The organism is Bradyrhizobium sp. Leo78, from assembly GCF_059512425.1.
On the sequence record NZ_JCAMOT010000011.1, the window covers coordinates 1 to 217,597 of the forward strand.

At 63.3% G+C, this 217,597-nt stretch carries 196 protein-coding genes, 2 tRNA genes, 1 other RNA gene and 3 pseudogenes; 105 read left to right on the forward strand and 97 right to left on the reverse strand.

Going from position 1 to position 217,597, the window contains the following annotated elements:
- Positions 1-262: 262 nt before the first annotated feature.
- From AC5ZG1_RS16275 to AC5ZG1_RS16285, 3 genes are all read right to left on the reverse strand, one after another.
- Entirely contained in the window at positions 263-766 is a 504-nt protein-coding gene (locus AC5ZG1_RS16275; protein ID WP_028169306.1) for an Lrp/AsnC family transcriptional regulator, read from the reverse strand.
- Between the two features lie 141 nt (positions 767-907).
- Entirely contained in the window at positions 908-1,858 is a 951-nt protein-coding gene (nudC, locus tag AC5ZG1_RS16280) for an NAD(+) diphosphatase (protein ID WP_496133466.1), read from the reverse strand.
- A 7-nt stretch (positions 1,859-1,865) separates the two neighbouring features.
- Positions 1,866-2,285, reverse strand: coding sequence for an HIT domain-containing protein (locus AC5ZG1_RS16285; RefSeq protein WP_496133467.1), 420 nt, complete (start codon positions 2,283-2,285; stop codon positions 1,866-1,868).
- A gap of 192 nt (positions 2,286-2,477) precedes the next feature.
- Between AC5ZG1_RS16285 and ffs the strand changes: the two genes are divergently transcribed.
- From ffs to AC5ZG1_RS16310, 5 genes are all read left to right on the forward strand, one after another.
- An RNA gene (gene ffs, locus AC5ZG1_RS16290) (signal recognition particle sRNA small type) lies at positions 2,478-2,574 on the forward strand.
- Positions 2,575-2,683: 109 nt separating this feature from the next.
- On the forward strand, positions 2,684-4,501 hold the full coding sequence (locus AC5ZG1_RS16295; RefSeq protein WP_496133468.1) for a DNA polymerase III subunit gamma/tau: 1,818 nt from the start codon (positions 2,684-2,686) through the stop codon (positions 4,499-4,501).
- A 92-nt stretch (positions 4,502-4,593) separates the two neighbouring features.
- Positions 4,594-4,914 (forward strand): YbaB/EbfC family nucleoid-associated protein, encoded by a 321-nt coding sequence (locus AC5ZG1_RS16300; RefSeq protein WP_028169302.1) that lies wholly within the window; start codon positions 4,594-4,596, stop codon positions 4,912-4,914.
- Positions 4,915-5,520, forward strand: a complete 606-nt coding sequence (gene recR, locus AC5ZG1_RS16305; protein ID WP_028169301.1) for a recombination mediator RecR — start codon at positions 4,915-4,917, stop codon at positions 5,518-5,520.
- Between the two features lie 24 nt (positions 5,521-5,544).
- Positions 5,545-5,979 (forward strand): hypothetical protein, encoded by a 435-nt coding sequence (locus AC5ZG1_RS16310; protein ID WP_208828078.1) that lies wholly within the window; start codon positions 5,545-5,547, stop codon positions 5,977-5,979.
- A 105-nt stretch (positions 5,980-6,084) separates the two neighbouring features.
- Here the strand turns inward: AC5ZG1_RS16310 and AC5ZG1_RS16315 are convergent, their stop codons facing one another.
- The 3 genes from AC5ZG1_RS16315 to AC5ZG1_RS16325 form a co-directional block, all read right to left on the reverse strand.
- A complete protein-coding gene (locus tag AC5ZG1_RS16315) occupies positions 6,085-7,455 on the reverse strand; it encodes an AmpG family muropeptide MFS transporter (RefSeq protein WP_496133469.1) in 1,371 nt (456 codons plus the stop codon).
- 91 nt (positions 7,456-7,546) lie between these two features.
- Positions 7,547-7,846, reverse strand: a complete 300-nt coding sequence (locus AC5ZG1_RS16320; protein ID WP_456646633.1) for a GIY-YIG nuclease family protein — start codon at positions 7,844-7,846, stop codon at positions 7,547-7,549.
- Between the two features lie 56 nt (positions 7,847-7,902).
- Positions 7,903-9,111 (reverse strand): DNA recombination protein RmuC, encoded by a 1,209-nt coding sequence (locus tag AC5ZG1_RS16325; protein WP_496133470.1) that lies wholly within the window; start codon positions 9,109-9,111, stop codon positions 7,903-7,905.
- Positions 9,112-9,281: 170 nt separating this feature from the next.
- On the opposite strand from AC5ZG1_RS16325, the gene def reads away from it, so the two are divergent.
- The 4 genes from def to AC5ZG1_RS16345 all read left to right on the forward strand — a co-directional run bounded on the left by def (position 9,282) and on the right by AC5ZG1_RS16345 (position 11,979).
- Complete coding sequence (gene def, locus AC5ZG1_RS16330; RefSeq protein ID WP_456646631.1) at positions 9,282-9,809, forward strand: peptide deformylase; 528 nt, start codon at positions 9,282-9,284, stop codon at positions 9,807-9,809.
- Positions 9,810-9,942: 133 nt separating this feature from the next.
- Positions 9,943-10,878 carry a methionyl-tRNA formyltransferase gene (fmt, locus tag AC5ZG1_RS16335; RefSeq protein WP_496133471.1) on the forward strand — a complete coding sequence of 312 codons (936 nt, stop codon included), beginning with the start codon at positions 9,943-9,945 and terminating at the stop codon, positions 10,876-10,878.
- A gap of 6 nt (positions 10,879-10,884) precedes the next feature.
- Positions 10,885-11,622 (forward strand): tRNA pseudouridine(38-40) synthase TruA, encoded by a 738-nt coding sequence (gene truA, locus AC5ZG1_RS16340; RefSeq protein WP_496133472.1) that lies wholly within the window; start codon positions 10,885-10,887, stop codon positions 11,620-11,622.
- Between the two features lie 21 nt (positions 11,623-11,643).
- Complete coding sequence (locus tag AC5ZG1_RS16345; protein ID WP_456646628.1) at positions 11,644-11,979, forward strand: GIY-YIG nuclease family protein; 336 nt, start codon at positions 11,644-11,646, stop codon at positions 11,977-11,979.
- A gap of 229 nt (positions 11,980-12,208) precedes the next feature.
- Here the strand turns inward: AC5ZG1_RS16345 and dapE are convergent, their stop codons facing one another.
- The 11 genes from dapE to rpmH form a co-directional block, all read right to left on the reverse strand.
- Positions 12,209-13,363, reverse strand: a complete 1,155-nt coding sequence (dapE, locus tag AC5ZG1_RS16350) for a succinyl-diaminopimelate desuccinylase (RefSeq protein ID WP_496133473.1) — start codon at positions 13,361-13,363, stop codon at positions 12,209-12,211.
- An 89-nt stretch (positions 13,364-13,452) separates the two neighbouring features.
- Complete coding sequence (locus AC5ZG1_RS16355; RefSeq protein WP_496133474.1) at positions 13,453-14,661, reverse strand: MFS transporter; 1,209 nt, start codon at positions 14,659-14,661, stop codon at positions 13,453-13,455.
- A gap of 51 nt (positions 14,662-14,712) precedes the next feature.
- On the reverse strand, positions 14,713-15,558 hold the full coding sequence (gene dapD, locus AC5ZG1_RS16360; RefSeq protein ID WP_130229722.1) for a 2,3,4,5-tetrahydropyridine-2,6-dicarboxylate N-succinyltransferase: 846 nt from the start codon (positions 15,556-15,558) through the stop codon (positions 14,713-14,715).
- A 170-nt stretch (positions 15,559-15,728) separates the two neighbouring features.
- Positions 15,729-16,418, reverse strand: a complete 690-nt coding sequence (locus AC5ZG1_RS16365; protein WP_496133475.1) for a pyrimidine 5'-nucleotidase — start codon at positions 16,416-16,418, stop codon at positions 15,729-15,731.
- Between the two features lie 149 nt (positions 16,419-16,567).
- Complete coding sequence (locus AC5ZG1_RS16370; protein ID WP_496133575.1) at positions 16,568-17,560, reverse strand: DUF1036 domain-containing protein; 993 nt, start codon at positions 17,558-17,560, stop codon at positions 16,568-16,570.
- Positions 17,561-17,712: 152 nt separating this feature from the next.
- A complete protein-coding gene (gene argB / locus AC5ZG1_RS16375) occupies positions 17,713-18,606 on the reverse strand; it encodes an acetylglutamate kinase (RefSeq protein WP_028167331.1) in 894 nt (297 codons plus the stop codon).
- 105 nt (positions 18,607-18,711) lie between these two features.
- Positions 18,712-19,083 carry a DUF423 domain-containing protein gene (locus AC5ZG1_RS16380; protein ID WP_028167332.1) on the reverse strand — a complete coding sequence of 124 codons (372 nt, stop codon included), beginning with the start codon at positions 19,081-19,083 and terminating at the stop codon, positions 18,712-18,714.
- Positions 19,080-19,733, reverse strand: coding sequence for a ribosome biogenesis GTP-binding protein YihA/YsxC (gene yihA / locus AC5ZG1_RS16385; protein ID WP_496133476.1), 654 nt, complete (start codon positions 19,731-19,733; stop codon positions 19,080-19,082). Before yihA ends, AC5ZG1_RS16380 begins: the two co-directional genes overlap by 4 nt.
- Positions 19,734-19,873: 140 nt before the next feature.
- Positions 19,874-21,721 (reverse strand): membrane protein insertase YidC, encoded by a 1,848-nt coding sequence (gene yidC, locus AC5ZG1_RS16390; protein WP_456646623.1) that lies wholly within the window; start codon positions 21,719-21,721, stop codon positions 19,874-19,876.
- A gap of 19 nt (positions 21,722-21,740) precedes the next feature.
- Positions 21,741-22,121, reverse strand: a complete 381-nt coding sequence (rnpA, locus tag AC5ZG1_RS16395) for a ribonuclease P protein component (protein ID WP_051397093.1) — start codon at positions 22,119-22,121, stop codon at positions 21,741-21,743.
- Between the two features lie 26 nt (positions 22,122-22,147).
- Positions 22,148-22,282 (reverse strand): 50S ribosomal protein L34, encoded by a 135-nt coding sequence (gene rpmH, locus AC5ZG1_RS16400; RefSeq protein ID WP_008542748.1) that lies wholly within the window; start codon positions 22,280-22,282, stop codon positions 22,148-22,150.
- A 372-nt stretch (positions 22,283-22,654) separates the two neighbouring features.
- Between rpmH and AC5ZG1_RS16405 the strand changes: the two genes are divergently transcribed.
- Positions 22,655-24,133 carry a sensor histidine kinase gene (locus AC5ZG1_RS16405; RefSeq protein WP_130226089.1) on the forward strand — a complete coding sequence of 493 codons (1,479 nt, stop codon included), beginning with the start codon at positions 22,655-22,657 and terminating at the stop codon, positions 24,131-24,133.
- A 192-nt stretch (positions 24,134-24,325) separates the two neighbouring features.
- Positions 24,326-24,402 (forward strand) — tRNA-Arg (locus AC5ZG1_RS16410).
- Positions 24,403-24,408: 6 nt separating this feature from the next.
- On the opposite strand, the gene AC5ZG1_RS16415 is transcribed toward AC5ZG1_RS16410, so the two are convergent.
- The 4 genes from AC5ZG1_RS16415 to AC5ZG1_RS16430 form a co-directional block, all read right to left on the reverse strand.
- Positions 24,409-25,563, reverse strand: coding sequence for a site-specific integrase (locus AC5ZG1_RS16415; RefSeq protein ID WP_496133477.1), 1,155 nt, complete (start codon positions 25,561-25,563; stop codon positions 24,409-24,411).
- Positions 25,550-25,744 carry a hypothetical protein gene (locus AC5ZG1_RS16420; RefSeq protein WP_394565170.1) on the reverse strand — a complete coding sequence of 65 codons (195 nt, stop codon included), beginning with the start codon at positions 25,742-25,744 and terminating at the stop codon, positions 25,550-25,552. The genes AC5ZG1_RS16415 and AC5ZG1_RS16420 overlap by 14 nt, the downstream gene beginning before the upstream one ends.
- A gap of 3 nt (positions 25,745-25,747) precedes the next feature.
- Complete coding sequence (locus AC5ZG1_RS16425) at positions 25,748-25,945, reverse strand: hypothetical protein (RefSeq protein WP_394565171.1); 198 nt, start codon at positions 25,943-25,945, stop codon at positions 25,748-25,750.
- Positions 25,946-26,142: 197 nt separating this feature from the next.
- Positions 26,143-26,355 (reverse strand): hypothetical protein, encoded by a 213-nt coding sequence (locus AC5ZG1_RS16430; RefSeq protein ID WP_496133478.1) that lies wholly within the window; start codon positions 26,353-26,355, stop codon positions 26,143-26,145.
- Positions 26,356-26,578: 223 nt separating this feature from the next.
- On the opposite strand from AC5ZG1_RS16430, the gene AC5ZG1_RS16435 reads away from it, so the two are divergent.
- Positions 26,579-27,157, forward strand: coding sequence for a hypothetical protein (locus tag AC5ZG1_RS16435; RefSeq protein WP_496133479.1), 579 nt, complete (start codon positions 26,579-26,581; stop codon positions 27,155-27,157).
- A gap of 29 nt (positions 27,158-27,186) precedes the next feature.
- On the opposite strand, the gene AC5ZG1_RS16440 is transcribed toward AC5ZG1_RS16435, so the two are convergent.
- The 14 genes from AC5ZG1_RS16440 to AC5ZG1_RS16505 form a co-directional block, all read right to left on the reverse strand.
- Complete coding sequence (locus AC5ZG1_RS16440; RefSeq protein ID WP_496133480.1) at positions 27,187-28,539, reverse strand: M15 family metallopeptidase; 1,353 nt, start codon at positions 28,537-28,539, stop codon at positions 27,187-27,189.
- Entirely contained in the window at positions 28,536-28,700 is a 165-nt protein-coding gene (locus AC5ZG1_RS16445) for a hypothetical protein (RefSeq protein WP_394565175.1), read from the reverse strand. The genes AC5ZG1_RS16440 and AC5ZG1_RS16445 overlap by 4 nt, the downstream gene beginning before the upstream one ends.
- Positions 28,701-28,742: 42 nt before the next feature.
- Positions 28,743-30,557, reverse strand: coding sequence for a phage tail tape measure protein (locus AC5ZG1_RS16450; RefSeq protein ID WP_496133481.1), 1,815 nt, complete (start codon positions 30,555-30,557; stop codon positions 28,743-28,745).
- Between the two features lie 611 nt (positions 30,558-31,168).
- Positions 31,169-31,504 carry a hypothetical protein gene (locus AC5ZG1_RS16455; protein WP_496133482.1) on the reverse strand — a complete coding sequence of 112 codons (336 nt, stop codon included), beginning with the start codon at positions 31,502-31,504 and terminating at the stop codon, positions 31,169-31,171.
- Between the two features lie 5 nt (positions 31,505-31,509).
- Positions 31,510-31,815: a spike base protein, RCAP_Rcc01079 family gene (locus AC5ZG1_RS16460; RefSeq protein WP_496133483.1), complete on the reverse strand. Its 306-nt coding sequence runs from the start codon at positions 31,813-31,815 to the stop codon at positions 31,510-31,512.
- A gap of 3 nt (positions 31,816-31,818) precedes the next feature.
- Complete coding sequence (locus AC5ZG1_RS16465) at positions 31,819-32,013, reverse strand: hypothetical protein (RefSeq protein ID WP_496133484.1); 195 nt, start codon at positions 32,011-32,013, stop codon at positions 31,819-31,821.
- Positions 32,013-32,174: a hypothetical protein gene (locus tag AC5ZG1_RS16470; RefSeq protein ID WP_496133485.1), complete on the reverse strand. Its 162-nt coding sequence runs from the start codon at positions 32,172-32,174 to the stop codon at positions 32,013-32,015. Before AC5ZG1_RS16470 ends, AC5ZG1_RS16465 begins: the two co-directional genes overlap by 1 nt.
- Positions 32,174-33,679: a phage portal protein gene (locus AC5ZG1_RS16475; RefSeq protein WP_496133486.1), complete on the reverse strand. Its 1,506-nt coding sequence runs from the start codon at positions 33,677-33,679 to the stop codon at positions 32,174-32,176. The genes AC5ZG1_RS16470 and AC5ZG1_RS16475 overlap by 1 nt, the downstream gene beginning before the upstream one ends.
- Positions 33,680-33,683: 4 nt before the next feature.
- Positions 33,684-34,106, reverse strand: a complete 423-nt coding sequence (locus tag AC5ZG1_RS16480; RefSeq protein ID WP_496133487.1) for a hypothetical protein — start codon at positions 34,104-34,106, stop codon at positions 33,684-33,686.
- Positions 34,091-34,447 carry a hypothetical protein gene (locus AC5ZG1_RS16485; RefSeq protein ID WP_496133488.1) on the reverse strand — a complete coding sequence of 119 codons (357 nt, stop codon included), beginning with the start codon at positions 34,445-34,447 and terminating at the stop codon, positions 34,091-34,093. The genes AC5ZG1_RS16480 and AC5ZG1_RS16485 overlap by 16 nt, the downstream gene beginning before the upstream one ends.
- Positions 34,444-36,105: a terminase large subunit domain-containing protein gene (locus tag AC5ZG1_RS16490; RefSeq protein WP_496133489.1), complete on the reverse strand. Its 1,662-nt coding sequence runs from the start codon at positions 36,103-36,105 to the stop codon at positions 34,444-34,446. Before AC5ZG1_RS16490 ends, AC5ZG1_RS16485 begins: the two co-directional genes overlap by 4 nt.
- Positions 36,105-36,410, reverse strand: a complete 306-nt coding sequence (locus AC5ZG1_RS16495) for a hypothetical protein (protein WP_496133490.1) — start codon at positions 36,408-36,410, stop codon at positions 36,105-36,107. The genes AC5ZG1_RS16490 and AC5ZG1_RS16495 overlap by 1 nt, the downstream gene beginning before the upstream one ends.
- A gap of 421 nt (positions 36,411-36,831) precedes the next feature.
- Complete coding sequence (locus AC5ZG1_RS16500) at positions 36,832-37,506, reverse strand: recombinase family protein (RefSeq protein WP_496133491.1); 675 nt, start codon at positions 37,504-37,506, stop codon at positions 36,832-36,834.
- A gap of 291 nt (positions 37,507-37,797) precedes the next feature.
- Complete coding sequence (locus AC5ZG1_RS16505; protein ID WP_496133492.1) at positions 37,798-37,980, reverse strand: hypothetical protein; 183 nt, start codon at positions 37,978-37,980, stop codon at positions 37,798-37,800.
- A gap of 674 nt (positions 37,981-38,654) precedes the next feature.
- On the opposite strand from AC5ZG1_RS16505, the gene AC5ZG1_RS16510 reads away from it, so the two are divergent.
- Positions 38,655-39,080, forward strand: coding sequence for a hypothetical protein (locus tag AC5ZG1_RS16510; protein WP_496133493.1), 426 nt, complete (start codon positions 38,655-38,657; stop codon positions 39,078-39,080).
- A 632-nt stretch (positions 39,081-39,712) separates the two neighbouring features.
- Here AC5ZG1_RS16510 and AC5ZG1_RS16515 read toward each other — a convergent pair.
- Entirely contained in the window at positions 39,713-40,567 is an 855-nt protein-coding gene (locus AC5ZG1_RS16515) for a hypothetical protein (RefSeq protein ID WP_496133494.1), read from the reverse strand.
- 547 nt (positions 40,568-41,114) lie between these two features.
- On the opposite strand from AC5ZG1_RS16515, the gene AC5ZG1_RS16520 reads away from it, so the two are divergent.
- Positions 41,115-41,206, forward strand: a tRNA-Arg gene (locus AC5ZG1_RS16520).
- A 254-nt stretch (positions 41,207-41,460) separates the two neighbouring features.
- Here the strand turns inward: AC5ZG1_RS16520 and AC5ZG1_RS16525 are convergent.
- Positions 41,461-42,156 carry an alpha/beta fold hydrolase gene (locus tag AC5ZG1_RS16525; protein WP_496133495.1) on the reverse strand — a complete coding sequence of 232 codons (696 nt, stop codon included), beginning with the start codon at positions 42,154-42,156 and terminating at the stop codon, positions 41,461-41,463.
- Between the two features lie 1,114 nt (positions 42,157-43,270).
- On the opposite strand from AC5ZG1_RS16525, the gene AC5ZG1_RS16530 reads away from it, so the two are divergent.
- The 6 genes from AC5ZG1_RS16530 (at position 43,271) to AC5ZG1_RS16555 (ending at position 48,143) form a co-directional block, all read left to right on the forward strand.
- Entirely contained in the window at positions 43,271-43,729 is a 459-nt protein-coding gene (locus AC5ZG1_RS16530) for a MarR family winged helix-turn-helix transcriptional regulator (RefSeq protein WP_496133496.1), read from the forward strand.
- Positions 43,730-43,755: 26 nt separating this feature from the next.
- Positions 43,756-44,253, forward strand: coding sequence for a DUF302 domain-containing protein (locus tag AC5ZG1_RS16535; RefSeq protein WP_496133497.1), 498 nt, complete (start codon positions 43,756-43,758; stop codon positions 44,251-44,253).
- A gap of 92 nt (positions 44,254-44,345) precedes the next feature.
- Positions 44,346-45,557, forward strand: a complete 1,212-nt coding sequence (locus tag AC5ZG1_RS16540) for a YbfB/YjiJ family MFS transporter (RefSeq protein WP_496133498.1) — start codon at positions 44,346-44,348, stop codon at positions 45,555-45,557.
- Positions 45,558-45,634: 77 nt separating this feature from the next.
- Positions 45,635-47,044, forward strand: a complete 1,410-nt coding sequence (locus tag AC5ZG1_RS16545; RefSeq protein WP_208828107.1) for an amidase — start codon at positions 45,635-45,637, stop codon at positions 47,042-47,044.
- A gap of 82 nt (positions 47,045-47,126) precedes the next feature.
- Entirely contained in the window at positions 47,127-47,558 is a 432-nt protein-coding gene (locus AC5ZG1_RS16550) for a cupin domain-containing protein (RefSeq protein ID WP_208828109.1), read from the forward strand.
- 102 nt (positions 47,559-47,660) lie between these two features.
- Positions 47,661-48,143 (forward strand): cupin domain-containing protein, encoded by a 483-nt coding sequence (locus tag AC5ZG1_RS16555; protein WP_496133499.1) that lies wholly within the window; start codon positions 47,661-47,663, stop codon positions 48,141-48,143.
- A 636-nt stretch (positions 48,144-48,779) separates the two neighbouring features.
- Here the strand turns inward: AC5ZG1_RS16555 and AC5ZG1_RS16560 are convergent.
- The 5 genes from AC5ZG1_RS16560 to AC5ZG1_RS16580 all read right to left on the reverse strand — a co-directional run bounded on the left by AC5ZG1_RS16560 (position 48,780) and on the right by AC5ZG1_RS16580 (position 53,767).
- Positions 48,780-49,205, reverse strand: coding sequence for an OsmC family protein (locus AC5ZG1_RS16560; protein WP_456642826.1), 426 nt, complete (start codon positions 49,203-49,205; stop codon positions 48,780-48,782).
- 118 nt (positions 49,206-49,323) lie between these two features.
- A complete protein-coding gene (locus AC5ZG1_RS16565; RefSeq protein ID WP_496133576.1) occupies positions 49,324-50,100 on the reverse strand; it encodes an alpha/beta fold hydrolase in 777 nt (258 codons plus the stop codon).
- 309 nt (positions 50,101-50,409) lie between these two features.
- On the reverse strand, positions 50,410-51,612 hold the full coding sequence (locus tag AC5ZG1_RS16570) for an MFS transporter (RefSeq protein ID WP_130225935.1): 1,203 nt from the start codon (positions 51,610-51,612) through the stop codon (positions 50,410-50,412).
- Positions 51,613-52,173: 561 nt separating this feature from the next.
- A complete protein-coding gene (locus tag AC5ZG1_RS16575; protein WP_130225934.1) occupies positions 52,174-53,238 on the reverse strand; it encodes a ketopantoate reductase family protein in 1,065 nt (354 codons plus the stop codon).
- Positions 53,239-53,464: 226 nt separating this feature from the next.
- Positions 53,465-53,767, reverse strand: coding sequence for a BA14K family protein (locus tag AC5ZG1_RS16580; RefSeq protein WP_130225933.1), 303 nt, complete (start codon positions 53,765-53,767; stop codon positions 53,465-53,467).
- A gap of 295 nt (positions 53,768-54,062) precedes the next feature.
- On the opposite strand from AC5ZG1_RS16580, the gene AC5ZG1_RS16585 reads away from it, so the two are divergent.
- Positions 54,063-54,428: a hypothetical protein gene (locus AC5ZG1_RS16585; RefSeq protein WP_496133500.1), complete on the forward strand. Its 366-nt coding sequence runs from the start codon at positions 54,063-54,065 to the stop codon at positions 54,426-54,428.
- A gap of 123 nt (positions 54,429-54,551) precedes the next feature.
- Here AC5ZG1_RS16585 and AC5ZG1_RS16590 read toward each other — a convergent pair whose 3' ends face one another.
- The 9 genes from AC5ZG1_RS16590 to AC5ZG1_RS16630 all read right to left on the reverse strand — a co-directional run bounded on the left by AC5ZG1_RS16590 (position 54,552) and on the right by AC5ZG1_RS16630 (position 69,220).
- Positions 54,552-54,869, reverse strand: a complete 318-nt coding sequence (locus tag AC5ZG1_RS16590) for a BA14K family protein (RefSeq protein ID WP_496133501.1) — start codon at positions 54,867-54,869, stop codon at positions 54,552-54,554.
- An 8-nt stretch (positions 54,870-54,877) separates the two neighbouring features.
- Positions 54,878-55,174: a hypothetical protein gene (locus AC5ZG1_RS16595; protein WP_130225930.1), complete on the reverse strand. Its 297-nt coding sequence runs from the start codon at positions 55,172-55,174 to the stop codon at positions 54,878-54,880.
- 55 nt (positions 55,175-55,229) lie between these two features.
- Positions 55,230-56,777 (reverse strand): efflux transporter outer membrane subunit, encoded by a 1,548-nt coding sequence (locus AC5ZG1_RS16600; RefSeq protein WP_456642831.1) that lies wholly within the window; start codon positions 56,775-56,777, stop codon positions 55,230-55,232.
- 1 nt (position 56,778) lies between these two features.
- Positions 56,779-60,066: an efflux RND transporter permease subunit gene (locus tag AC5ZG1_RS16605; protein WP_496133502.1), complete on the reverse strand. Its 3,288-nt coding sequence runs from the start codon at positions 60,064-60,066 to the stop codon at positions 56,779-56,781.
- A 3-nt stretch (positions 60,067-60,069) separates the two neighbouring features.
- Positions 60,070-63,177: an MdtB/MuxB family multidrug efflux RND transporter permease subunit gene (locus AC5ZG1_RS16610; RefSeq protein WP_496133503.1), complete on the reverse strand. Its 3,108-nt coding sequence runs from the start codon at positions 63,175-63,177 to the stop codon at positions 60,070-60,072.
- A complete protein-coding gene (locus tag AC5ZG1_RS16615; RefSeq protein ID WP_496133504.1) occupies positions 63,174-64,397 on the reverse strand; it encodes an MdtA/MuxA family multidrug efflux RND transporter periplasmic adaptor subunit in 1,224 nt (407 codons plus the stop codon). Before AC5ZG1_RS16615 ends, AC5ZG1_RS16610 begins: the two co-directional genes overlap by 4 nt.
- A 243-nt stretch (positions 64,398-64,640) precedes the next feature.
- Positions 64,641-64,796, reverse strand: a complete 156-nt coding sequence (locus AC5ZG1_RS16620; RefSeq protein WP_496133505.1) for a hypothetical protein — start codon at positions 64,794-64,796, stop codon at positions 64,641-64,643.
- A 129-nt stretch (positions 64,797-64,925) separates the two neighbouring features.
- Positions 64,926-68,039: an efflux RND transporter permease subunit gene (locus tag AC5ZG1_RS16625; protein WP_496133506.1), complete on the reverse strand. Its 3,114-nt coding sequence runs from the start codon at positions 68,037-68,039 to the stop codon at positions 64,926-64,928.
- Positions 68,036-69,220, reverse strand: a complete 1,185-nt coding sequence (locus tag AC5ZG1_RS16630) for an efflux RND transporter periplasmic adaptor subunit (protein WP_496133507.1) — start codon at positions 69,218-69,220, stop codon at positions 68,036-68,038. The genes AC5ZG1_RS16625 and AC5ZG1_RS16630 overlap by 4 nt, the downstream gene beginning before the upstream one ends.
- Positions 69,221-69,345: 125 nt before the next feature.
- Here AC5ZG1_RS16630 and AC5ZG1_RS16635 point away from each other — a divergent pair, with 125 nt between their 5' ends.
- Entirely contained in the window at positions 69,346-70,092 is a 747-nt protein-coding gene (locus tag AC5ZG1_RS16635) for a hypothetical protein (RefSeq protein ID WP_496133508.1), read from the forward strand.
- 332 nt (positions 70,093-70,424) lie between these two features.
- Here AC5ZG1_RS16635 and AC5ZG1_RS16640 read toward each other — a convergent pair whose 3' ends face one another.
- Entirely contained in the window at positions 70,425-70,685 is a 261-nt protein-coding gene (locus AC5ZG1_RS16640) for a hypothetical protein (protein ID WP_130225922.1), read from the reverse strand.
- A gap of 319 nt (positions 70,686-71,004) precedes the next feature.
- Positions 71,005-72,087, reverse strand: coding sequence for an HD domain-containing phosphohydrolase (locus AC5ZG1_RS16645; RefSeq protein ID WP_496133509.1), 1,083 nt, complete (start codon positions 72,085-72,087; stop codon positions 71,005-71,007).
- 289 nt (positions 72,088-72,376) lie between these two features.
- On the opposite strand from AC5ZG1_RS16645, the gene AC5ZG1_RS16650 reads away from it, so the two are divergent.
- The 11 genes from AC5ZG1_RS16650 (at position 72,377) to AC5ZG1_RS16700 (ending at position 84,473) form a co-directional block, all read left to right on the forward strand.
- Entirely contained in the window at positions 72,377-72,694 is a 318-nt protein-coding gene (locus tag AC5ZG1_RS16650; protein WP_028167213.1) for an STAS domain-containing protein, read from the forward strand.
- Positions 72,694-73,059, forward strand: a complete 366-nt coding sequence (locus AC5ZG1_RS16655) for a response regulator (RefSeq protein ID WP_027580048.1) — start codon at positions 72,694-72,696, stop codon at positions 73,057-73,059. The genes AC5ZG1_RS16650 and AC5ZG1_RS16655 overlap by 1 nt, the downstream gene beginning before the upstream one ends.
- Positions 73,056-75,098 carry a chemotaxis protein CheA gene (locus AC5ZG1_RS16660; RefSeq protein WP_456642841.1) on the forward strand — a complete coding sequence of 681 codons (2,043 nt, stop codon included), beginning with the start codon at positions 73,056-73,058 and terminating at the stop codon, positions 75,096-75,098. Before AC5ZG1_RS16655 ends, AC5ZG1_RS16660 begins: the two co-directional genes overlap by 4 nt.
- A complete protein-coding gene (locus tag AC5ZG1_RS16665; RefSeq protein WP_496133510.1) occupies positions 75,099-75,569 on the forward strand; it encodes a chemotaxis protein CheW in 471 nt (156 codons plus the stop codon). It begins immediately after the preceding gene.
- Positions 75,570-75,607: 38 nt separating this feature from the next.
- Positions 75,608-77,305: a methyl-accepting chemotaxis protein gene (locus AC5ZG1_RS16670; protein ID WP_496133511.1), complete on the forward strand. Its 1,698-nt coding sequence runs from the start codon at positions 75,608-75,610 to the stop codon at positions 77,303-77,305.
- 79 nt (positions 77,306-77,384) lie between these two features.
- Positions 77,385-79,178, forward strand: coding sequence for a methyl-accepting chemotaxis protein (locus AC5ZG1_RS16675; RefSeq protein ID WP_496133512.1), 1,794 nt, complete (start codon positions 77,385-77,387; stop codon positions 79,176-79,178).
- A 117-nt stretch (positions 79,179-79,295) separates the two neighbouring features.
- Positions 79,296-79,781 carry a chemotaxis protein CheW gene (locus tag AC5ZG1_RS16680; RefSeq protein WP_456642845.1) on the forward strand — a complete coding sequence of 162 codons (486 nt, stop codon included), beginning with the start codon at positions 79,296-79,298 and terminating at the stop codon, positions 79,779-79,781.
- Positions 79,782-79,797: 16 nt separating this feature from the next.
- A complete protein-coding gene (locus AC5ZG1_RS16685) occupies positions 79,798-80,640 on the forward strand; it encodes a CheR family methyltransferase (protein WP_456642846.1) in 843 nt (280 codons plus the stop codon).
- Between the two features lie 19 nt (positions 80,641-80,659).
- Positions 80,660-81,751: a protein-glutamate methylesterase/protein-glutamine glutaminase gene (locus tag AC5ZG1_RS16690; RefSeq protein ID WP_456642847.1), complete on the forward strand. Its 1,092-nt coding sequence runs from the start codon at positions 80,660-80,662 to the stop codon at positions 81,749-81,751.
- A 4-nt stretch (positions 81,752-81,755) separates the two neighbouring features.
- Positions 81,756-83,492 carry a chemotaxis protein gene (locus AC5ZG1_RS16695; RefSeq protein ID WP_496133513.1) on the forward strand — a complete coding sequence of 579 codons (1,737 nt, stop codon included), beginning with the start codon at positions 81,756-81,758 and terminating at the stop codon, positions 83,490-83,492.
- Positions 83,493-83,795: 303 nt separating this feature from the next.
- The gene (locus AC5ZG1_RS16700) at positions 83,796-84,473 is read left to right on the forward strand and encodes an energy transducer TonB (protein ID WP_496133514.1); all 678 of its coding nucleotides are present in this window, start codon (positions 83,796-83,798) and stop codon (positions 84,471-84,473) included.
- Positions 84,474-84,486: 13 nt separating this feature from the next.
- Here the strand turns inward: AC5ZG1_RS16700 and AC5ZG1_RS16705 are convergent, their stop codons facing one another.
- Positions 84,487-84,924 (reverse strand): winged helix-turn-helix transcriptional regulator, encoded by a 438-nt coding sequence (locus AC5ZG1_RS16705; RefSeq protein WP_028167204.1) that lies wholly within the window; start codon positions 84,922-84,924, stop codon positions 84,487-84,489.
- A gap of 77 nt (positions 84,925-85,001) precedes the next feature.
- On the opposite strand from AC5ZG1_RS16705, the gene AC5ZG1_RS16710 reads away from it, so the two are divergent.
- The 4 genes from AC5ZG1_RS16710 (at position 85,002) to AC5ZG1_RS16725 (ending at position 89,222) form a co-directional block, all read left to right on the forward strand.
- Positions 85,002-85,874, forward strand: coding sequence for an SDR family oxidoreductase (locus AC5ZG1_RS16710; protein ID WP_496133515.1), 873 nt, complete (start codon positions 85,002-85,004; stop codon positions 85,872-85,874).
- A 360-nt stretch (positions 85,875-86,234) separates the two neighbouring features.
- Positions 86,235-87,356 carry an MlaE family ABC transporter permease gene (locus AC5ZG1_RS16715; RefSeq protein ID WP_496133516.1) on the forward strand — a complete coding sequence of 374 codons (1,122 nt, stop codon included), beginning with the start codon at positions 86,235-86,237 and terminating at the stop codon, positions 87,354-87,356.
- 2 nt (positions 87,357-87,358) lie between these two features.
- A complete protein-coding gene (locus AC5ZG1_RS16720) occupies positions 87,359-88,090 on the forward strand; it encodes an ABC transporter ATP-binding protein (protein WP_496133517.1) in 732 nt (243 codons plus the stop codon).
- Positions 88,091-88,103: 13 nt separating this feature from the next.
- Positions 88,104-89,222 carry an ABC-type transport auxiliary lipoprotein family protein gene (locus tag AC5ZG1_RS16725; RefSeq protein ID WP_496133518.1) on the forward strand — a complete coding sequence of 373 codons (1,119 nt, stop codon included), beginning with the start codon at positions 88,104-88,106 and terminating at the stop codon, positions 89,220-89,222.
- 48 nt (positions 89,223-89,270) lie between these two features.
- Here the strand turns inward: AC5ZG1_RS16725 and AC5ZG1_RS16730 are convergent, their stop codons facing one another.
- Positions 89,271-90,173, reverse strand: a complete 903-nt coding sequence (locus tag AC5ZG1_RS16730) for a universal stress protein (protein ID WP_496133519.1) — start codon at positions 90,171-90,173, stop codon at positions 89,271-89,273.
- Between the two features lie 219 nt (positions 90,174-90,392).
- Here AC5ZG1_RS16730 and AC5ZG1_RS16735 point away from each other — a divergent pair, with 219 nt between their 5' ends.
- From AC5ZG1_RS16735 to AC5ZG1_RS16750, 4 genes are all read left to right on the forward strand, one after another.
- The gene (locus tag AC5ZG1_RS16735; RefSeq protein ID WP_496133520.1) at positions 90,393-93,200 is read left to right on the forward strand and encodes a cation-translocating P-type ATPase; all 2,808 of its coding nucleotides are present in this window, start codon (positions 90,393-90,395) and stop codon (positions 93,198-93,200) included.
- A gap of 76 nt (positions 93,201-93,276) precedes the next feature.
- On the forward strand, positions 93,277-93,951 hold the full coding sequence (locus tag AC5ZG1_RS16740) for a response regulator transcription factor (protein WP_456642855.1): 675 nt from the start codon (positions 93,277-93,279) through the stop codon (positions 93,949-93,951).
- Positions 93,948-95,333: a sensor histidine kinase gene (locus tag AC5ZG1_RS16745; protein ID WP_496133521.1), complete on the forward strand. Its 1,386-nt coding sequence runs from the start codon at positions 93,948-93,950 to the stop codon at positions 95,331-95,333. The genes AC5ZG1_RS16740 and AC5ZG1_RS16745 overlap by 4 nt, the downstream gene beginning before the upstream one ends.
- Positions 95,334-95,767: 434 nt before the next feature.
- The gene (locus tag AC5ZG1_RS16750; protein WP_208828169.1) at positions 95,768-96,445 is read left to right on the forward strand and encodes a class I SAM-dependent methyltransferase; all 678 of its coding nucleotides are present in this window, start codon (positions 95,768-95,770) and stop codon (positions 96,443-96,445) included.
- 4 nt (positions 96,446-96,449) lie between these two features.
- Here the strand turns inward: AC5ZG1_RS16750 and AC5ZG1_RS16755 are convergent, their stop codons facing one another.
- Complete coding sequence (locus AC5ZG1_RS16755) at positions 96,450-98,129, reverse strand: methyl-accepting chemotaxis protein (protein WP_456642856.1); 1,680 nt, start codon at positions 98,127-98,129, stop codon at positions 96,450-96,452.
- A 155-nt stretch (positions 98,130-98,284) separates the two neighbouring features.
- Complete coding sequence (locus tag AC5ZG1_RS16760; RefSeq protein WP_496133522.1) at positions 98,285-99,460, reverse strand: NnrS family protein; 1,176 nt, start codon at positions 99,458-99,460, stop codon at positions 98,285-98,287.
- 136 nt (positions 99,461-99,596) lie between these two features.
- On the opposite strand from AC5ZG1_RS16760, the pseudogene AC5ZG1_RS16765 reads away from it, so the two are divergent.
- Positions 99,597-99,854 (forward strand): annotated as a pseudogene (locus AC5ZG1_RS16765) (helix-turn-helix domain-containing protein); the annotation flags it as partial.
- Between the two features lie 288 nt (positions 99,855-100,142).
- Here the strand turns inward: AC5ZG1_RS16765 and AC5ZG1_RS16770 are convergent.
- The gene (locus AC5ZG1_RS16770) at positions 100,143-100,343 is read right to left on the reverse strand and encodes a hypothetical protein (protein WP_210385126.1); all 201 of its coding nucleotides are present in this window, start codon (positions 100,341-100,343) and stop codon (positions 100,143-100,145) included.
- Between the two features lie 156 nt (positions 100,344-100,499).
- On the opposite strand from AC5ZG1_RS16770, the gene AC5ZG1_RS16775 reads away from it, so the two are divergent.
- Both AC5ZG1_RS16775 and AC5ZG1_RS16780 read left to right on the forward strand, forming a co-directional pair.
- Positions 100,500-100,640: a hypothetical protein gene (locus tag AC5ZG1_RS16775; protein WP_155255498.1), complete on the forward strand. Its 141-nt coding sequence runs from the start codon at positions 100,500-100,502 to the stop codon at positions 100,638-100,640.
- Positions 100,641-101,680: 1,040 nt separating this feature from the next.
- A complete protein-coding gene (locus AC5ZG1_RS16780) occupies positions 101,681-102,937 on the forward strand; it encodes an aminopeptidase (RefSeq protein WP_496133523.1) in 1,257 nt (418 codons plus the stop codon).
- Between the two features lie 13 nt (positions 102,938-102,950).
- Here the strand turns inward: AC5ZG1_RS16780 and AC5ZG1_RS16785 are convergent, their stop codons facing one another.
- The 3 genes from AC5ZG1_RS16785 to AC5ZG1_RS16795 all read right to left on the reverse strand — a co-directional run bounded on the left by AC5ZG1_RS16785 (position 102,951) and on the right by AC5ZG1_RS16795 (position 106,159).
- Entirely contained in the window at positions 102,951-103,763 is an 813-nt protein-coding gene (locus AC5ZG1_RS16785; protein ID WP_496133524.1) for an MBL fold metallo-hydrolase, read from the reverse strand.
- Positions 103,764-103,886: 123 nt separating this feature from the next.
- A complete protein-coding gene (locus AC5ZG1_RS16790) occupies positions 103,887-105,410 on the reverse strand; it encodes a permease (RefSeq protein WP_496133525.1) in 1,524 nt (507 codons plus the stop codon).
- Positions 105,407-106,159 carry an ABC transporter ATP-binding protein gene (locus AC5ZG1_RS16795; RefSeq protein WP_496133526.1) on the reverse strand — a complete coding sequence of 251 codons (753 nt, stop codon included), beginning with the start codon at positions 106,157-106,159 and terminating at the stop codon, positions 105,407-105,409. The genes AC5ZG1_RS16790 and AC5ZG1_RS16795 overlap by 4 nt, the downstream gene beginning before the upstream one ends.
- A 292-nt stretch (positions 106,160-106,451) precedes the next feature.
- Here AC5ZG1_RS16795 and AC5ZG1_RS16800 point away from each other — a divergent pair, with 292 nt between their 5' ends.
- The 6 genes from AC5ZG1_RS16800 (at position 106,452) to AC5ZG1_RS16825 (ending at position 113,392) form a co-directional block, all read left to right on the forward strand.
- Positions 106,452-107,327 (forward strand): branched-chain amino acid ABC transporter permease, encoded by an 876-nt coding sequence (locus AC5ZG1_RS16800; protein ID WP_130225835.1) that lies wholly within the window; start codon positions 106,452-106,454, stop codon positions 107,325-107,327.
- A 5-nt stretch (positions 107,328-107,332) separates the two neighbouring features.
- Positions 107,333-108,484, forward strand: a complete 1,152-nt coding sequence (locus tag AC5ZG1_RS16805) for a branched-chain amino acid ABC transporter permease (RefSeq protein WP_496133527.1) — start codon at positions 107,333-107,335, stop codon at positions 108,482-108,484.
- Complete coding sequence (locus AC5ZG1_RS16810) at positions 108,481-109,239, forward strand: ABC transporter ATP-binding protein (RefSeq protein WP_028167787.1); 759 nt, start codon at positions 108,481-108,483, stop codon at positions 109,237-109,239. The genes AC5ZG1_RS16805 and AC5ZG1_RS16810 overlap by 4 nt, the downstream gene beginning before the upstream one ends.
- 4 nt (positions 109,240-109,243) lie before the next feature.
- On the forward strand, positions 109,244-110,032 hold the full coding sequence (locus AC5ZG1_RS16815) for an ABC transporter ATP-binding protein (protein WP_456642864.1): 789 nt from the start codon (positions 109,244-109,246) through the stop codon (positions 110,030-110,032).
- A gap of 90 nt (positions 110,033-110,122) precedes the next feature.
- Positions 110,123-111,961 (forward strand): AMP-dependent synthetase/ligase, encoded by a 1,839-nt coding sequence (locus tag AC5ZG1_RS16820; RefSeq protein ID WP_456642865.1) that lies wholly within the window; start codon positions 110,123-110,125, stop codon positions 111,959-111,961.
- Positions 111,962-112,192: 231 nt separating this feature from the next.
- A complete protein-coding gene (locus AC5ZG1_RS16825; RefSeq protein ID WP_456642866.1) occupies positions 112,193-113,392 on the forward strand; it encodes an ABC transporter substrate-binding protein in 1,200 nt (399 codons plus the stop codon).
- Positions 113,393-113,488: 96 nt separating this feature from the next.
- Here the strand turns inward: AC5ZG1_RS16825 and AC5ZG1_RS16830 are convergent, their stop codons facing one another.
- On the reverse strand, positions 113,489-114,235 hold the full coding sequence (locus tag AC5ZG1_RS16830; protein ID WP_496133528.1) for a transglutaminase-like cysteine peptidase: 747 nt from the start codon (positions 114,233-114,235) through the stop codon (positions 113,489-113,491).
- Positions 114,236-114,912: 677 nt separating this feature from the next.
- Between AC5ZG1_RS16830 and AC5ZG1_RS16835 the strand changes: the two genes are divergently transcribed.
- Positions 114,913-120,843, forward strand: a complete 5,931-nt coding sequence (locus AC5ZG1_RS16835) for a cadherin-like domain-containing protein (RefSeq protein WP_496133529.1) — start codon at positions 114,913-114,915, stop codon at positions 120,841-120,843.
- A gap of 86 nt (positions 120,844-120,929) precedes the next feature.
- On the forward strand, positions 120,930-123,158 hold the full coding sequence (locus AC5ZG1_RS16840; RefSeq protein ID WP_496133530.1) for a CHASE2 domain-containing protein: 2,229 nt from the start codon (positions 120,930-120,932) through the stop codon (positions 123,156-123,158).
- Positions 123,159-123,387: 229 nt separating this feature from the next.
- Here the strand turns inward: AC5ZG1_RS16840 and AC5ZG1_RS16845 are convergent, their stop codons facing one another.
- On the reverse strand, positions 123,388-124,995 hold the full coding sequence (locus AC5ZG1_RS16845; RefSeq protein WP_496133531.1) for an ABC transporter substrate-binding protein: 1,608 nt from the start codon (positions 124,993-124,995) through the stop codon (positions 123,388-123,390).
- 235 nt (positions 124,996-125,230) lie between these two features.
- On the opposite strand from AC5ZG1_RS16845, the gene AC5ZG1_RS16850 reads away from it, so the two are divergent.
- From AC5ZG1_RS16850 to AC5ZG1_RS16890, 9 genes are all read left to right on the forward strand, one after another.
- Positions 125,231-126,862, forward strand: coding sequence for an ABC transporter substrate-binding protein (locus AC5ZG1_RS16850; protein ID WP_496133577.1), 1,632 nt, complete (start codon positions 125,231-125,233; stop codon positions 126,860-126,862).
- 188 nt (positions 126,863-127,050) lie between these two features.
- Positions 127,051-128,004 carry an ABC transporter permease gene (locus tag AC5ZG1_RS16855; protein WP_028167796.1) on the forward strand — a complete coding sequence of 318 codons (954 nt, stop codon included), beginning with the start codon at positions 127,051-127,053 and terminating at the stop codon, positions 128,002-128,004.
- Positions 128,005-128,008: 4 nt separating this feature from the next.
- Entirely contained in the window at positions 128,009-128,896 is an 888-nt protein-coding gene (locus AC5ZG1_RS16860; protein WP_496133532.1) for an ABC transporter permease, read from the forward strand.
- Positions 128,897-129,081: 185 nt separating this feature from the next.
- A complete protein-coding gene (locus tag AC5ZG1_RS16865) occupies positions 129,082-130,140 on the forward strand; it encodes an ABC transporter ATP-binding protein (protein ID WP_496133533.1) in 1,059 nt (352 codons plus the stop codon).
- Positions 130,137-130,334, forward strand: a complete 198-nt coding sequence (locus AC5ZG1_RS16870; RefSeq protein ID WP_130225846.1) for a hypothetical protein — start codon at positions 130,137-130,139, stop codon at positions 130,332-130,334. Before AC5ZG1_RS16865 ends, AC5ZG1_RS16870 begins: the two co-directional genes overlap by 4 nt.
- The gene (locus AC5ZG1_RS16875) at positions 130,331-131,743 is read left to right on the forward strand and encodes an amidase (protein WP_496133534.1); all 1,413 of its coding nucleotides are present in this window, start codon (positions 130,331-130,333) and stop codon (positions 131,741-131,743) included. The genes AC5ZG1_RS16870 and AC5ZG1_RS16875 overlap by 4 nt, the downstream gene beginning before the upstream one ends.
- Entirely contained in the window at positions 131,740-132,732 is a 993-nt protein-coding gene (locus tag AC5ZG1_RS16880; protein WP_463327344.1) for an ABC transporter ATP-binding protein, read from the forward strand. The genes AC5ZG1_RS16875 and AC5ZG1_RS16880 overlap by 4 nt, the downstream gene beginning before the upstream one ends.
- Before the next feature lie 230 nt (positions 132,733-132,962).
- A complete protein-coding gene (locus AC5ZG1_RS16885) occupies positions 132,963-134,708 on the forward strand; it encodes a type I secretion system permease/ATPase (RefSeq protein ID WP_496133535.1) in 1,746 nt (581 codons plus the stop codon).
- Complete coding sequence (locus AC5ZG1_RS16890) at positions 134,705-136,012, forward strand: HlyD family type I secretion periplasmic adaptor subunit (RefSeq protein WP_496133536.1); 1,308 nt, start codon at positions 134,705-134,707, stop codon at positions 136,010-136,012. The genes AC5ZG1_RS16885 and AC5ZG1_RS16890 overlap by 4 nt, the downstream gene beginning before the upstream one ends.
- Before the next feature lie 138 nt (positions 136,013-136,150).
- On the opposite strand, the gene AC5ZG1_RS16895 is transcribed toward AC5ZG1_RS16890, so the two are convergent.
- Positions 136,151-136,630 carry a CinA family protein gene (locus tag AC5ZG1_RS16895; RefSeq protein ID WP_456642876.1) on the reverse strand — a complete coding sequence of 160 codons (480 nt, stop codon included), beginning with the start codon at positions 136,628-136,630 and terminating at the stop codon, positions 136,151-136,153.
- 158 nt (positions 136,631-136,788) lie between these two features.
- Between AC5ZG1_RS16895 and AC5ZG1_RS16900 the strand changes: the two genes are divergently transcribed.
- Genes AC5ZG1_RS16900 through AC5ZG1_RS16910 form a run of 3 tightly spaced genes read left to right on the forward strand, consistent with a single transcriptional unit; the run spans position 136,789 to position 139,387 of the window.
- Positions 136,789-137,871, forward strand: a complete 1,083-nt coding sequence (locus AC5ZG1_RS16900; protein WP_456642877.1) for an amidohydrolase family protein — start codon at positions 136,789-136,791, stop codon at positions 137,869-137,871.
- Complete coding sequence (locus tag AC5ZG1_RS16905; protein ID WP_496133537.1) at positions 137,868-138,974, forward strand: amidohydrolase family protein; 1,107 nt, start codon at positions 137,868-137,870, stop codon at positions 138,972-138,974. Before AC5ZG1_RS16900 ends, AC5ZG1_RS16905 begins: the two co-directional genes overlap by 4 nt.
- Entirely contained in the window at positions 138,974-139,387 is a 414-nt protein-coding gene (locus tag AC5ZG1_RS16910) for a Rieske (2Fe-2S) protein (RefSeq protein ID WP_456642878.1), read from the forward strand. The genes AC5ZG1_RS16905 and AC5ZG1_RS16910 overlap by 1 nt, the downstream gene beginning before the upstream one ends.
- Positions 139,388-139,562: 175 nt before the next feature.
- On the opposite strand, the gene AC5ZG1_RS16915 is transcribed toward AC5ZG1_RS16910, so the two are convergent.
- Positions 139,563-140,873: an MFS transporter gene (locus tag AC5ZG1_RS16915; RefSeq protein WP_496133538.1), complete on the reverse strand. Its 1,311-nt coding sequence runs from the start codon at positions 140,871-140,873 to the stop codon at positions 139,563-139,565.
- 122 nt (positions 140,874-140,995) lie between these two features.
- On the reverse strand, positions 140,996-141,895 hold the full coding sequence (locus tag AC5ZG1_RS16920) for a transcriptional regulator GcvA (RefSeq protein ID WP_496133539.1): 900 nt from the start codon (positions 141,893-141,895) through the stop codon (positions 140,996-140,998).
- A 117-nt stretch (positions 141,896-142,012) separates the two neighbouring features.
- On the opposite strand from AC5ZG1_RS16920, the gene AC5ZG1_RS16925 reads away from it, so the two are divergent.
- Together AC5ZG1_RS16925 and AC5ZG1_RS16930 are read left to right on the forward strand one after the other, a co-directional pair.
- Entirely contained in the window at positions 142,013-142,228 is a 216-nt protein-coding gene (locus AC5ZG1_RS16925) for a DUF1127 domain-containing protein (RefSeq protein WP_028169031.1), read from the forward strand.
- 66 nt (positions 142,229-142,294) lie between these two features.
- Positions 142,295-142,915, forward strand: coding sequence for a GNAT family N-acetyltransferase (locus AC5ZG1_RS16930; RefSeq protein ID WP_496133540.1), 621 nt, complete (start codon positions 142,295-142,297; stop codon positions 142,913-142,915).
- A 152-nt stretch (positions 142,916-143,067) separates the two neighbouring features.
- Here AC5ZG1_RS16930 and AC5ZG1_RS16935 read toward each other — a convergent pair whose 3' ends face one another.
- Positions 143,068-143,769 carry an SDR family NAD(P)-dependent oxidoreductase gene (locus tag AC5ZG1_RS16935; protein ID WP_496133541.1) on the reverse strand — a complete coding sequence of 234 codons (702 nt, stop codon included), beginning with the start codon at positions 143,767-143,769 and terminating at the stop codon, positions 143,068-143,070.
- Between the two features lie 108 nt (positions 143,770-143,877).
- On the opposite strand from AC5ZG1_RS16935, the gene AC5ZG1_RS16940 reads away from it, so the two are divergent.
- Together AC5ZG1_RS16940 and AC5ZG1_RS16945 are read left to right on the forward strand one after the other, a co-directional pair.
- Positions 143,878-145,659 carry an acyl-CoA dehydrogenase family protein gene (locus tag AC5ZG1_RS16940; RefSeq protein ID WP_496133542.1) on the forward strand — a complete coding sequence of 594 codons (1,782 nt, stop codon included), beginning with the start codon at positions 143,878-143,880 and terminating at the stop codon, positions 145,657-145,659.
- Between the two features lie 184 nt (positions 145,660-145,843).
- Positions 145,844-146,932 carry a Zn-dependent alcohol dehydrogenase gene (locus AC5ZG1_RS16945; RefSeq protein ID WP_028169027.1) on the forward strand — a complete coding sequence of 363 codons (1,089 nt, stop codon included), beginning with the start codon at positions 145,844-145,846 and terminating at the stop codon, positions 146,930-146,932.
- Between the two features lie 260 nt (positions 146,933-147,192).
- Here AC5ZG1_RS16945 and AC5ZG1_RS16950 read toward each other — a convergent pair whose 3' ends face one another.
- The 5 genes from AC5ZG1_RS16950 to AC5ZG1_RS16970 all read right to left on the reverse strand — a co-directional run bounded on the left by AC5ZG1_RS16950 (position 147,193) and on the right by AC5ZG1_RS16970 (position 154,166).
- Positions 147,193-148,662, reverse strand: a complete 1,470-nt coding sequence (locus tag AC5ZG1_RS16950; protein WP_496133543.1) for an amidase — start codon at positions 148,660-148,662, stop codon at positions 147,193-147,195.
- A 239-nt stretch (positions 148,663-148,901) separates the two neighbouring features.
- A complete protein-coding gene (gene mbfA, locus AC5ZG1_RS16955) occupies positions 148,902-149,873 on the reverse strand; it encodes an iron exporter MbfA (RefSeq protein WP_496133544.1) in 972 nt (323 codons plus the stop codon).
- 63 nt (positions 149,874-149,936) lie between these two features.
- Positions 149,937-151,091: an alpha/beta fold hydrolase gene (locus tag AC5ZG1_RS16960; RefSeq protein WP_496133545.1), complete on the reverse strand. Its 1,155-nt coding sequence runs from the start codon at positions 151,089-151,091 to the stop codon at positions 149,937-149,939.
- 172 nt (positions 151,092-151,263) lie between these two features.
- Positions 151,264-152,805, reverse strand: a complete 1,542-nt coding sequence (locus AC5ZG1_RS16965; RefSeq protein WP_496133546.1) for an acyl-CoA synthetase — start codon at positions 152,803-152,805, stop codon at positions 151,264-151,266.
- 188 nt (positions 152,806-152,993) lie between these two features.
- Positions 152,994-154,166, reverse strand: coding sequence for an acetyl-CoA C-acetyltransferase (locus AC5ZG1_RS16970; RefSeq protein ID WP_496133547.1), 1,173 nt, complete (start codon positions 154,164-154,166; stop codon positions 152,994-152,996).
- A 147-nt stretch (positions 154,167-154,313) separates the two neighbouring features.
- Between AC5ZG1_RS16970 and AC5ZG1_RS16975 the strand changes: the two genes are divergently transcribed.
- The 8 genes from AC5ZG1_RS16975 to AC5ZG1_RS17010 all read left to right on the forward strand — a co-directional run bounded on the left by AC5ZG1_RS16975 (position 154,314) and on the right by AC5ZG1_RS17010 (position 163,449).
- Positions 154,314-154,985, forward strand: coding sequence for a TetR family transcriptional regulator (locus AC5ZG1_RS16975; RefSeq protein WP_130225867.1), 672 nt, complete (start codon positions 154,314-154,316; stop codon positions 154,983-154,985).
- 60 nt (positions 154,986-155,045) lie between these two features.
- Positions 155,046-155,804 (forward strand): SDR family NAD(P)-dependent oxidoreductase, encoded by a 759-nt coding sequence (locus tag AC5ZG1_RS16980; RefSeq protein ID WP_028166789.1) that lies wholly within the window; start codon positions 155,046-155,048, stop codon positions 155,802-155,804.
- Positions 155,805-155,985: 181 nt separating this feature from the next.
- Complete coding sequence (locus AC5ZG1_RS16985; protein WP_496133548.1) at positions 155,986-156,792, forward strand: enoyl-CoA hydratase/isomerase family protein; 807 nt, start codon at positions 155,986-155,988, stop codon at positions 156,790-156,792.
- Positions 156,793-156,835: 43 nt separating this feature from the next.
- Entirely contained in the window at positions 156,836-158,710 is a 1,875-nt protein-coding gene (locus tag AC5ZG1_RS16990) for an AMP-binding protein (RefSeq protein WP_496133549.1), read from the forward strand.
- A 164-nt stretch (positions 158,711-158,874) separates the two neighbouring features.
- A complete protein-coding gene (locus tag AC5ZG1_RS16995) occupies positions 158,875-160,002 on the forward strand; it encodes an acyl-CoA dehydrogenase family protein (protein ID WP_456642891.1) in 1,128 nt (375 codons plus the stop codon).
- A gap of 125 nt (positions 160,003-160,127) precedes the next feature.
- Positions 160,128-161,372 carry an acyl-CoA dehydrogenase gene (locus tag AC5ZG1_RS17000; protein ID WP_496133550.1) on the forward strand — a complete coding sequence of 415 codons (1,245 nt, stop codon included), beginning with the start codon at positions 160,128-160,130 and terminating at the stop codon, positions 161,370-161,372.
- Between the two features lie 116 nt (positions 161,373-161,488).
- The gene (locus AC5ZG1_RS17005; protein WP_496133551.1) at positions 161,489-162,733 is read left to right on the forward strand and encodes an acyl-CoA dehydrogenase; all 1,245 of its coding nucleotides are present in this window, start codon (positions 161,489-161,491) and stop codon (positions 162,731-162,733) included.
- A 2-nt stretch (positions 162,734-162,735) separates the two neighbouring features.
- Complete coding sequence (locus tag AC5ZG1_RS17010; protein ID WP_051397040.1) at positions 162,736-163,449, forward strand: nitroreductase; 714 nt, start codon at positions 162,736-162,738, stop codon at positions 163,447-163,449.
- A 38-nt stretch (positions 163,450-163,487) separates the two neighbouring features.
- Here AC5ZG1_RS17010 and AC5ZG1_RS17015 read toward each other — a convergent pair whose 3' ends face one another.
- Both AC5ZG1_RS17015 and AC5ZG1_RS17020 read right to left on the reverse strand, forming a co-directional pair.
- Complete coding sequence (locus AC5ZG1_RS17015; protein WP_496133552.1) at positions 163,488-163,892, reverse strand: hypothetical protein; 405 nt, start codon at positions 163,890-163,892, stop codon at positions 163,488-163,490.
- A 217-nt stretch (positions 163,893-164,109) separates the two neighbouring features.
- Positions 164,110-164,895 carry an enoyl-CoA hydratase/isomerase family protein gene (locus tag AC5ZG1_RS17020; protein WP_496133553.1) on the reverse strand — a complete coding sequence of 262 codons (786 nt, stop codon included), beginning with the start codon at positions 164,893-164,895 and terminating at the stop codon, positions 164,110-164,112.
- A 354-nt stretch (positions 164,896-165,249) separates the two neighbouring features.
- Between AC5ZG1_RS17020 and AC5ZG1_RS17025 the strand changes: the two genes are divergently transcribed.
- Entirely contained in the window at positions 165,250-165,912 is a 663-nt protein-coding gene (locus tag AC5ZG1_RS17025) for a Crp/Fnr family transcriptional regulator (RefSeq protein WP_496133554.1), read from the forward strand.
- Complete coding sequence (locus AC5ZG1_RS17030; RefSeq protein WP_496133555.1) at positions 165,909-166,805, forward strand: DUF6537 domain-containing protein; 897 nt, start codon at positions 165,909-165,911, stop codon at positions 166,803-166,805. The genes AC5ZG1_RS17025 and AC5ZG1_RS17030 overlap by 4 nt, the downstream gene beginning before the upstream one ends.
- A gap of 64 nt (positions 166,806-166,869) precedes the next feature.
- Here the strand turns inward: AC5ZG1_RS17030 and AC5ZG1_RS17035 are convergent, their stop codons facing one another.
- The 3 genes from AC5ZG1_RS17035 to AC5ZG1_RS17045 all read right to left on the reverse strand — a co-directional run bounded on the left by AC5ZG1_RS17035 (position 166,870) and on the right by AC5ZG1_RS17045 (position 167,615).
- The gene (locus AC5ZG1_RS17035) at positions 166,870-167,109 is read right to left on the reverse strand and encodes a hypothetical protein (RefSeq protein WP_130226635.1); all 240 of its coding nucleotides are present in this window, start codon (positions 167,107-167,109) and stop codon (positions 166,870-166,872) included.
- Between the two features lie 64 nt (positions 167,110-167,173).
- Complete coding sequence (locus tag AC5ZG1_RS17040; RefSeq protein ID WP_028166777.1) at positions 167,174-167,389, reverse strand: hypothetical protein; 216 nt, start codon at positions 167,387-167,389, stop codon at positions 167,174-167,176.
- Between the two features lie 16 nt (positions 167,390-167,405).
- Entirely contained in the window at positions 167,406-167,615 is a 210-nt protein-coding gene (locus tag AC5ZG1_RS17045; RefSeq protein WP_028166776.1) for a hypothetical protein, read from the reverse strand.
- Positions 167,616-167,844: 229 nt separating this feature from the next.
- Here AC5ZG1_RS17045 and AC5ZG1_RS17050 point away from each other — a divergent pair, with 229 nt between their 5' ends.
- Positions 167,845-168,051, forward strand: coding sequence for a hypothetical protein (locus AC5ZG1_RS17050; protein ID WP_028166775.1), 207 nt, complete (start codon positions 167,845-167,847; stop codon positions 168,049-168,051).
- Between the two features lie 63 nt (positions 168,052-168,114).
- On the opposite strand, the gene AC5ZG1_RS17055 is transcribed toward AC5ZG1_RS17050, so the two are convergent.
- Complete coding sequence (locus AC5ZG1_RS17055) at positions 168,115-168,306, reverse strand: hypothetical protein (RefSeq protein ID WP_456642897.1); 192 nt, start codon at positions 168,304-168,306, stop codon at positions 168,115-168,117.
- A gap of 216 nt (positions 168,307-168,522) precedes the next feature.
- Here AC5ZG1_RS17055 and AC5ZG1_RS17060 point away from each other — a divergent pair, with 216 nt between their 5' ends.
- From AC5ZG1_RS17060 to AC5ZG1_RS17075, 4 genes are all read left to right on the forward strand, one after another.
- A complete protein-coding gene (locus AC5ZG1_RS17060) occupies positions 168,523-169,260 on the forward strand; it encodes a Crp/Fnr family transcriptional regulator (protein ID WP_028166773.1) in 738 nt (245 codons plus the stop codon).
- A 21-nt stretch (positions 169,261-169,281) separates the two neighbouring features.
- On the forward strand, positions 169,282-169,602 hold the full coding sequence (locus AC5ZG1_RS17065; protein ID WP_496133556.1) for a hypothetical protein: 321 nt from the start codon (positions 169,282-169,284) through the stop codon (positions 169,600-169,602).
- A gap of 221 nt (positions 169,603-169,823) precedes the next feature.
- On the forward strand, positions 169,824-170,171 hold the full coding sequence (locus AC5ZG1_RS17070) for a DUF3307 domain-containing protein (protein ID WP_051397039.1): 348 nt from the start codon (positions 169,824-169,826) through the stop codon (positions 170,169-170,171).
- Between the two features lie 227 nt (positions 170,172-170,398).
- Positions 170,399-170,797 carry a hypothetical protein gene (locus AC5ZG1_RS17075; protein WP_456642899.1) on the forward strand — a complete coding sequence of 133 codons (399 nt, stop codon included), beginning with the start codon at positions 170,399-170,401 and terminating at the stop codon, positions 170,795-170,797.
- Positions 170,798-170,945: 148 nt separating this feature from the next.
- Here AC5ZG1_RS17075 and AC5ZG1_RS17080 read toward each other — a convergent pair whose 3' ends face one another.
- Positions 170,946-171,266, reverse strand: coding sequence for a YkgJ family cysteine cluster protein (locus tag AC5ZG1_RS17080; RefSeq protein ID WP_456642900.1), 321 nt, complete (start codon positions 171,264-171,266; stop codon positions 170,946-170,948).
- Entirely contained in the window at positions 171,266-171,964 is a 699-nt protein-coding gene (locus AC5ZG1_RS17085; RefSeq protein WP_456642901.1) for a helix-turn-helix transcriptional regulator, read from the reverse strand. The genes AC5ZG1_RS17080 and AC5ZG1_RS17085 overlap by 1 nt, the downstream gene beginning before the upstream one ends.
- Positions 171,965-172,119: 155 nt before the next feature.
- Here AC5ZG1_RS17085 and AC5ZG1_RS17090 point away from each other — a divergent pair, with 155 nt between their 5' ends.
- Positions 172,120-172,392 (forward strand): hypothetical protein, encoded by a 273-nt coding sequence (locus AC5ZG1_RS17090; RefSeq protein ID WP_456642902.1) that lies wholly within the window; start codon positions 172,120-172,122, stop codon positions 172,390-172,392.
- A 36-nt stretch (positions 172,393-172,428) separates the two neighbouring features.
- Positions 172,429-173,157 (forward strand): glutathione S-transferase family protein, encoded by a 729-nt coding sequence (locus AC5ZG1_RS17095; protein ID WP_456642903.1) that lies wholly within the window; start codon positions 172,429-172,431, stop codon positions 173,155-173,157.
- A gap of 11 nt (positions 173,158-173,168) precedes the next feature.
- Here the strand turns inward: AC5ZG1_RS17095 and AC5ZG1_RS17100 are convergent, their stop codons facing one another.
- Positions 173,169-173,801 carry a pyridoxamine 5'-phosphate oxidase family protein gene (locus tag AC5ZG1_RS17100; RefSeq protein WP_456642904.1) on the reverse strand — a complete coding sequence of 211 codons (633 nt, stop codon included), beginning with the start codon at positions 173,799-173,801 and terminating at the stop codon, positions 173,169-173,171.
- Positions 173,802-173,917: 116 nt separating this feature from the next.
- On the opposite strand from AC5ZG1_RS17100, the gene AC5ZG1_RS17105 reads away from it, so the two are divergent.
- Positions 173,918-174,811, forward strand: coding sequence for a LysR family transcriptional regulator (locus AC5ZG1_RS17105; protein WP_496133557.1), 894 nt, complete (start codon positions 173,918-173,920; stop codon positions 174,809-174,811).
- Positions 174,812-174,941: 130 nt separating this feature from the next.
- On the opposite strand, the gene AC5ZG1_RS17110 is transcribed toward AC5ZG1_RS17105, so the two are convergent.
- Both AC5ZG1_RS17110 and pobA read right to left on the reverse strand, forming a co-directional pair.
- Positions 174,942-175,385: a PaaI family thioesterase gene (locus AC5ZG1_RS17110; protein WP_496133558.1), complete on the reverse strand. Its 444-nt coding sequence runs from the start codon at positions 175,383-175,385 to the stop codon at positions 174,942-174,944.
- 288 nt (positions 175,386-175,673) lie between these two features.
- Complete coding sequence (pobA, locus tag AC5ZG1_RS17115) at positions 175,674-176,843, reverse strand: 4-hydroxybenzoate 3-monooxygenase (RefSeq protein WP_496133559.1); 1,170 nt, start codon at positions 176,841-176,843, stop codon at positions 175,674-175,676.
- A 138-nt stretch (positions 176,844-176,981) separates the two neighbouring features.
- Between pobA and AC5ZG1_RS17120 the strand changes: the two genes are divergently transcribed.
- The 3 genes and pseudogenes from AC5ZG1_RS17120 (at position 176,982) to AC5ZG1_RS17130 (ending at position 180,071) form a co-directional block, all read left to right on the forward strand.
- Entirely contained in the window at positions 176,982-177,998 is a 1,017-nt protein-coding gene (locus AC5ZG1_RS17120) for a TRAP transporter substrate-binding protein (protein ID WP_496133560.1), read from the forward strand.
- A gap of 238 nt (positions 177,999-178,236) precedes the next feature.
- Entirely contained in the window at positions 178,237-178,746 is a 510-nt protein-coding gene (locus AC5ZG1_RS17125) for a TRAP transporter small permease (RefSeq protein WP_130580581.1), read from the forward strand.
- Positions 178,747-178,752: 6 nt separating this feature from the next.
- A pseudogene (locus AC5ZG1_RS17130) lies at positions 178,753-180,071 on the forward strand (TRAP transporter large permease).
- Positions 180,072-180,262: 191 nt separating this feature from the next.
- On the opposite strand, the gene glpK reads toward AC5ZG1_RS17130, so the two are convergent.
- The 7 genes from glpK to AC5ZG1_RS17165 form a co-directional block, all read right to left on the reverse strand.
- A complete protein-coding gene (glpK, locus tag AC5ZG1_RS17135) occupies positions 180,263-181,765 on the reverse strand; it encodes a glycerol kinase GlpK (protein WP_496133561.1) in 1,503 nt (500 codons plus the stop codon).
- A 220-nt stretch (positions 181,766-181,985) separates the two neighbouring features.
- Positions 181,986-182,759 (reverse strand): SDR family NAD(P)-dependent oxidoreductase, encoded by a 774-nt coding sequence (locus AC5ZG1_RS17140; RefSeq protein ID WP_130226620.1) that lies wholly within the window; start codon positions 182,757-182,759, stop codon positions 181,986-181,988.
- A 164-nt stretch (positions 182,760-182,923) separates the two neighbouring features.
- Positions 182,924-184,066, reverse strand: a complete 1,143-nt coding sequence (gene pimD / locus AC5ZG1_RS17145) for a pimeloyl-CoA dehydrogenase small subunit (RefSeq protein ID WP_496133562.1) — start codon at positions 184,064-184,066, stop codon at positions 182,924-182,926.
- Between the two features lie 149 nt (positions 184,067-184,215).
- A complete protein-coding gene (gene pimC / locus AC5ZG1_RS17150) occupies positions 184,216-185,406 on the reverse strand; it encodes a pimeloyl-CoA dehydrogenase large subunit (RefSeq protein WP_130226618.1) in 1,191 nt (396 codons plus the stop codon).
- A 173-nt stretch (positions 185,407-185,579) separates the two neighbouring features.
- Positions 185,580-186,767 (reverse strand): acetyl-CoA C-acyltransferase, encoded by a 1,188-nt coding sequence (locus tag AC5ZG1_RS17155; protein ID WP_456642913.1) that lies wholly within the window; start codon positions 186,765-186,767, stop codon positions 185,580-185,582.
- Positions 186,764-188,458, reverse strand: a complete 1,695-nt coding sequence (gene pimA, locus AC5ZG1_RS17160) for a dicarboxylate--CoA ligase PimA (protein ID WP_496133563.1) — start codon at positions 188,456-188,458, stop codon at positions 186,764-186,766. Before pimA ends, AC5ZG1_RS17155 begins: the two co-directional genes overlap by 4 nt.
- Before the next feature lie 170 nt (positions 188,459-188,628).
- Positions 188,629-190,725: a 3-hydroxyacyl-CoA dehydrogenase NAD-binding domain-containing protein gene (locus tag AC5ZG1_RS17165; protein ID WP_496133564.1), complete on the reverse strand. Its 2,097-nt coding sequence runs from the start codon at positions 190,723-190,725 to the stop codon at positions 188,629-188,631.
- A 172-nt stretch (positions 190,726-190,897) separates the two neighbouring features.
- On the opposite strand from AC5ZG1_RS17165, the gene AC5ZG1_RS17170 reads away from it, so the two are divergent.
- From AC5ZG1_RS17170 to AC5ZG1_RS17220, 11 genes are all read left to right on the forward strand, one after another.
- Positions 190,898-191,761, forward strand: coding sequence for an IclR family transcriptional regulator (locus AC5ZG1_RS17170; RefSeq protein WP_208828308.1), 864 nt, complete (start codon positions 190,898-190,900; stop codon positions 191,759-191,761).
- Between the two features lie 72 nt (positions 191,762-191,833).
- Positions 191,834-192,631, forward strand: a complete 798-nt coding sequence (locus AC5ZG1_RS17175) for an ABC transporter ATP-binding protein (protein WP_130226614.1) — start codon at positions 191,834-191,836, stop codon at positions 192,629-192,631.
- The gene (locus AC5ZG1_RS17180; protein WP_130226613.1) at positions 192,628-193,341 is read left to right on the forward strand and encodes an ABC transporter ATP-binding protein; all 714 of its coding nucleotides are present in this window, start codon (positions 192,628-192,630) and stop codon (positions 193,339-193,341) included. Before AC5ZG1_RS17175 ends, AC5ZG1_RS17180 begins: the two co-directional genes overlap by 4 nt.
- Before the next feature lie 13 nt (positions 193,342-193,354).
- The gene (locus tag AC5ZG1_RS17185; protein ID WP_028166750.1) at positions 193,355-194,233 is read left to right on the forward strand and encodes a branched-chain amino acid ABC transporter permease; all 879 of its coding nucleotides are present in this window, start codon (positions 193,355-193,357) and stop codon (positions 194,231-194,233) included.
- 2 nt (positions 194,234-194,235) lie between these two features.
- A complete protein-coding gene (locus tag AC5ZG1_RS17190) occupies positions 194,236-195,252 on the forward strand; it encodes a branched-chain amino acid ABC transporter permease (RefSeq protein ID WP_496133565.1) in 1,017 nt (338 codons plus the stop codon).
- Between the two features lie 30 nt (positions 195,253-195,282).
- Positions 195,283-196,512 (forward strand): ABC transporter substrate-binding protein, encoded by a 1,230-nt coding sequence (locus AC5ZG1_RS17195; RefSeq protein ID WP_496133566.1) that lies wholly within the window; start codon positions 195,283-195,285, stop codon positions 196,510-196,512.
- A gap of 344 nt (positions 196,513-196,856) precedes the next feature.
- Entirely contained in the window at positions 196,857-198,083 is a 1,227-nt protein-coding gene (locus tag AC5ZG1_RS17200; protein ID WP_496133567.1) for an ABC transporter substrate-binding protein, read from the forward strand.
- A gap of 164 nt (positions 198,084-198,247) precedes the next feature.
- Positions 198,248-199,477 (forward strand): ABC transporter substrate-binding protein, encoded by a 1,230-nt coding sequence (locus AC5ZG1_RS17205; RefSeq protein ID WP_130226610.1) that lies wholly within the window; start codon positions 198,248-198,250, stop codon positions 199,475-199,477.
- Positions 199,478-199,864: 387 nt separating this feature from the next.
- Entirely contained in the window at positions 199,865-201,091 is a 1,227-nt protein-coding gene (locus AC5ZG1_RS17210; RefSeq protein ID WP_496133568.1) for an ABC transporter substrate-binding protein, read from the forward strand.
- A gap of 137 nt (positions 201,092-201,228) precedes the next feature.
- Complete coding sequence (locus tag AC5ZG1_RS17215) at positions 201,229-202,461, forward strand: ABC transporter substrate-binding protein (protein ID WP_130226608.1); 1,233 nt, start codon at positions 201,229-201,231, stop codon at positions 202,459-202,461.
- Complete coding sequence (locus AC5ZG1_RS17220; RefSeq protein WP_456642920.1) at positions 202,461-203,741, forward strand: glycerate kinase type-2 family protein; 1,281 nt, start codon at positions 202,461-202,463, stop codon at positions 203,739-203,741. Before AC5ZG1_RS17215 ends, AC5ZG1_RS17220 begins: the two co-directional genes overlap by 1 nt.
- 332 nt (positions 203,742-204,073) lie before the next feature.
- Here the strand turns inward: AC5ZG1_RS17220 and AC5ZG1_RS17225 are convergent, their stop codons facing one another.
- Positions 204,074-204,592 (reverse strand): MarR family winged helix-turn-helix transcriptional regulator, encoded by a 519-nt coding sequence (locus AC5ZG1_RS17225; protein WP_028166743.1) that lies wholly within the window; start codon positions 204,590-204,592, stop codon positions 204,074-204,076.
- A gap of 158 nt (positions 204,593-204,750) precedes the next feature.
- Between AC5ZG1_RS17225 and AC5ZG1_RS17230 the strand changes: the two genes are divergently transcribed.
- Genes AC5ZG1_RS17230 through AC5ZG1_RS17240 form a run of 3 tightly spaced genes read left to right on the forward strand, consistent with a single transcriptional unit; the run spans position 204,751 to position 208,294 of the window.
- Positions 204,751-205,791 (forward strand): branched-chain amino acid ABC transporter permease, encoded by a 1,041-nt coding sequence (locus AC5ZG1_RS17230; RefSeq protein WP_456642921.1) that lies wholly within the window; start codon positions 204,751-204,753, stop codon positions 205,789-205,791.
- Between the two features lie 5 nt (positions 205,792-205,796).
- Positions 205,797-207,566, forward strand: coding sequence for a branched-chain amino acid ABC transporter ATP-binding protein/permease (locus AC5ZG1_RS17235; protein WP_496133569.1), 1,770 nt, complete (start codon positions 205,797-205,799; stop codon positions 207,564-207,566).
- On the forward strand, positions 207,563-208,294 hold the full coding sequence (locus tag AC5ZG1_RS17240; RefSeq protein ID WP_496133570.1) for an ABC transporter ATP-binding protein: 732 nt from the start codon (positions 207,563-207,565) through the stop codon (positions 208,292-208,294). The genes AC5ZG1_RS17235 and AC5ZG1_RS17240 overlap by 4 nt, the downstream gene beginning before the upstream one ends.
- 22 nt (positions 208,295-208,316) lie before the next feature.
- Here AC5ZG1_RS17240 and AC5ZG1_RS17245 read toward each other — a convergent pair whose 3' ends face one another.
- The 5 genes and pseudogenes from AC5ZG1_RS17245 to AC5ZG1_RS17265 all read right to left on the reverse strand — a co-directional run bounded on the left by AC5ZG1_RS17245 (position 208,317) and on the right by AC5ZG1_RS17265 (position 213,462).
- Entirely contained in the window at positions 208,317-209,468 is a 1,152-nt protein-coding gene (locus tag AC5ZG1_RS17245; protein WP_456642923.1) for an ABC transporter substrate-binding protein, read from the reverse strand.
- A gap of 93 nt (positions 209,469-209,561) precedes the next feature.
- A complete protein-coding gene (locus tag AC5ZG1_RS17250; protein WP_130229918.1) occupies positions 209,562-209,981 on the reverse strand; it encodes an acyl-CoA thioesterase in 420 nt (139 codons plus the stop codon).
- A gap of 9 nt (positions 209,982-209,990) precedes the next feature.
- Positions 209,991-210,752: an SDR family NAD(P)-dependent oxidoreductase gene (locus AC5ZG1_RS17255; protein WP_208828322.1), complete on the reverse strand. Its 762-nt coding sequence runs from the start codon at positions 210,750-210,752 to the stop codon at positions 209,991-209,993.
- A 20-nt stretch (positions 210,753-210,772) separates the two neighbouring features.
- Positions 210,773-212,657: pseudogene (locus AC5ZG1_RS17260) on the reverse strand (feruloyl-CoA synthase).
- 1 nt (position 212,658) lies between these two features.
- Positions 212,659-213,462: a crotonase/enoyl-CoA hydratase family protein gene (locus AC5ZG1_RS17265; RefSeq protein ID WP_496133571.1), complete on the reverse strand. Its 804-nt coding sequence runs from the start codon at positions 213,460-213,462 to the stop codon at positions 212,659-212,661.
- A 356-nt stretch (positions 213,463-213,818) separates the two neighbouring features.
- Between AC5ZG1_RS17265 and AC5ZG1_RS17270 the strand changes: the two genes are divergently transcribed.
- The gene (locus AC5ZG1_RS17270) at positions 213,819-214,730 is read left to right on the forward strand and encodes a DUF3313 domain-containing protein (RefSeq protein WP_496133572.1); all 912 of its coding nucleotides are present in this window, start codon (positions 213,819-213,821) and stop codon (positions 214,728-214,730) included.
- Between the two features lie 153 nt (positions 214,731-214,883).
- Here the strand turns inward: AC5ZG1_RS17270 and AC5ZG1_RS17275 are convergent, their stop codons facing one another.
- On the reverse strand, positions 214,884-215,696 hold the full coding sequence (locus AC5ZG1_RS17275; RefSeq protein ID WP_496133573.1) for a lytic murein transglycosylase: 813 nt from the start codon (positions 215,694-215,696) through the stop codon (positions 214,884-214,886).
- Between the two features lie 98 nt (positions 215,697-215,794).
- Between AC5ZG1_RS17275 and AC5ZG1_RS17280 the strand changes: the two genes are divergently transcribed.
- Positions 215,795-217,057 (forward strand): serine hydrolase domain-containing protein, encoded by a 1,263-nt coding sequence (locus AC5ZG1_RS17280; protein WP_496133574.1) that lies wholly within the window; start codon positions 215,795-215,797, stop codon positions 217,055-217,057.
- Positions 217,058-217,597: the final 540 nt, after the last annotated feature.

The following is a 217,597-nucleotide window of genomic DNA, read 5'->3' on the forward strand; positions in this document are numbered from 1 at the left end:
ACAAGCCGGAGCTCGTGGTGGTGGTCGAAAGCCCGGTCAGCGAGCAGCGCATGCGCGACATGTTCGAGACCGTGGATAGCGTGCTGCGCACGCATCCCGAGGTCGGCGAGTACAATCAGAAGATTTGAGTCCTCAACGCGTCATTGCCGGGCTTGACCCGGCAATCCATCCCGAAGGGAACTCTTTGCGAAGATCGATGGATACGCGGGTCAAGCCCGCGTATGACGACTTGTCGCGGCGGCTCGAATGAGGCAATCCTCTTCTACGCCGCCGCCGGCACCGGCAGCGCGGTCACCGACTTGATCTTCTCCATCGCAAAGCGCGAGGTGACGTTCTTCAGCGGCACCGCGCTGATCAGCTTCTTGTAGAAGATGTCATAGCTCGACATGTCCGCGACCACGACGCGCAGCATGTAGTCGACGTCGCCGGCCATCCGGTAGAACTCCATCACTTCAGGCATGGCGCTCACCGCGTCGGCGAATTTGCGCAGCCAGGCCTCGGAATGGTCGGAGCTCTCGACCGACACGAACACGGTGATGCCGAGCCCGATCTTGTTCTGGTCGACCAGCGCAACCCGGCGCAGGATCACGCCATCGGCCTCGAGCCGCTGGATGCGCTTCCAGCAGGGAGTGGACGACAGGCCGACCCGATCGCCGATTTCGGCGACCGAGAGGGAGGCGTCCTCCTGCAGCACGGTCAGGATTTTGCGGTCGATGGCGTCAAGCCGGCGATTGGCGTCATGCAGCGGAACGGCGAGGTCGGTCATGAGAAAAAAGTTCCATATGAAGGGGCTAAGTCCCTCATATAGAGAAAAATCTTCTAAAGCAAGCCTATTGGCTGTTCTCGGCCGGGCGGCCGCTCTCGTCCTGTCCCAAAAACTCTTCAACTTCAGTACGTTGCGGAGCCACTATGCGCCCGCTGCGTCTTTCCCATGCAGCCAACGTCCGACCAAATGATGGGCAATGGCGAAGGGATGTGGACCGGCCAGGCCATCCGGATGCTGCCGCTTGAGCATCAAGGTCGCCTCCGCGCGATCGAACCAGCGCGCATCCTCGAGTTCGGTGCGGTCGACGATGATTTCTTCGTTGGTTGCACGCGCGGTGCATCCGATCATCAGGGATGACGGATAGGGCCACGGCTGCGTCATGTAGTAATTGACCTCGGTGCAGCGGATTCCCGACTCCTCGAAGATCTCGCGCCGGACCGCATCCTCGATGGTCTCGGCGGCTTCGACAAACCCCGCGAGGCAGGAATACATCCCCGGAGGGAATTGCTTCTGGCGGCCCAGCAGGCATCTGTCGCCATGGGTCACGAGCATGATGACGACAGGGTCGGTGCGCGGAAAATGCTCGGCCTTGCAGCTCGGGCATACGCGCTTCCAGCCGCCCTCCTTCATCGCGGTGCGCGCACCGCAATTGGCGCAAAAGCCGTGGCGCTGGTGCCAGGTCACCATGGATTTCGCCATCGCGACCGCCGAGAGCTGGTCGGGCGGGACCGTGCCCTGCATCGCCATCCCGCGCAGCTCGGTGACGGCGACGTCGCTGCGGCCGACCAGCTTTTCCGCCGCCTGCGGCGCGATGCCCATGCCGAATACCGGCGCGCTATGGCGCAGGCCCAGAAACACCGTGCCTGGATTGGCGCCGAATTTCAGCGCCTCCTCAACCGAAAGCAGTGCCCGCGGACCGGTTTCCTCCTGCTTCACCACCAGCGAGTCGCGGTAGATCACGTAGGCGCGCGCGTCGCGGCGGCTTTCCAGCGCGAACAGCTTCTCCTCATTGGTGCGCAGATGCGCGGCGCGGTCGAGAACATTGGTGACGAAGGCCGGCTGCCCCAGCGGAAAATTATCGAATGCTGACATCTATTCTTCAACCCAACCAGATCTTGCGGCGAAGCGCGCTGATGAAATTCTGCACTTCTTCGGCATCATGTGCCAGCGGCGGCACCACGCCCCATACCGGGCGCGGCCAGGCGGCGTCGCTGGTACGGCGCGCGATGATATGGACGTGAAGCTGCGGCACCGCGTTGCCGAGCGCGGCGATGTTCAGCTTGTCGCATTTGGTGATGTCCTTCAGGGCGCGCGCGACTCGGGTGATCTCGGTCATCAACTGCGCCTGCTCGACCTCCTCGAGGTCGATGATCTCCACCGCGCCCTCACGGCGCGGCACCAACAACAGCCAAGGGTAATTGGCATCCTTGATGACCAACACCCGGCAGAGCGGCAGATCGCCGATGTCGATCGTGTCTTCCTTGAGGCGTGCGTGCAGCGACCAGGTCGAGGCGGACATGCATATTTCCCCGTCATGGCCGGACTTGTTCCGGCCATCCACGTCTTGTCACAACGTAGAGGAAGACGTGGATGCCCGGGACAAGCCCGGGCATGACGGCACCTAAAGCCTTTCTGGCCTCCGGCACAAGCCCGGTGCGTTCCGCGCAGGCCACGCTTGCTTTCCGGCCCCATTGGCCCCAAATAGGGACCGGGAGATTGGCGGTGGACGAGCCACTCGCCAACCGGGTCAGGTCCGGAAGGAAGCAGCCCTAACGAGGTCCGGATCGGGTCGCTCGTCAGTCTCCTACCTGTTTTTCGAGCGAATCATGCAGAAGGCGGGCTGTTCCGCGGTTTTGCGCTTGATTCCGCTCCTTTCCGCAAAGCCGGCCCGAGAGACATTCAATTGCGGATCGACCAATGAACGACGCTGGCGCTCCTCCGAATCAGGCTGAAGGCGCCGGCCAGGCCGGCTTCGAAGCGGCAAAGCCCTACCGGGTGCTGGCGCGCAAATACCGCCCTTCAAGCTTTGACGATCTGATCGGCCAGGAGGCCATGGTGCGGACGGTCTCGAACGCGTTCGAGACCGGACGAATCCCTCAGGCCTGGATTTTGACCGGGGTGCGCGGGGTCGGCAAGACCACCACCGCCCGCATCCTCGCCCGCGCGCTGAACTATGAATTGCCCGACGGCTCGCTGAAGGGGCCGACCATCCAGATGCCCGTGCTCGGCCTGCACTGCCAGGCGATCATGGAAAGCCGGCACATGGACGTGCTGGAGATGGACGCCGCGTCCCATACCGGCGTCGACGATGTCCGCCAGATCAATGACAGCGTGCGCTATGCGCCGGCGAGTGCGCGCTACAAGGTCTACATCATCGACGAAGTCCACATGCTCTCGACCGCGGCCTTCAACGCGTTCCTGAAGACGCTGGAAGAGCCGCCAGAGCACGCCAAATTCGTCTTCGCCACCACTGAAATCCGCAAAGTCCCGGTCACGGTGCTTTCGCGCTGCCAGCGTTTCGACCTGCGCCGGGTCGAGGCCGACGTGCTGATGAAGCATCTCGGTAACATTGCGACCAAGGAAGGCGTCGAGGTCGAGCCCGAAGCGCTTGGCATTATCGCGCGGGCCGCGGAGGGCTCGGTGCGCGATTCGCTGTCGCTGTTCGACCAGGCGATTGCGCATGCGGCCGGAACCGTGCGCGCCGAGGAAGTGCGGCAGATGCTTGGCCTTGCCGACCGCACGCGGGTGATCGACCTCTTCGATTCGCTGGCGCGCGGCGATATCGCGGCGGCCTTCACCGAATTCCGTGCTCAATATGATGTCGGCGCCGATCCGGTCGTGGTGCTGTCTGACCTCGCCGAATTCGTCAACTTTGTCACCCGCGTGAAGATCGTGCCTGCTACCGCCGACAACGTGGCGTTCGGCGAGACCGAGCGCGTGCGCGCCCGCGAGTTTGCAGCCAAACTATCGATGCGGGTGCTGTCCCGGATGTGGCAGATGCTGCTCAAGGGCATCGCCGAGGTGCAGACCGCCACCCGCCCGGCCGCTGCCGCCGAGATGGTGTTGGTGCGGATCGCCTATGTCGCCGACCTGCCGACGCCGGACGAAGCGATCAGGATGATCGAACAGAACGGCGGCGCGTCGCCGGTGGTCGCGGGCGGCGCGACAGCGTCGCGGGCTGCCCCATCGGCGCCCATTTCCTCGATTGCCTCGTCGCCGGTGCGCGCTCCCGCGGCAATGCCCCGGGCCGGCGCGGAGGCATCGCTGCGACCGCAGGCAGCAGTGCCCGAGACGCAGTCGGCGCCGGCACTGCGCGTCACCAGCTTCATGCAGCTTGTCGCGCTTGCCGGCGAGAAGCGCGATTTGATGACCAAGGGCGCGCTTGAAGCGGATGTCCGGCTGGTACGGATCGAGGACGGGCGGCTCGAAATTGCGCTGGAGCCGCATGCCTCGCGCGGTCTCGTCACCGATCTCTCGCGCAAATTGGAACTATGGACCGGCCGTCGCTGGACCGTGATCGTCTCCAACGAAGCCGGGCAGCCGACCATTCGCTCGCAAAATCTCGCCGAAAAAAGCCAGCGCGAGCGCGCGGCCGAAGCCGATCCGCGGGTGAAGGAGGTTCTGGCGCGCTTTCCCGGCGCCAAGGTCGTCGAGGTGCGCAGGCTTGCCGCTGAGCCGGCGGAGACCGATATTGTCGGCGAAGACCCCATCGAGAGCGGCGACAGCGACGACTAACATGATCCGCGAAAGTGGGGCCGGTTTTGCTTCGCGACAAACGCGCAGCGTTGGCGCGAAGATCATGCGCGAACAGATTGAAGGGACCACCGATGGCTGATTTTCTCGGCATGATGAAGCAGGCAGCGCAGCTGCAGTCCAAGATGCAGGCGATGCAGGAAGAACTGGGCAATGTTGAGGTCGAGGGCATTTCCGGCGGCGGCCTCGTCGCCGTGCGCATGAGCGCGAAGATGGAAGTGAAGGGCGTCAGGATTGATCCATCCCTGATCAAGCCGGAGGAACGCGAGATCCTCGAGGACCTCCTGGTCACCGCGCATAACGACGCGCGCCGCAAGGCGGAACTCGCGGTGCAGGAGAAGATGCAGGCGCTCACCGGCGGGCTCGGCCTGCCGCCCGGACTTGGTCTCACCTGAATGGCCGCAAGCGTCGCCGGACCTGAAATCGAGCGCCTGATCCAGCTTCTGGCGCGGCTGCCGGGCCTCGGGCCGCGCTCGGCCCGGCGCGCGGCGCTGCACCTCATCAAGAAGCGCGAAGCCCTGATGACACCGCTCGCCGCGGCGCTGCAGGTGGCGATCGACAAGATCCAGGTCTGCAAGACCTGCGGCAACATCGACACGCAGAATCCCTGCACGGTCTGCACCGATCCACGTCGCGATCCTTCCATCATCGTTGTCGTTGCCGACGTCGCCGATCTCTGGGCGCTGGAACGGGCGAACGCGACCAATGGCCGCTATCACGTCCTCGGCGCGACGCTGTCGCCGCTCGACGGCGTCGGCCCGCAGGATCTCACCATCGATCAGCTCGTGGCGCGCGCGCATGATCCGCAGGTGAGCGAGATTATCCTGGCACTGAATGCAACCGTGGATGGCCAGACCACGGCGCATTACATCACCGATATGCTTCAAGAGGCCAATGTGCGGGTGACGCGGCTGGCGCATGGCGTGCCGGTCGGCGGCGAGCTTGATTACCTCGATGAAGGTACGCTATCCGCAGCCATGCGGCAGCGAACGCTCTTCTAGCTGAACACAACGGAACTGAACGAGATGACGAACCACCGATTCGGCATTCGCCTGTGCTTTGCGGTCATTCTGGGGGCGGTGCTGACCGCGCCCGCCGCGCTGGCCCAAGAGGCGGAGGCTTCGCCGAAGCCGGGCAAGCCAATCCACGCTGGCGATGTGCTGTCGGGCGAGCTCAACACGCTGCGCGTCCGCGACATCAAGAAAGCCGGCAAGCGCACCGCGACCTATCAGTTGACCAGCGAACCGCGCCGCCTGCCGCCGCCGAACGGGCTGTGCAATCTCGAGACCGGTCCTGAGACGTTCCAGCTTGTCCCCGCCAATGACGCGCAGGCCGCGCAACTGAGGCCTTTTGTCGGCAAGGAAATCTCGGTGAAAGTCGACGAAGTCGCCTGCGCGGAAGAAGCGGGGCAGATGAGCGAGGCTGTCGTCACCAAATGGAGCGTGGTGACGAAGCATTGAGGTTTGGCCTCGTAGCCCGGAGGAAGCGAAGGGCAATCCGGGGAATCTTCGCGCGGAACAACCCCGACTGTCCCGGATTACGCTGCGCTCCATCCGGGCTACGTTCTAAACCTTCACCGGCCCTAATTCATCGAAATGCCCGCGGCGCTGCAGCCAGGCGAGCAGGATCAGGCTCGGGATCGCGACCAGCACGCAGATCGCGAAGAACAAGGGCCATCCTGTCGCCTTGGCGACGAAACCCGCGCCTGACGAGAGATAGGTGCGCCCCACCGCGGCAAGCGCCGTCAGCAGCGCATATTGCGTCGCCGTGTGCAGGGGATTGCGGCACAGCGCCGAGAGATAGGCGACGAAGATCACGGTGCCGATTGCGCTGGTGAAGTTCTCGCAGGTGATTGCCAGCGCCAGCGCCCACTGGTTGACGCCGACCAGCGCGAGCCATGAGAAGGAGAGGTTGGCGAGCGCCTGCACGATCCCGCCGATCCACAGGCTGGTGGCCAGCGAATAGCGCCGCGCCACGAAACCGCCGGCAAAGCCGCCGATCAGGGTGGCGGCCAATCCCACGCCCTTGACGATCGCGGCGTAGTCGACCTTGCTGAAGCCGATGTCAATCACGAACGGCGCCGTCATCGTGCCCGAGAACGCATCGGTGAACTTGAACAGCACGACGAAGGCAAGCGCTGCAATGGCATCGCGCCGGCTCAGGAATTCGGAGAACGCGCCGACTGCCGCCTGGATCACGCGCGAGAACGCCGTTTGCGCGGCTGTGGCCGCTTCGGCGTCCTTTGACTGCGCCGGCTCGGTTGCAACCAAAGCGGTGATCATCCCGATCACGACCAGGGCGGCCATTGCCACATAGCCCCACATCCATGCCGCCGAGCGCACCACGCCCGCGCCCTCGAATCCGCTGACCATGAATAATGCGCCCGCGGTCGAGACCAGCATGCCGATGCGGTAGGCCGCGACATAGGACGCCATGCCGGCGGCCTGCTCGCTCTCGGGCAGGCTCTCGACGCGGAAGGCATCGACGACGATGTCCTGCGTCGAGGAGGTGGTGGCGACCAGCAGCGCGGCAAAGGCGGCGAACCAGGGTGAGCGCGCGGGATCGGCGACCGCGAGCAGCAGGATCGTGGTGATCAGCAACAATTGCGAGAACAAGAGCCAGCCGCGGCGCCGTCCGAAATGTCGCGTGAAGAACGGCACGTGCAGCGCATCGACCAGCGGCGCCCAGAGGAATTTCAGCGTGTAGGGCGTGCCGACCAGCGCGAGCAGGCCGATGGTGCCGAGATCGACGCCGACCTCGCGCATCCACACCTGCAGCGTCGAGCCCGACAGCGCCAGCGGCAGGCCGGAGGAGAAGCCCAGCACCAGCACGATCAGGACGCGCGGCTGCAGATAGACGGCAAGGCTGTCGCGCCAGGAGGTGGCGGCAGGCTCGGCTTTCTCGGTCGCGGCGGCTGTCGCTTCAGGCGCGGTCATGGAGCCGTGTTAGCAGATTCGGCCAAGAAAGACTGTCATCGCCCGGCTCGACCGGGCGATCCAGTATTCCAGAGACCTATTCGAATTACTCTTAAGTTCCCGCAATCTCGGGATAGAGATCGATCCAATCCGGATTACCTTTTTCGATCAATGAGATCTTCCAGGCCCGCGGCCACTTCTTCAGTCGCTTTTCCCGATGAATCGCATGCTCGATCTCCTCAAAGACCTCAAAATAGACTAGGCGGCTCACCTCATAGCGCTTGGTGAAGCCCTCAGCGATCTTCAGCTTATGTTCGGCGATGCGGCGCACGAGATCATTCGTTACGCCAATGTAGAGCGTGCCTCCGATGCGGCTTGCGAGAATATAGACGTAATAGCTGCGCGTGCCCAACTGCCGTCTCTGGAATACTGGATCGCCCGGTCAAGCCGGGCGATGACAATGGTTGCCTACTCCCCCGCCTGCAGCTTGGGCGGGACAGGAAACAATTCGGGTCTTCCGCTGGTCACGATCCGCGGCAGTTCCACCGGGGCGTCTGACTTGCTGAAATCGAGTTCCTCGATCCGGCCGGCGCGCTTTTCGATCTTGTCGGCGGAGATCAGGATCTGGCGTACGTCCTCGTTCACCTGCGAGAAATGGTTCTGCAGCTTGAGCACGCGGTCGCGCAGCCGCGACAGATCGTCGCCGAGCTTGATCACCTCGGTGCGGATCTGGTCGGCTGCATCGCGCATCCGTGCGTCCTTCATGATCTGCTGCATCACCTGGATCGCGAGCATCAATAGCGACGGCGACACCAGCACTACGCGGGCGCGGTAGGCCTTCTGGATCACATCGTCGAAGCCGTCATGGATCTCGGCATAGACCGACTCGGACGGCACGAACATCAGCGCGGTGTCCTGGGTCTCGCCGGCGATCAGGTATTTCTCCGCGATGTCGCTGACATGCTTCATCACGTCGCCCCGCAGGCGCTGGCTGGCAATCTTGCGTTCCTCATCGCTGCGTGCGTCGTGCAGCGCGGTCATCGCCTCCAGCGGGAATTTCGCGTCGATGCAGAGCGGGCGCTGGTCCGGCAGGAACACCACGCAGTCCGGCCGCTTGCCGCTCGAGAGCGTGAACTGGAATTCGAAGGAGCCCTTCGGCAGCCCGTCCTGGACGATCGCCTCCATCCGCGCCTGGCCGAAGGCACCGCGCGACTGCTTGTTGGCGAGCACGTCGCGCAGCGTCGTCACCTGCGTCGTCAGGTCGGTGAGGTTTTTGTGCGCGTTGTCGATGATGCCGAGCCGTTCATGCAGATGGCGCAGGCTGTCCATCGTGTGGCGCGTGGTCTGTTCCATGGATTGGCCGACGCGGTGGGTGACCGAATCCAGCCGCTCATTGACGGCGCGGGCCATCTCCGCCTGGCGGCCGGCGAGCGCCTGCGTCATCGCATCGACCCGGCCGCTCGCCTCGCTCTGGGCGCGCAGCACCTCGCTCAGCCGCTCTTCCAGCTCATCGGCGCGGATGGTCTGCGCGACAGCCAGTTCCGCGCCGCGCCGGGAAGACCGCGCGATCACGATGGCGATCGTCAGGAGCAGGATGAGCACGAGCACGCCGAACGCAACCAAGGCGTCCGCGACGCGGACCGGCCAGTCGCCGACCATGAAGAGAATCTCGTTCATGCAAGCGCTATAGCCGATTCGCAGGCGGCTGCGAACGAAAGTGGAACATTTATGGTTAACAAGCCGTGAAGTTTCGTGGTTAACAATGTCTGAAGAAACATGGTTAAGGCCGTCTTAACCGGTTCCGGATCGCATTGACCGCGGCATATCAAGCGCTTAAATCGCCCGCCATGGCCTTGAGAGAAATCATCATCCTGCCGGACAAGCAGTTGCGGCTGGTTTCCAAACGCGTCGAAAAGATCACGCCTGAGATCCGCAAGCTGGTCGACGACATGTTCGAAACCATGTACGAGGCGCCCGGCATCGGGCTGGCCGCGATCCAGGTCGCGCAGCCGCTACGGCTGGTCACCATGGATCTCGCGAAAAAGGACGAGAACGGCGAGACCACGCCGAAGCCGCGCGTCTTCATCAACCCGGAGATCATCTCGGCGTCCGAGGAGACGTCGGTTTACGAAGAGGGCTGCCTGTCGATCCCCGAATATTACGAGGAGGTCGAGCGGCCGGCGCGGGTGCGCGTGCGCTTCACCGACATCGACGGCAAGGTGCATGAAGAGGATGCCGAGGGCCTCTACGCCACCTGCATCCAGCATGAGATCGACCATTTGAACGGCATCCTGTTCGTGGACTATCTGTCGAAGCTGAAACGCGACCGCGTGCTGAAGAAGTTCGCCAAGGCCGCCAAGCGCGCGGTGGAGTAGGTTACAATCTCTCCGCCGTCATGGCCGGGCTTGTCCCGGCCATCCACGTCCTTGGTCGGCGACAGGCAAGACGTGGATGCCCGGGACAAGCCCGGGCATGACGGAGAAAACTGAACCATTTGAAGTGTGACCAATGCCGCTCCGCCTGATCTTCATGGGCACGCCCGATTTCGCCGTGCCGACGCTGCTCGAGCTGGCCGGCCACGGCCACGAGATCGCTGCCGTCTATACCCGTGCGCCGAAGCCGGGCGGGCGCCGCGGCCTGCAACTGCAACCGACGCCGGTTGAGCAGGAGGCGCGGCGGCTCGGCATTCCCGTACTGACGCCGAAGACGTTGAAGACACCGGAAGCGCTGGAGGAATTTCGCGCGCATCAGGCCGATGCGGCCGTCGTGGTTGCCTATGGCATGATCCTGCCGCAGGCGGTCCTCGATGCGCCAAGGCTTGGCTGCTACAACCTGCACGGTTCGCTGCTGCCGCGCTGGCGCGGCGCCGCGCCGATCAACCGCGCCATCATGGCCGGCGATGCCGAGACCGGCGTGATGGTGATGAAGATGGATGTCGGCCTCGACACCGGCGATGTCGCGATGGCCGAGCGGCTTGCGATCACCGACCGGATGACGGCGGCCGATCTGCACGATGCGCTGGCGCCGCTCGGTGCCGACCTGATGGTGCGGGCGATGGCCGCGCTGGAACGCGGCGCGCTGCAACTGACCAGGCAGAGCGAGGACGGCGTCACCTATGCCGCCAAGATCGAGAAGGCGGAAGCGCGGATCGACTGGAACAGGCCTGCGCACGCCGTGCTGCGGCACATCCACGGCCTCTCCCCATTCCCCGGCGCCTGGGCCGAGTTGTCAGCCGATAGCGAACCGGTCCGCATCAAGATTCTTCGCTGCGAACTGGCGAGCGGCTCGGGCACATCCGGCACGGTGCTCGACGATAATCTCGCGATCGCCTGTGGCGAGGGCGCCATCCGCATTCTCGAGCTGCAGCGCGAAGGCAAGGCACGGATGAAGTCGGTCGACTTCCTGCGCGGCACGCCGCTGAAGGCCGGCGCGCGGTTCACTTAAGCCGTCATGCCCCGCTACAAGCTCACCATCGAATATGACGGCACACCGTTCTCCGGCTGGCAAATCCAGGAGACGGCGCCGACAGTGCAGGGCGCGCTGGAGGCCGCGGTGAAGGCGATGTGCGGTGAGGACGTGCGCGTCCATGGCTCCGGCCGCACCGATGCCGGCGTGCATGCGCTCGGACAGGTCGCCCATTGCGACATCGCAAAGCCGCTTCCGCCGGACCGCCTGCGCGATGGTCTCAACGCGCATCTGCGCCCGCATCCGGTTGCGGTGCTCGCAGCCGAGATCGTGCCGGATGATTTCGAGGCGCGCTTCTCCGCGAAGAAGCGTCATTATCTTTATCGTATCCGGAGCACGCGCGCGAACCTCGCGCTCGACATCGGCCGCGTCTGGCGCGTGCCGCGCCGTCTCGATACGGACGCGATGCATGAAGCCGCGCAGCGCCTGATCGGCAAGCACGATTTCACGACCTTCCGCGACACCGAATGCCAGGCCAAATCGCCGCTGAAAACGCTCGACCAGCTTGACGTTACGCGCAGCGGCGATGCGGTCAGCATCGTCACCTCGGCGCGCTCGTTCCTGCACAGCCAGGTGCGCTCGATGGTCGGCTCGCTGGTCTGGGTCGGCGAAGGCCGCTGGACCGCCGACGATCTCGCCGCAGCGCTCGCCGCCCGCAACCGCGCCGCCTGCGGCCCGGTGGCACCGCCGGAGGGGCTCTATCTGGTGCGGGTGGAGTATTAGGGCCGACGCTACTTCGCCATCATGGCTGGGCTTGTCCCGGCCATCCACGTGCGTCAACATGCGACCATGCGTGGGGGCTACGTCTACATTCTGGCAAGTGCAGCGAACGGCATCCTGTATGTCGGCGTGACGAACGATCTCGTTCGCCGCATCTACGAGCACCGAAACGGCTTGGTCCCTGGATTCACCAAGAAATATTCGGTGAAGCGCTTGGTGTATTTCGAACGGTACGAAGACATCCAAACTGCCATCCAACGCGAGCACAATATGAAGCACTGGCCGCGCAAGTGGAAGGTTAGGCTGATCCTGGCCGGCAATCCCGAGTGGAATGATCTGTATGAGACGATCACCCAGTAGCGGGGCTTGTTGCTTCCCATTGTTGGTGAACTGCTTCCACCCGCGCCATGGCCGGGCTTGTCCCGGCCATCCACGTCTTTCTTTGTGGGAGGCTGGAGAAGGGCGTGGATGCCCGGCACAAGGCCGGGCATGACGATGGAGAGGTTACCAGGCGGAGAGGCGTGGATGGCCGGGACAAGCCCGGCCATGACGGCGGACTAGGGAGCTAAGGCCGAGGAAAGCCTCAGCGCTACCCAAAATACCTGTCCAGCACGCTGCGATAGACTTGCGTCAGTTTTTCCAGATCGGCGACCGGCGTGCGTTCGTTGATCTGGTGCATGGTCTGGCCGACCAGGCCGAATTCGATCACCGGGCAATAGCTCGAGATGAAGCGCGCATCCGACGTGCCGCCCGAGGTCGAGAGCTCCGGTTTGCGTCCCGTCACTGCTTCGATCGCCGCCACCGCAAGGTCGGTGAACGGGCCGGGCTTGGTGACGAACACGTTCGAGTTCGATGGCTCCCAGACGATGCGGGCGCGGATGCGGTTGCCGCAGGCTTTGGCGAGGCGTTCCTCCACCAGCTTGCGCAGGCTCTCCTGGGTGTGGTTGTCGTTGTAGCGAATGTTGAATTTCGCCCGCGCCTGGCCGGGGATGACGTTGCTCGCTGCATTGCCAACGTCGACGGAGGTGAATTCGAGGTTGGAGGCCTGGAATTGCGCGCTGCCATGGTCGAGCGGCTCGTCGCTCAGCGCCACGATCAACCGCGAGATGTCCGGCACCGGATTGGAGGCGCGGTGCGGATAGGCGACATGGCCCTGCACGCCCTCGACATGGAGCGTGCCGGATTGCGAGCCACGGCGGCCGACCTTGATGGTGTCTCCGATCACCTCGACATTGGATGGCTCGCCGAGCACGCAATGATCGAACTTTTCGCCGCGCTCGGCCGCCCACTTCAACAGCTTGATCGTGCCGTTGATGGAAACGTCCTCCTCGTCGCCCGTGATCAGGAATGAGATTGAACCCCTTGGCCTGCCGCCATTGTCCCTGAGATATTCGAGCACCGCGGCGACGCTGCAGGCGATGCCGCCCTTCATGTCGACGGCGCCGCGGCCATAGAGGAAGCCGTCCTTCACCTCGCCGGAGAACGGGCCATGCGTCCAGGCGGACTCGTCGCCCGGCGGCACCACATCGGTATGGCCGGCAAAGGTGATGTGCGGCGCCTGATCGCCGATACGTGCATAGAGATTGTCGATGTCGGTGGTGCCGGGCTCGCTGAAGGTGACGCGGTGCACCTCGAAGCCGGCGGCGTTCAGGATGTTCTCGAGCACGCCGAGCGCACCGGCGTCGGCGGGCGTGACGGAAGGGCAGCGGACAAGGTCGCGCGTGATGGAGATGGCATCGGTCATGCTTCCGGACTTAACACGTCACCGCGGCGGCGGGCCAGCCTTGCGCGGCATGCTCCCGACTTCGTGTTGCGGCTCTGCGACGCAGCCGATCAGCCTGCCGCGACCTTGGCGCGGCCCCGCACGGTGAGCAGACCTGCCAGTGCAAGCAGCGCAAAGCCGGCACCCGCGAAGAAGGTGCCTTGCGGTCCGGCACTGTCCCACAATGCGCCTGCGATCACGCTGGCCACGAGCATTGCGATCCCGCAGAGCAGGTTGAAGAAGCCGTAAGCCGTGCCGCGCAGCTCGGCGGGCGAGGTATCCGCGACAAGCGCCGCCAGCAGTCCTTGCGTGAAGCCCATGTGCAGTCCCCACAGCGCGATGCCGACCGCGGCACCGGTCATGCTGGGCAGCAGCGCGAGCGCAAGATCGGCGACGATCAAAAGCACGATGCCGAACGCCAGCACGGTTGTGCGGTCCATGCGATCGGACACCACGCCGGCCGGATATGCCGCGCCGGCATAGACGACATTCATCAGGACCAGCACGGCCGGTGCGAGCGTAACCGGCAGGCCAACATTCTGCGCGCGGAGGATCAGAAACGCCTCGCTGAAGCGGGCCAGCGTGAACACGCTCGCAATCGCCACCACCCACCAATAGGCCGCGCCCAGATTTCTGATTTCGCCGAGGCTGATTGGATTGCGCACCTCGCGCAACCCTTTCGCCCGCGCGGGTTCACGCACGGCAAACGCGATAAGTGCGAACGACAGCAAGCCAGGAATCACTGCAAACCAGAACACGGCCTTGAAATGGTCTGAAGTCAACCACATCAAGCCGATGGCGATCAATGGCCCGACGAAGGCGCCGACCGTATCCAGCGACTGCCGCAGGCCAATGCTGGCGCCACGCAGATGCGCCGGAGCAATGTCCGCCACCAGCGCGTCGCGCGGGGCGCCGCGAATGCCTTTTCCGATCCGGTCGATGAGGCGCGCGGCCATCAGCCAGCCGACTGTCGGCGCCAGTGGAAAGATTGGCTTGGTCAGCGCCGCAAGGCCATAGCCGAGCGCCGCCAGCCATTTTCGCTGGCCGAGCCAATCGGACAGCGCGCCGGAAAATATCCTGGTGATCGACGCCGTCGCTTCGGCGATGCCTTCGATGACGCCGACGGTGACCATCGAGGTGCCGAGCACTGTCACCAGATAGACCGGCAACAATGCATGGATCATCTCCGAAGAGATATCCATCAGCATCGAGACGAAACCGAGCGCCCAGATACCCGGCGGGATGTCGCGAAGGGCTGGTCGGGGGCTCGCCTCAGCCATAGGGATGACCTTTCGAGCGATCATACCCCATGAGCGACCTTGGCTGCGTCTTCAGTCCCGCAGCAATTCGTTGATGCTGGTCTTGGCGCGGGTGCGCTCGTCGACGCGCTTGACGATGACGGCGCAGGCGGTGGCCGGGCCCGGCTGTCCATTCTTCATCGGCTTGGGCGGCAAGGTGCCGGGCACGACCACGGCATATTCCGGCACTTCGCCGACAAAGGTCTCGCCGGTCTCGCGATCGACGATCTTGGTGGACGCGCCGAGGAACACGCCCATCGAGAGCACCGCGCCCTTGCGCACGATCACGCCTTCGGCGACCTCGCTGCGGGCACCGATGAAGCAATCGTCCTCGATGATCACGGGCTCGGCCTGCAGCGGCTCGAGCACGCCGCCGATGCCGACACCGCCGGAGATGTGCACGCGCTTGCCGATCTGCGCGCAGGAGCCGACGGTCGACCAGGTATCGACCATGGTCGCTTCATCGACATAGGCGCCGAGATTGACGAAGGAGGGCATCAGCACGACGTTGCGGGCGATGAAGGCGGAACGGCGCACGATCGCGCCCGGCACCGCGCGAAAGCCGGCGTCACGAAAGCGGTTCTCACCCCAGCCATCGAATTTCGAGGGCACCTTGTCCCACCACGACGCCTTGCCGGGACCGCCGGGAATCTGTCCCATGTCGTTGAGGCGGAACGACAGCAGCACCGCCTTCTTCAGCCATTGGTTGACCTTCCATTTGCCGCTCGTCTCGCGCTCGGCGACGCGCGTCTCGCCCTTGTCGAGCAGTTCGAGCGCGTAATCCACGGCCTCGCGCACCTCGCCCGTGGTCGAGGTCGAAATGCCGTCGCGGGCTTCGAACGCGGCGTTGACGATGGACTCGAGGGCGGACAGCGACATCGGGCGATTCCTTGAGGCGGGCGGGGAGGGTATTTGGAGCTTTTTCGGGATTTGGCGCGGCGGAGTCAAGGCTGGTTCTGCCGTAGCCGAGATGGAGCGAAGCGCAATCCGGGACTGGTTTCCGCTTGCGAGAACCCCGGATTGCGCTTCGCTCCATCCGGGCTACATTTTCAGCCTGTGGCGCGTAGCCTCTGCAAAAACCCCGTCAGATCGTCCGTGACATGGTCGACATGAGCGGCGTCGCGGCCCTCGAGCTCCCAGTCCTCGCGCACGACTTCCTGCGTCCCGTCGGGCACCACCAGCACCGTGGTCATGCCGAGCTGATGCGGCACGACCAGGTTGCGCGCGAGGTCCTCGAACATCGCGGCGTTGGCGGGATCGACGTCGTGCAGCGCCAGGAAGCGCTGATAGGTCTGCGGCGCCGGTTTCGGCTCAAGCTCGGCGGCGATGATGTCGAACACCGCCTCGAAATGTGCGCCGATGCCGAGACGCGCGAGCACCGCGCCGACATGGTCGGTCGAGCCGTTGGTCAGGATCAGCTTGCGGCCGGGCAGCCTTGCAATCGCGGCGCCCATCGCCGGGTTCGGCTCCAGCGGCGAGTGATCGATCTGGTGGACATAGGCGAGGTAGTCGTCGGCGCGGACGCCGTGCTCGGTCATCATGCCGCGCATCGTCGTGCCGTAGCGGAGGTAATAGTCCTTCTGGATGCGGCGGGCTTCTTCCGCGGTGACGCCCAGCCAGTTGCTCACGAACTCGCCGATCCGCGCATCGACCTGCTGCCACAGGTTGACGTGATGCGGATACAGCGTGTTGTCGAGGTCGAACACCCAGGTGTCGATATGGTCGAAGGCGCGGGACATATTTACGACTCTCTCACGTCGTCCCGGCGAAGGCCGGGACCCATAACCACAGGGACGCGTTGTGGCGCGAGCAAGCAGTTACAGCTTCGCATATCACTAAACCCTATGGTTATGGGCCCCGGCCTTCGCCGGGACGACGGCTGATGTTATCACGGCATCGCAAAGCGCAGTGTCTTGCCGCCGCTGGTCATGTCGACCGGCGCAAAGCCGACTGCGGCCAGCCCGCGGGTGGCGCAATCGCCCTGCTCGGCGATCTCGAACTTGCTCTCGCGGGTGCAGAGCTGCGTCGCGCCGCCCCAGTTTAGCGGCTTGTCCTTCAAGCGGATGGTGCGGTTCTCGGCATCGACGGCTTCGGCGAAGGAGAAGATCTGCTTCGGCTGGCCGGTGACGTCGGGATGCAGGCACTTGCCGGGATCGATCCGATACCAGCCGCGGCTGGTGACGGCCTTGCCGTCGTCGGTCGCCACCGCCGCCATGACCTTGTGCGGCGTGTCGTTGCACCAGGTCAGTCCGGTCGCGGATGGCTTCTGCACGGCATCGATCATGGTGGTGAAGAAATTCGGCGATTGCACGACGTCGCTGGAGAGGCCGCGGCTCTTGAGGAACGCCGACAGCGCTCCTTGCGTCTTCGGCCCGTCGACGCCGTCGATCGGCGCGGCATCATAGCCGGCGATCACGAGCAAACGCTGGATGCCGGCAAGCCGCGCCTGCTCCTCGTCATATTCGGAGCCTTCGGCGAGATAGGCGACGAGGTTGCCGTCCTCGGACTGCGTCGGCGTTATCTGCGTGAATTGCGCCGGCGTCTGGCCGCTGCGGCACTGGCGGGCGTCGGCGATGACAAAATTGTCCTGCGCGACGCAGAGCGTGTCGGTGCCGTTTTGCGGGATTGGCGAGGCGCCGTAGACGCCGAGCGCGCGCGCATTCAGAAGCACGCGGTCGGCGGTAAGCGCGCCCTGCACCACGACGCGGCAGGCGGCGGGGTCGATGCGGAACCAGCCGCGCGTCGCGGTCGCCGATTTCTCATCGATCCCGATCGCGGCCTCGACCACGTAGCTCATGCGGTTGCAGAGTTTCAGGTCGGCGCGCGCCGGCGCGCAGGAAAGCAAGAACGAAAGCGCCGCGGCCGGCACCGCCGTCAGCACTTGAGCTAGAAGGGACCGGCGCGATCTCCTCACCCTCGCCCCGTCATGCCCGGGCTTGACCTGGGCATCCACGCCTTTCGCACGCGGTTGCTGCTGAAAAGACGTGGATGGCCGGGACGAGCCCGGCCATGACGGTGAATAGTAGGACCTGGTCACTTATGGATCAGCGTGCCTGTCCCCTGATCGGTGAACAGCTCCAGCAAGACCGCATGCTGCGTCTTGCCGTCGATGATGACGACGCCCTGCACGCCCTGCTCCAGGGCGTAGATGCAGGTCTCGACCTTCGGGATCATGCCGCCGGAAATGGTGCCGTCCGCGATCAGTTTGCGCGCGTCCTTTACCGACAGTTCCGGGATCAGCTTCTTGGACTTGTCGAGCACGCCCGGCACGTCGGTGAGCAGCAGCAGGCGCTTAGCCTTCAAGGCGCCGGCCACAGCGCCGGCAAAGGTGTCGGCATTGATGTTCAGCGTCTGGCCGTCCTTTGATGTCGCCAGCGGCGCCAGCACCGGGATCAGCTCATAGCCGATGAGCTGGTTGAGCAGCGTCAGGTCGACCTTCTCGGGTTCGCCGACGAAGCCGAGATCGATCGCCTTCTCGATGTTGGAACCCGGATCGATCATGGTGCGCGTCGTCTTCGACGCCTTCACCATGTTGCCGTCCTTCCCGGAGAGGCCGACCGCCTTGCCGCCGGCCTCGTTGATATAGCCGACGAGCTGCTTGTTGACGGAGCCGGCCAGCACCATCTCGACGATCTCGATCGTCGCCGCATCGGTGATGCGCAGGCCCGCCGCGAACTCGGACTGGATGCCGAGGCGCTTGAGCATGGTCGCGATCTGCGGCCCGCCGCCATGCACGACCACCGGATTGATCGCGGTCTGCTCCAGGAGCACGATGTCGCGCGCAAACGCCTTGGCGGTGTCCTCCGCGCCCATGGCATGGCCGCCATATTTGATGACGATGGTTTCCTCGTCATATTCTTGCATATGCGGCAGCGCCTCGGACAGGATGCGGGCCTGGTCGAGCGGGCTGATCTTCGTGTCGGTCATGGAGCGGGTCTCGCTATTCCCAGAAAGCGGCGTCGGGCGCGGTTCTATCCGATTGGCGGGCGAGGCGCAAAGCGCTGTTCACCCTCTCCCACAAGGGGAGAAGGGTTAAGTCCGCCGCGGCCATGCTGCCGCGAGCGCCAGTACCAGCCAGCTCACGATCAACAGCGTCCCGCCGGTCGGCGCGGCCATTGGAAACAGGCCGTGACCGGCATATTGGCGCAGGCAGAGATCGCCGGCGAACAATGACGCGGCGATGACGAAGCCGATCGCTGAAACAGTCCCGATCGCGCGGTTCAGCAGGCCGCGACCGACGAGGGCGATTGCCCCGAGCACCGCACTGGCATGAAACAGCAGCATCGACGAGGCGGCTGCAAGCCGCGTCGCATCGGCGAGATGGGCGGATCCGGCCGCCAGCATCACGCCACAGGCGCCCATGATGCCGGCCAGGACCAGTAGGATTCGATGCAGGCTGTTCATCCGCGGCGCTCTTCGAGCAGACGCACCATCGCGGCACGCAATTCCGGCATGCCGGTGCCGGTGCGCGAGGAGGTCGCCAAGACATCCGGAAAGGCGGCCGGGTGTTTCGCCAGCGCGGCCGCGGTCTCTTCGATGCGGGCGGCGAGTTCGGAGGCCTTCACCTGGTCCGCCTTGGTCAGCACCACCTGGTAGCTGACGGCCGATTTGTCGAGCGTCTTCAGGACATCGAGATCGACATCCTTGATGCCATGGCGGGCATCGATCAGAACATAGACCCGCGCCAGGGTGGCGCGGCCCTGCAGGAATTTATGGATCAGCGCGGTCCAGGACGCGACTTTTGCCTTGGGTGCGGAGGCATAGCCATAGCCGGGCATGTCGACCAAACGGAAGCCCGCTTTCTCAGGGCCTTCGAAGAAGATCAGTTCCTGTGTGCGTCCCGGCGTGTGCGAGGTGCGCGCAAGTGTGCTGCGGCCGGTGAGCGCGTTGATCAGGCTCGACTTGCCGACATTGGAGCGTCCGGCAAAGGCAACCTCGAGCCCCGCCATCGGCGGCAGCGTCTCGATCGACGGCGCGGCCCAGAGGAAATGCCAGTCGCCGGCGAACAGTTTTCGCCCCGCTTCGATCAGCTCCGCATCGGTTTCGGCGGTCATGTGGGAAAGATCTCATTCCGTCATTGCGAGGAGCGAAGCGACGAAGCAATCCATAGCGCCACTTGCTGAGGCATGGATTGCTTCGCGGAGCCTGTCATCGGGCGCGCGTTCGCGCGACCCGGTGGCTCGCAATGACGGCGCTACGTCGCCTTCTTCGCGAAGGTGGCCTTGAGATTGTCGAACAATTCTACCTTCACCCCGTTCCGGTGCATGATGTAGCTCTGCTGCGCCACCGAAAGCAGGTTGTTCCAGGCCCAGTAGATCACCAGGCCTGCCGGGAAGCCGGCCAGCATGAACGTGAATATCAAGGGCATCCAGTCGAAGATCATCTTCTGCGTCGGATCCGGCGGCGTCGGATTGAGCTTCATCTGGAACCACATCGTGATGCCCATGATGATGGGCCAGATGCCGAGCCAGAGATAATGGCCGAACACCGGGATCGTGGTGGGGTCGAACGGGATCAGGCCGAACAGGGTGAACAGGTTGGTCGGATCCGGCGCCGACAGGTCCTTGATCCAGCCGAAGAACGGCGCGTGCCGCATCTCGATGGTGACGAACAGCACCTTGTAGAGCGAGAAGAACACCGGGATCTGCAGCGCGATGGGAAGACAGCCCGCGATCGGGTTGATCTTCTCCTTCTTGTAGATCTCCATCATCTCCTGCTGCTGCTTCACCCGGTCGTCCGGATAGCGCTCCTTCAGCGCCGCAAGCTGCGGCTGGATCGACTTCATCTTCGCCATCGAGGCGTAGGACTTGTTGGCGAGCGGGAAGAACAACAGCTTCACGATCACCGTCACCAGCAGGATCGAGACGCCGAAATTGCCGAACAGGCGATAGAACCAGTCGAGCGCCAGGAACATCGGCTTGGTGATGAAGTAGAACCAGCCCCAGTCGATCAGCAGATCGAAATGATTGAGACCGAGCTGCCGGTTGTAGCCGCCCGGCCCGAGCGGGAAGTTGATGCCGACGACGCCGGCTTCCTTGGCGCCGGCGAACAGCCGCGCATTGGCGGTGACAGTGGCGCCGGCCGCGACGGTCTGCGGCTCCAGCAGATAATCGGTCTGGTACCTTCTGTTGTTGTTGACCAGATCGGAGGAAAAGCTCGCCTGCAGCTTGGCGGAGGTGTCCGGCAGCAGTGCGGAAGCCCAGTATTTGTCGGTGATGCCGAGCCAGCCGTCGGTGGCGCTGAAGTTCACCCGCTTGGCGTCGTCGATCTTCTTGTAGCCGAATTCCTGCAGGCCATGATCGCCGAGATAGCCGATCAGGCCTTCATGAAGGATGTAATAGCCGGAAACCTGCGGCGTGCCGTGGCGCGAGATCAGCGCGTAGGGATAGAGCGTGACCGGGGCGCTGCCGGCATTGGTGACGTCATCCTTGATGGTGAAGAGATAGCGGTCATCGATCGCAATCGTGCGGCGGAAGGTCAGGCCTTCGCCATTGTCGTATTTCAGCGTGACCGGATTAGTCGGCGTCAGCGCGCCGGAACCCTCCTGCTGCCACACCGTGGTCGCGTCAGGCATCCGCACCGTGGCGCCGGTCGCCGGCACCCAGCCGAATTCCGCGTAATAGGGCGCGGCGGTCTGCGACGGCGAGAACAGCACGATCGGTGGTGATTTCGGGTCGACGGTGTCGCGGAATTTCTCCAGCGACAAATCGTCGATACGCGCGCCCTTCAGCGAGATGCTGCCTGACAATGTGGGCGTGTCGATCTTGACGCGCGGGCTGGCCTCGATCGCGGCTTCGCGGCTGACGACCGGCGCGCCGGAGGCCGGTTGCGCGCTCGAAGGCGAAGGCGCCGATCCCGGCTGCGGCGCGGTGCCCGGGGTTGTCTGCTGCGCCGGCGGCGTCTGCTGCTTCTGCAGTTCAGTCTGCGCCTGCTGCTGCGCGCGCTGCTTCTCCATCTGCGGCACGTTGTAGAAATATTGCCAGGCGATCAGCACCAGGCCGGACAGAATGACGGCGATGATGGTGTTGCGGTTGTCGGTCATCTCTTCAAGGTCTCGTCATTCAATTCCGGTTGCCGCCGCTCTTTATATTATTCTGGCTGCGGCCGCTTTTGGCCGGTTGCCGGTCGAGGCGGCGGAGCGCTGTGCGGAGGTCGTCGAGCATGGCCGCGAAGTCGCGGGTTAGTGCATCCCGGCGGCCGACTAACACATAATCATGATGTGGCCGCATCGGTATGACGTCGAGCCGCTGTATCAGCGCGCGAAGCCTGCGCCGGATGCGGTTGCGCTCGGTAGCGGTGCCGTTCTTTTTGGTGACGGTGAAGCCGACGCGGATCGGGCCGTCATCATCACGGGCGCGGCCTTGCAGCACAAAGGCCGGGCTGGTCGCCCGCGCGCCATTGGCAACGGCGACGAAGTCCGCCCGCTGCCTTAGCCGATCCATTTAGAATCTCCGGAAGACGCCCGGGCTCAGGCGCTCAGACGCTTGCGGCCACGCGCGCGGCGCGCAGCGAGGACCTTGCGGCCACCGGCCGTGGCGAGACGGGCGCGGAAGCCGTGGCGGCGCTTGCGCACCAGTTTGCTGGGTTGATAAGTCCGCTTCACGGGTCGTTCTCCGCTGAACAGGCAATCTGCCGATGAATTGAGATAGGTCCGATGATGCTGGCTGGCCCAGAATGGGCCATTCGCGGCCCCAAATGAGCCGCCCCCGGCAAAACCGGGCCATCGCGGACAATTTGCGCGGCTTATACGGGAGCGCCTCCTTTTCGTCAATGTCGGCCAGCGCGGCAAAAGCGGTTCTTCGAAAGGTCGTAATTCGCGGAAATAGTCCTGATTCTGTGGGGTTGTTGTCTATGTGGCCCGGCGTTAGCCGGCTGCATCCGGGGCACATGGAACCGGCTTACATTAGCGATCCGTAATTTGACCGGCGATGGTGCACGGCAGCATGCTGAACATGCGCCAAAGAAGGCCTATATCGTGTCAGTGACCGACGATCAGCCGACGACGGAGAAGTCTCGGGCGCAGCCGGTGTACCGGCTTGGCCTGTCCGGCAAGCTTCTGCTGCTCACGATCCCCCTGGTGATGATCGCCGGGATGCTGATCTATGTGCCCGCGATCGCCAACTTCCGGATGAACAGGCTGAACGACCGGCTGGCCGCGGCCAACACCGCGGCGCTGGTGCTCGATGCCGCGCCGTCCGGCTATGTCCCGGAATCGTTGGCGCGCCAGATCCTGACCAGCATCGGCGCCCGTGCGGTGGCGATCAAGATGGGCCAGCAGCGGCGGCTGCTCGCCAGCGCCGACCTGCCGGCTGCGATCGACCATGACGTCGACATGCGCGAGATGTCGGTGTGGTCGGCGATCGTCGATGCATTCCAGATCATGCTGGAGCACGGCGACCAGACCATCCGCGTGGTCGGGCCGGCGCCGGGCCAGGCGCAGTTCATCGAGGTCGTGATCGACGAGAAGCCGCTGCGGCAGGCGATGTACCGCTTCTCACGCAACGTCTTGATCGTCGCGCTCTTGATCGGGGGCCTCACCGCGGGCCTGGTCTATCTCGCCCTGCATTATTTGTTCGTGCGCCCGATGCGGCGGCTGACCGCGAGCCTGATCGGTTTCCACGAAAACCCCGAAAGTTCGGCGCGGATCATCGTGCCGAGCCAACGCGGCGACGAGATCGGCGTCGCCGAGCGCGAGCTTTCCGACATGCAGCGCGACCTGGTTTCGATGCTGCATCAGAAGAGCCGGCTGGCGGCGCTGGGGCTCGCCGTCTCCAAGATCAATCACGATCTGCGCAACCTGCTTGCCTCCTCGCAGCTTCTGTCCGATCAGCTCGCAAGCGTCCCTGATCCCAGGGTGCAGCGCTTCGCGCCGAAACTGTTGCGCTCACTCGAACGCGCCATCGCCTTCTGCCAGTCGACATTGTCCTACGGCCGCGCCCAGGAGGCCGCTCCCGACCGCCGCATGATCCTGGTCGAGCCCGTCGTCGTCGAGGTGCGCGAATCGGCAGGGCTTGCCTCGGATGCCTCGATCACCTGGATCAGCGCCATCGAGCGCGGGCTCGCGATCGATGCCGATCCGGACCAGCTGTTCCGTGTGCTGCTCAACCTCGTGCGCAACGCGGCGCAGGCGCTGGAGAGCCGTCCGGCGACCGACGGCGGCGCCCAGCAGATCCGCATCACCGGCCGCCGCGAGGGGACAGTCGCGATCATCGAGGTCTCCGACACCGGCCCCGGCGTTCCCCAGAAGACCCGCGATCACCTGTTCGAGGCGTTCCAGACGTCCGGCCGCCCCGGCGGCAGCGGGCTCGGCCTCGCGATCGCCGCCGAGCTGATCCGTGCCCATGACGGCGAGATCAACCTCGTCGAAGGCACCATCGGCGCCACCTTCCGCATCGCCATCCCCGACCGCCCGGTGGAACTCCAGATCGTCCGCACCGAGCGCGCACGGGCCTGAGGTGCCCCGAAACGACCGGAAACCCCGGACTTTTTCCGTTCGGGGGGGCCGCTTCCGGCTCAAATCGATTCCAGAACCCCTATTCCAGACCTTGCCAACCGGACCCGGAGCCTGTAGCTAAAGCGCTCTTTCGCTGGTGCGTCCGAGTCTCTCGGACAGACCCCGGGCTCTCAAAGCCCCTCACGCGAAAACGCGCCCGTAGCTCAGCTGGATAGAGCATCAGACTACGAATCTGAGGGTCGGACGTTCGAATCGTTCCGGGCGCGCCATCCACATCATTGATTGGCATTGCGTTTTCCGTTTCTGCTCGGCGCCTTGGCGGTGCCGGTTTGCAGACGGTTTGCAAACTTTGTTCTCGGGCTGTGCTCGAAATTGAAGATCGCCTGCTCAGCGAGCCCGTGCGTCCTCGCAAGATATCGTTCCAGAATTCGGTAGACCGTCTTAAGCGAATGCCCGGTAATCGTCGCGATCTGCTGCGGCGTGCAGCCAGCTTCGGACAAGAGCGTCACGGCTGTGCCACGCAGGTCGTGGAAGTGCAGTTCAACGGGCTCGTCCAGTCCAGGCAGGCTCACGGTCTGCAAGCCGGCCTTAGTCATGGTCCGGTCCCAGAGTGTGTTGAAGTAGCGCGGCTTCAATGACTGGCCGGTCTTCGTCGTCAAAATCAGGGTCGAGACTTGCTTCATGCCGTCGAGCATGCGGCGCAAGGCGCGGGTGCACGGGATGTGGATCAGCGGCGCCGACTTTCCCTTCCGGCGTGCCTTGCCTTGCCGCAGTTCAATATGTTCGCTCTTGTAGGCGGACCACGGCAGGCGCAGCAGATCGCCCTCACGCTGGCCGGTATGAAGTGCCAGGATCAGCGCGCGCTGCAGCTCGATCGGCGCCACCTTCATGAAGGCCGCGATGTGTTCGGGCAGCCAGATAATCTCTGAGCGGTCGACATGGTACAGCCGCTTGAAGCCACGCAGATGGTTGGCCGTCAGCGTGCCGCGGTCGACGGACCATGTCAGCATTGCGGAGATTGCGGAGAGCCGATTATCGGCCTCGCGCTGCCCGGATTTCCGCGCGACTTTTTCGCGCCAATCGAGCAGGTCTTTGCGGACACGGGGATCATCGAGAGCGGCAATCGGCATGGTGCCGAATTCGGTCTCTGCCTTCGTCAGCATGCGCTTGTACTCAGCCTGCGTCGAGGCGGCGAGCTTCTGCTCGAACTCAATGGAAGTTGTGTAAGAGCGGATCAGGCTGTTCAGCGTGCCCGCGTGGCGATCGCGGATTAGCTTTTCGGCCGCCGCGAAATCGGCAATGAACTCGTGCTCGCCAGGCTCGCCGTGCAGACGTTTGCCTGTTGCTCGATGATACCAATACGTTCGGCGGGTGCCGTCCTTGAGCGTTTTGTAGGTGGGAAAGACGCCTTCGATATTAGCCCTGACCACGTTCCCGCCTCCATTGATCGAGCGGCGTTAGGGTGGCTGCATCCTGCTCCGGCGTCTCGGCGAACACAACGATCTTTCCGCTCTCGATCTCGACCCGCGCGACCGACAGACCGGCCGCCACCACGGCCAGCACGGCCTTGGTGACGTCGGTCTTTTTGAAGGTCTGCCGGGCGCGGGACATGGATCAGCGCGCCGTCTTCTCTGCTATCCCGGCGAGCAGTCCGGTGCTGCTCTTGCCTGCGCTGCGGCCCTTCTTCTCCGCCGCAGCCCGATCCCTAACGCTGCGGACCAACTCCGCCGTCATCGACGTGCAGTTATACTTGGCCCACGCCTGCAACTGTTCGCGCACGTCGGCGGGTACATTCAAGTTCAGTGCAATCATCTCTCCAAAGCCTCGATGCGAAGCAGATTAGTTGTAGAAATAACCGTGATGCGTTCGATACTGATCGGCAACAGGGAACCCGTTTGCGCGCCTACGTGAGCCGCTACGGTGATCACAACTTAGAGAACAGCAAAAAAGCCCGCCGGGTTGCGGCGGGCCTTGGCGTCGAGACGTGGGCGCGATCAGCGCGCGGTAACTTAGAGCGCGCCGATCTCTCCCAGGAAGCTGGACAGGTTTTTATTCATCATCTCGACAGCGAGATTGACCGACCGAACGAGACCAGTCGCCGAGGTAACGTACCCGATCTCGCCGTCGTCGGTCGTGAGTGAGACGAACACTTGACCATCACCGAGATATTGAAAGCTTTTGGACTCCGCCCTCGGCGTGCGCGTGATGATATCTGCAGCCATTAATTTTTCTCCAAAGTTGGAACAACAAAACATCTATCGGTGACGAGTCCGTCACCGCTCAGTGAATTTAATGGTCTCCTTGGGGAATTCGGCTTTGCGAAAGCTGGCCGCTTTGCGCGAGCGGCACACCATGCTGCTCCTACGCGTGGCGCTCGTCAACTGCACCGTTTAGGTGCATACTCGCGAAGCTGATCGGAGTGAGAGGTAAAAGGCGCCGAACACGATGCGCGAAGAAATGGAAGAATGGCTAGCGTTGAAGACTTCGTCGGGGAAGTGTTCGACAGGATTGCTTCATCAGCTGGTTTATCACTACGAAAATAGAACCCTGCACGTTCACCAGATCTTGGATGAGATTGCGATTCTAGAAGGCGTCTCACCCAAGCGTTCACTGACGAAGCCTGAATCCGAGTTAGGCCGACCGCCACTGCGTGGGCTCTGGCACAAGCATTTCATGCAGCCAGCATACATTGCGAAGAATCTGGTGAACTATTGGAATCCCGAAAAGCTGGAACAGCTAGAACGTGAAGTGCCACGCGATCGCTGGATCCATCATTTCGTAATCGAGGGATATTCACAGCGCGCCGGTAACGCACCCCCGAGCGAAGGCCTCCAGCCAGCCCTTACCGGACAATGGATCGTTTTCGCAAAGCATCAGGGCATCAATTATTACCTGACCCTGGGTCGGCATGGCGAGGATGAAGAGATTTGGAGGCGGTGTCGGGCTTGCGCGCCTGAGTTTCCTGATTTGAGCATTCTTCAGGAAGACAGGCTGAAACCGAACAGCTCCCGGGCCGGACCGTAGCAGCACCCATCACCGGCTTCCCCGCGTGTTCACGGCGCCATCGTCCCCGGATCGAAGCTGACATCGGACTTGGCCACTTCGCCGCGCGCCGGCCTCTTGCCGGTCCATTCGAAATGCATCGGGTCTTTGCGGCCTCGCCAGTCGCCGCCCCATGACAGCCCATGCTTGGCAGCCATGTCCGAGACGTTGTCCGGCAGGTTTGTGTGAAGCAGCCCGTGGCGCATCGGGTTTGCACCTGGGTTGATATCGATGGCGTTGCCATAAGCATGCTGGGATAGGCGGTTCGATCCGGCGATGTTGCGATGGTTGTACCCGCCAAGCGAGTGGATTTTGTAGCCGCTCGCTTCGAGGTCCGCGAGAAAACCCCGGAAGGACTCGGCGGCATCCTTGTGGACCACGACCGGCTTGCCGCTCGGCGTATGGATCGTGACGAGATTCTGGCCCGGTGCACCATACTGGCCGTGCATGAGATTCGCGCTGCCCCGTCCGGATGTCGGTGCAGTAGCTTCAGGCGATGATGGTGGCGCTGCCGGATTCTCGAACTGCGCCTTGCGTCTGGCAACCTCGCGGCCCCAGCCTTCGCGAAAGCTCTCAGGCGTCTGCGCACCATGCATGCCGGGATAGGGGTTGCCCGCGATGTTCGTTAGGGCGCCGCGGGTGAAATGACCCATGCCTTGTTGATGGATCATGTAGCGCTCGGCCTCGGTTGGATCGCGGCCGAAGCGCTGTTTGAAGTCGGCGGCATCAGCCTCGAACTTGGCGGCTGCGGCCTCGGCGTTGTCGCGCGCGGAGTAGATGTTGCCGTCCGGCTTACTGAAGCGCCGCCATTCCTCGCCGCTCAGTTGAAACAAACCTTTGTGCGGGTTTGCCGCGCGGGCGTTTGAAGATGGATTCATGTCGCTCTCGATCGAGGCGACGCCCTTTAGGAAGTTTGGGTCGATACCGTGCCTTTTGGCGGCATCCTGGATCGCCGCATCGACCTCGGCCGAGCCGCGCCGTACCGGACTGCCGCCTGTTTCAGGTGCCCGCGGTGCACGCGGCACCGGCGGATCGGTGTCGCCTTCGCCGCCGAAGCGTTCGCGCGGCTTTTCGTCGTGCGGCTCGGCGCGGTGCTCGTGATGCTGCTGGCGCGGCCCATGACGATGCTCGGCGCGGTGATGCTTGACACCGTGGCGATGGCTGCCATGACCGTGACCGTGAGACGGCGGCGCGTCGGCATCGCGAGCGCCGAGATTGCGCCCAGCAGCACGGCCCTGCGGCTCGTAGCCGTCAAGGTCCGGTGCAATGTCGCCGAACAGGTTCACGGTGCCGGCCTCGCCGGTCTCGATCGTCATCGTGCCGACAACGACGCCGTCGATCGTGATTGTGCCGGTCTCCTTCAATTCAGCTCCGATCCAGACAGCGGTATGAAGCCATTCGCGACGAGGTCGTCCAGCAGCGCGCGCAGGCCTTCCGCGGAAAGCTCGCTCGCGCCGCAGTGCTTCGCAAGAATTGCGTCAGCCAACTCGACCGCAACATCCCGGTGAATGTCGTGCATCGCCATCGCGCCTTCTACGTCGAGATTCAAGATTGATCGCCTCATTGGTCATACATCGGCGAAGTTATGGTCCCCCGCGAAGTAGCGGCCGGAGCCATCGGGTGATGGAGCCCCGGTCGGGAAGCCGTAGAGCTGTTCGAGCTGATCGGAGATCGCCTGCGCCAGCGTGCGGCCGTCGATGTTCAGGTTAGTCGCGTTTTGGATGTGAATGTTGCGATTGGTGCCGGGGACGAACCGCATCGGCTGGTTGAGGCCCTTGCCGACCGAATCGCCGTCAGCCTTGCCGGGTCCGTTAGGATTGCCGAACCAGCCCCGCAGCCTGCCGGGGATGCTTTCCAGCCATTCGATGAAGCTCATGATCGCGTTCTTGATGCCGTCGAACGCGGCGACGATGGTCTGCCACTGGACCTTGGACAACTCGTGCAGCGCGGCGGCGACGGCGCCGAGCCCGGGGACCGCGCTGATGATGGTGGTCGCAACGTTCTTGATGGTCTCGAAGTGGTTCTTGATCGACTCCCAGTTGACAGCGACGAATGCTCCAAGGGCGATGACGGTGGCGCCGATCAGTGCCGGCACCGTGGCAAGACTTGCCAGCGAGATAGCGCCGAGGGCGACGAATCCCGCGCCGATGGCGGCGACAACTCCGAAGATCGCCTTCATCGTCTCGGGCGAGATTCCGGAAACGGCCCCCGTCATGCCGTTGATCGCGCTGGTCAGCTGCTTCAGGACAGCCACAACGTTCTCACTCTGCGGGCCCGCGACGGCGACGAGAAGATTGTTCCAGGCGTTCTTCACCGCCTCCATGTTGGCGGTGATGCTCTTGTCCTGAATCAAGTCGAACGATCCGCCGGCTCCCATGCCTTGCGCCATTCGCGCGCGCTCGGCGATCATCTGCTGCATCCCGATGGCTTCTTCCATCGTTAGCCGCTGCGTCGTCTGACGCCCGGTCATGCGCATAATGGCCTGCTGTTGCTCGATCGGATCAGTGATGCCCCGTTTGGCAAGCTCCTCGTTGATCTTCTGCGCGAAGGCGAGTGGATCTTGTCCGATCAGATTTGTGAGTCGGTTCGATGCTTCCTTCGAGATAGAGACGTGGCCGCCCTCGGAGGACCACTCATCGGGCTTGAGGAAGCCCATCTCCTCCAATCCATGAGCGGTGCGTTTCATCATGGTGCCACCGGCGAGCTGCTGCCACAGCGACAGATACGCGGTGCCGGCGCGGTGACCGCCCATCATTTGAGACTGTATGGCCAACGTGAGGAAGCCCTGATCGGTCAGGCCACGCATGGTCGGACCACCCTGTTGCGCCAGCGCGAGGAGGGCGTCCTCATTAACCATGCCATGCGTCGCCGCTTTGATGCGCGCAACCGTATCGAGAAACGCGGTCAGCTTCGCTGGGTCGATATTCTTTGTGATGGGGTCGGTGATGCGGCCCGACATTTCGCCGGCGCGGATCACCTTCTGCAAGTTACCCGTCACATCGCCTTGGAAGTGGGCGTCGGCCTGTTGCGTCCATGCGTATTTTGCGAGCGGCTCCCAGGTCTCCATCGCCTCGTGCTCGCCCATGATCGAGTACGTGGATCCCGGGATCTTCAACAGGTCCTGTACCTTCATCGGCACGCGACGGGAGATGTCGAATGCTCTGTTGGTGAGATCACCGCTTGCGGCGGCGTTGCCGATGTCGCCACCGAGGCGCTGCAGTTTGATCAGCTCGTCCTGAAATTCCCGGGTCTTGTCGACGAGCTTTCCCATAGCTCCCAAGATCGTCGCGCCGGCCAGGATGCCGCCGACACCTAACAAGGCTTTCGACCATCCGGCAAAGTTGTTCTCGATATCTTTTATTTTCGTGCCGAGGCCGAGCATGTCGCGACCGATGATCGCGAGGACCGGACTGACGCCGTTGGCGAGCGCGATAGTGACCCCAATTTTGTAGGCTTCCACGTCACTACTCCTCAAAATGATGCGCGCGTCGGCGACCTTGTCCGTTCAATGTCCAATTTGCGCGAAGCACGGAGGTCACCTTTCTGAAACCCGACCCGCGCGCCGGCCGAGCAAGGAATTCCCTCGCGCAAAACTTGCTCGCGGGCCGCTGTTCATCCGAGCTAACCCGCGAGAAGCTCGAGCGCACCAAGCGGTTGGATGGGCCGCGGCTCTGCTCGAAAATAGAAGATGGCGGAGAGCTGGAAGGAAACAGCTCTCCGCCGAGCGCGGCCAGCGGAGGCGCTGAGGGAGCCAAGGCGGCCGCGCTGTTCAAAATCATGTCTCGCTCTCCGCGAGTCGTGCAGATAACTTCAATGCGGGACCCCCGGCATCGACGCGCCGAATCGCTTGCGCCATTGCCAAACATCGACGCGAGGGATCGAGGCGAGCGAGTCCGATCGCGACAATCTGTAAGCCAGATTCGATCACTTCCTCCGCCGGCCGTCCGCTGCTCGCGTTGGCGGCGGCGTCGCACATTGCGGCGAATGTCGACATCAGACGCTCACTCCGCTGATGACATTTCTCCAGTTGGCGCCGTCCCAGAAGATGACGGCGCCAGCGCCAGCGTTGAGCGTCGTATCGATGTAGAGAGTGCCGGCCTTGATGCCGATGGGGCGCGCGGCTGTCGTGCCGCTCAACGCGATGGCGACGAACCCGGCGTTTGCAAGCACGCCAGCGTCGCCGCTGAAGTCGCCCTGGATATCTAGCGCCGCCCCGAGCGTCACCGCGTATGCGCGTTGTGTAGGCGCCGGAGGTGGTGGGATCAACACCATGCCATTGACGTTGTCGTATGACGCGGCCAGGGTGGTAGCGAACATTCTAATGGTCATTTTCTCTAACTCCAGAGAGCGACAACGCCGCCGCCAGTGCCCAGTGCGGTGTTGGTCGACATGATGCGTCTTACCTGTATCTGCAGCTGAATAGTGCCAGGCGCTATCGGGATCGTAACCGCCACACCATCAGGATCGTTCGCCATGATCACGGCGATGCCGGTAGCGCCTGATCCGGCGGTGACCAGAAGAGAACTGGTCACGTGTGGCAGGTCGTTGTTGTTGTCAGGCGTAACCGCGATCGCGTGGCGACCAGCGCTGATCGGCTCGACAGTGGTCGCGAAGAACGGGTCAACGGCGGTCTTGGGCATTGTTCACTTCCTTGCGTCGAGACGCTCCAACTGTCGGGCAAGTCCCTTGCGAAGCAAGTCGCTGTCGCTCGGCGCGCTTTTGCTTGCGGTCGACTTGGCTAGCATGCGCCGGGCGAGATCTGTTTCCATCTTGCGCAACCATGTGGCCTCGTCGTCACCGTGATGGTATAACTTTTCGATTGGATTCATCGTCGTCATTACTTGTCCTCCATTTTTTCCAGATCAGCCCGCAGCTCTGCGAGTTTAGATTTGTGAAACGCCGCTGCTCGCCGATCTCCGGCGTCGTCGTGTAGCCACCGCTCGATTTTCAGGATCTCGCGTAGAATGCGGTTACGTTCCCGATCGGCGGCGGTCAGCATCACATCTGCTCCTGCTTCGTGCCGCTGATCGGAATGCGGCCGGCGGCGGTCTTGACTGCCAACACCGATGCAGCCGGGTCCGCGCTCGGCTCAAAGCCGATGCGCTCGCGCACCTCGTTCAGCGTCAGCGCGCCGCAGTCGGCATACGTCGAGAGGATCTGGGCCTCCTTGGCCTGATCGACTTCGTTCTCCTCGACCCATGCGAACTCAACTTCATCCGCGCCGAGCTGATCGGAAATGATTTCGTTGAACAGATCGGCGCACCAGTTCTTGACCGGTTCTAGCCCCTCTTCCTCGCCGGTGCGCTCTAATTGCTCGGCGATAGCGCGGTTCGAAAGCGCGACCAGCGCGTTCGGTGGATACGAGAACGCGAAGCAGACGACGCGAGCGAGCCATTCATCAAATTCGTTCTTTAGCGGCGCTTCCCTGAATTGCTGAAGCTTGCCGTCTCCGGCCATGAATTTGATGCGCCGTCTTTGGCCTAGGTTGCCGACGAACAAATTATCCCAATAATCTTGAAATCTCTGGACTTGATCGGGAGTCCAACTCTCCGGTAGGCCGTAGATGCCTTCCGGCATGTTGCCTTCACGGTAATACTCCAGCTGATGCATCGCTCGGGCGATGGCGAGGCGCGCCGTGACCATCACCTGCTCGACCGGGCTGAGGCCATAATCGTGGCCCGGCCGCGGATTCATCGGCCGATAGATCAAATCGCGGGTGGTGTAGTTGATCGCCGGCATGCCCTTCAGCACCTGCTGATATGCCGGCGGATACAGCCAGCCGTCGATCAGCTCGTGCCGCTGAAAGCCGAGAGCGAACACATTAGATCGGTCGACCGTTTGGCCGAGCCATTCAAAAGGTTGACCTTCCCAAAGGAACGGACCCGGACGCGGAGTCTGGCCCCATTCGTCTAAAACGCGTTTGATAGTGCTTCCGTCGAGAACTGTGAGATCTGCAATGCCACCGATACGGTTGCGACGAACGTGCAGTGTCGGCGCATCGATGACGAATAGGTCCTCCAAAAGAGATCGAAGCCACGGCCGGAAGCCGAGTTGCCAACTTGGCCGCTTGAACAGTCGGGTTACCTCGCTGATGGTGTTGCGGAGTTGTGGCGATAGCTCCGACGCCTTTGGTCGACGTCGATCATGGCCGTCATGCTTAGCCCTGATCGTCCAGGGCAGTCGCGTGATCTGATCTTTTCGCCGTTCGATTATCAGCCGGAGAATGTCGCAGTTATCGGCAAGCGCGCGTAGCGCCGCGAACCCGACCGCCTCTTCCGGTCGAGGTTGAGTTGTAAGGTTGATTCCGGGCATGAAGTCGCGAACACGACCGGCGACTTCGGGCGGTGCAATCGGACGCATGGGCTGGCGCGGACCGAACCAGTCCGCCGAGCCCGAGCCGGGCGGCGCAGTCGGCGCCGCGATCTCGGACTGAGTCAGATGGCGGGCTAGGCCTCGCTCGGTCTGGACCAAGGCCTTCGTTATATCGTTGTCATCCCCCGCCATGTCTTTAAATCCTGTGTCGACCGGCTTGCGCTGCGACGAAGCGGCTTCTGGCGGCCACCGCGTCGAGCAGATCGCACCGAACGTTGTAGGCGTCCATGATCGCCGCCGTCTTGATGACCGTCTCGCGATGAAGCATCCCGACCGCGCCGGCACCGTACTGTTCGAGTAGGCGATTTGCCTCGCGCTGAACGCAGACCGCGAGATTCGCCGGCAGCGAGACGACGTCGTTGCGAATTGCGGTGACGATGAGATCATGCATCTGCCGAAGGTCGGCGATTGCCTCGTCCAGCTGCTGACCTGCGGCACGATACTCTCGCGCCAGCGTCTCTCGGTCGGCGTAGACTAGGATTGCTTCCGTGCCGGCGAGCATGCGCCGGATTCGGGTGATGCTTCTATCAGCTTTAAAAGATTTCATGCCTGCCCCCATCGTACGCGATGCGCGTGCTGTAGCTCTTCCATCAAGGTTTTGGGACGTGAGTCCTCGATCGCCTGCAGCATGTCGCTGATGCGAACGCCTTGCGTCGCGTTGCGCGGCGCGTACCCCTCGGACTTTGCCTTCTCTTCGAGCACGGCGAGCAGCTCGCGGTTATGATCTCGAAACGGGCTCGTCGGCACTGCTAGCATGTCGAGCGCAGCGGCTGGATGCAGCCAGACGAAGCACTGCGTGCCGTCGCCCTCGACCGGGTAAAGCGTGCCTTCCACCATTACGTGAGAGCACGCGGTCGGCACGTTCACCTTCACGAAGCCATCGCTTCGACGCGCGGTCATGCGGCCTCCTCGCTTCCGAGATCACGGGCCAGATCGGGATTGAGAAGACGCCACGCCGGGATCTTGAGCAGCTCGCGGGCCTGCGCTTGGGTCATGGTGGCCAGCGTCCGATCGCCAGCGTTCATTACCGATGCGATGCCGTATATCGTGGGCGCGGACCCGGGCGGCACCGTGAGCGAGACCAGCGGATCCGCCGTGAAGGTGTAGGCGCCGAGAGCGGGCCGTGGCTGCTGTGGAGCGCCGAGCATCCGCTCGACCTGCCGCTGGTAGAAGATGAGCATGCCAGGGTCAGCCGTCCGGCATGATGCGCTGACCAAGGCGATTGCCGCGGCGTTGATGACGTCATCATGTCCACCAGCCGGATGGTTCACAGCATCCTTGCCGGTTCGCCCGACGCGGCGCTCAAGGTTGCAAAGCTGGGATATCAGGCGAGGCTGATCGAGTAGCGCGATACGGCCCGGCGTATTGAGCGCCGGCACCATGGTCAGGTAGTACTCAGAACGAGACATCGGAGCGAGCTGGTACTCGATGCCATGAACGGCGAAGCGCTCGCGCGGCCACATGCCGCCATACGCATCCCCGGTGACTGTGTTGATGCCGTCGTAGTGCCGGCAGATCGCGGCAATCTCTGCCGTCACGACCTCCGGCGAAAACGGCGGCCGCCATTCGGCGACAAGATCGAGCACTCCGCGCTCGCCCTCGGCATGCGCGATTGCCATCGTCATGGAGTCGCTGCTGCCGCCGCTCGGGTCGACTCCGGCTACATACTTGACGCCCTGCATCGGGGGCAACTCGGTGACGCCGGATGTCACACAGGCGTCGACGGTCGCGGGATCGATGAGGCTGACAAGGTCGTCGCGGAACTGGGCGTCAAACTCGGCCCGGGCTGCGGCTGGGTCCTCGTCCATCTGCCGCTCATACTCGCCGCGATCGAGACTTGGATTCATCGCGAATGATGACGCCTGGATCACAAGAACGTCGTCCGAGTCCCGGCCAAAATGCGCGCGATGGCGCGTGTAGAGCAAGCCGGCCTTCCTGTATGGCGAGCTGATGCCGATCAGTCGTGACGTCGGTAGGCGCAGGCCGGGCAGGATCGCCCTGTACAATTCGAGATCGGGCGAGCTGGTGTCACCACTGTGGAAGAAGGCGCATTCGTCCAGGATCGCAGTCAAGATCGGCCTACCCCTGACACTGCGGAAGTTGCCGGCTAGAACCGTGACGTCGACCCCATTGTCGAGCTCGAGCCCGTCCTCTGTCTCACGCTGCACCATTCGCTTGAAGGCCGGAATGCGTTCAAAGAATGCGCCGACATAGTTTCTGATGATTCTGGCCTGATCCTTGTCGACCGCAACACACAAGACTAGGGCGCGCTCGCCAGGACGCAGCACGCTCGGATCGAAGGTTACGGAGTCGATCGTGGCGGCGCCGGAGGCGATACTGTCTTTGCCGCCGCCTCTGCCAACAACGGCCCAGAACTCACGAACACGGCGCCGAGGTGGTTCGCGACCTCCGGCAATCGACTTGAAGAACTCGGACTCGGATGCCAACAACGGCAGGCCGTCCATCGCCTTCGCGGCTGTGCGCCAAGCGTTCCAGGATCCGCCGCGATACCACGGCTCGAATGGACCACCGGGTGTCATGGCGTCGGCGAGGTGCATCAGGTCGCTCCGTCGCTACGCTGGAAGCCGTTCAACCACTCGGTGGCTGAGAGCCCAGGCGCCGGCTTCGCTGGCTCTGTCGGTGGCGGCCTGAAGCCGGATGCGCGCTGCAGCTGGACTATCAAACGCCGCTCTTCGATATCGCTGCGGCCGACCGAGCGAAGCCTGTCCGCGCGAACATGCGCCGCGGCCAGGGTTGCGGCCGTGACCCGGTCCATGGCGGTCGCCGGCCTGCCGAGACCATCGAGAAGCTCGGCAACTAGGCGTTGACGCTTCAGCTCATCCTCGCGCGCGATCTCTTTCATTCGAGCAAGGCCGCGGGCCCTGACGGCTGGAGATGGGGCAGGATTCGACATTGGCGCTCCGGATGCCGTTCGCACTATGTTCTGTGGCAACATAATGGCACGATTTATGCGTGTCAATAAGCCATTGATTTCGCACCTGTTTGGTGCGGCGGCTTATGGCCCAGATGAAGCAACGGCCATACCGGAACCGCGGCTAGATGCGGAATTGACTTTCTGGCGGTGGGTTCCGCAGCGGATGCCCCAGGAAGGCCAGCGGAAGGCGCTGGAGTGGCCTTCCATTTGGCGGGTGTACAAGCCCGTCCGAGGCCACGCCGCGCGCTGGGCGGCCGCGGCTTCAATGGCGCGGGGCAAGCGAAAGCCCCGCCGTCCGATCGGAAGCGGGCCGGTCATAGTCTCGACGGTGGAGTGCTACGTCCGAGCCTCAGTCCGCGCGATCGAGAATCCGCTTCACGCTCTTCGCGTCGATCTTCGGGATATTGAACTCGCTTGCCCACACAGCTGCGATCTCGCGAAGACTCTTGCCCTCGCTCTGCAATGCCCTGCCGCGGGCCAGCGCGGCCTGCTCGTGCGCGTTGGCGACGAGGCGCCTGTCCTTTCCATCGCCCTCGACGTCGAAGCCGAATGGCCGCTTGCCGCCGTTGAAAAGGCGCCGCGAGGCACGGTGACGCTTGACGTCGCGCACGCGCTCGCGGATGCGATCGCGCTCGTTCTCGGCGACCGCTGACAGGATGGTAAAGACAAGCTTCGAAATGCCGTTTCCGGTGACGTCGCCGCCCAGGTCGATCATGTGCAGCGCGACCTTGTCGTCCTTGAGCTGCTCCAGCGTGCCGAGTGCATCGGCCGCCGAGCGGAAGGCGCGATCGAGCTTTGCGGTGATAATCACATCGCCGGATTGGAGCGAGGAAAGTAGGCGCTGGCCTTCCGGCCGATCGGCGAGCGGGACCGAGCCGGAGATGCCGGCCTCGATGAAGAACTCGGCGACTTGCCAGCCCTTCATCATGGCATACCCTGTGATCTGCTGGCGCTGTGTATCGAGGGAGAGGCCTCCATTGGCCTGCTCGGCGGTAGAAACCCGGCAGTATCCAAATACTCTCATGGCGGGCCTCTGTGGCGTTGCTTTAGCAATGCCACATTATGGGCAATGCCACAGGCCAAAGCAAGCGGAAAACGCGCGAAACGGTCCAGGTGCCGGCGCGTTGTTGTTGCGTGGTGCAAGCTGCGTTCCCCGGCGCCGCCGATTCCCCGCACTAACCAACGAGCGGCGTCGGGGCCTCCACGAGGCGGCCTCGAAGGCCGGTGGAGCGGGGAGCGGCCGAAAAATTTGGGGGCCGGCGGGTGTGCGTACTACTGTCCAGAATCAAAAAGGCCCGCGAACGGGCCTTAGTGCTTACTTCGGAGGCTTGCCAATTTCGACGCTTGGGCCTGGATCCATTTCACCCAGCATCTGATGCTGCTCGGGCGTCAGCGTGAACAGAACCCCGCGGTGCTCCCACAGAGCCTCGCGCGCGCGGACCCGAAGGGCCTCCTCACGCTCCTGTTCCGTTTCCACGTAGAAGTAAGCCAGAGCCATCTCACACCTGCCTAGCGTAATAAATAGTCCCTTTGATAGTTTCCGCAACCGAAAATCCGAGGAGCTGGTATTTTGGTAGTGCGCCCTCCACGGGGTTCCTTAGTTTAACCCTTTGACGCGCAATAAGTTTCGCATACCGGTCGGCGGCATCGACGGCAATCTGGGCAACGTAGCCGGCAAATGGATTATGACCTGGGGCCCTTTCCAGGTAGTGAATGGTGACGTTATCCGGCCCTCGCGAAGCTCTCCCGACCGCTAACCCGTACAGCTGGCTGCCACGCCATAGCGCGAGCTCGAAGCGGCGAAAGTAGGGTCTGTTTTGGCCTACGATCCGACGCCAGGGTAACGTCCAATTGGTGGCTGCCACTAGGGCCATGGCGTCGATTCCAGCGAGGCTAGCAGTGGCCGCCTCTGGCGGCATAAGACTCTGCCTAGCTAAATACCTGACGGCGGCCTGGGTGAATTGCCGTGCGGTTTCCCTATGTATTTCATAGCGACGCGCATTCGAATCGGCAGCTTGTTCTTGGGCCCCCATATGATCGAGCTAACCTAAAGTTGCTCGACAATCAACGTGCGTGTGCCCACGCGCCCGTGGTGGCGCGCTCCTCAAAGATCGTTCTGAGATGGCGAGGGAGTGTGCGCGGCTTGCGCTGGGCACTTGCCGGCTTCGTCCCTTGATCTATACAGTTCTCGGCGACAACTGGGGCGGGAACATGGGCAGGCAGATTGGTGGTTGGATCGCGTGGACGGCGGCATTTGGCATTGCCTTCTTCCTAGTTAAATACGGCGTGGCCTACGTCAAAGGCGAGGAAGTTGGACTTACCGGCGCGATGCGCGATGGATTCGTCGGTGCGGCGATCAGGACGTGTGGCGAAAAGCAAGCGAACGAGCCCGCCAACGCTGGGATTTCGAAGGCGATCCTCTCGATGTATTGCAATTGCTACGCGAACGGGATCGCCGACCGGGTGTCCGAGAATCAATTGCGAGCGACCTCCGATTTGCCCGCCGGTCAGAGATTAGCGGCGCTGCAGCCGGTTATCGACGCGGTGTCACCCGTGTGCCTTGACGAAGCTAGAAGAGCTATCCCGACGGCGAAATGATCCTTCATCACTATCGCGGCCTCAGCCGAAGGGAGGTTCAAGCCCGCGCGCCCGCTTGGGCGGCGCGCTCTTCACCGCTCCTCCGTGTCGTAATGTTGACGGTTTGGATGATGGGGCCGCGACGTTTCTAAGGTACGGGCCGATGTGGTAGGGCCTTCGCGCCACGACACTGAGGAGGCTATGAGAATGCCGGGCGGAACGACCTTGTGCCCTGTGTGCAACGGGAAATGTGTATGTGTAGTCTGCGAGGGGCGGATGGAAATCTTTATAGAGCCTAACAAGAAAGAATGGGTTTCTTGTCCGGTTTGCTGCGGCGATCCGAACAAACACGAACGTATGCGCGGCGTTTGTCAGAACTGCGAGGGTGTTGGCGCCGTCGACAAGCCTCCTCAACTCTGAGTCTGTGAGCCCCGCGCGGTCGCCTGGGGCGCCGCGCTCCGACATGGGACATGAATTTGGGACAGGAGACATTGCCGGGACATGTCCCGTTTGTCCCAAGTGTCCCATGTCCCGGCCCCATGTTGCGATAGCATGCGTGGGACACCTGCGCGCGCCTGAGGGCGTGCTCGGCGTCCCACCCTCGACATCGGTGCCGCTGAGCGCCGAGCGCAGCCCGTGCGAGCACGGCGCGTTCAACGAGCTTGTGCTGCTGTGATCGCCGTTCTGCCGAGAGGCGCCGGAATCAAGAATGGCGCCGGGATGCTGATAGCCAGAAGGCCTGCCTTTTTGTGCAGGAAGTACGTGGAACGCTTCATTCCGAGCAGTTCCCAAGGCTTTGGACTCGGTTGCGTCACGCTAAATTGCGTCACTTCACTTAAAGACTCTATAGCCGGTGACGCATTTTTCCGTGACGCGCGGTAGTCCAACGCGCGTTTGGCGTCTTGTAGCCTGATATGCGCCTTCTTTTCATCAGGCGAGAGATCGAGTGCGGGCCGGCCACGCCTGCGGCCGGTGCTCTTCGCAGCTCGACTGCGCCGCTTGCACTCGGCGTTCTTCGCGCGCCGGATACCGAGCCTGATCTCATAGCTGAGATCGTCGCAGGCACCGATGAAACGCAGGCCGAGCCTAGTGCGGTCGCTGACAGTGATCTCGAGCACGGCGGCCGACTCGTCGTCGCTGTACCGCGTGTTGGTGGCCCCGCTCTCGAGGCCGACGATCAGCTGGTTGAGATCGGTCGGCTTCAGCCACGGTGCCCATTTGCGGCACCAGTTGCGGACGCTGTGCTTTGGATCGCTCGGCTTGGCCAGCCACGCCATGCAGGCGCCCCACTGCAGGATGCACTGCCCTCGGCGGCCTTGCGGCAGCACATCCCAGCCGTGATGAGTGAATATCCTGCGCGCCTCCTTGAGCCGACCTCTGGCGCGTATAGTGGGTGTGTCGTCGGTGGCGGTGTTGGAGTCGATCCGCTCGAAGCGCTCGGCCTCCGCGCGGGCGGCATCGGCGAAGGCGTCGTTGATTTCATCCAGGGTGACGTCGGTGGCGCGCATGTTCGCCACCTACTTGATGATCACGAGCGCGGCGCTTTTTCCCCGGCTCGGTCCCTGTTCGTCTTGACGCGCTTCGCTGGGCTTCTTATGTCTGTGAAAGTTCATTGCATCCTCGCAGGTCAGTGGACTTGAGCGGTGTGGTGCCGGCTCAGTTGGGTTAATGAGCCCCTCCGATTGGTCGTCGGAGGGGTTTCTCTTTTTGGTCATGGGCCCTGCGAAAACCCGGACCAGTCACTCATGTAGTGACGCGACCGTGATCGCGCCACTTTTCATGTCGCCCGCTTCGGCATCTGTAGACGTGAGAGATGACGCGGCAGTGGTGGTAGTTCTTCGTGGTCATAGATCGCGTTGCCGTATTTCTCGCGCAGCTCGGCGAGTCGTCGACATAATTCCTCCGGTGTGATTTCCCTCGCGCAGGCGGCGCGCCACAGCGCGACACGCTCAAGACTCGCATGGTGGATCTGGTCGAGCTGGTCGCGTAGGAACGCGCGGGAGATTTGGTTTGCAAACGGCCCCTTAACCCCTTGATCGCTTTGGGGCGCTATAGGCGCCGGTTTGCAGAGTACGGTAGTCGAATCAACGCCCCGCGTTAGACTACGAATCTGAGGGTCGGACGTTCGAATCGTTCCGGGCGCGCCATTCCGCGATGTTGCACGATTTCGTGGCCTCCTAGAGCGTTTTCGAGCGAAGTGGACACCGGTTCGCGTGAAGAAAACGCGTCAAAACAAAAACCTAGAGCTTCGGTTCTGATTCCATCAGAACCGAAAATGCTCTAGGGCAAATGCCGCATCAAACGCCGAGGGTCGCAGTGGGGCAGCGCACGAGTCTCGGACAGATATCGGGTGTAGTGGACAACGGCCGAGAGAGCGGACCCGACAAGCTCGACGCGGACGTTAATCCGGCTTCTCCAGGCCCCGCCAGAAGCCAAGTACCGTCGATACGATTGCTTCCGGCGCGTCTTCCTGCACGAGATGCTTCGCATTGGGTACGATGTGAAAGGGAGCGTTTCGAACCCGGCGCGCAAGCTCGCGACCGTCTTCAAGTGGAATCCACTCGTCCTTCTCTCCCCAAAGGATGGCGACGGGACAGCGAATCTCGCCGTATCGCCACTCGACCTCCTCCGAGTATCTGTCGTCCATCTGCGCGATCTGGCGCCAAAAAGCTTTTTGGCCTTCGGCTCCCAGCCACGGTGCAAGATACAGCTCAATCTCGTCGTCTCGTAACGCGTTCGCAACGGCGCCGCTGATGTAGGCACGCAGGATTGCTTCGTGAACGTAGGATGGCAGGCCGCTAAAGACCTCCTCGTGTTCCTTGGCGGCTTGGACGAGCAGCGAGCCTTGCGGGCTGATTGCGACCGGATCGATGAGCACCAACGATCGATAGTTCAGCCCGTTAAGCAAATGAGCGCGCAGCGCCGTGGAGCCACCGAAATCGTGCGCGATGACATCCGGGTCTTGTAGGCCCCAATGACCGTAAAGGGCTGCGAAAAGCTCATTCTGAACGCCACGGGACACGTCGCCGTTGGGCTTGTCGGACCTACCATAGCCAAGCATATCGAAGCAGAAGACACGTCGCTGTCGGGCCAGCAAGGGTCCAATTCTGCGCCACTCCGATGATGAAAAGGGCGTACCATGCAGCAAAATTGCGTGCGACCCCTCGCCCAAGCGATCGAATGCCCCCGAAACGTGAAGCGCTCCGGAAGAGGCCAATCCGCTGTCGTCATTGATCCGACCTTTGATCTGCTGCAGCTAATCTGTCGGCAACGATCGGCCCGATCGCAGGTTCCAATGGATCGACCCTGGGGCCATGCGTCGATAGCGGGAAGATCGAGAGAGCAGCCATCGAAAGGGCAGCCTTCTGGGGGATAACGGGACCACCCTCCGAAATCGCGCCCGCCGCCGCACGCAAAGGCGTAGAGAAAAGTCGTGAGGAGTCGCGAGCTTTGCCGGTTGGAGCGCGCAACGGCCGCCCCATCATAGCGCCACGGCGAAGCGATAGTGCCCATCTTCATCGGCAGCGGCCTCCCATGCGATCATGGCCGGACATCCCGCCGAGCACGCGCAACAAGACGCTATGCTGTGAACGATGGCGCTCGGAACGTTGATTTTGAATGCTTTCGCGCTTCGAGCGGCACCAGACCGCTTCATACGGTGCCGCTGCAGTGCCATCTGAAACAATGTGCAGACAAACACTTACGACCCCGGATGGCACAGAGCGACACCGTCGCTTTTATCTTGCCGTCCTAATCGGTCGAGATCCACACCCAGCTCTCGGTCGGTAAGGTCGGGTATTGTCGATAGCGGACCAGAAGGCGGACATGGCAATGCCGACGCGAATGACCCTGAACGGACATGCTGTCGGCATATCCTAGCGCTGTTTCAGTGCGGACCGATTATTGTCCAATTGATTTTGAAGGTAAATTTTCATGACCTTCACAGGCTCGACCTCGGCCTCGCTTCTCCGTCCGGAAATCTAAGCTGACCTCGCCGGCATGGGCCTGGCGTCATACCGGACCCTTGCTGCGGAGGATGGAAGCCACAGGGTTTGGTCACGCCGGGTTCAATCATTGTTGACTTGAAATAAGGGGATATCCCCTCTAAATGCCCTCAAGCGCGATATGGGGATATCCCCGTAAACGGTAACTGAGGGCAAATCGGCGACCCGGCTCAAGTAAACCGGGCGTGCATGATGGAGAACCGATACGTGAAACGCTCATTTCGCTCGGAAAGCCCGTGCATCGTGGCCGCGATGCGTGCAGCCACTCGCCGACTGACGCAGCTGTATGATGAAGCGATGGCGCCAACTGGCTTGCGCGTCACTCAATTTCACGTTCTCTCGGAGCTTGAACGACGATCAGCTGATCCACCAACCGTTGGTGACCTGGCTGAGATCCTGACCATGGAGCGGTCCGCGCTCGGTCAAACACTTCGACCGCTTGTACGAGACGGTTTCATCGACTTGGGCCAAGACGAGCGGGATGGGCGCCGTCGGCCCATCAAGTTGACGAAGGCCGGCAAAGATAAAGTGGTCCGCGGACGGCGCTATTGGGCCGGCGCGCATGAAAACTTCAAGCATTTCTTCGGGGACAATCAATTGGTTGGCTTGCGGGAGACTCTGCGCGACATCGCCGAGAGCGCGCAACTTCCTGAAGCTTTTCAGTAGGTCAATATGGCATCCGGGAGAAAGTCATGATCGAGCCGATCACCGTAGAGCATATCACCTTTGTCAGCTACCGGAGCTTCCAGGACGTTGTTCGTGCCTTCGAGGAACAAGTCGGAACGCTTGAAGAATTAGGTTGGCCAGCAATACCTGCAGCTTCACGTGATCAGGATGATTTCGAACGTCGAGTTCGTGAAGTGCTGGGCCCCAGCGGCTTCACACGTTTCCTGACAATCGATCACGGCGAGTGGGTCAGCAAGCAAGAGCGCCCGACCCGGTTTTTGATGTACACGATCGGAAACCCGCTGATCGCGATCACAATGATGCGGCATGACATCGAGGCGGGCGTCGATGTGCCGGTCAGACTGGCGATCTATGAGCATTCTGACGGGAAGACGAGGTTTGTGTTCAACAAGCCATCAAGCCTCATGAGCGGGCTTCGGAACGTGGCGGTCCAAGATGCAGCTTATACGCTTGATGCGAAATTGATGGCGCTCGGCGAAGCCGTGACAGGCGTAAGAGCATAATTTCCGAAAGAAGCCGAGACGTGGATACGCATCAGAAGCCGCACGGCGATGAACCTCTTGGGCCCGACAGTGGGGTACGAGAAGGCTTGATAATGGGTCACAGTGGCTCAGAAGCGTCGCTGCATAACGAAGCTAAGCAGTTTTTGACGCCAATCTGGGTCATCTTCGGACTTTCGATGGGCCCAGCGATTGCGCTTGGGCTCGCTCGGTTCGCTTACGCGCTGTTGCTTCCATCGATGAAAGCTGATCTCGGCTGGAGTTTTGCCGACGCAGGCGCCATGAATACCGCTAACGCGGCTGGATATCTTATCGGGGCCCTCGTAGCTGCCCCTTTTGGTCGTTGTACGGGCGACAAAGCCGCATTTTCCCTGGGCCTTTTCCTGACATCCGCGGCCATAGCCGGGGCCGGTCTCACCGCTGACTTTACGAGCCTGCTTCTCTTGAGAGCCGTCTCTGGGCTTGCAGGAGCTGTGTCTTTTGTCGCCGGCGCAGGACTCACATCTGCGGCAGCCTCAGGAGGGTCTCGATCGCGCGCGCCTACGATGTTGGGCATCTACTTTGCCGGGGCGGGTATCGGCATTACGGCCTCGGCCCTCGCAGTCCCTCCGCTTCTTTCCGGCATGGGCTGGCGCGGCGGCTGGTTGGCTCTTGGCGCATTAGGCTTGGCTGCGACCATTTGCGGGTCGCTGGTTCTAAGTCGCACACCCGAACCTTCCTATAAGGTTCATATCGCCGCTGGCGGCTGGTCGGCCCGCTTCATGGCACGCAAACTACTATCATACGGGCTATTCGGCGCCGGATACATCACCTATGCCACATTTATCATTGCGCACTTGCGCGCCAATGAAGGTTTCGACAGCGGATCGATTACCGCCTTCTGGGCGATCCTAGGTTTAGCAGCCGTTGTCGCCGCGTTCGCGTGGGGCCCCGTACTCGCTCGCCTGAAAGGTGGCTGGGGAGCAAGCGCAACAATCGCGATGGTCGCGGCCGGTGCGGCCTTGCCGCTGATCTGGCACGGACCAACGAGCGCCTATCTCTCCTCCATCCTTTTTGGAGGGTCAGTACTCGCGGTCATCGCCGCAGTCACCTCATTCGTGCGGAAGGCGGCGAAACCGCACGCCTGGACAGCAGCGATAGCAGCACTGACCATCGCGTTCGGGACCGGGCAATGCATCGGCCCACTCCTCAGCGGTGCTTTGTCTGACGGACCGAACGGCGTTCGTGCCGGTCTCTGGTTGTCCGTCGGCATCCTCGCTGTGGCGAGCGTCGTCGCGGCTTTCCAACCGGAGCCGGCGGGCGATTGATCATCGGCATCCAGCCGAGAAGCGGTACGCAGCCAGCAAGTGAATCAAGTGAACCGAGCTAAGGCAGGATGAGGATCATGACCGATAATATCATTCAGATGGACGCCAGCCGCATCGCGGAACTCGTTGCCGATCGGGAGCTATCGCCGGTCGAGGTCATGAAGGCCCATCTCGATCGTATTGCCGAAGTCAATCCTAAGGTAAACGCCATTGTTACGATGGCTGATGGCGCACTTGACGCTGCCAAGAAAGCCGAGGCGGCGGTCAAGTCGGACGCTCGATTGGGCCCTCTCCATGGCGTTCCGTTCACGGTCAAGGATGGAATCGACACGGCGGGCGTGCTGACGCAGCGCGGTTCGCCCATTTTCAAAGGGCGCGTGCCCGATACCGATGCCACCGTCGTAGCCAGGCTGAAGGCCGCCGGCGCCATCTTAATCGCAAAGACGAACCCGCCGGAATTTTCTTACTCGATCGAAACGGATAATTTCCTGACGGGCCGAACGAACAACCCCTGGAACCTCGACTACACCCCGGGTGGATCGAGCGGTGGTGAATCCGCCGCCATCGCGGCTGGCATGTCGCCACTCGGCGTGGGCAGTGATCTCTCGATCTCATTGCGCGGCCCGGCGGCGCATACCGGTATCGTTGGATTTAAAGCTACTCACGGTCGAATGCCGATGACAGGTCACTGGCCCCGTGTGCCACGTCGCTTCTGGCACATCGGCCCGATGGCCCGTTCGGTTCGCGATGTGGCGCTCGCTTATTCTTTGATGGCGGGACCCGACGGTGCCGACGGCTTCTCAATCAGCCCGCTCGGCTTCGATACAGGGGTGGGCACGACATCGCCCCATCAGGTTCGTGTGGGCTGGTTAGCCTCTCCGGGCTTCTTCGGACCAACCGATCCAGAGGTTATCGCGACCGTGAAGGCCGCCGCTCATGCGCTGAGCAATGCCGGCTGCCAGGTTGAGGAAGTCCGGTTGCCTGTGCTGGAGCAGACCGATGCCAACACCGTGCTCTGGCAGCTCCAACAGATGGAAACCCGGCCCGAGTTCGAGAAGGTCACCGCCGGCCACGAGGCCCAGATCTTCAGGCATGCCAAATTGATCCTTGAAACACCTGACACGCCGATAGGCGACTTCGTCGCCGCCGAGCAGGCGGTGGAGCGCCTGCGCGACAGCTTCGTCGAGTATTTCCAGCGATATGATGCGCTGCTCTGCCCGGTGACCCCGTTCCCCGCGACCAAGCATGGCCTCGCTGACCTCGTGATTGATGGCGAAACGGTTTCCCCGTTCCACGTGATGAGCGCGACATCACCGTTCAGCCTGACCGGCATGCCGGCCCTGTCGATGCGGTTCGGAACAAGCCACGACGGTCTTCCGATCGGCGTACAAATCGCCTCCGCCTGGCTCGCGGATTCGACCGCGCTTAAGGTTGCCTCGCTCCTCGAGGAAGTGAGCCCCGTCCGCAACCTTCACCCTGCCATCTAACGCTACAGGGTCGGGATCTTCCCGCCCCCGTCAATTCCTCATGCAATCTATTGAGCTCAGAAGCCAATTGAGGTCTTAATCAATGCGTGCCATCACGACGAATTTCGAAACGACCGAATTTGCTGGTCTCACGACCAAAATTGTCAATCCGGACGAAAGCTCGTTCACGGTGCTGGATATGACCATCAAGCCGGGCTTCGGCGCACCGGCCCACATCTCCGAGGGCGAAGACAAGCTGTTTATCGTCCTGGAGGGCCAATTGAAGTACCTCGTGGGAGATCAGACTGAGGTCGCGGCACCCGGTGCGCGTGTTGTCGTGCCCAAAGGGGTTGTTCACGGATTCACCAACGTGGGAGCGGCCGACGCGAGGCACATCCTGGTCTCCTCGCCGCGCCGCCACGAGGAGTTCTTCCGTGATCTCCACAATATCCCGGATCCGCGCGAGCAGCATATGGACATGCTGCCGACGATCGCAGCGCGCAATGGTCAACAGATTGTTGGAGCTCTTCCGTAACGCTGTAATTGCGCGCTTCCGCACCTGCATCCGCATCTTACCGAGATGGCAAATGTCCCAAATATTTACCGACCTATCACACCAAACTGAGAGCCGCTCACAATGATTGGATTCTCCGGAGTTATCTCCGCCAAGACGCGCCGACTGTGGCGCAGAATTGCCCTGTTCGGCAGCCTGAAATGTCTGGCCGTCGGATTGCTGGCATCGTTTACTTCAACGGCCTGTGCGCAGCAGCAAACGGACGCCACCATTAAGCAATTGCTCTCGACGACGACTACGTCTGGCGGGCAAAAGATCGTATTGCCCCAAAAGGATGCGGAACTGGTAGCGTCTATCTTCGAAATCCCCCGAGGGGCGAACCTTCCAGAGCACGAGCATCCGTATCCACGATACGGTTACATCTTGTCGGGAAGCTTGCGCGTGACGGACACCGAAACCGGTCAAAGCAAGACGTATCAGTCAGGAGACTTTGTGTTGGAGTCGGTGGGGCGTTGGCACACTGGCGCCAATGCAGGAGAGGAGCCGACAAGGCTGCTCGTTATCGACATCGTCCAGAAGGGACACACGAACACGGTGCTCAAGTAGCGGCAGAATAGGTAACGCCGAAAGGCGGCGCGGTGGGGCGCGCATCGGTTGCCATGTAGGCATGTCCGTTTGTGGCCCATCACGTCGATCCTGCGATTGATCGAAAGGGCCGCTATCGAGGGGCAACCGGACCACCAGCGGAATCGGGAAGACAGCCGCTCATGAGGCGTAGCGCAAGATCGTAGTCCGTCGCTGGTTATCCGGCCGGATCGCGTTGGCGGCCGCTGCATCATAGGGGTATAGCGAAGCAGTAGTGCCCATCTTCATCGGCCGTGGCGCGCCATTTCGGTGCCGGGACGCACGTTGTCGGCACCGGACCATGGATGACGTAGGCGTAGCACGCTCTGTTCGGTGCTTGGCAACGATAGGCGCAATCCGCGTCGCGCCGCCACGCACCGGCTACTGTGCATGGGGTTGTTTTCGACTTTTTTGTTTTGGGCATGAAAGCGGCAGGCTGAACCGGGTCTCATCCGGCTCCTGCCCGCTACTTCATCAACCGCACGCCCTTGGTCGTGAAGCGCTGCGTCTTGCCGCCCGGGCGCATGGGACGCTTCGCCGTTATTCGGTACAAAACCGCAAACACTCGATTCCCTGCATGACCACTGTCGGTGCGAGGTGTTGTGCGATCATGCAGCCTCACGAAACGAGTGTGGCACTAAAATAAATCTCGACCTTCATCAGCTTGGAGACGGGGCAGCCGGCTTTTGCGCTCGCGGCGATCGACTGGAATGTGTCGTGGTCGATGCCCGGTATCTTCGCCGTGGTGGTGAGATGCGCCGAGGTGATCGAAAAGCCGTCCCCGTCCTTCTCGATGGTGATTTCTGATTTGCTGTCGACCTGCTCCGGCACGAAATTCGCCTGACCGAGTTGCCTGACGAATGACATGGTGAAGCACGCGGCATGCGCGGCACCTAACAGCTCCTCCGGATTGGTGCCCGGCTTCTCGCCGTAGCGGCTGAAGAAGGTGTAGGGATGATTGTCCAGCGCGTGGCTCTCGGTGGAGACCGAGCCCTTGCCTTCGCGCAGGCTCCCATTCCAGGCGGCGGATCCGAAACGTTTCATCGGTCTTTACTCCTTCCTGTTGTGCATCCCCCGCAGCTTACGAGCGCGGCAGCGCCGCCGCTCGTCTCTTCCCGGTCTCGATCATGTCGAGAGCACGGCGGTCCCAACTATGTTCACCTCATGCGCGTTGGCCGGCAGCCTCCAGGATCAGTTGCGTGATCTCGGCAGGTTGAGAGATCAGCGACAGGTGACTCGCTTTCACCTCAATGGTCTTGGCTCCCATGCGCTTGGCCATGAATCGTTCGAGGTCCGGATTGATCGTGCGGTCCTCGGTCGAGACGGCGTAATAGCTCGGCTTTGATCGCCAGGCCGCGTTCGTGGTCTTGCCGGCGAGCAGTGCCTTGTGGAACGGCTGCTGGACCGCATAGAGCACCTTGGCCTTTGCCTCCGGCAGGTCGCCCGCGAAATCGCGCAGGAAAGCTTCCTCGGAGAGGCGTCCTTCATCGCCGTCGAACACGATGCCGGCGGTTGCTGGCGGGGTCGGATAGGTCTTGGCGAGCGCGGTGTAGTCCTCGCCGGCGTCCGGCGCGCGCGCCGCCACATAGACGAGCGCCGAGACGTTCGGATGCACGCCGGCCTCGGTGACGATCATGCCGGAGAAGGAATGGCCGACCAGAACCGTCGGCCCGTCCTGCCGAGCCAGCACGCGCTCGGCTGATGCGACCGCTTCGGGTAGCGTGGTCAGCGGATTCTGCACGGAGGTCGCGTTGAGGCCGGCCGTCTGCAATCGCGCGATCACCTCGGACCAGCACGAGCCGTCGGCGAACAGCCCATGCACCAGCACGACGTTGCGCGCCTTCGGCGGAGTTGCGTTTGCGGCCATGCCGCGGGTGGAGATCAGCGAGGCCGCTGCGCCGGCAAGCAGGGCGGTTGAAAAAGCTCGTCTGTTCATCATCGTGATGTCGCTTCCTTTGATCACGAGAGGGATCGTCTTGATGGCGCGAAATCGCCGCGCGGTCTCAAGCAGGTCCCTGCATCAATGCGTCGATGCCGGGCCAATGCGCGGCGAAGATGCCGCGCACGAACGCCTCGCGGTTGTTCTCGATGCTTTAGTGGTCGTGAGGATAGTTGACCATGATACCGAAGGATTTCGGGATCGCACGGAGCTCGGTGTTGCCGAGTCAGTGATCAGCTCGAGCCGCGCCGTTGCCGAGGTGAAAACGCGTTACCGGGTCGATGCGATGGCCGGTCAAGCGCACGAATCTTACGCATCCGCGGATCGCGGCGCGCTTCGATCGCTTTTGTCCTCGACTGCGATCGCCAGCAGCCATATGGCAAACCCCGCCAAAGCCAGCCCGCAGCCGACCCAGCCGGTCGATGTCCATCCGTAGCCGGCAGAGATGGCGAGGCCGCCGAGCCACGGGCCGAGCGCATTTGCGGTGTTGAAAGCCGAATGGTTGAGGGCGGCCGGAAGGGCCTGGGCTTCGCCCGACACATCCATCAGCCGGGTCTGCAGCACAGTTCCGAGCGCTCCGCCCAAACCGATGAGAAATGCGTCGATCGTCATGGTCCAGATGTTCAACGCTGCCCAGGGGAATACAGCTAACGCGGCGGAACTCCAGATCAGTAAGCCGCCCGCCGTCGGCATGATTGCGCGGTCGGCGACCCGTGGCACGACAATATTGCCGATGGTCAGGCCGAGCCCGAACGCTGACAGCACCAACGGCACGAGGGCGGGCGAAACGTGCGTCACTTCCATCAACGTCGTCGCGGTGTAGGTGTAAACCGCAAACAGGCCGCCAAAGCCGATGGCGCCGATTGCGAGCGTGAGCCAGACTTGGCCGCGCCTCAATGCGTCAAGCTCACGCAACGCGCTTGCCTTCGGGGCCGGGTGATCGACGGGCGCGAACCATGCAACCATTGAAAGGGCCGCGATGGCGAGCGCAGCGACGACGCCAAAGCTCCAGCGCCAGCCGGCCGCCTGACCCAGCCAGTTCGCGAGCGGGACACCGATCACGGTCGCAACCGTCAGGCCAAGGAACATCTTTCCGACGGCCTGAGTCCGCTTGTGTAATGGCACCAGCGAGGCTGCCACCATGGCCGCCGTGCCAAAGTAGGCCCCATGCGGGACGCCGCTCAGGAAACGGAACGCCAGCATCCAGTGATAGCTGGGCGCGAACGCGCTCAGCGCGTTGCCGACGGCGAACATGGCCATCAGCAACAAAAGGACGTTGCGACGCGCCAAGCGAGCCGTCAGTACAGCAAGCACGGGCGCACCGATCACCACGCCCAACGCATACATGCTGATGACGTTTCCGGCTGTCGGCTCATCAATCCGCAGATCCGGCGCGAAATAGGGCAACAGGCTCATGGTTGCGAATTCAGTGGTGCCGATCGCAAAGCCGCCCATGGCTAACGCGAACAGGACAAGGCCGGTCCCTACAGGGGCGGCATTCTGCTTTTCCATATCTTTCCCGAGTTTTTGGAATGCCGATTCAATCGCCCTAAGGCTTGATCGGATGAATGGCTCGATCAGATGGTGGTGGCTCGATCCTTGACGGTTACCGCCTGCGATCGAATCCCATAACGGATGTGGGAAGATGTTCAGAGGGTGTGCAACACATGTATTCCATGCGTCCGGCACGGCTGGAGCGCGCGTCATTCATCGGAGGTTGAGACCTGAGGGATAGAGGCACCTGAGCAAGAGCAGGCACACTGAATTACATGACATCGATCAAATAGACATGCATCCCATCAGATTCAAATAATGCCTGTGTGATGTCGGTCAGGTCCCGGCCAAGCCATTGCTATCGGGCACGCAGCCCTTCGTCCTGGATCGCTCGCGAGCAGAGGCGTCGCCGGCGTGAAATCAACCTGCTTCTCATGGCGCCACGCCAGACCGACAGAGCAAGCGGCGGTGTCAGGGCAACCGAGCGCCCTGGGGAGTCATCTCAGGATTTTCGAAGGTGTAGATATCTGGCACGCCATTCCGAATGGCACGCCAATCGCGAACCGCGATCGCAGCGCATCACTGCGCGCTGGATCCGCCCTCCACGATCTTCTCGTTCAGCTTCTGATCCACGATCTGCACGGTTCGGTCGATCTCGGCATTGGGCGCGCCAAGCTGATGAGAAATCAGCTTCACCAGCAGGTCGACCCGCTCGATGAAGGGCGCTCCGCTCGCCACCGCGCGCGCCGCCGATGAAGGCTTGAGAAGGCTTTCTGCCGCCTTGGCGTATTTCTCGAACGGCACCTGGTCCTTCGGGTCGGCTCCCAGGCGCCGAGCGATCCCATCGACGTGCTCATAGATCGACTGCGAGCGCTTCAGATCGGCGTGCACCGCGTCGCGGATCGATTGCGGCTCCTGTGGCGTGATGCAGCGGTAATTGCCGGTCAATAGCATCGACCATTTGGCCAGCGGGACGAACAGCGAGTCGAACACTTTGAGCTTCACGGGAACGTCCTGGCCATCCAGCTTCACCGCGTCGATGTCCGCCTCCAGCTCGCGAAGCAGCCGGTTATGTGCCTCATCCGCAAATGCCGCTGCCTTGAAATTTGTCGGCAGGCCGACATGAAGGACATTCGCCGCCTCGTCCGGTGGGCGGAAGGCCTGCGGATCAGGCGAGCACAGCGAAACCAGTCCCGGCTTGAACCGTTCCCATACCTGCGCATTGGTATAGGCTTCTTCGAGGTCCATCTCCGCCAGCGCCGGAATCCGTTTGAGATAGGGCAAGGGCGGCATGTTCATGATCGAAAGGCAAGGCAGCTTCGCCTCGGCGATCTTGATCATCAGAACCCGGATCGTGTGGTTGGTGTATTGCGGCTCCTGCATGGCAAGGCCAACCAGATCGTAACGGGAAAGGTCGACGTCTGCGGGCGGTGTCGCGTCCAGGGTCCCGGGCAGATCACGCGAGAAGATCGAGCGGTGCGTCGGCTCGTCACGCAGCTTGATGCGAACTTCGGTGCCGTCGCGATTGATGAGCTCTGCGGTCTTCTTGCGACAAACCAAGGTCACGTTGTGACCGGCCATCAGCAGCTTCGTCGCGAGCAATGAGCCATACGAGGCTCCAAGGATCAGTACGTTGCGCGCCATGCTCCCTCTCCCAAAGGTTTTCCTCCAACGCCCCGAACCCAAGCCAGTCTCGAATTTTCGTCGGGTATCCGCTTGGGCGAAGGAACGGCGCGGGCCGAACCTTTACATCAGACGGGGACGGCCTCTTCGGGCAAGGAGCATACCTCTCTATCGCCAATTGACGAGCATTACAATCACACAGCGCTTCGCGCTTTCAGTCCGCAGAAGAAGTCTCCTTCAGGTTGCATCATTCGCACCGATAGTGGTGGCCGTCACGGCCAAGGAATGTGCCGGTCGCGGGACTGTACGAGCGGTGGCGTTGCGCGCAGGTGCCGATGCCGCTGTCCTCCTCGTTATAGTATTGCAGAACAGAAGGTGGTCCCGATTCCAGCCTGGCCGCGGGCGTGGGCGCGCCGCCGTTCAGGATGTCTGCGTTGGGATGATAGAACGCGTACAGTCCGGGCTCCTGGATGGCGGCCTGAGCAAATACTGGTGTTGCGGCTGCTGCCGACAGCAGCGCGGCGGCCGCGAGGATCTTGAGTGAGGTCATCGAAATTCTCCATCGGTCGATACGAAAACCCGATCGGCGCGCGCGATCCCGCGTGACGCACCGTCAGGCGGTGCGCGGTCAAACGCGAGTTTTTCGTATTGGGTTGTCCGAATGCTCGGATCTTTCGATTCAAGATCTAAGTGGCCTGCGCGCGCATCCCACTAAATTCTGCTTTACGATTCTCAACTCGAGTTGACGGCGGGAGCGTGAGAGATCGCCCACCGGATACGCGGCGCGACGTCATCACGAAGCAGCGAAACGCGAGTGAATCGCTTTAACGCCATGTCAGTAGCGATTGATTGTTTATGCTGATTTGCGCGGCGTCGCTAAACGCGAATTTAGTGGGGGCGGCGAAAAAGAATCCCACCTTTCTTTGTGTAACGTTCCGTATGTCACCACTCGAAAGGACAAAGCCATGAAAGTCGCAATGGTAGCATTGGTCGCCGCGTCCATGCTCTCAAGCACGTACGCTTTTGCCAATACGGCGCGTCATGAACCGATGGTCAGGAGCTATCCGATATACAGAGAGGCAGTTCCATCCGTCATGTTGCATCCGAACTACGGCAATCCGAACGGAAATCCGGATGGTCCGACCACGTTGAGCGGTACCGGCGATTCTCAGTTCGGCGGTTCGTCAGCCGGCACCAGCGGTTACAACTGAGTGAAAGCTGCAGTTGAGCGGCTTTGCTTGAAAGCCACTGTGCCGCTCCAATGTAACGACGCGCGAACCTCGCGCGTCGTTGAAGTGACGCGAGACGGCGTTACCTCGACCGCTGAGGTGACGTCACTTCTTCGGGGTCGATCGTCTGGTGCGGCTGGCGGTGCCGAACACGACTTGCGATGGATAGGGAGAAGCCGAGCGCTGAGGCATGCTCCCGAGGAAGCCTGCGGCGCCGATCCACGCGACGGTGGGTTGCGCGGCAAAATTGCCGGGAAATACGCCATTGGTCGGGAAGTCGCGATTGTCGTTGCGGTTGTCATAGAACCAGCCGCTCGTCTGGCCGTATCGGATGGCGCGATACCCAAACTCGGTCGCTGATCCCGGCGAGATAGCGGGCGCTGCCAGGATCGTCGCGCAAATTGCGATCTTCAATCTACCCATTGGCTTTCCTATGGCCGGATCGTGCCCCAGTCGCCCTTCCAACCCGCAAGCTTTCCGCGACGAAACTGCAGATAGAGCCCGTCGCTCCGGCTCGACAATGCGCTTCCCTTGACATTCGGCAGTGCCAGGTAAAGTTCGTTGCCGGGGCGGCCTCGCATAAAGGTCAAGGGCACGCCGAGCGTGCGCGCGACCTCATCGGGCTTCATCCCGAACCGAAGCGAGGGTGCGCTCTGCTGTGCAGCGACGGACGTTGCTTCGAGTGCTGCCAGAGCGAGCGCCATCACGAGCAAGCCGGTGTTCTTCATCCGAGACACCCATTTGAGGCAGGGCAAACGCAAGCCAATGCGGCGAAGGCGGACATCATTGTAGCGAGACCAGCGTCCCGGCCGGCGTCCAGCCGCCGCCGAGCGCCTGAAACAGACTGGTCGCCGCCAATAATTTCGAGAGCCGCACCTGAACCAACGTGATCTCCGCGGTGAAGAGCGTCTGTTCGGCCTGCAGGACCGTAATCAGATTGATCGTGCCGCCCCGCAACTGCTTTTCCGCCACATCGAACGCCGTTCGCGAACTCGCAACGACCTGCGCTTGCAGCCGCTCCTGGAGCGTGAACTTCTGCAACGCGATGAGCGCCTTCTCGACGTCGGAGAATGCCGACAGAACCGCCTTGCGATAGGCCTGCAGGTCCTGAAGCTGCACGCCTTTGGCCTGCTTCAACTGGCTCTCGAGCAGGAAGCCATCGAAGATCGGCTGGGTGAGGCTGGCCGTGAGGGTGGAGAACGCCGCCCCCGGCGTGAACAGCGAAGCCAGCGCGCTGCTCTGGAATCCGCCGGTGCCGGTGAGTTGGATCTGCGGAAAGAAGGCCGCGCGAGCCTGCTCGACGCTGAAGTTCGATGCCGCAAGCAGCGCCTCCGCCTGGCGGATATCCGGCCGTTGGTAAAGCAGTTCCGATGGCAGGCCGGGGGTCACCCGAGGCACCTTGATGCGGCTGGTCGATCCGCCCCGCACCGAGAAATTCGCCGGCGCTCGTCCAACAAGGACGGCGAGCGCGGCAATGTTCTGACCGATGGTGACTTCGAGAGGAGGAATCGCCGCCCGCTGCGTTCCTGTCAGCGCCTCCTGTTGCGAAACGTCGAGCTGCGAGGCTGTTCCGCCGGCAAACTGCGTCCTGATCAGCGCTAGGATTCGCTCGGCCGCTGCGAGGTTCTCGCGCGTCACCCGCAACTGGTCCTGCGCAGCCAGAATCTGGAAATACGTGTTGGCCACCGTGACGATCGCGGTCAGCGTGACCACCTCGCGATTATATCTGGAGGCTGTCGCGCTCTCTTCCGCTGCATGGAGCGCTGCCTGGTTCTTGCCCCAGAAGTCGAGCATGTAGCTCGCAGTGAGGCTGGTGCTGAATTGTGAGAAGTTCGAACTTCCGCCGCCGCGTCCGCCTCCGGTCCCGGTGACGCCCCCGCCAAGGTTGCTGCCGCTGCTGATGGCGCTGCTTGTGGAGCCGAAATGCGCGCGCTCGGCGCTGGCTGCTCCGGTCAGGGACGGCAATAGCGGCGAACCAGCCACGCCGACCTGGGCGTCGGCCTGCACGACCTGGGCGATCGCGACTGCAATGTCGAGATTGTTGATCTGCGTCGCGTCCATCAGTGACGTCAGTTCGCCGGAACCGAAGCCGCGCCACCAATCCAGGACCGGGAGCGCGGCGTCAGGACCCGCCGAACTTGCCGCGCGATATTTCTCCGGCACTTCGAGATTGAGCTCGGGCCGTTCCGATCCCAGGATGCAGCCGGACAGGCCGGGGCCGAACGCCAGTACGATCAACGCGGAAATCGCGCGGGTGCGACCGTCTCCCCACGGCAAGATCGCCCGGGCCAGACTTCGGTGTCGGACTCGTAGTACCGAGGATTTCGACATCTCACTCGCCTGGCTGCAGTGAGGGCTTGGGCAGGTTGGGAGGCGCGTTGCCCCTTCGACGTTGGCCCCAGAGCCGGAACCTGTCCAGATACAAATAGATCACAGGTGTCGAATAAAGTGTCAGCATCTGGCTCAGGATGAGGCCGCCGACGATGGCGATGCCGAGCGGTTGGCGCAGTTCGCCGCCTTCCCCCATTCCGACGGCAAGCGGCACCGCGCCGAGCAGTGCGGCCATGGTCGTCATCATGATCGGGCGGAACCGGAGCAGGCAGGCCTCGCGGATGGCATCGAGCGGATCGAGGCCACGCTTGCGCTCGGCGTCAAGCGCAAAGTCGATCATCATGATCGCGTTCTTCTTCACGATGCCGATCAGCAGGATCACGCCGATCAGCGCCATGATGCTGAACTCGGTGCGGAACGCGATCAGCGCCAGCAGCGCGCCCACGCCGGCCGACGGCAGCGTCGAGAGGATGGTCAGGGGATGGATGTAGCTCTCATAGAGCACGCCGAGCACGATGTAGATGGTTACCAAGGCGGCCAGGATGAGCAGCGGCTGATTGCTGAGCGAATCCTGGAAGACCTTTGCCGTGCCCTGGAAGGTGCCGCGGATCGTCGCGGGCACGCCGATCCGGTTCATGGTGGCCTCGATGGTGCTGACGGCGGTGCCGAGCGACACGTTGGGAGGCAGGTTGAAGGAGATCGTGTTGGCGACGAGAAGTCCCTGATGATTGACGGAGAGCGGTGTTGCGCCCCGACCGAAATGCGCGACCGCCGAAAGCGGAATCATCGTTTCGCTGCTGGTGCTGACCGCCGCGCCGGTCGAGGCCACGCCTTTGCCGGTCGACCCGATCGAATTGGTCGCAAGATTGCGCGCGGCTTGTGCGTTGGCCGAGTTGGCGGTAACGGATGTTCCCGGCGTCACTACTGTTCCCGCCACCGCGTTGGTTGCCTGCGAGCCGCCGACCGATCCGCCGGAGGTGCTGATGTAGACATCCTTGAGCGTCTCCGGATTCTGCCAGTAGCTCGGTGCTACCTCCATGATCACGTGATACTGGTTGCGCGCGACATAGATGGTCGAGACCTGGCGCTGGCCGAACGCGTCATAGAGCGTGTTGTCGATCTGGCTGACGGTGATCCCGAGCCGCGCCGCGGCGTCGCGATCGATGACCAGATTGGATTCGAGCCCCTTGTCCTGCTGATCGCTGTTGACGTCGGCGAGGTTGGACTCGCGCTGCAGCGCCGCCGTGATCTTCGGTGTCCATTCGTTGAGCTCTTCCAGCGCCGGGCTCTGCAGCGTGTACTGGTACTGTGCGCTGGATAGCCGCCCGCCGACGCGGATGTCCTGCACCGACTGCAGAAACAGGGTTGCCCCGGGCACGGTGGCGAGCTCGCGCCGCAACCGCGCGATCACCTGGTCGGCGCCGACTTTGCGCTGCTCGAGCGGGCGCAGCGAGACGAAAACGAAGCCGGAATTGGTCTGGTTGCTGCCGGTGAAGCCGACGACGGCGTCCACCGCGGGATCGTGCTTGATGATGGTGACGAACTGCGTCAGCTTCTGCTGCATCAACTGGAACGAAATGCTCTGGTCCGCCTGGATCGAGCCGACCAGCCGTCCGGTGTCCTGCTGAGGGAAGAAGCCTTTGGGGATCACGCCGTAGAGATAGAAGTTGAGCCCCAGCACCGCGGCGAGGATCAGCATCACGGATCTCGGGTGCGCGAGCGCGGCCGAGAGCGTCCGCCGATAGAAGCCGAGCATCGCTTCGAAGAAGCGCTCGCTGGCGCGATAGAGCCAGCCGTGGACCTGGTTGCTTTCCCGGCGCAGCAGCACCGAGCACATCATCGGCGTGGTCGCGAGCGAGACCGCAAGCGAGATCAGGATCGAGATCGAGATCGTCATCGCGAATTCGCGGAACAGCCGGCCGACGATGCCGCCCATCAAGAGGATCGGGATGAACACCGCGATCAGCGAGATGCTCATCGAAAGCACGGTGAAGCCGACCTCGCCCGAGCCCTTCAGCGCTGCCTCAAACGGCGACATCCCGTGCTCGATATAGCGGGTGACGTTTTCGAGCACGACGATGGCGTCGTCGACGACAAAGCCGGTCGCCACCGTCAGCGCCATCAGCGACAAATTATCGAGGCTGTAGCCGACCAGATACATGACGCCGAAGGTCGCGACCAGCGACACCGAGACCGCGACCACAGGGATCAACGTCGCGCGGGCGTTGCGGAGGAACGAGAACACCACGAGGATCACCAGCAGCACGGCTAGCACCAGGGTCCGCTCGACGTCATGCAGCGAGGTGCGGATGGTGGTCGAGCGGTCGACCGCCAGATCGATGTCGATCGCGGGCGAGACCGAAGCCTTGAGCTGGGGCATCAGCGCCTTGACCAGATCGACCGTGCTGATGATGTTGGCATTCGGCTGCCGGTACAGGATGATCAGGACGGCGGGCTTGCCGTTGGCGAGGCCGGCGTTGCGCAGGTTCTCCACGGAATCGGTGACCTCTCCGACATCGGAGAGATGCACGGCCGCGCCATTGCGATAGGCGATGACCATTGACTTGTAGTCGTCGGCCTTGTTGGCCTGGTCGTTGGCATAGATCTGGTAGCGCCGCTCGCCGACGTCGATCCCGCCCTTGGGGCTATGCGCATTGGCGCTGGCGAGCGCGGCGCGCACGTCCTCGAGCCCGATGCCGTATTTGTAGAGCGCCTGCGGAACCAGGTCGACGCGTACCGCCGGCAGCGAGCTGCCGCCGACAATGACCTCGCCGATCCCCTCGACCTGCGAGAGCTTTTGCGCCAGCACGGTGGAGGCGGCGTCGTAGAGGTCGCCGCGAGTCAGCGTATCGGACGTCAGCGTCAGGATCAGGATCGGCGCGTCGGCGGGATTGACCTTGCGGTAGGTCGGATTGCTGCGCAGGCTGGTCGGAAGGTCGGCGCGGGCGGCGTTGATCGCGGCCTGCACGTCGCGCGCCGCGCCGTTGATGTCGCGGTTCAGACCGAATTGCAGGGTGATGCGCGTCGAGCCCACTGTGCTTTGCGAGGTCATCTCGGTGACGTCGGCGATCTGGCCGAGATGGCGCTCGAGCGGGCTTGCGACCGTGGTCGCGACGTCCTCGGGGCTCGCGCCCGGCAGCGTCGCCTGCACCGAGATGGTCGGGAAGTCGACCTGCGGCAGCGGCGAGACCGGTAGCTTGAAGAACGCCACCACGCCCGCCGCCGCAAGCCCGAAGGTCAGCAGTGTGGTCGCAACCGGCCGGCGGATGAAGGGCGTTGACGGGTCCATGGCTCAGTGGGCTCCGCGTGTTTCGCGGGCACCGCCGGGTCCTCCGGCAAGCCGTACGGCGAGCCGGTCGAACCACAGATAGATCACGGGCGTCGTGAACAAGGTCAGCAACTGGCTGACCAGAAGGCCGCCGACGATGGAAATGCCGAGCGGGTGCCGCAGCTCCGATCCGGCACCGGTTCCGAGCATCAGCGGCAGCGCGCCGAGCACTGCGGCCATGGTCGTCATGATGATCGGCCGGAACCGTAGCAGGCACGCCTGGTAGATCGCCTCGCGCGGCGACCGGCCTTCGTTGCGTTCGGCATCAAGCGCGAAGTCGATCATCATGATCGCGTTCTTCTTGACGATGCCGATCAAGAGAATGATGCCGATGATCGCGACGATCGTGAGGTCCTGCCCCGCCATCATCAGCGCGAGCAATGCGCCGATCCCGGCCGAAGGCAGGGTCGAGAGAATCGTGAGCGGGTGGATGAAGCTCTCATAGAGCACGCCCAGCACGATATAGACCGTGACGATCGCGGCCAGGATCAGGAACAGTTGGTTCGAGAGCGAGGCTTGAAAGGCGAGCGCCGCGCCCTGGAAGCTCGTGATGATGCCGAGCGGCTGACCGATGTCGATCTGCGCCTGCTTGACGGCGGCGACCGCCTCTCCCAGCGACGCGTCGGGCGCCAGGTTGAACGATATGGTGGCCGAGGGGAACTGGCCGAGATGCGAAATCTGCAGCGGCGCGATGTCCTCGTGCATCTTGGCCAGGACCGGCAACGGCACCGGCGCGCCTCCGACCGAGGAGGGCAGGTAGATCGACGACAGCGATTGCAAGGAGTTCTGCAGCGTCGGATCGGCCTCCAGGATCACCCGGTACTGGTTTGAATTGGTGAACACCGTCGAGACGATGCGCTGGCCGAAGGAGTCATAGAGTGCATTGTCGACGGTCGCGGGCGTGATCCCGAACCGCGCCGCCTGCTCGCGGTCGATGTCGACGAAGACCGCAAGTCCCTTGGCGGACATATCGGTCGAGACGTCGGTGAACGCGGGAAGCTGCCGCAATCTGTCGACGAGCTTCGGGGCCCATTCGGCGAGCTGGGCCGGGTCGGCGTCCTGCAGGATGAACTGATATTGCGCCTTGCTGACGGTGCCTTCGATGGTCAAATCCTGCACCGGCTGCATGTAGAGCGCGACGCCGATCAGCGATGCCGTGCTGTCCTTGAGACGGCGCATGACGCTCGCGATATCGGATTTTCGCTGATCGTGCGGCTTCAGGTTGATCAGGATGCGACCGCTGTTGAGCGTGGTGTTGGTGCCGTCGACGCCGATGAAGGAGGAAAGGCTCTCGACGTCGGGATCCCGGAGGATGACGTCGGCCAGTTGCTGCTGCCGCTCCGCCATCGCGGCGTATGAAACCGATTGCGGCGCCTCCGAAATCGCCTGGATGACGCCGGTGTCCTGCAGCGGGAAGAACCCCTTGGGGATCGCGACATAGAGCAGGGCGGTCAAGCCGAAGGTGGCGAGCGCCACCAGCAGCACCAGGGTCTGGCGGTCCAGCACCCAGTTCAGCATCCGGGCATAGATCGCGATGACATGATCGAAGCCTTCGCGGCTCAGGCGCTGGAGCACGTTCTCATGCGCCTCGCCTTCCGCCTTGAGCAGCTTGGCGCAGGCCATCGGAACCAGCGTCAAGGACACCACGGCGGATATCAGGATGGTGACCGACAGCGTGATGGCGAATTCGCGGAACAGGCGGCCGACCACGTCACCCATGAACAGCAGCGGAATCAGCACCGCAATCAGCGACACCGTCAGCGAGATGATCGTGAAGCCGATCTGCTCGGAGCCGCGGAGCGCAGCCTGCAGCGGCGTTTCGCCGTCCTCGATATAGCGGGAGATGTTCTCGATGACGACGATCGCGTCATCGACCACGAAGCCGGTGGCGATCGTGAGCGCCATCAGGGAGAGGTTGTTGAGGCTGAAGCCGAACAGATACATGGCCCCCAGGGTGCCGACCAGCGAGAGCGGCACGGAGAGGCTTGGGATCAGCGTCGCGCGCGGACTGCGCAGGAATACGAAGATCACCAGCACGACCAGCACGACTGCGAGCGAGAGCTCGTATTCCACGTCTCTGACCGAGGCGCGGATGGTCACGGTGCGGTCGGTCAGGATGTTCAGGTCGATGGCGGCAGGCAACGCCGCCTGCAACTGCGGCAACACCGCCTTGATCCCTTCGACCACCGAGATGACGTTGGCCCCGGGCTGGCGCTGGATGTTGAGGATGATCGCCGGCGTCGTATTCATCCAGGCGCCGAGCTTGTCGTTCTCGGCGCCGTCGATGACGTCGCCGATGTCGCTGAGACGGACCGGAGAGCCGTTCTTGTAGGCCACGATCAGGGATTTGTAGCCACCGGCACCGCGGATCTGGTCGTTGGCGTTGATGGTGTAGGAGCGCATCGCGCCGTCAAAATTGCCCTTGGGCGTGTTGACATTGGCATTGCCGAGGGTGGTGCGCAGGTCGTCGATATTGAGGCCATAGGCGGCAAGCTTGCGGATGTCGGCGCGGACGCGGACCGCCGGCCGCTGGCCGCCGCTGATGCTGACGAGGCCTACTCCCGGAAACTGCGAGATCTTCTGTGCCAGGCGGGTGTAGACGAAATCCTGGACCTGCGTCAGCGGCATGGTCTTCGACGTCAGGCCAAGGGTCAGGATCGGAGCGTCGGCCGGATTGACCTTGGCATAGATCGGTGGCGCCGGAAGATCTGATGGCAGCAGATTGCCGGCGGCATTGATCGCGGCCTGCACCTCCTGCTCGGCGACATCGAGCGAGATCGTCAATCCGAACTGTAGCGTGATGACCGAGGCGCCGGCCGAGCTGACTGAACTCATCTGGCTCAGGTTCGGCATCTGGCCGAACTGCACCTCCAGCGGGGCCGTGACGGACGACGTCATCACGTCAGGACTGGCGCCGGGATAGAAGGTCTGGACCTGGATCGTCGGGTAATCGACCTCGGGCAGGGCGGCGACGGGCAGGAAGCGGAACGCCAGCATGCCCGACAGCATGATGGCGATCATCAAGAGCGTTGTCGCCACCGGTCTGTGGATGAATGGCCGCGAGGGGTTCATTCGTGTCCACCCCCGGAGCGCCGCCCCTTGCCGTCCACCGCTTTCGAAGCCGGCGGCTTGGCTGCAGCGGCCGACTCGCCCGCCCCCGTCGGAGGTCGAATGACGATCCTGGCGCCTTCCCGCAGCTTGTCGGCGCCATCGATCACGATGCGGTCGCCGGGGGAAAGTCCGGACTGAACCTCGACCCGGTCTCCTTCAGTGACGCCAAGCTTGACCGGGCGCACCGAGACCGTGCTGTCGCCGTTGACGAGATAGACGAAGGTGCCGGGCGTGCCGCGCTGGATGCCGGCCGTCGACATCGTCGTCACGTCCTTGTGGGTGTCCAGCAGGAGACGCACGTTGACGAACTGATTGGGATACAGCGTCCGCGCTTCGTTCGAGAATTGCGCGCGCAGCTTGATCGTGCCGGTGGTCGGATCGATCTGGCTGTCGAAGGTCTGCAGCGCCCCGCTGGCGAGCTTGTTGGTGCCGCTGCGATCGTAGGCCGCGGCCGGCAGCACCGCTCCCTCGCGGAGCCGCGTGGCGATCGCCTGGAGCTGGTCCTCCGGGAGTGTGAACAGGACGCTGATCGGCTGCAGTTGCGTGATCACCACGATGCCGGTGGCATCACCGGGGGTGACGTAGTTGCCCTGATCGACCTGCCGCAATCCGACGCGCCCATCCAGCGGCGACAGGATATGGCAATAGCGCAGGTTCACTTCGGCGGCCTGCACCGAGGCGCGGTCCGCTTCAACCGTGCCTTCGTTCTGCGCGACCAGGGCTATTTGCGTGTCGAGCTGTTGGTGCGGCACGGCGTTCTGCTTCGCCAGCCCCTGGTAGCGGGCAAGGTCGACCTGGGCGCCCTTCAGCATGGCTTGGTCGCGCGCAAGCTGTCCCTTGGCCTGGGCTAGCGCCGCTTCAAAGGGGCGGGAGTCGATCTCCGCGATCAAATCACCCTTCTTGACTTCATCGCCTTCCTTGAACGCGATGCGGGTCAGATATCCGCTGATCTGGCTTCTGATCGTGACGGTGGCGAGTGAAGAGACGGTGCCGAGCCCATTGAGGTTGATCCCGATATCGCCCTTGCCGACAGTCTCGGCGACAACAGACATCGGCGGGGCGGTTCGCTTGCCGGCTGCTTCCTGTGGCGTGCCTGCGGGCTTCGTCCACCAGACGATGCCGGCAGCCAGCAGGAGAATAACGGCGATCGCGAACCCAATGCGCCCGCGAGCCGGGCGCACGACTTTTTTCCCAGGCGCAATCGAAGGGGGGTCCGTCGACTTCCTTAGCTGCTGATCCATGGGTCACCTGCGAAAGCGCATGAACGAACCCGCGTGGGGCGCATGTCGCCGCAGCCCGGTTCCTGCAACATTCCAGGTCGACATATTGAACGATTAAGGGCCGGAAAGCCCATTAACATTCGGTAGGGAGGCTCAACAAAGGCTGATGGTTCCGCGCGTTCGGCGGCAATCGGCGGCTTCAGCCTAATTCTTGGCCGGATCGGCCTGCGAAGCCATTTCGGCCCGCCGCTCATAGCTCTCGGCAAGGACCTTGAGACGATCGGCGACTGCCTGGTCGCTCACGCTTTCCGCGACCCGGCGCAAGGTCTGCGCTGGGCTCGAATATTCCCTGCTCGGCATACTCAACTCCGCAACTCATGGTTTCAAACACTTATGTAGGTGCGCGGTGCACGATGCCGAATTCACAAAGTCGGGAGTGAGCGATCTGTATGAAGCGACGCAATCTGCATAGTGGCGGCCGGCGCCGTCTCATTCGGCCGGCGTTGCCTGGGGCTGGACGGGGGAGGTTGCCGCCTCCTTCTCGCCGAACAGCCAGATCTGCAGCCGGTCGAGATAGAGATAGACCACCGGCGTCGTGTACAGCGTGAGGATCTGCGACACCGCGAGGCCGCCGACAATGGCATAGCCGAGCGGCTGCCTGATCTCCGAGCCCGCGCCGGTGCCCACCATCATCGGCACGGCGCCGAGCATTGCCGCCATCGTAGTCATCAGGATCGGCCTGAACCGCTTGATGCAGGCCTGGTAGATCGCCTCTTCCGTGCTGAGTCCTTCATTGTGTTCGGCGTGGATCGCGAAGTCGACCAGCATGATGCCGTTCTTCTTGACGATGCCGATCAGCAGGATGAGGCCGACAATCGCGATCACGGTCAGATCGAAATGGGCCGCCATCAGCAACAGCAGCGCACCGACGCCGGCCGACGGCAGGGTCGAGATGATGGTGATCGGATGGATCGTGCTCTCATAGAGCATGCCGAGGATCAGGTAGATCACGAACAGCGAGGCGAGGATCAGGATCGGCGTGCTCGACAGCGAGGCGCCGAAGGCCTGGGCGTTGCCCTGGAAGCTGGTCTGCAGCGAGAGCGGCGGATTCAGCTCCTTCTTCACTGCATCAATGGTGCTCACGGCCTGGCCGATGGCGGCACCCGGCGCAAGGTTGAACGAGATCGTCACCGACGGGAACTGCCCCTGGTGATTGACGACGAGCGGCGAGACCTTCACGACCGAATCGACCAGCGTCGACAACGGCACCTGCTGCCCGCTCGAAGATTTCACATAGATGCCGTTGAGCGCATCGGGCGAGTACTGGAACTTCGGATTGACCTCCATGACGACATGGTACTGCTGCAGCGTGGTGTAGATCGTCGAGACGATGCGCTGACCAAAAGCATCGTCCAGCGTGTTGTCGATGGTGAAGGGCAGGATGCCGTAGCTCGAGGCGACTTCACGCTTGATGGTGATGTCGAGCAGCGGCCCGGCATTGAGCTGGTCGGTGGTGACATCGGTGATCGAGGGGATCGTTCTGATCTTGTCGAGGAACAGGCCCGCCCAACGGGTGAGCTCGCCCGGATCGGCATCGTTCATCGTGTACTGGAATTGCGTCTTGTTCAGCCGGGCTCCGATCGTGATGTCCTGGGCGGGCTGCATGTACAGCGTGACGCCCTGGATTTTGGCGAGGTTCGTCCGCAATCGCGCGATCACCTTGTCGATCGGATCACGCCGGTCGGCTGGCTTGAGCTGGATGTAGACGCGCCCGTCATTGACCGTGTAGACGCCGCCACCGGCGCCCACCGCGGCCCCGACGGAAGCGACGGCGGGATCGCGCATGATGACGTCGAGCAGGGCTTGCTGGCGCTGGGCCATCGCCTGGAACGAGATATCCTGCGACGCCTCCGACTGACCGAGGATCAACCCAGTATCCTGCTCCGGGAAGAAACCCTTGGGAATGACGACGTAGAGATAGCCGGTCAGCGCGATGGTGCCGAGCATCACCATCAGCGTGATGAAGCGGTGACGCAGTACGATCCTGAGGCCGGCCTCATAGAGGTTGAGCAGCGCGTCGAATCCGCGTTCGGACAATCGATAGAGCCGGCCGTGCGAGTTGCTTTCGGGCTTGAGCAGATATGCGCACATCATCGGCGTCAGCGTGCGCGAGATCACCAGTGAGAGAACGAGCGCCACGCTCACCGTCATCGCGAACTCGCGGAACAACAGCCCGACATAGCCGCTCATCAGGAACAGCGGGATGAACACGGCGATGAGCGAGAAGGTGATCGCCATGACGGTGAAGCCGATCTCGCCGGATCCCTTCATCGCCGCATCATAGGGCGAGAGCCCCTCCTCGATGTGCCGCGTGATATTCTCGATCTCGACGACGGCGTCGTCGACGACAAAACCGACCGCAATCGACAGCGCCATCAGCGACAGGTTGTCGAGGCTATAGCCCATTTCGTAGAGGATCGCGAAAGTGCCGACCAGCGACAGCGGCACGGTGACGGCCGGGATGATGGTCGCCCAGAAGCTGCGCAGGAAGATGAAGATCACCATGACGACTAACCCGATCGTCAACAGCAGCGTGAACTGCACGTCGGCGATCGATGCGCGGATGGTATCGGTGCGGTCGGAAATGACGTTGATCTTGATGCCGGCGGGAATCGAGGCCTGCAGCACCGGCATCATCGCCTTGATGCGCGCGACCGTATCGATGACATTGGCGCCGGGCTGGCGCTGGATCGCCAGGAGGATCGCCCTCTGATTGTTGTACCAGCCGGCGATCAGGTCGTTTTCCGGCGCGCTGATCGCGCGTCCGATGTCACGGATGCGGACCGGAGATCCATTGCGATAGGCGACGACGAGATCGGCATATTGGTCGGGCTTGAACAGTTGATCATTGGTGTTGAGCGTGTAGGTCTGGCGCGGGCTGTTGAGCGTGCCCTTCGCCAGATCGACATTGGCCTGGCCCAGCACTGTCCGCAGATCCTCCAGATTGATGCCGCGGGCGGCCAATGCCTCCGGGTCGACCTGGATGCGGACGGAGGGCTTCTGCTGGCCGCCGACGCCGACGAGACCGACGCCGGAGATCTGCGAGATCTTCTGCAGCAGGATGTTTTCGGAATAGGCGTCCACCGTGGTCAGCGGCAGGCTGTCCGAGGTGATGCCGAGCACCAGGATCGGCGTGTCGGCCGGATTGACCTTGCGGATCGTCGGCGGATACGGCAGGCCCGTCGGCAAGTAAGGGGAAGCGGCGTTGATGGCCGACAGCGTGTCGCTCACCGCACCGTCGATCTGACGGCTGAGATCGAACTGCAGCGTGATCTGGGTGTAGCCGAGCGCACTCGCCGACGTCATCTGGGTGAGGCCCGGGATTTCGCCGAACTGCAGCTCGAGGGGCGATGCCACGGAAGATGCCATGGTCTGCGGATCGGCGCCGGGCAACTGAGCGGTCACCGTCAGCGTGGGATAGTTGACGTTCGGCAGCGCCGCCACCGGCATCAGCGGATAGGCGACCAGCCCAGCTACGAACAAGCCCACCATGAGCAGGGCGGTCGCGATCGGCCGTCGGATGAACGGTGCGGAAATATTCATGGGATTGGCGTCTGCATTGCGTCCTGCGCGGCGGCTTCCTCGGCCGCCTTGCCATGGAGCGCGATCACATGTGTGCCCGGCTGCAGCTTGTATTGGCCGTCGACCACCACCCGCTCATTTGCCGAGAGTCCGGAATCGATCAGCGCCTGTCCGTCGCTGATTTGCGCCACCTTGACCTGGCGGATCGCAACGGTGTTGTCGGGATTGACGACCCACGCATAGGTTCCATTCGGACCTTGTTGGATCACCGCCGCGGGCACGGTGAGGCCGTTGTGTCGCGTGTCGAGCAGCAATAGCGCGTTGACCAGCTCACCCGGCCAGAGCTTGTTCTCCTTGTTGGAGAAATTGGCCTTGAGCTGGATCGAGCCCGTGGTCTGCAGGATCTCGTTGTTGACGAGGCCAAGCTGGCCCTGGCCGAGCTCGATCGTGTCGTCCTGGTTATAGGCGAGGACGGTGAGCGGCGCCTTGGTGATTTGCTGCTGCTTCTGAATTTGCGGCAGGACCGTCTCCGGAAGTGTGAAAATCAGCGAAATCGGATCGAGCTGGGTCACCACGCAGAGGCCGTTCGTGCTCGACGGGCTGATGATGTTGCCGACGTCGATCTGGCGGATCCCGACCACGCCGTCGATCGGTGAGGTCAGGCGCGTGAAGCTGAGCTGCACCTTCGCGGCCTCGATCAGCGCCTTGTCGGTTGTGATCGCGCCGTCCAACTGCCCGACTTGCGCCTTCTGGGTTTCGATCAGTTGCGGTGTCGCCCAGCCTTTGGCCCCCAACTGGGTGTAACGGACGAGGTTGGCATTGGCGTTGGCGAGCTGTGCCTGATCGCGTTCCAGTGCTCCGGTGTACTGATCGATTAGCGCCTGATAGGGGCGCGGATCGATCTGCGCCAGCAGGTCGCCGGCATGCACATGCTGGCCTTCGGTGAAGTTGATGGTGAAGATCTGCCCCTGGATCTGGGCGCGCACCACGTCGGTGTTGTAGGCGATCACGGTGCCGACGCCGGTCAGATAGATCGGCACGTCGTGCTGGCTGACCGTTCCGGCGACGATCGGCACCGGGGACGGCCGGGCCGGCGCCGCGGCGGCCGTCTCGAACGGGAAGTCATGCATGGCGTGGAGCAGAGCGCCGGTCGCCACTGCGGCGGTCAGCATGACGGCACCGACAACGATCTTCTTTTTCATGGTCTGGGCTTCGCTGAGAGATTTGTTAGCAACCCGGAATAGCTGCCGATGACGTGACACTGCCCGCAGTGAGGATTGAGCAGGCACTGCCTGCCATCGTGGAGGTGGAGGCGGTTGGAGCGGGAGTGAGAACCGTCGGCACGGTCGGGAGGGCCGCAACCGGTCCAACGACGCCTGGAAGGAGCGATACGCCGGGTGTCGGCACCGGCGCCGCCGAGCTGACGCCGAGGTTGCCGATCTCGGTCGAGTCGAGGGGAATGCCGGTTCGATTGACACCGCCCATTGTCGTGGGCGAGGTCGATGACGGTGTCGATGATGCAATGACGCTGGTCGAGCCCGAACCGCACATCCCGGACGTTCCCGACGTGTCGATGATGCCGGATGCTGTCGCCATGCCCGAGCTCTCCAGCGTGCCTGACGTCGTCGACACGCCCGATGTCGGTGAAATCACGGGCGATATGCCCGGTGTCGCGGCCGTATTGCCCGCCATGGCCGCGGTTGCAGGCGCGGTCGATCCGACCGCCATTCCGGCGCCGTCGAAGGTGGCGGTCGATCCGAACATCTGGGTCGGCGCTGTTCCAACTGTCGAACAGACCGTGCCGCTGCTTGGAATTGCAATCGTGCCCGTCGCGGGAGCCGCGAGCGGACTGACTCCCGCGGATGAGAGCTCGGTTGCGCCCAGCGGAATTCCCGTTGGCGAGACCGGCGAGCCCGCGCTGCCGAGCGGAGAGGTTGCGTCAAGCGTCGGAGTCGGCGTCGCCATGCCCGTCACTTGCGCGACAGCGGCATTCGCTGTGAACAATCCTGCAAGCAGGGTCGTTGCCAGGATCGCTGTCAATCGTCTCATCATGACACTTCCTCTCCGTGAATGAAGCGCCCCGCATCGAATGCGCCAGCCGACCGAGCCGACCGGATTCTCCGACGGCTTGAAAGTAGGCGCGTTCGGCGGCGCATCCACTAAATTCGTCTTTAGGAATGCAGTGAGATATCGCTTGGGATTTTCTTTGCGCAGCGCTGCGCGGAGCGCAGCAATAGCGCAGCGCTAATCCACTGATGCGCGCATGCGCCGGACAGCGGGATTTGAATCTACGATACTACCAATAAAAAAAGCGGCCGGGACCGCACAAGCGGTCCGGCCTCTTCAGTTTCGACCGTCAGCTCGACTGACAGGACACTCGTTCAACGGTGGTCCGAAGCAACCGGATCAGTAATAGCCGTAGCCGTAATAGCCATAGCCGGTGCCGGGTTCACAGGGAACGTTGCCGTCGGTCCAGGGCTGCGAGGCAAACGCGCCTACCCGCGGGGCGGGAACGCAGCCCGGTCCGCCGACATAGACCTGCTCCGGCGCCGCAACGGCAGCGGCATTGGCACGCAGAGCGTGGCGCGTGTGTTCGCGAGCCATCGCGGGAGTTGCAAGCGTCGCCGCAGCGACCAGCGCGATCGACAAGAGCTTGATTGCAGACATGGGTATTCTCCATCAGGAAGCGGAGCCAATGGAGCGTGGCTCCCCTTTCGAAGTGCGGATCGCGACACCCTGTTTAAAGAGCGCGTCTTCTCACGTTCTCTCAATGCCGCGTGAGCGCATTCGTGCGCAGGTTGCAGGCGGGAGCTGCCCGCTCACAACGACGTTACACAACTCAGAGCATGATCCGGACCCGGAGGGCCGCGTTAGCGCAAAGCGGGATACAGGTTCTCCGAAAAGATCATGCTCAAACAAGAAGATAGAGCGCGATGATGCTTCGAGGAAAAATCATCCCGCGCCAGCAGCTTGGTTTCAGTTGAAGCTAGACGGCCGTCGAAAGCGTGCGCATTTCGGCCTGCCACGGTGCTATCGCATGTTGCCCGGTGGCGATCGTCACGACTTCGTTCCAGCGTGACAGGAAGGCCTCGACGCAGGCGGGATCGAATTGGCGCGCCTTGCTGTCCTCGAGGTAACGACGCGCGTCCGCAAGCGGCATCGGATCCTTGTAGGGACGCTTCATTGTCAGCGCATCGAAGACGTCGGCGACTGCGACGACGCGGGCCGCGATCGGAATGTCGGTTTCCCTGAGCCCGTTGGGATAGCCGCTGCCATCCCAGCGTTCGTGATGAGCGGCAGCGATCTCGGCTCCAAGCTGGATCAGCTCGCAATGGCTGTCGGCGAGAATGCGTCCGCCGATCACGGCGTGGGTGCGTATGATCGCGATCTCCTCCGCATTCAGCCGGCCGGGCTTGAGCAGAATGCTGTCGGGTATCGCGACCTTGCCGACGTCGTGCAGGGGGGCCGCAAGATAGATGTCGCGGATGAGCCGCGGCGGCAGGCCGAGTTCTTCGGCGATGATGCGGCTGTATTTCGCTACCCGAAGCGTGTGCTCGCCGGTATCGTTATCGCGGTATTCGACGGCGAGCGCCAGACGAAGGATGATCTCCTCCTCGCGCTCCTGCAGCTTCTGCGTGGCGCTGGCAACTTCCCGGACGAGATCGGCTGCGCGGTCGTTCAGTTGCCGAACGGCAATGCCGAGCCGGATGAGATTTCTCAGCCGGACCCTGGTCTCCAGAGTTTGCGGATGTTTCGGCAGGAAATCGGTGGCGCCGGCCTCGAGCGCCTGCATGCGCACGTCGTCCGTCTGTACCGAGGTGATCATCACGATCGGAATATTGCCGAAGTTCTCGATCGCACGGAGTTCGCGGATGAATGTGACGCCGTCCATTCTCGGCATCTCATAGTCAACGAGGACGATGTCATATTGGCGCTGCATCGCCGATGTCATCGCCTGCAGCGGACAGGTGTACGCCGTGACCTGCACGGTACCGTCGGCTTCCAGGAGCCGCGTGAGGAAGTCGAGGACAGAACGGCTGTCGTCAACGAGAAGCGCTTGTGTAAGCATCTGACGTCCTGGTACGTACGGTCGGTTGTACGAGACCGAGAGCTACTGTGCAGGCTCTTAACGTCGACCTAAGCCTGACAATCGCCGATTGCATGGCTTTTTTGATGCGCGTGAATGCAGTCGCGAATCCTACCAGGCTACCCGTCGAATCCCGCGCACCGTAATCCTACGGTCATCTTGCATGGAATCGCGGTTGATTAACATCTTAATCACCATCTCTGCCGATACTTCGGCCGAAAGAGATTCGCATTCCGGCTAAAGCGAATTTCTGGGAATGCGGGGGCGGTGAATGGCTGACGTGACAGAGTCCAAACGGTGGCTGCAGTTGCCACCGGACTGCAGCATCGCGTCGATCCGCCAAGTCTACGACACGATCCGCGAGGCCTTCAGCCGCAATGATCGGCTCGAGATCGACTGCTCCGCTGTCGACAAGGCCGACGTCACCTCGATCCAGCTTTTGCTTTCCACCGCGGAGACCGGCAAGGCGCAGGGCCGCCCGGTCGTCCTGACTGCATTCTCGCAAAGCCTCCGCAATACCCTTCGCCGCGCAGGCTTCTCCAGCGATGCGATGATCGACCAACATTTTCACAACAAGGATGGCGCGTGATGGCTACGGTCCTGACGGTCGATGATTCCCCCAGCATCCGCCAGATGATCAAGGTCGTGCTCGAGCCGGCCGGTCACAACGTGATCGAGGCGGGCGACGGCGCGCAGGGCCTGGCGAAGGCGCAGGCGGGCAAGCTTGATCTCGTGATCACCGACCTCAACATGCCCGTCATGAACGGCCTCGAACTGATAAGGGCCCTGCGCAAGCTGCCGTCGCAGGTCGGCCTGCCGATCGTTTTCCTCACCACCGAGTCCAACGACGCGGTGAAGCAGGAAGCCAAGAGCGCCGGCGCCACCGGATGGATCACCAAGCCCTTCAAGCCTGAGCAATTGCTCGCGGTGGTTAACAAGCTGGTGCGGTCATGAGCAGCATGGACCCGACGGAGATATTCCGTCAGGAGGCGAGCGAGCTTTTCGAAACGCTCGAAGGCGCCCTGCTTGATCTTGGCCTGCGTCCCGATGACCGCGAGCTGGTCGACTCGGCGTTTCGCGCCCTGCATACCATCAAGGGCTCCGGAGCGATGTTCGGCTTCGACAAGGTCGCCGCGTTCACCCACGAATTCGAGACCGCCTTCGAGCTGGTCCGCAAAGGCGAGATCAAGCCGACCCAGGAGCTGATCGCGGTCGCGCTGGCTGCAAAGGATTACATCCGCGCCCTGATCGAAGCGCCTGACAGCGCCGATTCGATCATCGGCGACGCCATCCTGGATGATCTGAAGCGTTTCGTTTCACCTGTCGAGCAGGTCCTGCCGGTCGAGTCTGAGATCGACACCCCGCCGGCAAGCGAGAGCCGACCGGCGGGCTGGCAACTGCGCCTCGAATTCGAGTCACATATTCTCCGCAACGGCTCCAATCCGCTCGACCTCCTGGATGATCTCTGCAAGCTCGGTCCCTGCTTCGTCGTGCCGGTCACCGATGGCGTGCCGCTATTGGACGAGCTGGAGCCCGAGGACTGCTACCTGAAATGGGACGTCACGCTGCATAGCGGTTGCGACAAGGACGCTATCGACGACGTCTTCATGTTCGTGCAGGACGAGATGAAGCTGACGCTGGTGCCGCTGGCGCAGGTCGAGCGCGCGGCGCCGACGTTCGCAATGGCGGAAGCCGAGCCGGTGGCTCCTCCGGTTCCGGCCCCGGCGCCGACCGCTTCCTCGGTCCCCGCTGCGGCGGAGCCGGCGACGCCGCCGGAACGGAAGCGCGACGAGCCGAAGCGCGCGGAAGAGCGCGGCATCGCCACCGTCCGCGTCCAGGCCGAACGGCTCGATGAGTTGATGGACCGGGTCGGAGAGCTCGTCATCGCCCAGGCGCGGCTCAGCCAGTTGGCCGCAGCCGGCTCCGATCTCTCGATCAAGATGATCGCGGAGGAAATCGAGCGGCTGGCGGGAAGCCTGCGCGACACCACGATGGGCGCGCGGATGGTGCCGATCGGCTCCCTGTTCGGCCGCTTCCGAAGGTTGGTCCACGATCTGTCCCGCGACCTCGGCAAGCCGGTCGAATTCGTCACCTCGGGCGAGGATACCGAGCTCGACAAGACCATGATCGAATGTCTTGCCGATCCGCTCGTGCACCTGATCCGCAATGCGGTCGACCACGGCATCGAGGATTCCGCAACGCGCGCGGCGGCCGGCAAGACCGAGCAGGGGCGGATCGAGCTGCAGGCCGTCCATTCCGGCGCACAGGTTCTCGTCACCGTCAAGGACAATGGCGGCGGGCTCAACACCGCGCGCATCCGCGCCAAGGCGGAAGAGCAGGGGCTGATCGCGCCCGGTGCCGCGATGTCGGATCATGAGATCCATCAATTCCTGTTCCATCCGGGGTTCTCGACCGCCCAGACCATCTCCGCGCTGTCCGGCCGCGGTGTCGGCATGGACGTGGTCAAGCGCACCATCGAGAATATGCGCGGCTCGATCGATCTGTCGACAAAGACCGGCGAGGGAACGAATGTCACGCTGCGCCTGCCGCTGACGCTTGCGATCATCGAGGGATTGCTGATCCGGGTCGGCGAGGGCCGCTACATCATTCCGCTCCCGGCGGTAGAGGAGTGCGTCGAGCTCACGGCGGACGACGAGCGTTCGCGTGGGCGCAATTTCCTCAACGTGCGCGGCAATCTCGTGCCCTTCCTGCGGCTCCGCGACATTCTCGACGTGTCGGGTATGCCCGGACAGCATCAGAAGACGATCATCATCTCGACCGGCGAGACGCGCGTCGGGCTGGTTGCCGACCAGATCATCGGCAATCATCAGACCGTCATCAAGTCGCTTTCGAAACTGCATTCCGACGTCACGATCTTTTCCGGCGCGACCATCCTCGGTGACGGCACGGCCGCGCTTATTCTCGACGTGGCGCAACTCGTCGCGCTGGCGCAGTCGCGAGCGGAAAAGCAGCAGATGAGCGAGGCGGCATAGATGGCGAAAGATCCGCAGCAGGGCGCCGGGACCGTCCAGGACGGTTCGATGCAGGTGGTCATGATCGGGCTCGGCGACGAGAAATTCGCGCTCGATGCCGGCCTGGTGCGCGAGATCATCGATCCGGTTCCCGCGACGAAAGTGGCCGGCTCGCGCTCGTTCGTGCCCAGCGTGATCAATGTGCGCGGCAATGTCATTCCGCTGGCCGACCTGCGCATCCGTTTCGGGATGCCGCAGACCGAAGCCTCCACGGAGACACGGATCGTCGTGATCGAGGTCGGCATCGACAATGAGCCGGTCCTGGTCGGCGTCACCGCCGACAAGGTCTACGAGGTCACCGAGATCTCGCGGACCGACGTGCAGCAGACGCCGCGCGTCGGCATGCATTGGAAGCCGGAGTTCATCCGCTTCATCACCAAGTGGCGTGAAGAGTTCGTCATCGTACCGAATATGGAACGTATCCTGAATTGAGGACGTCTCGGGGGCGAGACTGAGGTTGGGGGCTGCACATGAGATTTACGGTCAAGGCCAAGCTGGCCGTTGCGTTCGGTTTGATCATCGTCCTGTCCGCGGTCGCGGGCGGTGTCGCCTACATGAAGCTCGGCGACATGATGGAGACCGCCGACGGCATGGTGCTGCGCGCCACGCGGATGGAGAAGGCGACGCAGATCGAAAAGGACATCCTGCTCCAGCTTCGAGCGGAGAAGAATGCGATTCTGGGGACGGAAGCCGACGTCGAGCAGTTTGCCGCGGAGGCAGCGAAGACCCGCGAGGCGGCGCTCAAGATAAAGGACGAGGTCTACGCACTGGCAAGCGAGGCCGGCAGGAAGCTGCTCGACACGTTTGCGGGCGCCTACGCCAAGATGAACGCCTTCCAGGAAGATACCATCAAGCTGGCGAAGACCGACAAGGCCAAGGCCACGGAGCGCTCGATGCATGAGGGACGCAAGGTCGTCGCCGATGCGCTCGAGGCCATGGGCGCCTATGTCGCGAATACGAAGAGGCAGATGGCCGAGCAGGCTGTCCAATCGAAGGAGGCGGGCCACCAGGCGCAACTGATGTTGATGACCCTGATTGGTATCTCGCTCGCGGTTGCGGTCGCGGCGGCGCTCTGGATTTCGATCAGCATCAGCCGCTCGCTCGGACGTGCGGTCGATCTTGCAGGCTCAGTCGCCGATGGCGATCTCAGCAAGACCATTCCCAATGCCAGCAATGATGAGATCGGCGATCTCGTGAAGTCGCTGAACGTGATGGTCGAGAAACTGCGGCAGATCGTGTCGGAAGCCCTGACCGCGGCGCAGAACGTCTCGGCCGGCAGCCAGGAGCTTTCGGCCAGTGCCGAGCAGCTCTCGCAGGGCGCGACCGAGCAGGCGTCCTCGGCTGAAGAAGCCTCCTCCTCGATGGAGGAGATGGCCTCCAATGTGAAGCAGAACGCCGACAACGCCAACCAAACCGAGAAGATCGCGGCGCAATCGGCCAAGGATGCCGAGGCCAGCGGCGCCGCAGTCGGCCGCGCCGTCGAAGCGATGCAGACGATCGCCGAAAAGATCACGATCGTGCAGGAGATCGCGCGGCAGACCGACCTGCTCGCCCTGAACGCCGCGGTCGAGGCCGCGCGCGCCGGCGAGCATGGCAAGGGCTTTGCCGTGGTCGCCTCCGAAGTGCGCAAGCTCGCCGAACGCAGCCAGGCGGCCGCCGCCGAGATCGGCACGCTGTCAACGGAGAGCGTGAAGGTCGCGCAAGAGGCGGGCAGCATGCTTGCCAAGCTCGTGCCCGATATCAAGAAAACCGCGGACCTGGTCCAGGAAATCACGGCGGCCTGCCGCGAGCAGGATGTCGGTTCGGCGCAGATCAACCAGGCGATCCAGCAGCTCGACAAGGTCGGCCAGCAGAACGCCAGCGCATCCGAACAGGTTTCCTCGACCTCGGAAGAGCTGGCCTCCCAGGCCGAGCAGTTGCAGTCGACGATCGCCTTCTTCCGCATCGACCATGGCCGCAAGGCCGCCGCCGCGCCGATCGACAAGGCGGTCAGCCAACTGCGCGCGAAGGCTGCGACAATGGCGGCCGCCGATCGCGGCGCCAGGAAGCCGCCGGCCGCCGCGGCGAAGCCGCAGGGCCGTCGCGCCCTCAAGGTTGCCAATGGCGGCGGCTTCGCTTTCGAGCTGGATGAAGACGGGGACGACCGCGACGCTGATTTTCAGCGCTGAGGAGTGAAGCGTTGGTGGGCTGGCAGGTTGGATTGATTGCGGTCCGACCAACAATTCGAGCATTCTCTTGGGGGCTGAAATGAGACTTACCGTAAAAGCAAAATTGGCCGGCGCCTTTGGCCTTGTCATCCTGTTGTCCATGGTCGCGGGCGCGGTGGGCTACGTGAAGCTCAGCGACATGGTCGGCACGGCCGAGAGTCTCGTTTCGCGGGCCGGACGCATGGACAAGGCCGCCGAACTCGAAAAGGGCATCCTGCTTCAGGTGCGGGCCGAGAAGAACTCCATCATCGCTTCGGAAAAGAACTATGACCAGTTCGTTGCCGACCTCGCGAAGATTCGCGAGCCGCTGCTCAAGACCAGGGACGAGATCTATGCCGGAGCAACCGACAGGGGCAAAAGGCTGATCGATGCTTTCTCGGCCGCCTACGTCAAGATGAATGCCTATCAGGATGAGACGGTCCGCCTCGCGAAGGTCGACAAGGCGGCGGCGACGGATCGTTCGATGAACGACGGTCGCAAGGTGGTGGCCGACGCGCTGGAAGCCGCAAACGCCTACATCTCGCTCGTCAAGTCGGCGATGGCCGAGCAGACCGAGCAGGCAAGGCAGGACGGGGCGCGCGCCGAGATGCTGTTGGTCATCCTGGTGCTCACCTCGCTCGTGATCGCGGTGGTGGCGGCGACCTGGATTGCGCTCAACATCAGCCGCGGACTCAGCCGTGCCGTAAACCTTGCCGATGCGGTTGCGATCGGTGATCTCAGCCAGAAGATCGACGTTGTCAGCAACGACGAGATCGGCGACCTCGTCAAGTCGCTGAATGCGATGACCGTGAACCTGAACGGAACGGCGGCTGTCGCCAACGAGATCGCGCAGGGCAATCTCACCGTCGATGCCAAGCGCTTGTCGGACAAGGATACGCTCGGCATGGCCCTGCAGCGCATGGTCGAGAAGCTCCGCACGATCGTCGCGGAAGCGCTGACGGCGGCGCAGAACGTCTCGGCCGGCAGCCAGGAGCTCTCGGCCAGCGCCGAACAGCTCTCGCAAGGCGCGACCGAGCAGGCCTCCTCGGCCGAAGAAGCCTCCTCCTCGATGGAGGAAATGGCGGCCAACGTGAAGCAGAACGCCGAGAACGCCAACCAGACCGAAAAGATCGCGGGGCAGTCGGCGAAGGATGCCGAAGCCAGCGGCGCCGCGGTCGGCCGCGCCGTCGAGGCAATGCAGACGATCGCCGAAAAGATCACCATCGTGCAGGAGATCGCGCGGCAGACCGACCTGCTCGCCCTGAACGCGGCGGTCGAGGCCGCGCGCGCCGGCGAGCACGGCAAGGGGTTTGCAGTCGTCGCCTCCGAAGTTCGCAAGCTCGCCGAGCGCAGCCAGGCGGCCGCAGCCGAGATCGGCACGCTGTCGGCGGAGAGCGTGAAGGTGGCACAGGAAGCGGGCAGCATGCTGGCCAAGCTGGTGCCTGACATCAAGCGGACGGCGGAGCTGGTGGAAGAGATCACGGCGGCCTGCCGCGAGCAGGATGTCGGCTCGGCGCAGATCAACCAGGCGATCCAGCAGCTCGACAAGGTCGGCCAGCAGAACGCCAGCGCATCGGAGCAGGTCTCCTCGACCTCGGAAGAACTGGCCTCCCAGGCCGAACAGCTGCAGTCGACGATCGCCTATTTCCGTATCGACCAGGCAAAGGACAGGCCGGCGACGGCAATGCCGATCGACCGCGCCGTCGGCCAGCTCCGCGCGAAAGCCGCGAGCATGGCAGCCGCCGAGCGCAAGCCCGTCGCCAAGCCGGCACGCGCGCTCAAGGCCGCCGCCGGCGGTGGCTTCGCCTTCGCGATGGAAGACAGCGACGATCGCGACGCCGATTTTCAGCGCTAAAGCATGATCCGGAAAAGTGGGGAACCGATTTTCCGAAAAGATCATGCTCAGAAAAGAAACACGCGGGGCCTGGCCTTCGAGGCGATTCCCCGCGATCTCTGACCGGAAGGACGCAACATGGCCGGCACCGCTCAATATCTGACGCTCGGTCTCGCCGGGGAGACCTTCGGCATCAGCATTTGTAACGTCCGCGAAATCCTCGACATGCGGCCGATTTCGCGTCTGCCGCACGCGCCGCATTTCATGCTCGGCATGATCGACGTGCGCGGCAGCGGCTATCCGATCGTCGACCTCCGGCTGAAGCTCGATCTGCCGAGCGTGCCGGCGACGGAGGCGACGCGCATCATCATCCTGGACGTGCCGATGAACGACCGCCTGGTTGGCGTCGGCTTCGTGGCGGACTGCGTGTTCGAGGTCACCGATATCGACGAGGACTCGATCGGTCCCGTGCCCTCGGTCGGCGGACGCTGGCAATCCGACTACATCGCGGGCATCGGACGCAAGGGAGAAAAGTTCGTCATCATCTTCGATCTCGCACGATTGATGGCCGATGCGGAAGTGTCCGCCGACAAGGCCCGCGTCGACGCATCTGCCGCAGCCTAGATCTGCGACATCGGCGATGCCGGGGGCCGGGGTACATCTATCCGATCGTCAATTCCGCACGATCGCTGAATTGATCGAGGGGCAGGTCGGCATCAAGCTGCCTGCCGGCAAGCGCCTGATGCTGGAAGGGCGGCTGCACAAGCGCGTCCGCGCGCTCAACTATTCCGGGCTCAACGAATATGTCGAGCATCTGTTCGACAATGGCCTGCCCGACAACGAGCTGACCCATCTGATCGATGTGGTCACGACCAACAAGACGGATTTCTTCCGCGAGCCGGCGCATTTCACCTTCTTGAAGGAGGTCGCGGTGCCGGCGCTCCTGAAGCCGCGCGGCCGCGGCTCGCACGGGTTGAAGATATGGAGCGCGGCCTGCTCGACGGGCATGGAAGCCTATACGACCGCGATGGTTCTCGACGACATGACGAGGTCTGGCACAAGGTTCCAGTTTCGCATCCTCGGAACGGACATCTCGACCGCGGTGCTGCGGCTTGCCAAAGCCGCCATCTACACGCGCGACGTCATCGCGCCGGTCCCTTCCGAGTTCGTGAAGCGCTACTTCCTGTCGTCGAAGGACCGATCGAGCAACGAAGTCCGCGTGGTGCCGGAATTGCGGCGACTGACGAATTTCATGCGGATGAATTTAATGGATTCCAGTTATCCGGTGGACCGCGACGTCGACATCATCTTCTGCCGGAACGTCCTGATCTATTTCGACAGGCAGACGCAGCGCAAGGTCGTCGATCAGCTTTGCTCGCACTTACGGCCGGGAGGCTATCTGCTGGTGGGGCATTCCGAATCGATGATCCACAACACGGTGCCGACGTTGAAGCAGGTTCAGCCGACAGTTTTTAGAGTCTAGCGACGTGGAGCGCACGGCAATGCCAAAGCAGAAACTTCGCGTGCTGATCGTGGACGATTCGGCGTCGGTACGCCAAATTCTCACGACCATCCTGAGCGAGGATCCGGATATCGAGGTGATGGCGACCGCCTCCGATCCGTTCGCTGCGGCGCGGCGGCTGCAGAACGAATTGCCCGACGTGATCATCCTCGACATCGCGATGCCGCGCATGGATGGGATCACGTTCCTGCGCAAGATCATGGCGCAGCGCCCGATCCCGGTGATCATCTGCTCGTCGCTCACCGAAGAGGGCTCCGATCAGATGTTCGAAGCCTTCGAGGCCGGCGCGGTCGATATCGTTCCAAAGCCACGGATCGATACCCGGCAGGCGCTGCTGGAATGTTCAAACCGGCTGCGCGAAGCGGTGAAGTCGGCGGCGCGTGCGCGCGTGCGCCCACGCCAGCAGCGGCGCAGCGTCGAGAAGAAGCTGACTGCCGATGCCATCATGCCGCCGCCGATCCAGGGGCGTTCGCGGCCGACCACTGAACGCATCGTCTGCATCGGCGTCTCGACCGGCGGCACCGAGGCGCTGCTCGACGTGCTGGAGGCGCTGCCGCCGAGTTGCCCGGGGATCCTGATCGTTCAGCACATGCCGCAGGGCTTCACCGCGGCGTTCGCGCGGCGTCTCAACGCCGCCTGCCAGATCACGGTGAAAGAGGCGGAGGATGGCGAGCCGGTGCAGCCGGGCTGCGCCTATATCGCGCCCGGCGCGCGCCACATGCTGCTGCAACGAACCGGCCTGCGTTACAGCATCGCCATCAAGGACGGCCCGCCGGTGTCGCGGCATCGGCCCTCGGCCGACGTCCTGTTCCGTTCGGCGGCCCAATATGCCGGCCGCAATGCGCTCGGCATCATCATGACGGGGATGGGCGACGACGGCGCGAGGGGCCTTTTGGAGATGCGCAAGCTTGGCGCGGCGACGCGCGCGCAGGACGAAGAGAGCTGCGTGGTGTTCGGCATGCCGAAAGAGGCGATCGCGCACGGCGCCGTGGAGAAGGTGGTTTCGCTCAACCACATCGCGCGCGAGATCATGCTCTGGCACCAGGCCGGACAACCTGCGCTGACGGAATGATGCAATGACCTCTCCCGACATCCAGACCGGCATGGTTGCTGCGGCAGTTGCCTCCGTCGAGGAGGTGTCGTCCCGCATCGAGGATAGTTTTGCCAAGGTCGGCAATCATCTCGGTCGCGGTCACGCCCTGTTCAAGGAGCTCGAGGGCGCGCTCACCGGCCTCTCGCGCGAAATGTCGGGCGCGGAGATCGAAGGCGCCTCGACGGCGCTTCAGGATATCGCCGGCTGCTTGAACGCGCTGGCCGAGGCACTGCCGGCGGAAAGCGCGCTTCTCGGCCGGATCGGTGAGGACGCCGAGGCCGCATCCGCGCAGATCGCACCGCTCTTTAAGCATATCCAGATGATCTCCATCATCGCGCGGAGCGCGCGCATCGAGGCGGCGTCGCTGGACGGCGAGCGCGACAGCTTCCTTGATTTCACAAAGGAGGTATTCGAGCTCGGGCAATCGGTGCAGCGTTCGATCGAAGGCTGCGCGCGCGATCAGAAGCTGCTGTCGGTAGCGGTCGAAACTGCGCTCAACAGGCAGAAGGAATTCGAGAAGCTCTATCGGGGGCAGCTTCTCTCGGCGAGCGCCGGTCTGATCTCGGCCTATGCAGGGATGCGCGAGCAGCAGGACAAGAGCGTCCATCTTGTCGAGCTCGCGGGCAGGAGCACCAAGAAGATCGCCGATGCCGTCGGCAGCGCGATCATCTCGCTGCAGTCGGGCGACAGCACGCGGCAACGTCTGGAGCATGTCTGCGGCGGCTTGCGTCGTGTCGCTGTCGCAGCAGTAAGCACCGTTCCGGCGCTCGAAGCGGATGCCAGTGCGCAAAGAGCCCAGATCATCTGCCAGCTCCAGGCCGCGCAACTCAAGGATGCGGATCGCGAGTTCGGCGATGATATCGGCGCGATCGTCCGTTCGCTGAATGCCATCCTTGCCGATGCGACCGGCGTGGTTGCGCAAGGTCGCTCGGTATATGGCGGCCATGGCGGCGAGGCCCGGTCATTCCTTGCCGTCATCAAGCAAACGCTGGCGCAGGCCTCGGAGCTGATTGCGACCTGCGAGAATTCGGGCAGATCGGTCGATGCTGCCCTCTCCGTCGTCGAGGATACGCTCGGCAAGTTTCGTCTGGCGATCACGGGCCTTGGCGAGGCCGTCGTCGACATCATCCTGATCGGCATGAATGCCAGCCTCAAGGCCGGCCATCTGGGCGTGAAGGGCAATGCGTTCGTCGTGATCGCCAACGAGCTCAAGATGACCGCGGATCAGGTCTCCGCCGGCGCTTCCAGGCTGAAGCCGATCCTCGACCGCATCGAGCGCGCTGCAGGCGATCTCAAGGAGTTGCGCGCTCATGGAAATCCCGCGCAATTGACCAGGCTCGAGCCGTCGATTCTGCAAACGCTGCAGGAGGTCGAGGCCGGCAACGCGCGGCTCGATCGGTTGATGGACCGGCTCGTCCACGAGGGTGCCGAATTCGAGGCCTTGATGGGTGGTGCCCACGATCTGATGACCGCGCTCGGCGAGGCATCCGCGTCCCTCCCGGCTGCTGCCTCGCGCCTCGAGGCGTCGAGCGCAACGATCGGAAAGCTGTCGCTGACTTCGAGCGATGAGGCGGTGCTGGACGATCTGTTCGCGCAGTACACGATGGAACGGGAGCGGCAGGTCCATCGGGACGTCCTGCAGCGCCTCGGCGTGATGTCGAAATCCACGCCGCACCGGCCCGAGCCGGAGGTGCACGACGACGGCGTCCTGCTGTTCTAGAGCATGATCCGGAAAAGTGTGAAGCGGTTTTCCGGCTCATGCTCTAGCCATCTCATCACGCTCGAATAGGCCTTGCCGGGAGCTTGGCCAGAGTAGATTTCTGTCACAAAGAGGCTATATGAGCTAGCTTCCGGCCGAAGCCGCGCCCCTCGCTTGCGAGCCGCTTTGCGGGCCGGATGATTCCACGGAAGACAGGCACGAACGAGATAACCGGATGCTGGCGCGGGGTTCGCTATTGGGCGCGCATGTCGGCGCTGAAGCCCCTCAGCCCGTGCGCGCGATCGTCACGGTAAGCACTGCGCGATGAAATCCTTCGTAACCGATGACGATCCGGATGCCTCGCTGTTCGGGCAGGGCTTTCGGCTGATGCTGTTTCCGGCGATCGTCGGGTTACTTTTCGTGGGCGGCGTGTATTGGCTTCACCTTCAGCTCCACAGGGCTGGCGGGCAGGCCGAGCCGACGGCAGTCGTCGAGGTCCGGCTGTTGCCGCGTCCGGATCCGCTGCCGATTCCCGTGAACCAAGCTTCGCAGTCAACGGCCGTGAACGCAGCAAACCCGGGCAAGGCTCCGACTGAGACGCCGGCCGAGATGTCGCGCAACACGCTCGCGGCACTGCCGGTCGAAGAGACGTCGTCTTCCGAAGCGGCCGTTTCGAGCAGGATCCCGCTGCGTTCCGCGGACGCCGTGCCAACCCCCGCGAAGCTGCAGTTCAGGGACATCCTGGTGCGTCATATCGACAAATTCCAGCGCTATCCGCAGGCCGCCAAGCGGCAGCATCTGCAGGGGACGGTGCTTGCGGTCTTCTCGGTCGGCCGAGACGGGAAATTGCTCGGCGCCTGGGTCAAGACCAGCTCCGGTCAAGCCGTGCTCGATCAGGCCGCAATCGATACCATTCGCCGCGCTCAGCCGCTGCCGCAGATACCGCCGGCTCTTCCCGATTCCATGACCGTGGAAGTCGCGCTCGGCTTCGATCCGTCGTGAGATCCGGGGCTGCCTAGCCCCGTGACGCTTCCGCCGCATCGAACGCCGATCTCGCCATCGCGATCTTCGTCTGGCTTGTCTCCGCCCAAGTGACGAGTTGGGCCACGGGTTCGAGCAGGGATTCGCCGAGCTCTGTCAATCCGTACTCCACGCTCGGCGGCTTGGTCGGGAACACGCGGCGCGTGATCATGCCGTCGCGCTCGAGGTCGCGAAGCGTTTGCGTCAGCATGCGCTTGGAGATGTCGGGGATCGACCGCCGAATCTCGCTGAAGCGATGCGGCCGCTGCGCGAGCACGATCAAGATCAGCGTGGTCCACTTGTCGCCGAGACGATCCAGGATGCCGCGGACCGGGCAAAGCGCGAGGTCGAACTCGCCGCCGCGCCAGGTCTGGAAGCGCTGCCCCAGGCACTCCTGGGCCGACCCAAGGTTATTTTCGCGTAACCCTGTCACCAAAACCTGCCTCCTTCCGCGATCTCCGGCGGCCTCGTATCTAGGCTTGGTCTCTATTTTAGACCAGGAAGAGGAACATGACAATTTCCGAACGTATCGCCATCACCGGGGCAACCGGCCAGTTGGGCCGCCTCGTCATCGCCGAGCTTTTGCGGATCGCCCCCGGCGCGCATCTGGTTGGCATCGTCCGTGACCCCGTCGCCGCCAAAGACCTGGCGGAGCGCGGCATCGAGCTTCGCACCGCCAATTATGAAGACCCCGCCGCCGTCAAGGCCGCGCTCACAGGCGTGGACAAGGTGCTTCTGATCTCTTCGAGCGAGATCGGGCAGCGCGTCCGCCAACACGGCCATGTCATCGATGCAGCGCAAGCGGCGGGCGTGAAGCTGCTCGCCTACACCAGCATCCTCCATGCCGACACCAGCCCGCTGGCGCTGGCGGAGGAGCACCGCAAGACGGAAGCGCTGATCCGCGCATCCGGTGTGCCGTTCGTATTCCTCCGCAACGGCTGGTACGCCGAGAACTACACCGGGAATATTGCCGCCGCGATCCAGCACGGTGCTGTGCTGGGTTCTGCAGCGGATGGCCGCTTCTCCCTCGCCGCGCGCGCCGATTACGCCGCGGCTGCGGCAGCCGTGCTCGCAAGCCGCGACAACCAGGCGGGCCAGATCTACGAGCTTGCCGGCGACAATGGCTACACCCTCGCCGACTATGCCGCTGAGATCGCCAGGCAGTCCGGCAAGCCCGTCGTCTACAGGGATTTGCCGGAGGCCGATTACAAGGCTGCGCTGGTGTCGATCGGTCTGCCGGAAGCCTTCGCGGCGCTCCTGGCGGACAGCGATGCCAAAGCAGCCAACGGCGCGCTCTATGACGCCTCCAGGCAATTGAGCGCGCTCATCGGTCGCCCGACGACGCCGCTGGCCGAATCGGTGTCAGCAGCGCTCGCGCGATAGAGGGCCTGTAGCCCGGGTGGAGCGCCAGCGTAACCCGGGGCCGCTCTCGAGCTCAGCAATAACGGCCCGTCATTCCGGGGCGCGCGCAGCGCGAGCCCGGAATCCATCAGGCAGCAGGTAACAGTGGAGAAACGGATTCCGGGCTCGCGCTGCGCATCGCCCGGAATGACGGCAGTGGGCGTGGCGGAACCGGAGTGAATTGACCCCGGCCCTGATCGAATGGGCTACGAAGCTGCCGCACAGCCCTGCGGCAGCGTTACGCCCCCAAGATTCCGGACCGCTGGGGCATCTATTGCGCTGTGTCAAACGATTGCCCGCCGGCCCGGCTAGAGTCGCCTCCGGACTTCCGGAGGTATCATCTTGAACAGTGCCCCTGACCTGACCATGGATGACGGCGCGGTCCGCTCGCTCCATCCGCGTGGCGCGTGGACGGTTGCCAATGTCGAGATTCTGGAGCGGCTGTGCGCAGGCATCCAGCCGCGGCTTGCGCAGGGCATCCGCAAGATCGACCTGAGCGGGATCACCGCGCTGGACACCGTGGGCGCCTGGCTGATCGAGAAACTGGCGCGCGGCGGAACGACGCAAGCGAGCGAAGCCGAGATAACCGGCCTTTCCGCCAGCTATTCCGGATTGATCGGCGAAGTTCGGAAATTGAACCGCAGGCCGCCGGCCCCTGCGCGCCGCACCAACGCGCTCGCCGACCTGCTCGAGCGGGTCGGACGCGGCATCATTGCCGAGACCATCGTCTTTCTCGACATGCTCGGCAGTGTCGGCATCGCGCTGTTCCGCACGCTGCGCCATCCGCGATCGTTTCGCTTCACCTCCACCGTCTATCAACTCGGCCAGGTCGGCTGGCGTGCGATCCCGATCATGGTGCTGATCACGTTCCTGATCGGTGCCATCATCGCCCAGCAGGGCATTTTCCATTTCCGCAAGTTCGGCGCCGATTCCTACGTCGTCGACATGGTCGGCATCCTGGTGCTGCGCGAGCTCGGCGTCCTGATCGTCGCGATCATGGTGGCCGGACGTTCCGGCAGCGCCTACACCGCCGAGATCGGCTCGATGAAGATGCGCGAGGAGATCGATGCGCTCACGACCATGGGCCTCGATCCGGTCGAGGTGCTGATCCTGCCGCGCGTGCTGGCGCTGGTGATCGCGCTGCCGATCCTCACCTTCTTGGGCTCGATGGCTGCGCTCTATGGCGGCGGGCTCGTCACCTGGCTCTATGGCGGCATGGGCCCGGCGATCTTCATCGCGCGGCTGCATGAGGCGGTCTCGATCAACAGTTTCGAGGTCGGCATGATCAAGGCGCCGTTCATGGCGCTGGTCATCGGCCTGATCGCGGCGAGCGAAGGGCTTCGCGTCAAGGGCAGCGCGGAATCGCTCGGGCAGCAGACGACGTCCTCCGTCGTCAAGTCGATCTTCCTGGTCATCGTGCTCGACGGCCTGTTCGCCGTGTTCTTCGCCTCGATCGGAATGTAGCCGTGACCGAAGAACGTATCGCCATCCACGTGCAGGATCTTGTCGTCGGCTTCGGCCGCAAGATCGTGCTCGATCATCTCAATCTCGATGTCCGTCAGGGCGAAATCCTGGGCCTCGTCGGCGCGTCCGGCGGCGGCAAATCCGTGCTGATGCGCACGATCATCGGATTGCTGCCGAAACGCGGCGGCATCATCGAGCTTGCCGAAAACGGCGGCAGGAGCGGCGTGTTGTTCCAGCAGGGCGCGCTGTTCTCGGCGCTGAACGCGCGGCAGAACGTGCAATTCCCGCTGCGCGAGGCCGCGCATCTGTCGCCGTCGCTGCTGGACGAGATCGCCAATGCGAAGCTCGAGATGGTCGGCCTCACCGTCGATGATGGCGACAAGTTTCCTTCCGAACTTTCCGGCGGCATGGTCAAGCGCGTGGCGCTGGCGCGTGCGCTCGCGCTCGATCCTGCGCTCCTGTTCCTGGACGAGCCGACGTCCGGATTGGACCCGATCGCCGCCGGCGAATTCGATTCCCTGATCAAGACGCTGCAGCGGACGCTCGGCTTCACCGTATTCATGGTCACCCACGACCTCAACACGCTCTACGCGGTCTGCGACCGCGTCGCGGCGCTGGCCGACGGCAAGATCGCCGCGCTCGGTCCGCTGAAATCGGTGCTGGAATCCGACCATCCCTGGGTGCGGGCCTATTTCCATGGCGCGCGAGCGCAAATGCTTCATCTCAACGGTTAACGGAACGACATCAATGGAAACGCGCGCACCCTTTATCGTTGTCGGCGCCTTCGTCCTGGCGGCGATCGTCGCCGTGTTCGGCTTCGTCTACTGGCTCAACAACACCGGCGGCATCGGCAAGCGCGAGAGCTACCAGGTCGTGTTCAATGGTCCCGTTCCCGGCTTGCTCGTGGGCGCTGCGGTGCTGTTCAACGGCATCCGCGTCGGTGAAGTCACCTCGCTCGAATTCGTGCCCGACCGGCCGCGCGACGTCCATGCCACCATCGCCGTGCTTGAGCACACGCCGGTGCGCGCCGATACCAAAGTCGGCCTCGATTTCCAGGGCCTCACTGGCGTGCCCGTGGTGGCGCTGGAAGGCGGCGAGCGGATCGATGCCCCGCGCGTGCAAGGGCCCCTGATCGCCGAGAAAGGCGCGGGGCAGAGCATGACGCAGGCCGCGCGCGATGCGCTGCGCAAGGTCGATACGGTGCTCAGCGAAAATTCCGCAACCCTGCATGACGCGATCGGCAACATCGGCACCTTTGCGGACGGGCTGGCGCGCAACACCCCGCGCCTGGACAATATCATCGCCGGTCTCGATCGGACCATGGGCGGCGGTGGCGCCCCAGCGCGCAAGACGACTTTTGACCTCAGCCCCGCCAGCCGGTTCGATGCGCCGGTCCGCCCCTTTAAGGGAACGCTTTCCATTGCCGAGCCGACGGCGATCACTGCGTTGCAGACTCAGCGCTTCCTGTTCGCGGGCGGCGACGACAAGGATTTTGCCGACGCGCAATGGAGCGACGCCCTGCCGCAGCTCGTGCAGGCGAAACTGCTGCAGAGTTTCGAGAACTACGACATCGCCCATCCGCCGTTCCGTCCCGACGCCGCGCCGGAAGGCTCGTCCCGCCTGCTGCTCGACCTGCGCCAGTTCGAGATCGTCACAACGCCACAGCCGCACGCCGTGATCGCGCTGTCCGCCAAGCTCCTCGATGCATCGGGCCGTCTGCGCGCAGCGCGCGTCTTCCAGCAGGAAGCGCCGATCGAGACGCTCGCCCCCGCCCCGGCGGCAAAGGCCTTCAACGCCGCCTTCGATGCACTGGCGCGCGAATTGATCCCATGGACGGCGGCCCACGAAGCCGAAGCATCCAGGTAGGTCCTGCGGAGCCGACGTGACCGCTACCTGTTGCGGCAAAACAGCGGATTAGGCGGCTGTTGGTGCGGCGGGCGGCTCCCTGATCATCAGGACGTCGCATGGCAGTTCGGCCATGAGATGTTTGCCGACGCTTGCAATCAGCATTTCGGAGAGCGCGCCGCGCCCCTCGGTGCCGAGCACGACAAGGTCGATGTCCATATCGCGCACGCCTCGGCGCAGCACTTCATCCGGCGTCCCAAGTTCGATGAACGAACGTGCACGCCGCCTGATCGTCTCGCCGCATGTCATTGTCGTGAGGAAGGCCTTGTAGTCCCGCTCGACAGCCTGCTGACATTGCCGTCGATAGGCAGCGGAATCGTGGGCCAACCCGCCCATCGGTATCTCGTAGGCGTGGAATATCATGAGCGCCTGGTCGGGGAAGCAGCGGACCGCGGCCTCGAGTGCATGGCGTGATGAATCTGAAAAGTCGATCGCTGCGGCGATGCGGCCGTAAGCCCGCTGTCCCCTTTTCTTCACGATCAGGATCGGTGTGTGCGAACTGCGAAGCAGGCGATCGACCGTCGTGCCAAGGAAAAGTCGCCCGAACGGCTCATCCCTTGCAACTCCGGTGATGATGAGATCGCATCCTTTCTTTTCGGCGGTGCGCACGATCGCCTCGGCCGGGTCGCCTTCATCGATCACGATGTCGGCCATCTTCGCCAGCGGGCCGATATCGGCCAGCAACTGCTTTGCCGCCACGCTGACGGGATCGGGAGGGCGTCGCCAGGATGGAACGCTCGGATCGAAATCCGCATCCCGAAGTTTTTCGAGAACGTGCAGGATCACGAGCTTCGCCTGCCATGACTGCGACAACAGCACGGCGCGATCGAGCGCGCGGTCGCAGCGGGGGCTAAGATCGGTGGCGAGCAGAATTGATCTCGGCGGTTCTTTGGTCGCGCTTGCTTCGCTCATGTGACGCTACCTTTCAGCCATACGGCCGCTTCGATCGTCTGGGTTCCGGCGCGAGACCGCAACGATCTTGGCTGCGACATTTCGTTCACCCGCATTCTGCAGCGCCGATCGCGTCGTGTCGATTGACATGGATCATCCCGACAAGCGCGGTTCCCGGTACCAGGAAACGTCGTCGCAACGTATCATTGCAGCATGCACAGAAAATCCTCCGATTTGACGATGCACGAGGCACACCGGCAGACGGCGGCGGAGACGGTGGCCGCCCTTCATACCGATGCCGAGCGGGGCCTGAGCAGTGCGGAGGCCGCCCAGCGCCTCGCGCGCGATGGCCGAAACGAATTGGACACAGTGCCACCGCGTCCCGAATGGCTGAAATTCCTCGATCAGTTCACCGACGTGCTGGTGCTCCTGTTGATCGCGGCGGCAGTGATCTCGATCGCGATCTGGCTGAATGAGCACGAAACCGCGCTGCCCTACGAGGCCATCGCGATCCTTGCCATCGTGCTGCTCAACGCGCTCATGGGCTACATTCAGGAGGCCCGGGCGGAGCGCGCCGCAGCCGCGTTGCGTGAGATGTCCGCCGCGCACGCCAACGTAGTCCGCGATGGCGAGCGGCGCAACATCCCGGCGGCGCAGCTGGTGCCGGGCGATATCATCGTCATCGCGGAAGGCGACACCATTCCGGCCGACGCCCGGCTGATCGTGTCAGCCGCGCTGCAGACGGCCGAAGCCGCGCTCACCGGCGAAAGCCTCCCGGTGAGCAAGCTCGTCGCGCCTGTGGCAGGAGAGGCTGAGCTCGGCGACCGGCACAACATGATCTTCAGCGGAACCACTGCGGTCTATGGGCATGCCCGCGCGGTGGTCACCGCCACGGGGATGCGGACCCAGATGGGCCGGATCGCCGGCATGCTGCGGGAGGCGCCGCAGGAGACTACGCCGCTGCAGCGCGAGCTCGCGCGCGTCGGCAAGGTGCTTGCGATCACGGTCGTGCTGATTGCAGTGGCCATGATCGGCACGATCTTTCTCGTCAGCGACATCAACGGCTTCTCCGAGATTTTCGCGGTGCTGCTGCTCGGCGTGGCGCTGGCCGTCGCCGCGGTTCCGGAAGGGTTGCCGGCGGTGGTCACCGCCGTGCTGTCCATCGGCATGCAGCGGATGGCGAAGAAGAATGCCATCATCCGCCGTCTCGCCGCCGTGGAAGCGCTCGGTTCGGCGACCGTCATCGCATCCGACAAGACCGGCACCTTGACCAGGAACGAGATGACGGTGCGCCGGGTCGTGACGGCGAGCGGCTGCATCAATCTCTCCGGCACCGGCTACGCACCGGAGGGCGACGTGCATCTGGTCGGCGATGCGTCGGACAATGGCGCGCTGCAGTTCGAGCTCGAGCGCACGCTGACGGCGGCCGAACGCGCCAACAACGCGCTGCTGGAGGAACGTGATGGCGCCTGGATCGTGCAGGGCGATCCGACCGAAGGCGCATTGATCGTGGCCGCATGCAAGGCAGGCCTGCTCCCTGCCGCGCTCGATCAGCGCTTCGAGCGGATCGGCGAGATTCCGTTCTCGTCCGAGCGCAAATTGATGAGCACGGTGCATACCGATGCGGAGCGGCGCGACCGCCTGATCGCGGTGACCAAGGGCGCGCCCGATGTCCTGCTCGCGCGCTGCACCCACGAACTCGTCGGACGAGATGCGGTCGCACTCACCGACGCGCGCAAGGCCGAGATCATGGCGAGCAATGATGCGCTGGCCGAGGAAGCGTTGCGGACGCTTGGGGTTGCGTTCCGCTCGCTGCCGGCAGAAAGGTCGCAGCATGATGCATTCGATGAGAACGTGGAGCAGGACCTCGTCTTTCTCGGCCTGATCGGCATGATCGATCCGCCGCGCCGGGAAGCGCGCGATGCGGTTGCACGGAGCCGGGCGGCAGGCATCCGCCCCATCATGATCACCGGCGATCATCCCAAGACCGCGGCGATTATCGCCGCCGAACTCGGCATCATCACGTCAGGCCAGCGCGCGGTGTCCGGCGCCGAGTTGGAGGCCATGACGGAGCAAGAACTCGACCGCATTGTGGAGGAGGTCTCGGTCTATGCCCGCGTCAATCCCAGTCACAAGCTGCGCATCGTGCGGGCGCTGCAGCGGGCAGGGGAAACCGTGGCGATGACCGGGGACGGCGTCAACGATGCCCCGGCGCTGAAGGCGGCCGACATTGGTGTCGCCATGGGGGTTACGGGCACCGACGTCTCCAAGGAGGCGGCCGACATGGTCCTTGCCGACGACAATTTTGCCACCATCGTCGCCGCGGTCGAGGAGGGGCGCGCGATCTTCGACAACATCCGGAAATTCCTGCGCTACCTGCTGTCGTCGAATATCGGCGAGGTCTTGACGATGTTCTTCGGCGTCGTGCTGGCCGATACAATCGGACTTTCCGCCGCCAGCGGTGTCGTCGTGCTTCCGCTCTTGGCGACGCAAATCCTCTGGATCAACCTTGTGACCGACGGCGCGCCCGCACTCGCCGTCGCCGTCGACCCGGCGGACCCGGCCATCATGCAGCGCCCGCCGCGCCCGCGCGATGAGGGCGTCATGACGCTGACGATGTGGGGCGGGATTTTCCTGGTCGGGATCATCATGGCGGTTGGCACATTGCTGGTGCTGGACGCCTCGCTTCCGGGCGGCCTGATCGAAGGTTCAGGCACGATTGCCTATGGGCGCACCATGGCCTTCACGACGCTGGTGCTGTTCCAGCTTTTCAACGTCTTCAACGCCCGCTCCGACGAGCTCAGCGCATTCCATGGCCTCTTCACCAATGGCTGGCTCTGGGCGGCAGTCGCGCTTTCGCTCCTGCTGCACGCGCTGGTTGTCTACGTGCCCTTCCTCCAGGAGGCGTTCTCGACCGTCAGCCTGAGCGCCGGCGACTGGCTGTTCTGCGCGGCGGTTGCAAGCTCGGTGCTGTGGCTGCGCGAACTGAGCAAGCTCGCGATCCGCGGGTTCGGCGGCCGTTCGAGCCGCCATTTGGCGCCCCGATGACCGGCAAACACGCAATGTAGCCGCAATCCAGCGGCTCTATGGAACCAGGTCAACTTGAATTGCCTGGGTCAGGGTGGTGCGAATACTTCTGGTTGAGGACGAAGACGAGATGGCGTCGGCCTTGTCTGCGGTCCTGAAAAGCTACGACATGCTGGCCGACCGAGTGACCTCGCTGATGGAGGCCGCGGAAATCATGGTGGCGGGCGCCTATGACGCGATCCTGCTCGACCGCAACCTGCCTGATGGCGACGGCATCAGCCTGATCCCGAAGCTCCGCGCCAAGGCGATCCCGACCCCCGTCATCGTGCTGACGGCGCGGGGCGAATTGTCGGACCGCGTCACCGGCCTCGACACCGGCGCCGACGACTATCTGGCCAAGCCGTTCGCGGCCGAGGAATTGCTGGCGCGGCTGCGGGCGGTGTGGCGGCGGTCCGCCGACCTGCAGCCCGATATCGTCAGGCTCGGGCGGCTGAGCTTCAACCTGAACCATTGCGAGGCCGAGGTCGACGGCCGCCTCCTGGAATTGCCGCGCCGCGAACTGCTGGTGCTGCAAACCCTGATGCGGCGGATGGGGCGCACGGTCGTGCGCTCGTCGCTCGAGGCTGCCGTCTATTCGCTCGACGAAGAGGTGCAGTCGAATGCGCTGGACACGCATGTCTCGCGCCTGCGCCGCAAGCTCACCGAGGCCGGCGCCGGCGTCGAGATCCACGGCATCCGCGGCGTCGGCTATCTCCTGCGAGCGGCATCATGAAGTCGATGAACACGGCGTCGCTGCGCTCGCGCCTGATCCGCCGGCTGATCCCGCTGCACGCGGTGCTGCTCGTCGCTTTTGTTGTTTTGCTCATTGCAACTCTGTGGGCGTCCGGTTGCGTATATCGGCGCGACGATGGGCGCGGCATCGATGTGCTGCGCGACGCGGTAACGCGCAGCACTGACGGAACGCTTGTCCTGCGCGAGACCCCGGCGCTGAAGGAGCTGCGCGGCGATACGCGGAATTTGTGGTTCGTGATCCACGACAAGTCCGGCCATTCGCTCTCCGAGGGAGACGTGCCGCCGGAGTTTGCCCGTCTCGGCGGCGGGCTCGGCGATATCGACGGCGAAATTCGCAGTTGGGATCGCGCCAGTGACGATTCGCGTCATATCAGCGGACAGATGAAAGTGGTCGAGACCGCAGCAGGCCCGGTGCAGATCATCGTCACCAGCGAGATCAGGATCTCGGATGCGCAGTCGCTGCTGCAGATCACGCTGGCTTTCTTCGGGCTGATGTTGCCCGGCTTTGCCCTGATGGCGCTGACGACGCTGGTGGCGACCCCGCTCGTGGTGCGCAACGCGCTCGCGGGTCTTGACGAAGCCGCGCATCAGGCCGGCGAGATCGATATCGACAAGCGCGGCGCCCGGCTGCCGGTTGGCGCCGTCCCCACCGAGATCGCGCCGCTGGTGAGCGCCGTCAATGACGCCTTGGGACGGCTCGATGAAGGCTATGAACGGCATCGACGCTTCCTCGCCGATGCCGCGCACGAATTACGAACGCCGATCGCGATCCTCACCACGCGCCTGGAAGGCCTGCCGCAAAGCGCCGAGAAGGCGCGCCTGATCGAGGACGTCTCGCGGCTTGCGACGCTGACCGAGCAGTTGCTCGATCTGCAGCGGCTCGAGCAGCGGCTGGCGCAATCGTCCGCCATCGATCTTGCAGGTCTCTGCGCACAGGTGATCGCCGATCTCGCGCCGCTCGCGATCGCGGCCGGCTATGAGATCTCATTGCAGCATGAGGGTGCGCGGATCGACGTGTGGGGCGATCGGGGCGCGCTCGAACGTGCCGTCGTCAATCTGGTGCAGAATGCGATCCAGCATGGCGGTCATCGCGGCGCCATCGTCGTTGCCGTCAGCGCACCGGCGACGGTCGAAATCCGCGACCAGGGCCCCGGCATTCCGGCTTCAGAGCGCGAGCGCATCTTCGAGCCGTTCCACCGCCTGCAGCCGCGGCACCGCGGCGCGGGCCTCGGCCTCAACCTCGTGCGCGAGATCATCCATCTGCATCGCGGCGAGGTGAGCGTCACCGAACGAAGCGGCCACGGCGCCTGCTTCCGCATCTCCCTCCCACCGATCGCGCTCCCCGCCTTGGCCGTGAGTTGAGAGCCAGTAGCCCGGGTGAAGCGAAGCGCAGCCCGGGATATCTCTATCAAAATCGACGACCGGTCCCGGGTGACACTGACGCTCCACCCGGGCTACGGCACCGAAGGTTTCGCTCGGCGCCGGAGCTAATTTACTCGGGCTTCGCCACGCCCACCGCCGTCATTACGGGACGATGCGCAGCATCGGGCTACGATGTGCAATTGCACATCATAGCTCGCGCTGCGCGCGCCCCGGAATGACAACCGGTTATTGCTGAGGTCGAGAGCGGCCCCCGGGGTTACGGCACCTTTCGTGTGGCCGCACCATCTCCTCACAACACGCAATGCTGTCGCAATGCCGCGCGTCGATGATGCGCGCGTCTTGATCCGAATCGCATCTGGGGCTTGCGGCGCGGCGCCGGGACACTGTGCTTATTATTGCAAGGTCATGGACTCATGTCTCACGATGCCACATCGTTTTTTCTCTCCTGGCTGTTCAACCCGCGCCGGGTCGGCGCGGTCGCCCCGTCCGGCAACGCGCTTGCCGAATTGATCACCCGCGAGATCACGCCGTCATCCGGCCCGATCATCGAGCTCGGCGCCGGCACTGGCGTCTTCACCTACAAGCTGCTGCAGAAGGGAATCAGGCAGCAGGATCTCACCATCGTCGAATACGGATCCGAATTCGTCCAGATCCTGCAATTGCGCTTTCCCGGGGCGCGCGTGCTGTGGATGGACGCGGCGCGGCTCGGCACGGTGAAGCTCGCCGATGACGGCTCGGTCGGCGCGGTCGTGAGCGGCTTGCCGTTGCTGACGATGTCGCCGCGCAAGGTGCTGTCGATCGTAAGCGGCGCGTTTCGCTATGTGCGTCCGAACGGCGCGTTCTATCAGTTCACCTACGGACCGAGGGCGCCGATCCCGCGGCCGATCCTCGATCGGCTCGGGCTGAAGGCCACGCTGGTCGGGCGCACCATGAGCAACCTGCCGCCGGCCTCCGTCTATCGGCTGGTGCGGCGCGCGCCGTCCCGCTTCTCCACGCTGCGTCCCGGCGCGATCGAGGATCAGTCGCAGCTTGACAATCTCGAACTGCGACCGCGATTGGCAGTCGTTCCTACGGTGCTGGAGCCGAGCTAAGCCGTCACGCCGCGCGGATATTGGCGAGGAAGCCGTCGACCTTGCCTCGCAGCATCTCGGCCTGCTTGTTGAGCTCTTCCGCCGAATCCAGCACCTTGCCGGCGGCCGTACCGGTCTCACCCGCGGCGCGGGTGACGCCGCCGATATTGCTGGAGACCGCGCTGGTGCCGTGCGCGGCTTGTTGCACGTTGCGGGCGATCTCTTTGGTGGCCGAGCCCTGCTGCTCGACCGCCGCCGCGATCACGGTGGTGATCTCGTTGATCCCGCCGATCGTGCCGCCGATGCCTTCGATCGCGTGTACCGCGTCCGTCGTCGCGCCCTGCATCGCCGCGACCTGCGCGGAGATCTCCTCGGTTGCCTTCGCGGTCTGGCTCGCCAGCGACTTGACCTCGCTCGCCACCACAGCAAAGCCGCGCCCGGCCTCGCCGGCCCGCGCCGCCTCGATGGTGGCGTTCAGCGCCAAGAGGTTGGTCTGGCTCGCGATATCGCTGATGAGCTTGATCACGTCGCCAATCTTCTGCGCCGCCGCCGAGAGGCCTTGCACCGTCACATTGGTGCGGTTGGCCTCCTCCACCGCCTGCTGCGCGACGCGGGTCGATTCCGCGACCTGGCGTCCGATCTCGGAGACCGAGGACGACAATTCTTCCGTCGCCGCGGCCACGGTCTGCACGTTGGCGGAGGCCTGCTCGGCGACGGCGGAAACCGTCGTCGCCTGGCGGCTCGCTTCCGAGGCCGCGCCCGACATGCTGTTCGAGGTCGTGCGCAGACCGGCCGCGGCGCCCGCCAGCGCATCGAGCGAACTGCGGACGCTGTTCTCGAACTCGTCGGCCATCTTGCCGAGCAGGCTGATCCGCTCGGCTTCGGCCTGCTTCTTGAGCTCGTCCTGTTCGCCGCGCAGCCGCGCTGCATCGATCATGTTGTTCTTGAACACCTGGACCGACTGCGCCATCGCGCCGACTTCGTCGCGGCGCTCCTGCGCGGGTATCACGGTGTCGGTCGCGCCGTCGGCGATCTTGCGCATGGCGGCGGTCATGCCGGTGATCGGGCCGACGATGCTGCGTCCGATCAGGAAGCACATGCCGGCAACGAGCAGCAGCGCGACGGCGAGGATCGACCCGATCCAGCGCGCCTCCGACCAGAAGATCGCATCGATGTCGTCGAGATAGACGCCACCGGCGATGGCCCAGCCATAGGGTTTGAATTCGGTCGCATAGGAGATCTTCGGCACCGCCTCGCCACCGGCTACGCGTGTAAAGCGGTACTGCACGAAGCCGCCGCCCTGGGGAGCCATTTCGACCTGCCGGCGGGTGTAGAACACGCCGTCGGAATCAGCCGTATCCATCAGGTTCTTGCCGTCGACCTTCGGATTCGGATGCGACTCGACGACGCCCTGCTTGCCCAGGGCATAGAAATAGTCGTCCTTGCCGAAGCGCAGCGTGCGCAGCAGCGCCTTGCTTCGTTCGAGGACCTGCGCGTCGGAAAGGCCGGCCTTCCTGGCGGCCTCGTAGTCCTGCTCCACCGTCTGCTTGGCGAGTAGGACCAGATCCTGCAGCTTGGCCTTGCGATCCTCGAGCAGATTGTTCTTCAGCGCCTGCAGGCCGACAAAGGCCACGGCGACAATGCCGAGCACTGAAACTCCGACCATGATCATCAGCTTGGAGGAAATCCTGAGATTGCCGAGCATCGCACACCTTTTCTGGAGCTTCCGGCGGCTTCGGCCGCCGATGGTTCCGAAAGGATTAATGCGAATTGGTGAAATTGCCCCTAATGGACGCGACCGCAGGACCTTCCGGCTGCAGTCGATCACCTCTTCAAACAGAGCAAATCCGCGTCGAAACGTCACGCCTTTCGCGGCGAGCACAATGCGGGACCGTAGAGCGCGACGAAGCCGATGAAGGCGATCGCCCAGGCGGCGCCGGCCACCGTCAGCAGCGGGATCATGTGCGCCGGCTCGAGCGAGGCGCAGATGCGTGCGAGTGCGGCGATAACGATCGCGGCATAGATCACCTGTGTCCCCGCGGAAGCCTGCAGCGCGCGGCCGGTATGGCCGAGGGTGGCGCGGGTCATCACCGCAAGCGTCATCCCGCCGATGGCGCCGCCGGTCCAGGCATGGATGCCGGCGCCCACCGGAACGAGGTCGATCGCGGCCAGTCCGGTCAGGATGAAGCCCACCGGTATGAAGGCGTAGGCCAGGTGCAGGATCAGCACCAGGCGGTCGGACAGGGTCCGGTATCCGGCCCAGCGCCCAAGCCGGATCAGATGGAAGGCGCCGGCGGGCAATAGCAGCGCCGCGGTCAACGCGCCCAGCGGCATCGCCACCCAGGCCAGCAGCGCGATGCCGCCTGCCGCGACCGCGATGCTGTCGAAGCCGCCGAACGGAGTCGGCATCTGGCCGGCGGATTGGCGCGCGAGCCAGTTGCGCGTGAAGCTCGGAATGATGCGACCGCCGATCAGCGTGACCAGCATGATCACCAGCGCGATCGCAAACCGCGTCGAATAATCGGCGAGCCCGTTGAGATGTGCCTCGATGTGGAAGGCCAGATTGGCGAGCGAGAGCAGCGAAACGATCGCCACGACCGGGAGGTTGCTCCATTTGCGTCCCGCCACGATCTCGCGCGCGGCCGCCGTCGCGAGCAGCGTGAGGAACGCGACATCGATCACAGCGGTAGCAGCCCATCCGATCGATGCCGAGAGGAAGATCGCGATCCGGCCGGCGATCCAGGTCGAGACCAGCGCTGCCAGCGAATTGCCCTGCAGCGGCAACCGCCCGGTCCAGTTCGGCACGGCAGTCAACAGGAAGCCGCCGATCACGGCGCTGACATAGCCGAACAGCATCTCATGCACATGCCAGTCGCGCGGCGAGAACGCCGTGGTCAGGGCCAGATGACCTTCATACACCGGCAGCCAGATCAGGATCATCGCGCCGGCATAGGCCGAGCTGAGCAGAAAGAACGGCCGGAAGCCGTAGGAGAGCACGGCCGGCCCCTGATACTGGCGCAATCTTGGGATCGACATGGCTGCCATCCGCTCGTGTACTTGTTGCTACTTTCCCGCCTCGGCGGGGGTATATTGAGTCTTAGCGTTCCGAGGTCCTGCGCGATTTGCGTCAGGACAACGTTCCGGAGGAATGTGGGCAACGGCCTCCGGTTCCATCTCGCATGCGCTGCTTCGCCTGGGGAAGCAGGCTGGCCGCCGGATCGAGACCGGCATCGAGATCGATTTTCCGATCAGCCGCCAGGACGTCGCCGAGATGACCGGCACCACGCTGCACACGGTCAGCCGCATCTCGAGCGCATGGGAGCAGCAGGGCCTCGTCGAAGGCGGCCGCCAGCGCATCGGGCTGCGTGATCCGCACAAACTGTTCGCACTGGCCGAAGGCCGCATTCCCTCCGCAAGGTCCGGTGGCTGACGGACGCCGGCCGCAGGGGACGCACCGCACCTGTATGATCGGCTGCGTGGCGATCCCATAACCGAGGGTTGTGTCGTAGTAACTCTACCCGCAAATTGCGGGTTCCGTCTCGTGGTCCCGTCCGTTGCTATCGTCAACCGGCCGGTGTGTCGGGCGGATTGGTCGGTCCGCCCGGCATCTAGAGCATGATCCGGAAAAGTGAAGCCGTTTTCCGAAAAGATCATGCTCAAACAAAGAGATGAGATCATGATTCGATTCCGTCCAATCGAATCATGATCTAGTGGTCCGCTACTCCGCCGGCTTGCTGAGATTCGGCGCGACCACGGTCGGATCCAATCCGAGCAGCAGGGCACGCTCTTTTCGCTCTTCGGCCAGAAAGCCCAGTTCGCGCTCAAGCGAACGGGCCACCGCTTCCTGGGCCGATTTGCGACGTTTGCTGTTTTCGTGAAGTCTTGGCGGTTGGGTAGTCACACAAGGTCCCCGTGTCATGAATCTGTCATGGGGTGATCGCATGGACGATTCAGTCGCCCCAAATCAAATACTTTTTAGTGGCTAAGTTTGCGCACCGTCCTAATACCGACAAAGTATTCATGCAGCGAGATGAGTGTTCGGCATGCACGCGCGCCCATTCGGCCGGATGAGATGATGAAGAACAGAAGTCCGAACGCTGCCCCCTACATCCTGACCGCCTTGGCGCTCGCCGCTGCGATCTGGACCGCACTGGGCTCGCCGCACAGCGAACGGCCCGTCACGAAGCAAGTGGCCCACAGCAGCGTGGCGCCGTGAGGCTGCGTAGCGGCCGCTGATTCCTGATCGTGTAAAGCAGCGTCCTCAGCACATTGATTCGTGTAGCCGGGCGCCGCCTCAACCACCACTCTTCGTCATTCCGGGGCGCGCCTCTTGGCGCGAGCCCGCAATCCATCGGACGGCAGGCGCGAGGGCGAAATGGATTCTCTGATGTGCAATTGCACATCATAGCTCATCGCTTCGCGACGCCCCGGAATGACGATGTGGCTGCTTTCGGTGCGACAAATCAACCCGACGGGCAAATCAGCTAAAGTCTGTCCAGCCCTGCAGCGAAAAACATTCCGCTTTCGCCGTCGGGCAAATCAGTGATTTAACTCCGCGCGTCTCACGGCGAATGAGGGGCGGCTCGCGATCGTCACGAACGTTGCGGTGAGATGCGGTGGACGCAGGTATTGCGAGAGACGAACGCAACACCGGCGGACGGTGAAGTCGTGTGGTTCTGGCGCCCCGACGCTGGCGCTAAGCTTCTAACGAAGTGACGGTGGCAAGAAAGCCCGGTCACCGGGAAGAGCACGAAGTAAGCCGTAACACCATCGCGCAGGGAAAGCCGGAATGCTTCGGTTGAACCTGTGGTCCTACCCCCGTGCTTTTTGTTGCACGGGACCCACGGGTGCAACCAGCACCCGGCTTTCCCTGCGCCCTCTGCTGATTGAGAGGGTGGAAAGTGAGGCAAGCCTCGGGCGAACAGCGCCGCGAGAATGCGGACGCACATCTCTCCCCAACTCCGCCGTCATGCCCCGCGCAGGCGGGGCATCCAGTATCCGGCGCCCTCAACTTAAGCTCAGCCGTCTCTGGAATACTGGATCGTCCGCCGGAGCCTGTCATCGGTCGGCCATTCGGCCGACCCGGTGGCGGACGATGACAGCGGAGAGCTGTTTGAAAGTTGAATCAGAACCTCTCCCCACATCGTCCCGGGCTTGCACCCGACATGGTCGACCGGGTGCTGTCCTCGGTGAAACGTTGAAGGGCCCGCGCCGATCGCCTATCTCTGCTAAAGCCACCGATTTCAAGGATCCCGAATGACCGCATCGCAACGCAACCTTTCCGCCGCAATCGATCCCGAAAAGCTCGACCGTCTCGCCGAAGTCGCCATCAAGGTCGGGCTCGGATTGCAGCCGGGGCAGGACCTGCTCCTGACTGCGCCGTCGTCGGCGCTGCCGCTGGTGCGGCGGCTCGCGGTGCATGCCTACAAGGCCGGCGCCGGCCTGGTCACGCCGATCCTCTCCGACGAAGAGGTCACGCTGGCGCGCTATCGGCATGGCCATAACGAAGGCTTCGATCGCGCGGCGAACTGGCTCTATGAGGGCATGGCAAAGGCGTTCTCCGCCAACACCGCGCGGCTGGCGGTGGTCGGCGACAACCCAATGCTGCTGTCGGGCGAGGACCCGACCAAGGTTGCGCGCGCCAGCAAGGCCAATTCGGTCGCCTATCAGCCAGCGCTGGAAAAGATCGTCAATTTCGAGGTCAATTGGAACATCATCGCCTATCCCAGCGCATCCTGGGCCAAGCAGGTTTTTCCTGACGATCCCTTGGAGACCGCGGTGGGGAAGCTGGCGGACGCGATCTTTGCGGCGTCCCGCGTCGACCAGGACGGTGCGGTCGCCGCCTGGGAGAAGCACAATGCAGTCTTGCGCGAGCGAACCCAATGGCTGAACGGCCAGCGCTTCCACGCGCTGCACTATACGGGACCGGGGACCGATCTCACGATCGGGCTCGCCGACGGCCATGAATGGGAAGGCGGCGCGTCGGTTGCCAAGAACGGCGTCACCTGCAACGCCAACATCCCGACGGAAGAGGTTTTCACCACCCCGCATTGCCGCCGCGTCAGCGGTCACGTCGTGAGCTCGAAGCCGCTGTCCTATCAGGGCACCCTGATCGACAATATCCAGGTCAGGTTCGAGGAAGGGCGGATCGTCGAAGCCAGGGCCTCGTGCGGCGAAGAAGTCTTGAAAAAGGTGCTCGACACCGACGAGGGCGCGCGCCGCCTCGGCGAGGTCGCGCTGGTGCCGCACTCCTCGCCAATCTCCAAGGGCGGACTGCTGTTCTTCAACACGCTGTTCGACGAGAACGCCGCCTCGCATATCGCACTCGGCCAGTGCTATTCGAAATGCTTCATCGACGGCGACAAGCTGACCCCGCAGCAGATCGCAGCGCAAGGCGGCAATCAGAGCCTGATCCATATCGACTGGATGATCGGCTCCAGCCAGACCGACATCGATGGCGTCAGGACCGACGGCAGCCGCGTGCCCGTGTTCCGCAAGGGCGAGTGGGCCTGAGTGAGTATTCTCCCTAGACGCCGTCGAGGATGATCACCGTCGGCGTCGATGGCAGCGTGTCGCGCGAAATCCGCAAGCTCCGCTCGCTGCGCTGGTCGATCTCGAACTGCTGGCCGATCAGGCGCATGAATTCGTCGAGCGGGGTCGCGAAGCGATGCATCGGCAACACCACGGCGGCGCGCAGTCGCTTGGTGATTTCGGAGACGCCGGCGAGCGACATGGTGTAGGTGCCGTCGATCGGCACCATCACGATATCGAGCCGGCCGATCGCCGCGAAATGGCTCTCGTCGAGCTTGTGGTGCAAATGGCCGAGATGGCCGATGCAGAGGCCGGCGACCTCGAAGATGAAGATCGAGTTGCCGTCCTTGATCATCTCGCCGCCGGAGTCCTCGCCATAGGTGCGGCGGATGTCGGTGGTGACATTGCGGACGAAGACATCGCCGATCCGCATCGCATAATGGGCGGGCTGACCGTTCTCGCCCCAGCCTTGCAGCACATGCGGGATCTTCGGATCGGGGAACAGCGTGTAATGCGTGCTGTGCGCCCGGTTCATGGTGACGACATCGGGCAGGCGGCCAGTGCGGTAGGCGCCATTGTAGTCGGTCGCGATCCGGATGCCGCCGGGCGTATCGATGTAATAGGTGGAGTGCCCGGCATAGGTGATCGCGACCTCGTCGGCCTTGGCGACGCGGCGCAGGCTGACCGGCGTGGCGCGCGGCGGCATATTGGCCATCGCCAGGCATTCGCTGCGCTGGGCATCCTGCCCATGGGCCGCGATGCTGAGGAAGCCGAGCAGGGCAAAGGCAGCGAGGATCGATCGCAACATGGGCAAGGTCCGTCGGCGGTGACGTCCTCGCTACTCTACCGTCGAAACCGGCTGCCGTCATGCCGGCTTGGTCGCATCGCCCCGCGTCACATTTGCAACGCGCGCATGAACAGAGGCCGACGCTCATTCCCGCCGCGGGCTGATCTTCCAGGTCGTGGCGAGCACTACCAGCGTCATGGCGCCGGTGATGACGGCCGCGATCGGCATGGCCAGCGCGAGCGCCGATGTCGCCGCCCAGCCGATCGAGCAGAAGGCTTCCGCGAAAGTGGCGACGCGCGAGGAGGTCTGGCGGCGGCGAAACTGGCTGCGCTTGGCCTGCACGCGGAACCAGAGCTGGATCGTGGCGGCCGATATCGTGGCGATGGTCACGCCGAGCGCGGTGACGGCCGCCTGCAGCACCGAGGCGAACGCCAGTGCGATGACGAACGGCGCGACCACCAGCGCGATCGAAAGCAGCACCACCTCGATCTTGGCGCGGATCACCTGGGACGGCGACAGCGGCGCGGTTGCCACCAGGTCGGCCGCGTCTTCGCCCGATATCGTCAGCCAGGCGAGGCCGCCGGCAAGCTGGCCCGCCGCCATCACGATAACGGGCGTGATCAGCGTCAGGCCGGCGGAGCCATCGGCAAAGCTCCGCCACAGCATCAGCGCCGGCGGTGCCAGGTAGAGCAGTTGCATCAGGCTCTGCGACAGCAGCCAGGGATCGCGCCGCAGCAGCACGAACTCCTTCCAGCGCAGCGCCCGTTGGCGCGAGCCGCGCTGGAATGTTCGCACCTTGGCCGTTCGGCTGGTCATCGCCGGGTTCGCCGAGATGCCGATGATGGTATCGGCAAAGCGCGGCGAGAATGCCGCGATCACGACGCCGAGCAGCATCAGGCTGAAGACGAGCAGGAGCGAGAGCGCCTCGCCGTCGCCGAGCATGGCGCGGGCCGGCCACCACAGCATGCTGCCGGCATCAGGCGCGAAGCCAGCCATGGTATCGGAGGTCAGGACGGCGAAACGCGAGAGTGTGCCGTAAGAGAGGATCGCGGCGATCTGCAGCGCGATCACGAAACCGGCGCCGATGATCGCGGCCAGCACCTGCGCTACCAGGCGGGTGCGGCGCGGGCCGATCAGGTGGAACAGCGCCACCGTGAGGGCGGTGGCGACCGCCGCGGCCGAAAGGCCGATCGCGATGACGACGCCGAACGCGGCGAGCCAGCGCGGTCCGCCGCTCACCACCAGCACATCGACGAAGGGCGTCGAGAACAACAGCGCCATGCCGGTGACTTGCAGTGCTATGGCGGCAATGCGGACCGAGAAGATATTGGTGAGCCGGACCGGCGAGGACATGATCAAATCGAGGTCGGCGCGGGCGTAAAATACCCGCGTCACCGATTCGACCGCCTGCGAGAGGATCAGCGCCCAGGCGAGGAAGACCGTCGACGACATCACGATCAGCGCGGACTTGTCGAGCGGCAGCGTCAGGTCGGCAAAACGGCCGACCACCGCATAGGCCGGCAAATGCAGGATGGCGGCGAAAATGACGAGGCCGATCACCGCGCGTTTGCGGCGGCCCTGTCGGCCGGTCATCATCGCCAGCCATTCGCGCCAGGCGAGGCGGATTTCGTGCCGGGCGAACCAGGTGAGGTCGGTCGCCGAACTCATGCGGCGGCCGCCTCGGTCTCGACCAGGGCGATAAAGGCGTCTTCGAGGCTGGTGTCGTTGCGGCCGTTGCGCTGGCGCAGTTCCGCGAGCGTGCCTTCGGCCACGAGCCTGCCCTTGGCGATGACGCCGATGCGGTCGGCCATGCGCTCGGCGACTTCAAGGATGTGCGTGGTCATGATCACGGTGGAGCCGCTGCGCACGCGCTCCTGCAACAGGCCCTTGACGTGGCGGGCGGAGAGCGCGTCGAGGCCGGTCAACGGCTCGTCGAGGATGATCAGGCGCGGATCGTGGACCAGCGCGCCGGCGAGCGCCACCTTCTGGCGCATGCCTTTGGAGAATCCCTCGCAGCGCTCGTGCAGATGCGGCTCGAGCCCGAGCGAGACGAGGAGGTCCTGGGCTGAGCGTTCGGAAAGGCGGGGATCGATGCCCCAGAGGCCGGCGACGAATTCGAGATATTCGAGGGGGGTGAGCTTGTCGTAGATCATCGGCTCATCCGACACCCAGGCCAGGATCTGCTTGGCGGCGACCGGATCGGACAGGGCATCGACGCCGAAGATCGATACCGAGCCGGCGTCGGGCTTGAGCAGGCCGGCGACCATCCGTAGCGTCGTGGTCTTGCCGGCGCCGTTTGGCCCGAGCAGCGCGTAGAACTCGCCGGGGCGCACGGTGAGATCGAGCGCGTCGACCGCCGGCCGGTCGAAACGCTTGGTTAACCCTCGCACTCCGAGTGCTGGCGCATCTGATGGCATGATGTGGGGACGGTCCAGGTTGATGGCTGGTTGCGGACCATGGGCCGAAAAGCGTTTCGGCGCGGTGAATCGCAGGCCGCAAAACGCGGGCAATGCGCGGGAACATTCGGCTGCGGCATTTCTGCGCAATTATGCCAGACGGCAGGCGCAGCGCTTTGTTGACTCTGGTTCCTGCTTTGCGCTCAAATCGCCGCCGGACATAGACAGCTTCCAGCGCTCCCGAAAAGAGGGGGCGGAAGCGGGATGCAACGAGCGGTCGCCAAGAATTGCCGTGCATCGGGGAGGGAAGGCGATGCTGGACTTTGTTCAGCAGCTCGTGAGCGGCGTTGCGCTTGGCTGCGTCTACGGCCTGATCGCGCTCGGCTTCGTGCTCGTCTACAAGGCAACCGAGGTCGTCAATTTCGCCCAGGGCGACCTGATGATGCTGGGCGGCTTCTTCGCCTTCACCTTCATCGGCATGCTCGGCCTCAATTACTGGATCGGCTTTGCCGGCGCGGTGGCGGCGATGGCGCTGTTCGGCATGCTGGCGGAGCGGGTGGTGGTGCGGCCGATCCTCGGCTATCCGCAGTTCTCCGTCATCATGGCGACCATCGGGCTCGGCTATTTCCTGCGCTCGGTCGCCGGCATCATCTGGGGGACAGACGACTTCAAGATCGAGACGCCGTTCAGCCAGGGCGTCCTGCGCATCGGCAGCCTCGTGCTGGCCTACGACAAGCTGTCGGTGATCGCGGCGACGATCATCCTGTGTGCGCTGCTCTATCTGTTCTTCAACCGCACCACGCTTGGCACCGCGATGCGGGCGAGCTCGGAGAACATGCTGGCCGCCTATTACATGGGCATCCCGGTCAAGCGCGTGGTTTCGATCGTTTGGGCGATCTCGGCGGCGGTCGCCACCTGCGCCGGCGTGCTGCTGGCGCCGATTACGTTCATTCACTCCAATGTCGGCCTGGTGCTCGGATTGAAGGCGTTTCCGGCCGCCGTCCTCGGCGGCTTCGGATCGATCCCTGGCGCTGTGGTCGGCGGCGTGCTGATCGGTGTGATCGAGAGCATGGCCGGCTTCTATCTGCCCCAAGGCTGGAAGGACGTCGCACCCTATATCGTGCTGCTCGCGGTGCTGCTGCTGAAGCCCGAAGGCCTGTTCGGCCTTCACGTGCGCAAGAAGGTTTGAGCAGCATGCGGTTCCTGTTCAAGACCGACTACGAAGACGACATCAAACTGTTCCCGCATTCGGGTTACATCTTCTCCTATGGCCTGTTGCTGGCGTTGCTCTTGATCGCGCCGCACGTGTTCTCGAGCTATCTGATGAGCCAGCTCGTCTTCGTCTGCATTTATGCGACCGTCGGCGTGGGGCTGTTGATCCTGACCGGCTTCACCGGGCAAGCCTCGCTTGGGCACGCGGCGTTTCTCGCGATCGGCGCCTACACCGCTGCCTATCTGCAGCAGTACAACGTGCCCTTTACGGTCTATTTCCTGGCCGCCGGGCTGCTCACCGGCGTGGTCGGCGCGTTCGTCGGATTTCCGGCGCTGCGGCTGCAGGGCATCTATCTCGTCATTGCGACCATCTCCTTTGCCTTCATCGTCGAGGAGATCCTGGCGCGCTGGGAGAGCGTGACCCATGGCAATGAGGGCATGCGGGTCAAGACACTCTATCTCTTGGGCACCGCAGTGCCGCGCGACGGGCCGACCTTCTATTATCTCTGCCTTGCGGTGCTGGTGCTAACTATCGTCGGCTCGCTGAACCTTTTGCGCTCGCCGACCGGCCGTGCCTTCGTCGCGATCCGCGACAGCGAGACGGCGGCGCGCAGCATGGGCATCAACGTCTCGCTCTACAAGGTGAAGTCTTTTGCCATCAGCGCCGCCATCACCGGCTTTGCCGGCGTGCTGTTCGCGCACAAGCTCTCGTTCATCAGCCCGGAGATGTTCACGCTGCAGCTCTCGATCGAGTTCATCATCGTGATTCTGATCGGCGGCACCTTCAGCCTGCACGGCGCGGTGCTGGGCGCGATCTTCCTTGTCATGATCGATCCGTTCCTGACCTATCTGAAAGACGACATGCCCGGCGTGATCGCAGGCCTTGCTGCGACGCTTGGCGCCGGCCAGGAGCGCGCCGCGCATATCCAGAACTCAGTCGCCGCGTTTGCCTCCGCCAATGGCCTGAAGGGCGCGATCTACGGCATCATCATCGTGCTGTTCGTGCTGTTCGAACCGCTCGGTCTTTACGGCCGTTGGCTCAAGATCAAGCTCTTCTTCCAGCTCTTCCCGCTCTACAAGCGCGCCACCTTCAAGCGGCAGAAGATCTATGTGAAGTCGGAGCGGAACCGATGAGCTATTTCCGCGCCGAGAATCTCTCGCTTCACTTCGGCGGCCTCAAGGCGGTCGATGCCGTGAGCTTCGCTGTCGAGAAGGGCGAGATACTCTCGATCATCGGGCCGAACGGCGCAGGAAAAAGCTCGATCTTCAACCTGATCTCGCGCATCTATCCGCCGACCTCGGGAAAGATCTTCTTCGAGGATCAGGACATCACCGAGCAGCCGGCCTACGACATCGCCAAGCTCGGCATCGCCCGCACCTTCCAGAACATCGAACTGTTCGAGAATGCGACGGTGCTTTCCAATCTGCTGGTCGGCCGTCATCGCCACTCCACCACGCAGCTCTGGCAGGAGCTATTGTTCCTGCCGAGCGTGCGCGCCAGCGAGAAGGTGCATCGCCGCCGCGTCGAACAGGTGATCGAATTCCTCGATCTCGAGCCCTATCGCGACAAGCTGATCTCCGGATTGCCGTACGGCGTGCGCAAGGTGATCGAACTCGCTCGCGCGCTGTGTTCGGAGCCGAAGCTGATCCTGCTGGACGAGCCATCGTCGGGACTGAACGTGGAGGAAACCGACGACATGTCGTTCTGGATCCGCGACATGAGATCCGAACTCGGCATCACCGTGCTGATGGTCGAGCACGACATGACATTGGTGAACCGTGTCTCCGATCGCGTCATCGCGCTGAACTACGGCCGGGTGCTGGCGATGGGTTCGCCTGCGGACGTGCAGCAGCATCCCGACGTCGTCGCGGCCTATCTCGGAGCATGACGCCATGATCGCCGCCGTCACGCCCGAGACCATCCTGAAGCTCAGCAATATCGAGAGCTATTACGGGCCGATCATGGCCATCCGCGGCATCAGCCTGGAAGTGCCCCGCGGCAGGATCGTCACGCTGCTAGGGGCGAATGGTGCCGGCAAGACCACGGTGCTGAAGACGATTTCCGGCATCCTCGATCCGCAGAAGGGCTCGATCGAATTCTTGGGGAGGCCGATCCAGCGCATGGAGGCCGACAAGATCGTGCGGCTGGGTTTGAGCCACGTGCCGGAAGGGCGGGAGGTGTTTCCGTTCCTGTCGGTGCGCGAGAACCTGATGATGGGCGCCTATCCGCGCACGGATCGCGACGGCGTCGCCGACGATCTGGAGCGCGTCTACAGCTATTTCCCGCGGCTGAAAGAGCGCATTGATCAGCCGGCTGGCCAGCTCTCTGGCGGCGAGCAGCAGATGCTTGCGATCGGGCGGGCATTGATGAACCGGCCGACGCTGCTGCTGCTCGATGAGCCATCGCTCGGGCTGTCGCCGATCCTGGTGAAGGAGATCTTCACCATCATCCGGCGGGTCAACGAAGAGCAGGGCATGTCGATCCTCCTGGTCGAACAGAACGCCAAGGTCGCGCTGGAGACGGCGCACTACGGCTATGTGCTGGAGATCGGCCGCATCGTGATGAACGATACCTGCGAGCGGTTGATGCATTCAAAGGATATCCAGGAGTTCTATCTCGGCGCCAAGGAGGCGGGTGCGCGGGGGGAGCGACGCTGGAAAAAGAAGAAAACATGGCGTTGAGAGGGACTTGGCGGTAAATTGAAGGCCTGTCGCGGAAAGATCGGCGCAAAAGCCGGCGGTCGCGACAGGCGAGGAGAGGAGGGAACGGGCATGGCCGGACCGGCGGTGCTGACGGTCGCCGACACGATCGCGAGGAGTTTTCTGCTGGCGGTGGAGACGCGAGGCGACAGGCCCGCGATCCGCGAGAAGAAATTCGGCATCTGGCAGCCGACAAGCTGGCGCGAGTGGCTGCAGATCTCCAAGGACATCGCCTACGGCTTGCATGCCATCGGCTTCCGCCCCGGCGATGTCGCCTCGATCATCGCGAACGCAGTGCCGGAATGGGTCTATGCCGATATGGGCATCCTCTGCGCCGGCGGCGTCTCGTCCGGCATTTATCCGACGGACTCGCCGGTCCAGGTCGAATATCTCATCAATGATTCCCGCACCCGCGTGGTCTTCGCGGAAGACGAGGAGCAACTCGACAAGCTGCTCGCCTGCCGCTCGCGCTGCCTGACACTGGAGCGAATCGTCGTCTTCGACATGGAAGGCCTGAGCGGCTTCTCCGATCCCATGGTGATGTCGCTTGCCGAATTCGCCGCGCTTGGCCGCAATCATGCGCAGGACAATGAGGCGCTGTGGGACGAGATGATCGGAAGCCGGACCAGCGGAGATCTTGCGATCCTCGTCTACACCTCCGGCACCACAGGCCCGCCGAAGGGCGCGATGCACGCCAACCGCAGCGTGACGCATCAGATGCGCCACGCCAATGACCTCTACCCGTCGACCGATCACGAGGAGCGGCTGGTGTTCCTGCCGCTGTGTCACGTCGCCGAGCGCGTCGGCGGCTACTACGTCTCGGTCGCGCTCGGATCGGTGATGAATTTCGCCGAAAGCCCCGAAACCGTGCCGGACAATCTGCGCGAAGTGCAACCGACCGCCTTCCTCGCCGTGCCCAGGGTGTGGGAGAAAATGTACTCCGGCATTACCATCGCGCTGAAGGATGCGACCCCGTTACAGAACTGGGTCTACCGCCGCGCGATGGCAGTCGGCTATTGCATGACCGATTATCGGCTCGAAGGCGAAGAGCCGCCGCTGCCGCTACGCTTTGCCAACCGACTGGCCTATTGGCTGGTGTTCCGCAACATCCGCCGCATGCTCGGGCTCGACCGCTGCCGGATAGCGCTCACCGGCGCCGCGCCGATCGCGCCCGACCTGATCCGCTGGTATCTCGCGCTCGGCATCGACATGCGCGAGGTCTATGGCCAGACCGAGAATTGCGGCGTTGCCACCATCATGCCGACCGAGCGCATCAAGCTCGGCTCAGTCGGCAAGGCCGCGCCCTGGGGCGAGGTGATGACCTGCCCCAAGGGCGAGATCCTGATCCGCGGCGACTTCCTGTTCATGGGTTATCTCAACCAGCCCGAGAAGACCGCCGAGACTATCGACGTCAGGGGCTGGCTGCATACCGGCGATCTCGGCACGATCGACAACGAAGGCTACGTCAAGATCATCGACCGGATGAAGGACATCATCATCACCTCCGGCGGCAAGAACGTCACGCCGTCGGAAATCGAAAACCAGCTCAAATTCTCGCCCTATGTCTCGGACGCGGTGGTGATCGGCGACAAGCGGCCCTACCTCACCTGCCTCGTGATGATCGACCAGGAGAATGTCGAGAAATACGCCCAGGATCACGACATCCCCTTCACCAATTACGCGAGCCTATGCCGCGCGCGGGAGATTCAGGACCTGATCCACCGCGAGATCGAGGCCGTGAATGCCAATTTCGCCCGCGTGGAGACCATCAAGAAATTCTATCTGATCGAGCGCCAGCTCACGCCCGAGGATGAGGAATTGACGCCGACAATGAAGCTGAAGCGCAGCTTCGTGAACAAACGCTATGCCGCCGAGATCGAGGCGATGTACGGCGAGCGCGCGGTCGCATAGGCACGGCTTATTACTCCCTCTCCCCGTTCTTACGGGGAGAGGGTTGGGGTGAGGGGCTCTATCCGCGAAGACGGAGACAGACGGATTCGCAGAAGCTCGCCCTCACCCGAAATTCAAGCTGCGCTAGAATTTCGACCTCTCCCCGCAAGCGGGGTGAGGTGAAGAAAAGGCGAGGGAGCCAAAACAGGCCCGATCCTTCGCTCGATATGGGCCACGGAGAGGAGGATCATTATGTCGAAAGCGTTCAAGGCATTGGGCCTTGCGGTGGGTGCGCTGGCGCTGACCCACCTGCCGGCGTCAGCGCAAACCAAGGTCACCAATGAAGGCATCTCGGCGAACGAGATCGTCATCGGCACCCATCAGGACCTGTCCGGTCCGATTAAGGTCTGGGGCGTTCCGGTCTCCAACGGCATGAAGATGGCGGTAGAGGAGATCAACGCGAGCGGCGGCATCAATGGCCGCAAGATCAAGATGATCCTTGAGGACAATGGCTACGATCCGAAGAAGGCGGTGCTGGCCTCGCAGAAGATGGTCGAACGCGACAAGATCTTCGCGATGATCGGCCCGATGGGCTCACCGACCGTCTTGGCCGCGCAGGACGTGCTGTTCGACGCCGGGGTGCTCCAGCTCTTCCCGCTGACGGCGGCCGAATTCACCTTCAAGTTCGATCCGAGCAAGCCACAGGAGCGGCTGAAGTTCAACAACCTGCTGCCCTATGTGGAGAGCACGCGCGCCGCGCTCAAATATATGGTGGAGCAGAAGGACCCGAAGAAGCCCTGCATCATGCATCAGGATGACGAGTACGGCAAAAACGTGCTCGACGGCTTCACCCAGCAACTCGCGGCAATGAAGCTGCAGCCGGCCTCGATCACAAGCTACAAGCGCGGCGCCTCCGACTTCAGCGCCCAGGTCGCCAAGATGAAGGCTGATGGCTGCGACCTTGTCGTGCTCGGCACCGTAATCCGCGAGACTATCGGCGCGATGAACGAAGCCAGGAAGCTCGGCTGGGAAGTGACCTTCCTCGGGGCGACGCCGACCAACGTGCTCGAAGTGCCGGCGCTTGGCAAGGAAGCGGTGGAGGGCCTCTATGCGGCGTCCGGGTTCGAGATTCCCTATGAGGACACCGCCAAGGGCAAGGTGAAGGACTGGCTCGTCAACTACAAGAAGATGTTCGGCACCGACGCCAACACGCAGGCGATCATCGGCTACAACGCGGTGATGACGTTCGCCTTCTATGCGCAAAAGGCGGGCAAGGATCTGACCGGCCAGAAGATGCTGGATTCGCTTGAATCGGGCGAAAAATTTCTCGACATCTTCAATTCGCCGCCGACCAAATTCTCCAGGAACGACCACCTCGCCAACACCATCACGCAGGTGCAGCAGATCAAGAACGGCCGCTGGGTGCTGACGAAGGACAGCCTGTCGTTCTGAGTATCGCTGTCATTGCGAGCGGAGCGAAGCAATCCATGCTGCCACGAGCGGAGAGATGGATTGCTTCGTCGCTCCGCTCCTCGCAATGACGGTTGGTTAGTCCGCGGGATAACGCAACGCAGCCTCGGCCACCAGCGGCATGTCTGCATATCGCCGGGCACCGACCTCATCGACCACGAAAGTCGGCCGGTAGTTCCTGACGTCGGTATCGGCCACCATCATCATGCGGCGGTTGTCCAGCGTCAGCCACTGGCCATCGAGCCGGGCTGCGGCCACGGCATGATCCTCGCCGCTGAGCGTGTCATGCATGATGACGATTCGCAGGTCCTCCGGCGCCATGCCGGCCAGACGCAGCGCGACGAATTTGGCGATGGCGTAATCCTCGCAATCGCCGGCGCCGTTCGCAAAGGTCATCAGCGGCGAAGCCCAGACGTCGATCGCGCCATATTGCACGAGATCGTCCGCGGGCCTGATCGCGAGATTGACGGCGCGGTTGACTTCACCGAGCCGGGCGCGGCCCTCTGTGGCCTTCGCGCCGTCGATGACGGCCAGGAATTTCAGCGCGGCCGGCGAGACGCAGCTCTCGCGGTCGCCCTCGCACAGCGCAAGCTGCACCAGATCATCGGCGAGCCGGCGCTGCAGGCTGAGCCATTTGTCGCGCAATACGCCTTCCGAGAGGATGGCTGTCGCGCGCCCGAACGGCTCGATCGATTTCTTGATCAGGACCGCGCCCCCCGGCGACAGCAGCGTCCCCGCGCTGACCTCTGCCACCGGTGCAAGCCAAAGCAGAGCAAAGGCGAACATGAGCGCGCGCAGCGCACCCGCGTAACCGAACATTCCCATCTGACACCCCTGTCCGGGCCCGGCGGCGTTTCGCCAGCGCGTGACCAGATCGTTTCGTGGGAAGAGGATCGTGCGAGAGCGCTTGCGATCTGTTTAAGGAGATGCGGACGAGCGGGAGAAATGCGGAAGACGCTGAAGCCGGTCTCGCCAAAGCGTCGAAAATTTTATCGATCTTGCCAACCTCCGCGGTCGAACCTTTTCGGGGGTAACGATGTCTTATCCTTGATGTTGGCTTAATAAGCGCGCGTCCGCAGGCGGGGCTGGCGCAACAGCATCTAAAGTCGTCGGACGCATCAGGCGGCCGGTCTTTCTGAACATATGACTAACGGGGCAGCTTTTCCCTTGATCCGTAATCTACATCACATTGGGCGCCCGAACGTCGGTGTACGTTGCTCAGGTTGGGCGGATGGCCAGCAGTCGGAAATATCCTTCCTTCGAAATAAGTAATTGAATTCACTAAAATTTTCTGCAGATTGAAATGGGGCTCCATGCGTTCTTCTTGCACCAGCACGCGCCGGATCAAATCCGCTTCGCGCCAGGCTGGACGAAGGCTTCCCGACGACGCTGCCGATGGGTCTCGCACTCGGTGTGCGTGCTTTCACGTGGTTTCTCCTAATGATATGTGTAGGTTTGGCTAAGGAAATTTACATTTTTATTAACTATTTCTGGTGGGGGCATTGAAGTACGACGACACAGTTGCGTCGAGTGGGCTGGGGTCTCTTTCCAACGCGCATATCGATCTTGATACATTTTCGTTCCGCGCTGGCCACGCGGACAGCTTTACTGTTCCTGACGCGCATCTTCTGTTCTCCGGCAACTTCCACAAATCCGGCAGCGATCTCGTCATCACCGACGAGCTGCATCGCGTCGTGGTGCCGAACTACTTCCACGGCGACAAGCACCCGATGCTGGTTTCCCCCGAGGGCGCGTCGCTGGATCCGAAGGTCGTAGACGCGCTGACCGGGCACACGGTTTACGCGCAGGCGGGAGCGCCGCCCGCGGCAGAGCTGGTCGGCCATATCGCCAAGATGACCGGCAGTGCCAGCGTGGTGCGCAGCGGCGTCACCGTCGAACTGCATAATGGCGAAGCGGTCTATCAAAGCGACGTGGTGCAGACCGGCAGCGACTCTACGCTCGGCCTCGTCCTGAAGGACGGCACCACGTTCAACCTCAACGCCAATGCGCGGTTGATGCTGAACGAGCTCACCTATGACGCCAGCAGCAATTCGAACTCGTCGCTGATCACGCTGGTGCAGGGCGCCGCCAGCTTCGTCGCCGGCCAGGTCGCCAGGAGCGGCGACATGAAAGTCGCGACCCCGATCGCGACCATGGGGATCCGCGGCACCGCTGTCATCCTCGACATCTCCTCGGTCGACGGCACGGTGAAGATCTCCGTCGTCGATCAGCAGGACAACCAGGTCCATGCTGTCCAGGTCTTCAACACGCGCGGCGTTCTGATCGGCACGGTGACCAGCAATGGCAGCATCCTGACGCTGACGCCGACTGCGGCTTTCGAGCTGATCGCGCGGGAAAGCGCCAAGACGCTGGCGGAGGTCGCGCAGGAATTCGCGACCTTCCAGGCGGTGCTCAATACCTACGAGATCCAGAAGGCGATCGACCCGAACCTGCCGCAGCACACCGAGAATAACGCCAATCCGCAGACGAAATTTGCGCACCTTGGCAGCTCGACCTCGCCCAATTCGCCGGCAACCGAATTCCGCTCGGCGCTCAACACTCACGTCACCAGCACCGGTAACACTGGCAACAGCCAGACCTTTTCCGTCCTGATGGGTACGGACAACGGAACCGGCGTCGGCGGTACGTCAAATCAGGGGTTGTTCGATCAGGGCTTCCCGGGGCATCAGAATAATCAGCCCACCGGTCCGCAGCCGTCGATCCCGTTCGTCGTCAATCCGCCAACGGTCACCAGGATCTCCACTACCAGCACTGGCGATCATTTCGGGCCGGTGATGAGCGCCGACGGGCAATTCGTCACTTATGATCCTGACGGCGTCATCTATCTGTTCGACCGCGCGACCGGCGTCACCATCGTGATCTCGCCCCCCGGGGGCATCTATGGTTCGCCGACCATCAGCTCGGATGGCCACTCCGTCGTCTATCAAAGCTCCAGCGGCGTCATCTTCCTCTACAACAACGATCCGTCTTCGGCGCAGTACCACACGACGATACAGATCGGCGTGGGCACCTCGCCTGCGGTCAGCGGCGACGGCAGCAGGATCGCGGTCGAGAACGGCGGCAATATCATCGTCTACGATCGGCAGGGACACGTCCTCACCACGATCACGCCCGCCGATGCCGGCGCCGGCGGATCATTGCTGAAGCCGGCGATCAGCGCCGACGGCCATGTGGTTGCGTTCTGGGGTGCCGATCCCGAAGGCAGCTCGGGCCATCTCTACGTCTATGATAGGTCGATCGGGGTCATCAGCACGATCGCGGACACCGCGCAGGGGGTCGGCGCGAGCGCAGCCTCGCTCAGCGCCGACGGCCGCTATGTCGTCTATCAAAGCGCCGATGCGAACGGGCACTCGGAAATCTACCTCTACGACCTGCAGACCCACCAGATCGTCTTCCAGACTTCGAACCCGGGCGGCAGCAGCTACAACCCCGTCATCAGCCCCGACGGCCATTTCATCATCTTCGCGAGCGATGCCGCGCTGACGTCGAACGACCACAATTCGGTTGCCGATACCTATGTGGTCAATCTCACCGATCCCGCCCATCCGAAGATCATGCTGGTGTCGACCGCGGCCGATGGGGCGTCGGGTAACGCTGCCTCCAACCTCGGCGCAACCATCAGCGCCGGCGGCCTGTTCATCGCCTTCGGCAGTAACGCGTCGAATCTTTCCACCGCGGACGGGCCTGGCGGCGATATTTTCGTGGTCGATCCGAGCTCGGGCCGCAACGCGATCGTCGAGCAGACCGCCAACTCGGGGTCGGTCCTGACGACCAACGGCAAAGTCGGCATCGCCGGGGGAATCAACGACGTCTCGATCTCCGTCACCGACGCGGCGGGCAATCCGACCGGTCTGCTCCACGCGAGCTTCAGCGCCGACGGCAACTTCGTGAACTGGACGTTCGCCGAGAACAAATCGGATTTTGGCTCGCTGGTCTATGGCGACACGGCGACCCAGCAATTCCTGATCAAGCTTACCTATAATGGCGGCACGACGACCATCCCGATCACGATCGGCGTCCACAATGCCGTTCCGCCGACCATCCCGGTGGCGGACACCCCTCCGGTCGTTCACGACGCCACGCTCGCGGTGTCCGAGGGCGGCGTCGTGGTGCTGACGCCGGCGAACATCAACGTCACCGACCTCGACGATTCCAGCTTCACCTTTGCGGTCACCAATGTCACGCATGGCAAATTCCAGGTATGGGGTGGCGAAGGCTGGATCGATACCGCCAGCTTCACATCGGCCGATCTCGCCGCAGGCCACGTCCGCTTCGTTCACGACGGCTGCGAGGCCGCGCCGACCTTCTCGATCCAGGCCAGCGACGGAGAACTGCTCTCCAATGTGAAGGCGGGCAGCGTTGCCTTCACCAATGTCAACGATGCGCCGACGTTGGCGGCCGGAACGGTGACGAGCGGCGTGATCAACGTGGCCGTCTCAAACGGCGGGTATGACCATGTCAGCCCGGAAGTTGCCGCGAAACTTCTGGGGTCGGGCCTGATCAAGGACCTTCCGGGAGCGCAGGGTGGAGCGCATGGTTATGGCGAGCTCGCGCTCGATCCCGGCGATGACAATTCGTCCGGCGAGATCGACATCATCCCGGTGTTCGGCGCGCAAGGCATCAATTTCTTCGGCCATCACTACACCTCGCTCTACATCAACAATAACGGCAACATCACCTTCGGCTCGCCGACCGACGCCTATACGCCCAGCGTGATCGACGCGGGCCTGAACAATCCGATCATTGCGGTGTTCTGGGCCGACGTCGATACCCGCGGCCATGGCAGCGTCTATTACGATCTCGACGCGGCTGACGGCGTCATGACCATCACCTGGGATGATGTCGGCTATTTCGATCAGAGAACGAACAAGCTGAATTCGTTCCAGCTCGTTCTGATCAGCCAAGGCAACGGCAATTTCGATATCCAGTATCGCTACGGCGATATCGATTGGACCACGGGTGACGCCAGCGGCGGTTCCGACGGCCTTGGCGGCACCCCGGCGCGCGCCGGTTATTCGGCCGGCGACGGCAAGCATTATTACGAGCTGCCGCAATCCGGAAACCAGGACGCGCTGCTCACCCTTCCGACTACCGACGGCAATACCGGCATCGACGGCGTCGATCAGTTCGAGGTGCACAACGGCGAGGTGGGTCTCACCGCGACCGGCACGATCAATTTCGCCGATCCTGACCTCAACGACGTCCATACCGCCACCAGCAGCTATACCGGCAGCGGCACTGCGCTGGGAACGCTGACGCTGGTCAAGCTATCCGATATCGGCGGTGTCGGCGGGCAATTCGTCTGGACCTACACCGCCGATCCCGCCGCCGTGCGGCAGGCGATCGACGGCTTGCCGGGTCATAGCAAGGTCGAGACCTTCAACGTCGTGATCAGTGACGGTCACGGCGGCACGCTCACCCAAGCCGTATCCGTCACGCTGAACGAGATCGGCAACCACGCGCCGGTGGTCTCGGGCGCTGTCACGGGATCAGTGACGGAAGATGGCAGCCAAAGCACGCTCAACGCGCTCGCCAACGCGTCCGATTCCGACCAAGATACGCTCACGGTTGTGAACGTTCCGACGCAGTTGCCGGCGGGCGTGTGCTACAATGCGGCCACGCATTCCTTCACGCTCGATCCGAGCGTTGCCGCCTACCAGCATCTGGCTCAAGGTGAGCACGCAACGGTGACGGCCAACTATGGCGTGTCCGACGGCCACGCCACCACGCCGGCCTCGGTGTCGTGGACGATCACCGGCACCGACGATGCGCCGGTCGCAACGCCGGTGACATTGGCGAACGGCACCGAAGACGCATCCTACGTGATCCATGCCTCCGATCTTCTGGCCGGCGTCAGCGATGTCGACAGCCAGTCGCTGTCAATCACCGGCCTCAGTATTGCGAGCGGCGGCGGCAGTCTCGTCGACAATCACAACGGCACGTGGACCTACACGCCGGCGGCGGGCTATGCCGGCCCGGTCAGCTTTACCTACACCGCTTCCGATGGCTCTCTGAGCGCGAGCTCGACGGCAAACTTGACGCTGGACTACGAGACGGCGGTCGCCCCGATACTGACGGTCGGCGCGAACGGCACGTTCGAACAGGTCGAGGGACCGGAGCACACGCCGATCATTGTCCCGATCGCCGTTTCCATTGCCGGCGACACCCATCCCGACGAGACCTATGTCACGATATCGGGCGTGCCGGTCGGATCGATCTTCAATCACGGCGTCTACAACGCCGTCGACGATACGTGGCGGATCGACGCCGCCGACCTCGGCGGCAACCTGACCCTCACCACGCCGCTGGACTATTGCGGAAGATTCTCGCTGACCGTGACGGCCACCAGCGTCGTTCATGGCAGCCACACCTCCGCAACCACGCCGGCGCAGACCCAGGCCGTGGTCGTCGATCACGTCGATTCCGACCAGGTGGTGACGCCGGTTGCGGTCACCGTGCACACGCCCAGCGGTTACGACTTCAGCTCGTTCTACGACGATCTGGCGGCGAGCCAGTTCGCTAGCACTGACGGCATTCATGCCTTCGTCGTCAACTTCGACAAAGGCATCACATTCGAGATGGTCGGAAGCGGTTACAGCTACGATCCGCAGACGAACTCCTTCTCCAACATCATCAACGAAATCGATATTTTCCGCACAACAGACCCGGGCCAGGCCACGTCGGAGCACCTGTTGGTCAGCACCCATGGCTGGAACATCAACGTCCAGGCCGTCGTCAATCCCACCGGAGAAGGCGCTCCGTCCGGCGCCGGCCCGTCTGCCGGAACAGGCACGGTCGGCAACGTCTTCGACGCTGTCGCTTTCAATTATGTCGGCAGCGTCGGCGCCGATGTGTTCATGGCCAGCGATCATCCCGATGTCTTCAACGGCCTCGGCGGTCCGTCCGGCCCGAACGATCCGGGCAGCGACACTGTGGACTACTCGCACGCAAGCGGTCCCGTCAGCGTCAACCTGCTCACCGGTGCGACCTCCGGCACCGCGGCCGAAGGCGACATCTTCTCCTCGATCGAGAACCTGCGCGGCACCGCTTTCGACGACACGCTGATCGGCGACGGCCACAACAACATCCTCTCCGGTGGTGGCGGCAACGACACGCTCTTCGGTGGTGGCGGCAACGACACTTTCGTCTTCAAGCAGAATGCCACGGGGCACGCGACGATCGGCGATTTCACGCCGGGCCAGGACAAGATCGAGCTGGACTATGTCACCTTCGATCCGAACTCTCAGGAGAGCTTTAACGCCTGGTTCCAGGATCACGTCGCGGCCGCGCCGAACGGCCATGACGTGCAGATCGACCTCGACGGCAACGATCACAACACCATCCTGCTGAAGAACGTCGCGCTGGCCCAACTGCACGCCAACGACTTCATCCTTCCGCCGGGCAGTGTCTGACCGAACCGGCCCGCACGCCTGGGTGCACCGCACCCGTGCAGAACTCCCGGCGTGATCAATCGACGCGGGCGTGATATCGAGACGGTATGAGGCGGCTGAAGGCATTGCGAAGGTGGTTCAAGCGGCGCTTCGGCTACGCGCGGCTCGCCTGCGTTGCGCTGTTGATCGGCTTTGCCGCGCTCAGGGTGCTCGATCCGCCGCCGATCGAGGAACTTCGGGTCAGGACGTTTGACGGTTTCCAGGTCATCGAGCCCCGGGTCAAGACGATCAGGCCGGTCACTATCGTCGATATCGACGAACAGAGCCTGTCGGAGCTCGGCCAGTTTCCCTGGCCGCGCACGCGGATCGCCGATCTCGTCACCAACCTGACCAAGCTTGGCGCGGTCGTGATCGCCTTCGACATCGTGTTCTCCGAGCCCGATCGGCTCAATCCGGATGCCGCCGCCGATACGATCCGCAACCTCGACGAGGAGACCAGAGCGAAGCTGCGGGCGCTGCCGAGCAACGACCAGATCCTGGCGGAGGCGATGGGCAAGTCGCGCGTGGTGCTGGGCGCCTCCGGCCTGCCGTTCGTGGTCGCCGAATTTGACAAGTCGCTGCCGCTGACGCCGCTCGCGATGAAGGGCGAGGAGCCGCAGCCGTTCATGTTCGAATTCCCCGGCCTGCTGCGCAACGTCCCCGTGCTGGAAGGGGCCGCCGCTGGCCGCGGCCTGTTCACAATCAGGCCCGAGCGCGACGGCATCGTCCGTCGCGTGCCGATGATCATGCTGGCGCAAGGCGCGACCATGCCGTCACTGAGTTTCGAGGTGCTGCGGGTCGCGACCGGCTCCGGCACCGTGCTGATCGATACCGATGAGGCCGGCATCAAGAGCCTCTCGCTCCGCGGCTTGCGGATTCCGACCGACCACAACGGCCAGCTCTGGGTGCATTTCGCCCAGGCTGACCCCTCGATCTACGTCTCGGCGGTCGACGTGCTGCACGGGCGGGTGCCGGCGGAGAGAATCCAGGGCAAGCTGGTCCTGATCGGCACCTCGTCGGTCGGGCTGAACGATATCAAGACCACGCCGGTCACGCCCGCGATGCCTGGCGTCGAGATTCATGCTCAGGTGCTGGAGAGCGCGCTAAGCGGAGCCAGCGTGTCGCAGCCGAACTACGGCATCGCGTTCGAGTTCGCGACCGCGCTGGTGTTCGGCCTGCTCGTGATTGCATTCGCCCCGCTGTTCGGGCCGATCACGCTGGTCGGCTTAGGTGCGGTGTTCGCGACCGCGCTGATAGGCACCTCCTGGTATTTCTACACGCAGCACCGCCTGCTGATCGATTTCACCTATCCCTTGATGTCGACCACGGCGATCTATCTCACGCTGATCTTCTCCAGCTTCGTTCGCGAGCAGCAGCAGCGGAAGCAGATCCGCGGCGCGTTCGCCCAGTACATGTCGCCTGCGCTGGTCGAACAGCTCGCGCAATCGCCGGAGAAACTCGTGCTCGGCGGCGAGGAGCGCGAAATGACCATCATGTTCTCCGACGTCCGCGGTTTCACCACGATCTCGGAATCCTACAAGCACGATCCGCAGGGACTGACCGCCCTGATGAACCGCTTCCTGACGCCGCTCACCAATGCGATCCTCGCCCGCAAGGGAACGATCGACAAATATATGGGCGATGCGATCATGGCGTTCTGGAACGCGCCGCTTGACGACAAGGAGCACGAGATCAACGCCTGCGAGGCGGCGATCGACATGCTCGAGCGCATCGACGAGCTTAACAGACTGCGCAAGCAGGAGGCTGACGCCGGCGGCCACGTCTACATCCCGCTCAATGTCGGCATCGGCCTCAACACCGGCGTCTGCGTAGTCGGCAATATGGGCTCCGATCTGCGCTTCGACTATTCGGTGCTCGGCGACAGCGTCAATCTCGCTTCGCGCTTGGAGGGACAGTCCAAGGAATACGGTTTTCCCATCATCGTGGGGTCGCAGACTGCACTCGCCGCGAAGGAGAAGTTCGCGATCCTCGAACTCGACTTCATCATGGTCAAGGGCAAGAAGGAGCCGGAGGTGATCTATGCGATTGCCGGCCGCGATGACATAGCGCAGTCCGGACGCTTCCAGCGCCTGCGCAATCTCACGATCGAGATGCTGGCCTGCTACCGCGGCCGCGACTGGCAAGGCGCGCTCGCCGCGATCGAGCGCGGCCGCAAGACCGACGAGGGCCATGCGCTGGAGCGTCTGTACAATCTCTACGAAGCCCGCATCCGCCATTTTCTCGAGAACCCGCCCCCGGAAGATTGGAACGGCGCGTTTGCGCTGCTGACGAAGTGACGCGGTGATTTGTAGGGTGGGGCAAAGCGAAGCGTGCCCACCATCCGCACTCCGCAAGAAATGGTGGGCACGCTGCGCTTTGCCCACCCTACGACTCCGCGTCGTCATTCCGGGGCGATGCGAAGCATCGAACCCGGAATCCATTTTTCCGCCATCGCCTGCGGTCCGATGGATTCCGGGTTCGCGCCGAGAGGCGCGCCCCGGAATGACAACGCTATCTACGGCAGACTCACTCCAGCCCGATCTGTGTCAGGTCCTGAAACCAGTGCTGCGCCTGCACGAAGGTCTTCACCTTGGGCGACAGCGCATGCGGGTTGGTGTCGTGCACCACCCACACCAGCACGGCATCGTCGACGATCAGCGCATGCGCCTGCGCCAATAGCTCGTCCTGCTTGGTGGTGTCGAAGGTCTGCTTGGCCTCGTCGATCAGCGCATCGACCTTCGGGTTCTTGTAGCCGCCCCAGTTGACGCCGACGGGCGCGATCTGGCCGGAATGGAAGAAGCGGACGATCGCGTAGAGCGGGTCCGAGGTCACATAGGCGATGTTGTTGGCGGTGATGCCGGCGTTCATCTCGTCGGCCGCGCCCTTGCGCCAATGTGTATAGAGAGTCTCGAGCTCGACCACCTTGAAGTCGACGTCGATGCCGATCTCCCTGAAGCTCTGCTGCAGGAATTCGTTCATCGGCAGCGACAGCATCTGTCCGGTGCCGCCCTGGGCGATGATGAAGGTCGTCTTCAGCGGCTTCTCCTTGGAGTAGCCGGCTTCCTGCACCAGCTTCTTGGCCGCAGCGAGATCATATTTGATGTCGAAGCTCGGCTTGCCGAACCATGGGCTCGACGGGTCCACCTGGCCCTTGGCAGGCTTTGCCAGTCCGTTCATCAGCCCGACGACCGCGTCGCGATCGATCGCGAGGTTGAGTGCCTTGCGCAGGCGGATGTCGGTCCAGGGCGAGCCGGGCAGCACGCTCAGATGATAGTTCCAGACATGCGGCGTAACGTTGTCGACGATCTTCATGCCGGCAGCCTTGAGCTGCGGCACGGCGTCCGGTGCCGGCGTCTCGATCAGGTCGACCTGCCCTGCGAGCAGCGCGTTGGTGCGCGTCAATGCCTCCGGCATCGGGATCAGCACCATCTTGTCGACCTTCGGAATGCGCTTCTTGTTCCAGTAGTCGTCGTTCTTGGTGAGCTCGGCGAGTTCACGCGGCACAAGCTTGGTCAATTTGAACGGGCCGGTGCCGGAGGGCTGGCTGGCGAACTTGTCCCAGTCCTTGCCGAGCTTTTCATATTGCGCGGGGCTCGAGACCAGGAACCAGAGCATCTGGTAGGGGAAGAAGGAGTCGACCGTCTTGGTCGTGATCTCCACGGTGAAATCGTCGATCTTGGCATAGCTCGCAACCGAGGGCAGGCGGGTCTTGACCTGCGCGCTCTGCCGCTTGTCGAATTGCGGTGCCTTGTCGTTCAGCACCTTGTCGAGATTCCAGATTACGGCGTCGGCGTTGAACTCGCTGCCGTCATGGAACTTGACGCCCTTGCGCAGCGTGAAGCGCCACTTGGTCTTGTCTTTGTCGTCGACTTTCCATTCCGTGGCGAGGCCCGGCACCAGCTTTCCCGGCCGGTCGGCGACGTCCATCTCCCAGGCGACGAGTGGATCGTAGATCGTATAGGCGGTGAATTGATAGGCACCGGCGCCGCGATCGGGCTGGCCGGTCGTGAGCGGGATATCCGCCATCGAGATTCCGTAGCGCACCACGGATTCGGCTTGCGCCGGCTTGGCGCTCCAGCCTGCGCCGATGGCAAGCGCCAAAGCGGCTACGAGAATCGAATATCGGGTGCGCATGTTACTGAAGCTCCGTTGACGTATTCCGAATACCGGATGCCAACCAAGCAAGCTTGATGCCAGATTAGGCACATCTTTCCGTCCCGCAGCATGGACTGAGAAGAATCGACGCATCCAGGGGCGATTTCCCGCAGAACTATTCCCCTTGGCACAGGCATTGCATACGATTGCCCAACAATTAATCACCCGAAGTTGAAGAAGGGACCTTGCGATGCGTAATGAGAATACCAGGACGATGATGCTGGCGACGGCGCTGGCAATTGCGCTGGCGGGCCTGCCGCGCGCAGCTAGCGCCGAAACGGTGCTGCGCATCGGCATGACCGCTGCCGATATTCCGCGCACGCTCGGGCAGCCCGACCAGGGCTTCGAAGGCAACCGCTTCACCGGGCTCACGATGTACGACGCGCTGACGATGTGGGACTTGTCGTCATCAGACAAGGCGAGCGTCGTCATCCCCGGCCTTGCGACCGAGTGGAAGGTCGACGATGCCGACAAGAAGAAGTGGATCTTCAAGCTGCGCCCCGGCGTCACCTTCCATGACGGCTCGCCGTTCAATGCCGATGCCGTTGTCTGGAATGTCGACAAGGTGCTCAGGCAGGATGCACCGCAGTTCGATCCGAGCCAGGTCGGCGTCACCGCCTCGCGCATGCCGACGCTGGCTTCGGCCCGCAAGATCGACGACATGACGGTCGAACTCACCACCAAGGAGCCGGACAGTTTTCTGCCGATCAACCTGACCAACCTGTTCATGGCGAGCCCGGCAAAGTGGCAGAAGTTCTATGACACTTCCGAAGGCGCCGATGCCAAGGCGAAATCGCAGGCCGCCTGGGCCGCGTTCGCCAAGGACGCCTCCGGCACCGGTCCGTGGAAGATGACGAAATTCACGCCGCGCGAGCGGCTCGAACTCGCCAAGAACGCTGCCTATTGGGATAAGGCGCGCGTTCCGAAGGTCGACAAGATGGTGCTGCTGCCGATGCCGGAAGCCAATGCGCGCACTGCGGCGCTGCTCTCCGGCCAGGTCGACTGGGTCGAGGCGCCGGCGCCGGATGCGTTGCCCGAGATCAAGCAGCGCGGCTTCGTGCTCTACAGCAATGAAGAGCCGCATGTCTGGCCCTGGCAGTTCTCCCGCATCGAGGGCTCGCCGTGGAACGACATTCGCGTCCGCAAGGCCGCCAATCTCTGTGTCGATCGTGAAGGTCTGCGCGACGGCCTGCTCGCCGGGTTGATGGTGCCTGCGACCGGCACCTTCGAGCCGGGCCATCCCTGGCGCGGCAATCCGACCTTCCAGATCAAGTATGACAAGCCTGCCGCGCAGAAGCTGATGCAGGAAGCAGGCTACGGTCCGAACAAGAAGCTGACGGTGAAGATCCAGACCTCTGCTTCAGGTTCTGGCCAGATGCTGCCATTGCCGATGAACGAATATCTGCAGCAGGCGCTCGCCGAATGCTATTTCGACGTGCAGCTCGACGTGATCGAATGGAACACGCTGTTCACCAATTGGCGACGCGGTGCCAAGGACCCGACCGCCAATGGCTCCAACGCCACCAACGTCACCTATGCGGCGATGGACCCGTTCTTCGCGCTGGTGCGCTTCCTGCAATCGTCGATGGCGCCGCCGGTGTCGAACAATTGGGGCTATATCAATAACCCCAAGTTCGATGAACTCGTGACCAAGGCCCGCCAGAGCTTCGATCCCGCCGCGCGCGATGCGGCGCTCGCCGAGCTGCATGCGGCCTCCGTCGATGATGCGGCGTTCCTTTACGTTGCCCACGACGTCGCGCCGCGCGCGATGAGCCCGAAGGTCAAGGGTTTCGTGCAGCCGAAGAGCTGGTTCGTCGATTTCTCGCCGGTCTCGATGACGCAGTAAGGCCTGCACTGCTCTATCCTTCGTCATGCCCGGGCTTGACCCGGGCATCCACGCCCTTCTTGCTTTGTCATTCCGGGTTCGCCCTGCGGGCGCCCCGGAGTGACTGGGGCAAGTGGATAGGCGTGGATGGCCGGGACAAGCCCGGCCATGACGGATGAGAGACGCATGCACAAATCAGAGTAACGCTCGTGTTTACCTATATCGCCAGACGCATCGTCTATGTGATCCCGATCGTCATCAGCGTCGCGCTGGTGTGTTTCCTGCTCGTGCACATCACGCCCGGCGATCCCCTGGTCGCGGTGCTGCCGGCCGACGCCTCGCAGGAGCTGGCGCAGCAATTGCGCACCGCCTATGGCTTCGACCGTCCGCTGCCGGTGCAGTTCGGGCTATGGCTGTGGCGCGCTGTGCACGGTGATCTCGGCAGTTCCATCGCGACCGGCCGGCCCGTGCTGTCGGAAGTGATGCGCGCCGTCGGCAATACCGTGACGCTCGCGATTTTTGCGGCGATGATCGGCTTCACGCTCGGGCTGCTGTTCGGGCTGATCGCCGGCTATTTCCGCGATAGCTGGATCGACAAGCTCGCGACTTCGTTTGCGATCGCCGGCGTCTCGGTGCCGCATTACTGGCTCGGCATGGTGCTGGTGATCATCTTCTCGGTGCAGCTCAACTGGCTGCCCGCGGTCGGCGCTGGTCCTGGCGGCTCCGGTGCGTGGGCGTGGGACTGGGATCATTTGCGCTACCTGATCCTGCCTGCGGTCACGAGCTCGGTGATCCCGATGGGCATCGTCACCCGCACGGTGCGCGCGCTGACCGGTGATATCCTGTCGCAGGATTTCGTCGAGGCCTTGCGCGCCAAGGGCCTGCGCGAGACCAACGTGTTCCGCCACGTCATCAAGAACGCGGCCCCCACCGCGCTCGCGGTGATGGGATTGCAACTCGGCTACATGCTCGGGGGCTCGATCCTGATCGAGACCGTGTTCTCCTGGCCGGGCTCGGGACTGCTGCTCAACTCCGCGATCTTCCAGCGCGATCTGCCGCTGCTGCAGGGCACGATCCTGGTGCTGGCGCTGTTCTTCGTGCTGCTCAACCTCCTGGTCGACATCGCGCAGGCCGCGATCGACCCGCGGATCAAGCGAGGCTAGCGCGATGAGCACGATCACCGATCTTGCACTGCAAGCTGCGCCCGTAACCAAGGCACGCGGCTATTGGGCGACCGTCGGCCGCCGCATCATGCGCGACAAGGTCAGCATGGCCTGCGCGCTCATCCTGATCCTGATCTTTGCAGCGGCACTGTTGGCGCCATGGCTCGGGCTCGCCGATCCCTACCAGGGCTCGATGATCCGCCGCCTGCGCCACATCGGTACGCCAGGTTATCTGCTCGGCACCGATGAGCTCGGCCGCGATATGCTGTCACGCCTCGTCTATGGCGGGCGGTTGTCGCTGATCATCGGCATCCTGCCGGTGATCTTGGCTTTCGTGATCGGCACCGGCCTCGGGCTGGTCGCCGGCTATGTCGGTGGCAAGCTCAATACCGCGATCATGCGCACCATCGACGTGTTCTACGCCTTCCCCTCGGTGCTGCTGGCGATCGCGATCTCCGGCGCGCTCGGCGCCGGCATCGTCAACTCCATCGTGTCGCTCACCGTCGTGTTCGTGCCGCAGATCACGCGCGTTGCCGAAAGCGTCACCACCGGCGTACGCAACATGGATTTCGTCGAGGCCGCGCGCGCCTCCGGTGCCGGTCCGCTCACCATCATGCGCGTGCACATGCTCGGCAACGTGCTGGGTCCGATCTTCGTCTACGCCACCGGCCTGATCTCGGTGTCGATGATCCTCGCCGCGGGCCTGTCGTTCCTTGGCCTCGGCACCAAGCCGCCGGAGCCGGAATGGGGCCTGATGCTGAACACGCTGCGCACCGCGATCTACGTCAATCCGTGGGTCGCGGCGCTGCCGGGCGTGATGATCTTCGCCGTCTCGATCTGCTTCAACCTGCTGAGCGACGGCATGCGCAGCGCCATGGACATCAGGAACTAAAGCGATGAGATCGACTACAGCTATCTCCGCAGCGATCCCCACCTCTCCCAAAGGGAGAGGTCGGATCGCATCGCGAGATGCGATCCGGGTGAGGGGTTACGCTCCATCGAGGGACCGGCACCCCCTCACCCGGCGCTGCGCGCCGACCTCTCCCCAGTGGGGAGAGGTGAACCTGGAGGCCCCGCATGAGTAACCCAATCGACATGCTCACCCCGATCGAGGACGTCGGTGGCGCCGCGCAGCCATTGCTTCAGGTGAAAGGCCTGACCAAGCACTTCCCTGTGCGCGGCGAATTGTTCAGCGCGCGCAAGACCGTGAGGGCCGTCGATAACGTTTCCTTCGCAATCGCCAAGGGCGAGACCGTCGGCATCGTCGGCGAGTCCGGTTGCGGCAAGTCGACCACCGCGCGGCTCCTGATGCACCTGATGAAGCGCGATTCCGGCGAGATCATCTATGACGGCATGCAGGTCGGCCGCGCGCTGTCGCTGCGCGAATTGCGCCGGGGCATGCAGATGGTGTTCCAGGACAGCTACGCCTCGCTCAATCCGCGTCTCACCATCGAGGAATCCATCGCCTTCGGTCCGAAGGTGCACGGCATGGCAGATAGCGCCGCACGTGCGCTGGCGCGCGAGCTGCTTGGTAAGGTGGGCTTGCGGCCCGAAAACTTCGCCAACCGCTATCCGCACGAAATCTCCGGCGGCCAACGCCAGCGCGTCAACATCGCGCGTGCATTGGCGCTGTCGCCGCGGCTCGTGATTCTGGATGAAGCCGTTTCCGCACTCGACAAATCGGTTGAGGCGCAGGTGCTCAACCTGCTCGCGGATTTGAAGCGCGAGTTCGGCCTGACCTATCTCTTCATCAGCCACGACCTCAATGTCGTCCGCTACATCTCCGATCGTGTGCTGGTGATGTATCTCGGCGAAGTCGTCGAGCTCGGCCCGGTCGACAAGGTCTGGGACCAGCCCGCGCATCCTTATACGCGCGCACTGCTGGCTGCGATGCCATCCTCCGATCCGGACAAGCGGACCGAGGTGCCGCCGATCTCGGGCGATCCGCCGAACCCGATCGATCCGCCGCCGGGCTGCCGGTTTCACACCCGCTGCCCGTTTGCGGAGCCGCTCTGCGCAAAAGCCACTCCACAATTGACCACGCTCGATAGTACGGGTCATCAGGCGGCGTGCTACATGGCTATTCCGGGCTCGGGGCACAGCCGCGCACCGGCAAGGGAGGAAGAGGCGGCATGACGAAACCCAGTCCGAAGGAAGCTACGGCGATGGCCGACGTCGCGGGCGTGCCCATCGACGGCGAAGCTGCCGCGCGCATTTCCAATTCGATCAGCCCGGCCTTCGCCGGCTTCGCGCCGGTCGCCGGCACGCTGCCGTTCGATCTCGAGCCCGCGAGCTTCCTGCTCGCGCAAACCGCGAAGGTGTCGAAATGAGCAGCGAACTCGCCGTGATGTCGCTGACCGCGGTCGCGAAAGCGATCGCCGAGAAGAAAGTCTCCTCGCGCGAGGTGACGCGAGCCTTGCTGCACCGCATCGCGGAATGGCAGCCCAAGCTCAATGCCTTCCTGGCGATCGAATCCGAACAGGCGCTCGCCGCCGCCGACCAAGCGGATGCGGAACTCGCGAAGGGCAAGAGCCGCGGTGTGCTGCACGGCGTGCCGCTCGCTCACAAGGACATGTATTACGAGGCCGGCAAGGTCGTGACCTGCGGTTCGCTGATCCGCCGTGACTTTGTCGCGAAGACCACGGCGACCGCGCTGCAGCGATTGAAGGATGCCGGCAGCATCCGGCTCGGCTCGCTGCAGATGGTCGAGTTCGCCTACGGCCCGACCGGCCACAATGTGCATTACGGCCCCGTCCGTAATCCCTGGAACGTAGCTCATATCACCGGCGGCTCCTCCTCCGGCTCCGGCTCGGCGGTCGCAGCAAGGTTGACCTCCGCGGCGCTGGGATCGGACACCGGCGGCTCGGTCCGGATGCCCGCGCATTTCTGCGGCGTCACCGGACTGAAGACGACCGTCGGGCGCGTCAGCCGCGCCGGCGCAATGCCGCTGTCGCAATCGCTCGACACCGTCGGCCCCTTGGCGCAAACGGCTGAGGATTGCGCGCTGCTGCTCGGCCTGATAGCGGGTAGCGACCCCGAGGATCCGACCGCCTCGACGCTGCCGGTGCCGGACTATCTGGAAGCGACCAAGGGCTCGCTGAAAGGCCTCAAGATCGGCCTGCCCACCGCATTCTACGTCGACGATCTCGATTCCGAGGTGGCGCGCATCCTCGACGAGACCGTCGCGGTCCTCAGGCGGGAGGGTGCCGAGATCGTCAAGGTCGAGTTGCCCGACCAGCGCCAGCTCAGTTCGGCATCCCAGCTCGTGCTTGCCGCCGAGGCGGCCGCCTTCCACAAGCGCTGGATGATCGAGCGTCCCCAGGATTACGGCGCGCAGGTGTTGATGCGGCTGCAGAACGGGCTCGCCGTTCCCGCCGTCAGCTATCTCGAGGCGATGCGCTGGCGCGGTCCGGCGCTCGCCGCGTATAATGCCGCGGTCGCCGGCGTAGATGCGGTGATCGCGCCGGCAGCGCCGGTGCCTGCGCCCACCATCGCCGAGAGCGATGTCGGCAACGGCCCTGGCGCCGAAGCGGTGATCCAGCGGCTGACGCGCTTCACCCGCCCGGTCAACTATCTCGGCCTGCCGTCGCTGGCGATCCCCTCGGGCTTCACCCGCACGGGGCTCCCGGTCGGCATGCAACTGATCGGCCGCTCCTTCGAGGAAGCCACGCTGCTTCGCATCGGCGCGGCGTTCCAGCGGGCCACCGATTTCCACGCCAAGGTGCCGAAGCTCGCATGACCAATCTTGTCGAAGTCCGGAATCTCAACATCCGCTTCACCGGCGAACGCACGGTGCACGCCGTCAATGACCTCAGCCTGTCGCTTCGTGAGGGCGAGGTGCTCGGCCTGCTCGGCGAGTCCGGCTCCGGCAAGAGCGTCACGCTGCGCGCGCTGATGCGGCTGTTGCCGAAGAAGCGGACGCAGATTTCGGGCAGCGTCAAGGTGCTGGGACAGGACGTGCTCGGGATGGACGACGAGGCGCTGTCGAATTTTCGCGGCCAGACCGTCTCGATGATCTTCCAGGAGCCGGCGCTTGCGCTTGATCCGGTCTACACCATCGGCCGCCAGATCGCGGAAACCGTGATGCGGCACGAGGGCAAGAGCGAGCGCGAGGCGACGGCGCGTGCGCTCGAGATGCTGGAGGTGGTGCGCATTCCCTCCGCCAAGCGCCGGCTCGACTCCTATCCGCACGAGATGTCGGGCGGCATGCGCCAGCGCGCGATGATCGCGCTCGCGCTCGCCTGCAAGCCGAAGATCCTGCTCGCGGACGAGCCGACCACCGCGCTCGATGCCACCGTGCAGATCCAGATCCTGCTGCTGCTGCGCGAATTGCAGCGCGAGTTCGGCATGTCCGTGATCTTCGTGACCCACGACATCGGGGTCGCGATCGAGATCTGCGACCGCGTCGCGGTCATGTATGCCGGGCAGATCGTCGAGCAGGGCAGTCTCCGCGGCATCGTGCGTTCCCCGGTCCACCCCTATGCCAAGGGCCTGCTCGCCTCGACCATCCATGGCGCCAAGCGCGGGGAGCGGCTGGAGACGATCCCGGGCACGCCGCCCTCGCTCGACCGCGCGCCGACCAGTTGCTCCTTCGCGCCGCGCTGCAGCCTGGCCCAGCCGCGCTGCTCCGAGCAGTTGCCGGCCGCCGTTCAGGTGGCGCCGGACCGTATCGCGCGCTGCGTGCTCGCCGAAGTCTCTCTCCGTAGCCCGGGTGAAGCGCTAGCGTAACCCCGGGGACCACTCGCCAACGCCGACGCAGTTGTCCCGGGTTGCGCGTTCCGCTCCACCCGGGCTACGAAGCCGGGCCGTCATTAACCTTCCTGGACGGTTGCGCGGTGCGGAACTGTGTCGAAATTAAACGCAACCAGAATGCGCCTGCCGCGACATAAATAGACGCTGGCCACAAACATCGGTAAAACGTGGTCAATACTTGACCCTTTTTGCAGAGATAAGCATTCATGGCAGCCGCTCCCGGCGTCCGGCGTTCCGAACTCGGCGATGCGTTGCGCGCGTGCCGCGCCGCCTTCATCGGCGTCGGCCTGATGAGCTGCGTGATCAACGTCCTCTATCTGACCGGCTCGATCTTCATGCTGGAGGTCTACGACCGCGTGCTGCCGAGCCGGAGCGTGCCGACCCTGGTCGGCCTGGTCGTGCTCGCTGCCGGGCTTTACATCGCGCAAGGAATGCTTGATCTGCTGCGCGGTCGGATCCTGGGGCGGATCGGCACCTCGCTGGACGAGGCGATCAACGCGCGTGTGTTCGACACCATCGTGCGCCTGCCGCTCGTCATGGGCAATCGCACCGAAGGCCTGCAGCCATTGCGCGATCTCGACAATGTCAGGTCGTTTCTCGGCAGCCAGGGGCCGGGCGCGTTCTTCGACCTGCCGTGGCTGCCGCTCTATATGGCGATCTGCTTCGCCTTTCACTGGCTGCTCGGCGTCACCGCGCTGATCGGCGCGATCATCCTGATCACGTTGACGCTGGTCACCGAATTCATGTCGCGCCGCCCGGCCAAGGAGGCGATGACGCTTGCCGCCCGCCGCAATGATCTCGCCGCGGCGAGCCGCCGCAATGCCGAAGTGCTGGTTGCGATGGGCATGTCCGGCCGGCTGCAGCGGCGCTGGAGCGAGGCCAATGAGAATTATCTCGCGGGCAACCAGCGCGCGAGCGACGTCGCCGGCGGCCTCGGCGCGGTCGCCAAGGTGTTGCGGATGATGCTGCAGTCCGCGGTGCTTGCGGTCGGCGCTTATCTCGTCATCTTCCAGGAGGCGACTGGCGGCATCATCATCGCGGGTTCCATCCTCAGCGCCCGCGCGCTGGCGCCGATCGATCTCGCGATCGCGCATTGGAAGGCGTTTGTCGCCGCGCGGCAGAGCTGGCAGCGTCTCAGCCGCCTGCTGCAGCAGATGCCGCCGGCCGGCACTCAGACCTTGCTGCAGGCGCCGACCAAACGGCTGTCGGTCGAGGCCGTCTCGCTTGCGGCACCGGGCGACCAGCGGGTGATCGTGGCCGAAGTGGCGTTCGCGCTCGAAGCCGGCAGCGGCGTCGGCATCATCGGTCCCAGCGGCTCAGGCAAGTCATCGCTGGTGCGCGCGCTGGTCGGCGTCTGGATGCCGTTTCGCGGCAAGGTGCGGCTCGATGGCGCCGCGCTCGACCAATGGTCGCCGGACGTGCTGGGCCGCTACATCGGCTATCTGCCGCAGGACGTCGAACTGTTCGCGGGCACGGTGGCGCAGAACATCTGTCGCTTCGATTCCGAGGCGAAGTCGGACGACATCATCGCCGCCGCCAAGGAGGCCGGCGTGCACGACATGATCATCAAGATGCGCGAGGGCTACGACACGCAGGTCGGCGAGCACGGCACGGCGCTGTCGGCCGGCCAGGCGCAGCGGATCGCGCTGGCGCGCGCGCTCTATGGCGATCCGTTCCTGATCGTGCTGGACGAGCCGAACTCCAATCTCGATAGCGAAGGCGACGAGGCGCTGACGCGGGCGGTGCGCTCGGCGCGTGAGCGCGGCGCCATTGTGGTGGTGGTGGCGCACCGGCCGATCGGGATCGAGGGTGTCGACCAGATCCTGGTGCTGAAGGAAGGCCGCATGCAGGCCTTTGGCCCGAAGGAAACCGTGCTGGCGCAGGTGCTGCAGCCGCGCGTCGCGCCGGCGCCGCCGATCAAGATCGTCTCCGACGCGGGAGCCAAATCATGAGCGAAGAATTGCGCGGGGCGCGACGCTCGATCCGGCTGCATCTGATCGTGGGCCTCGTCGTCGTGCTGGTGGTGGCGGGCGGCTTCGGCGGCTGGGCCTCTACTGTGCCGATCTCGGGTGCCTTGATTGCGCCGGGTTCGGTGGTGGTCGATTCCAACGTCAAGAAGGTGCAGCACCCGACCGGTGGCGTGGTCGGCGAAGTCCGTGTGCGCGACGGCGATCTCGTCAAGACCGGCGATATCGTGGTGCGGCTGGACGAGACGGTGGTGAAAGCGAGCCTTGCGATCGTGGTCAAGACGCTCAACGGGCTCTATGCGCGCGCGGCGCGTCTGGAGGCCGAGCAACAGGGCCGCGACAAGATCGCCTTTCCGAAAGCCCTGGCCGACCGCGCCGAGGATCCCGACGTCCGCGACGTCCTGGCGAGCGAAACCAAGCTGTTCGAGGTCCGCGTCAACGGCCGCATCGGCCAGAAGGCGCAACTGCGCGAGCGCGTCACCCAGCTCAACGAGGAGATCGAGGGTCTGAAGGCGCAGGAGGCTGCCAAGGACAAGGAGATCGAGCTGGTGCAGAAGGAGCTGGTCGGCGTCCGGCAGCTGTTTGACCAGCATCTCGTGCAGCTCACGCGGCTGACCATGCTCGAGCGCGACGCCGCGCGGCTCGCCGGCGAGCGCGCACAATACATCGCCGCCCGTGCGCAGGCCAAAGGCAAGATCACCGAGACCGAGCTGCAGATCATCCAGGTCGACAAGGACATGCTGGCCGAGGTCTCCAAGGATCTGCGCGAGACCAACGACAAGATCGGCGAATTCGTGGAGCGCAAGGTGACCGCCGAAGACCAGCTCCGCCGCATCGATATCCGCGCACCGCAGGACGGGATGGTGCTGCAGTCGACGGTGCACACCGTCGGCGGCGTGATCACCGCGGGCGATGCCATCATGATGATCGTGCCGCAGGCTGATGCTCTCTCGGTGGAGGCCAAGGTCAATCCACAGGATATCGACAAGCTGCAGATCGGCCAGAAGACGCTCTTGCGACTGTCGGCCTTCAATCAGCGCACTACGCCGGAGATCAGCGGCGTCGTCACCCGCGTCTCGGCCGACGTCACCACCGACCAGCGCACGGGGCAGAGCTTCTACACCATCCGCGTCTCGATGCCGTCGGACGAGATCAAGCGCCTCGGCGACGTCAAGATCATCCCGGGCATGCCCGTCGAAGCTTTTGTTCAGACCGGAGACCGCACCATGCTGTCCTATTTGATGAAGCCCCTGAGCGACCAGTTCATGCGCTCGTTCCGGGAGAAGTGACTCCCGTAGCCCTCCGTCATTGCGAGCGGAGCGAAGCAATCCATGCCTCCGCAAGCGGTGACATGGATTGCTTCGTCGCTATCGCTCCTCGCAATGACGGGAACACTTCACGTCGTCGCGCCCGCGTTCGGGCGACAGCTAGTGTAAATTCTCCAACAGCAAACTCAGCGCCGCCTTCGCAAACGCCTGCATGTTGGCTTGCCGGTCGCCGCTCGCGGTCTCGATCGTGATCACCGTCTCCACAGGTCCCGCCACCGCCATGCAGCTATGGCCTGCCGCGTCGCCATAGCGGTTGCCGGCTGGTCCCGCTGCGCCGGTCTCAGACAGGCCCCAGTCGGTCGCAAGGCGCGTGCGGATCTGGCTCGCGAGCAGCTTTGCGTAAGGTTCCGATGCCGAGCGGATGCCCTTCATCGTCTCGTTGGGAATGTCCATCAGCGCGCGCCGCGCATCGCGGGTGTAGATCACGCCGCCGCCGATGAAATAGGCGGAGGCGCCGGGCACGGCGAGCAGCGCGGCGGAGATCAAGCCGCCGGTCGAAGATTCCGCCACTGCAATCGTCTGCTTCCGCTCGATCAGTTTCGCGGCGATCTTTTCCGCAATGGACACCAGTTCGTTCATCGGCCGCCTCTCTTGTTGTTTGCCATGAAAATTCTCCGGGGCGTCCTGCCTTCCTAGCACACCACTTCGGCTCCTGCCGAGTTGCGGGCCAAAGGCAGGCCTGCTTGAATGCATAGCAATCAACGGGCGCGGCGCACGCGCTTAAACGAGGAAACGTCATGACGTCGCCGATCGCGGATGGCGTGGATTGCGATCTGCATCCCGCCGTGCCCCATCTGACCAGCCTGCTGCCGTACATGAACGACTACTGGCGCGACCAGGTGACGACGCGCGGCATGACGGATCTGCTGTCGCAATCCTATCCGGTCAATTCGCCGATCTCGGCGCGGCCGGATTGGCGGCCGGCGCAGGGCAAGCCGGGCTCCGATCTTGCCGACATGCAGCGCCAGGCGCTCGACAAATTCGCTGTCGCCTATGGCATCTGCAATCCGCTCTATGGCGTGCAGATGGTGTTCAGCGAGGACATGGCTGATGCCTTCTGCCGCGCGCTGAACGATTGGCTCGCCAAGGAATGGCTCGACAAGGACGAGCGGCTGCGCGGCTCGATCGTAATCCCCGTGCAGAGCATCGAGAAATCCGTGAAGGAGATCGAGCGCTGCGCGCAAGATCCGCGCTTCGTCCAGGTGCTGATGCTGGTCATGGGCGACATGCCGCTCGGCAAGCGGCACTACTGGCCGATCTATGCCGCGGCGGAGCGGTTGGGCCTGCCGATCGGCGTGCATGCCGGAAGCGCCTATCACAACCCGCCGACCTCGGTCGGCTGGGGCTCCTACCACATCGAGGACTATGTCGCGCAGGCGCAGGCGTTTCAGACGCAACTCACCAGCCTGATCATCGAGGGCGTGTTCGCCCGCCACCCGAATTTGAAAATGGTGATGCTGGAAAGCGGCTTCACCTGGTTGCCGCCCTATCTCTGGCGCTTGCACAAGTTCTGGCGCGGCGTCCGCATGGAGACGCCGTGGGTCGACCGCTTGCCATTGGAGATTGTGCGCAGCAACATCCGCTTCTCGCTGCAGCCGGTCGACGCACCGCCGGACGGCGAGACGCTGAACCGCCTGTTCGATCATATGCAGTCGGACGAATTGCTCCTATTCTCGACTGACTATCCGCACTGGCAATTCGACGGCGACGAGGCGCTGCCGAAAGGGATTTCGCCCGACCTGGTCCGCAAGATCATGATCGACAATCCGCTCGCAACCTACACGCGCTTGAAGCAATCGGTGAAAGAGGTGGCGCCATGAATATCCAGATTCGTGAACGTCCGGAGGCTGGGTCTGCCAGCATCAAGACCGCGATCGCCGATTGCGACATCCATCCGGCGCGCGCCACCCAGACCGAGCTCTATCCATTCCTCGCCAAGCGCTGGCACGCACATCTCGAAACCTTCGGCGTCCACGCCTATCAGGGCATGATGGGTGGTCCGCCCTATCCCAAGGCGCAGCCGAATGCGTCGCGTCGCGACGCCTATCCGCCGGAGGGCGGTCCACAGGGCTCTTCGCTTTCCTTCATGCAGCAACAGCATCTTGATCCGAACAATGTTGTGCTCGGCGTGCTCAATCCGCTCAACACCGGGCAGGGCATCCGCAATCAGGATCTGGCGGGGGCGATCTGTTCCGCGATCAACGACTGGCAAATCGAGAAATGGACCAGCAAGGACCAGCGCCTCAAGGGCTCGGTCGTCGTTGCCAATGAGGACGGGCAGGCTGCGGCCGCGGAGATCCGCAAGCGCGCGGGGGACAAGAACTTCGTGCAGGTGCTGCTGCTCAGCCGCAATGTCGAGCCGCTCGGCCAGCGCCGCTATTGGCCGATCTATGAGGCGGCGGAGGAAGCCGGGCTTCCGGTCGGCGTGCACGCCTTCGGCTTCGGCGGCAATCCGATCACTGCCTCGGGCTGGCCGAGCTTCTACATCGAGGAGATGGTCGGCCATTCGCAGTGCCAGCAGACCGCGCTGGCGAGCCTCGTGCTGGAAGGCGTGTTCGAGCGCTTCCCGAAACTGAAGATGGTGATGGTCGAGGCCGGCTTCGGCTGGGCGCCGTCGCTGGCCTGGCGGCTCGACAAGGTGTTCGAGCGCCTGCATGCCGAGGTGCCGCATCTGCGGCGCAAGCCGTCGGACTATATCCGCGACCACATCTGGTGGACCACGCAGCCGATGGAGGATCCGGAGCGGCGCGAGCATCTGTTCCAGACCATCGAATGGATCGGCTGGGACAGGCTGTTGTTCGCGACCGATTATCCGCATTGGGACTATGACGAGCCCTCGCGCGTGCTGCCGGCCGGCGTCAGCGACGCCAACAAGCAGGCGTTCTATCTCGACAATGCGCGCAAGCTGTACGGACTTTCTTGATGGCGAGGCATGTGGTTGCCCCGGTGAATGAACTGCCGCCGGGCACGAGGAAGTTCCTGGAGATCGACGGCCGGCCCATCGCGGTCTTCAACGTCAAGGGCGAGTTCTTCGGCCTTCTGAACCGCTGCCCGCATCAGGGTGCCTCGCTGTGCGAGGGACCGCTGATCGGGCTCGCGCAATCGTCCGATCCCGGCGAGATCGAATACACGAAGCTCGGCGAGATCATCCGCTGTCCCTGGCACGGCTGGGAATTCGACATCCGCACCGGCCAGTCCTACTGCGACCCCAAGCGCTTCCGCGCGCGGGCCTATCCAGTCAAGGTCGAGCCGGGCACGAATCTGGTGAAAGGGCCGTACGTTGCGGAGACGATCGCGGTCTCGGTGGAAAGCGACTACGTCGTGGTGGATTTATAGCTCGCTGTCATTCCGGGGCGCGCCACCGGGTCCGCGCAAAGCGCGGTCCGATGACAGGCTCCGCGCGAGCCCGGAATCCATTTCACCGCTTGTACTGGCGGCCCGATGGATTCCGGGCTCGCCGCTTCGCGGCGCCCCGGAATGACAACGGAGGCCGCGGGCCGGCAATCTTCCATCAGGCCGCGACCGCTTCGCGTGCCTCGACCTTCTCGCCGCGGCGATAGACCGTCAAGGTCGCGATGATGCCGAGCGTTGCCGCCAACATCAGCCAGAAGCCCGGTGAAGCCTTGTCGCCGGTGTGGTCGATCAGCCAGGTCGAGGCAAACGGCGTAAAGGTGCCGAACAGCGCTGCCGCCAGTGCAAAAGCCAGCGAGAAGCAGGTGGTACGCACATGTGACGGCACGATCTCGACCAGGCAGCCGAGCATGGTGCCGCTGTAGACGCCGAAATAGAACGAGAACATCATCTCGACCGCCAGCATCTTGCCGAAGCTCGGCGCGGCCACCAGCCAGTGCAGCGCCGGATAGGCGGTTACCAAGGAAAGCCCGGCGATCGTCAGCAGCACCGGCTTGCGGCCGAGCCGATCGGAGACCGCGCCGCCGACCGGGTTCCAGATGAAGTTGGTCACCGCCACCAGCAGCGTGACCAGCAGCGCGTCCTGCGTCGACAGTTTCAGCACGTTCTTGCCGAAGGTCGGCGTATAGACGGTGACGAAATAGAAGGTCGTGGTGGTCAGGATCGCGATCATCATGCCGAGGATCACGATGCGCCAGTTCGCGAGCGCCGACGCGAACACCTCGGATGCGGTCGGATGCCGCTTCATGGCGAGGAACGCCGGCGTTTCCTCCAGCGTCCGCCGCAGCACGAAGATGAAGGGGATGATCAGGCAGCCGATGAAGAACGGAATGCGCCAGCCCCAGGCTGCCACCGTCGCCGGCGGGATTATCTCGCTCAGGACATAGCCGACGATCGCGGCGACGAAGATCGCGACCTGCTGGCTCGCCGACTGGAATGAGGTGTAGAAGCCGCGGTTGCCGGGAGTAGCGATCTCCGACAAATAGACCGAGACGCCGCCGAGCTCGACGCCCGCGGAAAAGCCCTGCAGCAAGCGGCCGATCAGCACGATGACCGGCGCGGCAATGCCGATCGTCGCATAGGTCGGGCAGATCGCGATCACCACTGTGCCCACAGCCATGATCGCGAGCGTGACGATCAAGCCCTTGCGGCGTCCGATGCGGTCGATATAGGCCCCCAGCACGATCGCGCCGACCGGGCGCATCAGCGCGCCGAGCCAGAACACGCCGAACGTGTTGAGCAGCGAGGCGGTCTCGTTGTCGGACGGGAAGAACGCCTTGCCGATCGCGCTCGCATAGAAGCCGAACAGGAAGAAATCGAACTGCTCGAGGAAATTGCCGCTGGTCGCGCGCAGGATGGCGCCGATGCGCGATTTGATCTGCGGTATCTCTGCCGTACTCGTTGGCGCCATGCGCGTTTTCTCCCCGGGCTGCGACGAAAAGCCTCGTCTGCGCGGCAATTTGGCACAGCTATGCGGCGCGACCAACCCGCAAACGCGTCGGTCACCCGGAAATCTGCTGGTTTTTCAGGACTTCAGGCCTTGCCTTGGGCCGAGGCCACCATCCACTGCCGGAATGCCGCGAGCTTCGGCGAATCAGCGCGCGCCTGCGGCGAGACCAGGTAGAAGCCGGCATCGGCGGGGAGCGTGATCTTGAAGGGGACCACCAGCCGCCCCTTGGCGATGTCGTCCTGCACATAAGATGTCCGGCCCATGGCGACGCCGATGCCGTCGATCGCGGCCTGGATGGTCATGAAGATCAGGTCGAAGGTGATGCCCGGCTGCTTTGAGAGGTCGGCCGGCAGCCCGGCCGCCGTCAGCCACAGCCGCCAGTCGTCGCTGTTGGCGTTGCTGGTGTGCAAGAGCACGTGGCCGCGGAGGTCTTCGGGGCATTTCAGCGGCTTCTCACCTTTAAGCAGGGACGGGCTGCAGACCGGAAACAGCTCGTCCGCCATCAGCCAGTTGGCGCGCAATCCCTGCCACTGGCCGCGGCCGTAGCGGATCGCGGCGTCGACATTGTCGCGCTGGAAGTCGACCAGGCTGGTCGAGGTGGTGATGCGGACGTCAATGCCGGGATGCGCCTCCTGGAACGTGGAAAGCCGCGGCAGCAGCCATTTTGCGGCGAGCGAGGCCAGCGTCGACACTGTCAGCACGTGGTCGTCCTCGCGCCGCAGCAGCCGGTCGGTGGCAAGCTTCAGGTCATTGAAGGCGGCGCGGACCCCGGGGAGATATTCGGCCGCCTTTGGCGTCAACGTCAGCGCTCGGTTCTGCCGCACGAACAGCCGGACGCCGAGCTCCTGCTCGAGCCGCTTGATCTGATGGCTGATCGCGGTCTGTGTCACGTTCAGCTCGGCGGCGGCCTGGGTGAAGCTCAGGTGCCGCGCCGCCGCCTCGAAGGCCCGCAGCCCGTTCAGCGAGGGCAGCCTGGCGGTCATCTCCCGCATCCTTCTGATTCATGAGTTTATGTCATGTGAAGCGGCACAAAGTGTCGTTTGTGCAAGGCCACAACAGCGCAGATGTTTTGCAAGATAGATTAGCTATAGGAGCTGAGCATGTCCACTTGCACCCATGAATCGATGATAAATCATCATGGACAGGGCCTGTTCGCACAGGCTTTGACCCAATTGAGCGAGACCCTTCACGTCTGGCATCAGCGCTACGAGACGCGCCGCGAGCTGGCCCAGTGGTCGGAGCGCGACCTCCACGACATCGGCAAGTCCTGGAGCGATGTCGCTTATGAAGCCGAGAAACCCTTCTGGCGGGCATGAGGTGACGCCAATGCCGGCGTCGCCTCTGTGGAGGGACGCCGGCTCATTTTTTCCGGAGAGCGTGTCATGACCAGCCTGCGTCTCGACGATCTCAAGCAGTATTCGGACGTGCTGCGTTCGCGCAGCGGCGACAAGATCACCGTGCGTTTCGTCGAGCCGCGCGATGCGGAGGAACTGCAGAATTACTTCCGCTCGCTCTCGACCCGCTCCCGCTACAATCGCTTTTTTGGCGCCATGCGCGAGCTGCCGAAGAACGTGCTGGAAAACTTTGTCCATGTCGGCGAGCGCGAGCAGTTCAGCGTCGTCGCCACCGTGACGGTCGACGGCTTCGAAATCATCGTCGGCGAAGCGCGCTATGCCTTCCATGCGGAGGATGCGAGCATCGAGTTCGGCGTCTCGATCGATGACCGCTGGCAGGGCCAGGGCATCGGTCGGGCGCTGTTGAAGAATCTCGAATGCCGTGCCGCCGCGCTCGGTGCTGCACGGCTGTTCGGCGACACCTTGCGTTCCAATGACGCTATGATCGGGCTGGCAAAAAAAGGCGGTTACACCTTCGCCAACAGCCCAGGCGACTGGAAGCTGGTGCGCTTCGCGAAACACATCGCTATCGAACCGCAGGATATCCCATGTGCCAGTTGGCGGCTCGCTGCTGCCGACAAGGCCGCTTTCTCCTCGCTTGCGGTTTGATCACTGGCCCGGTTCTGGCCGCCCCAGAACCGGGCTTTTTTCTTTGTTGTTTCGCGCGTAGCCCGGATGGAGCGAAGCGCAATCCGGGATTTGTAGCTGCCGCGCGCGAGATCCCCGGATTACGCTTCGCTCTATCCGGGCTACGCACCGCGCTAGAACTTCTCCACCCAGGGGCGCAGCTCCACTTCCCAGGTCCAGGCACTGCGCGGTTGCTGCAGCACGTTCCAGTAGCTGAGAGCAATCGCGTCGGGATCGAGCATCGAATCCGGATGACCTTCCGGATCAGGGCGCGTCTTGCTGCGGATGCCGCCGTCGATAACAAAATGCGCGACATGGATGCCCTGCGGCGAAAGTTCGCGCGCCATGCTCTGCGCCAGTCCGCGCAGCGCGAATTTGCCCATCGCAAAAGACGATGATTGCGCGTAGCCCTTGACGCTGGCCGAAGCCCCCGTGAACAGGATCGCGCCATGCGTGTTCGGCAGCATGCGCTTTGCGGCCTGCTGCGCCACCAGGAAGCCGCCGAAGGCCGAGACTGCGATCGCGTTGGCGACATCGGCCGGCACGAGGTCGACCAGCGGGCCGCGCGCCCGCGCGCTTGCATTATAGACCACGAGGTCGGGCGTTCCGATCTCGCGCTCGACCAGGCCGAACAGACGTTCGACTTCGTCGGCGTCCGTTGCGTTGCAGGTAAAGGCCCGCGCGCCGGTCTCGGTGCAGAGTGCGCCGAGCTTTTCGATCTGCCGTGCGGCCAGCGCCACGCGAATTCCTTCGCGCGAAAATAGCCGCGCCAGCGAAGCGCTCAGGCCTTCGCCGACACCGACGATCAGGGCGGTCTTGTATTTTGGGGTTTCCATGAGCTTTCCTTGAACTGCCGGAGAAGATTTTGCTTGGCAGGGCAACATCCCGGCATTCGATGTGCGATAGTCTCCTCCAACAGATGAGGAAACGAACCAGAGATTTCAATGCAGCCGCTGAAACAACATCTAAACGCCGATATCGCCAACCAGCCGGGCCTGCTCGCGCCCGACACCTCGGGCATGAATTTCTACCAGGCTGATCCGGCGCTTCAGGACCTGCTGCGACTGCACCTGCCGGATGCGCTGTTTCGTCATATCGAGCCGCATCTCGATCGGCTCGGCGCGCTCGCCGGCGGCCCGCTCGATGAATGCGCGCGGCTTGCCGACCGCCATGTGCCGGTGCTGCACCAGCGCGACAAGTTTGGTCGCGACGTGCAGTGGATCGAATATCACCCGGCCTATCGCGAATTGGAGAAGGCCGCGTTCGGCGAGTTCGGTATTCACGCGATGTCGATCCGCAAGGGCATTTTGGGCTGGCCGGATAAATATCCTGTGGTGGCAAAACACGCCTTTACCTTCCTGTTCAACCAGACCGAATTCGGCATGGGCTGTCCGATCAACGTCACCGACGGCTGCGCAAAGCTGCTCGCGAATTTCGGCAGTGAGGCGCTCAAGACAAAATACCTCGATGGCCTGACCCAGACCGATATGGAAAAGCTGACCCAAGGCGGTCAGTTCATGACCGAGAAGGAAGGCGGCTCCGACGTCGGCACGCTGACGACGACTGCGGTGCAGGAGGGCGATCACTGGCGGCTCTATGGCGAGAAATGGTTCTGCTCGAATGCGGACGCCAAGGTCGTGATGCTACTAGCGCGGCCGGAAGGCGCCGGCCCCGGCACGCGTGGCGTCGGGTTGTTCCTGATGCCGCGCTTCCTCGATGACGGCTCGCAGAACCGCTACCGGATCGTGCGGCTCAAGGACAAGCTCGGCACGCGCTCGATGGCGTCGGGCGAGATCAAGCTCGAAGGCGCGATCGCCTATGCGGTCGGCAAGCTCGATCGCGGCTTCGTGCAGATGGCCGAGATGGTCAACTCGTCGCGGCTATCCAATGGCGTCAAGTCGACTGCGCTGATGCGACGCGCGTATCATGATGCGATGACGGTGGCGAAGGGCCGCGTCGTGTTCGGCAGCCGCATCATCGACCTGCCGCTGGCGCGGCGGCAACTGATGAAGATCATGCTCGCAACCGAGCAGGCGCTGTCGATGAGCTTCCTGACCGCCGATGCGCTCGACCGCGCCGAGGCCGGCAGCCAGGACGCCGCGGCGCTGCTCCGCATCCTGACGCCGACCTTGAAATTCCGCGCCACCCGCGATGCGCGAAAAGTCTGTGGCGATGCGATGGAGATGCGCGGCGGCATCGGCTACATCGAGGAATTCGCCACCGCGCGGCTGTTGCGCGACGCGCATCTCGGCTCGATCTGGGAAGGCACCGGCAACATCGTCGCGATCGATGCCTTGAAGCGCGCCGTCGGCCGCCATGGCGCCGACGCGGCACTTGCCGCGGATCTCCACGCGCGGCTCGATGACAGCGCCAATGCGCCGCAGGCCTGGCGCAGCCGTCTGCATGAACTCACCGACCGCGCCATCGGCTTTGCACGCGAGGTTGCCAGCCGCATCGACAACGAAGCGGAAGCACGTCGTGCGACCAGCCTGCTTTACCACGTGGCAAGCGCGGTGACTCTCGCCTGGGAAGGCGGGCGCATCCATGAGATGTGCGGCGATGCACGGCGGCTGTTGCTATCGCGCCTGGTGATTGATCATCGGGTAGCGACCCACGATCCGTTCCGGCTAGCGGAAAATACCGCATCGCGCGCCATCACCGATCACCTGCTCGGCGAGCGTGCCGTCGGCATGGCCGAGGTTGGCGAATTGCTTCTCGCGGCGTAGGCTGTCTCTGCACCTCTCCCAAAGGGAGAGGTCGGGAGCGCATCGAAGATGCGGTCCCGGGTGAGGGGTTCAGGTCTATCGATAGAGCGTAACCCCTCGCCCGGATCGCTGGCGCGCTCCGACCTCTCCCTACGGGAGAGGTGAAGAGAGCGCGTCATAATAAAACAACAGAGGGGAAATACCGATGAAGGCCGCCGTCCTGTACGAAGTCAACAAGCCGCTCGTGATCGAGGACGTCAGCCTGCCAAATCCCGGACCGCGCGAAGTCTTGATCCGCACTTCCGTCGCCGGTCTCTGTCATTCCGATCTGCACTTCATGGAGGGACTCTACCCGCATCCGCTGCCCGCCGTGCTCGGCCATGAATCCGCCGGCGTGGTGGAGAAGGTCGGCTCCGACGTGAACTATGTGAAGCCGGGCGATCATGTCGTGACCTGCCTCTCGGTGTTCTGCGGCACGTGCGACAACTGCACCACCGGCCGTACCGTGCTCTGCACTGATACCACCGTGAAGATGCTGCCGGGTGCTTCCAATCGCCTGCAATGGAACAGGCCGGAGAAATTGAACCAGTTCCTCAATCTCTCGTCCTTTGCCGAGCAGATGCTGGTGCACGAGAATGCGATCGTGAAGATCCGCAAGGACATGCCGCTCGAGCTCGCAGCCCTCATCGGCTGCGGCGTCATCACCGGCTATGGTGCGGTCGTGAACACCGCGAGGGTGCAAGCCGGCGAGACGGTGGCAGTGATCGGCTGCGGCGGCGTCGGCATGGCCGCGATCAACGGCGCCGAGATCGCGGGCGCCGGCCGCATCATCGCGATCGACACCAATCCCGCGAAACTGCAGCTCGCAACCAAGCTCGGCGCCACCGACATCATCGATCCCAGGAATGGCGACGTGGTGCAGCAGGTGCGTGAGCTCACCGGCGGCGGCGTGCATCATTCTTTCGAGGTGCTGGGCCGCAAGGAGACCGCCGAGCAGGCCTTCGGCATGCTCGCAGCCGGCGGCACCGCGACCATCGTCGGCATGATCCCGTACGGCCAGAAGATCGAACTGCACGGCTTCGATTTCCTGCGCGAGCGCCGCATCCAGGGCTCGTCGATGGGCTCCAACCATTTCCGCGTCGACATGCCGCGCCTGGTCGAGTTCTACATGCGGGGCAAATTGCACCTGGAGGACTGGATCTCGGCCAAGCTGAAACTGTCCGAGATCAACGACGGCTTCGCCAACATGAAAGCCGGCAAGACGCTCCGCAGCGTCATCATGTTCGATAGTTGAGGCACTCTCTGTACGTCATGCCCGGGCTTGACCCGGGCATCCATCAATCTCCCGCAAAGAAGTCCTTGTTGGCGATGGATTGCCGGGTCAAGCCCGGCAATGACGGCTGTACGTCACGGCGTTACATGCACCGAGTTTTCCGCCCGCCATTGCGAGGAGCGAAGCGACGAAGCAATCCATCCATCCGCGAGCGTGGATGGATTGCTTCGCGGAGCCTGTCATCGGGCGCGCGTACGCGCGACCCGTTGGCTCGCATGACGCTAGTCGTCAAACATCTTCGGCGGCACGAAGCCGCCGAATTCGCGCTCGATCAATTCCGCCAGCTTCAGCGGCGTGCGGTCTTCCAGCCAAGGCCCCACGATCTGCACGCCGACCGGCAATCCGTCCGGCGCGAAGCCGGTCGGAATCGCCGTTGATGGAAGCCCAGGCAGCGTCGCGATTCCGGGCCAGGCGAGCTGGTCGGGATAGGCATATCCTTTGCCGTCAATCATGATGCGGCGCTTCTCCTGCTCGGGTGAATGGTCGTGCGGATAGGCCGGCGTCGGCATGATCGGGCAGATCACGGCGTCGAAGGTCTTGAACAGTTCGCGCCATTGCGCGCGGAGCCGGGTGCGGCCGCCGTCGGCCATCACCCAGTCGCGATGATTGAGCGCGATGCCGCGCAGCCGTTCGGCGGCGAGGCTGGTATCGCTCTCCGGTAGAGCCGCGGCGGCCTGCTTGGCCCCCTCATAGAGGTCGGGCGCGAAAGAAGCGGCGAGGAACGACATCAGTATCCGCATATAGAGCCGGCTCGATGCAGCGAAGTCCGGCAACAGCTTGCTCTGGCGCTCGACCTTGACGCCTGCCTTGGCGAGGTTGGCGGCGAGCTTTTCGATCGAGCCGCGTACCACCGAATCCGTTGGCATCACCGGGTCAGTATCGATCAGCAGCACGCGGAAGTCTTTCAGCGCGGCATGTCGCGGCGCCGGCAGTTCGAGCCGGTAGGCGCTGGAGTCGAGCGGATCGGGGCCAGCGATCGCATCGAGCAGCAACGTCAGATCGGCCGCGCTACGCGCCATCGGGCCGATCACCGAGAGATCGCGATTGAATGGCAGCGGCGGCAGGGGAGGGGGCGTGTGACCGCGCGACGGCGCCAGTGCGTAGGTCGGCTTGTGCGCATAGACGCCGCAATGAAATGCCGGCACGCGCAATGAGCCGCCGATGTCGGAGCCGAGCGAGAGCGGGCCGTAACCCGCGGCGAGCGCGGCCGACGATCCGCCGGACGAGCCGCCCGGCGTGCGGCCGAGGTCGTAAGGGTTGTTGGTGGTGCCGTAGATGTCGTTGTAGCTCTGCCAGTCGCCGAGGGCGAGCGGCACGTTGGTCTTGCCGAGGATCACCGCGCCGGCATCCTTGACCCGCGCGACCGAGAGTGCGTCCTCGGTCGGCGTGAAATTCTTCTGTTCGGGAATGCCCCAGGTCGTCGGCAGGCCGGCGATGTTATAGGACTCCTTCACCGTAATGGGGATGCCGAGCAGCGGCTTTTGTTCGCCGCGGGCAAGAGCTGCGTCGGCGGCGCGCGCCGCTGATAGCGCGCGATCGAAATCGCGCACGCAGACCGCATTGATCTTCGCATCGTGACGCTCGATCCGGCCGATCGCATCCTGCGTCAGTTCGACCGCGGACACCTGCTTTGCGGCGAGCGCCGCCGATATCTCGACCGCAGTCTTGAAACTCCATTGCGATTTGGCCAAGGCAGACTCCCGATGTGATGACTGGTCCGGCAGGGATGATGATTGCTTTGCTTGAGGCCCGCAAGCGTGAGGCGTCACACATCATCGCGACGCGCGATCATCGCCGATCTGACAGCACCGATGCTTGACAGGAATTGCTAGAGCATGATCCGGAAAAGTGGACACCGGTTCTCCGAAAAAGATCATGCTCAAACAAAGAGCTAGAGCGGGATGACGATTCGAAGAAAAGTCATCGCGCTCTAGGCCGCGCCGATCAAAATGCCGACGCCGAGCACGATGGCGCCGCCGAGCACGATCTGGAATACTGCCTGCAGGAACGGCGTATCCATGTAGCGCGAACGAATGAAGGCGATCGCCCACAATTCGAAGAACACGATGATGCTGGCGATTGCGGTCGCAATCCAGAACGCGTTGGGCCAGGTATCTGGAACGAGATAGGGCAGGGTGTGGCCGAGGCCGCCGAGCGTCGTCATCAATCCGCAGGTGATGCCGCGCAGCCACGGCGAGCCGCGTCCGGTCAGCGAGCCATCGTCGGACAGCGCCTCGGCAAATCCCATGCTGATGCCGGCGCCGATCGAGGCGGCGAGGCCGACCAGGAAGGTCTGCCAGTTCTGGTGGGTGGCGAAGGCGGCGGCGAACAGCGGCGCCAAGGTCGAAACCGAGCCATCCATCAGTCCGGCAAGCCCGGGCTGCACATATTGCAAGACGAACATGCGCCGCCGCGTCCGGTCTTCCTCGGCGCGCACGTCGGGCTTCAGGATATCGTCAGTGAGCCGGACGGCGAGGTTCTCGTGGTGTCGCTCTTCTTCGGCGAGATCGCCGAGCAGGCGGCGCACGCCGACATCCTGGGCCTGTTCGGCGGCCTTGGCATAGAAGCGCTCGGCCTCAAGCTCCATCGTCTCGACTTCCTTCCGGATGGTATCGAGCGGCAGGTTCTTGGTCAGCCAGATCGGGCGGCGGCGCAGAAAGCCCTTTACGTCCTCGCGGCGGATCGGCGGCAGATGCGGGCCGAAACGCTGCTCGTAGAGTTCGAGCAGCCGGTGCCGGTGGCCGCGTTCCTCCTCAGCCATCTGCTCGAAGACCTTTGCGGTATCTGGATAGCGTTCGGCGAGATCCTCCGCGAAGGTCATGTAGATGCGGCTGTCCTCCTCCTCGGAGGCGATCGCGACCGCCAGCACTTCGCGCTCGGTCAGATCGGCAAAGTTCTTCACGGAGCCGCCTTCTCACTCAATTTAGAATTATTCTAAATTAGGCGGCCTTGGCTACCGCGTCAATCACCTTCCGCCGTGCGCGTTGCGCAGAAATGCGAGCAGCAGCCGGCTGACCTCCGCCGGACGCTCCTGCTGCACCCAATGGCCGGCGCCATCGACCAGATGGCAGCCGATCATCTTGCTGCAGGCCTTCGACTGCATCGCCTCGAACACGCCGGGCCGCTGGTAGGTGCCCCAGTCCTGCTTTCCGGAGATGAAGCAGGAGGGCACGTCGATGGTGCGGCCCGACCATGTCTGCAGCTCCGGAACGAAGGCGCCGGAGGTGCCGCAGCGATACCACTGCAGTCCGCCCTGGAAGCCGTTGCGCTCGTACTCGGCGCTGTAGAACGCAAGCTCGTGATCCGGCAGCCATTGATTGGCGGCGATCTCGGCGGCCGACGGCATTTCTTTCGCCACAGTGGCGGCCATCCCTTCGGCAAGATCCATGATGTAATAGGTTGGCAGTTTCGCCAGCTCGCCCGCGGACCAGGACGCTAGCCGATAGGGCTTGTTGCCTTTCCAGTCCGCGCTCTTGTGGTGGTAGTAGGCGCGCAGGAAGTCATGCACGCCCTGCGGCGCGCGGTGCATGTCGGGATTGGCCTCGCGGGTCGAGTAATACCATTGGTAATTCTTGCGCGGCCGCGGCAATGCCGCGAGCTCACGATGCACCGGGTCCTCCACAGCCGGCTTCGCCGGCGCATCCGCGGTGTTGAACGGCAGCGACGGCGGGCCGCCGAATGGCGCGCTCATCATCGTCACCGCCCGGAACACGTCCGGCCGGATCAGCGCGCACCACGCCGCGACCGATGAGCCGAAATCATGCCCGATCACGGCATCGACGCTTTTGTAGCCGAACGCCGACACCAGCCCCAACGAATCGCGCACCAGATTGGTCAGGCGGAACGAGGCGAGATCGCCGTCATAGTCGCCATCCCAGCCGGTGGTGCGGCCGTAGCCGCGCTGGTCCGGCGCGATCACGTGGTAGCCGGCCTCCGCCAGAACAGGCATCACCTTGCGCCAGGAAAAAGCCAGTTCAGGAAAGCCGTGCAGCAGCAGGAGACAGGGCCGGCCTTTGGTTTCGAAACCGGCCTCGAGCACATGCATGCGCAGGCCGTTGATGTCCTCGACATAGCGGGAGCGTATGCCTGAGGGGAGCGGAATGTCGGGGAGAGTGCTCATGGCGTTTCCATCCACGTCTTATCGTGCGCGACTGTAAAGACGTGGATGCGCAGGACAAGCCTGGACTGCCGTAGGGTGGGCAAAGCAAAGCGTGCCCACCATCCACATTCGGTGCAAGAAAGGTGGGCACGCTGCGCTTTGCCCACCCTACGACAACACTACAACTACACTCTTATGCCTTCGCCGGCTTCGGCCAGTAGCGGTCGCGGAGGTGGCGCTTGACCAGCTTGCCGGTCGGCGTGCGCGGCAGCTCGGCTTCGAAATCGATCGAGCGCGGGCATTTGATTGCAGACAGCCGCGATTTGCAGAAGGCGATCAGTTCGGCCTCCAGCTCCTTGCCGGCCGCAGCCATGTCGTGCGGCTGCACCACGGCCTTGACCTCCTCGCCCATCTCATCGTTAGGCACGCCGAACACCGCAACGTCGGAAACCGCAGGATGCGTGATCAGCACATCCTCGGTCTCCTGCGGATAGATGTTCACGCCGCCGGAGATGATCATGTAGCTCTTGCGGTCGGTGAGATAGAGGAAATCTTCCTTGTCGAGATAGCCGACGTCGCCGAGCGTCGACCAGCCCTTGGCGTTATAGGCGCGCTTCGTCTTCTCGGGATCGTTGTGATAGGTGAATGCTGGCGCGTCGGCGAAATAGACCGTGCCGATCTCGCCGGGCGGCAATTCCTCGTCGTTCTCGTCCAGGATCTTCACCTTGCCGACCACAGCGCGGCCAACTGTGCCGCGGTGCTCCAGCCATTGCTGCGAGGTTGACACCGTGACGCCATTGCCCTCGGAGCCTGCGTAATATTCGATCAGGATCGGCCCCCACCACTCGATCATCTTGGCCTTGACGTCGACCGGGCAGGGCGCGGCGGCATGGATCGCGCCCTTCAGCGAGGAGACGTCGTAACGCGTGCGCACCTCGTCCGGCAGCTTGAGCATGCGCACGAACATGGTCGGCACGAGCTGCGACTGCGTCACCTTGTGCTTCTCGACCAGCTTCAGGAATTCATCGGCGTCGAAGGATTCCATGATAACAGAGGTGCCGCCGAGCACGATCGCCATCATGTTGAAGCGCAGCGGAGCGGCGTGATAGAGCGGCGCCGGCGACAGATAGACGGTGTCCGCGTTCATGCCGCACATGTCGGCGCACAGCACCCGCAGGAACGGGTTCGGGACGTCGATCGGGTTACCCTCGAACTGCTTCTTGATGCCCTTGGGCCGGCCGGTGGTGCCGGAGGAATAGAGCATGTCGTAGCCGGCGATTTCATCCTTGATCGGCGTGGTCGGCTGCAGGATCGCTTCTTTGTCGAAGGAGCGGAAGCCCGGCAGCGGCTCGTCCAGCATGAACCACAATGGTTCGCCCGGCTCGCCCTTGATGAGGCCCTTCACCTGCTCGGCACATTTCGGCGAGGTGATGAAGACCTTGGCGCCGCAGTCCTTGATGATGTAGGCGATCTCGTCCTGCTTCAGGTAGCGGCTGATCGCGGTGTAGTAGAGGCCCGCGCGCTGCGCCGCCCAGCAGATCTCCATGAAGGCGAGCCGGTTCTCCATCAGAAAGGCGATGTGGTCGCCGGCCTTCAGTCCGAGCGAACGGAACAGATGCGCGCCCTGGTTCGAGAGCTCGTCGAGCTCGCGATAGGTGATCGCCTTGCTGGTAGCAGCCATCCGATAGGCGATCTTGTCCGGATGCGTGCGGGCGTGGATCGAGGGGTGGGTCACGAACGTTTCCTTGGGGATTGTTTCTGTCGTCCCCGCGAAAGCGGGGACCCATAACCACTGATCGTGGCTTTAAAGTTGGGCTGGAGCTCCAGCCGGGCATAACCACGAAACCCTGTGGTTATGGGTCCCGGGTCAAGCCCGGGACGACACCTTTTGCGTGGTCGCTGTTGCGACCAAACGGAAGCGGCTTACAGCCGCTCCACGATCGTCACATTCGCCATGCCGCCGCCTTCGCACATGGTCTGCAGGCCGTAGCGCTTGTTGCGCTGCTTGAGCGCATTGATGAGCGTCGTCATCAACTTGGTGCCGGAGCCGCCGAGCGGATGGCCGAGCGCGATCGCGCCGCCATTGACGTTGAGCCTGGTGGGATCGGCGCCGGTGGTTTTCAGCCACGCTGTCGGCACCGAGGCAAAGGCTTCGTTGACCTCGAACAGGTCGATGTCGTCGATTGTCATGCCGGCCTTCTTCAGCGCGCGTTCGGTAGCGGGCAGCGGCGCCTCAAGCATGATCACGGGGTCATGGCCCAGCATGCTCATGTGGTGGATGCGCGCCAGCGGCTTGACGCCGAGCTGCTTCAGCCCCTTTTCGTTGACGACGAGCACGCCGGAGGCGCCGTCGCAGATCTGGCTCGAGCTCGCCGCCGTCAGCTTGCCGTTCTCGGCGATCAGCTTGACGCCCTTGATGCCCTCGCGGCTGGCATCGAAGCGGATGCCTTCGTCGATGTGATGGGTGTCGGTGGTGCCGTCGGCGCGGGTGATCTGCACCGGCACGATCTCGTCCTTGAAGTGGCCGGCCTGGGTTGCCGCAATCGCGCGCTGGTGGCTGTTATAGGAATACTCATCCAGCTCGTCTTTGGAGAGGCCGTATTTCTCCGCCATCATCTCCGCGCCGGTGAACTGGCTGAACATGATGTTGGGATAGCGCTTCTCGATGTTCGGGCTCTTGTAGTAGCCGAAACCGTTCTTCTGCGGCAGCGACGAAGCAAGGCCCATCGGCACCCGTGTCATCGATTCCACGCCGGCGGCGATCACGATGTCCATCGAGCCGGACATCACGGCCTGTGCCGCGAAATGCAGCGCCTGCTGCGAGGAACCGCACTGACGGTCGATCGAGGTGCCGGGCACGCTTTCCGGCAGCTTCGAGGCCATCACCGCGTTGCGCGCGATATTGTTGGATTGCTCGCCGGCCTGCATCACACAGCCCATGATCACGTCCTCGACCAGGGCGGGATCGGCGCCGGAACGCTCGACCAGCGCGTCCAGCACGGTCGCGGCCAGGTCGGCCGGATGCCAGCCGGCAAGACGTCCCCCCTTGCGGCCGCCGGCGGTGCGAGCAGCGGCGACGATATAGGCCTCGGCCATGCTTAGTCTCCCTTAAGTGTTCTGGATGGGCGTTTCAAAGATGGCGGGATTAAAAGGGCGGCTACGGATTTAGTCAATCAATCAATTAACTCTTGAGGTCAGGCGCGGCATCGGGTTATCTGCCAAGCGGACGTTCCGGCAGGGAAGATGGCAGCACAGCTAAATACCAGTATACCAACGCGCCTTCCGGCGGGCAGAAACGCCACGGCGGAAAAGCTATTGGTCGCCGCGAGCGAATTGATGATCGAGCGCGCTTCGATCGACGTGTCGCTGTCCGACATTGCCCAGAAGTCCGGCGTCAACGCAGCGCTGGTGAAATATCATTTCGGGAACAAGGACGGGCTATTGCTGGCGCTGCTCGCGCGCGATGCCGCAACCGAGATGTCGCAGCTCGAATATCTGGTCGCGCAGCCGATCGCGCCGACCGCCAAGCTGCGGCTGCACATCGCTGGCATCATCCGCGCCTATCACCAGTTCCCCTATATGAACCGGCTGATCCATTATCTCCTGCACGAGAGCAGCCCGGAGGCCGCCGACGAAGTGTCAAAATTCTTCATCGCGCCGCTGCTGGATTTCCATCGCCGCCTGCTCGACGAAGGCGTGCGAGCCGGGGAATTTCGCGAGGTCGATCCGGTGCTGTTCTACACCAGCCTGATCGGCGCCTGCGATCACCTGTTCTTCGGCCGCCACGCGATGTCGCGCGCGACCGGCGTCGGCCCGGTCACCGACGACGTTTGCCGCGAATACATCAAGCATATGGAAGCGCTGATCTTCGGCGGCATGCTCAACCCTTCAAAGCAAGGTGCTGCAGCCGAGTGACCTTCGAGTTCTGGAAGTCCCAAGTCTAGAGAAAGAAACGCCCAAGGAAAGGTTGTACCCATGCAGTTGAAAGACGTTGCTGTTCTCATCACCGGCGGTGGCTCCGGCCTTGGTGCCGCCACCGCGCGCGCCATGGCCGCCAAAGGCGCCAAGATCGGCGTGCTCGACCAGAACAAGGAGAACGCCGAGAAGGTCGCGGCGGAGGTGAAGGGCGTCGCGCTTCATGCCGACGTCACCAGCGAGGAGCAGGTGAAGGCCGCGATCGCCAAGGCGGAAGCCGCGCACGGCATCGCGCGCGTGCTGATGAACTGCGCCGGCATCGGCGGCTCGCAGCGCATCGTCGGCAAGGACGGCGTCTATCCGCTGGAGAAGTTCACGCGCATCATAAATGTCAACCTGATCGGCACCTTCAACGTGCTGCGCCTGTTCGCGGAGCGGCTCGCCACGGCGCAGCCGATCGGCGAAGAGCGCGGCGTCGTCGTCAACACCGCCTCGGTCGCAGCCTATGAAGGCCAGATCGGCCAGATCGCCTATTCCGCCTCGAAGGGCGGCATCGTCGGCCTCACCTTGCCGGCGGCCCGCGACCTCGCCAGCCTGAAGATCCGCGTCAACACCATCGCGCCCGGCATCTTCTTCACGCCGCTGCTGATGGGTCTGAACGAGGAGGCGCGCAAGAGCCTCGGCGCCCAGGTGCCGCATCCGGCCCGCCTCGGCGAGCCCGACGAATATGGTGCGCTCGCGGTGCATATCGTCGAGAACGCAATGCTCAACGGCGAAACCATCCGTCTCGACGGCGCCATCCGCATGGCCCCGCGGTAGGCTTCCCTTCTCCCCTTGTGGGAGAAGGTGGCGCGGATGAAATCCGCGACGGATGAAGGGTTCTCTCCCGCTGGCAACCCCTCACCGTATCGAATGCAGGGCTGGTGCCGGCGTAGCCCTCTCCCACAAGGGGAGAGGGCGCAGTAACTGGCATCGCGTTCGGGTGAAGCAGGAGTTAAGCATGTCGCAACCGCTTCTGATCGAACATCACGACGGCGTCGATCGGGTGACGCTCAATCGCCCCGAGAGCCTGAACGCGCTGGATCCCTCGCTGATCGATGCGCTGAATGTCTACTTCCAGGGCCTGCAGCGCGACCGCGACACGCGTGTCGTGGTGCTGAAAGGCGCGGGTGAGAATTTCTGCGCCGGCCTTGACCTCAAGCATGCGATGCAGCGTCGCGCCGGGCAGCAGGAGCCGCCTGGGGTCACCGAGTCGCTGGACTCGCAGCGGCGCATCGCTGACATCGTGATGCTGATGCGGCGCTGTCCGCAGCCGATCATTGCGCTGATCCAGGGCGCGGCCGCCGGCGGCGGCTTCGCGCTGGCGCTCGCTTCCGATATCCGCATCGCGACCAGATCGGCGCGAATGAATTGCGCTTTCATCAAGCTCGGCCTTGGTGGCTGCGATATCGGCACCAGCTATTTCCTGCCGCGTCTCGTCGGCGTCTCTGTTGCGTCCGAACTGATCCTCACCGGCCGCTTCATTGGTGCGGAGCGCGCGCTCGCGGTCGGCCTTGCCTCCGAGGTGGTGGAAGAGGGCAGGCTTGATGCGGCCGCCGAGCCTTATATCGAGGCGATGCTGACGGCGTCGCCCGTGGGCCTGCGGCTGTCGAAGGAATGCCTCAACATGAGCGTCGATGCCGGATCGCTGGAAGCTGTCATCGCGATCGAGGACCGCAACCAGGTCCTGTGCAGCCGTTCGGAAGATTTTGCGGAAGGTATCAGGGCCTTTCTCGAAAAACGAAAGCCTGTGTATATCAGGCGATAGCAACAAAGATCCGCAAAGGACAATAAATTCCGGGAGACGCAAAATGAGTGGGAGTGCAGCCGCGGTGCTGGAAAAGCCGGGCTTTCGCAAGATCGAATGGCTGCCGCGCGACATCGCGATCGAGCGTCGAGACGACGGCGCGATCGTCCTGAAGTCGCGCATTCCGCTCAGCCCCTACGAGAAGCATATTCCAGCTTCGCTCGCGAAATGGGCGAAGCAGGCACCGGAGCGGACCTGGCTCGCCCAGCGCACCGGCCCCGAGCGGCAATGGCGCAACCTGTCCTATGCCGAAGCCAAGCGTACGGTGGATGCGCTCACGCAAGCGCTGCTCAATCTGAAGCTCGAGCCCGGACGTCCGGTCACGATCCTATCAGGCAATTCGATCGAGCACGCGCTGATGACACAGGCGGCGATGCAGGCGCGGCTGCCGGCGGCGCCTGTGTCGCCAGCCTATTCGCTGATGAGCCAGGATCATCTCAAGCTCAAATATTTGTTCGACCTGGTCAAGCCGGCCGTGATCATGGTGCAGGATGGCCCGACCTTCGAGAAGGCGCTGCGCGCGCTTGATCTTGATGGCGTCACCGTCGTTCACGTCGCTCGCCCTTGCGATGGCATCAAGAGCGTCAGTTTCGCCGAGCTGGCGGCAACGCCGGTGACGGACGATGTCGAAGCGTCGATCGCGCAGATCACGCCGCAAACGGTCGGAAAGCTATTGTTCACCTCGGGCTCGACCGGCATGCCCAAGGCCGTCATCAACACCCAGGAGATGATGTGCGCCAATGCCGCGATGATGATGCAGGTGCGGCCGCGCGATCCCAATGGTCCGCTCGCGACTTTTCTGGACTGGATGCCCTGGAATCACACCATGGGCGGTAATGCGCTGTTCAACCCGGTGCTGATCGATGGCGGCACGCTCTATATCGACGACGGCCGGCCGATGCCGGGCCAGTTCGACGAGACCATCCGTAACCTGCGCGAGATCTCGCCGACCTATTACGCCAACGTCCCCGCCGGCTATGCGGCGCTTGCCGCCGCAATGGAAAAGGACGATGTGCTCTGCCGCAGCTTCTTCAGGAATCTTTCCGTGATGGCCTATGGCGGCGCGCGGCTGCCGGATGATCTCTACGATCGGATGCAGGCGCTTGCGGTCCGCTCCACCGGCGAGCGCATCGTGTTCTATACCGGATGGGGCTCGACCGAGACCGCGCCGACCTCGACTGGCACCTATTGGAACACCGAGCGCGTCGGCCTGATCGGACTGCCGTTCCCCGGCGTTGAACTGAAGATGGTGCCGTGCGGCGCGAAATATGAGTTGCGTCTGCGCGGCGTCAACGTCACGCCCGGCTATTTCGGCCAACCCGAGCTCACCAGATCGGTGTTCGACGAAGAAGGCTTTTACTGCATCGGCGATGCCGGCGTGTTCGTCGACCCCGAGGATCCCGTGCAGGGCATCATCTTCGCCGGCCGCGTGGTCGAGGATTTCAAGCTCACGACCGGCACCTTCGTGCATGTCGGCTCGCTCCGCACCGATGCGATCGCTGCGGCAACGCCTGTCGTGCACGACGCGCTGGTGGCCGGGCAGGATCGCCCCTTTATCGGCCTGCTGGCCTGGCCCAACCTCCATGCCTGCCGGCAGCTCATCGGCGATCCCAACGCTACCTTCGAAGACGCTGTGAAGCATCCCGAGGTGATCGCCTGTTTCAGGCGCGGGCTGGAGGCGCACAATGCGTCCGTCGCCGGCGCCAGCAGCCGGCGTATCTCGCGCGCGATGCTGATGGTCGAGCCGCCCTCGATCGACGGCAACGAACTCACCGACAAGGGCTACATCAACCAGCGCGCCGGCCTCGAGCGCCGCGCAGCGCTGGTGGAGCGACTATATGCCGACACACCCGACGCAGACGTGATCGTGCTGCAATGAACACGACGCTCTTTCCCCTCGTCATTCCGGGGCGATGCGCGAGCATCGAGCCCGGAATCCATTTCTCCGCTCGCGTACGCGGCGCGATGGATTCCGGGTTCGCGCTTCGCGCGCCCCGGAATGACAGTTCCTTGGCTACGCATCATCAACCCGAGTGAAACGCCATGAATTTCGATTTCTCCGACGAACAGAAGCAGATGCGCGACGAGGCGCGGAAATTCCTTAGCGAGCAATGCCCGCCGAAAGCGGTGCGCACGGTGCTCGACGGCAAGGCAGCCTACGACAAGGAGCTCTGGAAGGGCCTCGCCGAGATGGGTTTCCTCGGCGTCGCGATCCCCGAACAGTTCGGCGGCGCTGGCGCGGGCCATCTTGAGCTCTGCGTGATCGCGGAGGAGATGGGCCGGGCGCTGGCGCCGGTGCCGTTCTCTTCGACCGTGTATCTGGCGGCCGAAGCCTTGATGCTCGCCGGCAGCGATGCGCAGAAGCAGAAATGGCTGCCGAAGATCGCCGCAGGCGAAGCCATCGGCACGCTGGCGCTGTTCGAGGGCAAGGGCAATCCGTCGCCGAAGGCGATCAAGCTCACTGCGGCGGGCGCAGCGCTCAACGGCACCAAGAAGCCGGTGCCGGACGGCGCCATCGCCGATTTCGCCGTGGTGGCCGCGCGCACCGGCTCGACCGGACGTGATGCCGATATCTCGCTGTTCCTCGTCGATCTCAAGGGGAGCGGCGTCGAGGTCAAGGAATTGACCAATCTCGATCCGACCCGCGGCCAGGCGGAGCTCACTTTCACCAACGCCAAGGCCGAGCCGCTCGGCGCCACCGGCGAAGGCTGGGGCATCATCACGCAAGTGCTCGACCGCGCCGCGGTGCTGCTGGCCTTCGAGCAGGTCGGCGGCGCCGACCGCGCGCTGGAGATGGGGCGTGACTACGCGCTCGACCGCATCGCCTTCGGCCGCCCGATCGGCTCGTTCCAGGCGGTGAAGCACATCCTGGCCGACATGTATGTCTCGGCGACGCTGGCGCGTTCCAATTGCTACTACGGCGCCTGGGCGCTCTCGACTAACGCCGCGGAGTTGCCGGAAGCGGCCGCCGCGGCGCGGATCAGCGCGACGCAGGCGTTCCAGCACTGCGCCAAGAACAACATCCAGGTCCATGGCGGCATGGGTTTCACCTGGGAGTTCGACTGCCACATGTACTACCGCCGCGCCAATGCCACCGCGCTCGGCCTTGGCAGCCTCTCTTATTGGGAGGACGCCCTGATCGACCGCATGCGCAAGAAGAACGCGGCGTAAGTCGTAATGACCGTAGGATGGGTAGAGCGAAGCGAAACCCATCAAACCAGTGGCGGCAAATGATGGGTTTCGCTGCGCTCTACCCATCCTACGACGCCACGAAACACGGCCGAGGATTTTAGAACATGAATTTCGACGACACCCCGCAGGAAGCCGCGTTCCGCGCCGAGGCGAGAGCCTGGATCGCGGCGAACGCGCCGAAGCAATATGAGGAAGAGCTGCGCAAATCCTCGCTCGGCCGCGTCCAGCTCAAGAATGCCAACATCCTCGAGGTCGCAAAGGCCTGGCAGAAGAAGAAGGCGGATGCCGGCTGGGCCTGTCTGCACTGGCCGAAGGAATATGGCGGCCGTGGCGCCTCGCCGATCGAGCGCGTGATCTGGCAGCAGGAGGAGGGTCCGTTCGGCAGGCTCAGCGCGATGTTCATCATCGGCCACGGCATGTGCGGCCCGACCATGATGGCGTTCGCCCGCGAGGAGCATAAGCGCCACTATCTGCCGCCGCTGGCCGCGGGCGAAAAGATCTGGTGCCAGCTCTTCTCCGAGCCCGCAGGCGGGTCCGACGTCGCGGGGCTTCGTACCCGTGCGGAGAAGAAGGGCGACGAGTGGATCATCAACGGCCAGAAGATCTGGACGTCGGGCGCGCATTATTCCGACTACGGCATCCTGCTGACCCGCACCGATCCGACCGTGCCCAAGCACAAGGGCCTGACGATGTTCTTCCTGGACATGAAGAGCCCGGGCGTCGATGTCAGGCCGATCAAGCAGGCGAGCGGACAGTCCGACTTCAACGAGGTCTATTTCGCCGATGTCAGGATTCCCGATCATCAGCGGCTCGGCGAAGTCAATGACGGCTGGAATGTCTCGCTGACCACGCTGATGAATGAGCGCATGTCGATCGGCGCCGGCGTCTCGACCGGTTTCCCGGAACTGTTCGAGTTCTGCAACAGCTTGATGCTGGAGGACGGCCCCGCGATCGAAGATCGCAGTGTTCGTTCAAGGCTTGCAAACTATGCGGTAAAGGCGAGCGGGTTGAAATACACCAGCATGCGCGCGATCTCGGCCCTGTCGAAGGGCGAGCGGCCGGGCCCGGAGAATTCCATCGGTAAATTGGTGGCGGGATCGATGATCCAGGAAGTCGCGATGTACGCGCTCGACCTGCAGGGCGCCGCCGGCGTGCTGAGCGGGACGGATGCGGAACTCGCCGGCAAGTTCCAGGCGATGCTGCTGCGCGCGCCCGGCACCCGCGTCGAGGGCGGCACCGACGAGATCATGCGCAACATCATCGCCGAACGGGTACTGGGATTGCCAGGTGATATCAGGGTCGACAAGGACGTGCCGTTCAACCAGATACCGACCAAAGGCCGCGCGTAGACCGCGCGTCATTCCGGGGCGCCGCGCAGCGGCGAACCCGGAATCGGAGATTGTGGATCGAGATTCCGGGTTCGCGCTTCGCGCGCCCCGGAATGACGAACAAAAAGGAAGCGCCAATGAACTTCGACGATACCCCGGAGGAAGCCGCCTTCCGCGCCGAGGCGCGCAAATGGGTCGAGGCCAACGCGCCCAAGGAGTATGAGGCGGAGCTGTCAAGGTCGTCGCTCGGCCGTATCCGGCTGGAGAAGGCCGAGATCGTCGACGTCGGCAAGGCCTGGCAGAAGAAGAAGGCAGAGGCCGGCTGGGCCTGCCTGCACTGGCCGAAGGAATATGGCGGCCGCGGTGCTTCGCCGATCGAGAAGGTGATCTGGCAGCAGGAAGAGGGCATCTACGGCAAATTGACCCAGCCGTTCCAGATCGGCGAGGGCATGTGCGGCCCAACCGTGATGGCCTATGGCAGCGAGGAGCATAAGCGCCGCTATCTGCCGAAGCTCGCTTCGGGCGAAGAGATCTGGTGCCAGCTCTTCTCCGAGCCGGCCGGCGGCTCTGACGTCGCAGGGCTGCGCACGCGCGCGGAAAAGCAGGGCGACAACTGGATCATCAACGGCCAGAAGATCTGGACCTCGGGCGCGCACTATTCCGATTACGGGCTTTTGATCACGCGCACCGATCCCAACGTGCCAAAGCACAAGGGCCTCACCATGTTCTTCCTGGACATGAAGAGCAAAGGCGTCGAAGTCCGCCCGATCAAGCAGGCCAATAGCATGCAGGAGTTCAACGAGGTCTATTTCACCGACGTCGTGATCCCGGACAGCCAGCGGCTCGGCGCGGTCGGCGACGGCTGGAACGTCTCGCTGACCACCTTGATGAACGAGCGTATGTCGATCGGCGCGCGGCTTGCGACCGGCTTTCCGGAAATGTTCGAGTTCTGCTCGAATTTGATGACGGAGGACGGGCTCGCGATCGACGATCCCGCCGTGCGCTCGAGGCTCGCGAGCTGGGCCGTGAAGGCAAGCGGACTGAAATACACCAGCTACCGCGCGATCTCTTCGCTCTCCAAGGGCGAGCGGCCGGGACCGGAGAACTCGATCGGCAAGCTCGTCGCGGGCACCATGCTGCAGGACATCGCGACTTACGCGATGGACCTGGAAGGCGCCGCCGGCGCGCTCACGGGCGCTTCGGAGGAAGTGGCAAGCGGCCAGTTCCAGCAGATGCTGCTCACCTCGCCATCGATGCGGATCGCCGGCGGCACCGATGAAATTTTGCGCAACATCATCGCCGAACGCGTGCTCGGTCTGCCCGGTGATATCCGCGTCGACAAGGACGTGCCGTTCAACAAGATCCCAACCAAAGGACGCTGACCATGGATGCGAAAACGCCAAGCCCGCGTTACACGACGGAAGATCGCATCGGCGTGCTCGAAGAGCTCCTCAACGAGCGCTACTCCGTGCGGGCCTTCCTGCCGCGCGAAGTGCCGCGGGAGATCATCGAGCATGTGCTCAACGTGGCGCAGCGTACCGCGTCCTGGTGCAACAGCCAGCCCTGGCAGGTCCTGATCGCGAGCGGCGAGGCCAAGGAACGGTTCCGCAAATCGATCTATGCCGAGGCGGCATCCGGTGCCAAGGACGACCATGACTTCACGCCGCCGCGTGAATATGTCGGGGTCTATCTCGAGCGCCGCCGCGAAAGCGGCTTCCAGCTCTACAACACGCTGGGCATCGCGCGCGGCGACAAGGCGGCGTATGCGAAACAGGCGCTGGAGAACTACAATTTCTTCGGCGCGCCGCATGTCGCTGTTATCCACACGAACGAGCCGCTCGGCATTTACGGCGCAATCGATTGCGGCGCCTATGTCTCTAATTTCATGCTGGCGGCCCAGGCGCTCGGGCTCGGCACCATCCCGCAGGCGGCGTTGGCGCGCCATTCCGGCTTGATCCGTCGTCACTTCAACCTGCCCGACGACCGGCGCGTCGTCTGCGGCATCTCCTTCGGTTACGCCGATCACAGCCACAAGGTGAACAGCTATCGGACATCAAGGGCGACCGTCGCGGATGCCGTGACGTTCCTGGATGAGTAGTCCGTGATCTCGACGTGGCTCGTTTAACCCGCGATCGATCAGCGGGTGCGCGTCGGTGGTTTCGGTAGCTTGTCAGGGTCGAATTTTGGTGTCGGCCCGATCGGCTCCGGTGCAGGCAGCTGTGGTTCGCTGAGAATCAGGGTCCCTTCAAGGATTACTCCCGGCACCTGCTCCGCGGTCGCTGTGTAACGACCCAATCTGTCGGCGCACGTTCCTTCAAGCCGAAGCGTAAGGTCATCGGCGCCGAAGACGGTTGCATGTCCTTCGGTGTGCCTTCTGATCGATAGGATGGCGGTGAAGCGGTCCCCGTCGATTTCGCAGGAGCCGTTATAGGTCGTGATGCTGTCATGACCCCAGATATTGCCGTCTTCGACGTGCGCAATGCCGGTGCCTTGGCCTAGCGGGGTCTTGAACCACGCCGCATAGGTACCGTTTCTGAGCATGGAGGAACCTTCTCGGTCGGTGAGTGCCCCAGCCGGATCATCGACATGATTAGCGCTAAAACTTAGTTAACCTCCTTCTCCGGGCGAATCCGGTGAAAGAGCTGCGCAGCGGATCCAAGAGCAGCGGACCCAAGTGCGGCCGCCCCAGTCGCCGACCTCGACCGGCTGGTTGCGCAATCCGTGCCATTGACGTTTGCCGGCAGCAGCGCGCCCACGGTCAGAACTTCGCCGGCCGTTTCTCCGCGCGCGCCTTGATGCCTTCCTTGATCTCGGTCCCGCGCAGGCTCTCGCGATGACGGGTGTCGGCGGCTTCCTTGTCGAACTCGCCGTGAGCGAATTCATTGATAGCGCGCTTCATGCCGGCCATCGCGCGAGGCGCGTTGGCGGCGAGCAGGCTCGCGAGCCGGTCGACCTCCTGGTCCAGTTCGCCCTCGGGCACCATGGCGGTGAGATAGCCGATCCGCAGCATCTCCACCGCGTTGATCTTCTGTCCGGTCAGAAACAGCATCTTGGCATTGTTGACGCCGAGCCGCGACACATAACGCCTGATACCGCTCGGGTAATAGTGCAGGCCGAGCTTTGCGGCCGGCATGAACATCTCCGCGGTGTCGACGCCGATGCGGAAGTCGCAGGCAAGCGCCAGATCGGTCGAGCCGCCATAGACGCCGCCGTTGAGCCGGCAGATCGTGGGCACCCGCAGATCTTCGAGCCGGTTGGCCACGCCCTCGAACGCGGAACCGGAGCTCGGCTCGTCGCTGCCAGCACCGGCGCGGGCCGCCACCGAATTGAGATCGTAGCCGGCGGAAAAGGCCCGGCCGGTGCCGGTCAGCACCAGCACGCGGACGGCGGGATCGGCCTCGACGCGGTCGAACAGTCGCACCAGCTCGACCAGATCTTCCGCCTGCAGCCGGTTCATGTGCTTGGGACGGTTGAGGCGGATGGTGGCGCGAGGGCCCGAAATCTCGAGCTGCGGCGGGGTTGCGGTCTCGGCCGCGTCAGACATGGTTTGCTCCATTGTTGGTTCTCCAGCTCGCGCCGGTTTGGCGTCGGTCGTCTCGGCAAGGCCGGGCCTGTTGGCTGCTTCGCGGACGTGGTAATCCACACCGGTTGCCGGAAGGTGCCTTTCCTTGCCCAGCCCGTCAACGACGACTGGCAAATGGCTGCATTCCGCCTCGGTCTCACCCGTCTGGGCATGCCAGGCCGCCCTGGCCGGCGCCTGATTTGCCTGACAAAGTCGTGAGATTCGCGAACAAAAGAGCGACATTTCCCGTATATCAGGGAGAGGCTGCCGTGCGGGGCGGCCCCGGATTTAAGAAATCGCGGCGACATTCACTGCTTAGAAATTGGTTGGTTTCCTATGGATACCTCACATCTTGTTCAGCACGCAGGGACTGCCGGCACGTTGTTCGCGTCGATCTTCGTGATCGCGACCACCACGATGCGGACAATGATTCCCTTGCGCGTTTTCGGCATTCTCGCAAACATTGTCCTGATCATCACAGCCATTCCGATCCATAATTATCTGGTCATTCTGGTCCAGGTGGTCATGCTGCTGGTCAATACCTATCGCCTGCACCAGATGCTGCAGCTCGTCCGCGACGTCAGGAAGTCCGTCAACAGCGATCTCTCGATGGAATGGCTGAAGCCGTTCATGACCGAGCGCAAATGCAGCGCCGGCGAAGTCCTGTTCTACAAGGACGAGAAGGCCGACAGCATGTTCTACATCGTCAGCGGCCGCTTCCGCCTGGTCGAGTCCGGCATCGAGCTGCCGGTCGGCGCCATTGTCGGCGAGCTTGGCATGCTGTCGCCGTCCAACGTCCGCACGCAGACGCTGGAATGCGTCCAGGGCGCCGTCATCCTTTCGGTGAGCTACGACCAGGTCGAGCAGCTCTATGTGCAGAACCCGGCCTTCGGCTTCTACTTCCTCAGGCTTGCCAGCGCGCGGCTGTTCCAGAATATCGATACGCTGGAGCAGCGGCTGGCCCAGCAGGTGGCGGCGGTAGAGCCGAAGCCGGCATGACGAGCGAGAGTGCAACCGTGGCGGACGATGGCATCCTGTCCTCGTTGCGTTATCTGTTCGCCGATTTCCTCGGCGACGATGACGACACCCAGCCAGTGCTCCCCGAGGGATTGCCGGAGAGCGTCGCAGCCGTCGCGAGCGATGCCATCCACCTGCTGATCGACTATCAGAGCGCCGGCTATGCGCAGCTCTATGTCGACCGCTTGCGGCGCTTCGTCGGCAGGCGCGACGTCGACGAAGCGATGCTTGCCGAGATCGCGCAGTTGATGATGCAGCGCATGGCCTATGAGGATCCGATCCGGATCGCGCAATTGAAACTGCTCGAGCTCGGCGACAAGGGTGCGCTGGCCGGATCGGTGGATATCAGGAGATTCCGGTTCGACGAACTGGTTGATGCTCTGCCCGCGGCGATCGCCGAGCCGGTGCTCGATATCCTGGAGCGGCTGGGCTGGGCACGAAGGACGGTCAAAGTCCGCTTCTCCACCAAGAACCGCTTCAGCATCCGCCGCCTGAAGCTTGAGGCCGGCCTGAAGCGCTGGCGCCTGTTCTCGATTCGCTACGCCAAGGAGCGGGTCTGGGTGGAGCGCTGGCTGCATATGATCAACCGCAGCCTGGCCAAACAGCCCGCGGCAGCCCTCGCTGTCATCCGGACGGCGACGATGATCGAAGGCTATGGCGCGAGCTACCGCCACGGGCTCGCCGACTGGCACACGATCATCGACGACCTCGCCAAGCCGACCTTCGATGGCGTGCTCGCCTTGCCTGATCTCGCCGGGGCCATTGCGGAGGCACGCGCGGCAGCGATGCCCGATCCGCGGCAGGCGGCGCTGAAGCGCAAGATCGCGGAGATCCGGGCCCGTCTGCCTGCCGAAGCCAGCGCAGCAGCCGGGTGATCGTTCGATTTATCTGAGCATGATCTCTTTCGGAAAACCGGTGCCCACTTTTCCGGATCATGCTTTATCGCGGGCCGTCCTCGCGCGAGGACAGTTTCGGCGGTTCGTCATAGCCGCGGCGGCTCGAGTAGAACAGGAGTGCCATCAGGCCGACGCCGATGACAACAGAGAACACGATGCCGATTGCCATGGCTGCATAGCCTTGGCCGGGCATCGCGGCACCCGGCATTGTGAGTCCCTCATAGGCGAAGACGCCAACGGCCGCCAGAATCGCGAGCAAGGCAAGGATGATCGCCACTCGCATGGCTGCTGCCTTTCCTGTTTGGGTAACAAGAGCCGGCAGGCGGGTTGTGTTCCTGCGAAAGCCGTTATTTCGCGGCGGGAGCCAGATTGCTGAGCGACCGCTTGCCCGCGGCGATCAGTTCCGTCAGCGTGGTCTTGCCGCCCTCGGCGGATCTGATGATTCGTCTCGCGATTCTCTTGCGAACCGAGTGCCGTTCGCCATGCTGCGTTTGCTCACATATCCGATCCAAGGCGGCGTTCATGATTGCCAAGGTCTTCGAATCAAATTTGCTCTCGATCATTTGCCCCTCCCTGATCTCATCTCTCATTGGTCGCATCGACATGGCGGACGCTCAGCATGGCGCTGACATCGAGTACATTCTCGGTCTGCCGGGCTTTCTTCATTAACGCATCGCGCTCGCGGCCAAGCGGCAACCGGCGCGCAGCGGCGCGGGCATCGCGGGCGAATTTCTCTAAACGGACCTCGAATGGCTCGGTCGGCCGCGATCTGTTTCGCTTCTTCTTCATGCCGCCTCCGATCTGGAAGCGAAGCTAGTCTGACGCCTGGACAGCGTCCTTAACCTATGAAAGCCGATCAAACCAAAGATGCAAATCTCCGGCGACTGGAACGTTTGCAGCAGTCGAGCGTAAGCCTGTTGCTTCCGCTATCCGTCCCCGGAGGATGGCGGAAGCACTCCGATGACAGGCCCCGGCGAAAGAGATCGTCGGGGCCGTCGAGATATCAGGGAAGCAGCCGATGACGCGTTCGGATCAGGGTATCGTCAGGGACAACAAGGGCGAGGAGCAGCCTGCCGACAAGCGTCGGGCTCAGACCGTTCACAAGACGGATCCGAAGCATTCGGTTTCGAAGGAGGCGACCCGCGATCCCAAGCTCACCGACGACAACAAGACGCCGGGGTCGGGCATGGGCCCCGACGATAGCGGCGACGCGCCGACGGGATAGAAGGACGCGCGTGGCTTTCTTGCGGGGCTGCGCGTGGCGACGGCCTGACACGAAGGGGTTCACTTATCCGGAGCCATCTCGGGAGCCATCGTCAAGTTTGGCGACGATGCGCACCCCCTGCCAGACCTCGACCGTCCCGCCATTGAAGTGCTGGCGTGCCCTGGCGACAGCCTCGTCGTCGGTCTCGCTTTCCAGCTCCATTTGCTTCCGAATGTGGCCGTCGCTTCCCAACAGATAGGCCCGGTATTCCTGCATCACATTTCCCCGACTGCACCAACAGCGATTGTCACAGACAGGGTTCCGCTCGCGCATTAACATGTGCTGGGGTCGTTGAAGAAACTCGCATTTTAGGCGTCACTATCTGCAACCTGATAGAGTATAATATATAATTAGCTACTTGAGGGGGAATAACATAGGTTATTGAAAACGGTCCTATCCTTTACTCGACTTATTAGCGGGGAGACTGTTCCTTTGAGTCCACTCGTTCGTAAGCTTGAGCAGTTTGTGCGGCTGTCGTCGGCCGATCGCGCGTACCTCACCCGCGCGGCATCGGAACGGCTGCGCAAGTTCGGTCCCAGGGTCGATATCGTGCGCGAGGGCGAGAGGCCCAAGGACGTGCAATTGGTCGTTGCCGGCTGGGCATGCCGCTACAAGCAGTTGGAGGATGGGCGACGGCAGGTGGTGTCCTTTTTCCTGCCGGGCGATAGCTGCGATCTCAACGTCTTCATCCTGCGCGAGATGGACCATTCGATCGGCTCGATCACGGACTGCACCATCGCCGACCTGTCGCGCGATTTCTTCGAGGAGATCAGCGTCGGATATCCGCGCATCGTGACGGCGCTCTGGTGGGAAAGCCTGGTTGATGCCGCGATCCAGCGCGAATGGACGTTGAACCTGGGTCAGCGCACGGCGCTGGAGCGCATGGCGCATCTTTTGTGCGAGCTCTTCTTCCGCCTACGCCTTGCCGGTCTCACCAACGGCGACGGTTGCGACTTCCCCCTGACGCAGGCCGATCTCGCCGACGCCAGCGGGCTGTCCAAGGTGCATGTCAACCGCACCCTGCAGGAATTGCGTTCGGCGAATCTGATCGTATTGAAAGGCAGGACGCTTGTCGTGCCGGATCTTCGGCGCCTGATGAATGCCGGCCTGTTCAACGCCAACTATCTGCATATGGAGCGCGAAGGCCGTCAGCTCGATGCCACCGAGTGATGCCGCCCGGTCGGTGATCGCTTGACGCTTGGTATTGCCGACGCCTGGAGCGGGAGCGGTGACGCTCTGGCCCGGCAGCCGATCGTCGCGCCGCGACGCAAGGCGCGGTTCGCAATCTTCTTGAAATGCCCGTTTCACCTGCTCTGTTTGCGAACATATATCTACTTGATTTTGCTGTATTTTTTTCTCCAACGTAACTCCTTCGCGTTCAGGAGGTTGCGATCGTATTGGGCGGGCGATGCCGCGCGGCTGAACGATGTCCGGCTTTGTCCCGACTACGGATCGCCGTCGACTGTTAACCTTTATGGCCTGCGCGACGATGCCGCAGCACTATCGCCGTAGGGCCACACCATATGAATTTCGGAGGACCGAGAGGTGCATTCGGGCGCGGGAGATGCCATAAATGGCCGCAAGTTTTGAATATTGCGGGTTTAAGAAAAAGTTGCGCTGACGCCCAGGTCCGGTTTCTCTCCATCATTTTCCATCAGTCGCAGCGAAGGGCGTCAGCTTTGTCGTTTCCATCCATGTCGTCGTCGGTCCCGGTTGCTGCACTGGTAGGATGGATGCTGCTGCTGACCGCCAAGCACATCGTGGCGGACTTCTTTCTGCAGACTTCCTGGATGGCGATCGGCAAGGATCAGAAGACCGGCTGGGCGCTGCCCTTGTTTGCGCATTGTCTCGTGCACCTCGCGACCTCGCTGCTCGTGATCCTGGTGATCGCGCCGAGATTCTGGTTCGTCGCCTTCATCGATTTCTTCATCCACCTCGCGGTGGATCGCGCCAAGGGAATCACCACCTCGACCTTCGGCGTCACGACCGAGCACCCCTGGTTCTGGTCACTGATCGGCGTCGATCAGGCGCTGCATCACCTGACCGGCTTCGGCCTTGCGATCTTTATGGCCGCGAACTGAGCCCAATTCTCTCCGTCATTCCGGGGCGGGCTCTGCGCGAGAATCCACTACGCCGCACGCGCAGGCCGAGAAATGGATTCCGGGCTCGATGCTTCGCATCGCCCCGGAATGACAGGCGCGTTTCTGAGTCGCTCAAAAATCGCAATCGCCCCGGATGACTACTGGCACCCGTGGTTAACCCTTCGTTAGAGAATTGCACGGCATCTTCCGGACCAGGGAGAACTGCAATGTTTTCAAGCCGCAACGCCTTCGAGAACGACGTTTGCCCGGTCCGCGAGGAGCTGCTCGGACAGATGTACCGCGCCAATCCTGCCGGCCTCCAGGCCCTCGTCGAAAGCGTCTCGTCCGATGTCCGGGCCATGCTGGCGCTGTTCTGCTATCGCCGCCATCATCTGCATTCGCTGGCAGTGGCGATCGCCGCAAGCTGCAGCGAACGCGAGCTCGCTTATTTCGGCGGCCACGTCGGCAACAACCTTTATAAACTGTCCCGCCAGCCGGCCCGCTCGGCAGCGCCCTCGCATGGCGGCCGCAAGCCGATCACGCTGTCGACCAAGCCGCTCGCGACCTTCGCGCCGATCGTCGACGATCTCGACGAGGAAGAGGTTGCGCAGAGTGTGACTGCCTAGGCCCTATACGGGACCACGAACTCTCCCTCATCCCGGGGAGCCGCAAAGCGGCGTCTCGAGGGATGGGCCGCGGGCGAGATCGAGGCCTCATGGTTCGAGACGCGCGAAGACGCGCTCCTCACCGTGAGGGACTCCTGCCCCATCCGGGCTACGATTCAACTGCCAACACCGGAAGTCCGTGCCGGCGTCGCGCCATCGCGCATTCGGCATCGCCGGGCATGCAGGTGCGGCAGACCTCGGGCCGTATCGCATAGATCGCGCAGCTCGTGGCCACGCCGATCTTGCCCGACAGCGCCGAGCAGCGGTCGCCGTCGCAGCGCATGCCGGATTGCCTTGCATTGACGTATTGCTGCGGGATCAGGTCGAGCTCCGCGTCGTCCTCGGTGGTGAAGCGGGGCCAGTTCTCCGAGTAGAAGCAGCACGCGCCGCAACCCTGGCAGGGATTCTCGGTCGCATTTTCGATCGCCATCAGATGTCCTTCGGCGCTTCCCAGACCAGGCTGCGGCGCCAGCGCGCTCGCAACAGGTCGCGCCTTTCAGGGTATTTCTCGTCATGATAGACCGCGCCCTGCACGCGGTCGGTGCGGAAACTGCGGAAATCCTTCCTCAGCTCGCACCATGCCGCCAGGATGCGCACCGCTTCATGATAGCCGACCGCGATCGGCCAGATCGTGCGTTCGGTATCGCGGCCATGTTCGTCGCGATAATTGAGCGTGATCTTCTTGCCGTCGTGGATCTGCGAGCGTGTCCGCACCATGTCGATGCGGTCGGGTTCCTGGTTCCGCGCCCAGCGGGCGCGGCTTGCGGGTTCGAGTACGAACGGCCGCAACCGTTCCGGCACCGTATCGGCGATCTTGGCCATCAAATCCTGCGCGGCGCGCGCCAGCGCCGGATCGGCGTGGCCCGTGACCCAGCTCGCGCCGAGCACGCAGGCCTCGATCTCGTCGGGTGTCAGCATCAAGGGCGGCAGGTCAAATCCCTTTTCCAGGATATAGCCCATGCCGGCTTCGCCGCGAATCGGCACGCGCTGCTCGATCAGGGTCGCGATGTCGCGATAGATCGTGCGCTTGGATGTCTCGAGCTCGGCGGCGATCGCATCCGCGGTCAGCGGTTTGCGGGTGCGCCGAAGCACCTGGATGATCTGAAACAGCCGGTCGGCGCGTCTCATGGCAGCTCTCTTTGGTCGGTCTCTTTGGCTGGTCTCTTGGCTAGTCAGTTCCAGGCCGTCGATTTTCCCGATGTCGGCCTCGCCGCTGCTGACAGGATGTTGGCAGCAGGGGGTGGTTATAACGGGACAACATCTCAACTGAAGGGAATTTGTCCATGCTGAATCGTCTTGATGCGGGTGGCCTCGATAGCCGTCTTGAAAGGTTCAGGCGAGCCCAAACCTTTGCGTTGGAACAGCTCGTCACGATCCACACCGTCTCCTCCGATCTCCGTTGGGCGCTGATCGAACTGGCCCTGCGTTCGATCGCGGCCCTGTTCACGGCCATCGGAAAGCATCTGGTTTTCCGGGGCCGCCGCCTCGTGAAACGGGTTCGTTTGGCGACCCATTTTACCCCTGCTGACACCATGGTGGCAGCAGGGGGCCGCTAGGCTCGGCATCGTTTTTTGGAAATTGGGAGGCTTCATATGATCATTCTCCATGGCTTCGGTCCGGGGTTCGGCTTGCCGGAAATCAGCCCGTTCGTGACCAAGACCGAGGTCCAATTGAAAATGGCCGGGCTTGCCTATTGCAAGGAGAAGGCGATGCCGCCGAGTTCGCCCAAGGGGCAGTTGCCCTATATCCGTGACGAAGCGGAGACCATCGCCGATTCCACTTTCATCCGCGCGCATATCGAAGGCAAATACGGCTTCGACTTCGATGCGCCCTTGAGCTTGCAGGCGCGCGCGCAGGCCTGGGCCTTCGAACGGATGATCGAGCACCATGTCTATTGGGCCCTGGTCGGCGCACGCTGGGTCGATGAAACTAATTTTGCCAAGGGGCCGTCGCATTTCTTCGATGGCGCGCCGGAACACATGCGCGAGAAACTACGCGAGGATGCTCAATTTCGTGTCGCCGAGAATTATCTTCTGTCTGGCCTTGGCCGCCATGCGCCCGACGACGACATCGACCTCGCCATCCGATCGCTGTTCGCGCTTTCCGTGCAGCTCGGCGACAAGCCGTATTTGATGGGCGATACGCCGTGCGGCACGGATGCCACCGCGTTCGGGGCGCTTGCGGGAATCCTGACCCCGTTCTTCGATTCACCGCTACGCGCGCGGACCGAGAAGTTCAGCAATCTCACCGACTATGTCGACCGGATGATGGGGCAATATTATCCAGAGTTCGCTTGGTCGCCCGTGCGCGAAGCGGCCTAAGATCAGTTCGCCTAAGATGATGTCACAGGCTGCGGCTGGCGCTTCAATGCAGCCAGCTCCGTCTCGAGTTCGACGATGCGTGCGTCGCGTGCGGCCAGCACCGCAGCGACATCGGCGGCATCGAATTTCTGCGGGATGTGTTGCGGACAGTTGGTGTCCCAGGCCGATATCTTGAACAGGATCACCTGCTCGGGACGCGCTCTGTAACCCTTGGGCATCAGCGATTGCGTCAGCGCCGGGTCGTCGTCGACCACGCGCGCTTCTCCCCAGAGCTTGACGCGTCTGCGATGTGCGTAATCCATCACGAAAATATACGCCTTCGGATTTTCCGACAAATTGCCTTGGGTGATGTACTGCCGGTTGCCGCTGAAGTCGGCGAACGCGATGGTGCTTGCGTCCAGGATCTTGATGAATCCCTTCGGTCCGCCGCGGTGCTGGATATAGGGCTGGCCGCCGGCAGACGCGGTCGCGAAATAAAAGCTGTTGGTGTTGGCCAGCAAGGCTGCCAAATTCTCGTCGATCTCGGTGCGCCAGCCGCGCCGTTCGGCCTGAGCATAGGCCTCGCGCGAGCCTTTGCGCGCCTGGATCGCCTTCACCGCCGGCGTGAAGGCGACGTCGCTCGGATAGACCTGAGTGTCTGACATTCGAGCCTCCTGGGTGTAGCGCCAAAGCATCGTTCACCGTCCGAGATGGGATCTTTCTACGAATTGAACAATCAAGGAGATTGACACTTCACTGTTGCGGCTTATGCAATAATGCGATGGACCGCATTGATGCCATGCAGGCCTTCGTCGCCGTGGCCGATCTGCAGGGGTTTGCGCCTGCGGCTCGAAAGCTCCGGCTGTCGCCGTCGGCCGTGACCCGGCTGATCGCGGCGCTGGAGGAGCGGCTTGGTGCGCGGCTGTTGCAGCGGACCACGCGATCCGTGACCCTGACCGATGCCGGCTCGCGCTATCTGGAACGCGCCCGCGGCATCCTTGCCGATCTCGAAGAGGCCGAGGAGGCCGTCGAGGGCGAGCGCACGCGCCCGGCCGGGCGATTGGTGATCTCGGCGCCGGTCGGTTTCGGCCGCCTGCATGTCAGTCCCATGGTGACGGCCTACCTGAAGCGTTATCCCGACGTCGGCGCGGACCTCAGGCTCTCCGACCGCATGATCAACCTGGTGGAGGAGGGCGTCGATCTTGCGGTCAGGATTGGACACCTGCCGGATTCGACACTCGTTGCTCGCCATGTCGGCGAGATGCGGCGCATCGTGGTGGCGTCGAAGCAATATCTGAGCGCCCGCGGCGAGCCGAAGCGGCCCGCGGATATCGCTGCGCATGACACCATTCAGTTCGGCGCCATGTCGGCGGCGCCGGATTGGCGCTTTGTCGACGAAGGGCAAGAGGTCCGCGTTTCGCCGAACCCGCGATTTTCATCCAACAGCGCCGATGCCGCGATTCAATACGCCGAAGCCGGCGGCGGACTGACGCGGGTGCTCGCCTATCAGGCGGCTGCCTCGCTGAAGGCAGGGCGGCTCAGGATCGTGCTGGCGAAATTCGAGCAGCCGCCGCTGCCGATCCACATCGTCTATCCGACCTCGCGCCTGCTCTCGGCCAAGGTGCGCACCTTCGTCGATCTGGTGACTGAGACCGCGGACTGGCGATTTGGCTAGCGCTCGTCTCACCATTCTCCGTCATGCCCGGGCTTGTCCCGGCCATCCACGTCTTTGTCGCCGCGCAGAAGATCGTGGATGCCCGGGTCAAGCCCGGGCATGACGGTGCAAGGTGCAATGGCGACCCGCGTCATCTGACATTGTCTTTCCTCGGCAGCACCCGGAACGTCCCACTCGCCCGCGCGATGATGACGTCGTCCGCCTTCACCAGGCTCTGCGTGAAGCAGATCGTGCTGCCAATCTTGATCACGTCGGTCTCGACCGCGAGCCATTGCCCGATCTCGGCAGTGCCAATGAAATCCACCGCAAGCGAGACCGTCACCAGCGAAGATGTCCAGCCCATCACTTGGGCGCAGCTATAGCCCATCGCGTTGTCGGCGAGTGCAGCGATCAATCCACCATGGATCAGACCGCGCGAGTTGGTGTGCGCCCTTGCGAGCCTGAGCCCCATGATCACTGCCCTGTCGGTGCGCTTCGAATAAAGCGGCTCCCAGGGATCGGTGAGCGGGCTCTTGCGGAAGTGAGGCTCAAAGCCTTCCGGAATGTCGGCAATGACGGAAGTATCGGTGCTCATCGTCGGCCCGTATGTCTGGTGATCTCGGCGCCATTGAACGCGATGTCGATGACAGTTTCACCGCATACAAAGTTTTAAACGGCATCTGCGCGGATGTTTGAAATGCTCCGTCGTCATTGCGAGCGAAGCGAAGCAATCCATTTCTCCCCGCGTGGGCGCATGGATTGCTTCGTCGCTACGCTCCTCGCAATGACGGCGTAGCCCGTAGGGTGGGCAAAGCGAAGCGTGCCCACCATCGCGAGCGGAGTGCTGATGGTGGGCACGCTACGCTTTGCCCACCCTACAATTTTATAGCGGCAGGCCGACGTAATTCTCCGACAGCGATGTCGATGCCGCCTTGGAGCTGACGAGATAGTCCAACTCGGCGAGCTGGATACGTGCACCGAATTCGCCCTGATCGGGGAATTTGTGCAGCATCGAGGTCATCCACCAGGAGAAGCGCACCGCTTTCCAGACCCGCGCCAGCGCTCTGGCGGAGTAGCCATCGATGCCAGCGGAAGATCTCTCGTCGTAATATTCACGTAAGCCTTGCGACAGGTAGTGCACGTCGCTGGCGGCGAGGTTCAGTCCCTTGGCGCCGGTCGGCGGCACGATATGCGAGGCGTCGCCGGCCAGGAACATCCGGCCGAAGCGCATCGGCTCGGCGACGAAGCTGCGCAGTGGCGCGATGCTCTTTTCGATCGAGGGGCCGGTGACGAGTTCGTCCGCCGCCTTCTGATCGAGCCGCCGCTTCAGCTCGTCCCAGAACCGCTCGTCGGACCATTGGTCGATATGGTCGTCGAGCGGACACTGCACGTAGTAGCGGCTGCGGTGCATCGAGCGCATCGTGCACAGCGCAAAGCCGCGGTCATGGTTGTTGTAGATCAGCTCATGCGAGACCGGAGGAGTCTCCGAGAGGATGCCGAGCCAGCCGAACGGATACACCCGCTCATAGGTCTTGATGGCGGAAGCCGGCACGCTGGCGCGGCTGACGCCGTGGAAACCGTCGCAGCCCGCGATGAAGTCGCAGATGATCTCGCCTGCTTTGCCATTCTTCACGTAAGAGACGCGCGGATGGTCGGTGTCGAAATCATGCGGCTGGACATCGGCGGCCTGATAGATGGTGGTGAGCCCGGCCTTCTGCCGCGCGTTCATGAGGTCGAGCGTCACCTCGGTCTGTCCGTAGATCATGACCGTCTTGCCGGTCGCCGCGTGCATGTCGATGCGATGCCGGTCGCCGCCGAAGGCGAGTTCCAATCCGTGATGAATCAGCCCCTCGCGATGGGCGCGCTCGCCTGCGCCGACTTGGTCGAGCAGGCCGACCGTGCCCTCTTCCAGCAAGCCGGCGCGGATCCGTCCCAGCACATAGTCCGGCGTCTGCCGTTCCAGGATCACATTGTCGATGCCATAGGCGTGAAGTAGTTGCCCAAGCAACAATCCTGCCGGACCTGCGCCTATGATTGCTACCTTTGACCGCAATTTTTGCTCCTCCCGATACCGTAGGCCACAGCTTATACCCGCTGGCCGGCCGCTGTCGTCAGCTTGCAATGGTGATTATATCATATAACAATAATCGCAAAGGGCCACCAAAGGCCCGCAAAGAGGGAGAGGATGCCGATGAGGAAGACGGTTCTGGCGTTGCTGCTGGCCGCCAGCGTGACGCCTGCGTTCGGGCAGGAGAAGACGTTCGACCTGAAGATCTCGCATTGGGTGCCGGCCTCCCATCCGCTGCAAAAGTCGCTGGAGGACTGGGCCGCGGCGGTGGAAAAGGATTCCGGCGGCACCATCAAGGGCAAGGTGTTCCCGGCCCAGCAGCTCGGCAAGGCTTTCGACCATTACGACATGGCGCGCGACGGCATCGCCGATGTCACCTATGTCAATCCAGGCTACCAGCCCGGCCGCTTCCCGATCGTCGGCGCCGGCGAATTGCCGTTCCTGATCTCGGACGCCAAGGGCGGCTCGATGGGACTGGATGCCTGGTACCGCAAATATGCCGAGAAGGAGATGAAGGACGTCAAATATTGTCTGGCCTTCGTCCATTCGCCGTCTTCGTTCCATTCTCGCACCAAGAAGATCGTCGTGCCCGAGGATGTCAAAGGCCTGAAGATCCGCCCAGCCCATGCCACCATGGCCAATTTCGTCACCTCGCTCGGTGGCACCAATGTGCAGTCGTCCGCGCCTGAAGTGCGCGACATCATCGAGCGCGGCGTTGCCGACGGCGTCACCTTTCCCTGGGGCTCGCTGGTGCTGTTCGGCATCGACAAGGTGACGAAGTACGACATGGAGGCGCCGCTCTATGTCACGACCTTCGTGTTCGTCATCAACAAGGACAAGTACAACGCGATGTCCGAGCGCCAGAAGGCGGCCATCGACAAGAACTGCTCGACCGAGATGGCGGGCATCGTCGGCGAGCACTGGGGTAAGTTCGAGGACGCCGGCATCGACAAGGTGAAGGCCGAGTCCGGCCACGAGGTCTACAAGCTGACGCCGGAACAGACCGCGCTGTGGAAGAAGGCGGCCGAGCCACTGGTCAAGACCTGGGCCGACGGCGTCAAGAAGGCCGGCGTCGATGCGGACGCTGCGATGGCCGACCTGAAGGCGTCACTCGCGAAGTACAACGCGCTCGCGCAGTAGTGCCTCATGAATCCGATGAGATCGGATTGTGCTGGTGCTGCATCGGCGGTGCCCACCTCTCCCCTGGGAGAGGTGGGATCGCATCGCAGATGCGATCCGGGTGAGGGGTTCCGCTCCCTCGTGGGACCTGATCCCCCTCACCCGGCGCTTCGCGCCGACCTCTCCCCGATGGGGAGAGGTGAACCATGCCGCGAGACGGCCTCGATCAAGTGATCGTACGCAATAGGACGCCGAGCACATGAAACGCGCTTACATGGACCGTTTCATCGACACGATCGAATGGATCGCGGCCGGATTCGTCGGCATCGTCGCCGCCAATATCTTCCTCGCAGTGCTGTTGCGAAATACGCTGAACTACTCGATTCCGGATTCCTTCGACATCGGGCGGATGCTGCTCGGCATCCTCATTTTCTGGGGCATCGCCGCGACGTCCTATCGCGGCACCCACATCACCGTCGATCTGGTCTGGGCCAATGTCGGGCCGAGATACCAGCGCCTCATCGACGTCTTCGCGACGCTGGTGCTGCTGTTCGTCGTCACGGTGCAGACGTGGACGTTGTTCGACAAGGTGCGCGGCACCTACAACGACAATGTCCTGACCTTCGACCTGCACATGCCGACTTGGCCGTTCTTCGCGCTCGCCTGGATCGGCGACGTTTCCGCGGTGCTCTTGATCGCGATCCGCACCTATCGGCTGATCTTCCATCCCGAGGAGATGCACGATCCCAAGATCAAGGCGACGGAGTAAGCGCCGATGAGTACCGACGCCGTCGCCATCATCGGCTTTGTCGCGCTGTTCGCGCTGATGCTGCTCCGCGTGCCGGTCGGCATGGCGATGGGCCTCGTCGGCGTCTGCGGCTTCAGCTATCTGGTCGGCGCCACGCCGGCGCTGAAACTGGTCGGCCAGACCTCGATGCGCACGGTGACCGACTACACCTTCGGCGTGATCCCGATGTTCCTCCTGATGGGGACCTTCGTCAGTAATTCCGGCATGAGCCGCGAATTGTTCCGCGCCGCCAATGGCTTTGTCGGCCATCTTCGCGGCGGGCTCGGCATCGCCACCGTCGCCGCTTGCGGCGGCTTCGCCGCGATCTGCGGCTCCTGGTCGCGACCGCCGCGACGTTCTCGGCTGTCGCGTATCCGGAGATGCGCCGCTTCGGCTATCCGCAATCCTTTGCCACCGGCGTGATCGCGGCGGGCGGCACGCTCGGTGCGATGCTGCCGCCGTCGACCGTGCTCGCGGTCTACGGCATCATCACTGAGCAGGACATTGGTAAACTCTTCATCGCCGGCATTATCCCGGGCCTGCTCGCGATGACCATGTATATGATCACCATCGCGTTGATCGGCTATATCAGGCCCGGCTTCCTGCCGACGGGGAAGCGGATTTCCTGGCGCGAGCGCTTTGCCGGCCTGCGCGACATCTGGGCGCCGGTGCTGCTCTTTATCTTTGTCATCGGCGGGCTCTACGGCCTGCCGTTCCTGCCGCGCTTCACGCCGACGGAAGCCGGTGGGGTCGGCGCCACCGGCGCATTCCTGATCGGCATTCTCACCGGACGGTTGGACAAGGAGAAGATCCTCAATTCGCTGCTGCAGGCGACGCGCACCGCGGCCGCCGTGTTCACCGTGCTGATCGGCGCGCTGATCTTCGGCTATTTCCTGACGGTGACGCAGACCCCGCAGAAGGTCACCGAATTCCTGACCGGGCTTGGCCTCGGCAGCTACGGCATCCTCGCCGTCATCATGGTGATGTATCTCGTGCTCGGCTGCCTGATGGACGCCATGGCGATGATCATCCTGACCGTGCCGATCATCTTCCCGGTGATCATGCATCTCGGCTTCGATCCGATCTGGTTCGGCGTGATCATCGTGATGACCGTCGAGCTCGGCCTGATCCATCCGCCTGTCGGCATGAACGTGTTCGTGATCAAGAGCGTGGTGAAGGACGTGTCTTTCTCCACGATCTTCAAGGGCGTGATCCCCTTCGTCGTCACCGACCTGATCCGCCTCGTGATCCTGATCGCCTTCCCGCTGCTCGCCACGTGGTTGCCGCAGCGGATGATGGCGAATTGAGGTGCGGTGCTGCGACCTTGGCGCTCAATTAAAGTGTCGTGCTCTCTCCACTTGTCATGGCCGGGCCTGTCCCGGCCATCCACGTTCTTCGTTGTCGCCAAACGTGGATGCCCGGGACATCTGCGCGAAGACGCGCTTCGCGCTTTTGCCCGGGCATGACGGAGAACGTGGCGCTGGCGGTGAACGACCCATCACTCCCCCTCATCACTCGCCAGCACGCCCTTCACCGCGCGCGCCCATCCCGCGAGCTTGCGCTCGCGCGTCGCCGTACTCATCGCGGGCTTGAAGCGGTGCTCCAATCGCCAGTTGTCGGCGAATTTGGTCGGCTCGGGATAGACGCCAGCCTGCAGGCCCGCGAGATAGGCGGCCCCTAACGCCGTGGTCTCCTGGATCATCGGGCGGTCGACCGGGGCGTCGAGCAGATCGGCCAATCGCTGCATGGTCCAGTCGGAAGCGGTCATGCCGCCGTCGACGCGGAGCACGATGTTGGCTGCGGTGGCGTCAGGCCAGTCGGCGCGCATCGCGGCCCAGAGGTCGTAGGTCTGGTAGCAGACGCTTTCCAGCGCGGCATGTGCGAGCTCGGCTGGCCCGCTGTTGCGGGTGAGGCCGAACAGCGCGCCGCGCACGCGCGGATTCCAGTAGGGCGCGCCCATGCCGACAAAGGCCGGCACCAGATAGACGCTCTGCATCGAGTCGGATTTGTCGGCGAGCGGCCCGGTCTCGGCGGCCTGCTTGATGATACCGAGCCCGTCGCGCAGCCATTGCACTGCGCTTCCGGCGACGAAGATCGAGCCTTCCAGCGCGTAGGTGCGCTTTCCGCCGAGCTGGTAGGCGATCGTGGTCAGCAGCTTGTTCTTCGATTTGACCGGCGTGGTGCCGGTGTTGAGCAGCGCAAAGCAGCCGGTGCCATAGGTCGACTTGATCATGCCGGGCTCGAAACAGGCCTGCCCGATGGTCGCAGCTTGCTGGTCGCCGGCGATGCCTGCGATGGCGATGCTGCCGCCGAACAGGTCGGGCACGCTGTCGCCGAATTTCGCCGACGAGTCCTTCACCTCTGGCAGCATCGAGCGGGGCACGCCGAGGATTTTCAAGAGCTCGTCGTCCCATTCGCCGGTGTGGATGTTGAACAGCAGGGTGCGCGAGGCGTTGGTGGCGTCGGTTGCGTGCACCTTGCCGCCGGTGAGCCGCCAGAGCAGATAGCAATCGACGGTGCCGAACAGCAGCTCGCCGCGCTCGGCACGCTCTCGCGCGCCGGGCACGCCGTCGAGGATCCAGGCGACTTTTGTCCCCGAGAAATAAGGGTCGATGATCAATCCGGTCTTGGCCGAGATCACCGGCTCATGGCCATCTGCTTTCAATCGGGCGCAGAAATCCGCGGTGCGACGGTCCTGCCAGACGATGGCGCGGTGCACGGCCTGGCCTGTCGCGCGGTCCCATACGACAGTGGTCTCGCGCTGGTTGGTAATGCCGATCGCGGCGATGTCTCTCGCTTTGAGACCGGCCTTCTCCAGCGCATTGCGGCAGGTGGCGATGGTCGAGGTCCAGATGTCCTCCGGCTCATGCTCGACCCAGCCGGAGGCCGGGAAATGCTGCGGGAACTCCTGCTGCGCCACTGACGCGATGGAAATATCGCTGCGGAAGACAATGGCGCGCGAGGACGTGGTGCCCTGATCGATGGCCAGCACAAAGGACATGGCGCTCCTTCCCGGAGGTGATTGCTTGCTGCGCCAAGGGAGCGGATTGGCGCGGGAAGGTCAATATGCCGCCCGCTCGACCTCGCCCCGCTCTCGCGGGGAGAGGTCGGCGCGCAGCGCCGGGTGAGGGGACGCGCCGCATTCACGGTGTTCAGAATTTGTGGAGGCCGCCCCTCACCCCAACCCTCTCCCCGTGAAGAACGGGGAGAGGGAGACGAAGCTACACCGCTGCCGTGGTGACGCCGCCGTCGATGACGATGGTCTGGCCGGTCATGAAGGTGGAGGCGTCGGAGGCGAGGTAGGCGACCGCGCCGGCGATCTCGTCGGGTTCGCCGATGCGACGGAGCGGGGTGGTGGCGGTGCGCCGTTTCAAAAGCTCCGCGTCTTCCCAGAGCGCGCGGGCGAAATCGGTCTTGACCAGCCCCGGCGCGACGCAATTGACGCGCACGCCTTTCGGTCCCCATTCGCCGGCCAGGCTGCGGCAGAGCGCGAAGTCGGCCGCCTTCGAGATGCCGTAGGCGCCGATCACGGTCGAGCCGCGCAATCCGCCGATGGACGAGATGATTACGACCGAGCCAGTGCCGCGTTCGGCCATCTGCGGGATTGCCAGCGCGCAGAGCCAGATGTTGCTCTTGACGTTGGAGCCCATGATCTTGTCGAACGCCTCGTCCTTGATGTCGAGCAGCGGGCCGTAATACGGGTTCACCGCGGCGTTGCAGACCAGGATGTCGATCTTGCCGTAATGTTTGGTTGCGCCGGAGATCAGCGCCTCCACCTCCTCGCGGCGCGAGATGTTGCAGGGGATCACATGCGCATCGCCGCCGGCCGCATTGATGCCGTCAGCCACTTCCTGGCAGGCGTCCGCCTTGCGCGAGGAGATCACCACCTTGGCGCCGAGCTTTGCCAGCAGTTCGGCGGAAGAACGGCCGATGCCGCGGCTCGACCCGGTGATGACGGCGACTTTTCCGGTGAGATCGAATGGGGTGTTCTTCATTGTTATGTTATTCCCTCTTCTGTTTTGTTCGCATTTTCCCACACCGTCATGGCCGGGCTTGACCCGGCCATCCACGCTGTTCCTTCGCCGCCAAGACGTCATGCCCGGGACAAGCCCGGGCATGACGACCATTATGCGGCTTACGGGCTCGCATTGGCGAGCAGCTAGATCAACCCGCCCGCGTCTGCGACGCGGCGCAGGTGATACTCGGTGTCGCCAAAGGTGTTCTCGATCATGGTCAGGCGCTTGAAGTAGTGGCCGATCTTGGCCTCCATCGTCATGCCGATGCCGCCATGGAGCTGGATCGACTGCTGGCCGACGAACTTCAGCGACTTGCCGATCTGAACCTTGGCCGCCGCGATCGCGTTGGCGCGCTCCTTGGCATCCTCGAAGTCGCCAGCCATGGTCGCGAACATCGACATCGAGCGGGCCTGCTCGGCCGCGACGAACATGTCGGAGGCGCGGTGCTGCAGGCTCTGGAACGAACCGATCGCGACGCCGAACTGCTTGCGCGTCTTGATGTACTCGACGGTCTCCTTGAGCGATTCATCCATCGCGCCGACCGCCTCTGCGCACAGCGCGACGCGGGCTTCGTCGACCACGCGCTCGATCAGATCAAGCGCATCCTCCGGGTTGCCGATCGCGGCATCGCTGCCGACTTCGACGCCGGTGAAGCTGATGTCGGCGGCGTGCAGGCCGTCCTGGGTCGGATAGCCCTTCTTGCTGATGCCCTTGGCATCGGCGGGCACCAGGAACACGCCGATGCCGTTTCTGTCGCGCCGCTCGCCCTTGGTGCGCGCGGTCACGATCAGCGTGTCGGCGTTGTCGCCGTTGAGGACGACGAACTTCTCGCCGTCGATGACCCAGCCGGCGCCCTTCTTCTTCGCGGTCGTGGTGACGTCGAACAGGTCGTAACGCGAGTTCTTCTCGAGCTGTGCGAACGCGAGCGTCTTGCTGCCGTCGATGATGCCGGGAATGTGCGCGGCCTTCTGCTCGGCCGAGCCGCCATGGCGCAGGAAGCCGCCGCCGATCACCACGGTCGCCAGATAAGGCTCGAGCACGAGCGCTTTGCCGAGCGCTTCCATCACGATCATGGTCTCGACGCCGCCGGCGCCGAACCCGCCGTCGGCCTCAGTGAAGGGCAGGCCGAGCAGGCCCTGCTCGGCGAGCTTGCTCCAGACGGCTTTGCTCCAGCCGCCCTTCTCCTTCATGTATTTCTTGCGCTGCTCGAAATCGTAGGAATCCGTCAGCAGGCCGTCGATGCTTTCCTTGAGAAGCCGCTGCTCCTCGGACAAATCAAAATCCATGTTCTTGCTCTCTCAGGATTATCGGAAATTCTCCGTCATGCTCGGGCTTGTCCCGGGCATCCACGCTCTTGCTGTGCCTGCGTCACTGCGTGGATGGCCGGGTCGAACCCGGCCATGACGACAGCGTGCGTGGCGCAGCAGCCGTCAACTCAAAGCCCCAGCACCGCCTTGGCGATGATGTTGCGCTGGATCTCGTTGGAGCCGCCGTAGATCGAGACCTTGCGATTGTTGAAGTAGCTCGGCGCGATCTGGGCGGTCCAATCCATGGCCTCGTTCGAGCCGTCGTCGCCATGCACATCATAGGGCGCGGCAAACGGGCCGATCACTTCCATCAGAAGTTCCGTCGTGGTCTGCTGGATCTCCGAGCCCTTGATCTTGAGCACCGACGAAGCCGGGTTGGGCTTGCCCTTGCCATGCTTGCCTTCGTCGGCGACGACGCGGAGCTGTGTCAGCTCCAGGGCCTTCAGCTCGATCTCGCAGGCTGACAGTCTCTCGCGGAACGCGGGATCCTGAATCACCGGCCGGCCGCCGGATTCGACCTTGGAGGCGAGCTCCTTGATGCGACGCAGCCGCTCCTTGGAGACGCCGACCCGCGCAATACCGGTGCGCTCGTTGCCGAGCAGGAATTTGGCGTAGTCCCAGCCCTTGTTCTCCTCACCGATCAGGTTCTCGATCGGGACCTCGACATTGTCGAAGAACACTTCGTTGACCTCACGGCCGCCGTCTATGGTCTGGATCGGCCGAACCGTGACCCCCTTCGACTTCATGCTGAACACGATGAAGGAGATGCCCATCTGCTTCTTGGCGCTCGGATCGGTGCGGCAGAGGCAGAAGATCATGTCGGCGTGCTGCGCCAGCGTGGTCCATGTCTTCTGGCCGTTGATGATCCATTTGTCGCCCTTGCGCTCGGCCTTGGTGCGGAGCGAGGCGAGATCCGAACCCGAGCCCGGCTCCGAGAAGCCCTGGCACCACCAGTCGTCGACATTGGCGATGCGCGGCAAATACTGCTTCTTCTGCGCCTCGTTGCCGAAGGTGTAGATGACCGGGCCGACCATGCTGACGCCGAAGGCGAGCGGCTGCGGCGCCGGATAGGACTGCAGTTCCTCGTTGAAGATGTAGTGCTGCACGGACGTCCAGCCGGTGCCGCCATATTCCTTCGGCCAGTGCGACACGCCCCAGCCCTTCTTGTTCAGGATGCGCCACCAGGTGACCATCTCATCCTTGGAGAGATGGCGGCCCTCCTGCATCTTCCTCCGCGTGTCCGGCGGCACATTGTCCCTGAAGAACGCCCGCACTTCCTCGCGAAACGCCACTTCTTCCTTGGTGAAAGCGAGATCCATCGGATCCTCCTTGTGAGCAAATGAACTATTTCTGCTTTGTGTTTCTCGTTCGTCGTCCCCGCGAAGGCGGGGACCCAACCCCCGGCCTTCGTAGTGGACTTAAGCTATCTACCAGCGAGGCCCCAAAGCGAGATCACGCGGTATGGGTCCCGGCCTTCGCCGGGACGACAGGCTTAGTGCACCACCTCGAACAAACCGGCCGCGCCCATGCCGCCACCGACGCACATGGTCACCACAGCATACTTCGCCTTGCGGCGGCGGCCTTCGATCAAGGCGTGGCCGGTGAGCCGCGCGCCCGACATGCCGTAGGGATGGCCGACCGCGATCGCGCCGCCATTGACGTTGAGCTTATCGGGATCGATGCCGAGCTTGTCGCGGCAATAGAGCACCTGCACCGCGAAGGCCTCGTTGAGCTCCCAGAGGTCGATGTCCTCGACCTTCAGGCCATGGCGCTTGAGCAGGCGCGGCACGGCGAAGACCGGCCCGATTCCCATCTCGTCGGGCTCGCAGCCGGCGGAAACGAAACCGCGGAAGATGCCGAGCGGCTTCAGGCCGCGCTTGGCCGCTTCCTTGTCGCTCATGATCACGGTTGCGCTGGCGCCGTCGGAAAGCTGGCTGGCATTACCGGCGGTGATGGTGAAACCTTCGCCGCGCACCGGCTTCAGGCCGGCAAGGCCTTCGGCCGTAGTGTCGGGCCGCGGGCCCTCATCCTGCGACAGCGTCACCTCCTTGAACGAGACCGCGCCGGTCGCCTTGTCGGTCACCGCCATCTGGGTGGTGATCGGTGCCAGCTCGTCCTTGAACTTGCCGCCCTGCTGGGCGGCCGCGGTGCGGCGCTGGCTCTCGAGCGAATATTCGTCCTGCTTTTCGCGCGAGATGTTGTAGCGCTTGGCGACCACTTCGGCGGTGTCGATCATGGGCATGTAGACCTCGCCCTTGATCTTCAACAGCGCCGGGTCCTGGGCGTGAAACGTATTGATCTTGTCGTTCTGCACTAGGCTGATCGATTCACCGCCGCCGCCGACCGCGATCTCGACGCCGTCGAACAGCACCGAGCGCGCGGCAAGCGCAATCGCCTGCAGGCCCGAGGCGCATTGCCGGTCGATGGTGGTGCCGGCGACAGTCACCGGAAGGCCGGCGCGGAGCAGCGCCTTGCGCGCGATGTTGCCGCCGGTTGAGCCCTGCTGCAGGGCGGCGCCCATCACGACGTCCTCGATCTCCTTCGGATCGACCTTGGCGCGGGCGACCGCCTCGCCGATGGCGTGTCCGAGCAGGGTCGCGCCTTCGGTGACGTTGAGCGCACCGCGATAGGCCTTGCCGATCGGCGTGCGGGCGGTAGAGACGATAACGGCGTCGGTCATGAACGACCTCCTGTTGCGTTTTCTGGTTGTTGTTTCGCAGCGCCAGCCGGGGCGGCCCGCTGCTGGCGCAATTCGTGGCGGGAAAGTTTTCCGACCGACGTTCGCGGCAATTCCTCGACGAATTCGAGTGCGGCCGGCAGTTCATGCTTGCCGAGCTTGCCGGTGAGAAAGACGCGCAGATCGTCGATCGTGAATGGCGCGGCGCCATCGCGCAGCTTGATGAAGGCTTTCGCAGCCTCGCCCCGGTAGTCGTCGGGGATGCCGATCACGATCACTTCGTGCACTGACGGATGCGTATAGATCGCCTGCTCGATCATCTGCGGATAGACATTGAAGCCGCCGGAGATGATCATGTCCTTCTTGCGGTCGACCAGATAGAAATAGCCGTCCGTATCCATGTAGCCGATGTCGCCGGTGAGGAAGCGGTCGCCGACAAAGGCCTCGCCGGTTTCCTTGGGCCGGTTCCAGTAGCCCTTTGTCACATTCGGGCCGCGAATACGGATTTCGCCGACTTCCCCGACGGGCAGGACTTGCTTCGGATCATCCAGCGAGACCACGTCGAGTTCGATGCCCGGCAGCATCAGGCCGATCGAGCCGGGCTTGTCCGGCCCTTCCTTGACGTGGCCGGTGCCCGGCGAGCAGGTCTCAGTCATGCCCCAGCCGCTGCGCAGCTTCATGCCGACCCGGCGCTCGAAGATCTTGGCGACTTCCACCGGCAGCGGCGCGCCGCCGGAACCACAGCTCACCAGCGAGGACAGGTCGCGCTTGTCGAGATCGGGCAGGGCGGCGATCGCAATCCACATCGTGGGCACGCCCGGGAACACGGTGGCGCGCTTCTCCTCGATGTCGCGCATCACGGCCTGGACGTCGAAGCGTTGGTGCAGCGAGATCAGATAGCCGTGCCGGATCGAGGACAGCAGCACGACCGTCAGCGCGTAGATGTGGAACAGCGGCAGCACGCAGATCACGCGCTCGATCGCATCGCGCTCCGCGCGGGCAGCCTTGCCCCAGACCTCATAGATCGAGACCGCGGCGGTCAGATTGCCGTGGCTCAGCATCGCGCCTTTCGGCAGGCCGGTGGTGCCGCCGGTATATTGCAGCAGCGCGACGTCGTCGGCGCTGACCTCAGGCCATCTGGCGGGTTTGGTCGCGCCGTCGACGAACTGGCGATAGGTGATGATGGCGGGATGGCCGGGCAACGCGGTCTGGGGCGTGCCGACCTTGCCCCAATGATCGTCCTCGCAGACGATCAGCCGGTCGAGCAGGCCCTTGTCGAGGAACTTCAGCGCGGTCGGCAGCAGCGCCGAGAGGTTGCTGGTGATGAGGATGCGAGCACCGGAATCCGAGAGCTTGTGCGAGAGCGCGATCTCGCCGTCGAGCGGCGAGAGATGTACGACGCGGGCACCCGCCTTCAGCGCGCCGAAGAAGTTGATGGGATGGTCGGGCGTGTTGCCTAGGAACAACGCCACCGAGGTGTCCCTGCCGTAGCCGGCCCGCAGGAACGCGGAAGCCGCGGTTTCGACCAGCGCTTCCAGCTCCGCATAGCTGATCGGCCGGTCGCGGAATTCGATCACCGTCCGCGGGCCGTAGGCCGCCGCGGCCGTGGAGAGCAAATCAGGCAACGTGCCGCGCGCGATCGGATCGTCCCAACGCACGCCCTTCGGATAAAACTGTTCGCCGGGATGGGTCATGATGCTCAGCGCAAAAACCTAGCGGCCGTCATTCTGGGGCGTCCGAAGGACGAACTGCGATGTGCAATTGCACATCGGAGAATCCATCGGGCCACATGTGCAGGCGGAGAAATGGATTCCGGGTCCACGCTTGCGCGTGTCCCGGAATGACAAGTGGCAACAGCCGATCATCAAGCCGCCTTCGACGCCGCGGCGAGCGAAGCAAACGTCTTGCCTTCGTCGGCAAGGCGCTTGAGCAGCGGCGCCGGCTCGAGCGAGGGATCGTTGGTCTCCTTGGCATAGAAGGAGAGGCGATCGGCGATGTGCTTCAGACCCACCGTATCCGCCCAGAACATCGGGCCGCCGCGATAGATCGGCCAGCCATAGCCGTAGAGCCAGACCACGTCGATGTCGGAAGGCCGCGCCGCGATGCCTTCCTCCAAGATGCGCGCGCCCTCATTGATCATCGGGTACATCATGCGCTCGAGGATCTCGTCGTCGCTGACGACGCGCTTCTTGCGGCCGAGGCGCGCCAGCGTCTCGTCGATCAGCTTCTCGACTTCCGGATCGGGCAGCGGCGCCCGCGAGCCCGCCTCATATTTGTAATAGCCCTTGCCGGTCTTCTGGCCGAAGCGGCCGGCTTCGCACAGCGCGTCGGCGATCTCCGACTTGATGCCGCGGTCCTTGCGCGAGCGCCAGCCGATGTCGAGGCCGGCGAGGTCGCCCATCGCGAACGGCCCCATCGGCATGCCGAATTTTGTAACGACAGCGTCGACCTGCTGCGGCAGCGCGCCCTCGAACAACAGCTTTTCCGCCTGCTTGCCGCGCTGGGCCAGCATGCGGTTGCCGACGAAGCCGTCGCAGACGCCGACCACGGCCGGAACTTTCGCAATCTTGCGCGCAATCGAAACCGCCGTGACCAACGCGTCAGGCGCGGTCTTCTCGGCGCGCACGATCTCGCACAGCTTCATGACGTTGGCCGGCGAGAAGAAGTGCATGCCCAGCACGTCCTGCGGCCGTTTGGTCTCCTTGGCGATCTCGTCGATGTTCAGGTAGGACGTGTTGGAGGCCAGCACGGCGCTTGGCTTGGCATATTGATCGAGCTTGCCGAACACCTCCTTCTTGACCGCCATGGTCTCGAACACCGCCTCGATGACGAGGTCAGCATCCTTGACGTTTTCCAGGCCGACCACGCCTGATATCAGCGCCATCCGCTTGGCGGGTGCATCCGCCGGGATGCCGCCGCGGGCGGCGGTCGCCTCATAGTTCTTCTGCATCACGCCGAGGCCGCGCTTGAGCTGCTCTTCGCCGGTCTCGATCAGCGTCACGGGGATGCCGGCATTGGCAAACGACATCGCGATGCCGCCGCCCATGGTGCCGGCGCCGATGATGGCGACGCGCGCGACGTTGCGCGGCTTGGTGCCATCAGGCACGCCTGCGATCTTCGCGGCCTCGCGCTCGGCGAAGAAGGCGTAACGCTGCGCTTTGGACTGGTCGCTCGCGACCAGCTTCAGGAAGGTCTCGCGCTCCTTCTTCAGGCCTTCATCGAAGGGCAGGTCGATGGCGGCGCCGACCGCGTCGGCTGCAGCGAACGGCGCTTCCAGGCCGCGTGCGCGCTTGGTCAGCGCGGCGACCGCATTGGTGAAGATCGAACGGTCGGCCTTGGCCGCGGCGAGCTTGGAGTCGTCGTCGCGCAACTTGCGCAATGGGCGCTTCTCCGCCAGCACCTTGAGTGCGAAGGCTTCGCCGCCGGCGGCCGGTCCCTCGACGATCTCTTCGATCAAGCCGCTCTTGAGTGCTTCCGCGGCGCCGATCGGGTCGCCGCCGACGATCATCTTGACCGCAAGCTCCGGTCCGACCGCGCGCGGCAGGCGCTGGGTGCCGCCGGCGCCGGGCAGCAGGCCGAGCTTCACTTCAGGCAAGCCGAGCCGGGCATCCTTGGTTGCTACGCGATAGTGGCATGCCAGAGCGACTTCGAGGCCGCCGCCGAGTGCGGTGCCGTGGATCGCGGCAACGATCGGCTTCGGTGAATTCTCCATCGCCTCCAGCACCTCGTTGAGGCCGGGCGGCTTCGGCGGCTTGCCGAATTCGGTGATGTCGGCACCGGCGATGAAGGTGCGGCCGGCGCAGGTCAGCACGATCGCCTTCACTTCGGCATCGGCAATCGCGCTCTTGATGCATTCCAGGATGCCGCCGCGTACTGCGGCACTCAGCGCGTTGACCGGAGGATTGTTAACCGTGACGATGCCAATGATGTCATGCCGCTCGAGTTTTACGACTTCGCTCACGAGGCTCTCCTTGGATGCTGTGTTCTTTTGCGGTGTGTTCTTTTGCAAGGCGTTGTTGCGGTTCTTGCGTTTAGTAGCTAATTTCGCACTGCGAAATTAAATTCCACATCTTGACACGGAGGGTTATTTTGAAGCACGTCCCTTGTCAACGAGATCGACAAAGTGGCGGGGAATGAAACGTTCAGGAAAGAAGGCGGCGACCGACCGCAATTTTGTGGTCGCGCTTTCCCGTGGATTGGAAGTCCTGCGCGCATTCCGTCCCAATGACGGGCTTCTCGGCAATCAGGAGATTGCGGCCCGCACCAATTTGCCGAAGCCTACCGTTTCGCGGCTGACCTATACGTTGACCAAGCTTGGTTACCTTACACCCGTTCCGCGTTTCGAGAAGTACCAGCTCACGCCCTCTGCCATGGCGCTGGGTTATGCCGCGCTCGCCAATCTCGGCGTCCGGCATTTGTCCGAACCCTATCGCGAGGACGTGATGCGTGCGACCGGCGGTGCGGTCGCGGTCGGCGGGCGCGATCGGCTCAGCATGATCTATTTCGGGCAAAGCCGGAACGGACTGACGCTCGGCGTTCAGCTCGATGTCGGTTCGCGGATACCAATAGCGACCACCGCGATGGGACGCGCCTATATCTGGGCGCTGCCGGACGATGAGCGTACCGCTCTGCTGCGTGAGCTTCGCGACCACTATGGCAGCCGCTGGCCGAAGATGCGCGATGGCATCGAGCGTTCGGGCGAATTGGTAGCGAAGCGTGGCTTTGCAATTTCTGCTGGTGAATGGCAGGACGATGTTCACGCTGTCGGCGTGGCATTGCAGCTCAATGACGGAACCGGTCCGTATGCATTCAATTGCGGTGCGCCGGCATTCCGCTTTACGGAAGACCGGTTGCTCAACGATATTGGACCTCGTCTTGTCGCGATGGTAAGGAACATCGAGCAGGCGCTTGGTGGGGTAGCGCCGCAATCCAGAAAAGTTGAAAGCAAAAAGTCTAGATCAGGAGGGAAAGTTGCACGTGTGGCCGAGGGCATCTGACAGCCTTCTTCATTGCCGGCGCGATCGCTCGCACGGCGCTCTCCGCCCTCTCAAGCGGGCGGGCGAGACGAGATGACGCAGGCACAACTCGCGCAGGGTCATGCGCCACTGCTGGCGGTTCGCGACGTCAGCGTCGTGTTCGGCGGCATCGTCGCGTTGAACGGCGTCTCCTTCGACATGCATCAGGGCCAGATCCTGGGACTGATCGGACCGAACGGCGCCGGCAAGACGACGCTCTTCAATTGCCTCTCCCGGCTCTATCAGCCGAGCTCCGGCGACATCCTGATGGAAGGCGTGAGCATCCTCAGCCGCCCGCCGCACAAGATCGCCGAGATCGGCATCGGTCGCACCTTCCAGAACGTCGCGCTGTTTCCCAATCTCTCGGTGCTCGACAATGTCCGCGTCGGCACCCACGCGCGCACCTCCAGCGACATCATCAGCGACTCGCTCAAGCTCGCCTGGATCAGGCGCACCGAGGCTTCGGTCAACAAGAAGGTGCACGAGATCCTGGCCTATCTCGACCTCGAGGACGTCGCGCACAGCATCGTGTCGGGCCTGCCGTTCGGCACCCAGAAGCGCGTTGAACTGGCGCGCGCGCTCGCGGCCGATCCGAAGATCCTCTTGCTGGACGAGCCGGCCGGCGGCCTCAACCATGAAGAGGTCTATGTGCTCGGCGACCTCGTCCGCAAGATCCGCGACGAGCGCAAGATCACCGTGCTCCTGGTCGAGCACCACATGGGTATGGTGATGTCGACCGCCGACCATGTCGTCGCGCTCAATTTCGGCCGCAAGCTCGCCGAGGGAACCCCTAGCCAGGTCCAGGCCGATCCCGACGTCATCAAGGCCTATCTCGGGAGCAAGGACCAATGACGATGATGCTCAACGTCAAGGATCTGCGCGCCTATTACGGCCAGGTCCAGGCGCTTCACGGCCTCAGCTTTTCCCTGAACGAAGGCTCGCTCACCACGCTGCTCGGGGCCAATGGCGCCGGCAAGACCACCACGCTGCGGGCGATCTGCAACATGGTGCGCTCGACCGGCGCGATCGAATTCGAGGGCAAGCCGATCGGCAATCGTTCGACCGAGAACGTGGTCCGCCTCGGCATCGCCCATGTGCCGCAGGGCCGCGGCACCTTCACCAACATGACGGTGGAGGAGAACCTGCAGCTTGGCGCCATCACGCGCGGCGACAAGAAGAACATCGTCGCCGACATCGAGCGCATGTACGACCACTTCCCGGTGCTCAAGCAGCGCTATACCCAGCAGGCCGGCACGCTGTCGGGCGGCGAGCAGCAGATGCTCGCGGTCGCGCGCGCGCTGATGCTGCGGCCGCGGCTGATGCTGCTGGACGAGCCGTCGTTCGGCCTGGCGCCGCTGGTGGTCCGCGACCTGTTTCGCATCCTCGGCAAGATCAACCGCGAGGACAAGGTCACCATCCTGGTGGTCGAGCAGAATGCGCAGCTCGCGCTCGAGCTCGCCGATCAGGCCTATGTGATTGAAACCGGACGCATCGTGATGTCCGGCAACGCCAAGGACGTCGCCAACAACGAAGACGTCCGTAAATCCTATCTGGGTTACTGAGGGAGCGAGGACCATGGAGCTTTTTGCCAACCAAGTCCTGGCCGGCATCGCCACCGGCGCGATCTACGCCTGCATGGCGCTCGCCGTCGTGATGATCTACCAGGCGATCGACCATCTCAATTTCGCGCAGGGCGAAATGGCGATGTTCTCGACCTTCATGTCCTGGCAGATGATGCAATGGGGCGTGCCTTATTGGTGGGCCTTCATCCTCACCGTCATCCTTTCCTTCGCCGGCGGCATCCTGATCGAGCGGCTGTTGTTCAAGCCCTTGGCGAAGGCGCCGGTCTTGACCAACGTCGCCGGCTTCATCGCGCTGTTTGCGATCGTCAACTCGGTCGCGGGCCTGATCTGGGATTTCACCATCAAGCAATATCCGACGCCGTTCGGCTCCTCGCCGTTCCTCGGCAGCCAGCTGATCTCGACCCACCAGGCCGGCATGGTCGGCGTCACCCTGCTGCTGCTCGCCGGGCTCTATTTCTTCTTCCAGTTCACCCGCATTGGCCTTGCGATGCGAGCGGCTGCCTCGTTGCCTGAATCGGCGCGGCTGGTCGGCATCAACACGAGCTGGATGATCGCGCTCGGCTGGGGCATGGCCGCCGCCATCGGCGCGATCGCCGGCATGCTGATCGCGCCGGTGGTGTTCCTCGAGCCGAACATGATGGGCGGCGTCCTGATCTACGGTTTCGCCTCCGCGGTGCTCGGCGGCCTTAGCTCGCCGCTCGGCGCTGTGATCGGCGGCTTCCTGGTCGGCGTGTTCGAGAACCTTGCCGGCACCTACATTCCAGGCGTCGGCAACGAGCTCAAGCTGCCGATCGCGCTGGCGCTGATTATCACCGTGTTGGTCGTCAAACCGGCCGGGCTGTTTGGCCGGCCCATCGTGAAGCGAGTCTGATCATGAGCGCGGCTGAAGAAGTTGTAACCGAAGCCCCGGCCGTCGAGGCGGTTCCGAAGCGCGCCATGACGCTCGGCTACGGCACCTCGCTGGTGGTGCTGGCGGCCCTGATCCTGACGCCCCTGTTCGTCAAGAACTTCATCATCTTCCAGATGACGATGCTCCTGATCTACGGGCTCGCGGTGCTGGCGCTCAACATCCTGACCGGCGGCTCGGGCCAGTTCTCGCTCGGCCAGAGCGCGTTCTACGCCATCGGTGCCTATACCACGGCGATCCTGATGGAGCACTTCAACGTCAATTACGCGCTGACCCTGCCGGTCGCGGGCGTCGTCTGCTTCGGCGCGGGTTTCCTGTTCGGCCAGCCGGCGCTGCGGCTGTCGGGTATCTACCTCGCGCTCGCGACCTTTGCTCTGGCGCTCGCCATGCCTCAGCTCCTCAAGCTCGGCTTCCTCGAGCACTGGACCGGCGGCGTGCAAGGCCTGGTGGTGACCAAGCCGGATGCGCCATTCGGCCTGCCGCTGTCGCAAGACATGTGGCTCTATTACTTCACACTGGCGGTCTCGATCGGGATCTATGTCGCCTCGGTGAACCTGCTCCGCTCGCGCTCGGGCCGCGCCCTGATGTCGATCCGCGACAACGAGATCGCGGCCTCCGCCATGGGCGTTAGCGTCGCGCTGTACAAGACGCTGGCCTTCGGCGTCAGCGCCGGCATCACCGGCATCGCCGGCGGCCTGGGCGCGATCGCGGTGCAGTTCGTGGCGCCCGACGGCTACACCATCACGCTCGCGATCTCTCTGTTCGTCGGCATGGTGGTCGGCGGCGTCGGCTGGCTGCCGGGTTCGATCGTCGGCTCCGCCTTCATCATCTTTGTGCCTAACATTGCGGAAGGCATTTCCAAGGGTCTCTCTGGCGCCGTGTTCGGCGTGCTCCTGTTCCTCGTCATCTACCTGGTGCCGCATGGCGCCCGGCAGGTCGCCCTCATTGCCCAGCAACTGGCGGCGAAACTCAAGAAGAACTGAAGAACCAAAAAAGAGACTTTAGGAGAGACGATGCCCTTCAAACTACGGACCGCCGTGCTTTCGGCGGCGGTCGTCGCTTGTGCTGCCGCTTCCGGCAGTGCCTTCGCCCAGAAGACATACGATACCGGCGCCTCCGACACCGAGATCAAGATCGGAAACATCATCCCTTATAGCGGACCTGCGTCCGCCTATGGCAGCATCGGCAAGACCGAGGCCGCCTATTTCCGGATGATCAACGATCGGGGCGGCATCAACGGCCGCAAGGTCAATTTCATCACCTATGACGACGCCTACTCGCCGCCGAAGGCGGTCGAGCAGGTGCGCAAGCTGGTCGAGAGCGACGAAGTCCTTGTCGTCTTCAACCCGCTCGGCACGCCCTCGAACACCGCGATCCAGAAATACCTCAACTCCAAGAAGATCCCGCAACTGTTCGTCGCCACCGGCGCGACCAAGTGGAACGACCCGAAGAACTTCCCGTGGACCATCGGCTGGCAGCCGAGCTACCAGAGCGAAGCGCAGATCTACGCGAAATGGCTGATGAAGGAGAAGCCGGACGCCAAGGTCGCGATTCTCTATCAGAACGACGATTTTGGTAAGGATTACCTCAAGGGCACCAAGGACGGCCTCGGCGCCAAGGGCGCCTCGATGATCATCCTCGAGGAAAGCTACGAGATCTCCGAGCCGACGATCGATTCGCACATCGTCAAGATCAAGGCCGCCAACCCGGACGTGCTGCTGATCTATGCCACGCCGAAATTCGCCGCCCAGACCATCAAGAAGACCGCCGAACTCGGCTGGAAGCCGCTGCAGATCGTCGCCAACGTCTCGATCTCGGTCGGCAGCGTGATGCAGCCGGCGGGATTTGATAACGCCCAGGGCGTGCTCTCGGCCGCCTACGCCAAGGACGGCAGCGACCAGCAATGGAACAACGATCCCGGCATGAAGAAGTGGAATGAATTCCTCGACAAGTACATGCCGGGCGCCGACAAGACCGAGAGCGCCCTGGTTTACGGCTACGGCGCTGCACAAACCCTGGCGAAGGTGCTGGAGATGTGCGGTGACAATCTCACCCGCGCCAACGTCATGAAGCAGGCGGCGAGCCTGAAGGATTTTACGCCGGACACGCTGCTGCCCGGCGTCAAGATCAACACCAGCGCCACCGACTTTGCCCCGATCAGCCAGCTTCAGATGATGCGCTTCAAGGGACAGAAGTGGGAACTGTTCGGCGAGATCATCAGCGGCGACATTCCCGCCGACTAGAGCATTTTCGGTTCTGATTGAATCAGAACCGAAGCTCTAGATTCTTGTTTTGACGCGTTTTCTTCACGCGAACCGGTATCCACTTCGCTCGAAAACGCTCTAAGCTTGTGCAGTGCAAGAGACCAGCGCAAAGCCCCGCGGTGCAAGCCGCGGGGCTTTTTGTTGACGGACGGCGCGAGAACCGCATTCAATGCCCGCCGTGGGAGTTCCAAGAAACGCATCCACCACAGCATGATCCGGAAAAGTGGGAACCGGTTTTCCGAAAAGATCATGCTCAAACAAGAGATGAGATCATGATCCGATTCCGTCTAATCGGATCATGATCTCAAGGATGAAGGAAACGAATGACTGCCGTCCGCTTGCGATTGACTGCCCTTTCAGCCGTGCTCGTCCTGATCACCGCCAGCACCGGCGGTGCGCTCGCCCAGAAAAAGTACGATACCGGCGCCAGCGATACCGAGATCAAAATAGGCAACATCATGCCCTATAGCGGACCGGCTTCCGGCTATGGCGTGATCGGTAAGACCGAGGCGGCCTATTTCAACAAGGTCAACGCCGAGGGCGGCATCAACGGTCGCAAGATCGTTTTTCTCAGCTACGACGACGGCTACAACCCGTCGAAGACGGTGGAGCAGGCGCGCAAGCTCGTGGAGAGCGATAAAGTGCTTCTGATCTTCAACTCGCTCGGCACGGTCACCAACCTCGCGATCCAGAAATACATGAACGGCAAGGGAGTGCCGCAGCTCTTCGTCGCCTCCGGCGCCAGCAAGTGGGACCAGCCGAAAGAGTTTCCGTGGACTATGGGCTGGCAGCCGAACTACCAGAGCGAGGCGCGCATCTATGCCAAATACATCATGAAGGAGAGGCCCGACGCCAAGGTCGGCGTGCTCTATCAGAACGACGATTTCGGCAAGGACTACCTCAGAGGCTTGAGGGACGGATTCGGCGAGAAGGCGGCGATGATCGTCGCCGAAGAGAGCTACGAGACCTCAGAGCCGTCGATGGAGAGCCACATCGCCAAGCTGAAGGCCGCCGGCGTCGACGTCTTTATCAACGTTGCCATGCCGAGATTCGCAGCTCAGGCGATGAAGAACGTCGCGGAATTGAACTGGAAGCCGCTGCAGATCGTGTCCAATGTCTCCGCTTCCGTCGGCGGCGCGATGAAGCCGGCCGGCTTTGAGAATGTGCAGGGCGTCCTGTCGGCGGCCTATGCCAAGGATGGCGCCGACCCGCAATGGGACAACGACCCCGGCATGAAGCGCTTCTTCGCGTTCCTGCAGGAATATTATCCGGAAGCCGATCGGCGCGATGACGCGGCGGTCTATGGCTATGGCGCGGCGCAAACCATGGTGAAGGTGCTGCAGATGTGCGGCGACGATCTCACCCGCGCCAATATCATGAAGCAGGCCGCGAGCCTGAGGGAGTTTGCGCCCGACACGCTGCTGCCCGGCATCGCCATCAACACATCGCCGACCGACTTCGCGCCCATCAAGCAACTGCAGATGATGCGCTTCAAGACAGACAAGTGGGAGTTGTTCGGCAGCATCATGAGCGGAGCGCTCGGGCATTGAGGGAGCCGCGGCGGCATCCGCCGTTTGCAGCCCCCCGCGACGCCATCGCGGGAGGCTTTTGGTTGCTGGGACTAGGTGGAAGGTATTCAATACCGGCAGGAGCCGGAAAAGTGCTGCCAATCCAAAAAACATGAGACGTCCACCATGAGCCCAAGGAGATCCCAATGTCTGCCATCCATTTGCGGCTGGGGGCCCTTGCGGCCGCCGTCGCATTGCTGGCCGTGAGCAGCGGCCACGCGCTCGCCCAGAAGGCATACGACGTCGGCGCCACCGACACCGAGATCAAGATCGGCAACATCATGCCCTACAGCGGACCGGCCTCCGCCTATGGCGTGATCGGCAAGACGGAGGCGGCCTATTTCAACAAGATCAATGCAGAGGGCGGCATCAACGGCCGCAAGATCAACTTCATCTCCTATGACGACGCCTACTCTCCGCCGAAGACGGTGGAGCAGGCGCGCAAGCTGGTCGAGAGCGACGAGGTGCTCTTCATCTTTAATTCGCTTGGCACGCCGCCGAACTCGGCGATCCAGAAATACATGAACCAGAAGAAGGTGCCGCAGCTCTTCGTCGCCACCGGCGCCACCAAGTGGAACGATCCGAAAGATTTCCCCTGGACCATGGGCTGGCAGCCCAATTACCAGAGCGAGTCGATCATCTACGCCAGGTACATCCTGAAGAACCATCCGAATGCCAGGATCGCGGTGCTCTACCAGAACGATGATTACGGCAAGGACTACCTGAAAGGCTTCAAGGACGGCCTCGGCAGCAAGGCGGATTCGATGATCGTGATCGAGGAAAGCTACGAAGTCTCCGAGCCCTCCATCGACTCCCACATCGTCAAGCTGTGGTCGTCCGGGGCCGATGTGTTCTTCGACATCACCACGCCGAAATTCGCGGCGCAGGCGATCAAGAAAAACGCGGAGATCGGCTGGAAGCCGTTGCACTTCCTCAACAACGTCTCGTCCTCCGTGGGCAGCGTGCTCAAGCCGGCCGGCTTCGAGAACGCACAGGATATCATCTCGTCGAACTACCTGAAGGATCCGACCGATCCGCAGTGGAAGAACGATCCCGGCATGATCGCCTGGAACGAATTCCTCGATAAGTACTATCCTGAGGCCAATCGCTCCGACCTTTCGGTGATGTACGGCTACACGGTCGCGCAAGGCATGGTGCATGTGCTGAAGGCCTGCGGCGACAACCTGACCCGCGAGAACATCATGAAGCAGGCCGCCAGCATCCGCGACCTCGAGCTCGACGGGCTGTTGCCCGGCATCAAGGTGAATACGTCGCGGACCGATTTCGCGCCGCTGTCGCAACTGCAGCTCATGCAATTCAAGGGCGACACCTGGGAGCGCTTCGGCGACATCCTGAGCGGCGACGTCGGCGGCTGATCCTGATGTCATTTGCTTGAATCAGTCTATACGCGAGCTCATTCACCTCTCCCGCTTGCGGGGGAGGTCGCTGCGCCCTTGGTGCAGCGGGTGGGGGCTCTCTCCCCACGAAGAGTCCCATCGCGGAGACACCCTCACCCCAACCTCTCCCGCAGGCGGGAGAGGGAGCGCAGTGTTCGTCGCGGACGCAATTCGACCCGATCTCATCGTGCTGCTGCGGCTTGCGTGTACATGGCTACTAAAGATGCAGCCGCTGCGGCTTTGCAGCAGGGGCTTTTTGTTGAGGCAATGTCGGCAAAATGGTAATCCATACGCTTAACACCAAGAGCTTTCGGATCAAGAAAGCCATGACACAGCATCAATGTCATCCAAAGGGAGAGAGACGGAATGTCCGTTATCAAAAAACTCGCGATTCTTTCGGCAGCGTTCGGCTTGTTCGCGGCCACTGCCGGCACTGCGACGGCACAGAAGAAATACGACCCCGGCGCATCGGATACCGAGATCAAGGTCGGCAACATCATGCCCTACAGCGGACCGGCCTCCGCCTACGGCGTGATCGGACGCACCGAGGCCGCCTACTTCAAGAAGATCAACGACGCCGGCGGCATCAACGGCCGCAAGATCAATTTCGTCTCCTATGACGACGCCTATTCGCCACCGAAGGCGGTCGAGCAGGCGCGCAAGCTGGTCGAGAGCGACGAGGTGCTGCTCATCTTCAACTCGCTCGGCACGCCGTCGAACACCGCGATCCAGAAATACATGAACTCGAAGAAGGTGCCGCAGCTCTTCGTCGCCACCGGCGCCACCAAGTGGAACGACCCGCAGAACTTTCCGTGGACCATGGGCTGGCAGCCCAGCTACCAGAGTGAGACCCAGATCTACGCCAAGTACATCCTGAAGAACCATCCCGACGCCAAGATCGCGGTGCTCTTCCAGAACGACGACTACGGCAAGGACTATCTAAAGGGCCTGAGGGACGGGCTCGGCTCCAAGGCGGCGAGCATGATCGTGATGGAGGAGAGCTACGAGACCTCCGAGCCGTCGATCGATTCGCATCTGGTCAAGCTCAAGGCCACCGGCGCCGACATCTTCATCAATATCACCACGCCGAAATTTGCCGCGCAGGCGATCAAGAAGAACGCCGAGATCGGCTGGAAGCCGCTGCACTTCCTCAACAACGTCTCGGCGTCCGTCGGCAGCGTGCTCAAGCCGGCCGGCTTCGAGAACGCCCAGGACATCATCTCCGCCGCCTACCTCAAGGACGCCTCCGACAAGCAGTGGGACAACGATCCCGGCATGAAGGAATTCTATGCCTTCATGGCCAAGGATTTTCCGGAAGGCGACAAGCTCGACGGCGGTACCGTGGTCGGCTACGGCGTGGCGCAGACGCTGGTTCAGGTGCTGAAGCAATGTGGCGACAACCTGACGCGCGAGAACGTCATGAAGCAGGCGGCGAGCCTGAAGGATTTCCGCACCGAAGTCCTGCTGCCCGGCATCAAGATCAACACCGGACCAAACGACTTTGCTCCGATCAGCTCGCTTCAGCTCATGAAGTTCAAGGGCGACAAGTGGGAACTGTTCGGTGACGTCATCAGCGCTGACGTCGGCGGGTAAAAGTCTCCCGCAGTTACCCAAGGTTAAGCACGCAAAGCTCCTGCGACACAGTCGCAGGGGCTTTTTGTTGCCAACATGATTTTCCGCGCTATCAATGCGATGCACCAGAATGGGAGCTTCTGCTCCGAAGGAGTCCTATGCCTATGTTGACCCGACGCCGCCTTGCAACCGCATTCCTCGGCTTTGCCGTAACCGCCACCACTGCCTCTGCCGCACTCGCGCAGAAGCAATATGACACCGGTGCGACGGACACCGAGATCAAGATCGGCAACATCGTGCCCTATAGCGGGCCGGCTTCGGCTTACGGCAGCGTCGGCAAGGCGATGGCTGCATTGTTCAAGAAGGTCAACGACGAGGGCGGCATCAACGGCCGCAAGATCAACTTTATCTCCTATGACGATGCCTATAGCCCGCCGAAGACGGTCGAGCAGGCACGCAAGCTGGTCGAAAGCGACGAGGTTCTGCTGGTGGTCGGCACGCTGGGCACCGCGCCCAACACTGCAATCCAGAAATACCTGAACAGCAAGAAAGTGCCGCAGCTCTTTGTCGCCACTGGCGCGACCAAGTGGAACGAGCCGAAGACCTTTCCCTGGACCATGGGCTGGCTGCCGAGCTACCAGAGCGAATCGCGCATCTACGCGAAATACCTGACGAAGGAGAAGCCGGGCGCCAAGGTGGCCGTGCTCTACCAGAACGACGATATGGGCAAGGACTATCTGAAGGGCCTGAAGGATGGGTTCGGCGCAGACGCCTCGCGGATCGTCCTGGAGGAGAGCTACGAGGTCTCGGAACCGACCATCGATTCGCACGTGGTGAAGATCAAATCGGCCAATCCCGACGTTCTGGTGCTTTACACCACGCCGAAGTTCGGTGCGCAGGCGATCAAGAAGCTCGGCGAGATGAGCTGGAAGCCGCTCACGATCATCTCCAACGTCAGCGCCTCGACCGCGGCCGTGATGAAGCCGGCGGGGGTTGAGAACGCGCAGGGCGTGATCTCGGCGACCTATGCCAAGGACGTTAGCGATCCCCAGTGGGCAGGCGATGCCGGCATCAAGGCGTTCGACGATCTGCTTGCGAAATATCTTCCCGAGATGAACCGCATCGACTCTTCGGCGATGACCGGTTACAACATTGCGACTACGATGGTAGAGGTGCTCCGTCGCTGCGGCGATAACCTGACCCGGGAGAACGTCATGAAGCAGGCGCAAAGCCTGAAGCAATTCGCGCAAGGCGGACTGTTACCGGGCGTGACGCTGACCACGAGCGCGACTGATTACATGCCGATCGAGCAGTTGCAATTGATGCAGTTCAAGGGTGAACGCTGGCAGTTGTTCGGCGAAGTCCTCAGCGGCGAGATCTCTGGCAACTGATGACGAACCGACGCCCTCTTCTGCGCGCGATCTTCGATGCGGCGGTAGCTGCCGCCCATCCGGACGTCGTGCTGGCGCCGCACCTCCGTCCGGTGCCGAAGGGGAGGGTGATCGTGCTTGCCGCGGGCAAGGGCGCCGCCGCCATGGCGGCGGCGGCCGAACGACACTATCTCGACGCGCTCGAGCTGGATCCGGCGCTGTTGGCGGGGATTGCAACTACCCGCCACGGCCATGGCGTGCCGACCCGCCGGATCAGGGTGGTCGAGGCCGGCCATCCCGTACCTGACGAAGCCGGGCTGAAAGCCGCCGACGATACGCTGCGGCTGGCGGCGACGGCGACCGCGGATGATCTCTTGCTGGTGTTGATCTCCGGCGGTGGCTCCGCCAATTGGATCGCGCCGGTGGACGGCGTCAGTTTTGCGCAGAAGCAGCAGGTGAACCGGGCGCTGCTCCGCTCGGGCGCGCCGATCGGCGAGATGAACATCGTGCGGAAACATCTGTCGCGCATCAAGGGCGGCCGCTTGGCGCGGGCCGGCCAGCGCGCCGAGATCGTGACGCTCGCGATATCCGACGTGCCGCATGACGATCCTTCCGCGATCGCATCCGGCCCCACGGTCGCAGATCCGACTACGCTTGCGGACGCACGCGCCATCGTCGCCAAATACAATCTAGCCATCGATGACTCCGTTCGCCGCGCGCTCGATGATCCTGGCAACGAAAGCTGCAAGCCGGGCGATCCTGCCTTTGCGCGCGCGACGTTCGAGTTGATCGCAAAGCCGAAGGCCTCGATCGAAGCCGCGGTCAAGGTCGCGCGCGAGGCCGGCTATGCGACCATCGATCTCGGCGCCGATCTCGAAGGCGAAGCGCGCGACGTCGCCGCCGCGCACGCGCAGCTCGCGCTGACGGCGCGCAGCGAGGGCAGGCGCGTCGCGATCCTGTCCGGCGGCGAACTGACCGTGACCGTGCGCGGCAATGGCCGCGGCGGCCCCAACCAGGAATACGCGCTCGCGCTCGCCGATCTGCTCAAGGGCATGACCGATGTCTCGGCGCTCGCCGCGGACACCGACGGCGCCGATGGCGGCGCGGGCAGTGCCAGCGACCCGGCCGGCGCCGTCATCGACCACTCTACGTTCGCGAAGATGAAATCGCAGGGCCTCGATCCCAGGGCCTATCTCGAAAACAACGACGCCAGCGGCTTCTTCGCTCAAACCGGCGATCTGCTTTTGACCGGCCCGACGCTGACCAACGTCAACGACGTCCGCGTCATCCTGGTGGACTGACGTTACACTGCCGTCATTGCGAGCGAAGCGAAGCAATCCACGTCTCCGCTTGCGGCCCTATGGATTGCTTCGCTGCGCTCGCAATGACGTGGATAGCGCGGCGCACTCCAGCTCATCCCCTCACCCTGAGGAGACCGCGCAGCGGTCGTCTCGAAGGGCGAGGCCACCGGCGGGGCCTCATCCTTTGAGACGCGGCGAAGACGCCGCTCCTCAGGATGAGGATCTGGCAGAATCGTAGGATGGGTAGAGCGAAGCGAAACCCATCATTGGCGCGGCATGCTCCATCGCGATGGGTTCCGCTTCGCTCTACCCATCCTACGGCAGCTCCACCCTCAAAACTCGCGCGCGATCTTCGCCAACATCTCCAGCAGCGCCGCGTGGTTCTCAGGTCCCAAGAGTTCGATCAGCCGCGCCTCGTGCTTGTTGGCGACGAGCTTCTTGGCGCGTGCCAGCACCGCGCGGCCCTTGTCGGTCAGCACGAGAATGTGCGAGCGGCGGTCGCTTGCCGAGCGCATGCGCGCGCAGAGTTCGCGGCTCTCCAGGGCGTCGAGCATCGCCACGAAATTCGGCCGCAGGATGCCGAGCGTACTCGCGATCTCGGTCTGGTTGCGGCCGGGATTCTGGTCGAGCAGCAAGAGCACCGAGAATTGTGCCGGCGTGAGTTGCAAGGGCGCGACGCAGCGCAGAAAATCCTCGAACACCTTGAGCTGCGCACGCTTCAGCGAATAGCCCAATAGCCCCGACAGTTCTCCCAGGTGGAGCAGGCCATCGTCGCTCGAAGCGTCAAGATCCTGCCCGGCGACGGGGCGGGATACCTTGGCGGCGTCGGCGGCGGTCTTGGGAACAGTCATCGCTCGAGGCTCGCAATCCCGGGAGTCGGGCTCTTGAGATTATATTCGATAATTGTTATTGATTATATCAAACGTCGGCAGCTTTCAACAGCCGACACCGGACGATCGAGCGCGGCGACGCGTCGATCGGCCCGCCGCGTGAGGGGGAGCGCTCGGCCTTGAACACGACGATCATGCTGTTCCTGCTGCAGGACGGCATCACCAACGGTGCCATCTACGCATTGCTGGGGCTGGCTCTGGTCCTGGTATTCGCGGTCACGCGCGTGATCCTGATCCCGCAGGGCGAATTCGTCACCTATGGCGCGCTGAGCTATGCCATGCTGGCGACCGGCCAGGTGCCGGGCACCGCGAAGCTCGCGGTCGCGATGGGACTGGTGGCGTTCGGCCTCGACCTGTTCTTTGCGCGGAAGTCGCTGCATGCGCGGCTGATCGCGCGGGCCGTCGCGGTCGACATCGTCTTTCCAGTCGCCGTCTGCCTGCTGACCTATGCGCTGGCCGGGCCGAAGACGCCGATTGCCGTTAACATCGCGCTTGCGCTTCTGATCGTGGCGGCGATCGGGCTGTTCCTCTACCGCATCGCGTTCCAGCCGATTGCGCATACGTCCGTGCTGGTGCTGTTGATCGCCTCCGTCGGCTGCCATCTCGCGCTGCAGGGCCTGGGTCTCGTCTTCTTCGGCGCCGAAGGCCTGCGCGGCCCGGCGCTCTCCAACGTCGCGCTGACAGCGGGCGCGCTCCGCTTCACCGGCCAGAGCCTTGCGGTCTACGGCCTCACCATTGGTTTCATCGTCGCGCTCTGGCTGTTCTTCGGCTACTCGCTGACCGGCAAGGCGCTGCGCGCCACCGCCGTCAATCGCCTCGGCGCCCGCCTCGTCGGCATCCGCACCACATTGTCCGGCCAGATCGCCTTCCTGCTGGCCTCGCTGATCGGCGCGATCTCGGGAATTTTGATCGTGCCGATCACAACGCTCTATTACGACACCGGCTTCCTGATCGGCCTCAAAGGCTTCATCGCGGCGATCATCGGCGGTCTCGTCAGCTATCCCTTGACGGCTGTCGCCGCCATTCTCGTCGGCGTCGTCGAGGCGTTCTCTTCGTTCTATGCCAGCAACTTCAAGGAAGTCATCGTCTTCACGCTGATCCTCCCCGTCCTGGTGCTGCGTTCGCTCGCGGCGCCGGCGGTCGAAGAAGAGAAGGATTGAGCGCGATGACGCAGCGATTGCCTCTCATCATCTTCGCCCTCGTGATGGCGCTGATCCCGCTGGTGCCGGGCATCCCGCCGTTCTGGATCGTGCTACTCGACAATATCGGCCTCGCCGCGCTGGTGGCGATGGGATTGGTGCTGCTCACCGGCGTCGGCGGGCTCACCTCGTTCGGGCAGGCGGCGTTCTGCGGCTTCGGCGCCTACACCACGGCGGTGTTGACGACCGCCTATGGCGTCTCGCCATGGCTGACGCTGCCGGTCTCGCTCCTGGTCAGTGGCATCGCTGCGGTGCTGCTCGGCATCGTCACAGTGCGGTTGTCCGGCCACTATCTGCCGCTCGGCACCATCGCCTGGGGCATTGCGCTGTTCTACCTCTTCAGCAAGCTCGAATTCCTCGGCCGCAATGACGGCATCTCCGGCATCCCGCCGCTTGCGATCGGCTCCTACAAGATGCTGAGCCCCGGCACGATCTACTATGCGATCTGGATCGCGGTCTTGATATCGGCGGTGCTGACGTTGAACCTCTTGGACTCGCGCACCGGCCGCGCCATCCGCGCGCTGCGCCGCGGCCATATCGCGGCCGAAGCCTTCGGCGTGCAGACGCCGCGCGCCAAGCTCCTGGTGTTCATCTACGCTGCGGTGCTGGCGGGCCTGTCCGGCTGGCTCTATGCGCATTTCCAGCGCGCCGCCAACCCGACGCCGTTCGGTCCGCAGGCCGGCATCGAATATCTCTTTATCGCCGTCGTCGGCGGCGCCGGCTATGTCTGGGGCGCGGTGCTCGGCGCCGGCATCGTCGTGATCCTGAAGGAAGTGTTGCAGAGCTATCTTCCTTACATCTTCGGCGGCCAGAGCCAGCTCGAGACCATCGTGTTCGGCATCCTCCTCGTGATGCTGCTGCAGCTCGCGCCATCCGGCGTCTGGCCGTGGCTGATGGCGCGATTGCCGTTGAAGGCGGTCCGCAGGACGGTGGACAATTCGCTGACGCTGCCGGCCCGCGAGCGTGCGCCGACGATGTCTGCCGTGCTGCTGCAGCTCGACAAGGCGCGCAAGCAGTTCGGCGGCGTCACCGCGGTCAACGATGTCAGCTTCGACGTCAACGCCCGCGAGATCGTGGCGCTGATCGGCCCCAATGGCGCCGGCAAGAGCACGACCTTCAACCTGATCACGGGCGTCCTGACCGCAACCAGCGGCGCCATTTCCGTGCTCGGCAGGAAGGTCGAGAACGCGCCGCCGCAGGAGGTGGTGAAGCTCGGCGTTGCCCGCACCTTCCAGCACGTCAAGCTGGTGCCCGACATGACGGTGCTGGAGAACGTCGCGATCGGCGCCCATCTGCGCGGCGCGTCCGGCGCTGTCGCCAGCATGCTCCGCCTCGACCGCACGGATGAAGCACGGCTGCTCGCGGAAGCCGCACGGCAGATCGAGCGCGTCGGGCTCACCGACCAGATCGACCAGCTCGCGGGCTCGCTCTCGCTCGGCCAGCAGCGCATCGTCGAGATCGCCCGCGCGCTCTGCGTCGATCCGATGCTGCTCCTGCTTGACGAGCCCGCCGCCGGGCTGCGGCATATGGAGAAGCAGCGGCTTGCGACATTGCTGCGGCAATTGCGCGACGGCGGCATGTCGGTGCTGCTGGTCGAGCACGACATGGGTTTTGTCATGGACCTCGCCGACCGCATCGTCGTGCTCGATTTCGGCACCAAGATCGCGGAAGGCACGCCGGAGGCGATCAAGAAGAATCCTGAGGTCATCAAGGCCTATCTCGGAGCCGCGGCATGAGCGCGTTGTTGTCGGTGTCCGATGTGCATATCGCCTATGGCAAGGTCGAAGCCGTGCGCGGCGTCTCGCTCGAAGTTAACGAGAACGAGATCGCCACGATCATCGGCGCCAATGGGGCCGGGAAGACCACGCTGCTCAACGCCGTTATGGGCATCCTGCCGCTGAAGGGCCGCACCGCCTTCGCAGGCCGAGACATGGCCACGCTCGACATCGAGGACCGTGTTGCGGCGGGCCTCAGCCTCGTGCCGGAGCACCGCGAACTGTTCGCAACCATGAATGTCGAGGACAATCTGCAGCTCGGCGCATTCCGGGTCCCGAAGGCGACCGCGGCAAATTCGTTCGAGCGCGTCTACAGCCTGTTCCCGCGGCTGAGGGAGCGGCGCAAGCAGCTCGCCGGCACGCTTTCTGGCGGCGAGCAGCAGATGCTCGCGATGGGGCGGGCGCTGATGGGCGCTCCGAAACTCCTGATGCTGGACGAGCCGAGCCTGGGCCTCGCGCCGATCATTGTCGCCGACATCTTCCGCACCATCGGCGAGCTTCGCGCCGCCGGCGTGTCGGTGCTGCTGGTGGAGCAGAACGCCCAGGCCGCGCTACAGATCGCCGACCGCGCCTATGTGATGGAGCTCGGCGAGTTCGTGCTCAGCGGAGCGGCTCGCGACATCGCCAGCAACCAGCGCGTCGCCGCAAGCTATCTCGGCTTCCAGCATGAGGGCGAGAGCGCGGTTTGATCCACGCTCCCGCCCCGCATCGTCACATCGCCGGCACGTATTTGCCGTCTTTCACCGTGAGCAGGATCCGCGAGCGATCGTCGAGACCGTAGCGGTCCTTGTCGGTCCAGTTGTAGACGCCTTGCGTAGCGACGATTTCCTTCTCGCTCATCAGCGCCTGGCGGATGCCTTCGCGGAACTCCGGCGTGCCGGGCTTGCCGGCCTTCAGCGCGACCGGGATCACGCGCTTCAACACTTCGAAGGCGTCGTATGAGTGGCCGGCAAACTGGCTGCGGCTGTTGGCGCCATACTTCGCCTCATAGGCGGTGTTGAGCGTAAGCCCTGGCTTCTTGGTCAGCGCGCTGTCCGGCTGGCTCTCCGGCGACATCACCGGGCCCGATGCCATGATGACGCCCTCCGCCGCGGGACCGGCGATGCGGACGAAGTCCATGCTCGCGGCGCCGTGGGTCTGGTAGATCAGGCCCTTGTAGCCGCGCTCGCGCAACGCGGTCTGCGGCAGCGCCGCGGCAGTGCCGGAGGCACCGACCAGGATCGCGTCGGGATTGGCTGCGACGAGCTTCAGCACCTGGCCCGCGACCGAGGTATCGGGCCGGGCAAATCGCTCTTCGTCGACCATCTGCAGGCCCATCGGCACGCCTTGGGCCTTGAAGTCGTTGAACCAGAGGTCGCCGTAGGAATCGGAGTAGCCGATATAGCCGACGGTCTTGATGCCGTGCGCCTTCATGTGCTCGTACAAGACCTTGCCCATGATCGGGATCGACTGCGGCATGTCGACCGACCATTTCGCGCGCGCTTCGTTGATCGGAAACGGCGCCAGTCCGAAATGCGGGATGCCAGCCTCGTTGGCGACGGTGGAGACCGCGATCGAGGGCGGAGTGGTGGAGGAGCCCATGATGATGTCGGCCTTCGATTCCGTGACGAAGCGCCGCGCGTTCGTGGTCGCAGCGGTCGGATCGCCGCCGTCATCGAGCACGATCACCTTGAGCGGCACGCCGCCGATCTCCTTCGGCACGAAATCCAGCGCGTTACGCTCGGGGATTCCGAGCGCCGCGGCAGGCCCCGTGGTCGAGATCGAGATACCGATGACGATCTCGTTATTCTGCGCGGATGCCGGCGTGCCCGGCAGCGCCAGCGCTGCAGCCAGCGCAGCCGCGGCGAGATAAGCCTTCCTCATTCATTCCTCCCTTTTCAATTATTCTTGTCGGTGTAAGCAACTGGCAGGGCCAATCCAGCCCCTTCTTTAGGTCAATAGAACATGGCACTCAAATCAGCCCTTCATGAAACGGTCAATGATCTCCTGCGGAAACGGCGCGGACTTCAATTTTGCGGGATCGTTCGGATCACGGCCGACGAGGACGCGGGTTTCGAAAGCTTCGATCGCCAGCGCCTCGCCCTTGAACACCTTGTGCGTCACTTCGAAACTCGAGCGCTTGATGCTTTCCACCCGCGTTTCGATTGTAATCCAGTCGCCGTGGGTCGACGGGATGTAGAACTTCGCCCGCGTGTCGACCATGGGAATGCCGACCAGGCCGTAGTTGCGGACGAGGTCCTGTTTCGAGAAGCCGGCCGCTTCGAACATGATCGAGGTCGAATCGTCGAACATCGCGAAATAGCGCGGGTAGTAGACGATGTTGGCGGGGTCGCAGTCGCCCCACTGTATCTGCACATCGCGCCGGTGCACGAACATGCGCAGACCTCAGCGCGGCGCCATGCGAAGCGCGGCATCGAGCCGCACCACCTCGCCGTTGAGGTAGGGGTTGTCGATCATGTGCAGCGCCAGCGAAGCGAACTCGCCCGCGTCGCCGAGCCGGTGCGGGAACGGGATCGAGGCGGCGAGCGAGTCCTGCGCTTCCTGCGGCAGGCCTGCAAGCAGCGGCGTCAGGAACAGGCCGGGCGCAATCGCCAGCACGCGGATGCCGAACTGCGCGAGCTCGCGCGCGATCGGCAGCGTCATGCCGACGATGCCGCCCTTGGAAGCCGAATAGGCGGCCTGGCCGATCTGGCCGTCATAGGCGGCGATCGATGCGGTCGAGATCACGACGCCGCGTTCGCCGGTTGGTAGCGGCTCGAGCTTTGTCATCGCCGCGGTCGCAAGCCGCAGCATGTTGAAGGAGCCGAGCAGGTTGACCTTGATCACCTTGTCGAAATCGCCGAGCGGCATCGGGCCGTCACGCCCGATCACGCGCTTTGCCACGCCGATGCCGGCGCAGTTGACCAGGATGCGCGCCGGGCCATGCGCTGTCGCAGCCTGCGCGACCGCGGCTTCGGCTGAGGCTGCATCCGACACGTCGCAGATCACGGCAACGCCGCCGATCTCGGCCGCGACGCTTTCGGCAAGCTTTGCGTTGAGGTCGCATACTGCAACCTTGGCACCCTGCGCGGCGAGCCGGCGCGCGGTCGCGGCGCCCAGTCCCGATGCGCCGCCGGTGACGATGGCGGCCTGATCCTTCAACTGCATGATCTTCTCCCTTATAAAACTCAGCTCAATGTGATGACGTGCGCAGGCGGCACATCGGCATAAAGCGCCTCGATCAGCGCTGCGCGATGTTCCAGTACCGCGCGCTGATTGACCGAACCCTTGTCGGTGACCTCGCCGCGATCGATCGATAGCGGCGCATCGAGCAGGATCGCGCGGGTGATCCGGGTCGACGATCCGGTGGCGCTGGCGAGGAAGCGGGCGAAGCGCTCGCGGAAAGCGGCGCGGACCAGGGAATCGGACGCCGCCGCCGCGATATCGTTGGCTGATAGCGCCGGGTTGATCACGCGGCAGCCGTCGAGATCCAGGATCACGATGGCGGAAATCTCGTCGCGGTTGATGCCGGCGATGACGACGTCGCGCACCAGCGGCGCGCAGGTCGCGATGAAGCGCGCGCGGAGCGGGCCGACGCTGACCCAGGTGCCGCTCGCGAGCTTGAAATCCTCGGCGATGCGGCCATCGAAATCGAAGCCGGCATCAAGATCATCCGCTTTGGCCGGCTTCAGCGCATCGCCGAACTTGTAGAAGCCCTCTTCGTCGAAGGCGGCGGCGGTCAATTCGGGCTGGCGGCCAATAGCCCGGCGTGACGTTCGGCCCCTTGGCGCGCACTTCGAGCTTGCCGTTGTTGGGCAACAGCTTCGCTTCGTTGCCTGATACGGGCAGGCCGACATGGCCGGAGCGGCTGGTGTCGGGTCGCACCGACATGAAGAACGGCGCGGTCTCGGTGGCGCCGAGCCCGGTCAGCATCGGCACACGGAAGCCGGTCTCGCGCACGGCAAGCTCGTCGAGGCTGTTCCACACATAGGGCGACAGCGCCGCGCCCGAGAAGAACATCGCGTGCAGCCGGCCGAAGAATTTTGCGCGCAGGTTCGCATCGTCGCGCAGATAGGGCAACAGCGATTCATAACCCTTGGGCACGTTGAAATAGACCGTGGGCGAAATCTCGCGGAGGTTCTTCACGGTGTCCTCGATGCCGCCGGGCATCGGCTTGCCCTCATCGAGATACATCGAGCCGCCGTTGAACAGCGTCAGCCCGATATTGTGGTTGCCGCCAAAGGTGTGATTCCAGGGCAGCCAGTCGACGATGACAGGCGGCTCATCCTTCAGGAACGCCAATGTCTCGCGCAACATCACCTGGTTCGCGCAGAGCATGCGCTGGGTGTTGATGACCGCCTTGGGGTTGCCGGTCGAGCCGGAAGTCAGCAGGAATTTCGCGATCGTGTCCGGCGTGATGGCTTGGTGTGTAGCGTCGAGCAGCGGATGCTCCGGCGTGGCCAGCAGCTCGGAAAGTCTGGTCACGACCCGGCCGGGAAGGTCGCCGCGCGTGGCGACGATCTCGGTCTCTGGCGCTACATTCGCGGACAGCGCTGCGGCGAACTTGCCGGCGTCATCGGCGAAGACAAGGCCGGGCGTCAGCAGCTTGATGACAAAACCGAGCTTGCCGAAATCGCGTGACACCAGTGAATAGGCCGGCGACACCGGGCAGAACGGCACGCCGGCATAGAGCGCGCCGAACGCGAGCAGCGCGTGGTCAATCGAATTGCCGGAGAGGATCACAAGCGGCTTTTCCGCCGACAGGCCGCGCGCGATCAGAGCGGAGGCGATATGCCTCGCGGCATCGAGCAGCTCAGCGTAAGTGATCTCGCGCCAAGCGCCGCCTGTTGCCCGCTCGGCCATGAACACGCGGTGTGGCTCGGTGGCGGCCCAGTGATGCAGCCGATCGGTGATGCGCTGCGGATAATCGAGGAGCTTGCTGCGTGGGCGAAGATAGATCGTGCCATCGTCGCGGCGCTCGATGATAACAGCGGGATTGCCGAACGATATCGCGCGCAGCGGATGCGCGGCGACGTCTGTAACTAGCGCTGACATGTCGGCTCTCGCGCTCATCTCAGGTCGGCTTCACTTTCGCGGTCTTGTGCTCGAGGAATTCGCGGATCCGGCGTTTCGCCTCCTTGTCGCTCTGCGCCACCGTCGCCATCAGCGATTCCATCAACAGCCCGGTCTGCGGATTGGCTTCGGCGATCATCGGCAGCGCCTGCAGCACCGCAAAATTGGTCAGCGGCGCATTCCCGGCGATACGCTCGGCAAGCTCGATCGCCTTCGGCAATGCGCCGCCCGCGTCCGTCAGATATTGTGCGAAGCCGTAGGCCGCGCCTTCGGTCGCGGAATAGACGCGTCCCGTCAGCATCATATCGATCATGCGGGGCACGCCGATCAGGCGCGGCAGCCGCACCGATCCGCCGCCGCCGACAAAGATGCCGCGTTGGCCTTCGGGCAGTGCGAAATAGGCTGACGGTTCGGCGACGCGGATATGCGCGGCGCAGGCAAGCTCCAGCCCGCCGCCGATCACGGCGCCCTTCAGCGCGGCGATCACGGGCACGCGGCTGTACTGGATGCGGTCGAACACCCGGTGCCACATCTGTGAATGCTGCAGGCCTTCGGTCGCGTCGCGCTCGGAGAGTTCGGAGAGATCGAGGCCGGAGGAGAAATGATCGCCGATGCCGTGGACGACGATGGCACCGACGCCATCGGGGATGTCGGAAAAGCAATCCTGGATCGCCAGCATGATGCCGTCGTTCAGCGCATTGCGCTTGGCCGGCCGATTGAGGCCCACGGTCAGGACCGCGCCGTTGTTCTCGATTGTCAGTAGCGCCGCGCGATCCTCGATCGCGGCGGAGTCGGCGTTTCCCATGGCCTCATTGTTTCCTTCCCAGAATAGTTATACCTTATAACGATTGGCCCGGGAGTCAATACGATGCGTCATCGCGAGCGAGCCCCGTAGGATGGGTAGAGCGCAGCGAAACCCATCGCGATGGAGCAAGCTGCGGATGATGGGTTTCGCTGCGCTCTACCCATCCTACGATTTCATCCCTGCCTTCGGCGGGACGACCCAAGCGTGATGCGGCAGAGCGAATCCCACCACGATACCGGCGGCGATTGCGACAGGATTTCGCAATCATCTATCTGTATTGAGGAGAGCATATCTCCGCCTCAATCGGTCGTGCATCTGACGGTCGTCAGCATTGCCGTCAGAAACAGGACTGTCAGATGGTCGTTCATCGCCTGCTACCGAATCTGCTCCGACGGCGGTTGCGGAATTTGTCCGGTCGCGCCAGGTTGCAGGGTGTGGCGGCGTTGGCCGCGGCCTGCCTGATGTCTGGCTGCGCCACGGTGGCGCTGGATGAGGGCGGGTCGCTGACATCGTATAGTCAGCTCCAACCCTCCGACGGCGTGGTCACGAAGTCGAAGCTCTATGTGCGTGAACAAGAGGTGCTGGCGGCACGGACCGTGCGGATCGTCCCCGCGACGATTGCCGAGAAGGCAAGGGTGGAGGGGATCACGGATCAGGAGCGAAGATTGGTCGCCAATGCGATCGATCGCTCCCTTTGCGCCGGCCTCAGCGAACGCTTCACCGTGGTCGCCGCGAACGACGACGCGGATATCACGGTTCATTCGCGGATCACGCAGATGACGCCGACCGACGAGAAGGCGGTGGCGGCATCGAAAGGGGCATCCGTTGCCAAGACCGTGCTGCTGCCCGGCGTGCCGGTGCCGGTTCCGCGCATTCCCATTGGCCTTGGCTCACTGTCGGTCGAAGCGGAAGCGAGGGCGCGCGACGGCAAGCAGGAAGGCGCCATGGTCTGGGGGCGCGGCGCGAATGCCCTTTCCGGTTCGGCGCGTGTGTCTCCGTCGGGCGATGCCTATGAGCTGGCGAGCGCGTTCGGCGACGATTTCAGCCGGATGCTGGTCACCGGCAAGACGCCGTTCGGAGGGTTCGGGAAACCGCCTTCCATGGACCGCATCCAGTCATGGGCGGGCGGCGCGCCGAAATATGCGGCGTGCGAAGCATTCGGCCGCGAGCCGGGCATCGCGGGCCTGGTCGGAGGAGCGATCGGCGTACCGCCGGATTGGAACGACAAGGTGCCCGATGCCAGCACCACGACCGCGCAGGCTCAGTAGAAATCTTAGGGCGGATTAGCGTCCCGAACTCCGCTGCATCAACTAGCGCAGGTGAAAAGCGTAATCCGCCGTTTCCTTGCGACCAAGCCGGTGGGTTACGCCTCCGCCTTCGCTCTTTGAGCTTCGGCGGACGCTAACCCACCCTACCAACCCTCACCGGGCCGCCGACGCGCGGCCCTCGCCGTCGATCTGGCGGCCCATGATCGCGATCGCCTTCTGATAGACGCCGGCGGCATTCCAGGCTTCGATCGCCGCGAAGTTGGGTTCGCCGGGCTGGTAGCCGGCGCCGGCGCGCCAGCCGTGGGCTTTAAGGAAGTTGGCGGTCGAGTTGAGCGCGTTGGCGGCCACGTCGAGATTACCGGTGCCATAGGCCAGGATGTTCTTCGGCATGAATTGGGTCTGGCCGACCTCGCCATGCATGGATCCGCGTGTGCTGGCCGACAGCACGCCCCGGTCGACCAGCTTCAGCGCCGCGTAGAGCTGGTCGGTGAAGAACTCGGGTCGGCGGCAGTCATAGGCAAGGGTGGCGATTGAGGACAGCATGTTCTGATTGCCGCGCTGGCTTCCAAAGCCGGTCTCCATGCCCCAGATCGCGATCAGCGGCCCGGGTGGGACGCCGTAGTGTTGCTCGATCGAGGCGAACAGCGCTGCGTGGGATTGCTTGAGCGATCGTCCGCGCGCGACGATGGTCGAGGCGCCGCGCTTGGCGAGAAACTGGTCGAGCGACAGACCAAAGCTGCGCTGGCCGCGATCGGCGGCGATGGTCGCGCTGGCATAGTGCGTCTGCATCAGGGCGGCGACACCGGTTTGTCCGATGCCCTTGCCGCTCGCCTCCCGGGCGAATTCCGCCTTCCAGGCCTCGAAACCACCGGGGCCGTTACCGCATTGCGCGGCGTTCGCGCTTGTGCCGAAAGGCGCCAGCGTCGCAAAGGCGATGAGGGCGGCGGTTGCAAGTTTTCTGGTCATCTCGAACTCCGTCGGTCGGCAGACATGATTTAAGCATAAATTGGGTGGACGCATAAATCGCATAACAATCGGGCGAAATCCGCCCCTGGGAGGAAATTATGAAAAGGCTCATTGCCGCGGCCGTGGCTGCTGGCCTCGCTCTCGAAATGGCACATGCTGCGCCATTGCCCGAAGCCAAGCCTGATGACGTCGGATTCTCGGAACAGGGTCTGGCCCGGCTGGATGATTTCTTCGCCCGCGAGATTGCGGCGAAGCGGGTGCCCGGCGCCGCGGTCGCGATCGCTCGGGACGGCAAGCTCGTGCACTACAAGGCCTATGGCCAGCTCGATCCGGTCAAGGGCACGCCGATGTCGCTCGATGCCGTCTTCGCGCTGGCGTCCATGACCAAGCCGCTTGCCGCGGTCGCCGGCCTGACGCTGATGGAGCAGGGCCGCCTGCCGCTACAGGCCAGCCTCGCCAACTATTATCCTGATTTCGCCGACATGAAGGTCGGCGTTCCGCAGCTGGACGGTTCGCTCAAGATGGAAGCGCAGGCGTCGCCGATCACCATCCATGACCTTTATCGCCACACCTCCGGGCTGATGTATGGCGGTCGGCCGGATAGCTCGAGCCCGCTCGCGCGCCTCTATCCTGACGGCACGGCGCCGGCGATCGAGGGCGATACGCAGGCCTTCATCGATCGCATCACGAAGCTGCCGCTGGTGCACCAGCCGGGGACGGAATTCGAATATGGCTTCTCGATCGACGTGCTGGGCGCAGTGATCGAAAAAGTCACCTCGCAGCGGCTCGGCGATTATCTGGCTGCGAATGTGTGGCAGCCGCTCGGCATGAAGGACGCCACGTTCCATCCGTCGGAGGGCCAGCGCGACCGTCTCGCCCGACCGTTTCCGAATGACCCGCTGACGGGCAGGCCGCAGAGCATCAGGCTGCTCGACACGCCGACCAAGTTCGACTGCGGCGGCGCCTGCGCGTTTGCCACCGTCGGCGACTATCTCCGCTTCGGCCAGATGCTGCTCAATGGTGGGGAGCTCGAGGGAAAACGCATTCTCGGGCCCAAGACGGTGCATCACATGACCTCCAACCACCTCGGGCCCGAGATCAAGAACAACGTCGCGAACGTGGAGCCGCATCGCGGCGGCTTCAGTTTCGGTCTCGGGGTGGCAGTGCGAACGAGCGAAGGTCTGTCAGCGGTCCCCGGCAATCCCGGCGAGTTCACCTGGAACGGCGCCTACGGCACGCAGTTCTTCTGCGATCCGAAGGAACGCCTGGTCGTGGTCGTCGGAACGGCGGCGCCGGGCGAGCTCCGAAAGTATTACCGCGAGCAGGTCCAGGACATCATCTACGGCGCCGTAGTGCGGTGAGGCGCGCCGGCGGTTGCGCCTCCGTCATTCCGGGGCGCGCGCAGCGCGAGCTATGATGTGCAATTGCACATCATAGAATCCATTGCGCCACTTGCGTCGGCGGAGAAATGGATTCCGGGCTCGATGCTTCGCATCGCCCCGGAATGACAGGGGACGCATTGCGCAATCCTCTCCTCCGTCATGGCCGGGCTTGACCCGGCCATCCACGTCTCTCCCGCGCACGGAGGCAAAGGACGTGGATGCCCGGGCATGACGGGCGGCGTATCATTCGCGCGATTTTCCTTAATCCGGTCAATGTGATTTGCTCCGTCCAGCCCTCGCGCGAAAAACATTCCGCTTCCGTCGTCGGGCAAATCAGTGATTTAACTCCGCGCGTCTCACCCAGATGAGGGGCGGGTCGCGATCGTCACGAACGTTGCGGTGGGATGCGGTGGACGAGATGGGTGTGACTGACGAGCACACGCATCACGGACGGCGAAGTCGTGTGGTCCTGGCGCCCCGACGCTGGCGCTAAGCTTCTTGTGAAGTGACGGTGGCAAA

Bases quoted from the DNA above. Each gene is read 5' to 3' on its own strand.
- AC5ZG1_RS16275 (WP_028169306.1), bottom strand. From the start codon at position 766: ATGACCGACCTCGCCGTTCCGCTGCATGACGCCAATCGCCGGCTTGAC.
- nudC (WP_496133466.1), bottom strand. From the start codon at position 1,858: ATGTCAGCATTCGATAATTTTCCGCTGGGGCAGCCGGCCTTCGTCACC.
- AC5ZG1_RS16285 (WP_496133467.1), bottom strand. From the start codon at position 2,285: ATGTCCGCCTCGACCTGGTCGCTGCACGCACGCCTCAAGGAAGACACG.
- AC5ZG1_RS16295 (WP_496133468.1), top strand. From the start codon at position 2,684: ATGAACGACGCTGGCGCTCCTCCGAATCAGGCTGAAGGCGCCGGCCAG.
- AC5ZG1_RS16300 (WP_028169302.1), top strand. From the start codon at position 4,594: ATGGCTGATTTTCTCGGCATGATGAAGCAGGCAGCGCAGCTGCAGTCC.
- recR (WP_028169301.1), top strand. From the start codon at position 4,915: ATGGCCGCAAGCGTCGCCGGACCTGAAATCGAGCGCCTGATCCAGCTT.
- AC5ZG1_RS16310 (WP_208828078.1), top strand. From the start codon at position 5,545: ATGACGAACCACCGATTCGGCATTCGCCTGTGCTTTGCGGTCATTCTG.
- AC5ZG1_RS16315 (WP_496133469.1), bottom strand. From the start codon at position 7,455: ATGACCGCGCCTGAAGCGACAGCCGCCGCGACCGAGAAAGCCGAGCCT.
- AC5ZG1_RS16325 (WP_496133470.1), bottom strand. From the start codon at position 9,111: ATGAACGAGATTCTCTTCATGGTCGGCGACTGGCCGGTCCGCGTCGCG.
- def (WP_456646631.1), top strand. From the start codon at position 9,282: ATGGCCTTGAGAGAAATCATCATCCTGCCGGACAAGCAGTTGCGGCTG.
- fmt (WP_496133471.1), top strand. From the start codon at position 9,943: ATGCCGCTCCGCCTGATCTTCATGGGCACGCCCGATTTCGCCGTGCCG.
- truA (WP_496133472.1), top strand. From the start codon at position 10,885: ATGCCCCGCTACAAGCTCACCATCGAATATGACGGCACACCGTTCTCC.
- AC5ZG1_RS16345 (WP_456646628.1), top strand. From the start codon at position 11,644: ATGGCTGGGCTTGTCCCGGCCATCCACGTGCGTCAACATGCGACCATG.
- dapE (WP_496133473.1), bottom strand. From the start codon at position 13,363: ATGACCGATGCCATCTCCATCACGCGCGACCTTGTCCGCTGCCCTTCC.
- AC5ZG1_RS16355 (WP_496133474.1), bottom strand. From the start codon at position 14,661: ATGGCTGAGGCGAGCCCCCGACCAGCCCTTCGCGACATCCCGCCGGGT.
- dapD (WP_130229722.1), bottom strand. From the start codon at position 15,558: ATGTCGCTGTCCGCCCTCGAGTCCATCGTCAACGCCGCGTTCGAAGCC.
- AC5ZG1_RS16365 (WP_496133475.1), bottom strand. From the start codon at position 16,418: ATGTCCCGCGCCTTCGACCATATCGACACCTGGGTGTTCGACCTCGAC.
- argB (WP_028167331.1), bottom strand. From the start codon at position 18,606: ATGACCGACACGAAGATCAGCCCGCTCGACCAGGCCCGCATCCTGTCC.
- AC5ZG1_RS16380 (WP_028167332.1), bottom strand. From the start codon at position 19,083: ATGAACAGCCTGCATCGAATCCTACTGGTCCTGGCCGGCATCATGGGC.
- yihA (WP_496133476.1), bottom strand. From the start codon at position 19,733: ATGACCGCCGAAACCGATGCGGAGCTGATCGAAGCGGGGCGAAAACTG.
- yidC (WP_456646623.1), bottom strand. From the start codon at position 21,721: ATGACCGACAACCGCAACACCATCATCGCCGTCATTCTGTCCGGCCTG.
- rnpA (WP_051397093.1), bottom strand. From the start codon at position 22,121: ATGGATCGGCTAAGGCAGCGGGCGGACTTCGTCGCCGTTGCCAATGGC.
- AC5ZG1_RS16420 (WP_394565170.1), bottom strand. From the start codon at position 25,744: ATGTCCCGCGCCCGGCAGACCTTCAAAAAGACCGACGTCACCAAGGCC.
- AC5ZG1_RS16425 (WP_394565171.1), bottom strand. From the start codon at position 25,945: ATGATTGCACTGAACTTGAATGTACCCGCCGACGTGCGCGAACAGTTG.
- AC5ZG1_RS16430 (WP_496133478.1), bottom strand. From the start codon at position 26,355: ATGGCTGCAGATATCATCACGCGCACGCCGAGGGCGGAGTCCAAAAGC.
- AC5ZG1_RS16435 (WP_496133479.1), top strand. From the start codon at position 26,579: ATGCGCGAAGAAATGGAAGAATGGCTAGCGTTGAAGACTTCGTCGGGG.
- AC5ZG1_RS16445 (WP_394565175.1), bottom strand. From the start codon at position 28,700: ATGGCGATGCACGACATTCACCGGGATGTTGCGGTCGAGTTGGCTGAC.
- AC5ZG1_RS16450 (WP_496133481.1), bottom strand. From the start codon at position 30,557: ATGCTCGGCCTCGGCACGAAAATAAAAGATATCGAGAACAACTTTGCC.
- AC5ZG1_RS16455 (WP_496133482.1), bottom strand. From the start codon at position 31,504: ATGACCATTAGAATGTTCGCTACCACCCTGGCCGCGTCATACGACAAC.
- AC5ZG1_RS16460 (WP_496133483.1), bottom strand. From the start codon at position 31,815: ATGCCCAAGACCGCCGTTGACCCGTTCTTCGCGACCACTGTCGAGCCG.
- AC5ZG1_RS16465 (WP_496133484.1), bottom strand. From the start codon at position 32,013: ATGACGACGATGAATCCAATCGAAAAGTTATACCATCACGGTGACGAC.
- AC5ZG1_RS16470 (WP_496133485.1), bottom strand. From the start codon at position 32,174: ATGCTGACCGCCGCCGATCGGGAACGTAACCGCATTCTACGCGAGATC.
- AC5ZG1_RS16475 (WP_496133486.1), bottom strand. From the start codon at position 33,679: ATGGCGGGGGATGACAACGATATAACGAAGGCCTTGGTCCAGACCGAG.
- AC5ZG1_RS16480 (WP_496133487.1), bottom strand. From the start codon at position 34,106: ATGGGGGCAGGCATGAAATCTTTTAAAGCTGATAGAAGCATCACCCGA.
- AC5ZG1_RS16485 (WP_496133488.1), bottom strand. From the start codon at position 34,447: ATGACCGCGCGTCGAAGCGATGGCTTCGTGAAGGTGAACGTGCCGACC.
- AC5ZG1_RS16490 (WP_496133489.1), bottom strand. From the start codon at position 36,105: ATGCACCTCGCCGACGCCATGACACCCGGTGGTCCATTCGAGCCGTGG.
- AC5ZG1_RS16495 (WP_496133490.1), bottom strand. From the start codon at position 36,410: ATGAAAGAGATCGCGCGCGAGGATGAGCTGAAGCGTCAACGCCTAGTT.
- AC5ZG1_RS16500 (WP_496133491.1), bottom strand. From the start codon at position 37,506: ATGAGAGTATTTGGATACTGCCGGGTTTCTACCGCCGAGCAGGCCAAT.
- AC5ZG1_RS16505 (WP_496133492.1), bottom strand. From the start codon at position 37,980: ATGGCTCTGGCTTACTTCTACGTGGAAACGGAACAGGAGCGTGAGGAG.
- AC5ZG1_RS16515 (WP_496133494.1), bottom strand. From the start codon at position 40,567: ATGCGCGCCACCGACGTCACCCTGGATGAAATCAACGACGCCTTCGCC.
- AC5ZG1_RS16535 (WP_496133497.1), top strand. From the start codon at position 43,756: ATGATCGAGCCGATCACCGTAGAGCATATCACCTTTGTCAGCTACCGG.
- AC5ZG1_RS16540 (WP_496133498.1), top strand. From the start codon at position 44,346: ATGGGTCACAGTGGCTCAGAAGCGTCGCTGCATAACGAAGCTAAGCAG.
- AC5ZG1_RS16545 (WP_208828107.1), top strand. From the start codon at position 45,635: ATGACCGATAATATCATTCAGATGGACGCCAGCCGCATCGCGGAACTC.
- AC5ZG1_RS16550 (WP_208828109.1), top strand. From the start codon at position 47,127: ATGCGTGCCATCACGACGAATTTCGAAACGACCGAATTTGCTGGTCTC.
- AC5ZG1_RS16555 (WP_496133499.1), top strand. From the start codon at position 47,661: ATGATTGGATTCTCCGGAGTTATCTCCGCCAAGACGCGCCGACTGTGG.
- AC5ZG1_RS16560 (WP_456642826.1), bottom strand. From the start codon at position 49,205: ATGAAACGTTTCGGATCCGCCGCCTGGAATGGGAGCCTGCGCGAAGGC.
- AC5ZG1_RS16565 (WP_496133576.1), bottom strand. From the start codon at position 50,100: ATGATGAACAGACGAGCTTTTTCAACCGCCCTGCTTGCCGGCGCAGCG.
- AC5ZG1_RS16570 (WP_130225935.1), bottom strand. From the start codon at position 51,612: ATGGAAAAGCAGAATGCCGCCCCTGTAGGGACCGGCCTTGTCCTGTTC.
- AC5ZG1_RS16575 (WP_130225934.1), bottom strand. From the start codon at position 53,238: ATGGCGCGCAACGTACTGATCCTTGGAGCCTCGTATGGCTCATTGCTC.
- AC5ZG1_RS16580 (WP_130225933.1), bottom strand. From the start codon at position 53,767: ATGACCTCACTCAAGATCCTCGCGGCCGCCGCGCTGCTGTCGGCAGCA.
- AC5ZG1_RS16590 (WP_496133501.1), bottom strand. From the start codon at position 54,869: ATGGGTAGATTGAAGATCGCAATTTGCGCGACGATCCTGGCAGCGCCC.
- AC5ZG1_RS16595 (WP_130225930.1), bottom strand. From the start codon at position 55,174: ATGAAGAACACCGGCTTGCTCGTGATGGCGCTCGCTCTGGCAGCACTC.
- AC5ZG1_RS16600 (WP_456642831.1), bottom strand. From the start codon at position 56,777: ATGTCGAAATCCTCGGTACTACGAGTCCGACACCGAAGTCTGGCCCGG.
- AC5ZG1_RS16605 (WP_496133502.1), bottom strand. From the start codon at position 60,066: ATGGACCCGTCAACGCCCTTCATCCGCCGGCCGGTTGCGACCACACTG.
- AC5ZG1_RS16610 (WP_496133503.1), bottom strand. From the start codon at position 63,177: ATGAACCCCTCGCGGCCATTCATCCACAGACCGGTGGCGACAACGCTC.
- AC5ZG1_RS16620 (WP_496133505.1), bottom strand. From the start codon at position 64,796: ATGCCGAGCAGGGAATATTCGAGCCCAGCGCAGACCTTGCGCCGGGTC.
- AC5ZG1_RS16625 (WP_496133506.1), bottom strand. From the start codon at position 68,039: ATGAATATTTCCGCACCGTTCATCCGACGGCCGATCGCGACCGCCCTG.
- AC5ZG1_RS16630 (WP_496133507.1), bottom strand. From the start codon at position 69,220: ATGAAAAAGAAGATCGTTGTCGGTGCCGTCATGCTGACCGCCGCAGTG.
- AC5ZG1_RS16640 (WP_130225922.1), bottom strand. From the start codon at position 70,685: ATGTCTGCAATCAAGCTCTTGTCGATCGCGCTGGTCGCTGCGGCGACG.
- AC5ZG1_RS16645 (WP_496133509.1), bottom strand. From the start codon at position 72,087: ATGCTTACACAAGCGCTTCTCGTTGACGACAGCCGTTCTGTCCTCGAC.
- AC5ZG1_RS16650 (WP_028167213.1), top strand. From the start codon at position 72,377: ATGGCTGACGTGACAGAGTCCAAACGGTGGCTGCAGTTGCCACCGGAC.
- AC5ZG1_RS16655 (WP_027580048.1), top strand. From the start codon at position 72,694: ATGGCTACGGTCCTGACGGTCGATGATTCCCCCAGCATCCGCCAGATG.
- AC5ZG1_RS16660 (WP_456642841.1), top strand. From the start codon at position 73,056: ATGAGCAGCATGGACCCGACGGAGATATTCCGTCAGGAGGCGAGCGAG.
- AC5ZG1_RS16665 (WP_496133510.1), top strand. From the start codon at position 75,099: ATGGCGAAAGATCCGCAGCAGGGCGCCGGGACCGTCCAGGACGGTTCG.
- AC5ZG1_RS16670 (WP_496133511.1), top strand. From the start codon at position 75,608: ATGAGATTTACGGTCAAGGCCAAGCTGGCCGTTGCGTTCGGTTTGATC.
- AC5ZG1_RS16675 (WP_496133512.1), top strand. From the start codon at position 77,385: ATGAGACTTACCGTAAAAGCAAAATTGGCCGGCGCCTTTGGCCTTGTC.
- AC5ZG1_RS16680 (WP_456642845.1), top strand. From the start codon at position 79,296: ATGGCCGGCACCGCTCAATATCTGACGCTCGGTCTCGCCGGGGAGACC.
- AC5ZG1_RS16685 (WP_456642846.1), top strand. From the start codon at position 79,798: ATGCCGGGGGCCGGGGTACATCTATCCGATCGTCAATTCCGCACGATC.
- AC5ZG1_RS16690 (WP_456642847.1), top strand. From the start codon at position 80,660: ATGCCAAAGCAGAAACTTCGCGTGCTGATCGTGGACGATTCGGCGTCG.
- AC5ZG1_RS16695 (WP_496133513.1), top strand. From the start codon at position 81,756: ATGACCTCTCCCGACATCCAGACCGGCATGGTTGCTGCGGCAGTTGCC.
- AC5ZG1_RS16700 (WP_496133514.1), top strand. From the start codon at position 83,796: ATGAAATCCTTCGTAACCGATGACGATCCGGATGCCTCGCTGTTCGGG.
- AC5ZG1_RS16710 (WP_496133515.1), top strand. From the start codon at position 85,002: ATGACAATTTCCGAACGTATCGCCATCACCGGGGCAACCGGCCAGTTG.
- AC5ZG1_RS16725 (WP_496133518.1), top strand. From the start codon at position 88,104: ATGGAAACGCGCGCACCCTTTATCGTTGTCGGCGCCTTCGTCCTGGCG.
- AC5ZG1_RS16730 (WP_496133519.1), bottom strand. From the start codon at position 90,173: ATGAGCGAAGCAAGCGCGACCAAAGAACCGCCGAGATCAATTCTGCTC.
- AC5ZG1_RS16735 (WP_496133520.1), top strand. From the start codon at position 90,393: ATGCACGAGGCACACCGGCAGACGGCGGCGGAGACGGTGGCCGCCCTT.
- AC5ZG1_RS16745 (WP_496133521.1), top strand. From the start codon at position 93,948: ATGAAGTCGATGAACACGGCGTCGCTGCGCTCGCGCCTGATCCGCCGG.
- AC5ZG1_RS16750 (WP_208828169.1), top strand. From the start codon at position 95,768: ATGTCTCACGATGCCACATCGTTTTTTCTCTCCTGGCTGTTCAACCCG.
- AC5ZG1_RS16755 (WP_456642856.1), bottom strand. From the start codon at position 98,129: ATGCTCGGCAATCTCAGGATTTCCTCCAAGCTGATGATCATGGTCGGA.
- AC5ZG1_RS16760 (WP_496133522.1), bottom strand. From the start codon at position 99,460: ATGTCGATCCCAAGATTGCGCCAGTATCAGGGGCCGGCCGTGCTCTCC.
- AC5ZG1_RS16770 (WP_210385126.1), bottom strand. From the start codon at position 100,343: ATGACACGGGGACCTTGTGTGACTACCCAACCGCCAAGACTTCACGAA.
- AC5ZG1_RS16775 (WP_155255498.1), top strand. From the start codon at position 100,500: ATGAAGAACAGAAGTCCGAACGCTGCCCCCTACATCCTGACCGCCTTG.
- AC5ZG1_RS16780 (WP_496133523.1), top strand. From the start codon at position 101,681: ATGACCGCATCGCAACGCAACCTTTCCGCCGCAATCGATCCCGAAAAG.
- AC5ZG1_RS16785 (WP_496133524.1), bottom strand. From the start codon at position 103,763: ATGTTGCGATCGATCCTCGCTGCCTTTGCCCTGCTCGGCTTCCTCAGC.
- AC5ZG1_RS16790 (WP_496133525.1), bottom strand. From the start codon at position 105,410: ATGAGTTCGGCGACCGACCTCACCTGGTTCGCCCGGCACGAAATCCGC.
- AC5ZG1_RS16795 (WP_496133526.1), bottom strand. From the start codon at position 106,159: ATGCCATCAGATGCGCCAGCACTCGGAGTGCGAGGGTTAACCAAGCGT.
- AC5ZG1_RS16800 (WP_130225835.1), top strand. From the start codon at position 106,452: ATGCTGGACTTTGTTCAGCAGCTCGTGAGCGGCGTTGCGCTTGGCTGC.
- AC5ZG1_RS16805 (WP_496133527.1), top strand. From the start codon at position 107,333: ATGCGGTTCCTGTTCAAGACCGACTACGAAGACGACATCAAACTGTTC.
- AC5ZG1_RS16810 (WP_028167787.1), top strand. From the start codon at position 108,481: ATGAGCTATTTCCGCGCCGAGAATCTCTCGCTTCACTTCGGCGGCCTC.
- AC5ZG1_RS16815 (WP_456642864.1), top strand. From the start codon at position 109,244: ATGATCGCCGCCGTCACGCCCGAGACCATCCTGAAGCTCAGCAATATC.
- AC5ZG1_RS16820 (WP_456642865.1), top strand. From the start codon at position 110,123: ATGGCCGGACCGGCGGTGCTGACGGTCGCCGACACGATCGCGAGGAGT.
- AC5ZG1_RS16825 (WP_456642866.1), top strand. From the start codon at position 112,193: ATGTCGAAAGCGTTCAAGGCATTGGGCCTTGCGGTGGGTGCGCTGGCG.
- AC5ZG1_RS16830 (WP_496133528.1), bottom strand. From the start codon at position 114,235: ATGGGAATGTTCGGTTACGCGGGTGCGCTGCGCGCGCTCATGTTCGCC.
- AC5ZG1_RS16840 (WP_496133530.1), top strand. From the start codon at position 120,930: ATGAGGCGGCTGAAGGCATTGCGAAGGTGGTTCAAGCGGCGCTTCGGC.
- AC5ZG1_RS16845 (WP_496133531.1), bottom strand. From the start codon at position 124,995: ATGCGCACCCGATATTCGATTCTCGTAGCCGCTTTGGCGCTTGCCATC.
- AC5ZG1_RS16850 (WP_496133577.1), top strand. From the start codon at position 125,231: ATGATGCTGGCGACGGCGCTGGCAATTGCGCTGGCGGGCCTGCCGCGC.
- AC5ZG1_RS16860 (WP_496133532.1), top strand. From the start codon at position 128,009: ATGAGCACGATCACCGATCTTGCACTGCAAGCTGCGCCCGTAACCAAG.
- AC5ZG1_RS16865 (WP_496133533.1), top strand. From the start codon at position 129,082: ATGAGTAACCCAATCGACATGCTCACCCCGATCGAGGACGTCGGTGGC.
- AC5ZG1_RS16870 (WP_130225846.1), top strand. From the start codon at position 130,137: ATGACGAAACCCAGTCCGAAGGAAGCTACGGCGATGGCCGACGTCGCG.
- AC5ZG1_RS16875 (WP_496133534.1), top strand. From the start codon at position 130,331: ATGAGCAGCGAACTCGCCGTGATGTCGCTGACCGCGGTCGCGAAAGCG.
- AC5ZG1_RS16880 (WP_463327344.1), top strand. From the start codon at position 131,740: ATGACCAATCTTGTCGAAGTCCGGAATCTCAACATCCGCTTCACCGGC.
- AC5ZG1_RS16885 (WP_496133535.1), top strand. From the start codon at position 132,963: ATGGCAGCCGCTCCCGGCGTCCGGCGTTCCGAACTCGGCGATGCGTTG.
- AC5ZG1_RS16890 (WP_496133536.1), top strand. From the start codon at position 134,705: ATGAGCGAAGAATTGCGCGGGGCGCGACGCTCGATCCGGCTGCATCTG.
- AC5ZG1_RS16895 (WP_456642876.1), bottom strand. From the start codon at position 136,630: ATGAACGAACTGGTGTCCATTGCGGAAAAGATCGCCGCGAAACTGATC.
- AC5ZG1_RS16900 (WP_456642877.1), top strand. From the start codon at position 136,789: ATGACGTCGCCGATCGCGGATGGCGTGGATTGCGATCTGCATCCCGCC.
- AC5ZG1_RS16905 (WP_496133537.1), top strand. From the start codon at position 137,868: ATGAATATCCAGATTCGTGAACGTCCGGAGGCTGGGTCTGCCAGCATC.
- AC5ZG1_RS16910 (WP_456642878.1), top strand. From the start codon at position 138,974: ATGGCGAGGCATGTGGTTGCCCCGGTGAATGAACTGCCGCCGGGCACG.
- AC5ZG1_RS16915 (WP_496133538.1), bottom strand. From the start codon at position 140,873: ATGGCGCCAACGAGTACGGCAGAGATACCGCAGATCAAATCGCGCATC.
- AC5ZG1_RS16920 (WP_496133539.1), bottom strand. From the start codon at position 141,895: ATGACCGCCAGGCTGCCCTCGCTGAACGGGCTGCGGGCCTTCGAGGCG.
- AC5ZG1_RS16925 (WP_028169031.1), top strand. From the start codon at position 142,013: ATGTCCACTTGCACCCATGAATCGATGATAAATCATCATGGACAGGGC.
- AC5ZG1_RS16930 (WP_496133540.1), top strand. From the start codon at position 142,295: ATGACCAGCCTGCGTCTCGACGATCTCAAGCAGTATTCGGACGTGCTG.
- AC5ZG1_RS16935 (WP_496133541.1), bottom strand. From the start codon at position 143,769: ATGGAAACCCCAAAATACAAGACCGCCCTGATCGTCGGTGTCGGCGAA.
- AC5ZG1_RS16940 (WP_496133542.1), top strand. From the start codon at position 143,878: ATGCAGCCGCTGAAACAACATCTAAACGCCGATATCGCCAACCAGCCG.
- AC5ZG1_RS16945 (WP_028169027.1), top strand. From the start codon at position 145,844: ATGAAGGCCGCCGTCCTGTACGAAGTCAACAAGCCGCTCGTGATCGAG.
- AC5ZG1_RS16960 (WP_496133545.1), bottom strand. From the start codon at position 151,091: ATGAGCACTCTCCCCGACATTCCGCTCCCCTCAGGCATACGCTCCCGC.
- AC5ZG1_RS16970 (WP_496133547.1), bottom strand. From the start codon at position 154,166: ATGGCCGAGGCCTATATCGTCGCCGCTGCTCGCACCGCCGGCGGCCGC.
- AC5ZG1_RS16975 (WP_130225867.1), top strand. From the start codon at position 154,314: ATGGCAGCACAGCTAAATACCAGTATACCAACGCGCCTTCCGGCGGGC.
- AC5ZG1_RS16980 (WP_028166789.1), top strand. From the start codon at position 155,046: ATGCAGTTGAAAGACGTTGCTGTTCTCATCACCGGCGGTGGCTCCGGC.
- AC5ZG1_RS16985 (WP_496133548.1), top strand. From the start codon at position 155,986: ATGTCGCAACCGCTTCTGATCGAACATCACGACGGCGTCGATCGGGTG.
- AC5ZG1_RS16990 (WP_496133549.1), top strand. From the start codon at position 156,836: ATGAGTGGGAGTGCAGCCGCGGTGCTGGAAAAGCCGGGCTTTCGCAAG.
- AC5ZG1_RS16995 (WP_456642891.1), top strand. From the start codon at position 158,875: ATGAATTTCGATTTCTCCGACGAACAGAAGCAGATGCGCGACGAGGCG.
- AC5ZG1_RS17000 (WP_496133550.1), top strand. From the start codon at position 160,128: ATGAATTTCGACGACACCCCGCAGGAAGCCGCGTTCCGCGCCGAGGCG.
- AC5ZG1_RS17005 (WP_496133551.1), top strand. From the start codon at position 161,489: ATGAACTTCGACGATACCCCGGAGGAAGCCGCCTTCCGCGCCGAGGCG.
- AC5ZG1_RS17010 (WP_051397040.1), top strand. From the start codon at position 162,736: ATGGATGCGAAAACGCCAAGCCCGCGTTACACGACGGAAGATCGCATC.
- AC5ZG1_RS17015 (WP_496133552.1), bottom strand. From the start codon at position 163,892: ATGCTCAGAAACGGTACCTATGCGGCGTGGTTCAAGACCCCGCTAGGC.
- AC5ZG1_RS17020 (WP_496133553.1), bottom strand. From the start codon at position 164,895: ATGTCTGACGCGGCCGAGACCGCAACCCCGCCGCAGCTCGAGATTTCG.
- AC5ZG1_RS17025 (WP_496133554.1), top strand. From the start codon at position 165,250: ATGGATACCTCACATCTTGTTCAGCACGCAGGGACTGCCGGCACGTTG.
- AC5ZG1_RS17030 (WP_496133555.1), top strand. From the start codon at position 165,909: ATGACGAGCGAGAGTGCAACCGTGGCGGACGATGGCATCCTGTCCTCG.
- AC5ZG1_RS17035 (WP_130226635.1), bottom strand. From the start codon at position 167,109: ATGCGAGTGGCGATCATCCTTGCCTTGCTCGCGATTCTGGCGGCCGTT.
- AC5ZG1_RS17040 (WP_028166777.1), bottom strand. From the start codon at position 167,389: ATGATCGAGAGCAAATTTGATTCGAAGACCTTGGCAATCATGAACGCC.
- AC5ZG1_RS17045 (WP_028166776.1), bottom strand. From the start codon at position 167,615: ATGAAGAAGAAGCGAAACAGATCGCGGCCGACCGAGCCATTCGAGGTC.
- AC5ZG1_RS17050 (WP_028166775.1), top strand. From the start codon at position 167,845: ATGACGCGTTCGGATCAGGGTATCGTCAGGGACAACAAGGGCGAGGAG.
- AC5ZG1_RS17055 (WP_456642897.1), bottom strand. From the start codon at position 168,306: ATGCAGGAATACCGGGCCTATCTGTTGGGAAGCGACGGCCACATTCGG.
- AC5ZG1_RS17070 (WP_051397039.1), top strand. From the start codon at position 169,824: ATGCTGCTGCTGACCGCCAAGCACATCGTGGCGGACTTCTTTCTGCAG.
- AC5ZG1_RS17075 (WP_456642899.1), top strand. From the start codon at position 170,399: ATGTTTTCAAGCCGCAACGCCTTCGAGAACGACGTTTGCCCGGTCCGC.
- AC5ZG1_RS17080 (WP_456642900.1), bottom strand. From the start codon at position 171,266: ATGGCGATCGAAAATGCGACCGAGAATCCCTGCCAGGGTTGCGGCGCG.
- AC5ZG1_RS17085 (WP_456642901.1), bottom strand. From the start codon at position 171,964: ATGAGACGCGCCGACCGGCTGTTTCAGATCATCCAGGTGCTTCGGCGC.
- AC5ZG1_RS17090 (WP_456642902.1), top strand. From the start codon at position 172,120: ATGCTGAATCGTCTTGATGCGGGTGGCCTCGATAGCCGTCTTGAAAGG.
- AC5ZG1_RS17095 (WP_456642903.1), top strand. From the start codon at position 172,429: ATGATCATTCTCCATGGCTTCGGTCCGGGGTTCGGCTTGCCGGAAATC.
- AC5ZG1_RS17100 (WP_456642904.1), bottom strand. From the start codon at position 173,801: ATGTCAGACACTCAGGTCTATCCGAGCGACGTCGCCTTCACGCCGGCG.
- AC5ZG1_RS17105 (WP_496133557.1), top strand. From the start codon at position 173,918: ATGGACCGCATTGATGCCATGCAGGCCTTCGTCGCCGTGGCCGATCTG.
- AC5ZG1_RS17110 (WP_496133558.1), bottom strand. From the start codon at position 175,385: ATGAGCACCGATACTTCCGTCATTGCCGACATTCCGGAAGGCTTTGAG.
- AC5ZG1_RS17120 (WP_496133560.1), top strand. From the start codon at position 176,982: ATGAGGAAGACGGTTCTGGCGTTGCTGCTGGCCGCCAGCGTGACGCCT.
- AC5ZG1_RS17125 (WP_130580581.1), top strand. From the start codon at position 178,237: ATGAAACGCGCTTACATGGACCGTTTCATCGACACGATCGAATGGATC.
- glpK (WP_496133561.1), bottom strand. From the start codon at position 181,765: ATGTCCTTTGTGCTGGCCATCGATCAGGGCACCACGTCCTCGCGCGCC.
- AC5ZG1_RS17140 (WP_130226620.1), bottom strand. From the start codon at position 182,759: ATGAAGAACACCCCATTCGATCTCACCGGAAAAGTCGCCGTCATCACC.
- pimD (WP_496133562.1), bottom strand. From the start codon at position 184,066: ATGGATTTTGATTTGTCCGAGGAGCAGCGGCTTCTCAAGGAAAGCATC.
- pimC (WP_130226618.1), bottom strand. From the start codon at position 185,406: ATGGATCTCGCTTTCACCAAGGAAGAAGTGGCGTTTCGCGAGGAAGTG.
- AC5ZG1_RS17155 (WP_456642913.1), bottom strand. From the start codon at position 186,767: ATGACCGACGCCGTTATCGTCTCTACCGCCCGCACGCCGATCGGCAAG.
- pimA (WP_496133563.1), bottom strand. From the start codon at position 188,458: ATGACCCATCCCGGCGAACAGTTTTATCCGAAGGGCGTGCGTTGGGAC.
- AC5ZG1_RS17170 (WP_208828308.1), top strand. From the start codon at position 190,898: ATGAAACGTTCAGGAAAGAAGGCGGCGACCGACCGCAATTTTGTGGTC.
- AC5ZG1_RS17175 (WP_130226614.1), top strand. From the start codon at position 191,834: ATGACGCAGGCACAACTCGCGCAGGGTCATGCGCCACTGCTGGCGGTT.
- AC5ZG1_RS17180 (WP_130226613.1), top strand. From the start codon at position 192,628: ATGACGATGATGCTCAACGTCAAGGATCTGCGCGCCTATTACGGCCAG.
- AC5ZG1_RS17185 (WP_028166750.1), top strand. From the start codon at position 193,355: ATGGAGCTTTTTGCCAACCAAGTCCTGGCCGGCATCGCCACCGGCGCG.
- AC5ZG1_RS17190 (WP_496133565.1), top strand. From the start codon at position 194,236: ATGAGCGCGGCTGAAGAAGTTGTAACCGAAGCCCCGGCCGTCGAGGCG.
- AC5ZG1_RS17195 (WP_496133566.1), top strand. From the start codon at position 195,283: ATGCCCTTCAAACTACGGACCGCCGTGCTTTCGGCGGCGGTCGTCGCT.
- AC5ZG1_RS17200 (WP_496133567.1), top strand. From the start codon at position 196,857: ATGACTGCCGTCCGCTTGCGATTGACTGCCCTTTCAGCCGTGCTCGTC.
- AC5ZG1_RS17205 (WP_130226610.1), top strand. From the start codon at position 198,248: ATGTCTGCCATCCATTTGCGGCTGGGGGCCCTTGCGGCCGCCGTCGCA.
- AC5ZG1_RS17210 (WP_496133568.1), top strand. From the start codon at position 199,865: ATGTCCGTTATCAAAAAACTCGCGATTCTTTCGGCAGCGTTCGGCTTG.
- AC5ZG1_RS17215 (WP_130226608.1), top strand. From the start codon at position 201,229: ATGCCTATGTTGACCCGACGCCGCCTTGCAACCGCATTCCTCGGCTTT.
- AC5ZG1_RS17220 (WP_456642920.1), top strand. From the start codon at position 202,461: ATGACGAACCGACGCCCTCTTCTGCGCGCGATCTTCGATGCGGCGGTA.
- AC5ZG1_RS17225 (WP_028166743.1), bottom strand. From the start codon at position 204,592: ATGACTGTTCCCAAGACCGCCGCCGACGCCGCCAAGGTATCCCGCCCC.
- AC5ZG1_RS17235 (WP_496133569.1), top strand. From the start codon at position 205,797: ATGACGCAGCGATTGCCTCTCATCATCTTCGCCCTCGTGATGGCGCTG.
- AC5ZG1_RS17240 (WP_496133570.1), top strand. From the start codon at position 207,563: ATGAGCGCGTTGTTGTCGGTGTCCGATGTGCATATCGCCTATGGCAAG.
- AC5ZG1_RS17245 (WP_456642923.1), bottom strand. From the start codon at position 209,468: ATGAGGAAGGCTTATCTCGCCGCGGCTGCGCTGGCTGCAGCGCTGGCG.
- AC5ZG1_RS17250 (WP_130229918.1), bottom strand. From the start codon at position 209,981: ATGTTCGTGCACCGGCGCGATGTGCAGATACAGTGGGGCGACTGCGAC.
- AC5ZG1_RS17255 (WP_208828322.1), bottom strand. From the start codon at position 210,752: ATGCAGTTGAAGGATCAGGCCGCCATCGTCACCGGCGGCGCATCGGGA.
- AC5ZG1_RS17265 (WP_496133571.1), bottom strand. From the start codon at position 213,462: ATGGGAAACGCCGACTCCGCCGCGATCGAGGATCGCGCGGCGCTACTG.
- AC5ZG1_RS17270 (WP_496133572.1), top strand. From the start codon at position 213,819: ATGGTCGTTCATCGCCTGCTACCGAATCTGCTCCGACGGCGGTTGCGG.
- AC5ZG1_RS17275 (WP_496133573.1), bottom strand. From the start codon at position 215,696: ATGACCAGAAAACTTGCAACCGCCGCCCTCATCGCCTTTGCGACGCTG.
- AC5ZG1_RS17280 (WP_496133574.1), top strand. From the start codon at position 215,795: ATGAAAAGGCTCATTGCCGCGGCCGTGGCTGCTGGCCTCGCTCTCGAA.